This window comes from Kluyvera fluvialis (genome assembly GCF_059725275.1).
Genome location: NZ_AP046142.1, coordinates 114444 through 342816 on the forward strand (window position 1 = coordinate 114444; position 228373 = coordinate 342816).

Below are 228373 nucleotides of genomic sequence, written 5' to 3' on the forward strand. Positions count from 1 at the left end.
TAAAGGCCGCTTCTCGTATCGATGGCCTCAGCCTGGCGCAGATGATTTCGCTGGCGGATGACACCAACCCGCATGAGCGTTTGAAAGTGGCGCAAGATGAAGAGTGTAGCGAGGATTTACTGGAAAAACTGGCCAAAGACAGTTATCTGGCGGTGCGTAAAGCGGTGTATCAGAACCCAAACTGTAGTACGCGTATTCTGTCTGCCTGCATAGCACCAGCAGAAACCGGGGATCAAAAAGATAAAGATATGTTAGCCGTGGCCTGTGTTCACCATAATGCCCCGGAAAACCTGTTAATTTCCCTGATCCAGAAAGGGAAGTTGGCAAATGATGTTTTGTTGGAGTTGGTAGCAAAACCGCACTGCAAAGCGGATCTACTGAGCTGTCTTATGGCGCAGAAAAATACGGCGCTACAGCGCAGCGTGTTACGTCATGCCAATTGCCCGGTAGATATCTGCAACGAGCATCTTCATCACTCACAGGCTGTATTCCGTGCTGCACTGGCGCTCAACCCATCGTTGAATAAGGAACAGCAGCAAGTCTTAGTTGCTGATAAGAATAAAACGGTACGTATCGCGTTGGCGCAAAATATGGCGCTGGAAGAAGAGATTATTACGACGCTGAAGCGGGATAGTGACCTTTCGGTGGTTACGGCGCTGGAAGAGACTCGGCGTACCGCTAACGCCGAAACACACTCGAAGCCGGAGGAAAAAAACCACGAGGTTGACCTCCTGACACAGATAAAACAAGGCAGTGTTCAAAAACTGCTGTCTTTGGCATCCCGACAGTATTTGCCTGAGCAGGCACAAAATTATATTGCGACACATATTACCAATGAGGCCGTACTGGTGACATTAGCCAGTAATCCGACATTGCATGATCAGGTGCAGTATATTCTTGCGAGCGAAGGAAGCCCTGATGTCCGCACCGCATTGGCAGTCAACTCGGCCTTGAGTTCAGAGTTACAAAAGTACTTGTTTGACGTTGGGCAGACTGAAACCAAACGGGCCTTGATGAGTAACACCGCATTGAGCGAAGAAGTACAGTTAATTGCCCTGGAATGCGCAGACTACGATATCGATTATGTACTGTTACGTAATCCCAATATTAGTGCGGATATTCAGCATCGCGTTATGAGATTTAGTTTTACTCGTGGTTTAAGTAAATGCTTCTTAGCGATGAATTCCGCATTAAGCGAAGATATATTAAAGTTGTTGTCAGCCGATGCCTTTATTGATTCTTTGTTCAAGTATAGTGGGGTGTATTCTGAAAGCAAATACACATTAAGAAGCTGCATATTGTCGAATCCTAATATATCTAAGCCGTTAGCGGCAGAACTGATGAAAAACTTTGATATGTTGGATTACCTCGAGCCTGATATTATTGTGGGGATGTTAGCTAACCCAGGGTTTAATGAGGATGATTTTAAACGAGTCTTTACTTCATCTCGTGGCTATTATCACTTTGGTTTAGCTGATAGCTATTATGATATCCTTTCAGCATTGGCAAAATCTCATCTGCTCGCGGAGAAAAAACAGGCGTTTTTAATCGATGAGTTTAATGATTTAATAGATGATGATAATTGTAAGGTGATTTACGCGCTAACCAAAAATGCCGTTATTGCCCCAGCCTGTCAGGCCATTCTATTACATAACGGGGATGCCAATGTTGTAATGAATCTCCTGTGTAATGAAGGATGTACGCCAAGAACGAAGCAAAGTATTATCGAGCGAATTAAAGTTGATTCTGCTTTCCAGTCACTGTTCTCTTTAACAATAGATACGCGTGAAGTTGAGCTGGAAAGAAGAAAGGAACAGTTCAGAGACGCAGGGCGTTTGTTATCGGATGATGGAATGATTGTCGATATTAAAACTATAGTGGATGTTTTCGATAACGACGAAACCGATCGATTGCTAACGAATATTAAGTTGTTAAAAGAAGTCCTCGAACAAGCCAGCTAATCATCATCTAAATAGAGCGATATACAATGTCGCTCTATTTTTCATATTGCGATTAAATTGGCGACTCACAGGAGTCGTATTGGATACTTAACTTATTGATCCAATATTGATGCTTTGTACTGAATAAATGAGTAACCACCCGAAATGATTTTGCTTATGGGATTTTGGGGCATTCTGAGCTACAAAACCTTTGATCAGATATTCCTGGAGCATCTGGGTGGCCCACTGGCGGAACTGAGTGCCTCGTGGCGAGCGGACACGATAGCCAACGGCGAGGATTAAAGGCAGGCTGTAATGTAGTCTGTTGCGACTTACCTGACGACGACCTTCCTGCTGAACCTGTAAGTAAGACTTACAGGTTGCGTTTTGTTCAAGCTCACCTTCTTTATCGATTGCTTTAATATGCTGTGTAACGGCTTGCGGGGTTATCTGATAAAGATTTACGATGGTTGCCTGAGGGAGCCATAGAGTTTCTTGTTCAAAGCGGCATTCAACACGTATTTTGCCATTATCGCTGGCAAACATAATGAATTCGCCTGCTGAGGATGGGATTAAGTGTTCCGCCTCCACATTAATTCGATGTTCAACGCTGTATTGCGCTTAGTACGCCAGAGATCGACACCGATGCTGATTATATGAAAGCGGTTTTGCGAGCACCATTCCAGGCCATCTGGAATCAGTGTGTGATCGCCAGCGCTCCCTCAATCCCTTTCAGCTTCGCTTGTGCCTGTTTTAATTCCTTCAGCAACCGCTGTTCCTGCTCGTTGTACGCTACCAGAACAATGCACCCGTCCATGACTTTGGGTGTCAGTTGTTGCCCGGTTTCAAACCCTGCGACGCGGAGCCACTTCCCCGAAAGGATGATGTGCGGTGTCGTTTTGTCGTGAACCTGCGGGCGATATCCCACAATTATTGTGCGCTCGGTTCCTGTTGCGGCGGTGTCTGGGGTAGAATGCGAATCAGCCATAATCAACTCCTTGATAGTTGGTGAGGTTAGCTCTCGCCGGGTACTGCGAATACCAGGCGAGGGCGTTTATAAGTCAGGTCGCCAGATAAAAAGGTACGTACCTGATTGGTGGTATACTGCTCTTATAGGTACGTACATGTCAACAGCTAAACGCGACCCAAATCAGTCTAAATCCGGAAAAGCACCAACTTTCCAGATTCGTATCACACCCGAGTTAAAGGCGCAGTTCGAGGCTGCGGCAAAGGCAGAGGGGATGAGTTTGGGGAATTGGTTGAAAAACCTTGGCAGAGAGGAAATTAAAAGAATCAATGCTGCTCACTTTCTAAAAGAAACAAAAGAATAGGCACAGAAAAATTGTGCTGTGCCTTGCTTAATCATTATTTTAATATTTTTGGATTAAGCCAGTTCCATTTTATATTTTCAAATTCATCTGACTGAGTAATTTGACAATTAATAAACTTAGAAATATTAGGGATATTGAACCTCAATAAATCAATGTCTGTCTGGTTTAGCTTAAACTTAAAAATGTTGTTTTCTAATGAAAAACTATCAAAAGATTTTGCGCTGATAGTCACTGTGTATTCACCTGGTTTCCACCAAAAAAAATTATTCCTTGATGCCACTAGTTTATGGTATTGCTCTGACTCCATTGTTTCTTTAGAAAAATCTGATGACGATTTACTTTTAAGAAAATTTATATGATATAATAATTCATTTTGTAACGATAAGTCTTTCTCATGAAATTTTGGTTTTTGAAATTTAATAAATTTTTCTGTTAGCAGATCTTGGAAAAGGTTTATTGCAATCGCAGGGTAATCTTTTGTAATATACTGTTTATTTCCATTATTATCACTGATCTCACTTTGCATTTCAGTAATACCAACCCATCTTAAAATATGAATATCACCATCAGTATGTTTTATTTCAACTGAAAGATCTTCAATTAATAATGGTTTTTTCTTAGAAAGAAGACTCATTCTTAAATTAAATATGGGTCCAAAAGAGGTATAACTAAGTTCAACAGTATTGTTATAATAAAATCTCAGCTTTGGCTTGGTAATGAATTTATAAAAAATATGAACTATTTGAGGTAGCCAAGCGGCTGCACCGATATATGCAACTATATCTCCTGAACTCATGTTCTTATCTCCGATCTTGAATTAATAGCCATCAGTGGTAACTTATAGGAAATAATACAAATCTAACACTAAAAGAATACTATGCGATAGGTATATTTTAGGTATTATTATAAAGATTGTTAGAAAGGTGTTTTAAATTTTGGCGGAAGATCACAGGAGTCGAACCTGCCCGGGACCGCTGGCGGCCCCAACTGGATTTGAAGTCCAGCCGCCTCACCGGAGACGACGATCTTCCGCGCCTACACTGCTACATGGAGGCGGGCGCATTATAGCTACTTTCAACCATTTACCACATCCCCCATGGGCAAATATTTCTCTCCTCAATGTCTGCCTTTCAACAGATAAAAATAAACCCCTTTCTTTTCCAATGGTTACATTGTGTCAGGCGCGAAAGCGTGGTGATTGATCGCGTGCCTGGTCTGGCTCTCCGTGTGAAAACGGCGGCAATCACCAGGTATTTGGTTACGTAATAGGCTTTGGGGAGCTGTTTTTTCATCCGCTGTCCACTCTCGCGTACGGCGTGAACATACCTGAACACATGGTTAAGTACGCTAGCTATCGGGGATTTTTTGCAACGGAGATTAACGATAAATCAGGATGACATTCTGGAGGCAGAAAAACGCATTTTGGCGGAGACCGCAGGAGTCGAACCTGCCGGGAGCCATTGACGGCTGCCACTGGAAATGAAGTCCAATCGTCTCACCGGAGACGACGATCTTCCGCGCCTACATTGCTACATGGAGGCGGGGCGCATTATAGCTACTTTCAATCGCTTGCCACATATTTACTTACGTTTTCATTCATATTTTTTATGTATCCCATGCCTTACTGCTAAAAAAATATAAAAAATCATCAAGTTACACGTTAGTACATTCTGCCAGCCAACCCAGATCACAGAAAATAAGAAACATAATTTGATAACGAGAAAACGCAATTCACCTCATGGCCTGGATGGTTTACAAAGCGGGTAACCGTGGACTCGGTGCAACGGGTTTGAAAGAGGGAGAGAGGCGTTTTGCGCTCGCTCGTGGTTCTCATTTGGTCTGCCACGATGTCCAACACCGCCGATGATGGCGATTAGCTATCTGCTCAGCGCCAGGGTGACGCAACCAGCAGAATTAAGAGGACGAATTATGAAAATCAGTGATGGAAACTGGCTGATCCAACCAGGGCTTAATTTAATCAACCCGGTTCAGGTTTTTGATGTTGAGCAGCATGGCAACGAGATGGTGGTCTACGTTGCCCCGCGCGATGTCCGTGAGCGAGCGTGGCAACTGGACACCACGATGTTTACCCTGCGCCTGTTTTCTCCTCAGGAAGGCGTGGTGGGCGTGCGTATTGAACACTTCCAGGGGGCGCTGGACAAAGGCCCGCATTATCCGCTGAATGTGCAAAAAGATGTGCCGGTTGAGATGCAGAACACCGCCGAGTTTGCCGAGCTGAAAAGCGGCAACCTGAGCGTGCGTGTCACCAAAGGTGAATTCTGGTCGCTGGATTTCCTGCGCAACGGCACTCGCATTACCGGTAGCCAACTGAAAAACAATGGCTATGTGCAAGACAGCCACACCAACCGTAACTACATGTTCGAACGCCTCGACTTAGGCGTGGGCGAAACCGTGTACGGCCTTGGCGAGCGCTTTACCGCGCTGGTGCGCAACGGGCAGAATGTTGAAACGTGGAACCGCGATGGCGGCACGAGTACCGAGCAATCTTATAAAAATATCCCGTTCTACCTGACTAACCGTGGCTATGGCGTGTTGGTAAACCACCCGCAAAATGTCTCGTTCGAGATTGGCTCTGAGAAAGTCTCTAAAGTGCAGTTCAGCGTTGAAGGCGAGTATCTGGAATATTTCGTTATCGACGGCCCAACCCCGAAAGAGGTGCTGAACCGCTATACCCAATTCACCGGCCGCCCTGCGCTGCCGCCAGCCTGGTCCTTCGGCCTGTGGCTGACCACGTCGTTCACCACCAACTATGACGAAGCCACGGTGAACAGCTTTATCGACGGCATGGCAGAACGCCAACTGCCGCTGCACGTGTTCCACTTCGACTGCTTCTGGATGAAAGCCTTCCAGTGGTGTGATTTTGAATGGGACCCGCTCACCTTCCCGGACCCGCAAGGTATGATCCAACGCCTGAAAGAAAAAGGGCTGAAAGTGTGCGTGTGGATTAACCCGTACATTGGTCAAAAATCGCCGGTTTTCCAGGAGCTAAAAGAGAAAGGGTATCTGCTTAAACGCCCTGATGGCGCAATTTGGCAGTGGGATAAATGGCAGCCGGGGTTGGCGATTTATGACTTCACTAATCCCGACGCCTGCAAATGGTACGCCGACAAGCTGAAAGGCCTGGTGGCGATGGGGGTGGACTGCTTCAAAACGGACTTTGGCGAGCGTATCCCGACTGATGTACGTTGGTTTAATGACGCTGACCCGCAGAAAATGCATAACCATTACGCCTACATCTACAACGAAATGGTGTGGAACGTGCTGAAAGAGACTGTCGGCGTGGAAGAAGCGGTGCTGTTTGCTCGCTCTGCCTCTGTGGGCGCGCAAAAATTCCCGGTGCACTGGGGCGGCGACTGCTACGCCAACTACGAATCAATGGCGGAAAGCCTGCGCGGCGGCCTGTCTATTGGCCTGTCTGGCTTTGGTTTCTGGAGCCACGATATTGGCGGCTTCGAAAACACCGCGCCAGCGGATGTCTACAAGCGCTGGTGTGCGTTTGGCCTGTTCTCCAGCCACAGCCGTTTGCACGGCAGCAAATCTTACCGTGTGCCGTGGGCGTATGACGAAGAGTCTTGCGACGTAGTGCGTTACTTCACCGAACTGAAATGCCGCATGATGCCGTATCTGTATCGCCAGGCGGCGCTGGCTAACGAGCACGGTACGCCGATGCTGCGCGCCATGATGCTGGAATTCCCGGACGATCCGGCCTGTGATTACCTTGACCGCCAGTACATGCTGGGAGATTCGCTGGCGGTTGCTCCGGTGTTCTCGGCTGCGGGTGACGTACAGTTCTACCTGCCGCAAGGGCGCTGGGCAATAATAACCAGAAGCCGGACTATGCGTGGCATGAAGGTACGGCGTTCCAGTTGTTCCATCTGGATGATGGGCGCGAAGCGCTGTGCGACGTCCCAGCGGCAGACGGTTCCGTTATTTATACGCTGAAAGCGAAACGCCAGGGCAATACCATTACCGTGAAAGGATGCGGCAAAGCCAGCGGCTGGACGCTGTGCCTGCGCAATATCCCGCAAGTTGCTGGTGTGCAGGGCGGCAGCCACGCAGGGAGTGAGCTGGGGGCTGTTGTAACCGCGCAAGGCGATGAGTTGGTGATTACGCTGTAAATAATAGCTTTAATAGCAAACCCCTTCTTGTGTCATCAGAAGGGGTTTTTATTTCGTAGGCGTAATAGAAATATACCGTTTGTAGGCCGGATAAGCGCTATCTGGAAATATCGCTGCCATGCCTGATAATGGTGACAAAACATTAACCTGCGTTTTAAAATTGATTGGGAATATCATTATTATATTTATCTGATTAATAAATTATGTCAACGCTCACTCCTCACGATAAAGTGACTTATTCCACAATTATATTTTTTGAATAATCGTACAATGAGCACTTTTTGCGGGAGGCGACAATGGATCTGGAAAGCATTTTTCGTGAAGCTAAACTGAGCAAAACGGATATGACCGTTTTGCGTTTTATTCAAAACGATCCTGAATTATGTATTCGCAGTGGGATCAGGGCGGTTGCGGCACAATGCTATAGTAATCCATCTTCATTAGTGCGGTTGGCAAAAAAACTAAAATTTGGTGGTTGGTTAGAGTTGGTCTATTTTATCAAATTTAATATAACCATGCCGAAATTAGATGTGACGAATGATATTAACTATATGAACATCCAGCCAATGGAAAACCTCTCTCCTTTCCTTCAGCGTTTGCGAAATGAACGGATACTGATCCATGGTAGTGGTTTCTCTCAGTTGATTGCACAATATATCTATAATAAATTTCTTGTTATTGGTATTAATGTAAATCTGGCATTGTGGCCTGATTATGAAATTCTGGAACAGAAATCATCGTCTAAATTTGATTCTATCTGGTTAATTTCAAAATCGGGGCGTAGCAGTTCGGCGTTAAACTGGGTGAAGGCTTTAGAGGGGAAAGAGACAAACCTTGTCTGTTTCACTGGTGATTATCAAAGCCCGCTTGCGCAGTCGGCCGATATGTCATTCATTATTCATGACCCACAGAAATTTGATGATGATATCTACTGGAGTAACCCGTTTTTTGGCTATTGCATACTGGGCTTTGAAAGGCTGTTGAAAATGTGGTTTGTACAGGAAAATTCGGGAGCGGCGAGCGCCCCCTTTAGCGTTATTGCCAATCCTGGAAACGAGGATCATCCAGATACGCCGTAACCAGTTGCGTTGCCAGCGACCAGGAACCTACCAGCGGGTGCGCCATGAGTGCTCGTATAGCCAGTGATTTATCACGTTGCAGAATTGCCGCGACGGCGAGCCGCTCGTACTCTTTCACGTTGGCGATCATGTTTTTCTGAGCCGTAGGTACATATTTCGGGGTGACCGGTTTAAGGCCGTCTTTACTGAGATCGCAGCTAATTTCTATCACATCATCAGGACGTAGGAAATCAAGAGTATTGTTGTTGGATATTGAGACTACAATGCGCTTGGTTGTTGTGCTATTCACCGCTTCCAGAATATCCAGCGCGACGCCCGCATAGCCGCCGGTATCCGGTTCTTCAATAAACTGGCGTAGCGTTAGTGGTTCCCTGGTATTGAATTTTTCCTGCTGGGATTCATTTTGCATATAGCTATTTTCCCGACGCAGGTAGTGTTTCATCCAGATATCAAAGGCCATTTCTGGGTTGGTTTTAACGTCAATCGTTCGCAACTCTTCACGCATATCATGATTGATACGAGCAATCTGCTCACCTCGTGTTTCCGGCGAGTCTTGAATCGCTTTTAAAGCGACTTCACGATAGTAGTAATAATAGAGATATTCATTAAGCAGTTGCTTATCACACAGTTGAACTAGCTCTGGTGAGAAGTATTGCATGGCGGTCTTATGATAGAGACTTGGGTTGGCAACCAAACTGTCGGTGACATCTTCGCCGCGCACGGTAAAGTGAGTAAACCACGAGAAATGGTTCAGGCCATAGCATTCGACACTCAACTCACTCTCATCACAATTCAAGATTCCTGGTAGCTCTCGAATTAATTCCGAGGGGGCATCACAAATGCCGTAGACGCGGCGCTTGAACCCAGACTTAATAATGGCTTCAGTAACCAGGCCTGATGGATTGGTAAAGTTGAACAGGATGGCATCTTCAGCGGCATATTCTTCAATAAGACGGCAGTAATGTAAAATGGCCGGTATTGAGCGCATTGCCATAGCAAAACCGCCTGCCCCTGTTGTTTCCTGGCCCAGCGTGTTGTGTTCAAGCGCGATTCGTTCATCGTTTACACGGCTGGTATCGCCGCCTACCCGCAATGTGGTTATCACATAATTTGTGCCCTGCAACGCGGATATAGGATCACTGGTAAGATTAAATTTAATATCCGGACGAATGGTATTAAATATGTAGCGAGCTATTTCGCCAAACATGGCTAAGTTGTCAACTGAATCATCAAGGAATACAACTTCTTCTAATCCAATACGATGGGCATTATAGGCTAATGATTTTGCTAAGAATGCGGAGCGAACCCCACCGCCACCTAATACAGTTAATTTCATATCTCTTTCCTCTTAATTATTTTCTAGCCAGCTATCAACTTTAGAGCGGATCTGCCCAACTTTAACGCCATAGATAACTTGAACTTCGTTTTTATTGCGCACCACGCCATTGGCTCCGGTGCTTTTCAATATGGCATCATCCACTTTTCCCATATCGCGAATAGCAACACGTAAGCGAGTGAAACAGTTATCAACGGAGATGATATTTTCTTTTCCACCAAGCCCATTAATAATGTCATCAGTGGAATTTTGCGGCGAATTAACTTTATTGCGATAATCTTCCTTGCTGTAGAGTTTTACTTCGTCATCATCTTCCCGACCAGGGGTTTTCAAATTCAGTTTGGTCACGAGCGTACGGAAAATAGCGTAGTAAACGGCAAATTGACCTATCCCGATTAACACATATCCAGGCCAACGGGTGAGAGAGACAGGCAGCGGAAGGTTATAGACGAGAAATTCAATTAATCCAGATGCACCCCAGGGTCTAACGGAGAATATGTCACAAATAGCTTGCGAAGCTGCCGTTAAAGTGGCGTGAATCACCCAGAGTAATGGCGAAATAAAAAGGAACGTAAACTCAATTGGCTCAGTGATACCGGTCAGCATTGAGGTGATAATCGCGGGTAGCAGGATGGCTTTTGCCATCATTTTCTTTTCAGGTTTGGCCGTGTGATAAAAGGCGAGCGCAGCACCGGCCAGGCCAAAAATAGTCGTCATCCCTTGCTGTGAAAAACGTAATGCATCATTCATTACGGGGGTGAGATCGGGGTGGCGCATGTAAGCCAGGAAAATAGCCTGTGTACCAGAAACCACTTGTCCATCAACGCTGATGGAGCCACCAATCTGAGTCAGTTGGAACGGAGACCATACGAAATGGTGTAGCCCTGTGGGGATGAGGAATTTTTCGAAGAAACCAAAGACAAAAACGCCTGCGACACCGGCATTTTTCATAAAGCCAGTGAGTGCCGTGATGCCGTGAGTGACAACAGGCCAGATCTGAGTAAAGGCGATGGCGTAGATAATTACGACAGGCGTCATTGCAATCAATGTCAGTTTTGCACCGCCGTACATCGAGAGCGCGCCGGGTAATTCAATGGTTGAGACTTTATTGTGTACCCAGGCAATCGTGCAGCCAAGAATAATGCCAAGGAATATCCCCATATCGACGACGACAAAGCCTAATTGCTGAGTTTGTCCGGTTCCGTAATATTCGCCATTAATCTTTTCGGCTATTTGATGTGTATATTCCAACCATGAATGGTTAGCACCTAAAAACATGATAAAACACATTACGGAGACTAATGCGACTTCGGTCTTTTTATCTTTTGCCAGACCATAACTGATGCCTACACAAAAGAGTAGCCCTAGATTGCCGAATAAGGGCCAAAAAGTATCCCCTAATAATTGACCAAACTGATGTAGGAAATTTGTTTCAGAAATAAGCGTGGGATTGGTTAATACAGAGCTAATGGCAAGAATCAATCCAATGACGGGTAGGAATAATACCGCGCCGATCATTGCTCTGGAGAACTTTTGCATATTCTCCAGAATACGTTGGCGTATTAATGACATAGTCATTCCTTTAAGTTATGTAGGATATTTTTAATTTGTTTTATATGCTTCCAGCTATGTGGTTATAACAACCTTAATGCGTTAAGAAAACCTGTTGCAGAAAATAGGTACGAACGACCGCGAAATGCAAACAGGTTTCGTTTTTCTGAAGGGGCAATAAAAAAACAGGCTCTCATTATATGAGAGCCTGGGGGGAGGAGATTACGTGGCTAAACGGCGTTACGGGGTGGGTAAATCCGCGCTTATCACACCTCCAACCATCTTCTGCGTGACTTCTTGTTTTGCGCTATTCACCGCATGAAGTTCCCCATTGACACTCGGTTTGAGAGGGGGATCGGCCTGTACGTTGCCAGTGGCCTTCAACTGAACGTTGCCATCGCCGGTAATGGGGAGTGCTGGCCAGCCCCATTGGGACAGGATGTCTAATGGGATTCCGCGCCCGTTTAGTGAGACGCTGACGGGGCGCTGCGACGCCTGTGAAACCGTCGCGGTGGCTTCCAGAATCCCTTTTTCGGTAAACGCGCTTAGCTCGTTGATATTGAGGGTCGAGGCATCGGCGCTCAGCGCCAGCGATGGGCGGCGCACGTCTACGCGGTTAAAGGTTGCGGCGGCGGCGTTAAGCGTGGCGCTGCCGCTCCAGACGCCCCATTGGCGGTTTTTCACTAGCTGTAAGTTTGCGCCGTAGCCATCCAGCGCGGTTATCTGCCACGGGAAATCAGGGTCGATATCGATAATCAGATTGCGGTTGGCGCTGAGTTTTTTCAGCGTCACGCTTTGCAGCCATTGCGGTAATGGCGTCATCCACAGCGTTTTCCAGTTTTCCGGCAGCGTATATTCCAGCCCGGCGAAAACGGCGTCGTCTAACACCAGCGCGTTATCGGCGCGGAACCAGTTGCCTGCGCTGCGCACCATACCGCCTTCCCAGCGAGAGGAAAACTGGCGTAGCGCAATGCCTTGCGGTGAAAGCTCGGCGTTGATAATGGGGTCAAGCAGATGCAGTGAACCGTAGATAAACTCGCTGGCATTCATCGACAGTTTTCCGTCTTCACTCTGCCAGCCGCCTTCGCTCAGCGTCAGGTTGCGCAAGTTGAGGTCAAGGTCGGTTATCGCCCAGTCAGGGCCTTGCAGGTGAGCATCGGTAATGTCCAGGCGGCCTATCTGGAGTGAGGGGACGGTGGTCAGTGGGGCAAGGAAATCCAGCAGCGATTTATCGCTTTGTAGACGGATATCGTTAAGGCGCAGGTTGTCTACGACCCAACTGCCGTCCTGGTTACGGCGAGCGCTACCGGTCAGCGAGCCGCGCGCCATATCGGCCCCGACGGTGGTTAGCGTGACTTCGCCGTCGTTAATATCGCCTTCAATCAGCGTGTTGGTGGCGGGAACACCGTTCAACGTAAGCGAGCCTGCGCTCATCTGAATATGTGCTTTTTTGCCCAATACGTTGCCAGCTTCCGGCGTCCACGGCATCACGCCGCCAGAGACGCGCTGCGCGCTCAGTTCCCAGCCGGTTTCTGGGCTGTTAAGCGCCATATTGCTTAGCTGTAGGCGGTCTGCGGCAAAAGGCAGCGGCGCGGTGGCGGGGGACAAATTCAGCGTCCCGTCTTGCAACAAAATGGTATCGACGTGCAGAGGTGAGGTGATTTGGCGCGAGCTAAGGCCAATATCAACGGTTTTTGCCACCAGGGTGGCAGGTTTACCGTCACGCCCGAAGGTGACGTTATTCAGCCGAAGATGGGAGGGCGAGGAGAAGCGGTGATCCATCGCCTCAAACTTCACCTGATATGCGGTGTTATCGCTTAACCAGTGGCTTATCTGGCGAGCGCCCCAGCGCGTTTGCAGCAAAATATACAGCGCCAGAATCACCAGCAGCAGTGCGACCAGTAGCCAAATAATTAGCTTTCCGAGAAATTTCATGATCTTCCATCCTGAGAAAGGCACATAAACCTGTTATGCATGATTTATGCGCAATGCTCAAGGCAGGAATCGTATTATTCGGTGTCGGCGGCAGTGGTCTGAACCACTGCCGCGCAAGGGGTTACTCTTTCTCTGGCGGGAAAATAAGATTCAGAACAATTGCCGTGATCCCACCGGCGGCAATGCCGGAGGAGAGCAGGTTTTTCAGCCAGTCAGGGGCAAACTGGAGGATCTGTGGCTGCTGAGAAACGCCAAGACCCACGGCCAGAGACAGGGCGATAATCAGGATCGCGCGGCGGTTTAGCGGCTCGCGAGAGACAATACGCACGCCAGAGGCCGCGATAGTGCCGAACATCACAAGCGTTGCGCCACCGAGCACCGGCTCAGGAATGTGCTGTACAAAACCACTCACCGCCGGGAACAGGCCCAGCACGATAAGCATCAACGCAACCACAAAACCCACATAGCGGCTGGCGACGCCGGTCAACTGAATAACGCCGTTATTCTGCCCGAAGCAGGAGTTCGGGAAGGTGTTGAAGATGGCGGAAACGCAGGAGTTGAGGCCGTTTGCCAGTACGCCGCCTTTCAGGCGTTTCATGTATACCGGCCCGGAAACCGGCTGTTCAGAAACGTCGGACGTCGCGGTAATGTCGCCGATGGTTTCCAGCGAGGTAATCATAAATACCAGCATCAGCGGCAGCAGAAGGTTCCAGTCGATACCCAGCCCATAGTACAGCGGGGTAGGAACCATGATCAGACTGCTGTTGGTCGGGGTGGTGTTTTCCGGCAACATGCCGAGAAGCCATGCCATCAGGTAGCCCGCCGCCATCGCGATAACCAGCGAAGCAATGCGCAGATACGGGTTGCGTTGGCGGTTGAGCAGGATAATCAGCCCTAATACGATCCCCGCAAGTAGCAGGTTTTTCGGTGCGCCGAAGGTGTTGTCGCTTATCGCTGCGTAGCCGCCGCCGATGGACGTCAGACCAACCTGAATCAGCGACAGGCCGATAATCATTACCACCACGCCAGAAACCAGTGGGGTGATGACGCGGCGCGCCAGATGCAGAACACGAGATAACACCATCTCAGTGCAGCTCGCCAGCATCAGTGTGCCGAACAACGCCGCCATCATGGTGGGCACGTCTGCGCCGCCAGTTTTTAATGCCGTGCCGCCCATAATCAGCGGCGCAACAAAGTTGAAGCTCGTGCCCTGAATCGACAGCAGGCCGGAACCGACCGGCCCCCAGGCTTTAATCTGAATAATGGACGCAACACCGGAAGCGAATAACGACATGCTGATAATGTGCTGGGTATCTTCGGCTGGCAAACCCAGCGCCTGGCAGATGAGCAACGCCGGTGTAATGACCGCAACAAACATCGCCAGCAGGTGCTGGAGCGCGGCAAAGAGGGTTTGCGGAAGCGGCGGGCGATCTTCCAGGCGGTAAATTAATTCGCTAGTTTGCTTATGCGCAACCGGTTGCGCATCGGCTTGTTCGAGAGTATTAGCGGACATCTCAGAGGCAATCCCGTGGTGGAAAAGTGGCGATTTTAGCGGACTGGTTGGTAAAAGCAAACGGTTGCTTTGATGATGCGCAAATTATTACGGAAAATAACCGGACAAACGGCGTGGGTTGGCGCTAACGCTATTGTGCAATAGATGAGTAACCATACATTTTCCTATCACTTTTTTAGTTTTCGTGCTTAAACTTTGTGCCGTGCCTCATGATGAGGCCATTACGACATGGGAAATTTGTCGCGTATGAATGGATCATGCGTTTAATAAGGAGCTGTAATTATGTTTCATCTCGATACCTTATCGACGCTCGTTGCTGCAACGCTGGTGTTGCTGCTGGGACGAAAGCTGGTCCAGAGCGTCGCCTTCCTGAAAAAATACACCATTCCTGAACCCGTCGCGGGTGGCCTGCTGGTTGCGCTGGCGCTACTGGTGCTTAAAAAAAGCATGGGCTGGGAAATCGATTTTGATATGAGCCTGAAGGACCCACTCATGTTGGCGTTCTTTGCCACCATCGGCCTTAACGCGAACATCGCCAGCCTGCGCGCGGGCGGTAAAGTGGTGGGGACATTCCTGATTGTGGTGGTAGGGTTGCTGCTGCTGCAAAACGCGCTAGGCATCGGCATGGCGAAACTGCTGGGGCTTGATCCGCTGATGGGCCTGCTGGCGGGGTCGATTACCCTGTCGGGCGGTCACGGCACTGGCGCGGCGTGGAGTAAGCTGTTTATCGAACGCTATGGTTTTACCAACGCCACCGAAGTGGCAATGGCTTGTGCGACGTTCGGCCTGGTATTGGGCGGCTTGATTGGCGGCCCGGTGGCGCGTTATCTGGTGAAGCATTCGTCGTCGCCGAACGGCACGCCGGACGACCAGGAAGTGCCGACCGCGTTCGAAAAGCCGGACGTGGGGCGGACTATCACCTCGCTGGTATTAATTGAATCCATTGCCTTAATTGCGATTTGCCTGACGTTAGGGAAGGTGATTGCGCAACTGTTGGCGGGCACGGCGCTGGAGTTGCCAACGTTTGTCTGCGTGCTGTTTGTCGGGGTTATCCTCAGTAATGGCCTGGCGCTGATGGGCTTTTACCGAGTGTTCGACCGCGCGGTGTCGGTGCTGGGGAACGTGAGTTTGTCGCTGTTCCTGGCCATGGCGCTGATGAGCCTTAAATTGTGGGAACTGGCGGATCTCGCCCTGCCGATGATTGTGATTCTGGCGGTGCAAACCGTGGCGATGGGGCTGTACGCTATTTTCGTCACCTATCGTTTGATGGGCAAAAACTACGATGCGGCGGTGCTGGCGGCGGGGCATTGTGGTTTTGGCTTAGGCGCAACGCCAACGGCGATTGCCAATATGCAGGCAATTACCGAGCGTTTTGGCCCTTCACATACCGCATTTTTAGTTGTGCCGATGGTTGGCGCGTTCTTTATCGACATCGTTAACGCATTGGTGATTAAGCTGTATTTAATGCTGCCGATATTTGGTTAAGACAAAAATGCCGGAGATAAACTCCGGCATTTTTTTACCTGCGGACGTCTTACTCTTCGTGATCTTCCCACGCTAACGCGCGTTTCACTGCTTTCTTCCAGCCGCTGTAGCGGAAGTTGCGCTCGGTGGTTTCGATGCCAGGGCGGAATTCACGTTCAATCACCGCTTTTTCCTGCAACTCATCAAGGTTCTGCCAGAAGCCGACGGCCAGACCCGCCAGATAAGCCGCGCCCAGCGCCGTCACTTCACGCACTTCCGGGCGCTCAACGCGAGTGCCCAGAATGTCGGACTGGAACTGCATCAGGAAGTTATTGGCCACCGCGCCGCCGTCTACGCGTAGGGCGTGCAGACGAATGCCGGAGTCAGCCTGCATGGCTTCCAGCACGTCGCGCGTCTGGTAAGCGATAGATTCCAGCGTTGCGCGGATGATGTGGTTGGAGTTCACGCCACGGGTCAGGCCGAAAATCGCGCCGCGCGCATACGGATCCCAGTATGGTGCGCCGAGGCCGGTAAAGGCTGGGACAACGTACACACCGTTGGTGTCTTTAACTTTGGTGGCGAAATATTCGGAATCTAAGGCATCGCTAATCAGCTTCATTTCGTCGCGCAGCCATTGAATGGATGCGCCCGCCATAAACACCGCGCCTTCCAGCGCATAGTTCACCTCGCCGCGCGGGCCGCAGGCGATGGTGGTCAGCAGGCCGTGGCTGGAGGCCACCGCTTTTTCACCGGTGTTCATCAACATAAAGCAGCCAGTGCCGTAGGTGTTTTTCGCCATCCCTTCTTTTACGCACAGTTGGCCGAACAGCGCCGCTTGCTGGTCACCGGCAATCCCGGCGATAGGAATGCGCGTACCGCCTTTCCCGCCAATATTGGTCTGGCCGTACACTTCAGAAGACTTGCGCACATCCGGCAGCATGGCGCGTGGGATATCCAGCGCATCCAACATTTTGTCGTCCCAGTCCAGGGTGTTGATGTTGAACAGCATGGTGCGCGAGGCGTTGGTGTAGTCGGTGACGTGTACGCGTCCCTGAGTCATTTTCCAGATAAGCCAGGTATCAACAGTACCAAACAGCAGTTCGCCGCGTTTCGCACGCTCGCGGGAGCCTTCGACGTGGTCGAGGATCCATTTCACTTTGGTACCTGAGAAGTACGGGTCAACCACCAGGCCGGTTGTTTTGCGCACGTACTCTTCCATGCCATCGCGCTTCAGTTGTTCGCAGATATCCGCCGTGCGGCGGCACTGCCAAACAATGGCGTTGTAAATGGGTTTGCCGGTTTCGCGCTCCCATACCACGGTGGTTTCACGCTGGTTGGTGATCCCAATTGCGGCGATTTCGTCAGAGTTGATGTCGGCTTTTGCCAGCACTTCCACGAGCGTAGAACTTTGCGAAGCCCAGATTTCCATTGGGTCATGCTCAACCCAACCTGGCTTCGGATAAATTTGTTCAAATTCGCGCTGTGAGACGCTGACGATATTGGCGTCATGATCCATCACGACAGCACGGGAACTGGTAGTGCCCTGGTCGAGCGCAACGATATATTTTTTGTCAGTCATAATGAACGTTCCGTAGTCAGATTACAGCGAAGCATTGTGTTGATTCTGGCTGGAGGCCGCTTTTGGCTCTTCAACCTCGCAGGTGTCGCAGGGCAGATGACGGCCAATCAGCTTGCGATAGCTGAAAGCGCCCAGCGCAGCGCCGACGATAGGCGCAAACAGCGGTACGACAAAATACGGGATATCTTTGCCGCCGGTAAAGGCAACGTCGCCCCAACCTGCAACCCAGGCGAAGGCTTTCGGGCCGATATCACGCGCTGGGTTCATCGCAAACCCAGTCAGCGGGCCCATCGATGCGCCGATAACCGCAATCAGCAGGCCAATCAGTAGTGGCGCCAGCGGCCCACGCGGAATACCGTTGCCATCGTCAGTCAGCGCCAGAATAACGCCCATCAGGATAGCGGTAATGACCATTTCTACCGCGAAGGCCTGCACAAAATTGATATGTGGATTTGGATAAGTGGAAAAAATTCCAGCCAGTTCAAGGCTTTCGACGCTACCACGCACCATATTGTGCGAATGTTCGAAATCAATAAAGAGGTTGTAGTAAAGCCCATAGACCAGTGCGGCAGCGCAGAATGCACCAGCAAATTGAGCAACGATGAACGGGACGACTTTACGCCCGTCGAAACAGGCGAACAGCCACAGTGCGATGGTGACCGCCGGGTTAAGGTGTGCGCCGGAAACCCCTGCGGTGAGGTAGATGGCCATCGCCACGCCCAGGCCCCAGATGATACTGATTTCCCATTGGCCGAAGCTTGCGCCCGCGACTTTTAGTGCCGCAACACATCCCACGCCGAAAAAGATCAGCAACCCGGTACCGAGAAACTCTGCAATGCACTGGCCTTTTAAGGTTGATGTTTGGCTCATAAACGGATCCTGAAGGCAAATTGATGATTATTGTGTTCATACGCATTCATGACGCGCATGTTGCCATGTAGGCATAGTGTTAATTTATCGTTAACGAGCGTAAACGAGAAATATCGAAATTAAAATGTGTGTGCCACGTCAAAAAATGAGCGATTTCGCGCCAAATAATGTCCGTTTATGGAACGAAAAAAACATCAACAATGCGATTCTATTTGCCAGGTTGTTAACAATTTATGGGAAACAACCGCTAATACTCCAGGTCTAGGCTGAAAATTGCGGACAACCGCAATCTACAGGCTCTGGCGCTGGACAGGGAAGGCGGCGCTCCATACAATCGACTGCAAGCCGTGCGCTTATTTACGATAAGGCGTCGCCGGGGTTCCGGGACGATATCAACGCCTTGCAAGATCAGGAGAGGTTATGACAATGTCATTAGAAGTGTTTGAGAAACTGGAAGCGAAAGTTCAGCAGGCGATTGATACCATCACGCTGTTGCAGATGGAAATCGAAGAGCTGAAAGAAAAGAACAACACGCTGACGCAGGATGTTCAGTCTGCACAGCAGAGCCGTGAACAGCTGGAGCGTGAAAACAACCAGCTGAAAGAGCAACAGAGTGGCTGGCAGGATCGTCTGCAAGCGCTGCTGGGCCGCATGGAAGAAGTTTAATTCCATCTCTCCCCAGGCAATGTTACATGGCCTGGGGATGCTTTTCCCTCCGTCGTTCCCCCGTTGAGTGATTTCGAGCAAACGCGCATTGCGCCCGCCTTTATATTTCAAAACTGCATAATCAATCTTTTTTTATTCTTTAATCATCGGTTCTGTTTCTGGCAGGCTAGCCTCACGACAACACAACAGATAAGAGAGCGGGCGATGAATAAGTGGGGCGTAGGGTTAACTCTTTTGCTGGTTTCCAGCAGCGTACTGGCTAAAGATATTCAGTTGCTTAACGTGTCTTATGACCCGACGCGTGAACTGTACGAGCAGTACAACAAAGCATTTAGCGCGCACTGGAAAAAAGAAACCGGTGATAACGTGGTTATCCGTCAGTCTCACGGTGGCTCCGGTAAACAGGCGACTTCCGTTATCAACGGGATTGATGCGGATGTCGTTACCCTGGCGCTGGCTTATGACGTCGACGCTATCGCTGAGCGTGGGCGCATTGATAAAAACTGGATCAAACGCCTGCCGGATAACTCAGCCCCATACACCTCCACCATTGTGTTCCTGGTGCGTAAAGGCAACCCGAAACAGATCCACGACTGGAACGACCTGATTAAACCGGGCGTGTCGGTTATTACCCCGAACCCGAAAAGCTCTGGTGGTGCACGCTGGAACTACCTGGCGGCCTGGGGTTACGCGCTGCACCACAACAATAACGATCAAGCCAAAGCGCAGGATTTCGTGAAAGCGCTGTATAAGAACGTAGAAGTGCTGGACTCTGGCGCACGTGGTTCAACCAATACCTTTGTGGAGCGCGGCATTGGCGATGTGCTGATCGCCTGGGAAAACGAAGCGCTGTTGGCGACCAATGAACTGGGTAAAGACAAATTTGAAATTGTGACGCCAGGTGAGTCTATTCTTGCGGAGCCAACTGTCTCTGTCGTCGATAAAGTGGCAGAGAAAAAAGGCACAACAGCGGTGGCGGAAGCGTACCTGAAATATCTGTACTCGCCGGAAGGCCAGGAGATCGCAGCGAAGAACTATTACCGCCCACGCGATCCGCAGGTGGCGAAAAAATACGAAAGCGAGTTCCCGAAACTGAAACTGTTTACCATCGATGAGGAATTCGGTGGCTGGACGAAAGCACAGAAAGAGCATTTCTCTAACGGCGGTACGTTCGACCAGATCAGTAAGCGTTAATCTCCCCCTCTACGCCCGGCAAATTCGTCGGGCGTTTTCTTGCCTATAGAAACCCCCCAACCAAATGAACTAGACCCCATAAATGATGGCCTGGCAGCGGCAAAAAACGAATACAGGTGTTCTACGGAGAGACGCGTAGGGTAGATGACTGCATAGTACGAAAACTGTACGAATAAAAAACACGTATTATATGCAGTTGTGCCAGGAGATATTCTTGTTTATCAAAGGTAAGCAAATCTTCCTCCTCGGTATGATATGGAGAAGTGAAATGACAAGATTTAAATATCTGCTGGTTATGCTGCTGTTATTGGTGATCGCGGCGGGCCTCGGTGGCTGGTATTGGCTGTCTTCTGACAACCGGGATGCGCTGCGTAAGTTAGTGCTGCAACAGTGTGTGCCCAACCAGCAACAGCATCAGAACCCTGCACCCTGCGCCGATGTTAACCTGAAAGACAGATACGTGTTATTTAAAGACCGTCATGGCCCGCTACAGTATTTGTTGATGCCAACCTATCGCATTAACGGCACGGAAAGCCCGTTGTTGCTTGAATCACTGACGCCGAACTTTTTCTGGCAGGCGTGGCAACGGCGTACCATCATGAGCGATAAACGCGGATCGCAAGTGCCGGATAGCGCCATCTCGCTGACAATTAATTCCCGAACTGGGCGTTCGCAAGACCATATGCACATCCATATTTCCTGCCTGCGCCAGGATGTTCGGGCGCAGTTGGATAATAATTCAGAGTCGGTGGGCAGCCGTTGGCTTCCGCTACCGGGCGGGCTGATGGAGCATGAATATTTGGCGCGTCGGGTCACAGAAAATGAACTGGCGCAGCGCAGTCCGTTCCTGATGCTGGCGGACGAAGTGCCGGAAGCGCGTGAGCATATGGGGCGTTTTGCACTCGCGCTGGCGCAGCAGAGCGATGGCTCGCTGGTATTGCTGGCGACTGAACGTAACCTGACGACGCAGAACCGCGCATCAGCGGAAGAGATTCAGGATCATAGCTGCGCCATTCTGCAATAACCCCACCTTATCTGGCGTTTACCTGTCAAACCTGTCGTCGTATTCTTGCTGAAAAAAACGACAGGAGACAGGTATGTCGCTCTGGTTCACTCACCCTCTGTTCCTCCCTTCTATCATTGTTGGCGTCACTATCCTGCTGTGGGCGACATCGCTGTTGCCGGAATTTGTCACCGCGTTGCTGTTCTTCGCGGCGGCGATGACGGCGAAAATCGCCCCGCCAGATGTTATTTTCGGCGGCTTTGCGTCATCGGCTTTCTGGCTGGTATTTAGCGGTTTTGTGCTCGGGGTCGCTATTCGGAAAACCGGTCTGGCCGATCGCGCGGCGCGGGCGCTTTCATCTCGTTTAACTGACTCCTGGCCGCTGATGGTCGGCAGCGTTGTGCTGCTGAGCTATGCGCTGGCGTTTGTGATGCCGTCAAATATGGGGCGTATTGCGCTGCTGATGCCGATTGTTGCGGCAATGGCTAAACGCGCGGGCATTGATGAGGGCACTCGCGCCTGGTTTGGGCTGGCGCTTGCGGTTGGCTTTGGGACTTTCCAGCTTTCCGCGACCATTCTTCCGGCGAACGTGCCGAACTTAGTTATGAGCGGCGCAGCGGAAGGCGCTTACGGTATTCACCTCAATTATCTGCCGTACTTGTGGTTGCATACACCGGTGCTGGGCTGGCTTAAGGGGATGCTGCTTATCGGGCTGATTTGTTGGCTGTTTCCTGGTAAGCCACATCCGCCGCGTGAGCTGGAGCCTCTGCCGCCAATGAGTCGCGACGAAAAGCGTCTGGCGTGGCTGTTGGCGGTAGTGCTGGTGCTGTGGGTGAGTGAAAGCTGGCACGGCATTGGGCCTGCGTGGACAGGGCTGGTGGCGGCGGTGATTACGCTGCTGCCACGTGTCGGGTTTATCAGCGGTGAGGAGTTTGCCAGCGGGGTGAATATTCGAACCTGTATCTACGTGGCGGGTATTCTCGGCCTGGCTATCACCGTTACGCAAACCGGTATTGGCGCAGTGGTTGGCAACGCGTTGCTGCATATTATGCCGTTGGATAAAGACGCTCCGTTTACCAGTTTTCTCGCGCTGACCGGCATGACTAGCGCGCTGAACTTCATCATGACCGCGAACGGCGTTCCGGCGCTTTACACCACCTTTGCTCAAAGTTTTTCGGATGCCACCGGCTTCCCGCTGTTGAGCGTGATTATGATCCAGGTTTTGGGATATTCCACGCCGTTGTTGCCGTATCAGGCGTCGCCGATAGTGGTGGCGATGGCGTTAGGGAAAGTGCCTGCAAGGGCGGGGATGTTGCTGTGTCTGGCGCTGGCGGTAGTGAGCTATTTAGTGCTGCTACCGTTAGATTACGCGTGGTATCAGGTGTTAGGGAAACTGTGAGGGCGTTATCCAGCCTACGGTCATATGGACTGTAGGCCGGATCAGGCAAAGCCGGCATTCAGGTTCATACGCCTGATGGCGCTGCGCTTATCAGGCCTACAGTTGTATGAATGTTTGCGTCGATCCGGCATTCATCCGCCTGATGGCGCTGCGCTTATCAGGCCTACAGTTGTATGAATGTTTGCATCGATCCGGCATTCATCCGCCTGATGGCGCTGCGCTTATCAGGCCTACAGTTGTATGAATGTTTGCGTCGATCTGGCATTCATGCGCCTGATGGCGCGACGCTTATCAGGCCTACAACTTTGAGTAGGCCGGATAAGGCAAAGCCGCCATCCGGCAGCTAAAACAGCGATTAAGCCTGTTTAGCGGCTTCTGCTGCTTTAACGATAACCGCGAAAGCGTCAGCTTTCAGGGATGCACCGCCAACCAGTGCGCCATCGATGTCTGGCTGGGTGAACAGCTCAGCAGCGTTGGAAGCGTTAACGGAACCGCCGTACTGGATGATAACTTGCTCAGCCACTTTCGCATCAGCTTTAGCGATGTGATCACGGATGAATTTGTGAACAGCCTGAGCCTGTGCTGGGGTTGCAGATTTGCCAGTACCGATAGCCCATACTGGTTCGTAAGCGATAACCGCGCCTTCGAAAGCCGCAGCGCCCTGAGTTTTCAGAACGGCGTCAATCTGACGTGCGCAAACTTCTTCAGTTTTGCCCGCTTCGTTTTCTGCTTCGGTTTCACCGATGCACAGAACTGGGATCAGACCCTGTTCTTTCAGCACTGCGAATTTCTTCGCGATCAGCTCGTCAGATTCTTTGTGGTAAGTACGACGCTCGGAGTGGCCGATGATGATGTAGGTTGCGCCAACATCTTTCAGCATCGCGGCAGAGGTTTCACCGGTGAATGCGCCGGACAGGTTCAGGTCAACGTTCTGTGCGCCCAGGTGGATGTGGCTGCCCTCAGCGGCGTGTTTAGCCTGATCGATGTACATTTCTGGTGGCGCGATAGCAACGCCACAGCCAGCAACGCCTGCCAGCTCTTTGCGCAGGTTAGCAATCAGCTCGTTTACCATGTGGCGGCTGCCGTTCAGTTTCCAGTTACCCATCACTAAAGGATGTCGCATTTCGATTCTCCACGCTTGTCAGCGAATTAAGGAATATGGCCACCCATTAGGGCAGCATGGTCTGTGAATCAGTATAGAGATTGAAAGCCGTGAAGGCTTTGCTTTTTATCATTTATTCTCCCCTTCAAGATTTTCAGATAACGTCAGCTTAATCGGTTCAACTGCGAAGGTCAGCCCTTTTTCGCCATTATCTGCGACAACATAGCGCACCGCGCCTTCGGTGCTGGCGAAGTAATGTTTGCCTTTTCCTTGCGTCAGTAGCTTTTGCAATTTCTGCAAACTTTGTGGCCTGGTGAGTGTGGGGATAACTGCCCGCATTAGGGCGCTCATGTATTCTTGCGCTTTGCTTCTGGCTGCTTTGTGTTCAGGGCCTTGAATCGGCAGCCAGGTTATCTGAATGGATTTTATTTTCAGCGTACCGCGTTCCAGCGCCGTGGAGGCGTACAAATTTTCATTAATCTTGCTGGCCGCGCGGGTAATATTCATCTGGTCACGGCTTGAGGTAATTGAACGGAACTCGCCGAGTGGCAGCGTCGGGTTATCGGTGTTGAATTTTTCCCTAAACTGGCTGATGGAGAGATCGAAGGCTGGCGCGCCCGATAGCAGATACGGGGCAACCGCCGTGGACGTTTCCGCCGACAGCACGACCGAACTGGTGCCCAGAGTCATGAGCCCAATCAGCCACAGCGTTATCCATTTTTTCATGCTTATCGTCTCCTCTTTGCAGATGACGATTAAAACGGGAACTGGCGCGGTTGTCAAAATGTGCCCGCTTCAGGGTAAACTACGCCGCACGACGAGAATAGGGAACGAGCATGACTCTACAGCAATGGTTATTTTCCATTAAAGGGCGGATTGGCCGCCGAGATTTCTGGATTTGGATTGGCATCTGGATAGTGGCGATGGCGGCACTATTCGGCCTGGCGGGGCGCGAGCTGGTCGATCTGCAAACGGCGGCGTTTATGCTGGTTTGTCTGCTGTGGCCTACGGCGGCGGTAACGATTAAACGGCTGCACGACCGGGGGAAATCCGGCCTGTGGGCGCTGTTGATGGTGCTGGCGTGGATGCTGCTGGCCGGGAATTGGTCAATGCTGCCAGGCGTTTGGCAGTGGGGCGTCGGGCGCTTTATCCCCACGCTGATTATCGTCATGATGCTGATTGACCTGGGCGCATTTGTTGGCACCCAGGGCGAAAACAAATATGGCAAAGAGACGCAGGATGTGAAATACGGCGCGAATCACCAATAGTGTTCGGCGGTCATATGGCCTGGGCGACGACGTAAATGCTTGGTCATCTGCCGGGTTTCTTTGAGTAGCTGTTGGGTGTCACGCACCATTTGCGGGTTACCGCATAGCATTACATGGCTGGTTTCGGCGTTTATCGGTAGGCCAACCGCCGCCTCCAACGCGCCACTTTCAATCAGTGCCGGAACGCGCCCTGTTAACATCCCTGGCGCGGTTTCCCGGCTAACTACCGTTTGAATCCGCAGTTTTCCGGCGTAACGCGCCTGCAAGTCCTGCATTTGTGGCAGATAGCTCAAATCGGCGGCGTAGCGGGCGGCATGAACCAGCACCAGATTGTTAAAACGTTCGAGATCTTTGCCTTCTTCGAGAATCGACAAGTATGGGCCGATCGCCGTACCGGTCGCCAGCATCCATAGAGTGTCGCAATCCGGGACTTCATCCAGCACGAAAAAGCCCGCCGCTTCGCTGACCACTTGCACCTCGTCGCCTGGCTTTAGCGCCGCCAGCCGTGGGCTAAGCTTGCCGTCCGGTACAGTGACCAGATAAAACTCGAGATCGGGATTGCTGGGGGCATTAACATACGAATAGGCGCGCTGGACGCGCTCGCCGTCGATATCCAGGCCCAGTTTGGCAAACTGCCCGGCGGTGAAAGGTTGAACCGGTGCGTGGACAGTCAGGCTAAACAGCGCATCAGTCCAGTTTTGCACTTTTACAACTTTGCCCGTAACCCAGTCTGCCATGGCGTATCTCCTCTCAATCGCGTTAACTTATCTTCACCGCGACAAGGGAATATTTCCAGCCCCTAAGGGCTGGAAAGCTCTATTGATCAAATGATTTATAGAATGTGCTGTTGGATTTCTACGTCTTTACGGTCGAGGTAGTGAATCGACTGAATCCGGCGAATGGTGCGTGATTTACCGCGAATCAGTAGAGTCTCGGTGGTGGCGATATTGCCTTTGCGGCTGATACCGTCCAGCAGGTCGCCTTTGGTGATGCCGGTGGCGGAGAAAATAACGTTATCGCTGCGCGCCATATCGTCGAGAGTCAGCACTTTACCGGCCTCAATGCCCATTTCGTGGCAGCGCGCCAGCTCGTCTTCGCCGATGCGACGGTTCTCTTCACTGTCGCCTTTGACGTGATGGCGAGCCAGCAGGCGACCATGCATGTCACCGTCCAACGCACGGATAACCGCAGCGGATACGACGCCTTCCGGTGCGCCGCCAATACCGTACAGCACGTCAACTTCGCTGTCTGGCATACAGGTCAGGATAGACGCGGCTACGTCGCCATCAGGAATAGCAAACACGCGCACGCCTAGTTTTTGCAGCTCTGCGATAACCGCATCATGACGCGGTTTAGCCAGAATAGTCACCGTCAGCTCGCTGAACGGTTTATTCAGCGCGGCAGCCACGTTGCGCAGGTTTTCTTCCAGCGGTTTGTTGAGGTCGATAACGCCTTTCGCGCCCGGCCCGACAATCAGTTTTTCCATGTACATATCTGGCGCATTAAGGAAGCAGCCTTTGTCGCCAACCGCCAGCACCGCCAGCGCGTTAGCCTGGCCCATCGCCGTCATGCGGGTTCCTTCGATAGGGTCTACGGCAATATCTACCGCATCGCCATTTCCTGTGCCGACGGACTCGCCAATATAGAGCATGGGTGCTTCGTCAATTTCGCCTTCACCAATGACGATAGTGCCATCAATGTTGACCTTATTGAGCATAATACGCATGGCGTTTACCGCCGCGCCGTCAGCGGTATTTTTATCGCCTCGGCCCAGCCATTTATAGCCTGCCAGCGCAGCCGCTTCGGTAACGCGGGAAAATTCGATAGCCAGTTCTCGTCTCATTACAAACTCGTCCAGGAAGTAGAATTGCGCGAAGTTTAGCACAACCCTATGCGGGCTGTGGGTATCGCTACGCGTTGGAATAACGCTCGGTTTCCGGCATCCAGCGTTCAATAAGCGCATTTGCTTGCTGTGGATAACGGTCGTGAATATGGCGAGCCAGGCGCTGAACTTCGGGGATCATCGCCTGATCGCGCATTAAGTCGGCGACTTTAAATTCGGCAGTGCCGGTCTGGCGCGTACCGAGTAATTCGCCGGGGCCACGGATTTCCAGATCTTTTTGGGCAATGACGAAGCCGTCGTTGCTGTCGCGCAGTACCTGCAAACGCATTTGCGCGGTTTTGGATAACGGCGATTTGTACAGCAGTACACAGTGCGAGGCCACTGCGCCACGTCCTACACGACCACGCAACTGGTGTAATTGCGCCAGCCCCAGACGCTCTGGGTTTTCGATAATCATCAGGCTGGCGTTCGGTACATCGACGCCCACTTCAATCACCGTGGTGGCAATCAGGAGATGTAGTTCGCCCTGCTTAAAGGCCTGCATCACTGACTGTTTCTCCGCCGGTTTCATCCGCCCGTGCACCAGGCCGATATTCAGCTCCGGTAACGCCAGCTTTAGCTCTTCCCAGGTGGCTTCTGCGGCCTGCGCTTCCAGCAGGTCAGACTCTTCAATCAGCGTACATACCCAATAGGCCTGGCGGCCTTCAGTCGTACAGGCGTTACGGACGCGGTCGATGATATCGTGGCGGCGGGTATCTGGAATCGCCACCGTAGTGACCGGCGTTCTGCCTGGCGGCAACTCGTCAATGACCGAGGTGTCCAGGTCAGCGTAAGCGGTCATTGCCAGCGTACGTGGAATAGGGGTAGCGGTCATAATCAACTGATGCGGGTGAAAGCCCTGCTGCTGGCCCTTTTCCCACAGCGCCAGGCGCTGGTGAACGCCGAAACGGTGCTGTTCATCAATGATAACCAGTGCGAGGCCGTTGAATTGCACCTGCTCCTGGAAAATGGCGTGTGTGCCGACAATCATCTGTACCTGGCCGCTGGCAATCGCCTCTTGCTGCGCCAGACGTGCCTTGCCTTTCTGCTTACCGGCAAGCCAGCCCACTTCAATGCCTAGCGGTGCAAACCAGCTACGGAAATTGTTGGCGTGTTGCTCGGCGAGCAGTTCGGTTGGCGCCATTAGCGCAACCTGCTTGCCGTGGGCGATAGCGCGCAGTGCGGCGAGGGCGGCAACCAGCGTTTTACCGGAGCCAACATCGCCCTGAACCAGGCGCATCATTGGCACATCCAGAGCCATATCGTGTTCGATTTCTGCGGTAACTCGTGCTTGAGCGCCCGTTGGCTTGAACGGCAGCGCAGCCAGAAGCTGATTTTTCAGGGTATCGTCCGCGCTAAGCGGCTGGGCGTGAAAACGCTGCGCGCCTGCGCGCAGCGTCAGCATACTCAGGTTATGCGCCAACAGTTCTTCCAGAATCAAACGCTGCTGTGCCGGGTGTTTACCGGTTTCTAAATCGGCGAGCTGAAGCGTTGGCGGTGGGCGATGCAACGTGCGCAGTGCCTCTGGCAGGCTCATCATCCCCTGCGCCAGCTCCGGTGGCAGCAATTCGGTAATCGCGCAGGTATCGAGAAGATCCAACGCCTGGTCGGTCAGTTTACGTAGCGTTGCCTGTTTGATGCCTTCGGTCGTGGGGTAGACCGGCGTGAGCGTTTCCTGCAAATCTGGCGTGCTCAGGTCACCTTGCACACGGTATTCTGGGTGAATCATCTCTGCGCCGAACTTCCCGCGTTTGGCTTCACCGTAGGCCAGCACGCGCTGCCCAGTGGTGAGGCTATTTTTCATCGCCGCGTTGAAGTTAAAAAAGCGCATGGTGAGGATGCCGGAGCCGTCGCTTATCTGGCAGGTCATCATTCGGCGGCCGCCGAACGTGACATTACAGCTCAGGACTTCTCCCTCCACGGTGGCATAAATGCCGGGGAGTAGCTCGCCAATAGGGTAGAGGTGGGTTCTGTCTTCGTAGCGCAGCGGTAAGTGCAGGAGTAAATCCTGCACGGTATGCAGGCCAATTTTCGCTAACCGACTGCTCTGTGCGGCACCGACGCCGGTCAGTGTATTGAGCGGAACGGCATCCAGCAGACGGCTTTGCATGGCAGTTACTCCGTAGCCTGCATGGTTGACCACCACGTAGCATCGGCTTCAATTTCGCCCTGATCGTTGACGTGGGGATACGGCAAACCTTTGCGTTTAGCGACTTTCGCCAGCACTGGATAGCCGCCTTCAAACAGCAAGCGTTGCTGTTCTTCTTCGGGTAACGTACTGTTTTCACGAAGATACATACCGGCATTTTGCCGCTGACGCTGGGCTTCATAAAGAATCAGCGCGGAGGCAACAGAGACATTCAGCGACTGTACCATGCCGATCATCGGGATGATGATGTCCTGGTCTGCGAGCGCCAGGGCTTCCTGGGTGATACCGGTTTTTTCCTGCCCCATCAGTACACAGGTTGGGCGGGTGTAGTCGATTTCGCGGAAATCAACGGCTTTCGCGGACAGATTGGTTGCCAGAATCTGCATACCCTGGCCTTTTAAATGGCTGACGGCATCACCGATGCTGCGGTGTGTTTTTACCTGAACCCAGCTGTTGCTGCCCGCTGCCGCAGAAGCCATCGTGCGCATACGGCTGCCAGGCCAAACGGCGTGGACTTCATGTACGCCCACCGCATCGGCGGTGCGGATGATCGCCGAGACATTATGAGGTTTGTGGACCTGCTCCATGCAGACCGTCAGATCAGGCTGACGCCTGGCGAGCATCTCACAAATACGCGCATAACGCTGTTCGTTCATAAACACTTCGTCCTTCAAATTGCCTCGGCGTTAGCCGCACTCACTCACCCCAGTCACGTACTTTTGTCCGTTCCTGAGGATTCATTCGCTTGCCGTTTTGAGGCAATGCGAATGATTTTGTGTTCAAACTAGTTTCGGTTACGGGTGACCTTGATAACATCCGGCATCACGCGGATTTTACGCATGATATTCGCCAAATGTACGCGATCTCGCGCGGTCAGGCGGATAAATGCGCTATAAACGCGCCCATCTTTTTCTTCCGTATTCAGGCTTTGAATATTGGATGTCGCGGTGTTGATAGCCGCCGTCAGGTTGGCTAAAGCCCCCTGGTGATTGAACATATCAACCTTAATTTCGGTGATAAATTCTTGCGCCGTCTCTTTGTCCCACTCTACACCCATGAATTTCTCAGGTTCTTTCTGATAGCCGCGTATGTTGCGGCAAGATTCATGGTGAATAACCAACCCTTTACCCGGGCTGACGTGGGCGATAATCGGGTCGCCAGGGATTGGACGACAGCATTTTGCAAAGGTTATCAGTACGCCGTCTGCGCCTTTAATCGGCAGATGGGTAAGACCGGATGCGCCCGGCGCTGATGGAATGGCTTCGCCCTGCTGGAGGTTTTTAGCGACCACCACGCTCATGGCGTTACCCAAGCCGATTTCAGCCAGCAGATCGTCAAGCGTGGTCAGACGCATACGCTCCAGCTCGCGCTGGATATGTTCCGCAGGAATTTCTGCCAGCTTACGGCTACCGCCGAGCGCATGGTTCAGCAGACGACGCCCCAGGCTGACGGAATCGTCACGCTTGAGGTTTTTCAGCATCTGACGGATTTTGGCGCGCGCTTTCGAGCTGACGACAAAATTAAGCCATGCGGCGTTCGGGCGAGCGCCCGGTGCGGTAATAATTTCTATCGTTTGGCCGCTGGAAAGCGGCTGTGACAGTGGATAGGGCTGACGGTCAACGCGTGCACCAACGCAGGCATGGCCGATATCGGTATGCACCGCGTAGGCGAAATCCACCGGCGTAGCGCCAGCAGGAAGTTCGACAATGCGACCTTCTGGGGTGAAAACGTAAATCTCATCCGGGAAAAGATCGGATTTAACGCTCTCGATAAATTCAAACGAACTACCGGCGCTTTGCTGTAGCTCCAGCAGGCTCTGCATCCAGCGCTGGGCGCGGATTTGCGCCGTTGTGCTGCTTTCGCCGCCGTGTTCTTTGTAAGCCCAGTGTGCTGCCACCCCCATTTCTGCCATTTGATCCATGTCTTCCGTACGGATCTGGACTTCAACGGGGACGCCGTGCGGCCCAATCATTGAGGTGTGCAGGGACTGATAGCCGTTCGCCTTAGGAATGGCGATATAGTCTTTAACGCGGCCTGGACGTGGTTTGTACAGGCTGTGCATCTGACCCAGAACGCGGTAGCAGGTATCAAGGTCATGAACGATTACGCGAAAAGCGTAGATATCCATAATCGAGTGAAAACGCTGCTCTTTCAGCACCATTTTGCAATAAATGGAGTACAGATGCTTTTCACGACCGCTGACGCGACACGGAATTCCCGCTTCTTGCAAACGCCCTTCGATTTCAGAAAGAATCTTCTGAATCATCTCTTTACGGTTACCGCGCGCGGCTTTCACCACTTCTTTGATGACGCGATAACGGTTAGGGTACAGCGCTTCAAATCCCAGCTCTTCCAGCTCGGTTTTGATGTGATGGATACCTAAACGGTGCGCCAGCGGGCTGTAAATTTCGAGAGTTTCACGGGCGATGCGGCGACGTTTATCTGGGCGTAATGAACCCAGCGTGCGCATGTTGTGGGTACGGTCGGCAAGCTTGATGAGGATGACGCGGATATCTTGCACCATCGCCATAATCATTTTGCGAAAGTTTTCGGCCTGAGCTTCTTTCTTATCGCGGAACTTGAGTTTATCAAGTTTCGACACCCCCTCTACCAGCTCAGCAACGCTTTTGCCAAAGAGTTGCTCCATATCCTGGTAGGTGGCGGGGGTATCTTCAATCACGTCGTGCAGCAGGGCGGCCATGAGCGTTTCATGGTCGAGTTTCATCTCGGCCAGAATGCAGGCAACCGCAACCGGGTGCGTGATATAGGGTTCACCGCTTGAACGTGTTTGCCCCTCGTGAGCGTCACGTGCAACGAGATAGGCCTGCCGTAGACGCTTAATTTGGTCTTCCGGCAGGTAGTTTTGAATCAGCTGATTCAGGCTCTCAAACAGATACAAGGGTTACCCGCTTTTTATTAACGACGACCTTCAGCAATAGCGGTAACGGCCTGTAATTCAGCGGCTTCCTGCTCTTGCTGTTCCTGGCGTTCGCGCACGTCGAGGATCTGGTTGTTGATCAGACCTTCTTCGATTTCGCGCAGCGCGATTACGGTGGTTTTATCGTTTTCTTCCGGTACCAGCGGATCCTTTCCGCCTACCTGCATCTGACGAGCGCGACGCGCGGCGACCAGTACCAGGTCAAAACGGTTACCAATTTTCTCTACAGCGTCCTGAACAGTTACGCGTGCCATACTTTAAATGCTCCACAGGTGAAGAAATGACTGGGCATGATACTGAAAGTGGGTTCAGTCTGCCAATAATTTGCTGATTAAAGCGTCATGTCGCTGCTTTTGGCGGCTCATACGCAGACGTTCAGCCCGGAGGATCGTTTTCAAATCGCCCAGTGCGGTATCAAAATCATCGTTGACGATAAGGTAATCATATTCCGCGTAATGGCTCATTTCTGCAACTGCCTGAGCCATACGTTTTGCGATAACCTCTTCGCTGTCCTGACCACGACCACGCAGGCGGCGGTCCAGCTCGATTTTAGACGGCGGTAAAATAAAGATACTGCGCGCGCCTGGCATACTTTTACGGATTTGCTGAGCGCCCTGCCAGTCGATATCAAGGAATACATCGACGCCGGTCGCCAGTACCTGCTCAATTGCCTTGCGCGAAGTACCGTAATAGTTACCAAAAACTTCCGCGTGTTCAAGAAACGCATCTTCGCTAATCATCGTTCTGAATTCGTCGTGATTCACAAAGAAATAATGTTCACCGTGTACTTCACCCGGACGCGGCGCGCGCGTGGTATGAGAAACTGATACCTGAGAGTCGTACAACGGTTGGGTTTTCAATAAAGCCTGAATCAGGCTGGATTTACCCGCGCCACTTGGGGCGGAAACAATATAGAGCGTGCCTTGAGCCATGAGTGTCTTTTGTATGTGATTATCGAAAGAGAACTTACATACGAGCCTATTATACACGGCGCTGCTACGCGACGTAGCCTTTGTCACACTTTTTGCATCAGTTTATTTTATTTTGCGCACTGTTTTCCTGAATTATCCACGCGTTGCTGCAACAAACGTTTTTTCTCTGAAGCCTGCTCGTGAAACCTTCCATCGCCTCTCGCACCCTGTATCTCGCTGCGCTACAAACGATTTTTCACAGCGGGAGGGGAAATCATGAGGGCATGGCTAATAAGCATAGGGATATTTCTCGCAGTGCCGGTGCAGGCCACCTGCCCGGTGTGGTCACCCACGCGAGCAGAGCAAGAGATTGCACAACTGCAAGGGCAAGTTAGCCAGTGGAACGAGAGCTATTGGCGTGCAGGGGCCAGTGATATCAGCGATGGCGTTTATGACCAACTTTCTGCCCGTCTGGCGCTGTGGCAGCGCTGCTTTAACGCTGTACCTGCGGAAAGCACAAGTCTGCCGCCGATGGCGGGTGCAGTTAAACATCCGATTGCTCACACGGGGGTGCGTAAACTCGCGGATGCGCGAGCGGTAGAGCAGTGGATGCAGAGAAAAATAGGGCTATGGGTGCAACCGAAAGTGGATGGCGTTGCGGTGACGCTGGTTTATCGGCTGGGGCGGCTGCACCAGGTTATCAGTCGTGGTGATGGGCTGGCCGGTGAAGACTGGACACAAAAGGCGTTGAACATTCCGTCGATACCTAAAACGGTGCATGGGCTACTGGCGAACAGTGTGTTGCAGGGCGAGATTTTTCTCCGTGCTGATGGGCATGTGCAGCAAAAAATGGGCGGCATGAATGCACGTTCCAGAGTAGCGGGAATGCTGATGCGTAAAGGGGGAAACCAGCCATTACCGGCGCTGTCGTTGTTTGTCTGGGCATGGCCAGACGGCCCTGCGGCAATGGAGGAAAAATTGGCGCAACTTGCCAGGTCAGGGTTTGAACTAACCGCGCAGTATTCTCATGCCGTTAGCCATCTTCAGGATGTGAGCGACTGGCGCGATCGCTGGTTCACCTCACCGCTCCCGTTCGCTACCGATGGAGTTGTTATCCGCGCTGCCAAAGAACCGGCGGGGGCCCATTGGCTACCTGCGCAGGGCATTTGGGTCGCCGCGTGGAAATATCAGCCGGTTTCGCAGGTAGCAGAGGTAAATAACATTCGTTTTACCGTGGGGCGCACCGGAAAAATTGCCGTAGTAGCAGAGCTTGAACCTTTTAAGCTGGATGACAAACGGGTGCGGCGAGTCAGCGTTGGATCTGTGTCGCGTTGGCAAAGTTTAGATATTACCGTTGGCGACCAGGTCCTGGTGAGCTTAGCTGGGCAGGGAATACCCCGATTAGACCGTGTCGTTTGGCGAGCTCTGGATAGAACGAAACCTGTGCCACCGGCAGCGGGCGACCATTCGTTGACCTGTTTTTATCGCACCAAGGAATGCCGTGAACAGTTTTTGGCTCGCCTGAATTGGCTAGGCTCCTCGCAGGTTCTTAATATTGACGGAATGGGGGAAGCCGGATGGAACACGCTCGTAATGGCGCAGCCGTTTAGTCATATTTTCTCCTGGCTTGAGCTAACGCTTGCCCAGCTACAGGCGACGCCGGGGATGAGCGCAGAGCGAGCACAACAGGTTTGGCACCGTTTCGAATTAGCTCGGCGTCAACCGTTTAGGCTGTGGGTGAAGGCGCTAGGGTTGCCTTTGCCTGCTGCGGCTTTGCAAGCATTAAGCGACAGTACCTGGCGGCAGTTGCTGGCGCGTGATGAAAAGCATTGGCAAGTGTTGCCGGGAATCGGTGCGGAGAAAGCGCGTAGTCTTGTGGCGTTTACGCATCACCCCACTATCGCCTCGCTGGTCAGTAAACTGGGCACATTGGGGGTGACGGGGTTTGATTAGTGCGTTTCGTGGCGGTAGTAAAACACCGGCAGGCCGAGTTTTAGCCTTAGCGCCAACATGCGAGCAGTGAAGCCGAACAGCAGCGTTGAAATAACCACAACGTCATGGTTGCTGACATAGTGTTGCAGTGCGACGTATAACACGGCGGCGGCGAACGAAATACCCGCATATAGCTCTTTCTGGAATACCAGCGGTATGCGCTTACAGAACATGTCGCGCAACACCCCGCCGAAAACACCGGTGATGACGGCGGCGATAACGGCAATAATCGGCCCTTCGCCCATATCCAGCGCAATTTGCGCACCGATGATGGAAAAGACAATAAGCCCTACGGCATCAAGAATTAGGAACAGGCGACGCAGGTGAGTCATTACTGGAGCGACAATCGTCGTCAGCACCGCCGCGATAGCCACGATGATGATGTATTCCGGGTTCTTTACCCACCCTAATGGATAGTGACCAAGCAGCATATCGCGCACAGAACCCCCGCCCAGCGCCGTTGCGGTGGCGATGATAATCACACCAAAGGTGTCCATGCGGCGACGCCCGGCGGCTAAGGCTCCGGTCATGGCTTCTGCGGTGATGCCAATGAGGTAAAGGATGTGCAATAACATATTCGCTCCCAGAATGAGTGACCAGAGGTTAGCGATTTGTGCGCTTTATCACGATTGAGATTTTCTAAGGCAAAGCGGAGTCGATTAGAAAAACTAATTCATAGTTAAAAGAAGTGTGCATAAAGAATGGGTGATTATGCGTTTTGCATCATTTTTCAGGATTAGAAAAATTGAATCAAAATAGGGTTGGCTCAGCGGCTTGTCAGTTTACGGTACGCAAGTGAAAAAAAGCCACTTCGTGATGAAGTGGCCTGGTAACATGTTACTGATTACCGGTTAGCTCGCCAAACGGCAGCTTATCGTAATCGGTTAACGCATTTTTCTTATCCGGGTTGCCAATCCAACGCGTGGTTTCAGTAAACTGCGGGTTGGTCAGCGCGCGGGTTGGGTCATAGCCGTCGTAGCTTAAACCCGCCAGATCAGACCACGTGTGAATCAACTCTGAACTGCTGTATTTGCGGTTAACGTCCTGAGAGAAATCACGCGGGTGAGCCTCATGCCATTTTTCCGATGTCCACAGCAGGAATGGAATGGTGTACATATGGCGGGTTGGCGTATCTTCGTTACGCCCCTGCGTTTTATGTGGCGGCGTGTCGTACACCTCTTCACCGTGATCAGAGAAATACAGCAGGAAGCCGTTCGGATCGGTGGCCTTATAGTCTTTAATCAGGCTCGCGATGATGTAATCGTTATACAGGTTCGCGTTGTCATAATTATTATAAGTCTCCTGCTCTTGCTTGCTTAAACCGGCAGGCAAATTATCGGTTTTACCCGAGAATTTGTTCCAGTTTTCAGGGTAGCGATACTCATAATTAATGTGCGTACCTAACAGGTGAACGATAATAAATTTCTTCGGTGCCGGGTCAGTCAGAACCTCTTTAAACGGTGCCAGCACGTTCGCGTCATATTCGCGAGCGCTTTGGGTACGCTGTTGGTTCATATAGAACTGCTTGTCGGTCTGTCTTGAGAATACCGTCAGCATGGTGTTGCGCTTGGTCATCGTCTGCTGGTTGGTTATCCAGAAGGTTTTATAACCGGCCTGTTTCATCAGGTTCATCAGCGACGGTTTGGTCAGATACAGATCAGGGTTCTGCTCATTGGCAAACGTCAGCGCCTGCTGAAGAATCTCAATCGTGTACGGACGTGAGGTCACAACATCGTTGAACACAGTGAAGTTCGGGTCGGTTTTGTGCAGCTTGTCCAGTTCCGGCGTGGTTTTGCGAGGATAACCGTAAAGGCTCATACGGCCACGCTGGGTTGACTCACCGATTACTAACACTAACGTACGCGGAGCATCGCCGGTGCTGTCTTTCAGATTTGCGAGCGGTGGCAGGGCATGGTTTTCGTTCAACAGTTTGGTCAGGCTATCTAACTGACGGTGATATTGATAATAACCGGTGACAAATTGCCATGGGGCCGCAGGAGCAAGGCGTGCAGACAAACCATCCAGTACGTCGCCCGCAGGTTTGCCTTTTATCACAGTGCCGCTAGCGAAAGGATGCAGAATCAGCCCGTACAGCAGGGCAAAGGCAACCAGCCAGCGCCATGGCGTTGGGATGTAAACTGGGCGCAGGCGTGTCCATAACAGAATGGCAATAACGGAATAAACCAGCGCAACCAACACAATCTTCAGGCTGAAATACTGGCTTAAGAATTCACCCGCTTCATTGGTGTTTGTTTCAAACATCACGAATAAAACGCTTTGTGAAAATTCTTGCCCATAAATAACGTAATAACATATTGCTGCAAGCGACGCGGCCCAGAGCATTACCCCGATAACAGCACCGATAATCCGGGTTTTTTTCGGGAACAGGAATACTGGAACTAGCCATAACAAACTAAAAAGAATGGAATCTCGCAGCCCGGTAGAGCCGCTGTAGCCTGAAGCATAGATGACAAGCTGTAATGCTGTTGAAAAGAAACAGAAATACAATACGGCCCAGCCAAGGGCTTTCCAGCTGAAGGCTGGCGTCGTCTGAGTAGTCGTGGATTGCATACGTTTAACTTATATTGAAGTGGAGGCAGCCAGTTTAGCCACCAATGCTTAAGATATAATTAGATAGGCAGCAGAATAATGAGGTAATAAACTTATTACCCAAAGGGGTAAAGGTTATCGCTGTATTTATACCTGCAACGATATTCTGCGTTACCGTATCTTTTCCATAATCGCCCTTTCCGGAAGGGGTGAATAATAATGCTATGTCTCTGGATGAAAAGAAACTACCTTAAATGGAAATACCCGCAATATTGCGGGTATTCGGCATTTCTTGTAAGGGCGTCACTTACTCAATATTTTGAATTTGCTCGCGCATTTGCTCGATCAGCACTTTCAGTTCAATCGCGGAGTTGGTTACGTCGGCGTTGATAGACTTCGAAGCCAGCGTGTTCGACTCACGGTTGAATTCTTGCATCATGAAGTCCAGACGGCGGCCAACGGCCTCTTTCTTCTTCAGGATGTTATAGGTTTCTTTAACGTGCGCTTCTAAGCGGTCAAGCTCTTCGGAGACGTCGATGCGCTGGGCCATCAGCACCAGCTCTTGCTCCAGGCGGTTGTTTTCCAACTGCACTTGCGCATCTTCCAGCTTGGCGACCAGGCGGTCACGCTGCCATTGCAGGATTTCCGGCATATGAGCACGGACTTTCGCGACTTCACCGCTAACGCCTTCCAGACGCTGTTCAATCAGCGCTTTCAGTGCCTGACCTTCGGTTTCGCGCGCAATAATGAAATCATCCAGCGTGCTGTCCAGCGCGCCCATAATTTCCGCCGCGATGGCATCCAGGTCTTGTTCTTGTGCTGCCATCACGCCAGGCCAACGCAGGATATCAACAGGATTAATTTCCCCTTCATCGCTCTGCATTTTGACCCAGTTCGCCGCGTTGACCAGCTGTTTTGCCAGATTCTCGTTGAGGATCAACTCCCCTTGCGCGCTGGCGTCAGGCTCAAAGCGCAGGGTACATTCCACTTTTCCGCGGGTCAGACGAGAACGCAGACGCTCGCGAACAACCGGTTCCAGGCTGCGGAACTGCTCTGGCAAACGAAAATAGGTTTCAAGATAACGCTGGTTAACCGAGCGCAGTTCCCAAGAGGCGCTGCCCCAAGTGCCCTTAATTTCACGGCGGGCATAGGCGGTCATGCTGCGAATCATAGACGTTCCTGTTTTTAAAGGAGAGATGGGGGGATTATAGCCCTCAGGGAGTTATCAGGATAGGAATAAGCGCCTTTAATCCGTATAATGCGCAGCCACATTCGTTTCAAGCCGGAGATTTTATCATGCGTCCAGCAGGTCGTAGTGCCAACCAGGTTCGTCCCGTCACCCTGACCCGTAATTATACAAAACACGCAGAAGGCTCCGTGCTGGTCGAATTTGGTGATACCAAAGTGTTATGCACCGCATCCATCGATGAAGGCGTACCGCGCTTTCTGAAAGGCCAGGGGCAAGGCTGGATTACCGCCGAATACGGCATGTTGCCACGTGCGACCCATACCCGTAATGCGCGCGAAGCCGCCAAGGGTAAACAGGGTGGCCGCACGATGGAGATTCAGCGTCTGATTGCTCGCGCACTGCGCGCAGCGGTGGATTTAAAAGCGCTGGGCGAGTTCACCATTACGCTTGACTGTGACGTTATCCAGGCTGATGGCGGCACGCGTACCGCGTCTATTACCGGTGCTTGTGTGGCATTGGCGGATGCGCTGGGTAAATTGGTTGCCGCAGGCAAGCTGAAAACCAACCCGATGAAAGGCATGGTCGCAGCGGTCTCCGTGGGCATTGTTAATGGCGAAGCGCTGTGTGACCTTGAATACGTGGAAGATTCCGCCGCAGAAACCGATATGAACGTGGTGATGACCGAAGATGGGCGCATCATAGAAGTTCAGGGGACGGCAGAAGGCGAGCCATTCAGCCACGAAGAGTTACTCACCCTACTGGCGCTAGCTCGAGGGGGCATCGAATCTATTATTACGACGCAGAAGGCGGCGTTAGAAAATTGATTTTAAGGGCGACGTGGTCGCCCTTTTTTTTGTCTGAAAAAAGTGAGATGAGGAGCGAATCCATGAAACCGTATCAGCGCCAGTTTATTGAGTTTGCGCTTAACCAGCAGGTACTTAAGTTTGGCGAGTTTACGCTGAAATCCGGGCGCAAAAGCCCCTATTTCTTCAACGCCGGGCTGTTTAATACCGGGCGCTGTCTGGCACTGTTAGGCCGTTTCTACGCCGAAGCACTGGTCGATTCCGGCATCGATTTCGACTTGCTGTTTGGCCCTGCGTACAAAGGCATTCCTATTGCGACTACCACGGCAGTCGCGCTGGCGGAGCATCACGATAAAGATTATCCGTACTGCTTTAACCGCAAAGAAGCGAAAGATCACGGCGAAGGCGGCAACCTGGTGGGCAGTGCGCTGACCGGGCGCGTGATGCTGGTCGATGATGTGATCACCGCCGGGACGGCAATCCGCGAGTCCATGGAGATTATCCAGGCGAACGGTGCACACCTGGCTGGCGTGCTGATTTCTTTAGATCGTCAAGAGCGCGGGCGTGGCGAAATTTCTGCTATTCAGGAGGTTGAGCGCGACTACGGCTGCCAGGTTATCTCAATCATTACGCTGAAAGACCTGATTACTTATCTGGAAGAAAAACCGGAAATGGCAGAGCATTTGGCATCAGTACGCGCGTATCGCGAAGCGTTCGGCGTATAAAAAAATAGCCCAGCAGCGGCTGGGCTATTCAGTGATTATTGCAGCTGAGCAAGAATCAGCGGCCAGCGGGCTTCAAAGTCGTCCGTTGGTCGGTATTTAAATTCACTGCGCACAAAGCGCGACAGCATACCTTCACAGAAGGCCAACAGTTGGCTTGCTAACAGTGTCTCGTCGGTTTCGTAACCCTCTCCCTCACGCATTTTTCGCTCGCGTAGCACCTGGCGTAGCTGAGCTTCAATTCGCTCGAAAAGCTGGTTAATACGCCCCTGCAGGCGATCTTGTTCAAACATCAATGCATGGCCGGTAAGGATGCGGGTCAGGCCCGGATTACGCTCGCCAAAACCCAGAATCAGCAGCACAATCAGACGTAAACGCGCGGTCGTATCTTTTTCGTCCTTGAGAATCAGGTTGATACGGGTAATCAGGCTATCTTCGATAAACTCAATGAGGCTATCGAACATACGCGTCTTGCTGGGAAAATGCCGGTACAGCGCGGCTTCTGATACACCGACGGATGCTGCCAGTTTTGCCGTCGTAATACGTTGGCTACCATCGCTGGATTCAAGCATCAACGCCAGGGATTGAAGTATTTCCTCGCGACGATTCCTTTTCGCAGTTTGCTTTTCTGCCATGTTCTAAAATACCCCTGAAAATAAACACTTGTCAGGCGAGCATCCACACGGTGACCGCAACCGTAACGTGCAGTGATCTTTTTGCATTATGACGCCGTGAGATGCGTAAAAAAAACAGGCACATCGCGCGTTACACGATGTGCCTTAGAGCGTGTTACTGACGCCCGGAGTGGCCGAAACCACCTTCGCCACGATCGGTGGCTTCAAACGATTCGACCAGATTGAACTCGGCCTGAACGACAGGAACAAATACCATTTGTGCCACACGTTCGCCCGGCTCGATGGTGAAGGTAGTTTGCCCACGGTTCCAGATGGAAACCATCAGTTGGCCCTGATAATCGGAGTCGATAAGACCCACCAGGTTACCCAGCACGATACCGTGTTTATGGCCCAGGCCGGAGCGTGGCAGCATGACAGCCGCCAGTGAAGGGTCGGCAATATGAATTGCCAGGCCGGTTGGCAGTAGGGTGGTTTCACCTGGCGCCAGTTCTACGGCGTCATCAAGACAAGCGCGCAGATCAAGGCCAGCAGAGCCGGCAGTGGCATAGGTTGGCAGTGGGAACTGCTGACCAATACGCGAGTCCAGAATCTTAACGTCGATTTTTTTCATCATAACGGGTAACGATCTCGTCCAATAATAGTTGGCCCAGGAGTGACTTACTGGCGAGCGGCAAACGCTTTTCGCCATCCTGCCAGAAAAGGTGTAATGCATTGTTATCGCTATTAAAGCCTTGATTTGATTGCGATACATCATTGGCGCAAATCAGATCAAGGTTCTTGCGGCTACGCTTTTGCCGCGCATATTCTTCCACATTATTTGTTTCGGCGGCAAACCCTACGACATAAGGTCGGTGCTCTTTTCGTGCTGCAACCCCTGCTACGATGTCAGGATTTTTCACCATTTTTATTGTTAATTCATCGTCCTGGTTGTCTTGTTTCTTAATTTTTTCTTCAGCAATAACGGCTGCACGATAATCCGCGACAGCAGCACAGCCGATAAAAATATGCTGCTGTTCGACGCCCGCCTGCACTGCGGCATTCATCTCTTCGGCAGTGGTGACGTCAATACGTTGCACAAATGCCGGGGTTTGCAGTGACACGGGGCCGCTGACCAGCGTGACATTTGCACCACGGCGCGCGGCGGCTTCCGCAATGGCAAAGCCCATTTTCCCGGAGCTGTGATTGGTGATATAGCGCACGGGGTCTAGTGGTTCGCGGGTTGGGCCTGCGGTAATCATGATGTTCAGATGTTGCAAATCTTTGACGGGCGAAAAGTGTGCCACGGTCATATCCACAATGGTTAACGGGTCAAGCATACGCCCTGGACCGACGTCGCCACAGGCCTGGCTGCCGCTATCCGGCCCCCAGAGAAGCATATTGCGCGAGGCCAGTACCTCAAGATTATGCTGAGTCGCGGCGGCGCGATACATTTGCTGGTTCATCGCTGGCGCAACGGCAACCGGTGCAGAGGTGGCGAGACAAATGGTCGAGACTAGGTCGTTTGCCATACCGGCAGCCACGCGAGCAATCAGGTCAGCCGTCGCCGGAGCCAGAATGACAAGGTCGGCCCATTTACCTAGCTCAATGTGGCCCATCGCCGCTTCAGCCGCAGTATCAAGCAGGCTATCTGAGACTGGGTAGCCGGAAACGGCCTGTAGGCTCAGAGGGGTGATGAAGGCTTTCGCCGCGTCGGTCATTGCGACGCGTACGTCTGCGCCACGGTCGCGTAGGCGACGTACTAGCTCCGGCGTTTTATACGCAGCAATACCGCCGCTGACGCCAAGAACAATTTTCTTACCAGCCAGGCTCATCATGATTCTTTCCTGTTAGGAGTACACCAGAATTTGCGCATTTTATCACAATCCTGGCGGGGTCGTGCGCTTACGACAACGACACTTTGCGAGGCGCTACGCAACGGTAATTTATTGGCGGTGCGCCGCTGTGAGGGCTGTGCCAGCATGGCGAAGGCTCATGGCGGGAGGTGACTATGGCGAATGGAGAAACGATGATGCCGCGCGAAAAAATGCAGCGCTATGGCATTGAAATGCTGTCAGATAGTGAACTGCTGGCGCTATTTTTACGTACCGGGACGCAGGAAAAAAACGTGCTGCACTTTTCTCAAGACCTGCTGCGGCATTTTGGTTCGCTGTACGGTTTGCTTTCCGCATCAGAGCAAGAGATGACCAAAATTCACGGCATGGGAATTGCCAAGTATGCGCAACTGAAAGGTATCGCTGAACTGGCCCGTCGTTACTTTAGCCTACGCGTGCTGGCGGAAAATTCTTTGCTGAGCCCAGAAAACACGCGCGAGTTTTTACAGAGCCAATTGAGTGACGAAGAACGGGAGATATTTATGGTCATCTTCCTCGATAATCAACATAAAGTGCTCAAACACAGCCGTCTTTTTTCTGGCACATTGAGCCATGTTGAGGTGCATCCGCGCGAAATCGTACGAGAAGCCATCAAAATTAATGCGGCGGCGGTGATCCTGGCACATAATCATCCATCTGGAAGTGCAGAACCCAGCAAATCAGACAGACTTATCACTGAAAGGGTGGTAAAATGTTGCCAATTCATGGATGTACGTGTACTTGACCATCTGGTTATTGGCCGTGGTGAGTATGTCTCTTTTGCTGAACGAGGCTGGATTTAGCGGATTATTACGCGATCCACCGGGATCTTTGTCTGTTCGGGACTTGAGCATATCGCCGTGTCAGCGTATACTACGCCACCTTTGAGAATCTCGGGTTTGGCATTTGGGCCTGGCAATCGAGAGTTCACTTAGAACTGCGATGACCGGGCTGTAAAGCCTGACGAGGCGCCGATACCCCATACGAAGCTCGAGCTAATTTGATTTTTGGAGAATAGACATGTCCCGAGTCTGCCAAGTTACTGGCAAGCGTCCGGTGACCGGTAACAACCGTTCCCACGCACTGAACGCGACTAAACGCCGTTTCCTGCCGAACCTGCACTCTCACCGTTTCTGGGTTGAGAGCGAGAAGCGTTTTGTCACCCTGCGCGTATCTGCTAAAGGTATGCGTGTAATCGATAAAAAAGGCATCGATACAGTTCTTGCTGAACTGCGTGCCCGTGGCGAAAAGTACTAAGTACTTAGAGGAAATAAATCATGGCTAAAGGTATTCGTGAGAAAATCAAGCTGGTTTCTTCTGCTGGTACTGGTCACTTCTATACCACCACGAAGAACAAACGTACTAAGCCGGAAAAACTGGAACTGAAAAAGTTCGATCCAGTTGTCCGTCAGCACGTTCTGTACAAAGAAGCTAAAATCAAATAATTTTAGTGTCGATGTCACGAAAAACCTCGCCTCGGCGGGGTTTTTTGTTTTCTGGCCGTCCCCATAATAAAAACATCTGCACTACTGCCGGAGACGCTATGCCTGAATTACCCGAAGTTGAAACCAGCCGCCGGGGGATTGAGCCCCATCTTGTTGGCGCCACTATCCAATACGCGGTTATCCGCAATGGTCGCCTGCGATGGCCTGTCTCTGATGAAATCTACCGCCTGAGCGATAAACCAGTGCTAAGCGTGCAACGCCGCGCCAAATACCTGCTGCTTGAGTTGCCTGACGGCTGGATAATCATTCACCTTGGTATGTCGGGCAGCCTGCGTATATTGGCAGGCGAATTACCGGCGGAAAAACATGACCACGTCGATCTGGTGATGAGTAACGGTAAAGTGCTGCGTTATACCGACCCTCGTCGCTTTGGCGCCTGGTTGTGGACGGCATCGTTGGAAGGGCACAGTGCGCTCGCTCATCTCGGCCCTGAGCCTCTCAGCGCGGAATTTAACGCAGATTATCTATTAGCGAAGTGCGCGAAGAAGAAAACGGCCATTAAGCCCTGGCTGATGGATAACAAACTGGTCGTGGGCGTGGGGAATATCTACGCCAGTGAGTCGCTATTTGCGGCACAGATTCATCCCGACAGGCTGGCGTCGTCGTTATCGCGAGAAGAAGGTGAGCGGTTGGTGAACTGCATCAAAGCCGTGCTGCAACGCTCGATAGAGCAGGGTGGCACAACGTTGAAAGACTTTTTGCAAAGCGACGGTAAGCCTGGATATTTTGCCCAGGAGCTACAGGTTTACGGGCGGAAAGGGGAGCCGTGCCGAGTATGCGGTACGCCGATTATCGCCACTAAACACGCGCAGCGAGCGACGTTTTATTGCCGGCAATGCCAAAAATGATTCACCGTAGCCCCGCATCACCGGGCTACGGCATGGAAGCCTACTTCAGCTTATCCATTAGCGCCTGGTGCACATTTGCAGGCAGGAAGTGAGTCACATCGCCATCGTGGCGGGCCACCTCTTTCACCAATGACGATGAAATAAACGACCACTCTTTGGAAGGCATCAGAAAGACGCTTTCCAGCTCCGGCATCAGGTGGCGGTTCATATGCGCCAACTGCATCTCGTATTCAAAATCAGCGACGGCACGCAGCCCACGAATCAGCACATTCGCCTGTTGCGTACGGGCAAAATTTGCCATCAGATCGCTAAAGCCCATCACTTCAACGTTGCCGAGGTGCGCTGTTGCCTGCTGCGCTAACGCGACTCGCTCGGGTAAATCAAACAGGGGTTTTTTGCTTGGACTGGCCGCAATGGCGAGGATCACATGGTCAAACATGCAGGCCGCGCGGGTCACGATATCAATGTGACCATTGGTGATGGGATCAAAGGTGCCCGGATAAATCGCCCGTTTTTGCATAATAATCCTCAATGCGTTTTCGGTGGCAGGTACGGCTCCAGGAGTTGTAACAAGCGTTGCAGCGCGCCCTGATTCTGATACAGAACCTCAACGGCATGGCGACCGTAGAAGCTACGATAATCTGCATCGCCTAACAGAGAGGATACCTCTTTTTCGAGGCTGGCGGCGTCGGTGACGGTGATAAGCCCACTCGCCTGTTCCAGACGGGCGCAGATATCTTTAAAGTTAAAGGTATGTGGCCCCATCAACACGGGAATAGCGTGGGCTGCGGCTTCTAATGGGTTATGCCCGCCGCGTTCAACCAAAGAACCACCGACAAAGGCCAGGTCAGCAATACCATACAGCAGCATCAGCTCCCCCATGGTGTCACCAATGACAACTTGGGTGGTTGCCGGTGGGACTTCACCTGAGGAGCGTGTGGTGTAGCTAAGACCCGCCTGGCGCGTTAGGTTTATCGCATCAGGGAAACGTTCTGGATGCCGAGGAACCAGAATCAACAGCAGGTCAGGATAATGCTGTAACAGCGCTTTGTGCGCGGCGATAACAATGCTTTCCTCGCCCTCGTGGGTGCTGGTTGCGATCCACACTGGGCGATGAGGCGCCCATTGGCGGCGTAGCGTCACGGCTTTGGCAGCTAACTGTGGCGTAACAGAGATATCAAACTTAAGGCTGCCGGTGATGGTGACCTGATTGTTTTTGGCGCCGAGCGCGACAAAGCGTCGCCCATCTTCTTCATTCTGTGCGGCAATCAGCGTGATGCGCTGAAGCAACGTGCGAACAAACGACCCTAATTTTGCGTAACCAGCTGCGGAGCGCTCGGAAAGTCGAGCGTTGGCGATAACCAGTGGAATATGACGGCGATGCAGTGCGGCAATCAAGTTTGGCCACAGCTCGGTTTCCATGATTAACACTAATTTTGGGTCAATTTTATCAAGGAAGCGGTTCACCGCATCGGGCAGGTCATAAGGCAGATAGACGTGCTGCACATCCTTGCCAAAAGCCGACTGTACGCGCTCCGACCCGGTAGGGGTCATCGTTGTCACCGTAAGGGGCAAATCAGGATAACGGTGGCGCAGCGCACGGACCAGAGGAATAGCCGCCAGCGTTTCACCAACGGAAACAGAATGCAGCATAATTCCACCCGGTTTCAGCGGCTGGCGATAGAAACCGTAACGTTCACCCCAGCGCTTACGATAAGCTGGTGCCTTACGTCCGCGCACCCAAAGCCGTATCCAGATGAGAGGCTGAATAAGATAGAGTAGTGTGGTGTAAAGCAACTCAAGCATGGGCGTTAGCTGACTAATGAATGTGCTGGGGATTCTATGTATTTATCCACTGTTTTGCTATTACTTTTGCTGTTTTGAGCGATTTAGCCACTTTTGATTGTGGAAATTCGTTGAACTGGGGGAGAAACAGGTTCTGCGGCAGAGACATTATTGTTAAAATATAACGGGATTACCGCCGATATTAGCGTAAGCGAGTGGATATTTTGCTTATCAGATACTTAACATAATAAATAGCTGACTTTACCAGCATGCCATTATTTTTGAGATGGATACTTTTTCTTGATAACTGCTTATAGGTTGTCGGGCAAAGCAATGGGCTATTTTTCCATGGCGAGTTTTCTCGAGCAACGTTGAAGTAGTTAACGTCGCTATAGAACTGCGCCCAATCGTGCCACGGTTTTGTGACGCCGACATAGTGAATGAGGATTGTCTCAGATGTTATCTCAAACTTTCTCTTTTTATTTTTGAGCAAACTATCGATGTTGAAGAATGAATTAAATTTGTGATCGACGAGTTTTACACGATCGTGAAAGATGATGTTGAGAGCATCCTGATCTGGGTGTTTAAAACCACCTTTCGTTACAATGGAAATCACTTTTTCAGTGATGTCGAAATTTCTTAATTTTGTTAAATTGAAATATAAAAATCCAGAGTTGAAATATAATTCAGGTACGACGTCACTAATATTTGATGTATCGACGAAGTTATCATGCACGGCAATAAGTGCAGTGTCATCAAATGACTCTGTTAATAGTGGCTGCAAGCTTTTCTTACAAATGATATCGGAATCCAGATAAATTATCGAATCTAATTTATCTGAAAAATAATCAATGGCGATCAACCGAAAATAAATGGAATGATTCCATGATTTCGACGCAGTAGGCAATGACTTTAAAATGTCATCATCTAAAACATAAAAAGTTATCTTTGTATTGTATTGTTCTGAAAGATTAGAAAATAACGTTTGGTTATGCGTTGAAATATCGTTTGAAAATATATGAAAGTGAAAATTGATACTTGGGTTGTTGAGTAATACAGAAGTAATGGAAACACCAGTCCCGTATAGAAACAGATCATCAGCACCGTACGTTATATTGACACATTGTTCTGCTCCGGTATCGTTGCTAGCGTGAGCATCCACAATGCGTTTAATGATGTTCTGTTTCAATTTTAAACCCTTGTGCAATACACAAATACTATGTTTGCTGCTGGAGTATCAAGAATAAGGCGTTAAACATAAATATTATGATTTAGTCCTTCCTTATAGTATAATTTAAACATATATAAATGTCAATAATTTGGCGTGAAGAAGTTGGTAGAAGGAATACAAATTATATGGGTATAGATTCAAGTGTTAGAAAGCTAAATATTATGCTGCTAACTAATGTGGTGCTGCTGCTGATGGTCTTTGGTTTATTCACTATCGATAACCGCGCAGTGCTTAATCTTGCCTCTGTAGCGATGGTATTACTCTCTTTGTACACTATCCGCTCGGAGAAAATTAATATAATTAAAGCAATAGGAAATTTCTTTAAAAACAGAAAATCATTGGCTATCTTTTCGTTATGGTGCTTGATCTGTATCGTTTTTTTCACATATAAAAATAATACCGCAGGTGCAGTAGGTCAGTTTTTTAAAGACTGGCGCTACCCCATAATAATGCTTGTCTTTTTTATCGCTTTTCATAAGCATATTCTCCAATTGAAAAAAACATATGTGATTAGCGCAATTATCACTTTGGCTTATATTGTGCTGGTTGTTCCTGTATTACGTTATATTAAGAACGATCCACAAGCGCTGTATCTGCAACTACGTTATGGGTTTGCCTTCTATGTTGTGATGCTATACCCATTCGTATTGGCAGGTGGACTAATGTACAAGAATGTCCTTATAAAGATATCTCTCTTGTCCCTGTCATTTTTAGCTTTTATCTTCCTACTTTACACTGGTAGCCGAGGTGGCATTCTGTCGCTGGCGGTTGAAACCGTGGCGGTCATGTTCTTGTGCACCAAAAACATTAAAAAGTTTTTGCTTGTGATTTTTATGTCATTGGCTGTCGCTGGAATAGGCGTGGCTATCGCGTATAATTCATTTTCTCAAGTAAAGAATAAAGTAGATCAATCTACACAGGTTACAAATATCTCAAGTGGACGTGATCAGATCATTACACAGCGATATCCGTTAGTCATGAATAGCATTAAAAATGCTATTTTCGGTATCGGATATGGTAACTCTACTTATGATGAGTATCTATGGGACCATCAAGCTCCTCGAAATAATTTAGTCTTTAACTTTAATACAAATAAATACAATTTAGATGAGCCCCTTTTCTTTACCATTCTATATAATATTGGCTTTGGTGGGCTGGCACTATTTTTAGTATCAGTGTTTGTTAATATTAAAGAGATGATTAAGTCAGTAAGAGCCAAGCGTGACATCTTTAGTATATCGTTATTAACCTCATTTATTGGATATTTTTTAGTTTATTGCCTATTCGAGAAGATGTTCATGGAAATATATTTGCTTTATACCATTATGGCCCTGGTATTTATTAACAAAAAAGGGCAGCAAGACAATATGAAAACTATAGATTAGTTGTTTTTCTATGTTGCTCGAGCGTATCGAATGATTAGTTAATTAGTGATATAATCCACGCAGTATAATTAGCTAAGCTATGTTGATCAGCATTCGGGTAGCTGTTGAATCTGGGGCGGTAGCGTGTTTTTTGTCCATTTATCACTGGATTAGCTCAACGAAGGGTCGCTTGTGGAACAGCCATTTAAAAGAGTCTTGGTTATTAAGATGCGCTTTCATGGGGATATGCTGCTGACTACCCCTGTCATTAGCACGCTGAAGCGCCATTATCCTGATGCAAAAATCGATGTGCTTCTATACCAGGACACGATACCTATTTTATCCGAGAATCGTGAAATCAATGCACTGTACGGGATAAAAAATAAGAAGGCTAAAGCAGGTGATAAGATTGCCAACTTTGTCCATCTTATCAAGGTATTGCGTTCAAACAAGTATGACCTTGTTATCAATATGGCAGATCAATGGATGGTCGCGATATTGGTTCGAATGTTGAATGCACCAGTGAAAATTACGCAGGATTACTCGCATCGTCAACATGCTTTTTGGCGTAACAGTTTTACCCATCTTGCTACCCCAAAGGGCAACAATGTTGTAGAAAGCAACCTCTCGGTGCTTTCTCCTCTGAAGCTTGACTCCTACGTGATGCAGACGACGATGAGTTATAACTCCTCTTGCTGGTCGCGAGTTCGTGAGATGCTCGACAGCGTTGGGGTGGGTAAGCGTTATGTGGTGATACAGCCGACCGCGCGACAGATTTTCAAATGCTGGGACAATGATAAATTTTCTCGTGTGGTTGATGACCTACACGAACGCGGGTTAGCCGTGATTCTGACCTCCGGCCCGAGTCGCGAGGACTTAGCCTGTGTAGACGCCATCGCGAAAGGATGTAAAGTCTCGCCGGTCACTGCGCTGGCAGGTAAGATGACATTCCCAGAATTAGCCGCGTTAATTGACCATGCGGAGCTGTTCGTAGGGGTTGATTCCGCGCCAGGACATATCGCGGCGGCGGTAAAGACGCCAATGGTGTGCTTATTTGGTGCGACCAACCACATATTCTGGCGACCATGGTCAGAGAATATGATTCAATTTTGGGCGGGGGATTATCAACCCATGCCATCACGCGAGCAGTTGGATCGTAATAAAATGTATCTTTCAGTTATTCCTGCAAAAGATGTTATTACGGCCATTGGGAAAATGTTATCTCAGAATCATGACCTGCCAGCTACAGGTGCTGAATCATGATAGTCGCATTCTGTTTGTATAAATACTTTCCATTTGGTGGGTTGCAGCGTGATTTTATGCGAATTGCGCAAGCCGTGGCGTCACGTGGCAACCGGGTGCGAGTTTATACCCAGCATTGGGAAGGGGAATGCCCTGATAGTTTTGAACTCGTCATTGTTCCTGTTAAATCTCGCACTAACCATGGGCGTAATGCAGAATACTATGCATGGGTGCAAAATCACCTGCTTAGCCATCCTGTCGATCGTGTTGTGGGATTCAACAAAATGCCCGGCCTGGATGTCTATTATGCCGCCGATGTCTGTTATGCCGAGAAGGTTGCTAGAGAAAAAGGCTTTTTCTATCGCTTAACGTCTCGGTATCGGCATTACGCCGCGTTTGAGCGCGAAACATTTGCGCAGGGCAAACCAACGCAATTGCTTATGCTCACTGACAGGCAAATTGCGGATTTCAAAAAGCATTACCACACTGAAGATGCGCGGTTCCATATTCTCCCACCTGGCATCTATCCAGATAGAAAATACAGTAATCAGCCGAGTGGTTGCCGAGAAGCCTACCGACAGAAAAATGGTGTAGCTGAACAAGAATATCTGCTGTTGCAGGTCGGTTCTGATTTTACTCGCAAAGGTGTGGATCGTTCTATCAAAGCCTTAGCTTCGCTACCAGAGCATTTGCGGCAAAAAACGAAATTGTTTGTTGTTGGGCAGGATAAATCTCGGCGATTTGAATCGCTGGCTAGCCAATATAATGTACGAGAAAACGTGCATTTTTTCTCTGGACGTAATGATATTGCAGAGTTAATGGCCGCAGCTGATTTATTACTACACCCTGCTTATCAGGAGGCTGCGGGCATCGTCTTACTTGAGGCCGTTACAGCGGGACTCCCTGTACTAACAACCGCAGTTTGTGGCTACGCGCATTATATTGCTGATGCACAGTGCGGCAGTGTGATTGAAGAGCCCTATCGACAAGAAGCGTTAGATGAATGTTTGCTTAATGCCTTGCAACAGGACTCATTACGTCAAAAATGGGCCCAGAATGCACGCTATTATGCAGATACTCAGGACTTGTATAGTTTGCCTGAGAAAGCGACGGACATTATAACAGGTGGTTTGGATGGTTGAATTAAGAGAGCCGCTAGCCACGCTATGGCGTGACAAAGATGCTTTTGAAGAAGTCAAAGCATTACAAGGCGAGGTATTTAGAGAGCTAGAAACTCGCCGTACGCTGCGGTTTGAACTTGCGGGCAAAAGCTATTTCCTGAAATGGCATCGCGGTACTTCGTTAAAAGAGATTGTCAAAAATTTGCTTTCTCTACGTATGCCGGTTTTAGGGGCCGATCGAGAGTGGAATGCCATCCATCGTCTTCGCGACGTCGGTGTTGATACCATGCAAGGAATTGGTTTTGGTGAGAAGGGATTAAACCCATTAACCCGCACCTCCTTTATTATTACCGAAGATCTTACGCCAACGGTTAGTCTTGAAGATTATTGTGCGGACTGGGTGACAATACCACCTGAAGTTAAGGTAAAACGCATGATTATTGAGCGTGTTGCCACGATGGTGCGGAAAATGCACCAGGGTGGGGTTAATCATCGTGATTGCTATATTTGCCATTTTTTACTACACCTACCTTTTAGCGGGCAGAGTGATGATTTAAAAATATCGGTAATTGACCTGCATCGTGCTCAAATTCGTGCCACTGTGCCATTGCGTTGGCGAGATAAAGATTTAATCGGCCTTTATTTCTCCTCGTTAGATATTGGGCTGACACAACGTGATATTTTTAGATTTCTAACTGTTTATTTCGATAAGTCGCTAAAAACTATATTGCATGATGAAAAAAGCCTTTTGAATCATGCGCGTGATAAAGCTGAAAAGATAAAAGAAAGAACAATTCGCAAGTCTTTGTAATTTCTGAAAGGTTATTTATATGGATTATCAATATTTGAAGGCTGATGATTTTATTACAAAGACGATAGTTTTTGATTATTCTGATTCGTTACAATCAGGGCATCCATTGCACATCTGTTTTGGACTTGATCAGAACTTTCTCTTTGGATGTGGTATTTCAATTACATCAATTCTCATTAATAATAAACAGTCAAATTTTGTCTTTCATTTATTTATTGATAATGTCACGGATGAACAAACATTAAAGTTCCAACAGTTGGCGGAGTCTTACCAGACAAGTATTGAAATCCATATTATTAACAGTGAGAGATTACAGTCATTCCCGACGACTAAAAACTGGTCAATCGCAACATATTTCCGCTTTATTATTGGCGATTATTTTATCAATCGTGAAGAACGAATCCTGTATATGGATGCGGATATCATGTGTAAAGGGGATATTAGCGAACTCTTTACGCTTGATCTTACCGACCATGTCGCCGCAGTTGTTCCTGAAAGAGACGCCTCCTGGTGGGAGCGACGAGCCAAGAGCTTAGATTGCGAAGCACTAAATAATGGCTATTTTAACGCCGGGCTTTTATTACTAAATACAGCTTTATGGGCACAAGAGCATGTATCAGCAAAGGCTTTGGGCATATTATCTGATAGCCAGATGGTTAAAAAGCTTTCTTATTTAGATCAAGATATCTTGAACGTAATCTTAGCAGGGAAAGTTCTGTTTATTGACGGTAAATTCAATACTCAGTTCAGCCTTAATTATGAACTTAAAGATGACGTGGTAAATCCGATTAATGACCAGACCGTTTTTATTCATTACATCGGCCCAACCAAACCATGGCATGAATGGGCTAACTATCCAAGTGCAAAAGCGTTTTTACAGGCAAAAGAAAAATCCCCATGGGAAAAATCACCTCTGATGAAGCCTGGTAACTCACATCATGCGCGCTATTGTGCTAAGCATTATTTTAAACAAGGGCGGATGGTTGAGGGCATGAAGGCATATGTCTACTATTTCTACCTGAAAGTACTTGGATAATTAACCTTAACCTACAAACTATGGTGCACGCGATTGAGTAATGTCATTTATAAAATAAAATCTTTATTAGCATCGACTAAACTGACAACTCCAGGTGTAAGTGATGAAAAGACCAATGTAAAATCAATATGCCTTATCCTGATTAATGTCGGATTGGGTGATGCGATTATGGCAACATCATTTCTTCGCGTGTTGAAAGACACAGGCCATACTGTAGATATTCTTATTGCTAAGAAACTTACCTCATTATTTGAAAATAATAACGATATTAACAATATCATCATAGCAGGGGACGAGTCATATAGGGCAAAAGAAGAATATGATCTTGTTATCGATCCCTACAGCCATTGTGGATGGTATTTTACATATAAATATATGAAAGTGTTATCTACTCTAAAATATAAGAAATTGAGCGGTTTTGATGTAAAGATTCCTGGGAAATATAGCGATAATTATATTCCAGATACTAAGGCTATTCACATAACTGACTACTATCGACATATTGTTGATAAATACATTGGTCATACAACGCCGTTCCCTGATAACTATATTCTTCACTTCTCTGATGAATCACGTTTGTTAGCCGATAAATATATTGCCTCTTTGCCATCTGGCTCACTTAACGTTGCTTTTTGTCCTTTTGCATCAACAAATCAGCGTAGCTTCAGTGAACAGCAGATTAATTCATTATTGGATATGTTTGCAATGATGAAGAATGTCAGTGTTATTTTATTGATGGAAAAGGAAAAGTTAGAAAAAGTCACTTTGCAAGATAATACCTTTTACTTTGAAGCACCTAATTTCAGCAGTGCGGCGGCTGTACTTTGTGCTTGTGACTTTGTTATTTCTGTTGATACATCATTTGTTCATGTAGCCAATAGCCATAATAAACCATTATTAGCGTTCTATAGCTCGGTCTATAATGACGGCTATAATACAGACACCCTGTGTGGGCCGAATTATTCGAATGCGTGTCAAATCATAAATGAAAAAGGAATATCTGAAATATCACCTGATTACATTTATGCTGAAGTCGTTAAAGAGTTAGAACGCATCTGAATACTTTTTTATTTCACCTCATTGATATTATTGACGAGGATTTGTGAGTAATCATATCTTCATTGTCTGTTCGCCCCTTCAGTTTCGAATCGCAAAAATGATAAAAGAGCGATATGGGGCTGACCATTTTCATATTATCTACCTGCAAACTAAAGCAGGCGTTAAGCCATCCATAAAATCAGAATTACAGGAATATTTTAACACATACCTTATTGCTGATATGGATTATGGCTTTTTTAATTTTCTGAAAATCGCACGCTACATAAAAAATCTTGCTTGCCAAAATGGTTATATATACTTGGCAAATGCAAATGACTTAACCATTCAGTATATTGTCAGTCAGGTTTGCCCTCCATTAAAAATAAGAACCTTTGATGATGGTATTTTAAACATAAACACTATTCTGGATGTTAATCATAAAATAAAAGAGAAGCGCAAATTCAAATATTTTCTTACGCGTCTATTTTTCACCAATCGCTTTAGTATCAAGAAAATCATTGATAGTAGTGAGCGGCATTATACGATCCTGAATGATGATCGGACACGCAATGTTCGTTCTGAGCTGGTAAAATTGGATATGTTCAACCGTGAGATAGGGATATCTGACCACGGACGATCTTCTTCCGATAAGGTTGTGAATATATTCATTGGTTCCAGATTCAAAGATATATTAAGGCATAAAGACAATGTCAATTTGGAAAAATTAATTGCCAAAATTTATGCTTTGAATTCTGTTTTTACCGACCTGATTTATCTTCGTCATCCGCGTGAAACCTCTCCTGATTCATTAAATATGGCTGAGGAAAGTGTTGATTCAATATCGGAAGATTATATCTATAGCCTTGTGAGCCAGGGGGTACATGTCAATGTGGTTGGTTTTGCCAGCACCTGTCAGTTGAATGTTATGAACTTGCCCAATGTTAACGTGACACTGCTGGAAACCGAGTTAATCAGGGCCGATATCCTGGATTCGTTTTCTCTGTTTAATCAAGGTAACGTTAAAATTTATAACCTGGATGCACAGAAGTGATTTTTTGGCGATGGGATTGGAAGCCGACGATACATCGCTTCCGCCAGAAATCCCATCGCCAGCCAATCCGATGATCTCATTACGTGAGTGTTAGCTGCTCAAAGACGGTTTTGGCGCTCAGCCCAGTGAGTTGTTTATTAGGCGAACAACACGCCACCTGATTTTTCCCATATCCGCCAATCAGCCCTGGGTCAGTCGGCCCATACAGGGTGATATTCGGGCGATCCAGCGCTGCGGTGAGGTGGCTTAGCCCGGTATCCACTGAGACGACAAATTTTGCTCCTGCCAGCACATGTGCGACCTCTTCAAGGCTAAGCCGTGGCAGCACTTCTACATAATCAAACCCTTCCGCTAAACGTTTCGCGCGAGCCTCTTCGTGCGGCGCTCCCCAGGGCAGCTTAATCTGCAATCCACTCTCTTTCAGCAGACCAATCAGTTCGCGCCAGTGACTTTCCGGCCAATGTTTATCATCGCGAGTGGTGGCGTGCAGGAACACGCAGTAAGGCGCATTATCCGGTGTCACAGTGCGGAGAAAATGCTGTGCGATGGCGTAATCGCCCTGCGTTTCTGGCTTCGCATAGCCCAGGCTTTTGGCAAACAGCTCGCGGGTGCGTTCGACGGCGTGCTGCTGTTTAGCAATGTGATGGCGGCGGTTATAGAACAAACTGGCCAGCGGTTCACGCGCGGTGCTCCAGTCCATACCATGCTTCACGCCATGCGCGAGGCGAGTCACCAGCGCGGCGCTTTTTACCAGCCCCTGAGCGTCAATGATTGCATCGTAGTTCACGGCCTGGATGGCATCGCGAAAGGCCTGGCGTTCCGCTTTGATGGGAGCCGAAAACCACGCTTTGCGCCAGCGGCGAATAGCCACCGGAATCACGCGCTCGACGGCTTCATGCCAGGAGGGAATTTGCGCAAAGCCTTCTTCAACCACCCAGTCAAAACGGATCCCTGGAATCGCGCGCGCCGCATCGGTTAATGCTGGCAGCGTATGCAGGACATCGCCCATAGAGGAGGTTTTAACAATCAGAACCCGCATGTATTAGACGTCCTCGCTCGACAGGAGATCGTTAAGCTCTTCCATCACGCGCGCAGGCGTAATATCAATCAGGCTCTGGTGATAACCTTGTGCGGCGTCACCTTTGCGCACTTTGTGGTAGCCAGTAATCAGGCGAATCACCCGCGCTTTGTTCGACAGCGGCGGAGTGAAGTCTGGGCTGCTTGGGCCATAGAGCGCCACCAGAGGGCGATTAAGCGCAGCGGCAACATGCATCAGGCCGGAGTCGTTGGTGACGATAGCCTTACAGGCAGCAATCAGAATGACGGCTTGCTCCAGCTGGGTTTCCCCCGCCAGATTACGACACCACACTTTTTGTTCTTCACTGAGCGAGGCGATTATCTCATTGCCTGCGTCGTTGTCTTTGGCTGAGCCGAAAAGGACAATCTGGTTGCCTTCATCAATCAACTGTTTGGCGAGAGAAGCGTAGTGATAGTGCGGCCAACGTTTTGCCGGGCCGAATTCTGCGCCAGGGCAAAAGCCAATCATCGGACGGTCGCTCGACAGCGAGAACGCATTGTAGGCGAGGGATTTTTCCCCGTCGCTCACCTGTAGCTGAGGCCATAGCAGCGGCTGCGGTAAATCTTTGGCGCAGCGCATAACGCCTTTGTCGTAGGCCAGAGCGACATAGCGCTCCACCATCAGCGGCCAGGCTTCTTTATCCAGCACACGAGCGTCGTTGAGCAGGCCATAACGCATCTCACCACGCCAGCCAGTACGTAGTGGAATACCGGCAAAAAATGGCACTAGCGCGGATTTAAACGAGTTCGGCAGCACGTAGGCACGGTCATAGCGGCGTTCGCGCAGGCTATGGCCGAGTTTGCGGCGCTCGCCAATTTCTAACGCGCCGTGGCCTAATGGCATTGAGATAGCGTCGTTAACTTCCGGCATCCGCGATAACAACGGACGGCACCATGCAGGTGCCATCACGTCAATTATCGCCTGGGGATAGCGCGCCTTGAGCGTGCGATAGAGACTTTGCGACATCATCATGTCGCCCACCCATGACGGGCCGATCACCAGTATTTTCATGCTTACTTCTTACGCGTCGCGGTTCAGCCAGGCCATATATTCCGTTACGCCTTCGGCAACGGTCTTGAATGGCTTATCGTAGCCAGCAGCGCGCAGGTTCGTCAGGTCAGCCTGAGTAAACGCCTGGTAGCGGCCTTTCAGTTTTTCCGGGAATGGAATGTACTCGATGGTGCCTTTTTTGTGGTACGCCAGAGTAGCGTCTGCCACCGCCTGGAAAGATTCCGCGCGGCCCGTGCCGAGGTTGAAGATGCCGGATTTACCGTTTTCCCAGAACCACAGGTTTACCGCTGCCACATCGCCCACGTAGACGAAATCACGCTTGAAGCCGTCGCTGCCTTCGAACAGTTTTGGCGTTTCACCGTTGTTCAACTGGGTGTTGAGGTGGAAAGCCACGCTCGCCATGCTGCCTTTGTGGCCTTCACGCGGGCCGTAAACGTTGAAGTAGCGGAAGCCGACAACCGGTGAGTTGGCTTCTGGCAGAATCTGACGAACATATTCGTCGAACAGGAACTTAGAGTAGCCGTAAACGTTCAGCGGTTTCTCATATTCACGGGATTCGATGAAGTCTGAAGTGCGGCCGCCGTAGGTGGCTGCGGAAGAGGCATACAGGAACGGGATTTCGCGTTCCAGGCAGTAGTGCAGAACTTCTTTGGAGTACTGATAGTTGTTGTCCATCATGTACTTGCCGTCCCACTCGGTGGTGGAGGAACATGCGCCTTCGTGGAATACTGCTTCGATTTCACCGAACTCTTCACCGGCCATAATCTGGATCAGAAAGTCTTCTTTATCCATGTAGTCGGCGATGTCCAAATCGACCAGGTTTACAAATTTAGTGCCGTCTTTCAGGTTATCCACCACCAGAATATCGGTGATGCCTTTGTCATTGAGCGCTTTCACGATGTTGCTGCCAATAAAGCCAGCGCCGCCGGTAACGATTATCATAACTGTAACCTTTGAAATGTATGGGCCCTGGACTATCCCGGGCACGAATGCCTCTTATCATATCATCACATTGCTAAGCCTTCAGCCTTTCGCCATTCGGCGACCGGTAAGCTGCGTGATTTATGCTGCAAATAATTCATTCAGACATGCATCATCTCGTATCAGCGTATAGCTTTGGGTAATATGTGCCGAATTTTACCGAATCTGGAGAGTTGCAATGCGTGGTGATTTCTACAAACAGTTAACCAACGACCTGAACACCGCCCGTGCGGAAGGGTTGTTTAAAGAAGAACGTATTATCACCTCCGCTCAGCAAGCGGACATCACCGTGGGCGATGGTAGCCACGTTATTAACTTCTGCGCCAATAACTACCTAGGCCTGGCCAACCACCCTGAGCTGATTAACGCCGCGAAAGCGGGCATGGACAGCCACGGTTTTGGTATGGCGTCAGTGCGTTTTATCTGCGGCACGCAGGATAGCCACAAAGTGCTGGAGAAGAAGCTGGCGGAATTCCTCGGGATGGAAGATGCGATTCTGTACTCCTCTTGCTTCGATGCTAACGGCGGCCTGTTTGAAACGCTGCTGGGCGCAGAAGATGCAATTATCTCCGACGCACTAAACCACGCCTCGATCATTGACGGTGTGCGCCTGTGTAAAGCGAAGCGTTTCCGCTACGCCAATAACGATATGCAAGAGCTGGAAGCTCGCCTGAAAGAAGCGCGTGAAGCCGGTGCACGCCATGTGCTGATTGCTACTGACGGCGTGTTTTCAATGGATGGCGTTATCGCCAACCTGAAAGGCGTGTGTGACCTGGCCGATAAATACGACGCGCTGGTGATGGTCGATGACTCTCACGCCGTCGGCTTTGTGGGTGAAAATGGTCGTGGCTCGCATGAATACTGTGAAGTTATGGGCCGTGTGGATATCATCACTGGCACATTGGGCAAAGCGCTGGGCGGCGCGTCCGGCGGCTACACCGCAGCGCGCAAAGAGGTGGTGGAGTGGCTGCGTCAGCGCTCACGCCCGTATCTGTTCTCCAACTCGCTGGCTCCGGCGATTGTTTCCGCGTCTATCAAAGTGCTGGAGATGGTGGAGTCTGGCGCAGAACTGCGTGACCGCCTGTGGGCTAACGCCCGTCTGTTCCGTGAAAAAATGACCGCCGCAGGCTTTACGCTGGCAGGCGCTGACCACGCGATTATCCCGGTGATGCTTGGCGATGCGGTCATCGCGCAAAACTTCGCTCGTGAGCTGCAAAAAGAAGGCATCTATGTGACTGGGTTCTTCTTCCCGGTCGTACCAAAAGGCCAGGCGCGTATTCGCACCCAAATGTCGGCAGCGCATACGACGGCACAAATTGAACGTGCGGTGGAAGCCTTTACCCGCATCGGTAAACAACTGGGCGTGATTGCCTAAGGGTGTGAGATGAAAGCGTTATCGAAACTGAAAGCGGAAGAAGGGATCTGGATGACCGATGTCCCGGAACCGGAACTCGGCCATAACGACCTGCTGATTAAAATTCGCAAAACCGCTATCTGCGGCACAGATGTGCATATCTACAACTGGGACGAATGGTCACAGAAAACCATTCCAGTACCGATGGTTGTAGGGCATGAATACGTTGGTGAAGTGGTCGGTATTGGCCAGGAAGTACGTGGCTTTAAGGTTGGCGATCGCGTCTCTGGTGAAGGCCATATTACCTGTGGCCACTGTCGTAACTGCCGTGGCGGCCGCACTCACCTGTGCCGTAATACTATCGGCGTGGGGGTGAACCGTCCCGGTTGCTTCGCCGAGTATCTGGTGATTCCGGCCTTTAACGCTTTCAAAATCCCGGACAATATCTCCGACGATCTGGCGTCTATCTTTGACCCATTCGGTAATGCGGTGCATACCGCGCTCTCTTTTGACCTGGTGGGCGAAGATGTGCTGGTTTCCGGCGCAGGCCCGATTGGCATTATGGCGGCGGCGGTGGCAAAACACGTTGGCGCACGCAATGTAGTCATCACTGATGTGAATGAATACCGCCTTGAGCTGGCGCGCAAAATGGGCGTTACCCGCGCGGTGAACGTCTCGAAAGAGAGCCTCAATGATGTGATGGCTGAGCTTGGCATGACCGAAGGCTTCGACGTTGGCCTGGAGATGTCCGGCGCACCGCCAGCATTCCGCGCAATGCTCGATACCATGAACCACGGCGGGCGTATTGCGATGCTTGGGATCCCACCATCGGATATGTCTATCGACTGGAACAAAGTTATCTTTAAGGGGCTGTTTATTAAAGGTATCTACGGTCGTGAAATGTTCGAAACCTGGTACAAAATGGCGGCGCTGATTCAGTCTGGTCTCGATCTCTCGCCAATTATCACGCACCGTTTCGGCATTGATGATTTCCAGAAAGGCTTCGATGCGATGCGTTCTGGTCAGTCCGGCAAAGTGGTGTTGAGCTGGGATTAATCGCCTTCATGCTAGAGTGAGTGTATGTTGTCCCCAGATTTAAACTCTGGGGATTTTTTTTCATGTTCTGGCGCAGCGTGGCCGCATCGTTTGTACTGACCTTTTGCGCCCGAATATGTTAAATATTGCCGTTAATTATACTGTTTGGCAGGATTTTATATGACCTATACTCCCGGTCTCCTGAGCGTCATCATGCCGCTTTACAACACGGGCGAACCGTTTATCGCGTGTATGGATTCGCTGATTGCGCAAACCTGGAAGAATATTGAGATTATCATTGTTAATGATGGCTCGACGGATAACTCCGCAGAACTCGCCCAGGCTTATGCGGACAAATATCCGCATGTTCATCTGCTGCACCAGCGTAATGCCGGTGTCTCGGCGGCGCGCAATACCGGCATGGAGATTGCGAAGGGTGAGTACATCGCTTACGTCGATGCCGATGATATTGCTTATCCCAAAATGTACGAAACGCTGATGACGATGGCGTTGAATGATAACCTCGACGTGGCGCAGTGCAATGCCGACTGGTGTCAGGCAGAAACGGGAGCCACGCGGGCGTCTATTCCGCTCGATCGTATTCGTTCTACCGAGGTGATGACCGGGCCTGATTGGCTGCGTAAAGGGCTGGCGAGCCGCCGCTGGCGTCACGTGGTATGGATGGGCGTATACCGCCACCAAACCATCATAGACGCAGGGCTGACGTTTATTCCTGGCCTGCACCACCAGGACATCATCTGGTCTACTGAGTTTATGTTTAACGCCAAACGCGCGCGTTATACCGAAGTGCCGCTGTACAAATATTTCCTGCACGGCGCATCGGTCAGCCGCCTGAAGCGCACCGGCGTGAAGAACCTGGCATATCAACGCCACTACATCAAAATTACCCGCCTGCTCGACAAGATGAACCACGACTACGCCGGGCGGATTCCGATCTATCCCGAGTTTAAACAGCAGGTGATTTACGAAGCGCTGCGCGTTTGCCACTGCATTCGTAAAGAGCCGGACCAGAAAATTCGTGAGCGGATGATTGCGGAGGCCGAAGTTTCCGGCATGTTCAAACGGATGGTCAGCAATATTTGCAACGTGAAGCTGGGGTATCAGGTCATGCTGTGGGCCATCCGGTTTAACAAGTGGCGTGATAAATCACTCACTCCGCGCCGTCTGGCCCATTTGACTCTGGGGCTGAAAGACTAATTACGGTTGCTGCCAGCCCTGCCACTGCAACTGCATATACTGCACCAGTGTGCTGTTGCTGATGCTCTCGCCCAGCACGGTGAAGAAGCGGCTGGCGTAGACCGGTTCCAGCGGTTTTTTCGGCTTACAAAGCGTCACACCGTGGAACGGATTTCGCGGTGATGTCGTCTGCGTTTGCGGCCGAGAAGGGTTCGGGGTTGACGTATCGACCTGCGGCTCGTTAAGCAGGCTGCTTGGGCGCACCAGCGTAATGTCGGACGGCAGGTTATAGACCATCTGTTGGAGCACACGCACGGTCGTCGGGTGCGGGTGGCCGATGGCTATTGCCGAACCGTTGCGGCGCGCTAGATCAATCGCACGATTAAACTGCACGCGAATCGCCGCCTCGTTTTGCGAATCATCAAGGAATACCCGGCGCTTAATCACTTTTACCCCAGTGCCATTTGCGGCGCGCATCGCCTGACTGTTGCCAATCGTCATACTGTCGAGGAAATACAGATTATAGCGGCTCAGCGCCAGCATCACTTTCTGCATACCAAACAGGCTAGAGGTCATCGCGCTGCCCATGTGGTTGTTCAGACCAACGGCGTACGGCACTTTATCCACGGCTTCGCGAATAATGCGCTCGATTTCATCGCTGCTCATCTCCGGGCGCAATGTGTCTTTTTCCAACGGCTGTTTACTCAGTGGCGCCATTGGCAGGTGAATCAGCACTTCATGCCCGCTGTTATGCGCCTTCGTGGCCATTTCGCGAGCGTGAGGGGCGTTAGGTAAAACGGCGACAGAAATGGCAGATGGCATCGCCAGCACCTGATTTTCCTGGTGTGGGCGATAACCAAAATCATCGATAACGATAGACAGTTTACCGGCATAGCTTGGTGCGGCTAATGCCAGTGCACTGAGAAGAACGAACTGGCGAAATTGAAGCAAAACTTATCTTCCCAACCACGGTAGTGGATTGACCGCCTGACCCTGGCGGCGAATTTCGAAATAGAGTGAAGGTCTGCCCTGACCGCCACTGTTACCCACCAAAGCGATCGGCTGCCCGGCGCGCACTTGTGTGCCAACGCTGACCAGCGCGCTCTGGTTATAACCGTACAGGCTCATATCGCCTTTACCGTGCTCGACGACGACGACCAGGCCATAGCCCTGGAGCCAGTCAGCAAGGATCACGCGACCATCGGCGATGGCTTTCACTTCGGTTCCTTCCGATGCGCTAATAACCATCCCCTTCCAACGTAGCTCACCTTGCAGTTGTTCGCCATAGCGATGCAGGGTTGTACCGCGAACTGGCCAGTAGGCTTGACCGCGCGGAGCGCCCAAGCCACCGGTGCGCGCCATCAAAGAGCGCTCGCTTTCGGAAGGTTTATAGGTCGTGCCTTTGCGGGAAGCCTCTTTCTGGCGGTCACGTACCGCCTCGGCCTCACGGGCTTCGCGTTCGGCGCGGGCTTTCGCCGCCGCTTCCGCACGCGCAATGCTGTTACGCAGGCGAGATTCGTTCGCCCGCAGCTCGCTCAACTGTTGCTGACCCTGCTGAATAGAGGACTCCAGCTCGGCGAGCGTTTTCTTACGTTCGTTACGCGCCTGCTCCAGCTTGGCCTGCTGGGCGCGCTGCTCGTACAACAGCGTTTGCTGTTGGCTCTGCTTCTCTTCCAGCTCGCTTTTTTGCGCCGCCATGTCTTCGCGCGTTTGCTTTAGCTCGGCGATAGTCTCCTGGCGAGCCTGATTCAGGTAACCAAAATAGGCCTGTAGACGCTGCCCACGCTGGCTTTCCTCACCGCTGAGGATGAGCTGAATCCCGGTGTGTTCGCCCTGGCGAAACGCGGCATCAAGCTGAGCGGCTAAATTACGTTCTTGCGCCTGGCGCTGTTTTTCCAGCTTGGCGATAGACGCGTTCATCTCGGCGATTTGTGCATTGAGCTGCGCCAGCGAGTTCTGCGTTTCACGCAGTTGACGGGCGGCGGCAGAGATAGCCTGTTCCTGGGCTTTCAGTTGAGCGAGAAGGGTGGCGCGTTGCTGTTGCTGTTGGCGTACCGCGCGCTCTTTGGCGGCGATATTGGCCTGAATAGACTGGAGCTGTGAGCGATCATCCGCATGGGCGGGTGCGGCGCACAGCAATACGCCGGCGCTGAGCGCGCTGGCGTACAACGTGGACCGGAGCATTGCTTCGGCCCATTTAATGGAATAAATCGCCTTTCCCCTCATGGGGAGGGATTATTCCACGATGAACAGCGGCTTACCAGTCATCTGTTGAGGGATTTCCATCCCCATCAGCGTCAGCATGGTTGGCGCGATGTCGGAGAGCTTACCGCCTTCCACCGCTTTCACGGATTTGTCACCCACGTAGATAAGCGGAACTGGCAGGCTGGTGTGCGCAGTGTGCGCCTGGCCGGTAGCCGGGTCACGCATCTGCTCAGCGTTGCCGTGGTCAGCCGTCACCAACAGTTGACCGCCCACTTTTTCTACCGCACGAGTCACTTCGTCCAGGCAATGATCCAGCGCTTCAACCGCTTTCACTGCTGCGTCCATCACGCCGGTATGACCGACCATATCGCCGTTCGGGTAGTTACAGATGATGGTGTCGTACTTACCGCTTTCGATAGCGGCAACCAGTTTTTCGGTCAGCTCAGCGGAGCTCATTTCTGGCTGCAGGTCGTAGGTTGCGACTTTCGGGGAGTTGATCAGGATGCGATCTTCACCTTTGAACGAGTCTTCTACGCCGCCGTTGAAGAAGAAGGTGACGTGTGCGTATTTCTCAGTTTCAGAGATGCGCAACTGCGTTTTGTCGTGCTTCGCCATCCACTCACCGAAGGTGTTTTCCAGTGATGCTGGTGGGTAAGCGCACGGTGCTTTGATGTCTGCTGCATACTCGGTCAGCATGATGAAATCGCCCAGTTTCACTTCTTTACGACGTGCAAAACCGTCGAAGTCAGCGTTAACGAAGGCACGGGTGATTTCACGCGCACGGTCAGCACGGAAGTTCATGAAAATCAGCGCATCGCCGTCTTCCATTGCGGCATCCGCCTGGCCCGCAGCGCGGATAACGGTCGCTTTCACGAATTCGTCGTTTTCATCACGTGCGTAAGCGGATTCCAGTGCGGCAACCGCAGTATCTGCCTGGAATTCGCCTTTCGCTTCAACCAGCAGGTTGTAGGCTTGCTCAACGCGATCCCAACGGTTGTCACGATCCATCGCATAGTAACGACCAATGATGGACGCTACGCGGCCTTTGCCCAGTGCGGCAAATTTGTCTTCGAATTTCTCCAGCGAGCCTTTAGCGCTACGTGGCGGAGTATCGCGGCCATCAAGGAAGGCGTGCAGATAGATTTTTTCTGCGCCACGCTCAGCGGCCAGCTCAACCATTGCCATGATGTGGTCTTCGTGGCTGTGAACGCCACCGGCAGACAGCAGGCCCATGATGTGCACCGCTTTACCCGCAGCAACGGCTTTATCAACCGCGCCGGACAGCACCGGATTGCTGAAGAATGCGCGATCTTTAATTTCAACATCAAGACGGGTCAAATCCTGGTAAACGACGCGACCCGCACCCAGGTTAACGTGGCCCACTTCGGAGTTGCCCATTTGACCATCTGGCAGGCCCACTTCCAGACCGGAAGCGTGGATCAGAGTATGCGGACGTTTTGCCCACAGTGCATCCATGACAGGCGTTTTAGCGCTGAAAATCGCGTTATCCTGCTGCTCTTCGCGGTAGCCGTAGCCATCCAGGATAACCAGTACCATAGGTTTTTTAGAAACCGACATTGCGACAACCTCTATGCTCAAAAGACAGAAAATTTGCGTAATTTTACTACAGCTGAATCGATAAAATAACAATGAGAGATCAAAGAAAGCGGGGGGATGTGGGGTGAAAAACGCACATTTTCCTCCTTTTTTCCGTAGCACTCCGCAGAAAATACATTACATCACGCGCGCTGGCTGTATTTGCGCCACGCCGCAGGTATACTCCTTCCCTGGTTTTTAAACATTACGTCGGGAGCTGTTACCCCCCATGCAAGAGATTATGCAATTTGTTAGCCGTCACCCTGTCCTGAGCATCGCGTGGCTCGCGTTGCTGGCGGCTGTACTGTTCACTACTTTTAAAGGCTTGATGTCTAAAGTTAAAGTCATCAACCGTGGCGAAGCGACGCGCCTGATTAACAAAGAAGATGCAGTGGTTGTTGACCTGCGTCAGCGTGACGATTTCCGCAAGGGCCATATCGTCGGCTCTGTGAACCTGCTGCCCGCTGAAATCAAAGCGAACAACGTAGGCGAGCTGGAAAAACATAAAAACAAGCCAGTGATTGTCACCGACGGCACTGGTATGCAAGCGAGCGAATCAGCTAACGCGCTGATGAAAGCGGGCTTTGAACAAGTATTCGTACTGAAAGAAGGTATCGCAGGCTGGAGCGGCGAAAATCTGCCTCTGGTACGCGGTAAGTAATTCGCTGCTCATTCAGGAGAGCTGTCATGGCGACGATTGAAATCTATACCAAAGCGACGTGCCCTTATTGCCACCGTGCAAAAGCGCTGCTGTCCAGCAAAGGCGTGACTTTCCAGGAATTGCCTATCGACGGCAACGCGGAAAAACGCGAAGAGATGATTCAGCGCAGTGGCCGTACTACGGTTCCGCAGATTTTTATTGATGCACAGCACATTGGCGGCTGTGACGACTTGTATGCGCTTGATGCGCGTGGTGGACTGGATCCGCTACTGCGCTAAGGTTTTGCGACGCTTCACGCTAACCTTAGGGTAGCGTGGGATGTAACGCTTATTTTAAGGACAACACGAAAGGGTTTTTACACATGTCAGAACAAAACAACGCCGAAATGGCTTTCCAGATTCAGCGCGTCTACACCAAAGATGTTTCTTTTGAAGCACCCAATGCGCCGCACGTTTTTCAGAAAGATTGGCAGCCAGAGGTTAAACTTGATCTTGATACCGCTTCCAACCAACTGGCTGAAGGCGTGTATGAAGTGGTGCTGCGTGTCACCGTAACGGCGACGCTGGGCGAAGAAACGGCTTTCCTGTGTGAAACTCAGCAAGCGGGTATCTTCTCCGTCGAAGGTATCGAAGGGACTCAGTTGGCCCATTGCCTGGGTGCATACTGCCCGAACATCCTGTTCCCGTATGCGCGTGAATGCATCACCAGCCTGGTTTCCCGTGGGACTTTCCCACAGCTGAACCTTGCGCCGGTTAACTTTGATGCGCTGTTCATGAACTACTTGCAACAGCAGACTGGCGAAGGTGCAGAACAACATCAGGATGCCTGATGAACGCACTTAATGCTTCAATGACTGTGATCGGTGCCGGCTCTTACGGCACCGCTCTTGCCATTACCGTGGCAAGAAATGGCCACCCCGTTGTACTTTGGGGCCACGATCCTCACCATGTCGCGACACTTCAGCATGACCGCTGCAATGTCGCATTCCTCCCCGATGTCCCGTTCCCAGACTCACTGCACCTGGAAAGCGACTTAGCGACCGCTCTGGCTGCCAGCCGCGATATTCTGGTGGTCGTGCCTAGCCATGTGTTCGGCGATGTTTTACGGCAGATGAAACCGCTGTTGCGTCCTGACGCGCGCCTTGTATGGGCGACGAAAGGGCTGGAGGCTGAAACAGGCCGCCTGCTTCAGGATGTGGCGCGTGAAGCGCTGGGCGATGATATCCCGCTGGCGGTGATTTCCGGCCCAACCTTTGCCAAAGAGTTGGCGGCAGGCTTGCCGACGGCTATCTCTCTGGCGGCGACAGACCCGGTATTTGCCGAGGATCTTCAGCAACTGCTGCACTGTGGGAAAAGCTTCCGCGTTTACAGCAACCCGGATTTCATCGGCGTCCAACTGGGCGGTGCGGTGAAAAACGTGATTGCTATCGGCGCAGGCATTTCCGACGGTATTGGTTTTGGGGCGAATGCGCGTACCGCGCTTATCACCCGAGGCCTGACCGAAATGTCGCGTCTGGGCGTGGCGCTGGGTGCCGATCCGGTCACCTTTATGGGGATGGCTGGGTTAGGTGACTTGGTGCTGACCTGTACCGATAACCAGTCGCGTAACCGTCGTTTCGGCATGGCGCTGGGGCAAGGGGCGCAGGTGCAGGAAGCGCAGGACAAAATTGGCCAGGTGGTCGAAGGTTACCGTAATACCAAAGAAGTTCGTGAGTTGGCGCATCGAGTTGGTGTCGAAATGCCAATAACCGAGGAAATTTATCAGGTATTATATTGCGGAAAAAACGCGCGCGAGGCAGCATTGACTTTATTAGGTCGTGCTCGCAAGGATGAGCATAGCGGCAACTAATCGCAGGAAACCTTTGTCATCCCGACGATCCGGCTAGCAGAGACTGGCCGATCGTTCCAATACGTCTGGAGTATGCAATGTCGTGTGAAGAACTGGAAATTGTCTGGAACAATATTAAAGCTGAAGCCAGGGCTCTGGCAGACTGTGAGCCGATGCTCGCCAGTTTTTACCACGCAACGCTACTCAAGCATGAAAATCTCGGCAGTGCGTTAAGCTACATGCTCGCCAACAAACTGGCATCGCCGATTATGCCTGCCATCGCCATTCGTGAAGTGGTTGAAGAGGCCTATGCTGCCGACCCTGAAATGATCGCCTCCGCTGCTTGCGACATTCAAGCCGTACGCACCCGTGATCCGGCGGTTGATAAATATTCCACCCCGCTTTTGTACCTGAAAGGGTTCCATGCGTTGCAGGCTTACCGCATCGGGCACTGGTTGTGGGCGCAGGGGCGTCGGGCGCTGGCGATTTTCCTGCAAAATCAGGTATCAGTGTCGTTCCAGGTGGATATTCACCCGGCGGCGAAAATCGGTCGCGGGATCATGCTCGACCACGCCACAGGTATTGTGGTGGGGGAAACGGCGGTGATTGAAGATGATGTGTCTATTCTGCAATCCGTGACGCTGGGCGGTACGGGTAAAACCAGCGGCGACCGTCACCCGAAAATTCGCGAAGGCGTGATGATTGGCGCGGGGGCTAAAATTCTCGGCAATATCGAAGTGGGGCGCGGCGCGAAAATTGGCGCAGGCTCTGTGGTGTTGCAGCCCGTGCCTCCGCATACCACGGCAGCCGGTGTCCCGGCGCGCATTGTCGGTAAGCCAGAGTCGGATAAACCGGCAATGGATATGGATCAGCACTTCAACGGTATCAACCACGGTTTTGAGTACGGCGACGGCATTTAAGATGTCGTTGTGTATTCGTCGCTCGTCTGCCGGATAAGGCGTTTACGTCGTTATCCGGCCTACCGCAATACGGCGCCTGGGTATCCCAGTTGTCGCCACGCTTCATACACCACCGCCGACACCGCGTTTGACAGGTTCATGCTGCGGCTGTCCGGCATCATCGGAATACGAATTTTTTGCTCCGGCGGCAGAGCGTCGAGAATGCTGGCAGGCAGGCCACGGGTTTCCGGGCCAAACATCAAATAATCACCGTCTTGATAGCTTACAGCGCTGTGCGCGGGCGTACCTTTGGTGGTCAGAGCAAACAGGCGCTGCGGCTGTTCCGCCTCGATAAACGCGGCGTAATCGGCATAGCGTGTGACGGCGGTAAACTCGTGGTAATCCAGCCCCGCGCGGCGCAGGCGCTTATCGTCCCAGGCAAAGCCCATTGGCTCGATGATATGCAGACGAAAGCCGGTGTTGGCACACAGACGGATGATATTGCCGGTGTTTGGTGGGATTTCTGGTTCGAATAAAACGATGTTAAGCATACTGCCCCCTTAAGTGCGGAGGGCAGAATAGCAGAATTTGGGCAAACCCTCACCCCGACTCTCTCCCTGAAAGAGAGAGGAGGAAACCATCGCAGACTAAGCCGCATTCCCCTGCTTAATCGCGTTAAATACCTGCGTCACATCGGCGCTCTGTACCAAAGAGTCGCGGCTGATTTCCTTGATGGTTTTCGCCCCTGTAAGCGTCATCGCCACTTTCATCTCTTTTTCTATCAGGTTTAGCAGATTTGCCACACCCGCCTGGCCGTGGGTTGCCAGCGCATACAGGTAAGCACGGCCCAACAGCACGCTGTCCGCGCCGAGCGCAATCATACGCACGACGTCAAGGCCGTTACGGATACCGCTGTCCGCCAGAATCGCGATATCGCCTTTTACGGCGTCCGCGATGGCCGGTAAGGCGCGGGCGGAAGAGAGCACGCCGTCAAGCTGTCTGCCACCGTGGTTCGAAACCACGATCCCATCGGCGCCAAAGCGCACCGCGTCACGCGCGTCTTCCGGGTCGAGGATCCCTTTGATCACCATCGGGCCATCCCAAAACTCACGGATCCACTCCAGGTCTTTCCATGAAATAGAGGGATCGAAATTATTTGCCAGCCAGCCAATGTAATCCTCCAGCCCGGTTGGTTTACCGAGGTAGGCGGAGATATTGCCCAAATCGTGTGGCCGACCGTTCAAACCAACGTCCCACGCCCACTGCGGGTGCGTGACCGCCTGCCAGTAGCGGCGCATTGCGGCGTTCGGGCCGCTCATGCCGGAGTGCGCATCACGGTAACGTGCGCCTGGCGTGGGCATATCGACGGTAAAAACGAGCGTTGAGCAACCGGCGGCTTTGGCACGCTCCAGGGCGTTGCGCATAAAACCTCTGTCGCGCAGTACGTATAGCTGGAACCACATTGGGCGCTTGAGGGTCGGCGCGACTTCTTCAATCGGGCAGACGGAAACGGTAGAAAGCGTAAACGGGATCCCTTTCGCATCGGCAGCCGCTGCCGCCTGCACTTCACCGCGACGGGCGTACATCCCACACAGGCCAACCGGCGCCAGGGCGACAGGCATCGACAGTTGCTCTTTGAACAGCGTGGTTTCCAGGCTCAAATCGGACATATTTTTCAGCACACGCTGGCGCAGTGCCACGTCGGATAAATCTTCCACGTTGCGGCGTAGGGTATGCTCCGCGTACGCACCGCCGTCAATGTAGTGGAACAAAAACGGCGGTAGGATGCGCTGGGCAGCGGCGCGGTAGTCACTCGCGGCGGAAATAATCATGCTTTTTTCTCCCTGGGAAGTTCAGTGTGGTCGTCGGGCAGACGGGTTCTCCGCGCCTGACGAGCCAGGTCTTCATCAAAACGTTTAATCGTGGTGTGGACAAAACAGAGGTGCGCCATCATGGCCTGACGCGCGCCTTCGGCATCGCCAGTGGTAATGGCGTTGAGAATGGCTAAATGTTGTTCGGTGAGCTTCGCAAAAACCGGTGGGACCAGATACATCCGTTCGCGGCTTTGAATGACGGAAGATTGCAGCAGGTCGAAAAAACCGCGCATGGTTTGCAGCAGCACCACATTGTGAGAGGCTTCGGCAATCGCCAGATGGAAACGCACATCGGCTTGCGAGGCCAGATCCGGGTCATCGCTTTGGGTGGCTTCAAAGCAAAGGCGGATTTTTTCTTTGTCGGCGTCGGTCGCGCGCATTACGGCGTACCAGGCGGTACTGCCTTCAATGGCATGGCGCGCCTCCAGAATATCGAAGCTGTAGTCTGGATCGTCGGCGAGCAGCGTTTTCAGCGGCTGAACAATATTCTGCTCCGACCATGCCTCATGCTGCCAGCGGACAAACGTGCCGCCGCCGCGACGGCTCAGCAGCAGCCCTTCGCTCACCAGTTTGGCCAGCGCTTCACGCAGTGAGTTACGCGACACACCAAGCTGTGCCGCGAGTTGGCGTTCAGCGGGCAATCTCATGCCCGCTTCCAGCTGTTGTTCTTCAATCAGCGCCCGCACACGAGAAGCCACCTCGTCCGACAGGCGTCTGGGCATCACAATCATGGAATCATCCAGGTTAAGACATACGCCTGAAGCGTGGTTATTACGCCCACCATGCAGGTGAAAATCAGGCTGTGTTTGACGGTAAAGCGGAACAGGTCAGACTCTTTCCCCACCAGGCCCACCGCCGCACAAGCGATGGCAATCGACTGTGGCGAAATCATCTTGCCAGTTACGCCACCAGTGGTATTCGCCGCCACTAACAGTAAATCCGACACCCCAATCTGCTGCGCGGCGGTTGCCTGTAATGCAGCGAACAGCGCGTTCGACGAGGTATCCGAACCGGTCAGGAATACCCCCAGCCAGCCGAGGAATGGCGAGAAGAAGGTAAACGCATGGCCGGTATGCGCCAGCGCCAGTGCCAGCGTGGAGGACAGGCCGGAGTAGTTAGAGATAAAGGCAAACGCCAGTACCATGCCGATGGAGTAAATCGGTAACGCCAGCTCTTTAAGCGTAGTACCAAAGGTGTTAATGGCATCTTTCGGCTTCATGTGCAGCCAAACGATAGACAGCAGGGCAGCAAAGAGAATCGCCGTACCGGTAGCGGAGAACCAGTCGAACTTATACACCGCCGCATAGGCCGTTGCCTGGCTGACAACCGGCGGCATCCGCGCAACCAGCTTGTCGAGATACGGAACCGGAATGTTAAACACCCATTCGTACAGCGCGCCGCCAGGGGCGAACAGCGCTTTGAACGGCGGGACACTCCACAGCGTAACGGTGGCGGTCAGGAACAGGAACGGCGACCAGGCGCGAACCACCTGACCGGCGGTATAGCCGGTGCGTGCCAGGTTCATATCGACCTGAGACGCGCCCATATCAGCGAAGCGGAAGATGCGTTTTGGCTGCCAGCGCTTGAGGAACAGCGTCAGACAAACCAGAGACACCAGCGACGAGATAATGTCTGGCAGTTCCGGGCCAATAAAGTTGGAGCTGAGATACTGCGCGATAGCAAACGAACCGCCCGCGACCATAACCGCAGGCCAGGTCTCTTTAATGCCGCGCCAGCCGTCCATAATCGCCATGATCCAGAACAGCACGATGATGGTCAGGAAAGGTAGCTGGCGGCCAACCATCTGGCCAATTTGGAAGCTGTCTAGCCCCGTCACCTGACCAGCAACCAGAATAGGAATCCCCATCGCGCCAAATGCAACTGGCGCGGTGTTCACAATCAGGCACAGACCGGCGGCGTAAAGTGGGTTAAAGCCGAGGCCCACCAACAAGGCTGCGGTAATCGCCACCGGCGCGCCGAACCCCGCTGCCCCTTCGAGGAATGCGCCGAAGGAGAAACCGACAATCAGCATTTGCAGACGTTGGTCAGGGGTGATGGAAAGAATCGACGAACGAATAATGTCGAATTGCCCGGTCTTTACCGAGATTTTGTAGACGAAAACGGCGGCGATAATAATCCAGGCGATAGGCCACAGGCCGTAGAAGAAGCCGTAAACCACCGATGCCAGCGCGCGATCAACCGGCATTTTGTAGAACAGTAGCGCGACGGCGAGGGCAATAAATACCGTCCAGCTTGCCGCGACATAGCCTTTCAGCTTGAGCTTAATCAGCGCGAAGAAGAAGAACAGGATCGGGAGCGATGCGATTAGGCTGGACAGCCAAATATTCCCAGCCGGATCGTAGTTTTGTTGCCAGAGGCTCATGCAGGTCTCCAGGGGGCCACACATACGATCGGCGGTGAGTCTATGCTCATCTCTGCGTCACAGTTTGTGTAAAATTGGCCCTGCCAATAGGATGATGTAGGATTAATGCCAATGGATGGTTAATCAAATGTTATGTAATGGCAATGGCTTTGTGGCGCTTGATAGTGGAATTGTGAACCAATAGCGACTTGGTTGTGAAATTGGTAGGGCCAATTAATGCGAATGCGGGGGGAAAAGATAAAAGAAACCTTCTCCCCATGAAGAGAGAAGGCTAGAGAAACGGGGTGTTAGAATTCGCTCTTGGCGAACCCGGTCATCACCTGCAAGCCCATTTCACGCCCCAGGGCGGTCATTGGGTGAACGACGACTAAACCACGAACGCTCTTTTTCAGCGCCCCCATGTTAGCCTGTTCTTTCTTGGTAATAGCGCGGCTGAATGGCATTTTCGCCAGCTTTTGCGCTTCTTTGCTCAGCTTCTGGGTATGGACTTCACGCAGACGAGCGATTTCGGTTTCAAGCTTGGTTTTTTCGCTTTCCAGCTCGGCGTATTTTTCTGCGCTTTCAACCAGCGACAGCGCTGCCTGCTGGTGGCGGATAGCATCAAGCAGGTCGCTCAGGCGTTTGATTTCGTTCTTTTCAATTTCTTTCATGTTGCTGATATCTGATAACAAAATAGACGTATAGCCACTAGTATGCGCGTTGTTGCCCATTTCTGGTAGTTAATTATACAAAATGGCGGCGTTTCTTTATCGTGGAGTCAGTAAACGGTAAGCGTAACGGTATGAATTCTATTATTAATTTTTGAAATTAGTTAGCCATGTCGCTTTTTTGAAATTTATGGCGAAAATTCGCACGTTTTCCCCAACGGGTTTACGCAAGATTCCCCATTCTTAGAGAAGGATTTTAAACAATGAGGATGTACGTGATGAACAAACTGGGTGAAAACGTACCGCTAATTGTCGATAAAGCGATAGATTTCATGGCCTCCAGCCAGGCATTTATGGAGTATTTGCGCAAACGACAGCATTCCGACCTGGTGCCAACCGATATTCCCGAGGACAAAGCCGACATGTACCTCGAACGTTTGGCTCACTACCGCCAACTGTATCGCCCCGCCGATACGCCTCATCGTTAGCTGAACATAGCAGCGGGCCGGTGCTGCGCTGGCCCGCATACACCGCTCTCCCTGCTGGGCACTTTGTTGCGCAGGTTCCCCCAGAAGTAAAAATATCCCTCAGTATGATGGCGAAAATGGCCATTGCCGATTATTTTCAAAATATCAGCCAGAATTTCGTTCGGCTGCCTGCAATTTAAAATTCTTATTAGCGTGAATCTGAGGCAGATATGTTTCTAAACTATTTTGCATTGGGCGTGCTGATCTTCGTGTTTCTGGTTCTGTTTTACGGAATCATCATGATCCATGATATTCCCTATACGATTGCGAAAAAGCGTAATCACCCTCATGCGGATGCTATTCATACTGCCGGGTGGGTGAGTCTGTTTACGCTGCACGTCATCTGGCCGTTTTTATGGATCTGGGCCACCCTCTACCAGCCTGAACGTGGCTGGGGGATGCAGTCGCATATCAAACCCTCAGACCCCGCGCCCGTAGCGGATGATACGCTTGCTCAGCTCTCTCGCCGGGTCACGGAACTGGAGCAAAAACTGGCGGAAATTCGCCCCTTAGCCGACACGACGCCGCCGGAGCAATAATCATGGATCTGCTGATTGTATTAACCTACGTCGCGCTCGCGTGGGCGGTGTTTAAAATATTCCGTATTCCGGTTAACCAATGGACATTAGCGACCGCTGCGCTGGGCGGTATATTTTTGGTTAGCGGGCTTATTTTATTAATGAACTATAACCACCCGTATACTTTTACCGCGCAAAAGGCGGTTATTTCTATTCCGATTACCCCGCAGGTGACTGGTATCGTCAGCGAAGTCACGGATAAAAATAATCTGCTGATTAAGAAAGGCGAAGTGTTGTTTAAGATAGATCCCGTGCGCTATCAGGCACGTGTCGATCGCCTACAGGCGGATCTGGTTACGGCAACGCATAACGTCAAAACGCTGAAAGCCCAATTGTCGGAGGCGCAGGCCAATACCACCCGAGTTTCTGCCGAGCGCGACCGGCTGTATAAAGATTATCAACGCTATGTGAAAGGCAGCCAGGCGCGGGTGAACCCGTTCTCAGAAAGCGATATCGATAACGCCCGGCAAAACTATCTGGCGCAAGATGCGCTGGTGAAGGGTTCTATTGCCGAGCAGTCGCAGATTCAGAGCCAGTTGGATAGCATGGTCAACGGCGAGCAGTCACAGATTGTTAGCCTGCGCGCGCAACTGGCGGAGGCGAAATACAACCTCGACCAGACGGTTGTCCGCGCGCCGAGCGATGGCTATGTCACTCAGGTGCTGATTCGCCCGGGAACCTACGCCGCCGCGCTGCCGCTACGCCCTGTCATGGTGTTTATCCCGGAGCAAAAACGGCAAATTATCGCCCAGTTCCGCCAGAATTCGCTGCTGCGTCTGGAAGCGGGTGACGACGCAGAAGTGGTGTTTAACGCGTTACCTGGGCAGGTGTTCCACGGCAAGCTCGCGACTATTTTACCGGTTGTGCCCGGCGGTTCGTACCAGGCGCAAGGGGTGCTACAGTCGCTGACCGTCACTCCCGGTACTGATGGCGTGCTGGCATTGATAGACCTGGACCCAAACGCGGATGTGGAGGCGCTACCGGACGGGATTTATGCCCAGGTCGCGATTTACTCCGACCACTTCGCCCACGTGTCGGTGATGCGTAAAGTCCTGCTGCGCATGACTAGCTGGATGCATTATCTCTATCTGGATCACTAGGCTGATAAAAATCTGAGAGCGAATGTCGCTGCCTGAGCCATACTGAACTCTTTGTTGGCGCAACGGAGATGATGATGAAATTGGTCGGCAGCTACACCAGCCCATTTGTACGAAAAATATCGATCCTGTTATTAGAAAAGGGAATTGCCTTCGAGTTTGTGAACGAGCAACCCTACCAGCCAGATAACGGCGTGGCGCAATATAACCCACTGGGGAAAGTGCCCGCACTAGTCACCGACAGCGGCGAATGCTGGTTTGACTCGCCGATTATTGCGCAATACATCGAACTGCTGGGCGTTGCGCCGGAAATGGTACCCCAGGACCCTATAGCCGCGCTGAAAATGCGCCAGATAGAAGCGCTGGCGGATGGCATTATGGATGCGGGGCTGGCCTCGGTACGTGAACTGGCGCGCCCGGCAGCGCAGCAATCTGAAGCGGAAGTCCTGCGCCAGCGCGAGAAAATCAGCCGCAGCCTGGATGCGCTGGAAGGCTATTTGGCTGATGGCTCGCTGAACATCGATACCCTCAATCTGGCGACAATCGCCATTGCCTGTGCGATTGACTATCTCAACTTCCGCCACATCGCGCCAGGCTGGTGTGTTGACCGTCCAATGCTCGTCAAACTGGCGGAAACGCTCTTTGTGCGCGAAAGTTTTGCCCGCACAGAACCGCCAAAGGCTTGACCAGACGCTATAACCCTAAGCCGTAGTCATTGTACAATCCCTTCCTATGACTCCCTCTCCCGTCGGGAGGGGTAACATTTAACCGTCAGGCCTATTCATGACTACCGATACCCGTTCGCTTTACAGCCAGCTTCCCGCTACCGACCGTTTACTTCGCTCTCCCGATTTTGCCCGTTTGCTGGCCGACCACGGTCACTCGCAGGTCGTGGAGCAACTCCGCCAGATGCAGGATGATGCGCGACAGAGCATCCGCGAGCAGCACGCGCTACCTGCGTGGTGCGATAACTGGCCGCAGGAAACGGCTCGGCGGTTGAGCCATGATGCGCAAAGCGCGCTGCGCCCGGTGATAAATCTGACGGGGACGGTGTTGCACACCAATCTGGGGCGCGCGCAGCAGGCACAGGCGGCGATTGATGCCGTCAGCCAGGCGATGCGCGACCCGGTGACGCTGGAATATGACTTAGACGGCGCGGGGCGCGGTCACCGCGACCGCCCGCTGGCTGATCTGCTGTGCCGGTTAACCGGTGCGGAAGATGCCTGTATCGTCAATAACAACGCCGCCGCTGTGCTGCTGATGTTGGCAGCGACGGCGAGCGGTAAAGAAGTGGTGGTTTCTCGCGGCGAGCTGGTGGAAATCGGCGGCGCGTTCCGCATTCCTGATGTGATGCGCCAGGCCGGCTGTGAGCTGCATGAAGTGGGCACGACAAACCGTACCCACGCGAAAGATTACCGCCAGGCGGTAAATGACAACACCGCGCTGTTGATGAAAGTGCACACCAGCAACTACAGCATTGAAGGTTTTACCAAATCAGTAGATGAAGCCGAGCTGGCGGAAATGGGCCGCGAGCTGGGCGTACCGGTCGTGGCGGATTTGGGCAGCGGCTCGCTGGTGGATCTCAGCCGTTACGGTCTGCCGAAAGAACCGATGCCGCAAGAGATGATCGCCGCTGGCGTGAGCCTGGTCAGCTTCTCTGGCGACAAACTGCTGGGTGGCCCGCAGGCCGGGATTATCGTCGGTAAAAAGGCGCTGATTGCACAGCTACAGCAGCACCCGCTAAAACGCGCGTTACGTGCAGACAAAATGACCCTGGCGGCGTTGGAAGCGACGCTGCGTCTGTATTTACACCCTGAACGGCTGGCGGCAGATTTACCGACCTTGCGTTTGCTAAGCCGCAGTGCGGAAGAAATTAACCAGCAGGCACAGCGTCTGCGCGAACCATTGGCTCAGCGCTACGGTGAAGAGTTTGCCGTACACGTCATGCCCTGCGCTTCACAAATTGGTAGCGGTTCACTGCCGTCGGAAAGCCTGCCCAGCGCAGCGATTGCGCTCACGCCGTTGGATGGCCGTGGTAGCCGGTTAGAAACGCTGGCTAACCGCTGGCGCAGCCTGCCGGTTCCGGTTATTGGCCGTATTTATGATGGCCGTTTATGGCTGGATCTACGCTGCCTTGAAGATGAAACTCGTTTCCTGGAGATGTTGCTGAAATGATTATTGCCACCGCCGGGCATGTTGACCACGGCAAAACCACCCTGTTACAGGCGATTACCGGCATCAACGCCGACCGCCTGCCGGAAGAGAAATCTCGCGGCATGACCATCGATTTGGGCTATGCCTACTGGCCGCAGCCGGACGGGCGTGTGCTGGGCTTTATTGATGTTCCCGGGCACGAAAAATTCCTCTCCAACATGCTGGCGGGCGTCGGCGGTATCGACCATGCCCTGCTGGTGGTGGCATGTGATGACGGTGTGATGGCACAAACGCGTGAACACCTGGCGATTCTTCAATTGACGGGCAACCCGACGCTGACCGTAGCGCTAACCAAGACCGACCGCGTAGATAGCGCACGTATCGCCGACGTTCGTCGCGAAGTGACCGATGTATTAGGTGAATATGGTTTTGAACAAGCCACTTTATTTGAAACGGCGGCGACCGCAAACATCGGTATTGAGCCACTGCGCGACCATCTGCGCGGGCTTTCTGCGCGCGAGCACTCAGAGCATCAGCGTTTTCGCCTGGCGATTGACCGCGCCTTCACCGTGAAAGGCGCGGGGCTGGTGGTAACTGGCACGGCGCTGTCGGGTGATGTCCGTGTGGGCGATACGCTGTGGCTGACCGGCATGAACGCCCCGATGCGTGTGCGTGGTTTACATGCGCAGAATCAACCGGTGGAACAGGCGCATGGCGGCCAGCGTATTGCGCTGAATATCGTCGGTGCGGCGCAAAAAGATGACATTAGCCGTGGTGATTGGCTGCTGGCAGAAGCGCCGCCCGCCCCGTCTGAACGCGTGATTGTCGAGCTGCAAAGCCATGTGCCGTTAAGCCAATGGCAGCCGCTGCATATTCACCACGCGGCGAGCCATATTACCGGGCGCGTCTCGCTGCTGGAAAATAACCTCGCGGAGCTGGTGCTGGACACCCCGCTGTGGCTGGCGGATAACGACCGCCTGGTGCTGCGCGATATCTCGGCGAAAGTCACGCTGGCGGGCGCGCGAGTGGTGACGCTCAACCCTCCACGCCGTGGCAAACGTAAAGCGGAATATCTGGCGTGGATTGCCGCGCTGGCACAGACCAAAAGCGATGCACAGGCGCTGGCGGTGCATTTGACGCGCGATGCGGTGAATCTGCGTGAATTTGGCTGGGCGCGGCAGCTTAGCTCGCAGAGTGTGCAGCATCTTATTGATCAGCCACAGTTTATCCTCGCCGGAGAGTGCCTGCTGGATGCGCCGCTGGCGGCACGTTGGCAGCGCAAACTGCTGGATGCGCTGGCGCAATATCACGAGCAGCACCGAGACGAACCAGGCCCAGGTCGCGAGCGTTTACGTCGAATTGCGCTGCCGATGGAAGATGAAGCGCTGGTGCTGACGTTAATTGAGCGGATGCGTGAAAGCGGCGCGATTGCCAGCCATCACGGGTGGCTGCATCTGCCGGATCATAAAGCCGGATTTACCGACGAACAGCAGGCTATCTGGCAAAAAGCCGCGCCGCTGTTTGGCGATGAGCCGTGGTGGGTACGTGACCTGGCGAACGAAACCGGAACCGATGAAAACACCATGCGCAGTGTGCTGCGTCTGGCGGCGCAGCAGGGGATGATCACCGCGATTGTTAAAGATCGTTACTACCGCAACGATCGTATCGTGGCGTTTGCCAGCATGATCCGCGAGCTGGATCTGGAAAAAGGCTCCACGTGCGCTGCCGATTTCCGCGATAAATTAAACGTTGGCCGCAAGCTGGCGATTCAGATCCTGGAATATTTTAACCGTATTGGTTTTACCCGCCGCCGTGGCAATGACCATTTGTTGCGCGACGCATTGTTATTTCCAGAAAACAAAAACCAACAATTAGATTAGAAAAGTTATCATTTTAAATACAAAGACATATTTTTCACCGAAAGACGCGATATAAGCAATAAAATGTCGCGTTTTTACCTGTTCATGTAGAAAAAAATGCCATGTAGATCGTGTTTTCTCACGTAATATTCCTATAGCCTCAATAAACCACATATTTAGTAAAGGAACTATCATGGCTGCATCGACTTTTTTCATTCCGTCTGTAAATGTTATCGGTAATGGCGCGTTAAACGACGCAATGAACACCATGAAGGATCATGGTTTCCGCCATGCGCTGATTGTGACTGATGCTGTGCTGAACAAACTGGGCGTTGCCAGCGATGTGCAAAAGCGTCTTCAGGAGCATGGCATTCAGAGTGTGGTGTTTGATCGAGTGAACCCAAACCCGACCACGGTTAACGTTGAAGAAGGTTTGGAAGTGTTGCGCGCTAATGATTGCGACTGCGTTATCTCTCTGGGCGGTGGCTCTCCGCACGACTGTGCGAAAGGGATTGCGCTGGTGGCATCTAACGGCGGCGACATTCGTGACTATGAAGGCGTAGACCGCTCGACTAAACCGCAGTTGCCGATGATTGCCATCAACACGACGGCAGGTACGGCATCTGAAATGACCCGTTTCTGCATCATTACCGACGTCACCCGCCACATCAAAATGGCTATCGTTGATAAACACGTAACGCCAATTCTGTCCGTCAATGACTCCTCCCTGATGGAAGGTATGCCGAAAGGGCTGACTGCGGCAACCGGTATGGATGCGCTGACTCACGCCATTGAAGCGTATGTTTCTACCGCTGCAACGCCAATCACCGACGCTTGCGCGCTGAAAGCTATCACCATGATTATGGCAAATCTGCCGACTGCGGTAGAAAACGGTAGCAACAGTGAAGCGCGTGAAGCGATGGCCTACGCACAGTTCCTGGCGGGGATGGCGTTTAACAACGCGTCTCTGGGCTACGTTCACGCGATGGCGCACCAGTTGGGCGGTTTCTATGACCTGCCACATGGCGTATGTAACGCTGTGCTGCTGCCGCACGTTCAGGTATTCAACAGCAAAGTGGCTGCCGCGCGTCTGCGTGATTGCGCACAGGCGATGGGTATCGACGTGAGCGCAATGAGCAACGAACAGGGCGCTGAAGCCTGTGTGGATGCGATTCGTAAGCTGGCACGTCAGGTGAACATTCCTGCGGGTCTGCGTGAGCTGAACGTGAAAGAAGAAGACTTCCCGGTACTGGCGACCAACGCGCTGAAAGATGCGTGTGGTTTCACTAACCCAATCCAGGCAACGCACGACGAAATCATGGCTATCTTCCGCGCCGCGATGTAATTCGTGACATCTGTCGTAAAGCGGTAAACGGTTGGCGAATTATTCGCCAACCGTGTCTAACCTTGTAAGACCGTAACTGCAAGGAGACGACAATGACCAATAATCCTCCCTCTTCTGGCATTCAGCCAGGTGTCTATGGTTATCCCCTCAAGCTAAAAGCGCGTTATGACAACTTCATTGGTGGCAATTGGGTTGCGCCTACGGAAGGTGAATACTACAAAAACCTCACGCCGGTCACCGGACAACTGCTGTGTGAAGTGGCATCGTCAAGCAAGCGTGATATTGACCTGGCGCTAGATGCCGCGCACCACGCCAAAGACAAGTGGGCGCATACCTCGGTGCAGGAAAGAGCCGCCGTTCTGCTCAAAATTGCCGACCGCATGGAGCAGAATCTGGAGCTGCTGGCGACGGCAGAAACGTGGGATAACGGCAAACCAATTCGTGAAACCAGCGCGGCGGATGTGCCGCTGGCGATTGACCACTTCCGCTATTTTGCGTCCTGTATTCGCGCTCAGGAAGGCGGTATTAGTGAGGTTGATAGCGACACGGTGGCTTATCACTTCCATGAGCCGCTGGGTGTGGTCGCGCAAATTATTCCGTGGAACTTCCCGCTGCTGATGGCGAGCTGGAAAATGGCTCCCGCGCTGGCGGCGGGCAACTGTATCGTGCTTAAACCGGCGCGTTTAACGCCGCTGTCGGTGCTGCTGCTGATGGAAATCATCGGTGATTTACTGCCGCCTGGGGTGATTAACGTGGTGAACGGTGCGGGAGGTGAAATTGGTGAATATCTCGCGACCTCTAAACGTATCGCCAAAGTAGCCTTTACCGGCTCGACGGAAGTCGGCCAGCAAATTATGCAGTACGCCACGCAGAATATTATCCCGGTGACGCTGGAGTTGGGCGGTAAATCACCGAACATCTTCTTTGCCGATGTGATGGATGAAGAAGATGCCTACTTCGATAAAGCGCTGGAAGGGTTTGCCCTGTTCGCCTTTAACCAGGGGGAAGTGTGTACCTGCCCAAGTCGCGCGCTGGTGCATGAATCTATCTACGATCGCTTTATGGAACGTGCCATTCGGCGGGTGGAGCGTATTCGCAGCGGCAACCCGCTGGACGCGGTGACGCAGATGGGCGCGCAAGTCTCGCAAGGGCAGATGGAAACTATCCTCAACTATATCGATATCGGTAAAAAAGAGGGCGCGGATATCTTAACCGGCGGGCGGCGCAAGCAGTTGGACGGTGAGCTGAAAGAGGGCTATTACCTTGAGCCGACTATCCTATTTGGTAAAAATAATATGCGGGTATTCCAGGAGGAAATTTTTGGCCCGGTATTGGCGGTGACCACGTTTAAAACGGTGGAAGAAGCGCTGGCGCTGGCTAACGATACGCAGTATGGCCTGGGGGCGGGCGTGTGGAGCCGCAACGGCAATCTGGCGTATAAAATGGGACGCGGTATTCAGGCCGGGCGCGTGTGGACTAACTGCTATCATGCTTATCCGGCTCACGCCGCATTTGGCGGATATAAACAGTCGGGTATTGGCCGTGAAACTCACAAAATGATGCTGGAGCATTATCAGCAGACCAAATGCCTGCTGGTGAGCTACTCCGATAAACCGCTAGGGCTGTTCTAAGCTCATGAAAATGCCCGGTAGCGCAACGCTGACCGGGCATGATGCTGTCATCGTTTAATCAAACGTTTTGACCTGAAGCGGGCGGAAACGACTGTAAATCCACAGCCCCAGACAGGCGATAGAACCGATAAAAACAGTAAAGAGAACGGTGACCATCAGGCCGCTAAATAACGCCATAGGTAGCGCGAGAATGCCGTGTATGGTTTCGTTATTCCACTTCACCATGTCGTAACCCAACATGCCCATTACGCCGCAAATAAAACTAAAGATAAGCATAGGGATAGCCAGGCCGATTAACAGCAGGCGATAGATTACCGACGCTTTGATGCGCTTAAGGGTGGCAACAGAAGGGACATCCTGACTCATTCTGACTTCCTTGGATCGATAGCGGATTATGAGGATTGCATGATGCGATAATCACGCAATCCCGACAAGCGAATGTCACCAGGTTAGCCAGGCAGATCACTGCCCGTAATAGGCATTAGCCCCATGCTTACGCAAATAATGTTTATCCAGCAGCGCGTTTTGCATGTCCGGCAACTGCGGCGCAAGCTGGCGGGAGAACAGCCCCATATAAGCGCACTCTTCAAGAACGACGGCATTATGCACGGCATCGGCGGCGTCTTTCCCCCAGGCAAACGGGCCGTGGGAGTGCACTAATACTGCCGGAACCTGCATCGGAGCCAGGTGGCGCTCCTCAAAGGTTTGAATAATCACTTCGCCGGTCTGGTATTCGTACTCGCCGTTGATCTCCTCCGTGGTCATTAAACGAGTGCAGGGAATCGAGCCATAAAAATAATCCGCGTGCGTCGTGCCCCAGGCCGGTAAATCTAATCCGGCCTGTGACCAGATGGTGGCGTGGCGAGAATGAGTATGCACAATGCCGCCAATGTCAGGATAACGACGATAGAGCGCCAGATGGGTCGGCGTATCGGAAGAGGGCTTTTTACTGCCTTCAACCACCGTGCCAGAGGCAATGTCTACTACCACCATGTCGTCGGCGGTCATCACCTCATATTCCACACCGGAAGGTTTAATCACCATCAGCTTACGGCTTTCATCTACCGCGCTGACGTTGCCCCAGGTGAAGGTGACTAAACCATGCGCCGGAAGCGCCAGGTTTGCCGCCAGCACTTGCGCTTTTAACGGTTCTAACATGTGAATCCTCCTTCCTGCATCCGTGCTTCTATCCAGCGTCGCGCCTGAATAATTTCCAGTACCGGCTCGCTGGCTTTTTCGGTCCACATTTCAATCAAAAATGCGCCGCGATAGTTCAGTTTATGTAGCGTTTTGAAGATGCCGACAAAGTCCACGCACCCTTCGCCAAAGGGCACATCACGAAACTGACCGGCATCTGTTTCGGTCACTGGATGGGTGTCTTTCAGGTGGATGGCGGCGATACGGTCGATGCCGAGCGCTAACTCAGCCGGTACGTCGTTGCCCCAGGCGCTGAGATTGCCAACATCCGGGTAAACGCTGAACCACGGTGAGGCCAGCCTGTCGTCCCACTTTTTCCATTTGCTGATGGAGTTCATAAACGCGGTGTCCATGATCTCTACCGCCAGCATCACCTGTGCTGCCGCAGCCTGCTCCACCGCCCATGCCAGACCCTCGGCAAAGCGTTGCTGTGTGCCTTCATCGTGTTCTTCGTAGTACACGTCATAACCGGCCAGTTGAATGGTGCGAATGCCCAAGTCACGCGCCAGCTTAATGGCTTTGGTCATGATTTCACGGGCGCGTTGCCGCACGGCTTCATCCCGGCTGCCGAACGGAAAGCGGCGGTGTGCGGATAAACACATGGAGGGAATGGCGACGCCCGTCTCCAGCATCGCTTCGACCAGCGACGTGCGCTGCTCGGTGCTCCAGTCGAGACGGGATAAACGCTCATTGGTTTCATCGACCGACATTTCGACAAAATCGAAGCCACAGCTTTTTGCCAGCACTAGCCTCTCAGGCCAACTGAGATCTTTCGCCAGCGCTTTTTCATAAATACCTAACGGATGGCTACGCATTATTTTGCCCCCCAGATAGCCTGGATTTGGGCATGGAACTCTGCCGCCACCTGCACCGGATTTGCCGCGCCCGCCAGCGCCCGCCCGGCAATAAACGCTTTGGCGTTAACCTCTTTGAACAGCGGCAGGTCGGCAGGGGTGACGCCGCCGGTAATCGACAGTTCCAGCCCGATATCGGAGAGCGCTTTCATCCGCGAGAGATCGGCGTCGCTCCACTGCTGCCCGCTGGCCTGGGCATCGCGCCCCCGGTGGTAAATCGCCTGTCGTATTCCTGCGGCGTACCAGGCGCGCGCGTCGTCGAGAGTCCAGTTGCCGAACAACTCAATCTGGATTTCCGCGTTGTAGGTCTGCGCCACTTCGTGGCCTTTGATGACCGTCGCCAGCGGGGCGGCGCAAATAATCGTCATCCAGTTTGCCCCTGCGCCAAAGGCTTGTTGTGCCAGCGTTTCTCCGGCATCGGCCACTTTCCAGTCAGCGACGATGATTTTATCCGGGCACTGCCGACGCAATGCGCGAACGGCATTCAGGCCTTCGGTCAGGCACAGGATGGTTCCGGCTTCGACAATATCGACGTGGTCGTGCAGCAGCGCGACGTCATGCTGGGCGGCCTGAAGATTGGTATGGTCGAGCGCGAGCTGTAGCAAAGGTTGGCTCATGCGTTGTGCTCCTTGATGCGTGCATGGAAACCCTGTAGGGCTTCTATTAAAAATTGATAGCGTTGGTATTTGCGTTGATAGGCGGCGTGCGCGTGCGCGTCTGGCGTGATGGTGCGAACCTCCAGCTTGAGGCTGCGCTGTGCGCTAGCGAAATCGGCATAAATGCCCGTGCCGACCCGTGCGGCGAGAGCGGCGCCAAAACAGCCGGTTTCCTCGACTTGCGGCAGTTCTACGGTTAGCCCGCTGACATCGCTCAGCATTTGCATCCAGACCTCGGAATGCGCCGGGCCGCCGGTGACGCGCAGCGTGTGAACATCGGTAAATCGTTCACGCATTCGGTTCAGGTGGGTCATGTGGCAAAACACCACGCCTTCATAAACGGCCTGTAGCAGATGTGCGCGGGTGTGCATCGCCTGCATACCGTAAAAGCCGCAGGTCATGTCCAGACCGGCATTGCTGCCGTAAAGAAAAGGCAGGAAAAACAGGTCGCTACCGGCCTCAGGTAAACGGGCTATGGCCTGGTTAATCTCATCAAATGAGATTTCGCCCCACTGAGCGGTGAACCACTCCAGATTGCCGGAAGAGGTCGGGCTGGCTTCATGGACGATAAACTGCCCGTCGTTGACGTAGCGGCCATACACATACGGGTGCGCTTCGTTATCGCGAATGCCGTTGGCAATGCCGCTGGTGACGGCCCAGGTTCCCATCACCGCATTGAGCGTGTGCTCATCGTGTAAACCGGCGCAGAGTGCGGTGGAAACCACATCAAACAGGCCGCCGACAACGGGAGTACCCACTGCCAGACCGGTTATGGCGGCTGCTTCAGGGGTGATTTCCCCGCATATTTCTGCTGAACCGACAATGGGCGGTAATGCGCCATTGATTTCACTGATGCCAAGCCATTCGGTTAACCGGGGGTCATACTGCCCGCTGGACATGTTGTAGAGGTTGGACTCCGAAATATTGCTCTCTTCGCAGCCCTTCACGCCGGTTAAACACCAGCGCAGATAGTCGTGAGTCATCATCACGCAGCCGATTTCGGCGTATCGCAGCGGCTCGTTTTCTTTGACCCAACGTAAAAGCGCGGCGGGATGCCCAGTCCATAAGGTCTGTCGGGTTAACGGATAGAGCTTTTCGGGAATATTATCCTGCTGCCAGCCGCGCACGATGTCGCTGGCCCTTCGGTCTGACGAGAGAATGGCTGCACCGAGAGGGTTATCGTGTTTATCCAGTAAAAATAACCCCTTACCCTGCGCTGAAATACCGATGCCGAGGATTTGTGAGCCGTTAACGCCGGTATGCTCAAGAAGCGCGCGGATAACCGTGTGGCAGGATTGCCACAGTTCTGTCATATCGCGCTCAGCCCAGCCTGGTTTTGGGCTTAACGCACGCAACGGCAGGCGCTGAACGCCTGCCTCCCGGCCAGCAGCGTCGTATAATCCGGCTTTTAGCCAGCTACCGCCACAATCTAACCCCAGCCAGTAATTGCTCATGGTTTATTGCACCTCATCCACGGCTTTCAGGAGTGCAGCACCTTGTGGAACCTCTTTCACAAACATGTCGCGCACCTGGCTGCCTAACTGGTCGCTAAACGCTTTGCGGTCGATATCGGTTAAGACTTCCACACCGGCTTCTTTCATGCCGTCGATGATTTTTTGCTGATCTTGCGCCACCAGTTGACGCTGATAGTCGCCAGCCTCTTTTGCCGAGGTCAGCAGCGCTTGCTGGAGTTGCGGGCTAAGGGCGTCAAATTTCTTTTTGTTGATAACGACCAGTAGCGGGGAATAGGCGTGATGAGTCAGCGAAAGGTATTTCTGCACTTCGTAGAATTTTGCCGACCATACGACGTTAATAGGGTGTTCCTGCGCGTCGATGGTGCGCGTTTCAAGGCCGGTATAGACCTCAGCGAACGGCATGGGAATTGGGTTTGCGCCGAAGATCTTAAAGGCGGCAATATTCATCGGGCTGTTGTTGGTACGGATTTTAAGGCCTTGCAGATCTGCCGGGGTTTTAATTGGTGTGCGAGAGTTGGTGACATCGCGCCAGCCGTTTTCCCACCAGGCGAGCACTTTCAGGCCTTTCGGTTCAACGGCGGCGCGTAAGTCATCACCGACTTTGCCATCGAGGGTTTTATGCGCGTGGGTGGTATCGCGGAACAGGAAAGGAACATCCAGCAGATTAATGACCGGAGCAAGCCCAGTGAAGTTATTTGAGCCGGACATTTCCATATCAATTGTCCCGCCACGCACCCCGCTTATCATCGCTTGCGCATTGCCTAATGTGCTGTCAGGAAATAATTTTAGCGTCAGTTCGCCAGCGGTTTTTTCCTTCAATAATTCATTGAATTTTTTGGCGGCAATATGTTGGGAATCCGTTTGTGACGTTTCATAACCAAAGCGTAAAGATTGTGCCGCCAGCGATGATGCGCTGAAGGCAACTAAACTGGTCATTAATAATGCATGGGCGACAGAGCGTAATTTCATACGATTTTCCTTTTAATTAATCCATTTAAGTGGAACGGTGATTAGCTCAGGAACAAAAATAAATAAAACCAACAGCATGAACAGAACGGTGACGTAGGGAATAACGCCTCTCACGGCATCATCGAATTTAAGTTTCGCAACCCCGCAAATAACATTCAGAACGTTACCAATCGGCGGTGTAATAAGCCCGATGGAGCAGTTGATGATAAACATCACGCCGAAATAGATAGGATCAATGCCCGCTTCTTTAACCAGCGGCATCAGAACGGGGGTCAGAATTAAAACGGTAGGGGTTAAATCCATGACCATGCCGACCACCATGATGGCGAGCATAATGACGATGAATAATAAACGTGGTGAATCGACTAACGGTTGTAGCAGATCTGAAACCATCATCGGCAGCTCAGCAATGGTGATAAGCCAGGCGGAAACCGAGGCGGAGGCGACCAAAAACATTACCACCGATGTGGTTTTAGCGGCATTCACCAGAACGTGATACAAGGCGGCGAAAGTGATTTCGCGATAGATAACCACCGCAACAAACAGAGCATAAAACGCGGCTACTGCACCGGCCTCTGTCGGTGTGAACAGGCCAGAGCGGAAACCACCAATAATGATCACCGGAAGAAATAACGCCCAGATCCCAGAAACCAGTGATTGCCAGACTTCACGAGCCGTTGCTTTAGGCTGGCGCGGCAGATTCAGGCGGCTGGCTTGCCACCACCAGGTGGCCATCAATGCGGTACCCATCATGATGCCGGGCGCAATCCCGGCCATAAAGAGCTTGCTGATAGACAACCCGCTGGAGACGCCGAAAATAATAAAGGGAATGGAAGGGGGGATAATGGGCGCGATAATCCCACCCGCTCCGATAAGCCCGGCTGCGCGGCTTACCGGATAGTTGGCGCTACGCATCATCGGAACCAGCAGAGCGGCGACGGCGGCAGTATCCGCCACGGCGGAGCCAGAAAGGCTTGCCATAATCATTGCCGCTAAGACGCCGACATAGCCAAGACCGCCGGATTTATGCCCCACCAGTTTCATCGGCAGATCGACAATCCGTTTGGACAAGCCCCCGGCATTCATGATTTCGCCCGCCAGCACAAAGAATGGGATCGCCAGCAGAGAAAAACTGTCCGCTCCATTAACCAGGGTTTGCGCCATGATTTGTACGTCGAACATATCCAGCCAGGTCATCAGCGCCGCGCCGCAGAGCAGCAACGCCCAGGCGATGGGTAAGCCAATGGCTATTCCACCGAGCAGGCAGCAAAGAAATATTAAAACGGCCATTGTTACTCTCCTTGCTGTGGCAATGGGTGGATATCGGTATGGGTTATCAGTCGATATAAACGGCGCAGTTCGAGCGCGGCGATAACCAGGCTGGTGGGTAAGCAGGCGGCATACATCAACCCGACGGGTAAGCCGAGGATGGGCGATAAGTCGCTCCAGTCCTGAAGCGTTTTCTGAACAGAACCCCATGCCAACGCCAGGCATAGAAGCAAAATTAAGGTGTGAGTTAGCAGCGCCAGACGGCGTTGATTGGCAGCAGAGAGTTTTTCAACCAGGAAAGTGACCTGCACATGGGCGTTATCCATAAAGGCTACAATCGCGCCAATAAAGGTCAGCCAAACAAACAGGAAACGAGATAATTCATCTACTGATAATATGCTTGTGTGAAATCCATAACGAAGAATTATATTAATAAATACAATGCAGGATAATACGGTGATAATAATCGCCAGCATTCCCTCCAGTATTCTCTTCATAGCGAGTCCTTTAGGCTTTATATTTTTATGCTTCAAGTGTTGGATAAGCGTAGTGCCATCCGGCAATGTCACTGAATACGTTTGTGCACAATGCCTGATGGCGGCTTACACTTTATCAGGTCTACAAAATATCAATCTGCATTTTGAAGTTTATTGGTTATATACTCGTTATTCTTTCAGCGGCTTCTGCGTCCACTCATCTTTCCGCTATTCTGCTGCCGTGGTTAATGTGCTAATGCCATTACGTAATATTTCAATACGATGTTGAACATCAGCATTAGCATTTATTTCCAGTAATTTAATACCGGCGAAATGTAATGTTGTGTTCTCAAGCGCATTAAATAATGACTTAACGTGATGCGTCATCATCAGACTTTCCGGGCAGAAAGGGGCAAACGGCGCGTGGAGATCCTGCCATTCGCCATAATCACCGGTTTCCGTCGTGCCGGAGAACATCAGCCCGCGCAGTTTCCCCGCCTGTTTTGCCATTAATACATGTTGTAATGGCAGCGCGGTATTGCGCCCCTCAATGGCAGAGCGTGCCCAGTTGATGCAGACGCCAATCTCATAACCGGCCACGGTTTCCAGCACGTTTTCTAAGGGGAGAAATCCCTTCCGTGGCGCGGGGCGGGTCATGGCATCGCAATGTTCCAGCACCAGTTCGCATGACCAGTCCCAGGCGGCAATCTCTTTTATTGAACGGGCAAATGCTTCTGTTGCTTGCTCGACACTGGCATTCCCCGCTTGGGGGGCGGCCTGGAGTTCCAGAGCGATAATTTTGCCGCTGTGGACGCTGTTTATCGTGTTGATTTTGTTCAATAGATGGTGATAGTAAGCCACGCATTCCTGGCGCTGCGTTTCATCTGCGGAGGCCAGGCCAAAGCCGCTGTTACCGCCACGGCGGCGCATGGTTTCCATAATGGCGGTGACGACAATCTGCCATTCGCCCGGTGTATGGCGCAGTAGCCACTCATCGCCATATGGGTGAAGGTCTGTCAGGCAAGGTTGTTCCAGCCCACGAATATGCGGCGTATCCGCAAGTTGTCGCCAGAATTCCGTTTCCAGCGTTTCACTGTGTTGGTGAAACGAGGGCGCACAGGGGTACGCACCGATAATAAAATCGGTATTATTCGTTTTCATTTTTCGCTCCTGAAAAATAGGCTGGATTAAGCCAATGCCGTAATGGCGACCTTGACCACAATTTTCCTTATTGCTGTCGCTGTGTTTTTATTACAGCCTGGTCGATGGACATCTTGTGGAAAAAATAGGGCATAGCTACCCGGTATCATTTCGAAAAATGATTCGTTCTCACAGGCGTGATAAAAAATAATGTCGCGTTGTTCTAAAAGGGATTCGCTAATTTCATTTTTACCGGTGTCGATAGCCACGCCGATTTTTTCTTCGCCCCATGCCAGAAATTGAATATCCAGATAGCGACGATGTACTTCAGGTCTATTTTCGCGGTATTCCCTGGTGGTTAAATCGATGATTTGGGCGAAAATCTCTTTTCCCTCGATTTCAACGACACCAGGCGCAAGCTGGCGAAAATCCGTGGTGCGTAAGAAATCGAGCGCTTTTTCAATCGCCGCCGGTAGCTGGCAGGGATTAGGCTGTGAGATATGACCAAGAATCATGATCCGTTTCCTTACAGGGATTGAATTTTCGCCCAGACGCTATCGTCTACGGTGATGCCGTTGCGACGATTTTCTGCCAGTAACTGGGTGAACTCATGGCCTGGCAGTCGAATCGCGACCTTTTCATCGGCGCGCTCGGCGGTGGTAATGAAATCCATAATCCGTTGCAGCTTGGCGTCGCGAGTCTCTCCATCAATCAGTTTATCAACCTCAATGGCGATGAAGATTTGTGAAATACCGTACTCGTCGCTGTTGTCTTCGGTGACTTCCGCCACGGAAGCGCCGTCGGAAAGCAGGGTGGCAATCATATCCAGTACGATGGACAGGCCCGATCCTTTCCAGTAGCCCATCGGGAGGATGCGGCGATTTTTCTCGATAACGCCAGGTTCTTTGGTCAGGTTGCCTTCGTCGTCAAAACCGCCATCAACCGGCAGCTCGCGACCGGCAAGGCGGTTCACTTCCAACATGCCGTAAGAGAACATCGACATCGACATGTCGATCATTGTGATGGGCGTTGAAGGGATCGCTACAATCAGCGGGTTGGTGCCGATGCGGCACTCTTTGGCGCCCCACGGCGGCATCACGGCGATGGAGTTGGTCCAGCAAATTCCGATGTAACCTTTTTCAGCAGCCTGCCAGCCATAGCTGCCGCCGCGCATCCAGTGGTTAGCGTTACGCACTGCAACCAGGCCAATCCCGTGACTGGCGGCCAGCTCGATGGCTCTGTCCATCATCTTTTTCGCGGTGAGATTACCGATAGAGCGTTGGGCGTCCCATTGTTCAATTGCGCCCAGCGTGGTGATACGTTTTGGTTGCGCGTCTGGAATGATATCGCCGTTTTCCAGTTGCTGGATGAAGCGTGGAAAACGGTTTACGCCGTGCGAATAAACACCGGATTCGGTGGTACGGGCAAACATCTCAGCACAGGCATCGGCAGTTTCCACTGCCATTCCACGAGCCAGAAGCACTCGATTGAACGCCTCCTTCAACTGCTCAAAAGTCACTTTCATTCCTGTTTCTCTCCCAAATGCGTCACTCTGGATTGAGTGCTTTTTTATCGCTATATTTCACATTGCGAAATCTGATTTCAAATATAGCGATCGTTTTTTAACAAAGCAATCTGTTCCATAATTTTCAAAACACACTAAAATCAATGAATTACAAATTATCTGTCGAGATCGTGAACTGAGGCACACTTTGCGCTACCATCAGGACGCGATAACCGGGAGCAGAAGAATGAGCGGCAAAGAGAGTGAAATGGCACAAGAAAAAGAGCGACCAGCAGGAAGCCAAAGCCTGTTTCGTGGTTTGATGTTGATTGAAATTCTCAGTAACTATCCGAACGGTTGCCCGCTGGCGCATTTGTCAGAACTGGCGGGGCTGAATAAAAGTACTGTGCATCGTTTGCTGCAAGGGTTGCAGTCCTGCGGTTATGTCACGCCCGCCCCAGCGGCAGGGAGTTACCGGCTGACCACTAAATTTATTGCCGTTGGGCAAAAGGCGCTTTCTTCACTGAATATTCTTCATGTGGCTGCGCCGCATCTGGAAGCGCTGAATATCGCGACGGGCGAGACGATTAACTTCTCCAGCCGCGAGGATGACCACGCGATCCTGATTTATAAACTGGAACCTACCACCGGTATGCTGCGCACCCGTGCCTATATTGGGCAACATATGCCGTTGTACTGCTCGGCAATGGGCAAAATTTATATGGCGTTTGGTCATGCGGATTATGTCGATGCTTACTGGGAAAGCCACCAGGCGCAAATTCAGCCGCTCACCCGCAATACCATTACCGACCTGCCCGCGATGTATAAGGAATTGGCGCAAATTCGTGAGACCAGCATGGCGATGGACAGAGAAGAAAATGAGCTGGGTGTCTCCTGTATTGCCGTGCCAGTGTTTGATATTCATGGCCGAGTACCTTATGCCATTTCAATTTCACTATCGACATCACGTCTGAAACAGGTGGGGGAAGAGAATTTGCTCAAACCGTTGCGTGAAACCGCGCAGGCGATTTCCAATGAGTTAGGCTTCTCAGTGCGTGGTTGATACCGGTAGGCCTGATAAGCGAAGTGCCATCAGGCAGAGTGGTGCGACATCGCCGGATGGCGGCGTAAACGCCTTATCCGGCCTACAAACTAATGTCGTTTGGGAAGAGATCCTCAATGGAGTTGTGCATGAACCCGTTTATTATCGCTGATTCGCTAAAATGCATTGGTTGTCGTACCTGTGAAGTGGCTTGTGTGGTTGCTCATCAGACGTGCGCTACCGTGTCGCGTGAGTCTTTTCTGCCCCGTATTCGGGTGGTGAAGGGCGATACGTTTTCGACGGCGGTAACATGCCATCAATGTGAGGATGCGCCGTGCCAAAATGTGTGCCCAACCGGCGCGATAACTCGCGAAAAAGAGTGTATTCGCGTGGAGCAAAGCCGGTGTATTGGCTGCAAAAGCTGTATGCTGGCGTGCCCGTTTGGCGCGATGGAAGTTGCTACTCAGCAGGCTCGCCCGCAGGCGATTAAGTGCGATTTATGCCACCATCGTGAAGACGGGCCTGCGTGTGTAGCGGCCTGCCCAACGAAGGCTTTATCCTGTGTTGACGTTGGGCAGACAGCGCCAGCGATATTAATGTAGGTTATTGAAGTTCCAGCTTAAGGTTAAGCTGTAGCGCCAGTCACGGTTGCGGCTATCGGTGGGAACATCACCCACCGGACGCGCCGCTTCAACCGTCAGGCTGTAGTGTTTATTGTCACCAATCATCACCCCGGTTGCCACGGATGCCAGGCGCTGGTGCGGATATCCTTGTGTGTTAAACCACGTTTGCGCAGTGTCGGCCAGCACGTAAGGCTGCACCGTTGCAACCCACGTACTCTCTTTGCGTTGGTGCAAATAACGTAGCTCGACTTGCCCGCCATAACCGTAATCACCGCTGGCCTCACCGTCCTGATACCCGCGCCCAAAGCGTTGAGCACCGAAGCTGACGCGTTCAGGCTCCGGCAAGTCGTTATCTGACCAGTCGCCTTCCCATGACGTTGACAGGCGCACGTTATCCGTCATCATCCACGCAGCATCAACGTTGCTTTTCCACAGCGTAAACGACAGGTCATTACCCTGCGGTGGCGCGGCGTCCGCCAGACCTCCGGTGTTTATCCCCTGGCGCACCGTCAGTTTGCCATTGATACTGGCGCGGTCGAAGGCCTGAAAACCGCTCATACCGAACTCAAGAGCCGGATAGCGAACATGCGTTTTCGCAGTGCCGCTGCCGACAACGGTTTGATCGTTCAATACCGCAATAATCTGGGTATCGTTACGCCGGTCGGTGTAATCAAAGCCGCCATTGATGCTGAACTGCCGCTTGCCCGTTAACACCAGCGGGTAACTGAACATCGCGCCGCCGTTGTACTGCGTGGTTTTTTGCCGCGAGTCATAGTGCCCATTGGGCAGCGTCAGCAAACGGGAATAATCGCGCGGGTCGTCGCGATAAAAACTGCCCTTAAGCTGCATCATCAGCCCTTCGTCCGTCAGGAACTGCTGATAGTTAGCACCAAAATAGGTTTTACGCGTCGAGCTGTCTAACGGTACTAAGGTGGCGATACCGAGCTGATCGCCATAGCTGGTGAGGTTGCTCAGCGAGCCGTTGATAAACGCCATATTCTGGTTACGGCGGGTATCGAGAGTGGACGAAATATCCCATATGCGCGGTTGCATACTGACCGCCTGCATCGCCGCCGCACCATAAATATTCTGCGGCAACTGGGCGTTGGCATCGACCGTGACGCCGGGTGTGCGCGTCATAAGCTGGGTATAGCGGTCGAAAGTGGCCTGCGTGAGCGGTTTTTCCGCCATGATTTTGGCGGCTAATCGCTTCAGACGCTCGGCAATATGCGGGTTATTACTTTTGATGTCGCTGTGCGCAACATAACCCTCAACCAGAACGATTTTTATCATTCCATCTTGAAAGTTGTTATCGGGAAGCCAGGCGTAAGAGAGCGGATAACCGTCTGCCCGGTAGCGCAGCGTAATATCATTCACTAACCCTGTGAGCGTTTTTAGCGGCACTTGTTTATGCGCATAGGGGAAAAACGGGCGCAATAACTCTTTTAATGGATAGACTGTGCCACCAATAAATTGAATATGATCGACTTTAATCAGCGTGTCCGGCGTCAGTTTATTTTTGGGGACATTAACCTTTAAACTTGGTGCGGGCGCAGCCGAGGTTTGCGGCGTGTTGTTTGGTTCCGCTTTTGCCGGGTTATTTCTGTCGATCAATGCGGGTAATGTGTCTGCTCTTGCCATATTAAGCAGAACGACCCCCGATAGCGCATAAACCAGGGTAGTTTTCATGACGCATTCCTTGTTTATTTTATTGTGCAAGGATGATTATTTTTATTTTGCTGAAAAACGTGCCCCTATTACAGGGGCACGGAAGGCATGAATAAATATAGCTGTCATACTTCAAATTGCCTGGGGGTTGGCTGTTTATACTCGCCCCAGTCACTGAATTTAGCCCGTTTATCGAGGCTCCTTTTCTTGCCGCTTTCCTGTAACGCGAAATCCATAATGTATATATAGCTTATTTTTTACCGGTTAACCCGCCGAGCACATTGGTTAATCCGCCCAATGGATTATTGTTGGTTGTTGAACTGGTGCTTGAGCCTGTGCTTGCACTTGCGCTGGCATTCGCGTTGGTTGAGGTGCTCACGTTCAGGCTACCGCCGGTCAGTGAAGTCACGGTGGTGTTAAGCGTCGTGCCCAGAGAAGCGTTCGCTAACAGGCCGCCCCCGGTACTGCCGCTGCCGCTTTGAGTACCGGTTGGTTTCACCAGGCCACCGGTATCGGTGACAATATTACCGACGCTCGAAACCACCTGGCCGACACCGCCTAACGCTGGCGCAGACGTACCGACATGGTTGCCCGCGCCACTGACGGTTGTGCCCACTTGAGTCAGCAGGTTGTTCACTGGCGCGCCTAATCCGGTGGTTGTTCCAACGCCTTGCGTCACGCCCTGTACGCCTGAAAGCGTGTTATTCACGACCGAGGTCACGCCAGTGGTTGCCGCAGTGACACCGGGGCTTTGCAGGGTGCTGGTTAACCCTGTACCTGTGCCGCTAACGATTTGGCCTGTGCTATTAACCACGTTACCGACCACGCCAGTGACACCGCCGACTGGGGTTCCCGATGTGCTGGAGGAGAGCGTATTACCCACCCCAGAAACCGTATTTCCGAGTACGGTGACTGTGCTGGTTGTGCCTTGTAATGTCGTCCCTACGCCGTTGGCGTTAGACGAATTACCCACCCCATTGGTGATGCCCGTCCCCAGCGTATCCACGGCGTTACCGACGCCGCTGACGGTCGTTGAAATCGTTGATGTGACCGGGTTATTGCCCGTGGTTGTGGTTAATTGGCTACCGAGGCCGCTCAGCGTATCGCCTACGCCAGAGACTGTTTTACCGGCATCGCCCAGAATATTATTCCCGGCGCTTTGGCCAGTGCCGCCGCCTGTGTTGCCGCCGCCGTTATTCCCACCACCGTTGTTCCCACCACCGTTGTTCCCGCCGCCGTTATTTCCACCACCATTATTCCCACCGCCGTTGTTACCGCCGCCATTATTTCCACCGCCGCTGCCGTCACCACCACTACCGCTACCATCTCCGTTGCCAGAACCGCTACCCACCGTGGAGCCGTTTTTGGCCGTAGTATGAGAACCCCCGCCGCTTCCACTACAGGCAGAGAGAGAGAATGCAATCAGCACCGCCACTGCAATTATGCTTAAGTGGCTAACGTTATTAGAGGCCATAACAATACTCCACTAGTTAAAACGCCGAGTGGCGTATTGATCAGTGTAAGGAGTAATTTAAGACTTGCATGGGCTGTTTTTTTTCATACGAAAGGACGAAAAAATTGATTTAACTTAAGCAGTAAGAGCGCTTGATAGAAAAAATAATATGCGCTTATGAAACATATCGTTACTTAAAATTTAACATAGTAAGCCGCAGTGAATAATAGGTGTGAATATGTAGTGGGAATGAAATAGCGTGAAGAATTGAGAGTATTCTTAGGTATGTGTTAAATGCAGTTTTCTTTTTAATTTTGATTAAATAACAACAATGATCACGGAAAAATAGCGACCCCGAAATTCGAGGCCGGTATATCGTATATTAATGGGTTTCTTGCCAGGCGAGTTCAATTTCTTCCGCGAGGATTTTGACTCCGGCTTCAATTTTATCCAGATCAGGCACATAGTTCATTCGCATACACTGATGCGTATGCGGCCACGGTTTGTCCAGACCCGGGAAGAAGTAGTCGCCAGGCACCATCAGTACGCCGCGTTTTTTCAGGCGCTGGTAGAGCACTTCGGTGGTAATAGGCAAGTCTTTAAACCACAGCCACAGGAAAATGGCCCCTTCCGGTTTATGGATCAAGCAGCGATCTTCCGGCAAGTAGCGGCGGATGGTGGCGATGGTGTCCTGTACGCGTTGGTAATAGAACGGTTTAATCACCGTATCAGACAGGCGCAGCAGATCGCGACGTTTGATCATTTCGCACATGATAGCTGGCCCAATGCCGCCTGGCGCGAGGCTGATAATCCCATTCATGTTGCTGATAGCCGTGATGATTTTCTCGTTGGCGATGATAATCCCGCAGCGACTTCCCGGCAGGCCAAGTTTAGACAGACTCATGCACAGCACAATGTTCTGGTTCCACAGCGGGCGCACTTCGCTAAAGATAATGCCAGGGAAGGGGACACCGTAGGCGTTGTCGATAACCAGCGGGATGCCGTGCTGGTGCGCCAGCGCATCAAGTTGCATCAGTTCTTCATCGGTGACCACGTTGCCGGTTGGGTTGGTTGGGCGCGAGACACAAATCATCCCCGTGTCTTTCCCGATCGGCAGGTTGTCGAAATCTACGTGATATTTAAACTGGCCTTCCGGCAGCAGTTCAATATGCGGGCGCGTTGAGACAAACAGGTCGTCTTCAAGCCCGGCATCGGCGTAGCCAATGTACTCCGGCGTGAGCGGAAACAGCACCTTGCGGGTTGAGCCATCCGCGCGTCGCCCGGCGAACAGATTGAACAAGTAGAAAAACGCGCTCTGGCTGCCGTTTGTCAGTGCAATATTCTGCGGTTCAATCTCCCAACCTAATTCATCGCGTAGCATTGCCGCGAGAGCGGTAAGAAGCTCGTTCTTGCCCTGCGGGCCGTCGTAATTGCATAGCGCTTCAGCGACTTTGCCGCTTTCCAGCATCTCCGCCAGTAGATTATTAAAGTACGCCTTCATCTCTGGGATCTGCGCCGGATTACCACCGCCGAGCATAATGGCGCCTGGGGTGCGTAAGCCGTCGTTGAGGTCTTCCATCAGGCGTGTAATGCCGGAATGGCGGGTGAATTTGTCGCCGAAAAGTGAAAATGTCATAACCGAGTTTCTATTGCCCATTCTGTGAGGTAGATAACGATAACGCCACTCACGGGATGGTGCAAATGCCCTGCCGGAAGGGGGTTTAGCGAATAAAATGGCTTATTTATGGGTTAGTGGTTTTTTCTTCTGAAGAGGCCGCCGCGATGGTTGTGCTCATCCTGGTGAAAGGATAGGTGAAAGGGCTGAGTGGCGAAGCTCAAAAAATGAGCTGAAATGAGAGGTGAGCGATATTTTGCCGTCGTCATTTGGCATATGCTGAATCGCGTCCGTTTGCCCATTTAGGAGTCGGACTATTTTCTGAACGTGCGTTTTAGGGCTATTTTTGTTATAATTTGAGATTCAGCTCTCAATTTTTTGAAATAATAAGGTGTTGGAATGCATATATCCGACCAGGAGACCTAATGATATCGACTCCCATTCGACGATATGGGGCAGCGATACTAATGTTACTCATCTGCACATTTTCAGGTGGGGTGTTCGCAAAAACACACACGGTAACAAAGCATCATAAAGCCTCGGTAACAAAGACAAGTTTTCATAAGGCCAGCAGTAAACAAGAGTATTCTCGCAATAGTGTAAAGAGTAGTTCACTTCCTGATTTGCGAAAATACCCTTCCGGGACACCAAGGAAAAAAGCGTTTCTCCGGACGGTAATGCCTTATATCACAAGTCAAAATGCTGCCATTACGGCGGATCGTAACTGGTTGGTCTCCAAACAGTACGAAGGCCGTTGGTCGCCGTCTGAACGTGCGCGTCTGAAAGAGATCGCTGCACGCTATAAAGTGAGCTGGAACGGCAATACCCGTAAAGTGCCGTGGAACTCACTGCTTGAGCGCGTTGATATTATTCCAGGTAGCATGGTTGCCACGATGGCCGCAGCCGAAAGCGGCTGGGGTACGTCTAAACTGGCTCGCACCAATAACAATCTGTTCGGCATGAAGTGTGGCCGTGGGTGCAAAAACGGTACGGGGTCGGTGAAGGGTTACACCAAATTTAACTCAGTGAAAGAGTCCGTACAGGCGTACGCGGCGAACCTGAATACCCATCCGGCCTATGCCTCGTTCCGTAAGTCGCGCGCGCAGTTGCGTAAAGCGGATCAGGAAATCACCGCTACGGCGATGATTCATAAGCTGAAAGGTTATTCGACCAGAGGGTCGAGCTATAACGACTATCTGTTTGCCATGTATCAGGACAACCAGCGTCTGATTGCGGCACATATGTAAGTAAGCTGAGCTGAACATGAAGAAGGCCTTCCCGTGGGAAGGCCTTTTTTTATAGCGGTATTAACGCCTCGCTATGCTTCTCGCGATACTCTTTTGGCGTGGTGTCGTACTCTTTTTTGAATACGGAGTAAAAGTATTGCAGCGACGGGTAGCCACACATCTGTGAGATTTCGTTAATCGACAGCGATGTCGATACCAGCAGGCTACGCGCTTTCTCCAGCTTTTCACTGTGGATCACCGCATGAATGGTTTCGCCCACTTCCTCTTTGAAGCGCTTTTCAAGGTTAGAACGCGAGATGCCAACCGAATCCAACACCTGTTCAACCTTGATACCCTTGCAGGCGTTATTGCGGATGTAATGCATGGCCTGGATAACGGCAGGGTCGTTCAGTGAGCGGTAGTCCGTTGAGCGGCGCGCCATCACGCGCATCGGCGGTACTAACACCCGCTGTAGCGGCAGCACTTCGTTATCCAGTAAGCGTTGCAGCAGCTTTGCCGCCTGGTAGCCCATCTGCCGTGCGCCCTGAGCCACGGACGAAAGCGCGACGCGCGACAGGTAGCGGGTCAACTCCTCGTTATCAATGCCAATCACGCACAGTTTTTCGGGCACGGGAATATGCAAGTGTTCGCACACCTGGAGAATATGCCGCGCTCGCGCGTCGGTTACCGCGATAATGCCGGTTTGCGGCGGCAGCGTTTGCAGCCAGTCTGCCAGCCGATTTTGCGCATGTTGCCAGTTTTCTGGCGCAGTTTCCTGCCCCTGATAAATGACGCCACGGTATTTCTCTTTGGCGACAATTTGGCTAAAGGCATATTCACGCTCCTCGGCCCAGCGTTTGCCACTGGCGGCGGGCAGGCCATAAAACGCGAAACGATGCACCCCTTTCTCTTTGAGATGCAAAAATGCGCTTTGCACCAGCGCATAGTTGTCGGTGGCGATATAGTGAACGGGCGGGTAATGCTGCGGGTTATGATAAGAGCCGCCGACGCCGACGATAGGCACATCGACGTCGGTTAGCAGGGCTTCAATGGTTGGATCGTCATAGTCGGCAATGACGCCATCACCCAGCCACTCTTTGATATTTTCGATCCGCGCGCGAAAATCTTCTTCAATGAAAATATCCCACTCGGATTGCGACGCCTGTAGGTATTCTCCGACGCCTTCAACCACTTGCCGGTCAAAAGCCTTGTTGGCATTAAATAACAGGGTTACGCGGTGACGTTTTCCAAACATGGTTCAGGCTTCCTGGTGAATCATGAGGGCTTGCCGCAACACCACGGCCAGCGATTAAGCGCGCCGTTTGGTGGCAGAATCCATCCAGACGGCAAGTAACAAAATGGCACCTTTGACGATATATTGCCAGAACGTGGGGACGTCCATCATACTCATTCCGTTGTCGAGTGAAGCCATAATAAATGCCCCCATCACCGCTCCGGCAACGCTGCCGACGCCACCTGCGAGGCTGGTTCCGCCGATAACACAGGCGGCGATGGCGTCCAGTTCTGCAATGTTCCCCGCCGATGGCGAGCCTGCGCCCAAACGCGAGCTAAGAATCAGCCCGGCAATGGCGACCATCAGGCCATTAATGGCGAATACCGCCAGTTTGTTGCGTTCAACGTTAATCCCGGACAGCCGCGCCGCTTCAATATTGCCGCCAATCGCGTAAATTCGCCGCCCAAAGGCGGTGCGCGTCGCCATAAACATTCCCGCCAGCAGCAGCAACGTCAGCAATAATACTGGGGTTGGCACACCGTGATAGTCGTTGAGCAACCAGATGGCGCCCAGCACAATGATCGCTGTTAGCGCCTGGCGCCCAACCATGCCGGTTGAGGCCGGTGTTGCCAGCCCTAACGACTGGCGGCGCATTCGCCCGCGCCACTGCCAGGCCACAAACGCCATCAGCCCCAATGCCCCGAAGGTAAAGCCGATGCCGTCCGGCAGATAGCTTTGGCCGATTTGCGACATGGCGGCGCTGGTAGGCGACACCGTCGTGCCGTTGGTTATGCCAATTAGAATGCCGCGAAAGGCGAGCATCCCCGCCAGGGTGACGATAAACGACGGTACTTTGCGGTAGGCAACCCACCACCCGTTCCACGCGCCAAGCACCAGGCCCATCGCCAGCGTCACAATGATGGTGAGCGGCAGCGGCCAGCCAAGCCAGACGTCAAAAATAGCCGCCGCGCCGCCCAACAACCCCATCATCGAGCCGACGGAGAGGTCAATCTCGGCGGAGATGATGACGAACACCATGCCTACCGCGAGGATCCCGGTAATCGCCGTTTGGCGCAGCAGGTTAGACACGTTGCGCGCGCTCAGATATGCGCCCTCCGTCGTCCAAGTGAAAAACAGCATAATCACGATAATGGCCGCAATCATCACAAACACCTGCAAATTCAGCGACGCAAGCCGTAGCGCTGGGGCAGACTGTTTAACTTCAGATAGATTGTTGTTCGACATGGCGTTCACTCCTCAAGGCGGCTTCCATTACGTTTTCTTGGGTCAGGTTCTGGTTTACCAGGTTGGCTTTCAGTTTGCCTTCGTGCATGACTAGCACCCGGTCGCTAAGACCCAGCACTTCCGGTAATTCAGACGAGATGACAATGACAGCAATGCCTTGCTGAACCAGTTGATTGATAAGTTTGTAGATTTCGTATTTCGCGCCGATATCAATACCGCGCGTCGGCTCATCAAGGATCAGAATGCGGGGGTTGAGCAGCAGGCAGCGCGCCAAAATCGCTTTCTGTTGGTTACCGCCGCTTAGCCGCCCGATAGCCAGATCTGGCGATGACGTTTTCACTTTAAGGCGCTGAATAGACTGTAAAATACATTGCTGCTCTTTGGCGTCGTCCAGGCTGCCGAAAGTGTTGCTAAAATCATTCAGCGCAGCGAGGGTCATGTTTTTGCCTACCGCCATGACCGGCACAATGCCGTCTCTTTTACGGTCTTCCGGTACCATCGCGATCCCGTGGGCGATCGCCTGCTGGCAGTTGTGGATGCTGGCTTCTCGGCCATCAATAAAGATTTTCCCCTCCCAGCGACCGCGCCAGACGCCAAATAAACACTGGACGGCCTCGGTGCGCCCGGCACCGACCAGCCCCGCAATGCCGAGAATTTCGCCGCGCTTCAGGCTAAAAGAGATATCGTTGACCCGCTTAATATGGCGATTAACCGGATGCCAGGCGGTGAGATGCTCAACGCGTAAGATTTCGTCACCGGCAGTGTGCGGCTCGCTGGGGTAAAGCGCCGTTAGCTCGCGCCCCACCATCATGGTGATGATGTCGTCTTCGGTCATGTCGCTGGCGTCGCGCGTACCGATATGCTGACCATCGCGAATCACGCAGATGGTATTGGAAATGGCCTTCACCTCGTTCAGCTTGTGCGAGATATAAATGCAGGCAATACCGTGATTTTGCAGATCGCGGATGATATCGAGCAGCACGGCGGTTTCCTGCTCGGTCAGCGAGGCGGTAGGTTCATCAAGAATCAACAGCCGCACCTGCTTGTTCAACGCTTTGGCAATTTCGACTAACTGCTGCTGGCCTAACCCCAGATCACCTACGCGGGTATCGGGTGAAATCGCGAGGTTGACCTGCGCCAGCAGCTTTTCACTGCGCAGCGTCATAGTGTCGTAATCAAGTACGCCATGACGGCTAATTTCCGCGCCAAGAAAGATGTTTTCCAGCACCGTCAGGTGTTTTACCAGCGCCAACTCCTGGTGAATGATGGCAATGCCTTTACGTTCGGTATCGCGAATATGCGTGGGCTGTAGCGTCTCGCCAGCGAAAATAATCTCGCCGTCGTAGCTGCCATGCGGATAAATACCGCATAACACCTTCATTAAGGTCGATTTTCCTGAGCCATTTTCGCCGCACAGGGAAACAACCTCGCCTGGGTTTAATCTTAGGCTGACATTATCGACAGCCTTAACGACCCCGAAGGTTTTGGTGATGTGCTTCATTTCGAGTAAATACGGCATAAGTGCTTGTGCTCCGCGTAAGCTCGGCTACCGGTTCTTTTCGGTAGCCAGGCCGCCCCAGCGCAGGGCTGGGGTATGTGCTTTAGAGTTCGCTCTTTTTGTGGAAACCATCTTTCACAACGGTATCGTCGATATTGGTTTTATTCACTTCAATAGGGGTGAGCAGGCGGGAGGGAACATCTTTCAGCCCATTATTTAAGGTGGCGTCGGCCTTCGGTTGCTGGCCATTACCCAGCTCGACGGCAATTTCTGCGGCGCTGCTCGCCAGCAGGGTAATGGGTTTATAGACGGTCATGGTTTGCGTGCCGTTGATAATGCGCTTCACGCCCGCAAGGTCTGCGTCCTGACCAGAGATAGCCACTTTACCCGCCAAGCCCTGTGCGCTCAGTGCCTGAATAGCGCCGCCGGCGGTGGCGTCGTTAGAGGCGACAACCGCATCAATTTTGTTGTTGTTGGCGGTAAGGGCGTTTTCCATGATTTTCAGCGCGTTTTCCGGCAACCAGCCATCAACCCATTGATCGCCGACAACTTTAATTTTGCCATCGTCAATATAGGGTTTTAATACTTTCATTTGGCCTGCGCGGAACAGCTTGGCGTTATTATCTACCGGCGAGCCGCCCATCAGGAAATAATTCCCTTGAGGCACTTGCTTCACCAGACTTTGTGCCTGCATTTCGCCGACTTTTTCGTTATCAAAGGAGATATAAAAATCGATATCCGCATTATTAATCATGCGGTCATAGGCCAGCACTTTAATGCCTTCTTGTTTCGCCTCTTTAATGACGTTGCTCAGCACCTGGCCGTTATAAGGAATAATGACAAGGACATCGACGCCACGGTTGATCATATTTTCAATCTGTGACATTTGCGTTTCTTCATTGCCGTTAGCGGATTGCACAAAAACCTGCGCACCCAACTGTTCGGCTTTCTTCACGAAGATATCGCGGTCTTTCTGCCAGCGCTCAAGGCGCAGATCATCAATGGCCATGCCTATCTTAACTTCTTTCGCACCGCTCGCCATGCTGGTCAGAAGCAGGGATGCGCAAAGCGTGAGGCAAAGGTTCTTTATCTTCATAATCGTAGTGCCTTCTGTAGGAGTAAGGTGATGAGATTGGCGATAAAAGAAACAAGAATGACTTAATACGCAGCAAATTTTTAACATGTAATGCACGGCTGGCAATTACAGATTTTTATCTTGCCATTACGATATTTGGTTTAATTGTCAATTTATGACCGCGATCGGATTTTAAAATCCTCTCAGAGAAAATAACGGGCAAAAAAAGAGAATAACGCGGATTTATTTTGCGAGCTGGCGCACATTTGTGGATTCTCTTAATAGCAGTGTGAAATAACGTAATTGAGCTACTGCAAATCAGAATCCAGTATGACATGACGAAATATCCCCCGCCGCCTGTCAGATTATGGAGCTCATTATGCAAGCTTATTTCGACCAACTGGATCGTGTTCGTTTCGAAGGCCCAAAAACCGAAAACCCGCTGGCTTTTCGCCACTACAACCCAGATGAATTAGTGCTGGGTAAACGTATGGAAGATCACCTGCGCTTTGCTGCCTGCTACTGGCATACTTTCTGCTGGAATGGCGCAGATATGTTTGGCGTCGGGTCATTTGACCGCCCGTGGCAGCAGCCGGGCGAAGCTATTGAGCGCGCGAAACGCAAAGCTGACGTTGCATTTGAATTTTTTCACAAGCTGAACGTCCCTTACTACTGTTTCCACGATGTGGATGTGTCGCCAGAAGGTGCAAACCTGAAAGAGTACCTGAATAATTTCGCCCAGATGGTGGATGTGCTGGCTGAAAAACAGCAGCAGACGGGAGTAAAACTGCTGTGGGGCACGGCTAACTGCTTTACTAACCCTCGCTACGGCGCGGGCGCGGCCACTAACCCTGACCCAGAAGTGTTTAGCTGGGCTGCGGCGCAGGTGTTCACCGCCATGAATGCAACCCATAAATTGGGCGGCGAAAACTATGTGCTGTGGGGCGGCCGTGAAGGTTACGAAACGCTGCTGAACACCGATCTGCGTCAGGAGCGCGAGCAGATTGGGCGCTTTATGCAGATGGTGGTGGAACATAAACACAAAATCGGTTTCCAGGGCACGTTGCTTATCGAACCAAAACCGCAGGAGCCGACCAAACATCAATACGATTACGATGCGGCGACGGTGTACGGGTTCCTGAAGCAGTTCGGCCTGGAAAAAGAGATCAAACTGAATATCGAAGCGAATCACGCCACGCTGGCGGGTCACTCTTTCCACCACGAAATTGCCACCGCGATTGCGCTGGGCCTGTTTGGCTCCGTCGATGCCAACCGTGGCGATGCGCAGCTTGGCTGGGATACCGACCAGTTCCCGAACAGCGTGGAAGAAAACGCGCTGGTGATGTATGAAATCTTAAAAGCGGGCGGCTTCACCACTGGCGGCCTGAACTTTGATGCCAAAGTTCGCCGTCAGAGCACCGACAAATATGACCTGTTCTACGGCCATATTGGGGCAATGGACACTATGGCGTTGTCGTTGAAAGTGGCGGCGCGGATGATTGAAGGTGGTGAGCTGGATAAACGGGTGGCGAAACGCTATGCCGGTTGGAACGCTGAACTGGGCCAACAGATCCTCAAAGGCCAAATGTCGCTCCAGGATCTGGCGAAATACGCCGAGCAGAATCAGCTCGCGCCGCAGCACCAGAGCGGCCATCAGGAACTGCTGGAAGGGCTGGTAAACCACTACCTGTTCGACAAGTAAAGCAACATCGCCGGGCAACATGCGGTTTGCCCGGTTTACGCATCTGTAGGCCCGGTCTGCGTTAACGCCACCGGGCATTTTCAGTTAAGGAGCCGTGACGATGTATATCGGGATTGATTTAGGAACCTCCGGGGTCAAAGTTATCCTGCTTAGTGAAGAGGGCCAGGTTCTCGCTTCGCAGACGGAAAAACTGACCGTTTCGCGCCCCCATCCGTTATGGTCTGAGCAAGACCCAGAGCAGTGGTGGCAGGCAACGGATAGCGCCATGAAAGCGCTCTCGTTGCAGCACAATTTACAGGGCGTGAAAGCCCTCGGGATTGCCGGGCAAATGCACGGTGCAACGCTACTTGATAAACAACAGCGTGTACTGCGTCCAGCCATTTTGTGGAACGATGGTCGCTGCGGCGAAGAGTGCCAGTTACTGGAAGCCGCAGTGAAAAACTCGCGGCAAATCACCGGTAATTTGATGATGCCGGGTTTTACCGCCCCCAAATTATTATGGGTGCTGCGACACGAGCCGGATATTTTCGCGCAGGTCGATAAAGTGCTGCTGCCTAAAGATTACCTGCGCCTGCGGATGACCGGCGACTTCGCCAGCGACATGTCGGATGCGGCCGGGACGATGTGGATGGATGTGGCGAAACGTGACTGGAGCGATGAGATGCTCGCCGCCTGCGGGCTGACTCGCGACAATATGCCTGCGTTGTTCGAAGGTTGCGACATGACCGGCACGCTGTCGGCGTCGGTCGCCAGCGCGTGGAATATGCCTGCTGTACCGGTGGTGGCGGGCGGTGGCGATAACGCGGCGGGCGCGGTGGGCGTGGGAATGGCAGATGCCGGACAGGCGATGCTATCGCTAGGAACGTCTGGCGTCTATTTTGCTGTGAGTGACGGCTTTTTGAGTAAGCCGGAAAGCGCGGTGCACAGTTTTTGTCACGCCTTACCGAAGCGCTGGCATTTAATGTCGGTGATGCTGAGTGCCGCATCATGCCTCGACTGGGCGGCGAGACTGACTGGTCTGGAGAGCGTTCCGGCACTGATTGCTGCCGCTGAAACCGCAGATGTGAATGCTGGCCCGGTGTGGTTTTTGCCGTATCTCTCCGGTGAACGCACGCCGCACAATAATCCAGAAGCGAAAGGGGTGTTCTTTGGGCTGACGCATCAACACGGGCAGGCTGAGCTGGCGCGCGCGGTGCTTGAGGGCGTTGGTTTTGCGCTGGCGGATGGCATGGACGTAGTACACGCCTGTGGCGTGGAGCCGGAAAGCATCACGCTGATTGGCGGTGGCGCGCGTAGCGCTTACTGGCGTCAAATGCTGGCGGATATCTGCGGAAAACCGTTGGATTACCGCACCGGCGGCGAGGTTGGCCCTGCATTGGGGGCGGCGCGTTTGGCGCAGTTGGCGGTGCATCGCGACCAGCCGTACAGCGCATTCCTGCCACAATTGGCGCTGGAGCAAGAGCATCAGCCTGATCCAGAGCGTGTGGCGTATTATGCACCACTGCGTGACACCTTCCGCCAGATTTACCAACAACTCCTGCCGCTTATGTCCTGAGCCATTGCGTTACCCGCTCCGCTGTGGGGCGGGGCGCAATGTACGCTAACTCACCAGCCGATGCCGATCGATACGCTGTAGCGCCATCGACAACAGCAGGCTGCTTGCCAGCGTGGCGATGAAAACCCACATAATATCCAGCGCAGGCCAGTTTTTTAGGTCGAGATCCCAGCTACGGAGCACGTAAATCACAAATGCATGAAAACCGTAAATACCCAATGAGTGGCGTGATATCAGCGATAATCCCGGAAGAACGCGTTGATTTAGCGTGTTCTTCACCACAATAAATAGCGCGCTGGCGCTCATAAAAACCATCGGGCCGCAGTAAACATACCAGGTGTCGGCAAAATTGCCGCGCCACTGCAATTCATACAGCGTACCGCGTGAAATAATCCACACCGCCGCGACAAACAACAGGCCACAACCCCAGGTGAGTGATTTCCGGCAGGTGTCTATCATGCCCAGCGCCCGGCCAAGCAGGCCGTAAAGCACGTAATAGAACGTATCTCCGTTGATATAAAGATTCACCGGCAGCCATTTTACGCCGCCTGTGCTGGTATCCACCGTATTCGGGTTTGCCACAATGCCAATCACCACCATTAATGCCAGCAACATTTTGCCGCTAATGGCTTTCACTTCAATGAGTGGTGAAACCAGATAAATCACGATGATGGCGAAGAAAAACCACAGATGGTAGAAAACGGGCTTCTGGAGCAGGTTTTTCAGCGATGCTTCAATGTTGATGTGCGTAAACGTGGCAATAAACAGCAGGGCGATAGCGCTGTAGAACAACAGACACAGCGCAATACGCAGGAAATGCCGAGGCTGTGCGCTGCGTGGGCCAAAAAACAGGTAGCCTGAAATCATAAAAAAGAGCGGTACGCTGACGCGTGAAGCGGAGTTCAGAACGTTGGCGAGATCCCAACTGAGCGGGCTGATGTCGTGCGGATGGGTAACAAACCAGGTGGTGGTATGAATCATCACCACCATCAGGCAGGCGATGCCACGTAAGTTATCAATCCAGTTTATCTTTGCTTGCATCAGGAGCCTTTTTTTCCGCTATAAATATATTCAGACTCAGCGCCAGTGAGGCTATTTCACTGGATAATTCTGAGTTTTTTGCCTCGTACTTGTGGAGTTGTCGTGAGATTCGCACAATGCGGAGGTATGAAGGGGTACAGCCTAAAATAACCGCCCGGTAATATAAATAATGATCATCAAGACTTTTACTTCCTTATTGGCATTTATGCTGCTGGCCGGTTGCTCGACGTCTGAACCGCCCGCCACGCACAAAAAACAGAGTGCCAGAGTGACGCCTTCGCTTTCACTCAGCATGGAGCAGTTGTGCAAGGATAACGCCGCACAGCGTTATAACACGGCGGCGAAGAAAATCGATGTCACCGGTTTTGAGCGCTTCCAGGGCAGCTATGAACTTCGCGGCTATACCGTGCGAAATGAGCGTTTTGTCTGTTCTTTTGACCCAGATGGCGGCTTTTTGCATCTCTCCATGCGCTAACACAGGCCCGAATTCGTTAAAATCCGGCCTGTTTTCCCCAATTTTCCCTAAACAATTCCGTTTCGTACTGTATATCTCGCAGCCAGCGGGTATACTGACTCCTTCCTTTAAATCCACACGTATCCAGCACGAAATCATATGCAAAAGTTTGATACCAGGACCTTCCAGGGCCTGATCCTGACCTTACAGGATTACTGGGCTCGTCAGGGCTGCACCATTGTTCAACCACTGGACATGGAAGTTGGCGCGGGCACTTCTCACCCAATGACTAGCCTGCGTGCGTTGGGGCCGGAGCCAATGGCAACTGCCTACGTGCAGCCGTCCCGCCGTCCAACCGATGGCCGCTATGGCGAAAACCCGAACCGTTTACAGCACTACTACCAGTTCCAGGTAGTGATTAAACCGTCTCCGGATAACATCCAGGAGCTGTACCTCGGGTCTTTGAGAGAGCTGGGTATGGATCCGACCATTCACGACATTCGTTTCGTGGAAGACAACTGGGAGAACCCAACGCTGGGCGCCTGGGGTCTGGGTTGGGAAGTGTGGCTGAACGGTATGGAAGTCACCCAGTTCACCTACTTCCAGCAGGTTGGCGGTCTGGAATGTAAACCTGTTACTGGTGAAATCACCTACGGTCTGGAACGTCTGGCCATGTACATTCAGGGCGTAGACAGCGTTTATGACCTGGTCTGGAGCGACGGCCCGCTGGGCAAAACGACCTACGGCGACGTGTTCCATCAGAACGAAGTGGAGCAATCCACCTATAACTTCGAATACGCAGACGTTGACTTCCTGTTCTCCTGCTTTGATCAGTATGAGAAAGAAGCGCAGCAGTTGCTGGCGCTGGAAAACCCGCTGCCGCTGCCTGCATACGAGCGTATTCTTAAGGCTGCCCATAGCTTTAACCTGCTGGATGCGCGTAAAGCCATCTCCGTCACCGAGCGTCAGCGCTATATCCTGCGCATTCGCACCCTGACCAAAGCAGTGGCAGAAGCTTATTACGCTTCCCGTGAAGCCCTCGGCTTCCCGATGTGCAACAAGAATAAATAAGAGGCGGCCATGTCTGAGAATACTTTTCTGGTGGAAATCGGCACTGAAGAGCTGCCACCAAAAGCGCTGCGTAACCTGGCGGAATCTTTTGCTGCGAACGTAACGGCAGAGCTGGATAACGCGGGCCTCGCGCACGGTAAAGTTGAATGGTTTGCTGCCCCACGCCGTCTGGCGCTGAAAGTGGCAAATCTGGCGGCTGCGCAAGCAGATCGCGAAGTTGAAAAACGCGGCCCGGCGGTTTCTGCGGCGTTTGACGCCGAAGGCAAACCGAGCAAAGCGGCTGAAGGTTGGGCGCGTGGCTGCGGTATCACCGTCGATCAGGCTGAACGTCTGACTACCGACAAAGGCGAATGGCTGCTGTATCGCGCACACGTGAAGGGCGAAAGCACTGAAGCGTTGCTGCCAAACATGATTGCCAACTCGCTGGCGAAACTGCCAATCCCGAAACTGATGCGCTGGGGTGCTTCTGAAGTGCACTTCGTGCGTCCGGTTCACACCGTGACTCTGCTGCTGGGCGATAAAGTTATCCCGGCTACGATTCTGGGCATTAAGTCCGATCGCGTAATTCGCGGCCATCGCTTTATGGGCGAGCCGGAATTCACCATCGACAACGCCGATCAGTATCCTGAAATCCTGCGCCAGCGTGGCAAAGTGATTGCAGACTACGAAGAGCGTAAAGCCAAAATCAAAGCAGATGCAGAAGAAGCGGCGCGTAAGATTGGCGGCAACGCTGACCTGAGCGAAAGCCTGCTGGAAGAAGTCACCTCGCTGGTGGAATGGCCAGTCGTTCTGACGGCGAAATTCGAAGAGAAATTCCTCGCGGTTCCAGCAGAAGCGCTGGTGTACACCATGAAGGGCGACCAGAAGTATTTCCCGGTTTACGATAACGCGGGCAAGCTGCTGCCGAACTTTATCTTCGTGGCAAACATCGAATCTAAAGATCCGATCCAGATTATCTCCGGTAACGAGAAAGTGGTGCGTCCACGTCTGGCGGATGCGGAGTTCTTCTTCAATACTGACCGCAAAAAACGTCTGGAAGATAACCTGCCGCGTCTGCAAACCGTGCTGTTCCAACAGCAACTGGGTACGCTGCGCGACAAGACCGACCGTATTCAGGCGCTGGCTGGCTGGATTGCAGAGCAAATTGGCGCTGACGTTAACCACGCAACCCGTGCAGGCCTGCTGTCCAAGTGTGACCTGATGACCAACATGGTCTTCGAGTTCACCGACACCCAGGGCGTAATGGGGATGCACTACGCGCGCCACGATGGCGAAGCGGAAGATGTCGCCGTTGCACTGAACGAACAGTATCAGCCGCGCTTTGCCGGTGATGATCTGCCGTCCAACCCAGTGGCTTGCGCGCTGGCAATTGCTGACAAGATGGACACCCTGGCGGGTATCTTCGGTATTGGTCAGCATCCGAAAGGCGACAAAGACCCGTTTGCGCTGCGTCGTGCTGCGCTGGGCGTGCTGCGTATTATCGTTGAGAAGAACCTGCCGCTCGATCTGCAAACGCTGACCGAAGAAGCGGCGCGTCTGTACGGCGACAAACTGACTAACGCGAAAGTGGTTGATGACGTTATCGACTTCATGCTGGGGCGTTTCCGCGCCTGGTATCAGGATGAAGGCTATACCGTTGACACCATTCAGGCGGTGTTGGCGCGTCGTCCAACGCGTCCGGCAGACTTCGATGCGCGCATGAAAGCGGTGTCTCACTTCCGTTCACTGGAAGAAGCCTCCGCTCTGGCTGCGGCTAACAAGCGCGTATCCAACATTCTGGCGAAATCAGACGAGATGCTGAACGACATCGTTCACGCTTCGGTACTGAAAGAAGCGGCGGAAATCAAACTGGCGGGCAACCTGGTTGTTCTGCGCGACAAACTGCAACCGTACTTCGCGGAAGGTCGCTACCAGGATGCGCTGATTGAACTGGCGTCCCTGCGTGAGCCGGTGGATGAGTTCTTCGAGAACGTGATGGTGAACGCGGAAGACAAAGATGTGCGCATCAACCGTCTGACGCTGCTGTCTAAGCTGCGCGAGCTGTTCCTGCAAGTGGCGGATATTTCCCTGCTGCAATAAGCGGTTTCGTTATTAAATGAAAACCTGCCCTCGGGCAGGTTTTTTTTATATCTTATCGGAGGCGAGAGCTATCCATTTTCAGTCGGCAGGGCTGGTATTTCACTGATCTATAGATAAAAAAAATCCCCGCCCGAGGGCAGGGATTTACAATTCTTAGCGGCTTGAACTTACAGAGAAGTTACGTTGCCAGCTGCTGGGCCTTTAGCGCCGTTTTCGATGGTGAAGGAAACTTTCTGACCTTCATCCAGAGATTTGTAGCCATCGTTCTGGATAGCAGAGAAGTGTACGAACACGTCTTTAGAACCATCGTCAGGAGTGATGAAGCCGAAACCTTTATCAGCGTTGAACCATTTTACGATACCAGTCATTTTACCGGACATAGAAATTACCTTTAAAAATTAATTGAGCCTTTCGGCGATATGGCATGCTTTACAGAATTTAAAGCGTAAAGGAAATGTCGCTACGAGGGGTACCAATGGATAACCTTGAAGGGAACTGCTTTACTCAACTGCTTTGTGGTCTGTATGTCAAACCGTGGATGTATTAACGCATACTTCTTACCTCGAAAGCAAACGTTATCTGTGCATTTCTTATAACGATGCTAGCGTAATGAGAGTGATTACACTAGTTAACTGATTGATGATAAAAGAATATTGCGTCGGTTAGCGTAATGTAAAAAAATGTTATATTGCCCCGACAGCATGGCCGTCGGGGCAGATTTTAGACTTTTTGCGCAGACTCCGGCAGCGGCGAACGAACATTGTCTGCTGCTTTCGGCTGGCGTTTGCTCGCTGCGTACTTCACCATCAGTGCGATTGCGGACAACATCGCTGGAATAGCCAGCAGCGCGAAAATGGTCTTAAACGACAGCTCGGCCTGCATCAAAAATGCCCCGCTGAACGCCCCAAGAATACCGCCAAAACGGCCTAAACCGAGCATCCAGGCAACGCCAGTCGCGCGCCCCTGGGTCGGATAAAAACCGGCAGCCAGTGCAGGCATCGACGATTGCGCGCCGTTCATAATCGTCCCGGCAATGAAGACCATCACGCCCATCAATACCAGACTATGGGTGGAAAAACCGACCAGGCAGACGAAAACGCCGGTCAGCAGGTAGCCGACGGCAACTACTTTGTTTGGATTCATTTTGTCCATCAGCGCACCCAGCACCAGCACGCCAATCCCGCCACCTAGTGGGAATAAGGCGGTAATGACCGAGGCCTGGCTCAGCGTTGCGCCGGTTTCGCGAATCAACAGCGGCAGCCAACTGGTCAGCAGGTAGAAAATCAGCAGCCCCATAAAGTAAGTCAGGCACAGCATGATTGTCCCTACCAGATAACGCGGCGAGAAAATCACGCCCAGCGCGGATTGCTCTTTAACCTGGCCTGCTTCCTGCAACACGAACTGGGTGTTTTCCGGCAATGGCGCAATGCGGCGCAAAATACGGGCAATCTGCTGCGGTGATTTGTTCTTCACTGCCAGATAACGCGCGGATTCCGGCAGCAGGAATATCAGCATGACCGCCAGCGCCAGCGGCATCACGCCGCCGAGGATCAGCACACTTTGCCAGCCATAATGGGGAATTAACCAGGCCGAGATAAACCCACCGAGCGATGAGCCAATCGGGAAGCCGACAAACATCAGGTTAACCAGCAGCGCGCGGCGGCGTTCTGGGGCGTACTCGCTCATCAACGTTGCGGCGTTTGGCATGGCAGCGCCGAGGCCCAGGCCGGTTAAAAAGCGCAGCACGGTTAATTGCGTAAGCGAGGTGGCGAAGGCGGTAATCAGGCTAAAGCCGCCGAACACCAAAATTGACAGAACCAGCACTTTCTTGCGGCCAATGCGGTCAGCCATTGGGCCTGCGGTCAGCGCACCGACCGCAAGGCCAACCAGCGCAGCGCTCATCACGGGGCCAAGGTCAGATTTTTGTACTCCCCACTCTTGAACCAGGTCTGAGGCGATAAAACCGATAATTGCGGTGTCGAATCCGTCCATTGCGACAGTCACAAAACACAGCACCAGAATCATCCACTGGTACTTTGAGAAGGGATGGCGGTTGATAAAAGCCTGAATATCCGTTGTTGTCTGTGTTGTCATGCGGTAATTCCTGCTAGCGGTGCGAAAAAGCCGGATTGATATCTCTTGTCTTCTTCGCGGGTATCGAGGTGTTTGGGCGATTATCGAACGTATTGTCGTTAATCGTTCGTTAAATCAAATCATTTACCCGCCGTTCCTACAATGTGCTGTGGTGCAGAAGTGTGCGATTATCGTTCCCATCGCGGCGATGGTGCTCGGTGTTTGTCATAAAATAGAGTGCTATCAGTCGGTTATTGGCTTTTTTTGCGCAGGTGTTCATTGCGATAAATGTGATGCATTCAACAAATCATTAACATTGCGGCGTAAGCAACGGGGAACGTATGAAAAAGGTATCTTGCGGCGCGGCTCTGGACTATCCTTGTCAGCGTTAGGCACGCGTGTGCCGGTTTGCGCATTTTTTGGCTGAAGGAGTAATAAAATGGCGACAGGAAAGTCCTGCTCTCGCTGGTTTGCGCCGATTGCGGCGTTATTGATGGTTGTTAGCCTGAGTGGGTGTTTTGATAAGGAAGGCGATCAGCGTAAAGCATTCGTCGATTTCCTACAGAATACGGTGATGCGTGGCGGTGAACGCCTGCCGACGCTGACCGCTGACCAGAAAAAACAGTTCGGGCCGTTTGTTTCCGATTATGCCGTCATTTATGGCTATTCGCAGCAGGTGAGCCAGGCGATGGACGCGGGTTTACGCCCGGTTGTCGATAGCGTTAACGCGATTCGCGTACCGCAGGATTATATGACTCAGCGCGAACCGCTGCGTCAGGCAAATGGTTCACTGGGTGTTCTGAGCCAGCAGTTGCAGAATGCGAAAATGCAGGCCGATGCCGCACATGCCGCACTGAAACAGGCTGATGATCTGAAACCGGTGTTTGACCAGGTGTACAGCAAAGTGGTCACCGCGCCAGCCGAAGCGCTGCAACCGCTGATCCCAGCCGCCCAGATTTTCACCCAGCAGCTTGTACAGGTGGGGGATTTCGTGGCGCAGCAGGGTACGCAGGTAAGCTTTGTCGCCAACGGTATTCAGTTCCCAACGTCACAGCAGGCAAGTCAGTACAACACGCTGATTGGCCCACTGGCAGCGCAGCATCAGGCGTTTAGTCAGGCCTGGACTGCGGCGGTTAACGCCACCAACTAAGTGTTATTGCTGCCCGGTATTTCGCCGGGCAGCGCGCGCTCACCCCGCAACTTGCGGGTTCACACAGTTCTTCTCGACCTTCCCTTGTAGTGCATCAATCAGGTTATCGACCGCACAGGCCGCCATGTTGTAGCGCGTCTCGTGGGTGGCTGAGCCAATATGCGGCAGCGCCACCACGTTTGGCAGCGTCAGCAGCGGTGAATCCACTGGTAGCGGCTCTTGCTCAAAGACATCCAGACCCGCAGCATGAATCTCGCCGTTTTGCAGCGCGGCAACCAGCGCATTCTCATCGACAACCGGGCCACGCCCCGCATTGATAAAGATGGCTGACGACTTCATTTTGGCAAATTGCTCTGCGCCAAACAGATGATGGGTTTCTGCGGTTAACGGCAGGATCAGGCAGACAAAATCAGCCTCGGCTAATAGCATAGTTAAGTCGCAGTAACGGGCGTTAAAGCGCTCCTCCGCCTGTGGATGAACGCGGCGAGCGTTATACAAAATCGGCATGTTGAAGCCAAAATGCGCGCGCTGGGCAAGCGCCATACCGATACGCCCCATCCCCACGATACCCAGCGTTTTGTGGTGCACGTCTGTGCCAAACCAGTCCGGGCCGATGCCCTGAGTCCATTCACCGGCTTTCACGCGATTGGCCACTTCTACCACGCGGCGGGCGGTGCTCAGCACCAGCGCCATTAAGGTATCGGCGACGGTTTCTGTCAGCACCGTTGGCGTGTGCATCAGCAGCACCCGACGTGCGTTAAGCGCAGCAACGTCGAAATTATCGTAGCCCACAGAAATTGTCGACGTGGCGCGTAGTTTCGGCATTTTCTCCAGCAGGGCGTTGCCAACAGCTTCGCTGGAGCCTAATAACCCTTCTGCCTGAGCGAACGCGTCGGCGTGCTGACGAACGGTGTCCGGATGCAGGTCAGCAACCTGGGTCACGGCAAAATGTTCGTTGAGGCGTTGCACTAAATCATCAGGCAGGGGTTTGTAGAGAATAACGGACGGCTTCATGGATATCTCCAGAATGGCAGGATGAAGGGTGGATCGTTAGCAGGCTTAACAATCCCACAGTGAGGGATAAAGTGCCAGCCCACAAAATAGGGGAGGTGGGGAACCGGGCAGCATGAACGCCGCCCGGTAGCGGGATTACAGCGGGCTTAAGGTAATTTCAACGCGACGGTTTTGCGCTTTACCAGCTTCAGTGCTGTTGCTGGCGATAGGATTCGCCGGGCCCATACCGGTGGTACGGATACGTGAGGCCGCAACGCCCTGGGTAATCAGCGAGCTGGCAACGGAATCGGCGCGCTGCTGCGACAGTTTCATGTTCAACTGTTGGCTACCGGTGCTATCGGTATAGCCCACCACGTTCACTGCGGTTTTCTCGTACTCTTTCAGCACCATCGCCACGCCGACCAGCGTATTGGCCCCCGCTGGTTTCAGGTTGGCAGATGAGCTATCGAAAGTGACATTATTGGGCATGTTCAACACGATGTTATCGCCATTACGCGTCACGCTCACGCCAGTGCCTTGCAGTTTCTGCCGTAGCTTGGCTTCCTGGGCATCCATGTAATAACCGACGCCGCCACCGACGGCAGCACCGGCTGCGGCGCCAATCAACGCGCCTTTGCCACGGTCGTGTTTTGATGATGCTAGCGCACCGATACCCGCACCGACGAGCGTGCCGAGGCCTGCGCCAATGCCGGTTTTGCTTGCTTCGCTTTCACCGGTATACGGGTTGGTCGTACAGCCGGAAACTGCCAGCGCGCCGCTTACCAGGGCAGCAATCATAATCATGCGTTTTTTCATCTTATGTCCTTAATCCTTTTTATTCTTTACCACGGCAGGTGTGGCGGTTGATTATGACGCTCAAATATGGCGAAAATTCCCCGAAGATTCTGTCATTTTGTAAAAAACATTGAGCGATGGAGAAAACATCGCCACATCACCTGCATCAGCTTATCCAGGAGCACGCTTTGGCAAATTCAGCGACCACGAAAACTGTCCTCACCGCCGCCCATTGGGGGCCGATGTGGGTTGAAACCGACGGTGAACGCGTACTTTCTTCGCGTGGCGCGTTACAAACGTCGTTTACTAATTCGCTGCAAAGCGTGGTGCGTGATCAAGTGCACAGCAAAACGCGCATTCGTTATCCGATGGTGCGTAAGGGCTTTTTGGCCTCGCCAGATAGCCCGCAAGGTATTCGTGGGCAGGATGAGTTTGTGCGGGTGAGCTGGGACGATGCGCTTGCGTTAATCGACCAGCAGCATCGACGCATTCGTGAAAGCTATGGGCTAGCGTCTATTTTTGCTGGCTCATACGGCTGGCGATCCAACGGCGTGCTGCATAAAGCGGCGACACTGCTTCAGCGCTATATGAGCCTGGCGGGCGGCTACACCGGGCATCTGGGGGATTATTCTACCGGCGCGGCGCAGGCGATTATGCCGCACGTGGTGGGCGGCAATGAAGTTTATCAGCAGCAAACGAGCTGGCCGATGGTACTGGAGCATACGGATGTTGTGGTGCTATGGAGCGCGAATCCGCTGAACACGCTGAAAATTTCCTGGAACGCATCCGATGAACAAGGGCTGCCCTATTTTGAACAACTGCGCCAAAGCGGTAAGCGGTTGGTCTGTATCGATCCTATGCGCTCTGAAACCGTCGATTTCTTCGGTGATGCGATCGAGTGGATTGCGCCGCATATGGGCACGGATGTGGCGATGATGCTGGGTATTGCGCATACCTTGCTGGTCAATAACTGGCACGATGCCGACTTTTTGGCGCGTTATACCACCGGTTTCCCGATATTCGCCGATTATCTGCAAGGCAAAACCGACGGCGAAGCCAAAACCGCCGAATGGGCGTCGGCTATCTGTGGCGTGAATGCGGCAAAAATCCGCGAACTGGCAGCCGTTTTCCAGCAAAACACCACTATGCTAATGTCCGGTTGGGGAATGCAGCGCCAGCAGTTTGGTGAGCAAAAGCACTGGATGTTGGTGACGTTGGCGGCAATGCTGGGGCAAATCGGCACGCCGGGCGGCGGCTTTGGGCTTTCTTACCATTTTGCCAACGGCGGCAACCCCACTCGCCGTTCGGCGGTGCTGGCTTCCATGCAAGGCACGGTAACGGGGGGGGTGGATGCCGTCGATAAAATTCCCGTGGCGCGCATTGTCGAAGCGCTGGAAAACCCCGGCGCGCCTTACCAACATAACGGTATGGATCGCCACTTCCCGGACATTCGCCTGGTGTGGTGGGCGGGGGGCGCTAACTTTACCCATCATCAGGATACCAACCGGCTGATTCGCGCATGGCAAAAGCCGGAGCTGGTGATTATTTCCGAGTGCAACTGGACGGCAGCGGCGCGCCATGCGGATATCGTCCTGCCTGCCACCACCTCGTTTGAACGCAACGACCTGACCATGACCGGCGACTACAGTAACCAGCATCTAGTGCCGATGAAACGCGTGGTGATGCCGCAAGGCGAAGCCCGTGATGATTTTACGGTGTTTGCCGAGCTGTCCGAGCGCTGGGAAGCCGGTGGCAGGGCGCGTTTTACCGAAGGTAAAAGCGAGCTGCAATGGCTGGAAACGTTCTACAACATCGCGGCACAGCGCGGAGTCAGCCAGCAGGTCACGCTGCCACCGTTTGAACACTTCTGGCAGGCCAATACGTTGATTGAAATGCCGGAAAGCGAGCAGCACGCCGCTTTCGTGCGCTTTAGTGCATTTCGCGCAGACCCGCAGGCCAATCCGCTGCAAACGCCAAGTGGCAAAATCGAAATCTATTCTGAGCGGATTGCCCGCTTCCAGTACGCCGACTGCCCGCCGCACCCGATGTGGCTGGAGCCAGATGAATGGCACGGCAACGCGCAAGAAGGGCAGCTTCAACTGTTGTCGGCGCATCCGGCGCACCGTTTACACAGCCAACTGAATCACACCGCGTTGCGCGAGCGTTATGCGGTGGCGGGGCGCGAGCCGTTAACGCTACATCCGCAAGATGCACAGGCGCGGCAGATTAACGATGGCGATATCGTGCGCGTGTGGAATCACCGTGGGCAAGTGCTGGCAGGGGCGGTGATAAGCGAAGGGATTAAACCTGGCGTGATTTGCCTGCACGAAGGCGCATGGCCGGATTTAGACCTCAAGGCTGGGGGGATTTGCAAAAATGGCGCGGTGAATGTGCTCACCAAAGATATCCCCAGCTCACGGCTGGGGAACGGCTGCGCCGGAAACACGGCGCTGGCATGGGTTGAGAAATATAACGGCCCGTCGCTTACGCTTACAGCGTTTGATCCGCCTGCCAATGCATGATCCAGGTTGGATGCCGAGTCTCTTCCTGCCACGCGCTGTCTTCGATACGAAAACCCTGCGCGTGGTAGAAATTCACCGCTCGGCAGTTTTTCTGGTACACCTCCAGGCTTAGCGCGGAAAAGTGCTGCTTCACGACGCTAAGCAGCGCGCTGCCAATGCCGTGATGAATAGCCTGCGGCGCAACAAAGAGCGCGCCAACGAAGCGCGCCTCAATCACGCTAACAAACCCTTTAAGGCGCTGACCTTCCTCCCAAACCCATGTTTCGGCTGCGGGCAGGTAAGTGTCGCGCACAATTGCCAGGCTCTCATGCCAATACTGCTCGGCAATAAACGGGTGGGCGTAGGTGGTACTTTCCAGCCATAAATCGAGTAATGGCGCGTACTGATTAGTGTCCCATTTTCTTATCATGCTGAACTCCAGGATGGCAGAAGCAGTCTGTCACATGGTCATTGACCAACCCACAGGCTTGCATGAAGGAATAACAAATTGTGCTGCCAACGAACTTAAAGCCGCGTTTTTTCAGTGCCTTAGACAGCGCATCTGAAGCGGGTGTTGAGGTAGGGATTTCGCTAAGTGTTGCCGCCTGAGTCACGACCGGCGTCCCCTCAACGAACGACCAAACAAATTCATTAAACGACTCACCGTTGGCTTCCATCGTCAGGAATGCTCGCGCGTTGCCGATAATGGCCTGAATTTTCCCACGGTGGCGGATAATACCGGCATCCAGCACCAGCCGCTCCACGTCTTCTTCTGTCATTGCCGCCACGTTTACCGGGTCGAACTGATGGAAGGCGCGGCGATAGTTTTCGCGCTTTTTCAGCACCGTTATCCAGGAAAGCCCGGCCTGCTGCCCTTCCAGGCAAATCATCTCAAACAGCTTCTGATTGTCTTTTTCGGCGACGCCCCACTCGGTATCGTGATAGGCGATATAAAGTGGGTCTTGGCTTACCCAACCGCAACGCTGCATGTCATTCTCCCTGTTTTTGTCGATGGCTGATGCATCAGAATAAAACCCTGCACTTCGCTTGACGCCGGTCATAAAGAGGCAATAGTTATTACAGGGATCTTACCCTTAAAACATAACAATAACTGCCGAAACGGGCTCTTTCTGGGGTCACTTAATGAATAATAAGAAATGCAATGGCTTCTGGCGATGTGCTGCGCCGGCATCGGGTTTCGTGTGGATGTTATTTTCACCACACGTGAGTGCCTGGCAACAAGAATATATCGTGACCGACTCACAAAGTAATACTGCGGAACGCTATACATGGGATAGCGATCACCAACCACGCTACGATGACATCCTGGCGGAACGTATTGAAGCGGTGCAGGCAGGCGCAGGGCTGAATACCGCGATACCAGACGCCACGCCTTTAGATACGACCAAAACCATGAGCGTCGGCTGGAATTTTCCGCTGCTCAACGGCGTGACCACGGGGCCGGTCGCCGCATGGCGTTATGACGGCTCTCCGGGCTTTATGTGGAGTGAATTTGGCGACACGTTGCCCGCTTCATCGCAGACCGACCCCCTCTGGCACGCCAGCGTAAGCACGCTGGGCTGGCGGGTGGATTCACATCCCTGGCAGGGCATTCGCCCCTGGGCACAGGTGAGCTATAACCAACAGTTTGGTGAGAACCAATGGAAGGCACAATCGGGTTTAACCCGGATGCCAACCACCACGCAGGACGGGAACTGGGTGGATGTTACCGTCGGCGCAGACATGTTACTCAATTCACATTTGGCTGCCTACGCGGCACTGTCGCAGGCGGATAATATGTCGGTTGGCATGAACTATTTCTACACGATGGGCGTCAGCGCCCGCTTCTGATAGTTACATTTGTATGATGAATTAATGCAGTGCTGCATTTCTCATCATGTCATTCATGCCGTTTATGATGCATTTCATTCCGCACTGAATGCATTTCATGCCTTTTTCGGCCAGCGAAAATGCGAACTTCGTTATCGTTGGCCACAGTTAATTCAAGAAGGCACTTTCATCATGAACGCTGCAACCCAAAATCATACCCGCTGGCTGACCCTGATCGGCACCATTATTACCCAATTCGCTTTAGGTTCTGTCTATACATGGAGCCTGTTTAACAGTGCGCTGTCCAGCAAGCTGGATACCTCGGTCAGCCAGGTGGCGTTCTCCTTCGGCTTGTTAAGCCTGGGCCTGGCCATTTCTTCTTCCGTCGCCGGTAAATTACAGGAACGTTTTGGCGTTAAACACGTCACTATCGCTTCCGGTATTTTGCTGGGTGTTGGCTTCTTCCTCACCGCCCACGCAAATAGCCTGATGATGCTGTGGCTGAGCGCCGGTGTGATTGTCGGCCTGGCCGATGGCGCTGGATATCTGCTGACGCTCTCTAACTGCGTGAAATGGTTCCCGGAGCGTAAAGGGCTGATTTCTGCCTTTGCGATTGGTTCTTATGGCCTGGGCAGCCTGGGTTTCAAGTTTATCGATAGCCACCTGCTGGAGACTGTCGGCCTCGAAAAAACCTTTATGATCTGGGGCGCTATCGTGCTGGTGATGATTGTCTTCGGTGCGATGTTGATGAAAGACGCGCCGAATCAGGAAGTTGTCAGCCGTAACGGTGTCGTTGAAAACGACTTTACGCTGGCTGAATCAATGCGCAAACCACAGTACTGGATGCTGGCGGTGATGTTCCTGACGGCTTGCATGAGCGGCCTGTATGTTATCGGCGTGGCAAAAGATATCGCCCAGGGCATGGTGCATTTGGATTTGTCTACAGCGGCGAATGCGGTAACCGTTATCTCCATTGCGAACCTGAGTGGTCGCCTGGTGCTGGGTATCTTGTCTGATAAAATCTCCCGTATCCGCGTCATTACGATTGGCCAGATTATTTCGCTGGTGGGTATGGCGGCGCTACTGTTTGCGCCATTGAACGAAGTCACTTTCTTTGCGGCAATCGCCTGTGTTGCCTTTAACTTCGGCGGTACTATCACCGTCTTCCCATCGCTGGTCAGTGAGTTCTTTGGCCTTAACAACCTGGCGAAAAACTACGGTGTGATTTATCTGGGCTTCGGTATCGGTAGTATCTGTGGCTCGCTGATTGCTTCACTGTTTGGCGGCTTCTACGTTACCTTCTGCGTCATATTCGCGTTGTTGATTATTTCCCTGGCGCTGTCTACCACCATTCGCCAGCCAAAAAGTGAAGTACTGCACCACGCGCACGCGTAAAATATTCCTCTACTTTTTAATCTAACCTGGCCAAATATTTACAAAAATATTTGGCCAATTCACATCCTAAACGAATACTTTTCCCCTTTCTTGTTGTCTACTGACCGCGCTTGCAAATGAGGCCGTTGTGGCTCTACGCATATATTAACTGGCTATGAATTGCGAAATTTATAGCCCGTTTTTTTGTTTTCCCTCTTTCCAGGGTTTTACGCATGAAATGTATAAAAGCGATGTCCCAGCAGACGTTGAGTATGCTGCTGGCGGTTTACATCGGCTGGTTTCTCAACTATTCCGTGTTAGTTCGTCGGTTTGAAGGGTATCTGCAAGATTTTAGTGTCGAGAAAGGGATTTTCATCATTATTGAGCTTGTCGGTACTGTACTGACGGCTTTCTTCCTGTTTCGCCTTTTATCAATCACGGGGCGCTGGCTGTGGAAAGTGCTGGCGACGCTGGTGGTGCTGATTTCCGCCGGCGCCAGCTATTACATGACCAATCTGAGCGTGGTGATTGGCTACGGCATTGTGGCCTCGGTGATGACCACCGACGTCGATTTATCGAAAGAGGTCGTTGGCTGGCATTTCATTTCGTGGCTGGTGTTAACCAGCATTGTGCCGCTGATTTTCATCTGGTTTAACCGCGCGCGCGACACGCTGTTGCAGCAGATCCTCACGCCAGGGCAGCGTTTGCGCGGTGTGGCGATGGTGCTCTTGCCAGCGCTGTTGGTATGGGGGCCGATTCGCCTGATGGAACTCCATCTGAAAGATTCTGAACGCCTCTCTCAGGTGGACCTGCCGAGCTACGGCGGCGTGCTGGCGAACTCCTACCTGCCAAGCAATTGGGCGTCGGCGCTGGGGTTGTATGGCTGGACGCAAATCGATGAGTCCTCCGATACGCGGGAGCTTATCGACCCGACGAAAAAATTCACCTATGTCGCACCGAAAGATCTCGATGACACTTATGTGGTCTTTATCATCGGCGAAACGACGCGTTGGGATCATATGAGCCTGTTTGGCTACGAGCGCAATACCACGCCGAAGCTGGCAAAAGAGAAGAACCTGGTGGCGTTTCGCGGGTATTCCTGCGACACCGCGACCAAGCTTTCGCTGCGCTGCATGTTTGTCCGTGAAGGCGGCGCGAGTGATAACCCGCAGCGCACGGTAAAAGAGCAGAATGTGTTTGCGGTACTGCATCAGCTTGGTTTTACCGGCGACCTGCTGGCGATGCAAAGCGAGCTGTGGTTTTACAGCAACACGATGGCGAACAACATTGCTTACCGCGAACAGATTGGCGCAGAGCCGCGTAACCGTGGCAAAAGCGTGGACGATATGCTGCTGGCTGATGAGATGACCAATGTGCTGGCACGTAACAGCGCTGGCGGTAAGCACCTGATCATTTTCCACACCAAAGGTTCGCACTTTAACTATACCCAGCGCTACCCGCGTAATTTCGCGCAGTGGAAGCCGGAATGCGTGAACGTTGACGACAAATGCAGCAAGACGGAGCTGATTAACTCCTACGATAACTCGATAACCTATGTCGATCATTTCCTGGTGAACATTTTCGATAAACTGCGTGATAAAAAGGCGATTGTTTTCTTCGCTGCCGATCACGGAGAGTCGATTAACGAACGTGAACGTTTACATGGAACGCCGCGCAAGATGGCGCCACCGGAGCAGTTCCGCGTGCCAATGCTGGTGTGGATGTCGGATAAGTATCTGCAAAACCCAGACCACGCGAAGTCATTCGCCTGGCTGCAACAGCAGGCGGCTATGAAGCAACCGAAGCGTCATGTCGAGCTTTACGACACCATTATGGGCTGCCTCGGATACACCTCGCCGGACGGTGGAATTAACCAGCGCAACAACTGGTGTCACGTTCCCGAAGCCAGCAACACGGCGCGATAATGGGCTTCTCACCGGGCAAAAGGCTTTCATAAAGTAAGGGATTGACGACCGGAAATCGCAGCAGTAAGATCCGTCGCATCCGGTGATTGGCGCAGCCTGGTAGCGCACTTCGTTCGGGACGAAGGGGTCGGAGGTTCGAATCCTCTATCACCGACCAGATTCAAAAAGCCTGCTTCAAGCAGGCTTTTTTGCGTTTGTAGGCCTGGTAAGCGTAGCGCCATCAGGCAGAATGGTGCGAATTGCCGGATGGCTGCGTAAACGCCTTATCCGGCCTACAAAGCAGCGCCATCAGGCGATTGCCGTCACTGGCGAGTTGATGCACGCACGACCAACTCCGGCATTACCCCTTCGCTATGGCTCACAGTGTTGCCTGCCAGCACGTCAAATAACAGCGTGATAGCCTGCCGTGCAACCTCATCAAGATGCATATTCACTGCGGTTAACGGCGGCAACGACTCCCGCGCCCGGATACCATCGTAACGCGTGGCGAGCCGCATTTGCTGCGGGATGGCCACCGCCATCTCCTGAAAAGCCCGCACCGCACCGCTGGCAAAGGTATCTATCAACACCAGCGCACCATCGACATCGGGATGCTCCTGCCGTAACTGACGTGCTGCCTGATAGCCAGCGCTTTCACCCTCATGCTCATTGAGATAGTAAATCACCGGCTCTTGCTTACCCTGACACCACTCGCGGTAGGCCGCTTCCGTTTCCAACGTAGATGTGCGTCGCGTATTACCCACAAACAGCGCGCATTGTCGCGTGCCAGAGTCAGCTAAATGTGCCAACAGGCGCTGGGCCGTCGCCGCCGAATGCAACTCAACCCACGGGGCAGGCGTATCGCTGTCCGGCGTGCGACCAATGGTCACGCACGGGATCCCGGCCTGCGCCAGCGCCTTAAGCTGCGGGTCGTCTGCCGCCGGTTCAATCAAAATAGCGGCATCAAAACTGACTGCATCCAACGGGTTTGCGCCCGGAGGAACCAGAATCAACGCATGTTGTTTATCCAGCGCCATCGTGGCGGAGGTCAGCGCGACCTCCATCATAAAGCCCAGCCGGGAGGCACCAGACGCAATGGTCTGGGGTAAAGAAGAAAGCAGCGCAATGGTATTGGTCTTGCCGGTACGTAATTGGCGAGCGCGAATATTAGGCGTGTAGTTCAGTGCCTTAATCGCTTCTTCAATCCGCCGCCGTGTTTCCGGCTCGACAAAACGGGTGTTGTGCAACGCATTGGATACCGTCCCCGGCGACACGCCAGCATGGCGGGCTACATCAATTAATTTCGCGCGTTTTTTATCTTGAGCAGGCATCTGCGTCTCGGCCTCGGGGTCTTTATTCACAGGGTAACATATTTGTTTTGCGATGACTTTTTACCACATTTCACCTTCACGCCGCGTGAGCTACTGCGCGCAAGGCTCGTCGATTATAAGAAATTTTTCTTCATTAAAACGTTTTAATGGGGTATTTTTAGGCAAATTTCTTCCTCAGGAGGCTACGTGGCACACTTTACTCAGGATTCGACTTTTACACTTGGACGCCGCCCAACCGGGCTGACATTTATTGATAAAGAAAAAAGTTTTGGCGGCTATACGCTCTTTGCTCCGCAAACGGCGGAAGGGCGAGTTTATCTGGTTGATGAACAGGGCGAAGTGGCGCATCAGTGGCAATTACCGGTTCGCGCAGGGCGCGATGCGGTACTGCTGCCAAATGGCAATCTGGGATATAACGGCAGCCATCCAACGTCTGCCAACCTCTATCCAGCGTGGGATCTCTGGCACGGCGGTGATTTCTACGAAGTCACGCCCGATAACGAAATCGTTTGGCACTACGAAGACATTTTCCACCACCATGACGCGCAGTGGCTGGCGAACGGCAACTTACTGTACACCGCTGCCGCGCCGCTCCCTGCTGATATTGCTGCCCGCGTAACCGGCGGTGACCCGCGTCGCGATGCGCCAGACGGCATTATCCAGAGTGACGTGGTGAAAGAAGTGAACCGCGACGGTGAAGTGGTGTGGGAATGGCGTGCCTGGGAACACCTGAAGCCAGAAGATTTCCCGCTGCATGATATCTTCGACCGTCGCCATTGGCCGATGATCAACGGCCTGTCAGTGACCCGCGATGGCCTGGTACTGATGAGCCTGCGCACGACCTCCGGCGTGATTGCTGTCGCCAAAGACAGCGGCAAAGTAGTGTGGCACGCGGGGCCAGATATCGTGGCGCAGCAGCACACTCCGGTTGAAATGGAAAACGGCTCGATTCTGGTATTTGATAACGGCAACCTGCGCCCTGGCGTGACCTCTCCGCACTCTACCGTGCTGGAGTTTGACCCGCAGAGCAAAGCCATTACCTGGCAATATCGCGATATTTTCCCACCGGCTTTCTTCTCGCCGTATATGGGTAGCGCACAGCGTCTGGCAAACGGCAACACCTTCATCTGTGAATCGGCCTTTGGCCGCCTGTTTGAAGTCACGCCGCAGGGTGAGACGGTGTGGGAGTACATCATTCCGTTCTTCAATGAATACCCTGAACATCTCAGCAAGGGCATTATCCCTGGCAAGCAGAACAGCGCCTTCCGCGCGCATCGCTATGCCGCCGATGAGATTGCCTGGCTGAAATAATCCATGCCGCCAGCCTGAGTGCTGGCGGTTATTTTTTGATGTTTTATGGGAGGCAATCATGCCGCAACCTGGCTCTGTCGTGCCGGATAACGACGCATTACCGTGGCAAACCACATTCTTATTGGCGTTCCAGCATGTTCTGGTCGTCGCCGCGACCCCCATCACTTCCGTCTTCCTTGTGGCTAAAGCCCTCCATTTTACCGACACCGTTACCGCTTCAGTATTAAGCGCCACCTTTTTGATGTGTGGGCTGGGGGCGATTCTGCAAAGCCTTGGCGTCAAGGGAGTCGGTGCTCGTCTGCCGTTTATTATGGTTCCGGGCGGCGCGCCGATTGCGATTTTTGTCGCCATCGCCTTACAGACCAATATCCAGACGGCGATTGGCGCGGTTATCTTAACGTCGCTGTTTTACTTTGTTGCGCTGCCAATTTTCCGCCGCTGCCTGCACCATTTCCCGCCATTTATCATCGGCATTATGCTGTTGATGGTGTCGATTAACCTGATTCGCCTGTACGGCGGGTTGATTATCGGCCAGCCAGGCAGCACGGATTTTGCCCATCCCACCAGCATTATTTTGTCGTTGGGAACCATCCTGATAACGCTTATCTTCGCGCTGGCGTTTAGCGGCATTCTGCGCCAGTTGGCGGTGATGTTCGGCCTGTTAGCCGGGACACTCCTGGGCGTGGCGCTGGGCAGTACGGACTTTAGCGGTATCAGCCACGGGCCGTTATTCAGCGTGCCGCAGTTGTTCCCGTTTGGTTTGCCCATCTTCGACCTTTCCGCCTCGTTGCCGTTACTTATTTACGCGGTGATTTCTATGGCTGAAGCAACTGGGCAAACGATTGCTACAGCGGAAATCGTCGATTCGAAGGAGAATGTTCAGGAGGCGATTCCGCGTACTATTCGTGGTGACGCCATTATGTCGCTGCTCGGCGGGATTTTTGGTACTTCGCTGATTATTACCTCCGGCGAGAATATCGGCGTGGTGCGCACCACTAATGTGAAGTCTCGCTACGTCACGGCGGCCGCTGGCTTGCTGTTAATTCTGATAGCGCTGTTCGCTCCGCTGGTGCGCCTGGCAACCTGTCTGCCGGGGTCAGTGGTGTGCGGTACGGCGGTGATTGTTTTTAGCATTATCGGGGTTATCGGTATCGATATGATTTCCCGCGAGTCGCTGCACACGCCGGGGAAAACCTATGCGCTGGCGATGGGGTTAGCGATGGGGATGCTGCCTATTTTAGTGCCGGGTCTGTATCAAAACTTCCCGTCGGGAGTACAGATGATTTTCGGTAACGGGATGGCGGCAGGAACCCTGACGGCTATCATGGTGAACTCGTTGTTTAACTGGAGCGAGAAGCGCGCTCAGGCGCGAGTGAAAAGCTGATTTAACTGCGCAGGTCGCGCCGCATGACGGCCTGCGCATTTACAATTTTGTGACATATTCCATTGTATTTTTATATGCATAACCGAGTCTTTTTCCACGTTGCTTATAGATAAGCTCAGCATTTTCGCCTGTGCGTTTTAACGTTCGCGGCATTAATCGCTCACATAATCAGCGAATCGAAATAAATTTTTCATATTATGACCAAATGTTAATCACTGACTGGCGCAAAATATGAAGTGCAAAACTCTGCCTCTGTGGCCATAGCATAAATTTCTCTGCTGAAAATAGGGCTCTGGAGTTTTTTTAATCTTTGCCCATCTATTCTCACCTTCAATACAAATCCCGGATAACTGTATTGACGTTTTCACATTCTATTGACAGATTGTACGGCATGAGGGGCATTTCATGGACAATCCGCGCTGCAACTCAATCGTATCAGTGAATGGAATTCCCGCCTCTACATACACATCGACCAAGCCGGGTAAAAAATAAATAAAGGCATGGCGATGTCACCCACTGCAAAGGGTAAAAACAACACATCTCACAATGGAGCAGAATAATGAGTATTTCCTTGAAGAAGTCAGGGATGCTGAAGCTGGGTCTGAGCCTGGTCGCCATGACCGTCGCTGCCAGCGTACAGGCTAAAACCCTGGTTTACTGTTCAGAAGGCTCGCCGGAAGGCTTTAACCCACAGCTCTTTACGTCTGGTACGACATACGATGCCAGCTCCGTACCTATTTATAACCGTCTGGTTGAATTCAAAACCGGCACGACGGAAGTGATTCCGGGTCTGGCGGAAAAGTGGGATGTCAGCCCAGACGGTAAAACCTACACTTTCCATCTGCGTAAAGGCGTGAAGTGGCAGGATAACAAAGACTTTAAACCGACGCGTGATATGAACGCCGACGATATCGTCTTCTCCTTCGACCGCCAGAAAAATGCGCAAAACCCGTACCACAAAGTCTCTGGCGGCAGCTATGAATACTTTGAAGGCATGGGCCTGCAAGACCTTATCAGCGAAGTGAAAAAAGTGGACGATAATACCGTCCAGTTCGTGCTGACTCGCCCGGAAGCTCCATTCCTCGCCGACCTGGCGATGGACTTCGCCTCTATTCTGTCAAAAGAATATGCTGACAACATGCTGAAAGCCGGTACGCCGGAAAAAGTGGATCTGACCCCAATCGGTACTGGGCCGTTCCAGTTGCAGCAATACCAGAAAGACTCCCGCATTCTGTACAAAGCGTTCCCTGGCTATTGGGGCACTAAACCGCAGATTGATCGTCTGGTCTTCTCCATTACGCCTGACGCTTCCGTGCGTTACGCTAAATTGCAGAAAAATGAATGCCAGGTGATGCCGTACCCGAATCCGGCAGACATCGCGCGCATGAAAGAAGACAAGAGCATCAACCTGATGGAACAGGCCGGTCTGAACGTGGGCTACCTGTCCTTCAACACCGAGAAAAAACCGTTTGATGATGTCAAAGTGCGTCAGGCGCTGACCTACGCGGTTAACAAAGAAGCGATCATCAAAGCGGTTTATCAGGGGGCAGGCGTTGCTGCGAAAAACCTGATTCCACCAACTATGTGGGGCTATAACGACGACATCAAAGACTACAGCTACGACCCGGAAAAAGCCAAAGCGCTGCTGAAAGAAGCGGGCCAGGATAAAGGCTTTACCGTGGAGCTGTGGGCGATGCCGGTACAGCGTCCGTACAACCCGAATGCTCGCCGTATGGCTGAGATGATTCAGGCTGACTGGGCGAAAGTCGGCGTCCAGGCCAAAATCGTGACCTATGAGTGGGGTGAATACCTGAAGCGCGCGAAAGCGGGCGAACACCAGGCGGTGATGATGGGCTGGACTGGTGACAATGGGGATCCAGATAACTTCTTCGCCACGCTGTTTAGCTGTGCGGCGGCAAAAGATGGCTCTAACTACTCTCGCTGGTGCTACAAGCCGTTTGAAGATTTGATTCAACCGGCGCGTGCGACCGACGATCACAACAAACGTATCGAACTGTACAAACAGGCTCAGGTAGTGATGCATGACCAGGCTCCGGCGCTGATCATCGCTCACTCCACGGTTTACGAGCCGGTGCGTAAAGAAGTCAAAGGCTATGTGGTTGACCCATTAGGCAAACACCACTTCGATAACGTCTCCGTCGAATAATTAAAACCCAATGGGGTGCTTGCGCGCCCCATGCCAGGCGGCGCGGTGCCTGCTCTGGCCCACGATGGTGGGCCGGATAAGCACCGCGCTACCCGGCGTAATACTTTACCTGCGACGGTGTTCGAGCGGGTTGTGAGCAATACAGACGTCCTGTGACCAGGCGGGCCGTCATTAGAGAGAATCAGGGTTATGTTGCAGTTCATCCTCAAACGGTTGGGTCTGGTGATCCCAACGTTTATCGGTATCACCCTCCTCACGTTTGCCTTTGTGCATATGATTCCCGGCGATCCGGTGATGATTATGGCCGGCGAGCGTGGTATTTCCCCTGAGCGTCACGCCCAGCTGTTAGCTGAACTCGGCCTTGATAAGCCGATGTGGCAACAGTACCTCCACTATATTTGGGGCGTATTACACGGCGACTTAGGGATTTCATTAAAGAGCCGTCTCCCGGTGTGGGATGAGTTTGTGCCGCGCTTCAAAGCGACGCTAGAGCTGGGGATCTGCGCGATGATTTTTGCCATCGCCGTTGGGATCCCGGTAGGCGTGCTGGCAGCGGTTAAACGCGGTTCTATTTTCGACCATACTGCGGTAGGCCTGGCGCTGACGGGCTACTCGATGCCGATTTTCTGGTGGGGCATGATGCTTATCATGCTGGTGTCGGTGCAATGGAACCTGACGCCTGTCTCCGGGCGCGTCAGTGACATGGTATTCCTCGATGACTCCAACCCGCTAACCGGTTTCATGCTGATTGACACCGCCATTTGGGGCGAGGAGGGCAACTTTATCGATGCGCTGGCGCATATGATTCTGCCCGCCATCGTGCTCGGAACCATCCCGCTGGCGGTGATTGTGCGTATGACCCGCTCCTCCATGCTGGAAGTGCTGGGCGAGGATTACATCCGTACCGCGCGCGCCAAAGGGCTGACCCGTATGCGCGTCATTATCGTACATGCGTTACGTAACGCCATGCTGCCGGTCGTGACCGTGATTGGCCTACAGGTCGGCACACTGCTGGCGGGGGCGATTCTGACGGAAACCATTTTCTCCTGGCCTGGTTTGGGGCGCTGGCTGATTGATGCCTTGCAGCGCCGTGATTACCCGGTGGTTCAGGGTGGCGTACTGCTGGTGGCGACGATGATTATTCTCGTCAACCTGCTGGTTGACCTGCTGTATGGCGTGGTTAACCCGCGCATTCGTCATAAGAAGTAAGGGGCCGTCATGTCACAAGTTACTGAAAATAAAACGGTGTCCGCACCGGTGCCGATGACCCCATTACAGGAATTCTGGCACTACTTTAAGCGTAATAAAGGGGCAGTGGTTGGCCTGGCGTATGTGGTCATCGTGCTGTTTATTGCTATTTTCGCCAACTGGATTGCGCCCTATAACCCGGCGGATCAGTTCCGTGACTCGCTGCTTGCCCCGCCGGTTTGGCAGGATGGCGGCAGTTGGGCGCATCTGTTGGGCACTGACGACGTTGGCCGTGACGTGATGTCGCGCCTGATGTACGGCGCGCGCCTGTCGCTGCTGGTGGGCTGCCTGGTCGTGGTGTTGTCGCTTGTCCTCGGGATTATTCTTGGGCTGGTCGCCGGTTACTTTGGTGGCCTGGTGGATAACATCATCATGCGTGTGGTGGATATCATGCTGGCGCTGCCGAGCCTGCTGTTGGCGTTGGTGCTAGTGGCGATATTTGGCCCGTCGATTGGCAACGCCGCGCTGGCGCTGACTTTCGTGGCGCTGCCGCACTACGTGCGCTTAACGCGCGCCGCCGTGCTGGTGGAAGTGAACCGCGACTACGTTACCGCTTCCCGTGTGGCGGGGGCCGGGGCGATGCGCCAGATGTTCGTCAATATCTTCCCGAACTGCCTTGCGCCGCTGATTGTTCAGGCGTCGCTCGGCTTCTCTAACGCCATTCTCGATATGGCTGCTCTGGGTTTTCTGGGGATGGGCGCGCAACCGCCTACGCCGGAATGGGGCACCATGCTCTCTGACGTTCTGCAATTCGCGCAAAGTGCCTGGTGGGTCGTGACCTTCCCTGGGCTTGCGATCCTGCTGACGGTGCTGGCATTTAACCTGATGGGTGACGGTTTGCGTGATGCGCTCGATCCCAAACTGAAGCAGTAAGAGGTTCGAGATGGCGTTATTAAATGTAGATAAATTATCGGTGCATTTCGGCGACGAAGGCACACCGTTTAAAGCCGTAGACCGCGTAAGCTACAGCGTCAATCAGGGTGAAGTGGTCGGTATTGTCGGTGAGTCCGGCTCCGGTAAATCGGTCAGCTCGCTGGCGATTATGGGGCTGATTGACTATCCAGGCCGCGTGATGGCAGAAAGCCTGCAATTTAACGGTCAGGATCTCCAGCGGATCTCGGAAAAGGAGCGGCGTAATTTGGTCGGCGCTGAGGTGGCGATGATCTTCCAGGATCCGATGACCAGCCTCAACCCGTGTTACACCGTGGGTTTCCAGATTATGGAAGCGATTAAAGTGCATCAGGGCGGCAACAAGAGCACGCGCCGTCAACGGGCGATTGACCTGCTGAACCTGGTCGGTATTCCCGATCCGGCTTCGCGTCTGGACGTTTATCCGCATCAACTCTCCGGTGGCATGAGCCAGCGCGTGATGATTGCGATGGCGATCGCCTGTCGGCCAAAACTGTTGATTGCCGATGAACCCACCACGGCGCTGGATGTGACGATTCAGGCGCAGATCATCGAACTGCTGCTGGATCTCCAGCAGAAAGAGAATATGGCGTTGATCCTTATCACGCACGATCTGGCGCTGGTGGCGGAAGCGGCGCACAAAATTATCGTGATGTATGCCGGGCAAGTGGTAGAGACAGGGGCGGCGAACGATATTTTCCGCGCGCCGCGCCATCCATATACCCAAGCGTTGCTGCGCGCGTTGCCGGAATTTGCGCAGGATAAAGCGCGTCTGGCCTCGTTACCGGGCGTAGTGCCGGGGAAATACGACCGTCCGAACGGCTGCCTGCTGAACCCACGCTGCCCGTATGCCACGGATACATGCCGCAGCGTAGAGCCTGAACTGAACGCCGTTGACGGTATTCGCCAGGCGAAATGTCACTACCCACTCGATGATGCCGGGAGGCCTACACGATGAGTACGCACGAGGCCACCTCGCAACAGCTGCTGTTGCAGGCAATTGACCTGAAAAAACACTATCCGGTGAAGAAGGGCATTTTTGCCCCGGAACGCCTGGTAAAAGCGCTGGACGGCGTATCGTTTACCCTGGAACGCGGCAAAACGCTGGCGGTGGTGGGGGAGTCTGGCTGTGGTAAATCAACGCTGGGCCGCCTGCTGACTATGATTGAAGTACCAACCGGCGGCGAGCTGTATTACCAGGGGCAAGACCTGCTCAAGCATGACCCGCAGGCGCAGAAACTGCGTCGGCAGAAAATCCAGATTGTGTTCCAGAATCCGTATGGCTCGCTGAACCCGCGTAAGAAAGTGGGGCAGATTCTGGAAGAACCGTTGCTGATTAACACCTCGCTCAGCAAGGAGCAGCGCCGTGAAAAGGCGCTGGCGATGATGGCGAAAGTGGGCTTGAAAACGGAGCATTACGACCGCTACCCGCATATGTTCTCCGGCGGTCAGCGCCAGCGTATCGCTATTGCTCGTGGTCTGATGCTGGACCCAGACGTGGTGATTGCCGATGAGCCGGTTTCCGCGCTCGATGTGTCGGTGCGTGCGCAGGTGCTGAACCTGATGATGGATTTACAGCAAGAGCTGGGGCTTTCTTACGTCTTTATCTCGCATGACCTGTCGGTGGTGGAACACATCGCGGATGAAGTGATGGTGATGTATCTTGGACGCTGCGTGGAGAAAGGGACGAAAGAGCAAATATTTAGCAACCCGCGCCATCCGTATACCCAGGCGCTACTGTCTGCGACACCTCGTCTGAATCCGGACGATCGCCGTGAGCGCATTAAACTCACCGGTGAGTTGCCAAGCCCACTGAACCCGCCGCCAGGCTGTGCGTTCAACGCCCGCTGCCGTCGCCGGTTTGGGCCATGCACGCAGCTACAGCCGCAGTTGAAAGACTACGGCGGGCAGTTAGTGGCGTGTTTTGCGGTAGACCAGGACGAAAACCCGGAGAAAATCGCGTAAGCCGGATAAGGCCTTTACGCTGCGCTCCGGCAAGGTGTGGGAACGCGCATCAAAAAGAGAGCAAAATCAAAGGCCGCAGGGGTTAACTTCTGCGGCCTTTTTGTATTCGGGCTGAATTCTGAAAAGTGCGCTCAGTTATGCGTGATACGGCGAGTTAATAAGCGGTTTACAGTAGTATCAACGGCAAGCTGGGTTACCCAGTGAGGCGCAATGATGCGGGGGCTTGATCCCCGGTGGCATAGGTTGCTGGAAAGAGAAAAACCCCCGCACGTTGTTTGGTATAAACCGGCAACAAAACGGGGGCCATTCCTTGCCTCAACAACAAGAGAATAGCCGCGAACAGTTGCCATTGCAACAAAGGCGGCTATGTATACGCTCGCAGATCTAGCCTATTCCATTAGGCTATTTTATTTGCCATTTTGGCCCTGGGCAGTGCTCAAAATCCTCACGTACTATGTGTACGCTCCGGTTTTTCCGCGCTGTCCGTGTCCAAACTGGCTGCAACAATGTACGCCTACTGGAATAGACTCTTAGTGTGATTTTTTGGCACGATTTAGCAGCACCTATCGTGGTTGGTATTGTGACTAGCGCAATCTTGGGCTGGTGGCATAACCGGAAATAACACGTTGTGGGGCGTCTGTCCGCCGTAGTGGTAACATGCGCCCGAACCAGGCCGCAGGGGTTAACCTCTGCGGCCTTTTTCGTTTTATTGTGGGTAAGGAACCCAGTCACCGCCGTTCAGACGAACGTAAGGTTTGCCCTGGTATTGGATAACCACGGCGTTGGCGTTCTCGGAGACGGCAGCCGTTTGCGGCAGGTTGCTGGTCAAGGCCGACCAGTCAACGCTATCTTCGGTGAAGATTTTGCCATCGACAGCGCGGGCGACCAGTTCAGAAACCGCCAGGTAGCTGCTTGGTTGGCTGATATCAATTGCCGTGCCCTGATGCGGCGCTTTCATGCCGAAGAACTTAACGGCTGCCGGAACGTGGGTAATCGATGGGCTAGGGATATCACGCAGACCAGATACCTGCATTTTATCGCCCTGCAACGCAGCGCCGTGTTCTGGCACAACCACGACCATCACGCGACGGCCGGATTTTTCCAGCTCGGTAAAGAAGCTATCCAGCTCATCAAACAGTTTCTTCGCACGAATTTTATAGTCAGCCGGTTTGCTTTGACCCGGCTCGTGGTTGCCATCATGCAGTGGCAAAATGTTATAGAAGGTGGCCGAACGCCCGCCTGCTTGTTTCTCTTCCGACGTCAACCAACGGTTCAGAACGGCTAAATCGTCATAGACCGGTGAGTTATCAAAGGAACGCAGGTTAACGGCCAGGTTGCTTTGATCCATCAGCGGGCTTTGCATTCCGCCGTATTCACGCACTTCTTTCAGGAAGTCACCGAATACGCCGTCGTGGTCGAGCGCCAGATGCTGGGTGAAGCCCAGTTTTGCCAGATTGTCGAACAGATAGCACTGGTTACCTGCCGGTTGATACAGGTTGGTGTGCGATGGCTGACCGCAGCTTGCGCGCAGTAGACGAATGGCTGCCGGGCCGCTGTAAGACGTCGCAGAGTTAAAGTTGCTAAAGCGAATATCAAAATGCGACCACAGTGGATGCTGCATCAGCCCAGCGGCTTCAACATCCGATGTTGCCAGCGAACAGATGTTAATAACCAGCAGGTCAAACGCCTGGGCGTCAGCCGGAAGCTGTGCCGGGAAGGTGGTGGTGCGCTTACTTTCGGCGGCGTAGAAGGAGCTTAACCAGGCGTTCAGATTATCAGACGTAGGTGCTGCGGTTTGCGGCGGAATATCGCTGCTGGTCGAAGCCGTCGCCGTACCGGTGGTCGTCGGTGCAGCGGTTTGTGCCGTTGTCGTGGCGGAATTCTGCCCGGTTGGCCATAACGTAAAGGAAGGGCCGACCAGCGCGCTGACATTCACCCAGATCATGGCGATGACCATAAAGACAGTCATGCGAATCCATTGATTTAAAAATAACCATGCCACTAGCAGTACAAAAAATGCACCGACCATCTGCCAGTTGATAAAGCGAGTCACCAGATCCCACAGATAGCTGGCGCTAAAACCGGCAACCTGCGAGCCTTGGCTTATGATGCTTTCCGGGCCGGGCAGCCAGGTATCATGCCAGAACAGAGCAAAACCAATCGGGATGGCAATCCATTTACGCCAGCGATGCAGGCGGCTGTTCGGCAGCGGGAAAAGCAGGAACGCCATAAAAACCAGGTTCAGCATGGCGTGGAAGTTTAGGTATCCGGCCCACAACAAGCCAAACTTGACCAGGAAGTAGAAATTCCAGCCGGAAAGCCCTCGCCAATAATGCCAAAGCGGGGAAGGAAGATTGGCGGCGTTTTGCGTCGATTTAGTCATTTTTTGATTTTGCCCTGACGGCCAGATCCCGGCGTAAGACGCCTACTGGTTTAACATAACGGGGTTTAAGGAAGATCAAACGTAGTGTGTTCACAATGCGTCGCTGATGCATGTGCGCCATATATCCCAGCGGGAAAAAGATCACCGCGCACAGCACAACGAGTTGAATAATATCGCTTATCGACATCATGACGGCGTTCCTTCGGTATCCGTAGACAGGCGGTGAGGCTCGGGATAGCGACGCCAGGCGTTGCCCTCATAGGTCGCGTTAATCACGTTTTTCGGTTTCGGGGCGATATCTAGCGGCTTCGTCCACAGCTCCGGTTTCACGTCGCGCATGTTCACCAACTCAGAAGCGATTTGTTTATCTTCAAACCAAATCATACGGTTAGAGAATATATCGCCGGTCGGCAGAGGGAAAATATGGTTCAGCGCTTTGTCCAGGTCGTTCACGCGGCAAAAAGGCAGGAACAACACTAGACGACGGTCAGCGATAGTCACGATATCGCCCATCCGGTGCGGGCGGCAGAGCGTTAGCGCCTGTTCTACACGCAGGCCTGGCGCAGGCCGCAAGGCGACCATCACACCCTTGCCATCGGCTGGCAGCAACGTGTTGTTCACCACCTTTTGTACCGACTCGCAGAAGGTATCCCAGGTTTGATAACCCTTCAGCTTCAGCGGCTCGGTATTGGCCAACAGCGTGGTTAAGTCTTCCGGTACGTGGCGTGTGTACTGCTGCGTTTGCACGCTCTCAATTAATGTCAGGCAGCGTGATAACGGCGCCGTAGCGGAGATAACCAGGTTCGCGCCGCAGCTTAATAGCAGGCGTTCATCAGTAGCACGCAGGCAGGTAGTGACTTCGCGAACAATCAGTTTAATCGCGCTACCGCGCTGGCGGCGGAGGGTATGGATATAGCGGGCAAGCTGCTCTATCTGGCTATTTTGAGTCAACGAGAATATGACCGTCGCGGCCTGTGCGGAACGCGAGGCTTTAAAGACGGCGTCGTTAGTATCGAATAATGTCCAGTGCTCAGAAAGTGCCGGTGCGCCTTCAAGAATATTGATATTACTTAATACCGCTTTTTCATCACTGCGTGGTTGAACGTTCGCCACTTCGTCTTGCGCTAAATGCCAGCCATCGTCTTTTTGAATAATTAGCAGTTGTTGACGTGCGCTTACGCCTTTTTCATTGGACCAAAAAGCGATATCCAGAAGTTGACTATCACCCTGGTAACGTAAACTTGCCAGGCCAGAAAGAGATCGATACTCACCTAATAATAACGAGGTCTGAGCATCTGCATTGATTCCAGGATTAAGAATTAGCAAAGTACATTGATGATATTTTGCCCATTGCTGAGATTTACTCAGCCAATTCTGAATTTTAGCGGAAGGAATATTTCCCCATGCATTGTGGGAGCATAAAAGGATAACGAAATAATTTGTTGGCTCTAATGAACAGAGCAAATCGCGGCGCATGCAGTATAGACCATCAGGATTATTTTGCATGGTGAACAGCGAAATTTTTTTCGGGCCGTGATTACCCTTTATTTCTATGATGCCATTGGGATTTTCTCCCATGCTTATCACTGCCACTTTCGCATCATTTTCTTGTGCGGCAAGGGTCTGGTTCAGCAGACTAACGGCATCTTCATGGCGATCGGTATTAACCCACCACACGCCGCCAGTGGGCATATGGCTGACTTCATCCCACAATGACTGGATGCCAAGAGTAAATATGGGGTTCATTGTGTCCCTCTTATCGACGATAACCCTGTGTATAAGTTTACTAGTGTAAACGTCATAATAAACCTAATATTGAAATTAAATAGCATCAGATCTAGCATGTATACTCTGAATAATGCGAATTATCGCCAGGTTGATAAGTATGTAACTTTTTTGAAACCTGCCTAACTATTTTGCATAACTATGTGGTTGAGATGAGTGAAAGCAAACCGACACATCTGCCATCTGAAGTACGGTGAGTATAAACGAATTTCATGGAAAGGGTTGCCCTTCGATTGATGCGGCGTATTCGTATTTTGATTTCTGAGGGCGCTAAAACATGCCAGATAAAGAACCCGTAACATCAGTCGATTCGCAACTCGGTTATACCTTTCAAAATGATTTTCTCGCATTGAGTCGGGCTTTCTCCCTACCCAATATAGATTACACTGATATTTCCCAGCGTGAAAAATTAGCAGCCGCGTTTAAGCGTTGGCCGCTGCTGGCAGAGTTTGCTGAACAAAAAGCCGAACAAAAATAAGGAAGCCATAATGGCTATTCTGGGATTACAGGGCATTCGTGGCGGTGTCGGTACAACGTCCGTCGCGGCGGCGTTAGCGTGGTCATTACAGCAGCTCGGGGAGTCGGTGTTGGTTATCGATGCGTGCCCTGACAACATGCTGCGTCTGTCGTTTAATGATGAGATTTCTCGTGAAAGCGGTTGGGCGCGCGCGCTGCTCGACGGTAAAGATTGGCGTGACGCCGGTTTGCGTTACACCGCACAAGTCGATGTCCTGCCGTTTGGTCGATTACAGCCTGCTGAGCAGCAAAACATTGGTGCGCTGAATGATGTGCTGGCGGCGGTGGTTGACATTGCGCAAACCATCAAACGCGAAGGGCATTATCAGTGGATCTTGCTTGACCTGCCGCACGGTTTCTACCCCTGGACACCTTCGCTGGTGGATCTCTGCGACAACATGCTGACGATTGTCGAGCTTGATGGCAACTGCCATATCCGCCTGCATCAACAACTGCTGCCCGCTCGTTCGCACATTCTGATCAATGGCCTGCGCATGAACAGCCCATTGCAAGACGACCTTTATCTGGTGTGGTTACAGACCCAGCGCCGGATGCTGCCCGTGGTTATTCACCGTGATGAAGCCGTGGCAGAAAGCCTTGCCAATAAGCAACCTCTTGGCGAATACCGCCATGACTCGCTGGCTGCCGAGGAGATGATTACCCTCGCGAACTGGTGTTTGATGCACTATGCCGACCGTCAGGCGGTGGAGGAAAGCGAAACATGATTCGCCTGGCCCACTGGATCTTTGTCCCGCCGGTTTATGCGCGTTTGCAAACGCGCTATCAAGGCTATCGCCACGCCGGGGCTTCCTGGCTCGGTGCAACACTGGCGTGCTTTTGGGTCGCATTAGCCTGGGTTTTTATGCCGCTGGAGAATCCACGCTGGCAGGCGCTGCTTGGGCGTCATGAAGAGCTGTTCCCCCACATTAATTGCCAGCGTCCTCGCCCGTTAGACCCACTGCGCTACGCATTGCAGGCGGTCTGGCTGATGGTCAGCAAATCACCTGAAGAACGTAAACCTACCGAATGGCGTCCGATGGCTGTCATCGATCGGGTGCGCGATCGTTACATTGAGTGGCTGAGCAAATTGCCGGAACGGGTGAGCACGAAAACGCGCCATCTCGATGAGAAAAAAGAGCTGGCGCATCTTAGCCCTAAACTGCGGCAGTTGGTTCTGGGCGTGGCGGTAACGCTGGCGCTGATTCTGGCGCTGGTTTGTATCACGCAGCCGTTTACGCCGCTGGCGCAGTTTATCTTCCTGATGCTGCTGTGGGGTGTGGCCCTGCTGGTGCGGCGTATTCCTGGCCGTTTCTCGGCGCTGATGCTGATTGTTCTGTCGCTGACCGTTTCCTGCCGCTACATCTGGTGGCGCTACACCTCAACGCTTAACTGGAATGACCCTGCGAGCCTTATCTGCGGCTTGATTCTGCTGTTTGCGGAAACCTACGCCTGGATTGTGCTGGTGCTGGGCTACTTCCAGGTGGTGTGGCCGCTGAACCGCCAGCCCGTGCCGCTGCCGAAAGATCTCAACGAATGGCCGACGGTGGATATTTTCGTGCCGACCTACAACGAAGACCTGAACGTGGTGAAAAACACCGTTTACGCTTCGCTTGGGATCGACTGGCCGAAAGACAAAGTGGCTATCTGGATACTGGATGACGGGGCGCGCGAAGAGTTCCGCCAGTTTGCCAAAGACGTGGGCGTGCATTATGTCGCGCGTACAACGCATGAACATGCGAAAGCGGGCAACATCAACAACGCGCTTAAGCTTGCGAAAGGTGAGTTCGTGGCGATTTTCGACTGCGACCACGTGCCGACGCGCTCGTTCCTGCAAATGACGATGGGCTGGTTCCTGAAGGATAAAAAGCTGGCGATGATGCAGACGCCGCACCACTTCTTCTCGCCGGATCCGTTTGAACGCAACCTGGGGCGCTTTCGTAAAACACCAAACGAAGGGACGCTGTTCTACGGGCTGTTGCAGGACGGTAACGACATGTGGGATGCCACCTTCTTCTGTGGCTCCTGTGCGGTTATCCGCCGTGAGCCGCTGGACTCCATTGGTGGTATCGCCGTTGAGACCGTCACCGAAGATGCGCACACCTCGTTGCGTTTGCACCGCCTGGGCTACACTTCTGCGTATATGCGCTTGCCGCAGGCGGCGGGGCTGGCGACGGAAAGTTTGTCTGCGCACATTGGTCAGCGTATTCGCTGGGCGCGCGGCATGGTGCAAATATTCCGTCTCGACAACCCCTTGTTTGGTAAGGGGTTAAAGCTGGCGCAGCGCTTGTGTTACGTCAATGCGATGTTCCACTTCCTGTCTGGCGTGCCGCGATTAATCTTCCTGACGGCTCCGCTGGCCTTCCTGTTGCTGCACGCCTACATCATCTACGCCCCGGCGTTGATGATTGCGCTTTTCGTCTTGCCGCACATGATTCACGCCAGCCTCACCAACTCGAAGATTCAGGGCAAGTTCCGCCACTCCTTCTGGAGTGAAATCTACGAAACCGTGCTGGCCTGGTACATTGCGCCGCCAACGATGGTGGCGCTGTTTAACCCGCACAAAGGCAAGTTCAACGTAACGGCGAAGGGCGGCCTGGTGGAAGAAGAGTACGTCGATTGGGTTATCTCGCGACCGTACATTTACCTCGTGCTGTTGAATCTGGTGGGCGTGGCGTTTGGTATCTGGCGCTACATGTACGGCCCGGCAGATGAGCACTTCACCATTTGGGTGAGCCTGGTCTGGGTGTTCTATAACCTGATTATTCTCGGTGGCGCGGTGGCGGTGTCGGTGGAAAGTAAACAGGTGCGCCGCTCGCACCGCGTTGAAATCACCATGCCTGGCGCCATCGCCCGCGAAGATGGGCATCTGTTCTCTTGTACAGTGCGTGACTTCTCCGACGGCGGTGTCGGTATTCAGATCAACGGTGACGCGCAGGTGCTGGAAGGGCAGCAGGTTAACTTACTGCTCAAGCGTGGCCAGCAAGAATATGTCTTCCCGACCCAGGTTGTGCGTGTGCAGGGGAGTGAAGTGGGGCTAAAACTGCTGCCAATGACGACCCGTCAACATATTGATTTTGTGCAGTGTACGTTTGCGCGTGCGGATACGTGGGCGCTTTGGCAGGACAGCTTCCCGGAAGATAAACCGCTGGAAAGTCTGATGGATATCCTGAAGCTGGGGTTCCGTGGTTACCGCCATCTGGCCGAGTTTTCGCCGCCAGTGGCAAAAGAAATTTTCCGGTCGCTCACCTCGCTGGTGGCGTGGGTGGCCTCGTTTGTACCGCGTCGTCCTGAACGACAGGCTGCTCTCGAGCATCCGCTATCGGCTATGGCTCAACAATAATGATGATTACACGATGAAAAGAAACCTTTCCTGGATTTGTGCAGTGGCAGTGGGCGTAGGTAGTTTACTGCCGCTCACGACGCATTCGGAACCTACGACAGAGGTGTCGGTAACGCCGACTGTGCAGGATAATTCCGTGGCTTCAACGGCAGCGCTGGTGAACACTCCGGTCGTGGTGGAAGATGCGCCGTCACGCGACGTAAAACTTTCTTTTGCCCAGATTGCGCCACCGCCGGGTAGCATGGTGCTGCGCGGCTCTAACCCGTCTGGCGGGGTAGAGTTTGGGATGCGTAGCGACGAAGTGGTGTCGAAAGCGATGCTGAACCTGACCTACACGCCATCGCCGTCATTGCAGCCTGTTACCTCGCAGCTCAAGGTCTATCTCAACGAAGAGTTGATGGATGTGCTGCCGGTTACCAAAGAGCAGCTCGGTAAAAAGGTAACGGCACAAGTGCCGGTTGACCCGCTGTACATCACCGACTTTAACCGTGTTCGTCTTGAGTTTGTGGGCCATTACCGCGACGTGTGCGAAAATCCATCCAGTACCACCATCTGGCTGGACGTAGGCCGCAACAGCTCGCTGGATTTAACCTACCAGGCGCTGAAAGTGCGTAATGACCTGTCGCATTTCCCTGTGCCGTTCTTCGATGCGCGTGATAACCGCGCGCTGAAACTGCCGATGGTATTCGCCGCATCGCCGGATCTGCCACAGCAGCAGGCAGCGGGGATTATCGCCTCTTGGTTTGGTGCGAAATCCGGCTGGCGCGGCCAAACCTTCCCGGTCTTGTTCAACACCCTGCCAGAAAGCAACGCGATTGTTTTTGCCACCAACGACAGTCGCCCGGACTTCCTGCGTGACCATCCGGCGGTAAAAGCGCCGACCATTGAAATGGTCAACCATCCGAACAACCCCTACATGAAACTGCTGGTTGTGTTTGGTCGCGATGATAAAGACCTGCTGAAAGCGGCGCAGGGGATTGCCTCTGGCAACATTCTGTTCCGTGGCGACAGCGTTACGGTTAATGAAGTGAAACCGTTGATGGCGCGCGCGCCATACGATGCGCCGAACTGGGTACGTACTGACCGCCCAGTGACTTTCGGTGAGCTGAAAACCTATGAACAGCAGCTCCAGTCTACGGGCCTGCAACCGACGTCGATTAACCTGGCGCTGAATCTGCCGCCGGATCTGTACCTGCTGCGTAGCACCGGTATCGACATGGATTTGAAATATCGCTACACCATGCCTGCAGTCAAAGACAGCTCGCGCATGGACATCAGCCTTAATAACCAGTTCTTACAGTCGTTTAGCCTGAACAGCACCCAGGACGTCAACAAACTGTTGATGCGTTTGCCGGTGTTGCAAGGCCTGCTCGATGGTAAAAACGATGTCAGCATTCCGGCGCTGCGTCTGGGCGCGATAAACCAACTGCGCTTTGACTTCCAGTACATGAACCCAATGCCAGGCGGCACGGTGGATAACTGCGTGACCTTCCAGCCAGTGCAAAACCACGTCGTGCTGGGTGACGACTCGACTATCGACTTCTCGAAGTATTATCACTTCCTGCCGATGCCGGATCTACGCACCTTTGCCAACGCGGGCTTCCCGTTCACACGGATGGCGGATTTGTCTGACACCACTATCGTGATGCCGAAAAAACCGACCGAAGAACAGATCACCACCATGCTGAACACCGTGGGCGTGTTGGGTGGACAAACCGGTCTGGCTGGCTCGAACATGACGATTATCGACGACGGTAGTCAGATTAAAGATAAAGACGCCGACCTGCTGCTGATTGGCTCTATCCCGCAATCGCTGAAAGATGATAAGCACATCGACATGCTGGTGGATGCCACGCAGAGCTGGGTGAATACGCCGGTTCGTCACAACGACAGCCCAAGTATTTACCTGGATGCAGAAGATCAGAAAGCCAGCGTACAGACGGAAATCACCTCGTCTGGGCCGATGGCGGCTATCGTGAGTTTTGAATCGCCGTATCACAAACAACGTAGCGTCGTGGCGCTGCTGGCCGATAGCGACAAAGGCTACAACCTGCTGAACGGTGCGCTGGAAGACAGCGGTAAACGAGCCGCGATGTTTGGCTCGGTATCGGTTATCCGCGAATCTGGCGTCAACAGCCTGCGCGTGGGCGATGTTTACTACGTCGGTCACCTGCCGTGGTTTGAACGCGTATGGTTTGCGCTCTCTAACCACCCAATCCTGCTGGCTATCTTTGCCGCAATCAGCATCGTACTGCTGGCGTGGGTACTGTGGCGTCTGCTGCGTATTATCAGCCGCCGTCGTTTGAACCCGGAAGATGAGTAAGCCGTGATGAAAATGCTACGCTGGATAGTTGTGCTATGCGCCCTTAGCGGCCAGGTTCAGGCCGCCTGCAACTGGCCTGCCTGGGAGCAGTTCAAAAAAGAGTATGTCAGCGCGGAAGGGCGCGTGATTGACACCAGCGATGCCCGCAAGATAACCACCTCGGAGGGGCAAAGCTACGGGCTGTTCTTTGCCCTCGCGGCGAACGACCAGAAAATGTTTACGTCCTTGCTGAACTGGACGCAGAACAACCTGGCCGAAGGCTCCTTGAGTGAACACCTCCCCGCCTGGCTGTGGGGGAAAAAGAGCGATACAGAATGGACGGTGTTGGACACCAACTCGGCGTCTGACTCCGATGTCTGGATTGCCTGGACACTGCTGGAAGCGGGCCGACTGTGGAAAAACGACGACTATACCGCCACCGGCAAAGCGCTGCTGGCGAAAATCGCCGAAGCCGAAGTGGTAAAAGTGCCCGGTTTAGGGCTGATGCTGCTGCCTGGTCGCGTGGGCTTTGCCGAAGAGACTCGCTGGCGCTTCAACCCAAGCTACCTGCCGCCGCAGGTAGCGCAATACTTTAGCCGTTTCGGCGCGCCGTGGACGACGCTTCGGGACACCAACCTGAAACTGCTGATGGACACCGCGCCAAAAGGCTACTCCCCGGACTGGGTGAGCTATGACAAAAAGCGCGGCTGGCTGCTTCAGGAAGGCGACATTATTGGCAGCTACGACGCCATTCGCGTCTATTTGTGGGTGGGGATGATGAACGACGCTGACCCGCAAAAAGCGCGCCTGTTGAAACGCTTTAACGCGATGGCGGCACAGACCGTCAAGCAGGGGCTTCCTCCAGAAAAAGTGGCGATTGCCAGCGGCAAAGTCACCGGCAACGGCCCGGTGGGCTTCTCTGCATCGTTACTGCCATTTTTACAAGATCGTGACGCGCAGGCGATCCAACGCCAGCGTGTGACCGACAATTTTCCCAGCGCGGATGCTTATTATAATTATGTTCTGGCGCTCTTCGGCCAGGGCTGGGATCAACACCGTTTTCGCTTCAGCGCCCGCGGCGAATTACTACCTGACTGGGGCCAGGAATGCGCAAGTTCACACTAAGTTTAATCACTCTTTCTCTGGGTCTATCGATAGTACCGCCTGGCTATGCGGATATGTCGGCAGAGGAGCATTTGCTCAGCCAGGTACGTTTAGGCGAGGCCAGCAAACGTGATGATTTGGTCGAGCAATCGCTGTACCGTCTGGAGCTGATTGATCCCAATAACCCACAGGTGCTGGCGGCTCGCTTGCGCTATCTGCTGCGTCAGAACAACACGGCGGGCGCACAAAAGCAGTTGGACAAACTGGCGAAGGTCGCGCCTGACTCAACCGAGTATAAATCAGCACGCGTTGAGATGGGCTTAAACGGCAGCGCGGGGCGCCAGGCGCTCCAGCAGGCGCGCCTACAGGCAACAACGGGGCACGTCCCGGAAGCGGTCGCGAACTTCGAAAAAGCGTTTGACGGCGCACCGCCGGACGGCGACCTGGCGGCGGAATACTGGTCAACGGTGGCCCGAATTCCGGCGCGTGAGGCCGAAGCGTTTCGCCATCTGCAAGAGTTGAACAAACAAAATCCAGGCAACGTCACCCTCCAGGCGACGTTGGCGAACCTCTATCTGTCTAACGACCAGCGCGACGCCGCATATGCCATTCTGGAACAGATGGCGCGTGCGTCGGGTGGCCGTGGAACGGCGGCCGACATTTGGCTGGGCGCCATTAAAAAACAGCCGACCAGCCCAGGCAGCGTGAAGGCATTGCAGCGCTTCCTCGAAAGCATTGACACGGGTGAACAGGCTAACGATGCCCGTACCATGCTGGCGGAACAGCAAAAACAGCTGGCTGACCCTGCTTTCCGTGCGAAAGCGATAGCCGCTGAAGCCCAAGACAATAAATCGCAGACCTGGCAACTTTACTGGCCGCTGCTGCGCAAAGGCGATGCGGCGCTGAAAGCCAATAACCTCGCCCAGGCGGAAAACTTCTATCAGCAAGCGCATAAACTCGACGGCACTGACAGCTATGCGGTACAGGGGTTAGGTGATGTTGCGATGGCGCGTAAAGATAACGCCAGCGCAGAGCGTTTCTATCAACAGGCCTTGCGTCTTGACCGCACCAATAGCGGCTCGGTGCGTGGCCTGGCGAATATCTATCGCGCGGAGTCACCGGAAAAAGCGACCGCTTTTATCAACAGCCTCTCTGCCAGCCAACGCCGCAGTATTGATGATATCGAACGCAGCCTGACCAACGACCGTTTGTCGCAGCAGGCTGAAGCGTTTGAAAAACAAGGCAAGTGGGCGCAGGCCGCAGAAGTACAGCGCCGCCGCTTAGCGTTATCGCCGGACGATGTCTGGACAACGTATCGGTTAGCGAGCGACCTGGTGAGCGCCGGAAAACAGAGCGAAGGCGACAGCCTGATGCTGAACCTGGCGCGTAAGAAACCGAACGATGCCGATCAAGTCTACGCTTACAGCCTGTATTACTCCGGCAACGGCCAGGATCAAGCGGCGCTGGCGCATTTAGCCGCGCTGCCGAAGGCGCAGTGGAACGATAATATTCGTGAGCTGGACGCGCGTTTGCGCAGCGATCAACTGATTGCGCAGGCCAACCGTCTGCGTGACGGCGGGCAAGAAGAGCAGGCTATCGCGTTGCTGAAACAACAGCCGGAGTCCACGCGTCTGCACTCGACGCTTGCCGACTGGGCGCAGCAACGGGGCGACACCGCCGCCGCGCTGAGTGAGTACAATGCGGTGCTGGCCAAAGATCCGCAGGATGAAGATGCCATTCTGGGGCTGGCGGAAGTGTACGCCGCCGACGGTAATAAACTGGCGGCGCGCCAGCAGTTGAGCAAACTGCCGACGACCGGCGAGCGCTCAATCAACACCCAACGCCGCATTGCGCTGGTGAATGCCCAACTGGGCGATACCGCCACCGCGCAGAAAATGCTGACGGCGATTGTACCGCAGGCAAAATCGCAGCCGCCATCAATGGAAAGCGCAATGGTGATGCGTGATGCCGCGCGCTATCAGGCGCTGGACGGCAACCCGAAACAGGCGCTGGATACCTATAAAGACGCGATGGTTGCGGCAGAGATTACGCCAACGCGCCCACAGGATAACGACACCTTCACCCGTCTGACGCGTAATGATGAGAAGGACGATTGGCTCAAGCGCGGTGTGCGTAGCGACGCCGCCGACCTGTATCGTCAGCAAGATTTAAACGTCACGCTGCAACACGATTTCTGGGGTTCCAGCGGGACGGGCGGTTATTCAGATTTGAAAGCGCACACCACTATGTTGCAGGTGGATGCACCGCTGTCGGATGGACGCATGTTCTTCCGTTCCGATTTCGTCAACATGGACGCCGGGACGTTTGAAACTAAAAAAGACGGCAGCTATTCCGATCAGTGGGGCACGTGTGATTTAGCCAAATGCTACGGTTCGCGAAACCAGGGCGACCGTGGCGCGAGCGTTGCTGTCGGCTGGAAAAACGACACCTGGGATATGGACATCGGGACGACACCGATGGGCTTCAACGTGGTGGACGTTGTCGGTGGCTTAAGCTACAGCAGCGATATTGGCCCACTGGGTTACACGGTGAATGCACACCGTCGTCCTGTCTCTAGCTCATTGCTGGCCTTCGGCGGGCAGAAAGATAACGCTAACGATGGGCATTCGGGAACCACCTGGGGCGGCGTTCGTGCCAACGGCGGCGCGCTGAGCCTGAGCTACGATAAAGGCGAAGCCAACGGCGTATGGGCTTCTCTGGGCGGCGACCAGTTAACCGGTAAAAATGTGGCGGATAACTGGCGCGTGCGCTGGATGACCGGCTACTACTACAAAGTGATCAACGAGAATAACCGCCGCGTCACGGTGGGGCTGAACAATATGATTTGGCACTACCAGAAAGATCTCAGCGGTTATACCCTCGGCCAGGGCGGCTACTATAGCCCGCAGGAATATGTGTCGTTCGCCGTGCCGGTAAACTGGCGTCAGCGCACGGAAAACTGGTCATGGGAGCTGGGGGGATCTGTCTCGTGGTCGCATTCACGTAACCGCACCGAAAATCGTTATCCGTTGCTGGGTCTGGTGCCGGAGCAATGGCGAACAGATGCCAGCGATGATGTGAACAAGGGCAGCAGCAGCCAGGGCTTTGGTTACACGGCGCGTGCACTGGTGGAACGTCGCGTGACTTCTAACTGGTTTGTCGGCGCGGCGGTTGATATTCAACAGGCTAAGGATTACACGCCAAGCCATGCGTTGCTGTACGTTCGATACTCCGCTGCGGGTTGGCAGGGTGATTTGGATCTGCCTCCGCAGCCGTTAGTGCCGTACGCTGACTGGTAAGTCTTTCCATCCTGTCCGACGTAGCATTATAAAAAGCAGTGTTGAGTTAATCCTGAATCACCTTATTGGTGATTCAGGTTAACCAGTCTCAGATATGATGAGTATATCGGTATTCATCTTATATAACCCATTAGCCTGGCGGGTTATAATCCCCGCCCGAGTCGTTTTTTGACTTTATCGCCATCCTCGTTATTCTCAATGCCTGAGCAATACGTTCGTACAAGTGGAGAGCTCTTTTGCGCGTTAGCCGTTCACTCACAATAAAACAAATGGCGATGGTTTCTGTCGTTACCATGCTGTTTTTATTCATTTTTTGTTTTATTTTGCTATTCCACTTTGTTCAGCAGGATCGCTACAACACGGCTACGCAATTAGAAAGCATCGCGCGTTCTGTGCGCCAACCTCTGTCTGCCGCCATTCTGAAGGCCGATATTCCTGAGGCTGAGACAATTCTTGAACGTATTCAGCCTGCGGGGATCGTCAGCCGGGCAGATGTAGTGTTACCGAACCAATTTCAGGCGTTGCGGATGAGCTTTATCCCTGAGCGCCCCATTCCGGTCAGCATAACGCGTATTTTTGAATTACCGGTGCAGATTTCGCTGCCGCTCTATTCGCTAGAGCGCCCGGCAAACCCGCAGCCGCTGGCGTATCTGGTGCTCCAGGCCGACTCATACAGGATGTATAGGTTCGTCATGAGTGCTCTGGCGACGATAGTAACCGCTTACTTCCTTTTGGTGCTGATCCTGACGGTTGCCCTGACATGGTGTATCAACCGTTTGATTGTCAGGCCGCTGCGCACCATTGCTTATGAAATTCACGACCTGCCGGGGGCGGATCGCATCGGTCATCAGTTGACTATACCGCGTTTGCACCATGACGATGAACTGGGCACGTTGGTGCGCAGCTATAACCGCAACCAGCAGGCATTATTGCGTCAGTACGACGAACTTAGCGGCCAATCGACGCGTTTCCCGGTATCTCAACTGCCGAATAAAGCCTTCCTGCTGGGGCTTCTGGAGCAGAGCGTAGCGCGTAAAACACCGGTTGCCCTGCTGGCCATTGCCTGTGAAACCTTGCAGGACACCGCCGGTGTGCTGAAAGAAGCGCAGCGTGAAATCCTGCTGCTGACGCTGGCGGAGAAAATCAAACAGGTGATTACGCCGCGCATGGTGCTGGCGCAGATTAGCGGCTATGACTTTGCGATTCTGGCCTACGGCATTAAAGAGCCGTGGCATGCGATTACGCTTGGTCAGCAAGTGCTCACTATCGTAAGTGAGTTACTGCCGTTGCAGGGGATTCAACTGCGCCCAAGCGCCAGCATCGGTATCGCGATGTACAGCGATGACCTGACGGCAGAACAACTGTACCGCCGCTCGCTCTCTGCCGCGTTTACCGCACGTCGCAAGGGTAAAAACCAGATTGAGTTCTTCGACCCGGATCAAATGGTCAAGGCGCAAAAACGCCTGACCGAAGAGAGCGATATCCTGATGGCGCTGGATAATCAACAGTTTGCCATCTGGTTACAGCCGCAGGTCGAAACCGCGACGGGCAAAGTCTGTAGCGCCGAAGCGCTGCTGCGCCAACGCCAGCCGGACGGCAACTGGGCGCTGCCGAATGATCTTATCGACAGTATCGAGTCCTGTGGCCTGATGGTCACCGTGGGCCATTGGGTGCTGGAAGAGTCGTGCCGCCAGCTAGCAGCGTGGCAGGCGCGCGGGATTATGATGCCGCTTTCGGTGAATATTTCCGCCCTCCAGTTGCTGCACCACGATATGGTTTCGGACATGCTGGCGCTGCTTAACCGTTATCGTATTGCGCCGGGTACGCTGATTCTTGAAGTGACCGAGAGCCGCCGTATTGATGATCCGAAAGCGGCGGTGGCCATTTTACGCCCGCTACGTAACGCTGGGGTGCGCATTGCGCTGGATGATTTCGGTATGGGCTACGCTGGGTTACGCCAGCTGCAACATATGAAATCCGTGCCGGTCGATATCCTGAAAATTGACAAAATGTTCATTGATTCGCTACCGGAAGACGCCAGCATGGTGGCGGCTATCATCCAACTTGGCCGTAGCCTTGAATTGAAAATGGTCGCGGAAGGTGTTGAAAATAAAGAACAATATGAGTGGCTGAAAGAGTCGAAAGTTGACATATTGCAGGGTTTTTTGTTCGCGCGCGCGGTCCCTGCGGAGGTATTCGAACAGGACTATCTCAGTGAGGAGAATTCACTGCTACCGGAGGGTAATCGCGAGTGATTGTGCGTGTCAGCTCAAAGTTTTAACAATTAAGTATCAAATTAACGTACAAATATTTCGCTTATGTTTCTCGGATGTTATTTTGTGCCAACAGGTGAAAATAATCCCTACTTATCCTGTGGCTATAGCTTAAGGACATCCTATGAAAACCTCTTTCTTCAAAAGCCTCTATTTCCAGGTGTTGAGCGCGATAGTGATCGGCATATTGCTCGGTCACTATTACCCGGAATTAGGGGCGCAAATGAAACCGCTCGGCGATGCCTTCGTCAAACTGATTAAAATGATTATCGCGCCGGTTATCTTTTGTACGGTCGTTACCGGAATCGCGGGCATGGAAAGTATGAAAGCGGTAGGCCGCACTGGCGCGGTTGCATTGCTGTACTTTGAAGTGGTCAGCACCATCGCGCTGATTATCGGGCTGATTATCGTTAACGTGATTCAACCCGGCGCGGGGATGAACGTCGATCCCGCAACGCTGGATGCAAAAGCGGTCGCTATCTACGCCGAACAGGCAAAAGATCAGGGGATTATCGCCTTCTTGATGGATGTTATCCCGTCGAGTGTGATTGGCGCGTTCGCTAGCGGCAACATTCTCCAGGTGCTGCTGTTTGCGGTGATGTTTGGCTTTGCGCTGCACCGCCTGGGAAATAAAGGCCAGTTGATTTTCAACGTTATTGAAAGTTTCTCGCAGGTTATTTTCGGCATCATCAACATGATTATGCGCCTCGCACCGATTGGCGCATTCGGGGCGATGGCGTTCACCATCGGTAAATACGGTGTGGGTACGCTGGTGCAGTTGGGGCAGTTGATTCTGTGCTTCTACATCACCTGTATTCTGTTTGTGGTGGTGGTGCTTGGCTCGATTGCCCGCGCGACCGGGTTCAGCATTTTCAAATTTATCCGCTATATCAAAGAAGAACTGCTGATTGTTCTGGGTACGTCTTCCTCTGAGTCGGCGCTGCCGCGTATGCTCGATAAGATGGAAAAGCTCGGCTGCCGTAAGTCGGTCGTGGGGCTGGTTATCCCAACCGGTTACTCATTTAACCTCGATGGCACGTCGATTTATCTGACGATGGCCGCCGTGTTTATCGCGCAGGCGACCAACAGCCACATGGATATTTTCCATCAGATTACGCTTTTAGTGGTGCTGCTACTCTCTTCTAAAGGGGCGGCGGGCGTTACCGGCAGTGGGTTCATCGTGCTGGCGGCGACGCTTTCTGCGGTAGGGCATTTACCGGTGGCGGGCCTGGCGCTGATTCTCGGTATCGACCGCTTTATGTCTGAAGCGCGCGCGCTGACTAACCTGATTGGTAACGGCGTGGCGACGATTGTTGTGGCAAAGCGCGTGAAACAATTGGATGCCAAACAGTTGGATGATATGCTCAATAACCGTCCATCTGTGGAAAAACCGCACGAATTATCCTCTTAATATCCCCACTTATGCCCGTACTCCCTTGCTGGAGTGCGGGCTCCTGCGCATAATTAGGCGGCGTCATTAATCGGCGGTGATAGCCTAACGCTGTCATAAATATTATTTTCTTAGCCATGTGACGTTTTTGCGATCGTGTGGTCTAAATGGCGTATTTACTTCATTATTTTAGGCAAACGCCGTCTGGCGGTTGTCTTTTATACTTTCAGCGCTGCAAGCATGTCGCTTGAGTGGTGAAGGGATAACCAGGAACGTTCATCAGGGGTTCACATGCAGGGCACAAAAATTCGACTTTTAGCTGGTGGTTTGCTGATGATGGCAGCGGCCAGTTATGTGCAGGCAGAAGCGCTCCAGCCGGACCCGGCCTGGCAACAAGGTACGCTGCCGAATGGTTTTCAGTGGCAGGTACTCGCAACGCCGCAACGCCCGAGTGACCGTATAGAGATTCGGCTCTCGGTTGATATTGGTTCGCTGAATGAAAGCGCGCAACAAACTGGCTATAGCCACCTCATTCCTCGCATTGCGCTCACGCAAAGCGGCAGCCTGCCAACCATGCAGGCGCGCTCTATGTGGCAGCAGGGCATTGACCCAAAACACCCGCTGCCGCCCGCGATTGTCTCGTACGACTACACCCGCTTTAACCTGAGCTTGCCAAACAACCGCAGCGACCTGCAAAAAGAGGCGCTGAACTGGCTGGCAAGTTCGATGGGTAAATTGGATATCTCGCCGAAAAGCGTTAACTATGCGCTAAGCGTGCAGGATATGGTGGCGACATGGCCACAAGATACAAAAGAAGGTTGGTGGCGTTATCGCCTGAAAGGCTCCACCATGCTGGGGCACGATCCGGCGGAGCCGCTGAAGCTGCCGGTCGATGAAAAGCAACTGACGGATTTCTACCAGAAATGGTATACGCCGGACGCGATGACGCTGATTATTGTCGGTAACGTCGATAGTCGGGCGACGATTGAACAGATAAGCAAAGCGTTTGGTGAGCTGAAAGGCAAGCGTGAAACGCCAGCGGTGATGCCTACACTGTCGCCTCTGCGCCCGGAAGCGGTCAGCATTATGACCGATGCAGTGCGCCAGGATCGCCTGTCGATTATGTGGGATGCGCCGTGGCAGCCTATCCGCGAATCTGCCGCGTTGTTGCGCTACTGGCGTGCCGACCTGGCGCGTGAAGCGCTGTTCTGGCATATCCAGCAGAAACTCAGCCGCACCAACTTGAAAGATATCGGCCTGGGCTTTGATTGCCGCGTGTTGTACCTGCGCGCGCAGTGCGGTATCAACCTTGACTCCCCGGGCGAGAAGCTGGAAAGCAACCTTAGCCTGGTCGCGCGTGAACTGGCGACGGTGCGCGATAACGGTCTGCCGGAAGATGAGTTTAAGGCGCTGATTTCGCAGAAAAAACTGGAGCTGCAAAAACTGTTTGCCATCTATGCGCGAATGAACACCGATGTGCTGATTAGCCAGCGCGTGCGTTCTTTGCAAAACCAGGTGGTCGATATTGCGCCAGAGCAGTATCAGAAGCTGCGTCAGAGTTTCCTCGATTCACTATCGGCGGATATGTTGAACCAGGATTTGCGCCAGCAGCTATCGCAGGATATGGCGTTGATTTTGCAGCAGCCAACCGGTGAGCCTGAATTCAATATGAAGGACTTGCAGGATACCTGGAGCAAAATCATGCTGGCGTCGAAGCCGGAAGCGGAATCTGCGGCGGTGAGTGATGATGGACATCAGGATGTGACGGATATTCCTCAGGCGCAGTAATGTTGCCCTCATCAGACGAAAAAAAACCTCTCCCACCAGGAAGAGGTTTTTTTATGCCTGCAATCTTACGCTGGCATCGCATCGCGCGGGATAATCGCCCCACGGTGCTGAATCACGGTGCTCGCCGTTAGATGACCGCGTTTGGCGGCGGCTTCGGCATCGCCACCGGTTAAGCGGACGGAGAGATAACCGGCGCTGAAGGAGTCACCTGCGGCGGTGGTATCCACCACTTTTTCTTTCGGCAGTTTCACTGCCGCGACATCAATCAGCGGCTCGCCAGTAATGGCGACCAGGCAAGAGTCTGCGCCACGTTTCACCACCACTTCGCTCACGCCTGCCGCCTGGGTACGAGCAATAACCTCTTCAACCGGTTTCTCGCCCCACAGCGCGTCTTCATCGTCCAGCGTCAGGAAGGCGATATCCGTGCATTGCAGCATCTGCTGATAAACCTGCTGAGTCTCTTCTTTGCTGGCCCACAGACGCGGACGGTAGTTGTTATCAAAGATAACTTTGCCGCCGTTTGCACGGCACTGGCTCAGCAGCGCCAGCAGTTTTTCACGGCTTGCAGGGCTGAGGATAGCGAGGCTGATTCCGCTCAGATACAGGTAGTCAAAGTGCGCCAGTTGCTCGCAGATAGCGGCAGACTGCTCGCTCTCCAGCCAGAATTTTGCAGCGGCTTCGTTGCGCCAGTAGTAGAACGTACGCTCGCCGGTATCATCGGTTTCGATGTAGTACAGGCCAGGCATACGGTCGCTCATGCGCTGAATCAGATCGGTTTTGACGTTCTCTGCCTGCCAGGCGTCCATCATCTGCTGGCTGAATGTGTCAGTACCGAGTGCGGTAACGTAGTTGACACTGAGTTCAGCAGGAGAAACCTGACGAGCGATATAGACGGAGGTGTTTAAGGTATCGCCGCCAAAGCCGCGGTTAACGTTCGCGCCCTTTTCGGACAGCTCAATCATACATTCGCCAATCACGGCAATTTTTTTAGACATAATCATCAACCTGAAACGGTAAACTTAGCGTAGTGTGCGCTGTGACTAATCAATGGTCAACTATATTAAAACAACGTTCCATTATTTTTTTTGAGCTAGCGCGTGTTACGGTGCATTGGTCGTCATCCAGAGAAAATAAAATGGCTGCACCTGGGCGTAAAGTTCTCACTGACGCCGCCGATAACTTTATGACCAGACACTCCGACCCTCTATTCACAGGAAGCTTAAATGACGTTAAAGCAGGTGAGCCAGCGGGCGAGAGTTCCTGATGCGGAGCTAGAAAGCCTACAGCAGCTGCGTTATTGGCAAGAGTGTGAGCGCGTCTATACCTACCAGCCTATCTACACGACGCAGGGCCGCCTGATGGCGATAGAGGTGTTAACGATAGTGGCCCATCCTTCTCAACCGCAACAACGTATTGCCCCGGATCGTTACTTCGCCGCTGTGTCCGTTGGTCAGCGAATTCATGTCATCAAGGAACAGGTGGCAATGCTGGCAAAAAAGAAACGCTTCTTTGAGCAGAATAAAGTGCTGGCTTCGGTTAACGTCGATGCCCCCACGTTGCTGGAGATGCGACAGGATAGGATCCTGAGAACGATGATTGAAACGCTGCCGTGGCTGCGTTTTGAATTGGTGGAACACATGCCGCTACCGCAGGATTCTACGGTCGCCTCGCTGAGTGAGTTTGGCCCGCTGTGGCTGGATGATTTTGGCACGGGGATGGCAAACTTCTCGGCGCTGAATGAAGTCCGTTACGACTACATTAAAGTGGCGCGCGAACTGTTTATCATGCTGCGTAAAACCCCAGAAGGCCGCAAGCTGTTTATCTTGCTGTTACAGCTGATGAATCGCTATTGCGAAGGGGTGATTGTCGAAGGCGTAGAAACGCTGGAGGAGTGGCGTGAAGTGCAGCAGTCACCGGCTCATGCGGCGCAGGGATATTTTTTATCGCGTCCGGTTCCGATGACCACGCTGGATAACTTGATGATTGATTTGGTGTAATGCTGGCCCACTGCGCGTAGGCCAGCCAGGAATAACTTACAGCGACTCGTGGCGCGTTTCGTGCGTCAACAGCAGTGCGATTAACGTCAGAGCCGCCATTGCCGCCAAATAAACCCCGACGTAAAACAACCCATAACTGCTCTGCAACCAGGCGGCGATATACGGCGCGACAGAAGCGCCTAAAATCGACGCCACGTTGTAGGAGAACGAGGCACCGGTATAGCGCACTTCCGTTGGGAACAGCTCTGGCAGCAGCGCGCCCATTGGGCCAAAAGTCAGCCCCATCAGGCTTAAACCCACCAACAGATACAGCATAATCAGCGCCGGATCCCCAGAGCCAAGCAGAGGCTGGAAGAAGAACAGCGCGAAGACGATGATCAGGCAGGTGATGATTATCATGCTTGGGCGACGACCAAAACGGTCTGCCAACAGGCCCGCCACCGGAACCATCACCCCAAAACCAATCACCGCCAGCATTAACATCCACAGCACTTCGTTACGCGGCAGCCCCAGCCCGTTTGGCGCGGCGGCTGTGCTGTAGGTCATTGAGTAGACCGTCATAATATAGAACAGCGTATAAGTCGCCAGCATAATGAACGTGCCCAGCACCGTCACACGGACGTGTTTGCTCAGCAGCGTCCCCATCGGTACTTTGACCTGTTTTTTCGCGGCGGCGACTTTGGCAAACACCGGCGTTTCGTGTAGCGAAACGCGCACGTACAGGCCGATAATCACCAGCACGGCAGAGAAGATAAACGGCACACGCCAGCCCCAGGTCATGAACTGTTGGTCAGTCAGCAGCCACGACAGCAGCAGGAAAGTACCGTTAGCGAAGAAGAAGCCAATCGGTGCGCCTAACTGCGGGAAAGAGCCATACAACGCGCGCTTGCGTGGCGGCGCGTTCTCGGTTGCCAGCAGCGCAGCGCCACCCCATTCACCTCCCAGACCTAAACCCTGGCCAAAACGCGCCAGCGCCAGCAGCATTGGAGCGAGGATCCCAATGGATTCGTAGCCTGGCAGCAGGCCAATCACCACGGTTGAAATCCCCATCGTTAGCAGCGACGCCACCAGCGTGACCTTACGCCCAACGCGGTCACCAAAGTGACCGAAAAGCGCCGAGCCTATCGGGCGTGCGACGAAGGCGATAGCGAACGTCGCCAGCGATTGCAGCGTGGCGGCCGTCGGGTCGCCCTGCGGGAAGAAGATGTGTGGAAAGACGATAACCGCAGCGGTCGCGTAAATATAGAAGTCGAAAAACTCTATGGCAGTGCCAATAAGCGATGCCACGACGACTTTATTTCGCGAGTTAACCGGGGCGGTAGCCTGTTCGTTGTCGAGTGTTGTGCTGGTCATAGTTTTTTCTAATTAGGTAACGAAAGGCCATATTAGACATAGCAAAAGCGACATTTCAATCTGTAACAAGATTGTAAAATGGGGAGAAAATGGTGAAAAAGTGGATAATTTTTATACCGGGAATTTATCATCCATGAAATGCTTCACACTTTTTATAAGTTAGATGATAAAACTGGTTTTCGGTTAAATAAAAGTTACAAGCTGGATTTATATGCTGAAACGATGAGCTGGGCTGAAGTTTTTCATTATCTCTCAGCCCAACACCGTGTTTAAGTGTGACTTTTGCCCGGCATTCTTGGGTCGTCTTTGTATTCGGCGGTGGCAATCCACGCCGCACAGAACAAGGTCAGGCGCGCGAAGAAGTAGAAGAACGCCATCAGGCCGAGCACCGAACCAAACGCTGCACCAGAAGGGGATTTCACCAGCGTTGGCAGCGTCCAGGTCATGATGATTTTTATCACCTCAAAGCCAATAGCGGCGATAAACGTGCCGCGAATGAGCGCTTTTCTACGCGGGCGATGGTGCGGTAACCGCCAGAAAATCCAGAAGAACAACAGATAGTTGGCGAAAATAGAAATCGCCAGGCCAATCAATCGCCACGCCGGTTTCAGCCACTCGATATGGTCAAGATACAGCGCCGAGATAATCATCTGCTGCGCCGAGCCGGAGATAGAGGTAATGGACAGGGTGACGATGAGCGCAATCAATAGGCCAATCAGCGAGACAAAATCACGCAGGTACTTTAGCCAAATGGCTTCCTGGTCTTGCGGGGTGCGTTCCCAGACGTCGCGCGACTGGGCGCGAATCGCCTCGCGCAGGTTCCCCATCCAGTTGATCCCTGAATAGAGCGCAATCCCCAGCCCGACTAAACCCACGGTGGTACGCTGCTGCACGGCGGTGTTGATGGTGCTTTTTAAGGTTGCCGCCAGCGTAGGATCGCTGACGTTAGCGAGGATCTTACTGAAGATATCCTGCAACAGTGTGGGGTGCGAGGCGAGGATAAAACCACCGGCGGCAAACGACACCATCAGGATAGGGATCATCGATAAAAATGAAAAATAGGTGATTGCTGCGCCAAACTGATTACCCATCCGATCATTGAAGCGCTCGGCAGCGCGAAGCAGGTGAGCGATAACGGGGATGCGCTGAATCTTCTGTGCTGTACTGGTCACGGTGTCCAGCGCTGCGTTGGCCTTTTGCTGTGCGGAAGAAAGCGTACTTTTTTCCGCATCCTGTTCTGGTTGTTTCTCGTCATTTACCGACGTCATTAGGGGTGTTTTCCTTTTTTCGTGTCTCACTTAAGTGTAGACGTTTCTCAATCAACATAATCCTTCAACACCTCGGTCAACCATTCCATAAACAGATGCACCCGGCGCGAAAGATTACGGCGATGGGGATAAATCAGTGATACCGGCATCGGTTCTGCCCGGTATTGCGGCAACAGCTCAACCAGCTTGCCGCTGCGCAGTGCGTCACGCATGCCAACGCGGGGAACCTGGATAATCCCCAGCCCCGCCAGACAGGCGGCGTGATAGGTTTCGGTGCTGTTCACCGTCAACACGCCACCGGTTTTTACCCATTGGCTACCATTATCCCTGGCAACTTCAAAACCTTGCGGTCGAATACCCAGGTTGGTGGCGTAGTGTATCAGCGCATGGGTACTGAGATCTTCCAGTGATTCCGGGTAACCGAAACGGGCCAAATAGCCTGGGCTGGCGCAGTTGATGATAGTCAGCTTGCCTAGCGGCCTGGCGATAAGCCCGGAGTCTTTTAGCGTGCCGACACGCACCACGCAGTCAAAACCTTCGCGAATGACATCTACCAAGCGGTCGCTGCTGCTGAGCTCTAGCTCAATGCCGGGATATTGCTGCAAGAACGCCGGTAATCGAGGGATCACCACGTTTTTAGCAATAGCCACCGGCATATCGACGCGCAACCGCCCGCTGATGCTACTGGGGTCATTTTGGAACATGGCGTCCAGTTCATCCAGGTTACTTAACAAATCTTTGGCGCGTTCGTAGTAAACCATGCCGTCCTGGGTGAGCAGAACGCGGCGGGTAGTGCGGTGCAACAGTCGGCAGCCCAGATGGTTTTCCAGCGCCTGAATTTGCCGCGATACGCTACCTTTAGGCAGGCCCAGCGTTTCTGCCGCCCTGGAAAAACTCTCCAGTTCAGCCACGCGGATGAATAGTTGCATTGCGTGAATTTTATCCATCAGCATGACCTATTGTTGTTTTAAATGAGACAGTGAAGCGTAATTTACTACATTTATTGTTTATACATCACCTAATAAGCTTGTCCGTAACGCAAACACCATCTGACATGAGGTTTCTATGACCCAACGTATCGCATTAGTGACTGGCGGCAGCCGTGGATTAGGTAAAAATGCCGTGCTGAAGCTGGCCGCACAGGGAACGGATATTATTTTCACCTATAACAGCCAGCGTGAAGCGGCGTTACAGGTGGTGGCTGACATTGAGCAACGAGGGGCGAAAGCCGTGGCTTTGCAGTTGAACGTCAGCGATGTGGCGAGCTTCGCGCAGTTCACTCAGCAGGTGAAAACTCAGCTCCATCAAGTGTGGGGGCGTGAGACATTTGATTATTTAGTGAACAACGCCGGTGTCGGCCTTTATGCCCCGTTTGCGCAGACATCGGAAACCCTGTTTGATGAGCTGATGAACATCCACTTTAAGGGGCCGTTCTTCCTGACTCAGAGCCTGTTGCCGCTGCTGGAAGACGGCGGGCGCATTCTGAACGTTTCTACGGGGTTGGCGCGGTTCGCACTGCCGGGCTACGCGGCGTATGCCTCTATGAAGGGGGCAATGGAAGTGCTGACCCGTTATCAGGCGAAAGAGCTGGGTGCGCGGGGTATTTCGGTCAACAGTATTGCGCCAGGAGCGATCGAAACGGATTTTGGCGGTGGACACCTGCGCGATGACCAGGCGTTGAACCACTATGTGGCCTCGCAAACGGCGCTCGGTCGCACAGGATTACCCGACGACATTGGTGATGCAATTGCCGCCATACTCAGTGATAATCTGCGCTGGATGAATGCTCAGCGTATTGAAGTCTCCGGCGGCATGTTCCTGTAACGCTGCTGCTGGAAACAGCATTATCGACATAAAGTGCCAAAATAAGTCCACATGTGGACTTATTTTGTTTTGTGCTTCCAATGGTAACGGCTTTGTCCTACATTTCTTTTAATTAATATTATTCCCCGCCGTTACTATTTAATCCATTTCTTATTTCAGATGTGATTAACGATGTGAATGCGTAATTACTACGATAAGGTTGTAATTATCTATAATTATGATGTTTAGATCACAGAATATCTACGTAAAATGCCCCAGGCCAAACGGCAAGTTCTTATTTCCTGCCGCGAGGGCTACTCTGCACGCCATGAGAGTAGATTTTATTATTTTATGGGGAAATCGTTATGCAGGTAATAATGTTTGACAGGCAGTCAATATTTATTCATGGAATGAAACTTAGCTTACAGGAACATATTCCAGGAATTGATATTTCCGCTGTTAGTCAGGCCGATGACCTGTGGCGGCAACTACTGCGGCATCCAGATTCGCTGCTCATTCTGGACGGTGAGATGGACCACGGCTTTTGTCAGTGGCTATTAAAGGAGAAACATCAACAGTTTCCCGACTCTCGGGGAATAATTGTGGTGAATGATTACAAACAGGCATGGTTAAGTGACATGATGGCGTTGAACGTCCATGCGATTGTCTCACGCGATGCCAGCGTTGAGGTTTTTGTACAGACAATTAAAAGCGTAATGCGAGGGTTAATTTGTTTGCCGGGTGACTGGAAAATGGACCATGAAACGGAAAAACAAGGATTAAAGCATCTCAGTCAACGTCAGCGGGAAATATTGTCGCTACTGGCGAGTGGTGAATCGAACAAACAGATTAGCCGAACATTAAATATCAGTGCGGGAACGGTAAAAGCACATCTGGAGTCATTATACCGTCGCCTTGATGTTAAAAATCGCACTCAGGCCGCGATGCTACTTAATCAGCAGGATATATCACCAAACAGCTGTATCGAATAAAGCAGACTCAGCCTGGCGCTGTACGGCCAGGCTGCTCCGTAATTCTGCTTCTCCCTTCCACGTATGCAGCGCCGCGCTGAACTCACCACGATTAATACAGCTCACGATAGGCGATTGCTGTACGCCCTCCGGCCCCAGGCTAAACGCCAGCGACAGTAGGGCATCGTACTGATGTTGAGTTAACGGCATCCGCACACAGGCACAGAGCACTCGGTGGTAATAATCCACATCTTGCTGAAACAAATCTTCAACCTGCGCCAGCGTTAACGGCGCGTCGAACATATCGTGATCGCGAATCAGGTGGCCATAGCCAATGAGCCATAGCCCGTCGTCATCCTGGTATTTCTCTAGCGAAAGCCCTTGATAACGCTTAATAAACGCCAGCCCATCAGGGCTGGGCGTGAGAGTGGTAAGCGACATCTTTTATCCTCGTTAGGTTGTGCAACGAGTGTAAAAGAATGGATGGTGCTCGACTATTGGCCAGATGTCGGTGATTTATCATACTCATGGCTAAGTAAGCCGAAAAGCCAGTCATTGTGCCAGCGCCCGGCGAGCAAATAGCTCTCGCGCAGTTCGCCCTCAAGGCGGAAACCGACTTTTTCTAGCGTGCGCCGGGAAGCGATATTACCCACCGTGACTGTTGCTGTCAGGCGTCGGATGCCGCCATCACCAAAGGCATAGTCGCATACGGCGCGCAGCGATTCAGTGCCGTAGCCCAAGCCTTGAGCCTGTGGTGCAAATAAAAAACCGACCTCTGCGCAGTCCGTGTCCCGGTGAATATAACCGGTGATGCCGAGCGGCTGTTGCCGGGCATCGCGCACCACCATACATAGCCAATGGGGCGCGCCGGGGGACCAGGGCGACAGGCGAGAATCAAAGGCATCCCGAATTTCGCGTTCGCTTCGGTTATCGGCGACATAGCGCATCACCTGCGGGTTTTGCTGTAGCGCCAAAAAGAAAGGCCAATCGTCGGGGGTTATCACGGTGCAACTTAAACGTTCGGTAGTGAGCGCGGTCATAATTTCACATTCTAAACAGGGAGGTGTGACTGTTAATTTGCCTGAATTGATCTATGGTGTAACGACAAAAATAACAGAAACATAACATATTAATCCTAAGGTTAAATGACCTTGCTGTTGATTAAGGAACAGGAAGATGGCGACGTCATCGCATCAGGTTGGCCAGCAATTTGAGCATTGCCTGAACGTGATTCGTCAGGCCGCAGTAGAAATACTCTCACTGTTAAAATTACGCGTTAGCGAAGGCAAAGATCCCCGCTGGTTCCTGGAGCAGCTCGACTTCGCCCGTCTGAACCTGGGAGGGTGGGGCGCAGTGGCGCAACGGCTGAATATCAACGACAGCCAACTGAGCGAATTTATGCTCCAGCTACGTTATCTTCAGCAGGGCCTTCCCTCTTATGAGCAAGGCCTGGTGGCGACGGAAAACCAACTGATTGCCGCCGAACGTTTTGTGGTGACGCTGGAACAGATGAAACAACATCAGCCGTTGCTGATGTTTAACACCAGCTATGCCAGCGATGCCGAGCCGCTGCAAGAGCAGGCAGAACGGCAAATTCGCACGATCCAACTCACGCTACGTGGGCTGGTGGCGCAAGCCTGGCCAGAGCCGATACCTTTTCATCACGCCTTACGCACCCATTTTGGCATACCTGCGGTGGCGCGCTGGCAGTCACGTAGCCGGTCAGACAATATTCTCGATGGCATGACATTCAGTGAGTTAGTGCTGTTGGTCATCGATAAAAAAGCGTTTTCACGCTACTACGCCCCGCTATTTAACTACGGGACGTCACTCACCTTTTTGGTGGAGCAGCGCCTGACGTTGCACGCCTTTCTCGACGATATCCGCCGGATGCGTAATACCCTGCTGGCGCAGCGCCCATTGAGCGAAATGGAGTGCCTGTTGTTGGAGCACTACACGCAGCAAATTACCGCGCCGGTGCAGCGCGCCTATGAACAAGGGCGTACGGCGGTGAACCCCGCAAGCCTGATGGCAGCGGATGGTGGTGAAGTTCAGCATTTTTGGATGCTGGCGGCACAAGATGCGCAGGCCTATGGCCCTGATGCGCAGCCGATTGCCGACAGTATTGAGCGGCGGCAACGTAAAACGCACCTGCACTCCAACGCGCGTGAAAGGGTTATCTCCGCCGTGCTGTGGGGCGCGGTCGGCGTGACGGTGCTGGGTATCTCGCTCGGCGGTATTGGGATGCTGACGTCGTCGCAGGAGCCTTTGGCATCGGTAGATTCATTTTACGGCACTGGCGATGATTATCCGGACGCCAATCCGGTGGCCTCACCGCGCGATATTCTCGCCAGCCGTGGGATCTTATGGGACAGCAATGCGCTGCGTGCCGCTATTGATAAGGATGATACCGAGGTGGCGGAGCTTTTTTTACGCGGGGGCATGAACTGGCAACTGGCATGGACCGATTTGGCGATGTCCTCCCGGCATGAAGCGGTGCTGAACCTGCTGCTGCGTTATCGTCAGCAAATGAGTGAAGCCAAGCCTTGCCGCCGGTTTATCAACACCCTGACGCATGAACTCTCGCAAGGGGCGAAGTTAAATGCGCTGCGCAAATCGTATCTTCAGGCTTTCTGCACGGGGCCTTCGGTCGTGGCTCGCCAGCGGGTCGCGGTTGATAGCGCCCAGCAACGCAACAACACGCTGGGCGATGCGCAAAGTAAAAAATGGCTTTCAATACAGAAGTCTATTTATGACGTCATCCGCTGAAAACGAAGGTGGCTAAAGCAGGCGGTAGTGCGAGTCCGGCTGCATTTTGCGCGGCACGAGGTGGTCATTCACCATCTCTCGCAGGTCTATTTCAATGGCATTGCAGATAGCGTTTAACGGCAAGTCGTTATCTTCCGTACCGAACGGATCTTCCAGCTCGGTGGCGATGGCATCCAGCGCCAGCAGTGCGTAGGTCGTAAAAATGGAAAATAGCAGCGTTAGAAAACCGAAATCATGAATCAACAGCAGTGGATACACCGCGCAAAAGAGGCCCACTGTACGGTGCAATAACAGCGAGTAAGCATAGGGTATCGGTGTATTACTGATGCGCTCGCAGCCGCCCTGAATCGTGCTGATTTGATTGAGATAATGGTTGAAGTTGCGGTAAATAAATTCATTCGGTCGATGCTGGTACAGCCATTGCCCGATGTTCTGCAACAGCGCGTTGCAGGGGGTTGTCAGGTGCTGATAATCCAGCGCTCGGGACACCGGAACCGGCCCGTGGCGGAGCTTTGATTTTAGCGTGGTGCAGTAGGTCACCATTAACTCCAGCACCACTTTTCTCTCTTCCTTGCTGGTATGAGTGGTGTTGATGATTTCTCGCATCAGCGAGCGGTTCACAATCAGTAAATCGCCCCACAGTTTGCGCGCCTCCCAGTAGCGCAGCCACGCGGTATTATTGCGAAAGCCCAGAAAGACCGAGATGGAAATAGAAATCCCAATAAAATAGAACGAGCTTTCTTTGGCGATGATCCCGTGCAGATGCAAAAGCGGCAGCGCAAACAGGTACGCCACGTTAAGCGCGATAAAGAAGCATAGCTGGGGCGATATTTTTCGCATGATTGACCCGCGCCATGAAAACAGTTTCCTGAACCAGGTTTGATCCGGCCTGACTATCATGGTTATGCCTTCTCTTGTGACAGTGCCAGAATGGCATCGTAGACAATCTGTAAACGTTCGAGGTAGTGGTTAAAGACCTGTGTTTTATCCTGAACCGCAATGGTGCGGTCGAGTTTCCCCTGGCTGTCGATATAAGAGGGCGGGATCTCCACGCGGCCAAGCTCTTGAGATTCAACCTCAAAATTAATCTGTATTTCACCAAACACCTGTGAGCGAATGATGTTGATATTCGCGCCGCCGAAAATATTGACCGTTAAACGGCCTTTCTCACTGGGTGTTATCTGATGATGATACTGCCGTTCGGTCGCCGTAATTTGGGTTATCAACTCCATGGAATAGGTATTCCAGTATTTATCCATTTTGTTTTTATGATTAAAGATAAGGAGTGCTTTTTCTTCTAAAGAAATAGTGTGATGAGTCATTTTAATTTCGATATAACTGGCTTGAAAATAGGTGATGCCAATGGCATCGATGATTATATGGCGTTGCGTAAAATATCGTATTGGGTAACGAAGTCGATATAATTGCGAAGCACCATTGGATTCCGTGTCTTACTTTGATAGATCATCCAGAGATCTATTTTTTGTACTGCCCAATCTGCTAATAAGGTGATTAATTGTCCGCTTTGCTGATAAGGCTTCACAATATACTCGGGCAAAATAGCAACCCCAGTTCCCTGCAATGTCTGCTGGAGAATGTAGGTCAGATTGTCGCTGGTATGCCGTAACGGCATGAGCAGCTCATAGCTTTCCTCACCGCGAAACAGGGCGATACTTTTCCACGTGCGATGGGTAATCAGGTCACAGTGGTTCAACTGCTGTGGGCGGCTGATCTCATGCTGAGCCTGATACTCCGGCGTGCAGACCACAAAGCGGCTAAACGTCCCCAGAAAGCGGCCAATACAGCTGTCGTCGGAGGGCTTACCAATCCGGTAGGCAATATCAAATTCGCTGCCCACGGAGCCATAAAACGAGTCGGCGGTAATCAGTTGCAGCTCAATGTCTGAGTGAGCTTGTAAAAACTGATGATGCACCGCTGGCAGAATGCTGGTCATAAAGCCCGGGGGCGCAACAATCTTGAGCTTACCGCCGGTCTTGCTGTGCAACGCTTTTACGGTGTTGTCGCCGCGAATGCTGGCATCCACCACTTCATGGCAATAGGCCAGGTAGCGCTCGCCGTCAGCCGTCAGGGAAAATTTCCGCGTGGTGCGGTTCAGCAACCGAAGGTTAAGGTACTCTTCAAGCGCGCTAATGCGCTGGCTGATGCGTGATTTTGTCATGCCCAGTTCAGTAGCGGTTCTTGTAAACGAACCATTTTTTACCAGCAGCGCGAAAAGCGCCATATCCTGAACATGCTTGAGCATAATCTAACCTTACTATATGACAGTGCAAATTATACGTAGCGCTATTGAGTCTGTATATACCGGATTGTTTAATTAAAAACGGTTAATTGTTTAATTATCTGTATTTTAAAATAGCACAGGGGAGCCAGGGTGCGGTGGTAAATAATAAAATACCTGGTGTGTGCCCCTTACGGGTTATATATGTAATCAATGATGGTTATAAATAGGAATGGGCGAAAAGATAAAGTGAATAATCATTGTTTGAGACGCAATAAATAATCACAGGCAGGTAAGTCTATGTCAACATTAAAACAGAAAGCCGCCCTTTCAGAAGAAAGGGCGGCTTTTATTGATGGCAGATAAACTCGCGCTTAGCGCATGGTCACAAACTCTTCTGCCGCCGTTGGGTGAATCGCCACGGTGTTGTCGAAGTCTTTCTTGGTTGCGCCCATTTTCAGCGCCACGGCGAAGCCTTGCAGCATTTCATCCATACCGAAGCCGATGCCGTGAATACCGACAATCTTCTCTTCCGGGCCTACGCAAACCAGCTTCATGCGGCACGGCTGGCGGTGTGAGGTTACGGCGGTGTACATCGCGGTGAAGGAGGATTTATACACCTTCACCGCGTCGTCGCCATACTGCTCACGCGCCTGGGGTTCTGTTAAACCGACAGTGCCGATTGGCGGGTGGCTAAAGACCACGGTCGGGATATTGCTGTAGTCCAGATGCTCGTCCGGCTTGTTATTAAACAGGCGCTCAGACAGGCGACGGCCTGCGGCAACGGCCACTGGCGTCAGCTCAACCGCCCCAGTGTTATCACCGACAGCGTAGATGCCAGGTACGTTAGTGTTCTGGAACTTATCAACGATGATGTAGCCTTTATCGTTGGTTTTCACGCCCGTTGCCGCCAGGTTGAAATCATCGGTAGCCGGTTCACGACCAATTGCCCAAATCAGGCAATCGACAGTTTGGCTGCGACCATCTTCCAGCGTCAGCGTCAGGCTGCCGTCAGCGTTTTTCACTACAGACTGCGGAATTGCCTGGGTGTGCAACTGCGGGCCTTCGGCGTTCATCACTTCAACCAGCGTTTCAACAATCAGCGGATCAAAGCTACGCAGCGGCGCATGTTTACGCACAAACAGATGCGTTTCTGCACCCAGGCCGTTAATCACGCCCGCCAGTTCAACGGCGATGTAACCCGCACCAACAACGGCAACGCGTTTTGGCAGCGCAGGCAGTTCGAAGAAACCGTTAGAATCGATACCGTATTCAGCGCCTGGAATATTCGGATGGCTTGGGCGGCCACCGGTGGCGATCAGAATATGATCGGCGGTGATCGTCTCACCGTTCACTTCGATTGTTTTGGCATCGACAAAACGGGCAAAGCCTTTGATAACGTCCACTTTATTTTTGCCCAGCACGTTATCGTACGAGGTGTGAATACGGTCAATGTAGGCGGTGCGGCTGGCGATGAGTTTATCCCAGTCGAAGTGATTGATGGTGGCGTCGAAGCCGTAATCTGGGCCATACATATGGATGGCTTCGCGAATCTGCGCGGCATGCCACATCACTTTTTTCGGCACGCAACCTACGTTGACGCACGTACCGCCCAGGTCTTTGGCTTCAATTAACGCGCATTTCTGGCCATACATAGCCGCACGGTTAATGGAGGCGATACCGCCGCTGCCGCCGCCGATGGCGATGTAATCGTAATGTTTGGTCATGGCCGCTCCTCAAACGTTCAATGTTGAGCGGGTGAGCGTCGTGCTCCCCGCCAAAATACTCGCGATTGTATACCTGAAATTGATAGGTTCCACCGATGTCTGTAATTACTCAGGTACAACCCAGTTAACCAGTGTATGGCCCGTTCCGGCTGGAACCAGCTTGCTGTGCAGCCACGGCAGCACATTGTTCATCTGCGCCTCCAGCTTCCACGGCGGGTTAATCACAATCATCCCGGAGGCGGTCATCCCGCGCTGGTCGCTGTCTGGGCGTACCGCCAACTCAATCTGCAGGATTCTACGGATACCGGTTGATTCTAGATCGTGCATCATACGTTTGATCTGTTGACGCAGAACTACCGGATACCACAGCGCGTAAGTGCCGGTCGCAAAACGTTTGTAGCCTTCGCTGATACCGCTCACTACCGCCTGATAGTCGCTTTTAATTTCATACGGTGGGTCAATGAGGATCAGCCCACGGCGGGAAACCGGCGGCAGTTTGGATTTCAACTGCTGGTAGCCATCGGCACGATCGACGCGCGCGCGGTTGTCTTTTTGGAATTCGGAACGCAGCAGCGGGAAATCGCTAGGATGCAGCTCGGTCATTTGCAGGCTGTCTTGCTCACGCAGCAGTTGGCGGGCAATCAATGGCGAGCCAGGGTAGTAGCGGAGTTGGCCGCTGCGGTTGAAGTGCTCAACCACCGAGATATACGCTTCCAGCTCGGCGGGCAGGTCGTCCTGCTGCCAGATACGGGCGATGCCTTCCAGGTATTCGCCGGTACGCTCGGCGTGCTCACCGCTTAGCTGATAGCGGCCTGCACCGGCGTGAGTGTCCAGATAGAGAAACGGTTTTTCTTTCTCTTTCAGCGACTCAATAATCAGGCTCTGAACGGTGTGTTTGAGGACGTCGGCGTGGTTGCCTGCGTGAAAGCTGTGGCGATAACTGAGCATGGATGCGGATATTCCGAGAATTAAACAGGATGACCGATAGTTTACCGCAGATCCGCGCGGATTACCGCTGTACCACGGCGAGGTTTCTATTATGGCAATAATGTTGCAAAACATGAATGTGTCATAAAACGGTCAAGCCGTATGTTTAGCGTCAGCAACAGGCAAGCTAATTATTTGAATAAAAGGGAAAATAATGAAACTGCAAATCACACTGTTGGCATCAGCATTGGTGCTGGCGCTACCGGTTCTGGCGAAGGACATTTCGGTGAATCAAGCGGCGGCGATCGCCGACACCGTGACTCCTGCGGCGACTAACCCAGCGTTCGACGCGCTGGAAGCGCAATCGCTGACGGCACTACGCAGCGAGCTGAAAGGTTCAGCGCAGACGTTAACGCGCGATCGGCTCAAACAAGCCAAACAGAATAAAACGCAGGCTGACAACGCCTGGCTGCAAGCCAGCGGTTATGACTTCCAGAGCAAAGCCAGGCAGCAGGCTGAAATCGAGTTGCTTTCGGCATTCAGTACGCTGCCGGACAACGTTGTGAAGCAAAACCTGGCCACCGTGACCGACATTAACCGTGATGCAACCCAAACCCTCCGCCATCAGGCACTGGCGGATGCCGTAGGCATCAATTACCTCTATTTCCTGAGCGATGCGATGGGGCCACGGCTTGGCAAAGCGTTTATCAGCGCTTACGACAAAGGTGAATTGAGCAAAGCTGCCGCGTTGATTAAGGCCTCGGAAGTTGGCACTGGCGCGCCGAAAAATCACTTTAACAACCCGCGTCCTTTCCTGATTCCAGGCAATACCATCCATTTGGTACCGGACGATTTCATCGTAAAAGATAACCAGCCGTACACTGCTCACGGAGGCTCGTTCCCTAGCGGCCATACCAACACCGGTTATACTGACGCATTATTGATGGCGCAGATGATCCCGGAGCGTTTTGATGCGCTGGTGACGCGTGGCGCGCGCTATGGCTATTCGCGCATTGTGCTGGGCGTGCACTACCCGCTGGACGTCATGGGTTCTCGCATGGTGGTACAGCGCAACGTCGCCGACTATATGAACGATGCTAAATATCGCGCGTTATTTAACGAAGCCCGCGACCAACTGCGTACGGCGCTGGAGAAAGAGTGCGGCACTTCGCTGGCGGAGTGCGCCAAAACCTCAGCCAAAGATGACCCGTATCGTGACCCGGCGATGCGCGATTTTTACCGTTTCACCATGACTTACAACCTGCCAGCGCAGAAGGGCGAAAAACAGAGCCTGAAAGTGCCTGAAGGGGCGGAAGTGCTGCTGGAAACCGCGTTTCCGAACCTGTCTGCCGCTCAGCGCCGCGCGCTGATGGTGAAAAGTGCGCTGCCAGCGGGGTATCCGCTTTCAGGTGTGACCAACGAGCAGCAATTCTGGCAGCGTTTAAACCTGCCTGCCGCATGGGAAATGGGGCAGAAAAAACACTAATCGAGGCATCGCGTGAGGGGCATTACGTTAGGGTGATACCGGCTGCGGTATCGCTCTACGCTACGGGTGAAATGAGACCCGCTATCATTGAAATTCCCCTCACTATCCCCCATTCTAGATCTTATCGTTAAAGCGCCGCTGAGCGCTTCATTTATTTCTTAGACCAGGACTGCGCATTATGACGAATCCATTACTGACTCCCTTCGAACTGCCGCCGTTTTCCCAAATTAAGCCTGAGCATGTTGTTCCTGCTGTGACCAAAGCCTTGAACGACTGCCGCGAAAATGTGGAACGTGTGGTGGCGCAGGGCGCGCCGTACTCCTGGGAAAATCTCTGCCAGCCTCTGGCGGAAGTGGACGATGTGCTGGGGCGTATTCTCTCGCCGATTGGCCATCTGAATTCGGTAAAAAATAGCCCTGAACTGCGTGAAGTTTATGAGCAAACTCTGCCGTTGCTGTCGGAATTCCGCACTTGGGTGGGTCAGCATGAAGGGCTGTACAAAGCCTATCGTGACCTGCGCGACGGTGATAACTACGCCGCGCTGTCTGCCGCGCAGAAAAAAGCGGTCGATAACGCACTGCGCGATTTCGAGCTGTCAGGTATCGGCCTGCCGAAAGAGAAACAGCAGCGTTATGGCGAAATCGCTACCCGTCTGTCTGAGTTAGGCAACCTGTACAGCAACAACGTGCTCGATGCCACCATGGGCTGGACTAAGCAAGTCAGCGATGAAGCAGAGCTGGCGGGGATGCCAGAAAGCGCGATCGCCGCCGCCAAAGCTCAGGCGGAAGCCAAAGAGCTGGACGGTTATCTGCTGACGCTGGATATCCCAAGCTATCTGCCGGTCATGACCTATTGCGACAATCAGGCGTTGCGTGAAGAGATGTATCGCGCCTACGGCACCCGTGCGTCTGACCAGGGCCCGAATGCCGGAAAATGGGACAACAGCCCGGTAATGGCCGAAATTCTGGCGCTGCGCCACGAGCTGGCTCAACTGCTGGGCTTCGAAAGCTACGCCTTCAAATCTCTCGCCACCAAAATGGCGGAAAACCCGCAGCAGGTGCTCGACTTCCTGACGGATCTGGCTAAACGCGCCCGCCCGCAGGGGGAAAAAGAGCTGGCCCAACTGCGTGCGTTCGCGAAAGCGGAATTTGGCGTTGATGAGCTGCAACCGTGGGATATCGCCTACTACAGCGAGAAACAGAAGCAGCACCTGTACAGCATCAGCGATGAACAACTGCGCCCATACTTCCCAGAGAACAAAGCGGTTAACGGCCTGTTTGAAGTGGTTAAACGCATTTACGGTATTACCGCAAAAGAGCGCACTGATGTTGATGTCTGGAACCCGGAAGTGCGTTTCTTTGAGCTATATGATGAGAACAACGAACTGCGCGGGAGTTTCTATCTCGACTTGTATGCGCGTGAACACAAGCGCGGTGGGGCGTGGATGGATGTTTGTGTCGGCCAGATGCGTAAAGCAGACGGCTCGCTGCAAAAACCGGTCGCTTACTTGACCTGTAACTTCAACCGTCCGGTCAGTGGTAAACCAGCGCTGTTCACCCATGATGAAGTGATCACCCTGTTCCATGAGTTTGGTCATGGTCTGCACCATATGCTGACCCGTATCGAAACCGCCGATGTATCGGGCATTAACGGTGTGCCGTGGGATGCCGTCGAACTGCCGAGCCAGTTTATGGAAAACTGGTGCTGGGAGCCGGAAGCGCTGGCGTTTATTTCCGGTCATTTTGAGACCGGCGAACCGCTGCCGAAAGAGCTACTGGATAAAATGCTGGCGGCGAAAAACTACCAGGCGGCGCTGTTTATCCTGCGTCAGTTAGAGTTCGGCCTGTTCGATTTCCGCCTGCACGCGGAATTTGATCCGCAGCAAGGGGCGAAAATCCTCGAAACGCTGGCTGAAATCAAGAAACAGGTCGCAGTGATTCCTGGGCCGTCGTGGGGACGTTTCCCACACGCCTTCAGTCACATCTTCGCGGGTGGCTACGCGGCAGGTTACTACAGCTATCTGTGGGCCGACGTACTGGCTGCCGATGCTTTCTCTCGCTTTAAAGAAGAAGGTATTTTCAACCGTGAAACGGGTCAGTCGTTCCTTGATAACATTCTCACCCGTGGTGGTTCTGAAGAGCCGATGGAACTGTTCAAGCGCTTCCGTGGCCGTGAACCTCAGCTTGACGCGATGCTGGCGCATTACGGAATCAAAGGCTGATTACTGGCGTGAAAATCTGTTTAATTGATGAAACGGGCACCGGAAACGGTGCCTTATCTGTTCTTGCCGCCCGCTGGAATCTTACGCACGATGACGATAATCTGATGGCGCTGGTGTTAACACCGGAACATCTGGAATTGCGTAAGCGTGATGAACCAAAGCTTGGCGGCATCTTCGTGGATTTTGTCGGCGGCGCGATGGCGCATCGGCGTAAATTCGGCGGCGGTCGCGGCGAAGCGGTGGCGAAAGCGGTTGGCGTAAAAGGCGATTATCTGCCGGATGTCGTGGATGCGACGGCGGGGTTAGGGCGCGATGCGTTTGTGCTGGCATCGGTCGGCTGTCATGTGCGGATGCTAGAGCGTAACCCTGTGGTTGCGGCGCTTCTCGACGATGGCCTGGCGCGCGGTTATGCCGACCCAGAAATCGGCGGCTGGTTGCAGCCACGTTTGCAGTTGATTCACGCTTCTAGCCTGACGGCGCTGACGGACATCATGCCACGCCCGCAGGTGGTGTATCTTGACCCGATGTTCCCGCATAAGCAGAAAAGCGCGCTGGTGAAAAAAGAGATGCGGGTATTTCAGTCGCTGGTGGGGCCGGATTTAGACGCCGACGGGCTGTTGGCTCCGGCACGGCTGCTGGCAACCAAGCGCGTCGTGGTGAAGCGCCCGGATTACGCACCGCCGTTGGCGGAGGTCGCGACCCCAAACGCGGTGGTGACTAAAGGGCACCGGTTTGATATTTACGCAGGGACTCCTGAATAGCCTTTCCACTTAACTCGGTCGTGAGTGGTGGTCATCATGATTCTCCCAAATCATCGGATGTTGGCGCTTATTGAAAAATAAGCGCCAATGATAATCACTTATTCACCTAAACCATTTTCGATGGCGGCGCTAAGTTTCTGTAATGCAACCTGGGCATCTTCACCCTGGAATACGATATTGACTTCATGACCTTTTTTTACACCCAGGGACATGAGCGCCATCAGACTCTTTGCATTTACATATTTATCACTTCTTGCAAGATTTGCGATCTTAACTTCACATTTAAAAGGTTTTAATGTCGCAACCAGGTTCGCTCCTGGACGAGCATGAAGACCATGCTCATTTTTTATGATGAAACGAGCATTGCAATTAGCATCAGGCATCATAATTAACACTGTATCGTTGGAATTAAATTTTCAGCATCCAGCGCTAAATATTGTTGTGCAACATTAAGCGTCACGGGGTGATTTTTAGGTAAACCAATGATGTCGGCAGCGGTAGTCAGCAATCCCATCCGTTGCATTTTCTGTTGCAGTTTTACAGAGGCTTGATCGTCTTCGGCATAGTAAGCAAGGCCGCAAGCAATCGCTTTAGTGAGAGGGGTGTAATCGAGGTCGTGTTTAAGACAAAGTTGTACGACACCCATTAAGCGATCCTGATAAGCCAATTTCCGAATAGGATCATAGGCGACACGATGAATCGAATCCGGGAGTTCGTTTTTAGCTTTAGGCAAGTACTCAAGATCTTTTAATGCTTCACGCGTGATTTGTGGATATTCGGTCATTACCGCAGTAATGGTGACATCGTGTACTGCATTGGCCAAATTTGAAACCTGAGAGTCGGCTGAGGCATCAGGTATGGTTTTGTAACCTTTCAGATGACCATACCAGGCGGTAGTAGCGTGAGGGCCGTTAATGGTAAAGACTTTGATGTCTTTAAGCATTTCCAGATGTTCGCGTGGCTCCAGCCATTCCACATCGCTGATGTCGTTATAAAGAGGTGTTTGAATGATCAAAGAGGCGACTGCGGTGCTGTCTATCTGGGTTGCGTAGTGCGTTTTGGCATCAGTGGAGCGTCTGACAATTGAGTCGCGAATCGCTACGTTGGTGTCAAACCATTGGCGCGCCTCAGCAGATGGGATCGCGTCACGATACCAGGCTTCAATATCTTTAATAATATGATTTTTATTCGTCAGGCAAATTAATGTCATTTTTTTAGTTGGATCAATATGATATTGATGCTCAAAACATTTGCCAAGATACTGAGCGGATTCTTCAAAATCCTCTGGATAAAGTGGACACATAATGACAGACGACTCAAGAAAATCATCCATGACAGAATAGTTGTCATCGGTCAAAAATGCATTAAAGTTGGTGACCTCATGCAAGATAATATCATCAGTGCGGAAAACCTGGACGGTATATTTGTTTTCGCGATTCAGTTCATCAATAACTCGTTGGTCTTTATCCAGGAAGGTTATATCCCAGCCAGCATTATCAAACGTTTCGCCAACGAAGCCTTTACCAAGGCGGCCAGCGCCTATAATTAATACGCGTTTCATTATAACTCCTCATATTATTAGACATCCTTGCTCGTGAATATATGATTTATATCCTTGAGTGAGGACACCACGAAATTAGACCTGGTCTCAAGTTTTTCTTCGGTTACAAGAATGGCAACTTCATTAGAGACTTCAGCCATTTTTTGTTTGGTATAACACTCATCCAAATCGGGAATGGTTACACCGACTTCACTGTCAACATGCGCAACACCCATAAAGTAAATATCCGGGCGAATAGCATTTAATTCACGAATGGTTTCAGCGCCAATTAAAACCAAAGAGTTCTTATAAAGTCTGCCCCCTAATCCTATAACCTCTACATTCTTATAATCACTTAACAAATGCAGAATAGGAATATTATTAGAAACGACAGTACATTTTAGATCTTTGGGTATTAGCTTTATGAGTTCGTAATTAGTTGTTCCTCCGTCAATTAAAATGACGCTATTTTCTTTAATTAAATGTACGGCTTTCTTCGCCAGCTTTACTTTCTCATTGGTGTTCAGATCCTGCCGGATGTTAAACTCAGTGATGGCAGGTCCGACGCGTATTGCGCCACTATGAACCCGACGAATTAACCCCTGATTCGCAAGTTCATTTAAGTCGCGTCTTATGGTGTCTTCAGAAACCTTAAGACGCTCACTTAATTTACTGGCAACAATCTTTTTCTCTTTCTCAAGTATTTGAAGAATAATATCTTGTCTGGCCGCTTTCATCGTAATGACTCATTTTATTCAGAGAATAATGAGTATATCTTAGATGTTTAGCACTTGTAAAATATGTTCTATAGAATTAGCGGTCCGTAATGCCTGGACATTCTCTTCTTCAATACAAATTAAGGCGATTTTATTTAACAAGTCCATATGTTCACCTTCTTTACCCGCGATACCTATGGTTATATAGGCAGTATTCCCATCGCCAAAGTCTATACCGTCAGGAAACTGCACTAACGAAATACCTGACTTAATGATTTCGCAATCTGAACCATCCGTACCATGTGGTATTGCTAAACCATTACCTAAATAAGTTGAAACAATCTCTTCTCTGAGTTTCATTCTCTGAACGTATTTGTCTGTTACATACCCATTCATTTTTAGAATATTGCCAGTAAGGGTTATTGCTTCAAATTTATCATTGGCATGTGCATTAAGAATAATGTTTTCGGGGATAAAGATGTCACTCATGCAGGCACCTCTTCATGGTTTTCATGATTATGCGATTTTATAAAAGCAACGGTTTCGTCATAATCACTTAACTTAATAAAGTTCTTAACCGTCATAAACACAGTGTCGGTGTTTTCACAGCTTAATTTTGCGCGTTCAAGAAGCCCAGATAAAGTAATTACCATATCGTAGTCTCTACCCACTCGGTTTGCAGAATCGTTAATAACCTTAATATAGCCTAGCCCTTCTTCTTGTAGCCGTTTACGTAGAACAGAAGCCCCCATTGCGCTGGAACCCATCCCAGAATCACATGCGACCAATATACGTTGCACCGCTTTTCCGCTTGTCCTGGATAATCCTGGAACAAAATCAGCCACAGATTTAACCTGACGTCCGCCTACAGTTACTGGGCTTTCATCATCATCTTCTGAACCGGGGCTGATTTTAAGTATTAACCACCCTAGTGAGCATGACACGATAAACCCTGCGCTGATGGATACCAGATTGGCAACGATGGCGCTTTTCGGTGTCATCATGGCTATAGCGATTAAACTGCCTGGTGATGCAACGCCTATCAGCCCGCCCTCCATAATAACTTGTAAGAATAAGGAGACGGCAAGTCCTCCCATTGTGGCGAATACCAGTAATGGGTTTGCCAGCACAAACGGAAAATAGACTTCACCAATCCCCGCTATACCTGCAATAAACATTGCCATTGGCGCTGTTTTCTTCGCACGTCCACGTCCAAACAAGGCTATCGCCATTAATGTTCCGAGCAGTGGGCCATTATTGGTGTCCACCAGAAACATGATTGATTTACCCAGTTCGGGAACCTGGGCGAAACCAATTGGTGCGAGAATGCCGTGGTTAACCACATTATTCAGGAACAGAACCTGAGCAGGCGCCATAAACACTGACAGTAACGGGAGTAGGTTATGGCTGGTACACCAGTTTACCCCTGACGTGATAATGACAATCAGCAGGCGGATAACCGGCCCAACGGTCATATAGGCGAAAATAGCGCATAGCAGGCCAATAATACCGAGACTGAAATTATTGACGAACATTTCAAAGCCCGGCTTAATTTTGTCCTGCACTTTCTGGTCAAATTTCTTCAACAGCCAGGAGGAGAGTGGCCCCATGACCATTGCCCCACTGATCATCGTGATGTTTGACCCGACGATAACGCCCATTGTTGCGAATGCAGCAATAACTCCCCCACGTTGACCGTGGATGTTATACCCTGCGGTGTAGCCAATCAGTAATGGAAAAAGGTAATTCAGGATTGGGCCGACCATTTCACCTAATTTTTCGTTAGGGAACCAGCCATTAGGGATAAAGATGGCGGCCATTAACCCCCATCCCACAAACGCTCCCAGATTCGGCATAACCATGCCGCTCATAACTCCACCAAACTTTCTAATTTTTGCTAACGCAGGGCTATTGGCAATTCGACTGTTCCCCATGGTCGGCTCCATTCTTATATTGATGAGTGATTAATGATGCGATTTACCGCCGGTAATATTGATTACGGACCCGGTGATATAAGAAGAATGATCGGAGACCAGGAAAGAGATCAGGTCGGCGATCTCTTCAAGTTTCCCCGGACGACCAAGAGGAATAATGCCTTTATAGTCTTTATGAACATGATTTGGATCGGTTCCTCGCGTGTAAGCCAGCGCACGGAAATTGGCTTCGCTGTTCATTGGCGTTGGTACATTGATGGCTGGCTCAACGCTCACAACGCGCACATTGTGGGGGCCCAGCTCTTTCGCCCATGAAAATGTGAAGGCGTTAACGGCGGCTTTCGTTGCGGAATAGCAGCTCTGCCCGCGTGAACCCTGAACACCTGCTTCGGAAGTCATATTGATAATGACGCCGGATTCTTGTTCCACCATCTGGCGCCCAATGGACTGCGATACCAGAAAAACAGCCTTCTGGTTAACATTGACCATAAAGTCGAAGTCATCTTCGCTCAGTTCATATTCTGGTTTTTCTTTAAATACATCGACTAACAGGCGTGGACGGCTGACACCGGCATTGTTGACTAAACCGTCTATATGACCAAACTTCTCCACCACTGAGGCGGTGAGTTGCTCCACTTCTGTTTTTTTGGTCACATCACATTTGATAAAGACGATGTCGTCGAACTGGCTGAAGTTTTTATTGGGCGATAAATCGGCATAAACCACGGTTGCGCCATTGGAGTAGAGATTCTCAACCATTTTTTCACCCAGGCCCATACTGCCACCTGTGACGACCACAACCTTACCGGAAAGATCCAACCACTTTGTTGCTTGATCCATTTTCGTTCTCCCACTGTTCTCGATTGACTGACATCTGCTGCCCTGGCATTTGACATGCAATGCCTGCAGCACATTGTTTACATATTGATGCGGTTTTTTGCGTGTTTATAATCTATGCGCAGAAAAACGCATTGCCTATGAAGATCGTTAATTTTTGCGATGCTAATCACAGGATACATTTTAATAATGTTTTAATTCAGTAAGTTACTTTATTTACTGACGTTTTGCGTGAAGGATCGCATTTCTGATGTGTACGATTGTTAATCGATCTCTTAATGCGTTTATTTGCGTGTTTTGTTTTTTTGTTGCGTCTTTATGCGTTATTAAAATTGAGAGGAATGATTAATAAAGACGCATAGATATAAATGATGATGGGTATTGCTGGGGAAGGTACATTGCACAGGAGGCTTCCTGACAGAGTGATTATCTGTCAGGAAGATGATGTTTACTGGAGGTTAGACAAACGGTGCGTATGGGTCAGCCATCTCAAATGCGATGGATCTTTCCGCTTTTGGTGGGTAAATCAGCTCACTGACAATCGACACTTTCAGTTTCTTCGCTTCTTCGCGGGTCAGTTTGACCTGCTGATCCCATCCTTCGGTATACACCGCGCCCCATTCACCGAGATCCAGACAGGTGACGTACATCTCCTGACGGTACGGCGAAGGCTCTACGCCAAGCAGGCTTGCAGCGGCGTTATTACCGGCAAATTTCCCCAGCAGAATCGCGTGCTGGCAGGTCATTAGCGCGTGGTTGCCCTTGTCATCGGTTGCGGCGTAAGCCACATCACCCGTGGCGTAGATATCTTCATGGCCTTCAACCTGAAGATTGGCATTGACGTGCAGACGGCCCTGAGCGTCACGCGGGGCATCAATTTGCGCGGTCAGGCCGTTGGCCTGGACACCCACCGTCCAGATAACGGTCTGCGAGGTGATAATTTGCCCGTCTTTCAGGGTCACGCCAGAGGCGTTGACGCTTTCTACTTCCGCATTGACGACCCACTCAACGCCCAATTCCGCAGACGCTTCAATAATCACATTGCGTAATTCTTCGCTGTAGCGCCCGCCTGGCTGTGCACCACGCTCAACTACGACTACTCTGGTCTTAGCATTGGAGCCAAGGATTTCACGCAGGCGGCCTGGAAGCTCCAGTGCCATTTCGATACCGGTAAAACCACCGCCGCAGACTACGACGGTATTGCGCGCTTCGCTTTCTGGCTGATGCGCCAGATCTTTCAGATGTTGCTCCAGGACGGCAGCGCTTTCTAATTGGTCGAGATCGAAGGCGTGAGCGGCGACACCGGCCACCATATCGCGGTTAACGTGGCTGCCACTGGCGAGGATCAGACGATCGTAGTGGTGCAGATGGTTTTCACCGTTGGCGTCTTTCCAGCTCACTTCGCGGGAGGCCGTCAGGATTTGTTCTACGCTGCCACGCAGGAAGCGCACACCGGTGACGTCAAACAGCGGTTGCAGCGGTGCAACCAACGTCTGAACGGCGCTTTCATAAAAACGTGGGCGTACGCGCAGTTCTGGCTGCGGTGCAATAACGGTAATATCAATGGCTTGCTGCTGGTTTTTATCTGCCAGTCGCGCCGCGCTCAGGGCCGCCCACATACCGGCAAAGCCAGCACCTACGATTAAGATCTGTTTACGCATCTTGGTTTCACTCACTGGTAACGATGATTTCTTGACTCGGATTTTATTGGTCGTAGTTAAAGAATGCAATGTGATTTATCGTTGGTGGGGCTTTTTTGTGTCTGTGATTTATCTATTTATTTGATTTATATAATATTAAAAATTTAAATATTGCGATGTGATATTAACGTTCTGGTATGATTCAGGCGGAAAAGCTACAATAACTCAGATTCATTTTTGCTGAGATAAGAGAATGGCATTCTACAGTTCTGGGGTTGAGTACGGCATCCATAGCTTGATGTGTATGGTGGACAGCAAGGGCGACGCTCGCGATATGAGCGTGCGTGAAATCGCCGAGCTGCAAAGTGTGCCTTACGACTATTTGGCCAAAATCTTTACTCGCTTGTCGAAAGCTGGCCTGGTGCGCAGTATCGAAGGCAAGGGCGGCGGTTTCCAGTTGGCGAAACCGGCAGAACACATCACGGTGCTGGATGTCGTCAACGCCATTGATGGCGATAAACGCATTTTCGAATGCCGCGAGATTCGCCAGCGATTGGCCGTTTTTGACGAGCAGCCGCCGCAGTGGGCGTGTGAAGGCATTTGCGGTGTGCGCTCAGTGATGGACATGGCGCAGCAGCGTATGGAAGAAGCGCTAGGCCAGCATACGATTTTGGATTTGGCGCGCAAGATGTACCGCAAAGCGCCGGATACCTTCGTGATAGAAGTGCAGGAATGGATTGCCGAACGTAAAGGCTAAAAAAAACGCCTGCATAAGCAGGCGTTTCACGATGTCCGATGTGGCGTGGATTTACTCTTCTTCGTCGTCGCGCAGTGGGACAATCAGCATGTCAACGTGAACGGTGTTGATCAACTGACGTGCAGACGACATCAGCTTGCTCCAGAAGTCCTGGTGATGACCACAAACCACCAGATCCATATCGTATTTCTTAATTGCATCTACCAGAACCTGGCCGAGATCGCCGCTGCCGCTCAGGGTTTCAGTGATGGGATAGCCTGCGCCAGTCGATAGCTCGCTCAGCGCGTGGTGAGTCTCCTCGGAGATACGTTTTTGCATATCACCCAGATTTACGTCGATAAGGCCGGTGTAGAGGTCTGAATAATTCACATCAACGTGAATTAGTGAGACTTTCGCATTGTAGGGGCGAGCCATTGATACTGCTTTTTCAACCAGAACTTTGCTTTCTGGTGAAAGGTCGACGGCAATAAGAATGTGTTTGTAAGCCATAGTGTTACTCCTTCCATAAAGTTGTCGATGACCATTGGACCAGACAGCTCTTGTGCTGTCCCTTGCCCGCGTCCTGCGTGCTGAATGCGCGGGGTTTGCCCTTAAGGACCTAATTGTAGAAGATATTTCTACATTATAGTGGCCTTGGCGCGCCGTCAATGCATCCGTTTCCTCAATAAGTTAAACAAATTTTCCTGTCTTACGTATTGATAACGATTAACCTTGTGGTAAAAAATTTAACTGATCTCCTACACTATTAAATGAGCCGATCGAATAAATAAACGTGATCGGTATCGCACTCTTTTACTGAGCCGTGGGTTGGATATTGGGGAGCGGTATGTCCTGGAGGGCTTTCTTCGAGGACTGGTCGCCGGGGAGGAGTTATGATCAGCACAATTGCGCTGTTTTTGGCCCTGTGTGTCGTTTGTGTAGTGAATATGGCGCGTTACTTTTCATCATTACGTGCGTTATTGGTGGTACTGCGTGGTTGCGATCCCTTGCTTTATCAGTATGTTGATGGCGGTGGTTTTTTCACCTCTCACGGTCAACCAAGCAAGCAGATGCGTTTAGTCTGGTATATCTACGGTCAGCGCTACCGTGACCATCACGATGACGAGTTTATTCGCCGCTGTGAACGTGTGCGCCGTCAGTTTATTTTGACTAGCTCACTGTGTGGATTGGTGTTGATAAGCTTAATTGCCCTGATGATTTGGCACTGAGTAAAAAAAAACGGGCCAGTGACCTGACCCGTTTTATGTTCTTAACGCGCGAGCTTAGATAAGCTTCAGCGCCAGCCAGTACAGCACACCTGACAGCAGAATAGATGCTGGCAGAGTGAAGACCCAGGCCATCAGAATGTTGGTGACGGTTTTTCTTTGCAGACCACCGCCATCCACAACCATTGTCCCCGCTACGGAAGACGACAGGACGTGAGTGGTGGATACCGGCATCCCGGTATAGCTTGCCAGGCCGATGGACACCGCAGAGGTCATCTGCGCAGCCATACCCTGTGCGTAGGTCATGCCTTTCTTACCGATTTTCTCACCGATAGTTGTTGCCACACGACGCCAGCCGATCATCGTACCAATGCCTAACGCCAGCGCAACGGCCATGATAATCCAGATTGGCGCGTACTCGATGGTGCTCAGCATGTCGGTTTTCAGCTTCTTCAGAAGGCGCTGATCGTCGGCATTCACTTCCTGCATCTTCGCCACTTTATCGGTGGTATCAGAGATGCAGAGCATGATACGGCGCAACTGACCACGTTCTTCAACGGACAGCTTGTCGTAGCTTTCAATGCCGGTCAGCATCATTTTTGCACGGTCAAGCGCATTGATGGTGTTAGACGGGTGACAGTGGAACTCAACCGCTTCCATCGCTTCAGGCGTTAATTGCTCAGCGCTGTTCGCCACTTTTTGCAGCAGCTCAGGACGTTGCTGGAAGAAGGTTTCAACGTTGTTGACCGCGTCACGAGTACGAGTGATTTCGTAACCGGAAGCGTTCATGTTGACCACGAAACCTGCCGGAGCAACACCAATCAGTACCAGCATGACCAGACCAATGCCTTTCTGACCATCGTTCGCACCGTGGGAGAATGCCACGCCAATTGCGGAGAGGATCAGGGCGATACGCGTCCAGAATGGCGGCTTTTTCTTACCGTCTTTCTTTTCACGTTCGGCAGGCGTCAGGTGGATACGAGCACGTTTTTTCGTACCGCTCCAGTAACGACGCAGCAGGAAAATCAGGCCACCTGCAACAACCAGACCCACGATTGGCGACACGATTAACGACGCGAAAATGTTAATCACTTTCGGAATGTTAAGGGCGTCAACCACTGACGTGCCGGTCATCAGCGCATTGGTTAAACCAATACCGATAATCGCGCCAATCAGCGTGTGGGAACTGGACGCTGGCAGACCGAAATACCAGGTGCCGAGGTTCCAGATAATAGCAGCCAACAACATGGAAAAGACCATGGCGAGGCCGTGCGCGGAGCCCATATTGAGCAGAAGATCCGTCGGCAACATATGCACAATCGCATAGGCTACACTCAGACCGCCCAACAGAACGCCGAGGAAGTTAAAGATTGCCGCCATTGCTACAGCAAGCTGCGAACGCATGGCGCGAGTATAAATAACGGTAGCAACTGCGTTGGCCGTATCGTGGAAACCGTTAATGGCTTCGTAAAATAGAACAAACACAAGTGCCAGAACTAACAACAGCCCGGTATGTAAATCCAGACCAGCAAACAAATGTAACATAGGACGTTACGCCATTTTGAGGACATGAACGCGCGGCATTATCAGGGACATTGGCAGCGCGGGCAAAGTGAAATCTCTATTTTTTTTGATATTTATCCGTATTCGGTTAAAGGTTGAAAATAATTAATCACGGTGAATCAATCGGATAAGTCGGCTTTGCGGATTTTTCACTGGTATGACTTCCATGAAAAATTTACAATTCCCGACAATACCTATGTTGAGGATAGTGCGTGGAAAGGTTTGATGCCATTGTAGTAGGCGCCGGGGCGGCAGGAATGTTTTGTGCAGCGATGGCCGGGCAGGCAGGCCGCCGAGTTTTGTTGCTGGATAACGGTAAAAAACCGGGGCGTAAAATCCTCATGTCCGGCGGTGGTCGCTGTAATTTCACTAATCTTTATGTCGAACCTGCGGCTTATTTGAGCCAGAACCCGCATTTTTGCAAATCTGCATTGGCGCGTTACACCCAATGGGACTTTATCGACATGGTCGGCAAGCACGGTATTGCCTGGCATGAGAAGACCCTGGGGCAGCTTTTCTGCGATGACTCCGCCGAGCAGATTGTCGCGATGCTGGTGGCGGAGTGCGAAAAGGGCAATGTCACCACGCGTCTGCGAAGTGAAATCCTGAGCGTCAGCCGCGATGAAAGCGGCTATACCCTTGAGCTGAACGGCGACACGGTAGCGGCGGATAAACTGGTGATCGCCAGTGGTGGCCTGTCGATGCCCGGCCTGGGCGCGTCGCCTTTTGGCTATAAAATTGCAGAGCAGTTTGGCCTCAACGTGCTGCCGACACGCGCCGGATTAGTCCCGTTTACGTTGCACAAACCGATGCTCGAACAGCTACAAGTGCTGTCTGGCGTTTCCGTGCCGTCGGTGATGACCGCGCAAGACGGCACGGTATTTCGCGAAAGTCTGCTTTTCACCCACCGTGGCCTGTCTGGCCCAGCAGTGCTACAAATTTCCAGCTATTGGCAAGCGGGGGAGTTCGTTAGCATTAATCTGCTGCCTGATGTTGACCTCGCCGAGTTCCTCGATGCACAGCGCGCAGAGCACCCGAATCAGAGCCTGAAAAATACGTTGGCGATGCATCTGCCGAAACGGCTGGTCGAATGCCTGCAACAGTTAGGGCAGATTCCTGATGTGACGCTGAAACAGCTCAACGTTCGCGAGCAGCAAACGTTAGTTGATACGTTAACTAATTGGCGCGTGCAGCCGAACGGCACGGAAGGTTATCGCACGGCGGAAGTGACCCTCGGCGGCGTAGACACCAACGAACTGTCATCCCGTACTATGGAAGCGAAAAAAGCACCCGGCCTGTATTTCATTGGTGAAGTGATGGACGTGACCGGTTGGCTGGGCGGCTACAACTTCCAGTGGGCATGGTCGAGTGCCTGGGCCTGTGCGCAGGCGCTGGCGGAGTAAACGGTTACTTTTCCTCGCTAAACAGCCGCAGCAACGTTTCTACCTGTTCGTCGAGCGGCGCTAAGTCCTGCTTGACGATCAGATGCAGCGGTGTGGCGCGCCGTACGCCGTGGCTCAGCGGCAGGGGTTTTAACACGCCTTGCGCCAGCGCGCTTTGAATACGCTCCTCTGGCAGCCAGCCATAACCTACCTGATACATCACCGCTTCTATTGCCGCATCGATGGTTGAGAACGTCCACGCATCGCGTCCGGCCTGACGGCCACTGTCACTATCGGCGATGCGGATGAGTGGCCACGGTCGGAGTTGCTCATCGCTGAGCGGCCCTTCAAGGCGAAAGATAGGATGGTCACGATGCGCAACGGCGACGAAATCAATGTTCATTAACCACTCTCCGCGTCCGGTAATGTCCTGACGGCGTGTCAGCACCATCACGTCAGCCTCGGCGTGAATGGCATCATCATGAGGCGCGTTTTCCAGCACTTCGGTCAGCCTGACTTGGGTTTGTGGATAGCGCTGCTGAAACTGACGCAAAATCGCAAACAGCCGTTCACGCGGGAAAATAGTATCAACCACTAAGTCCAATTGGGTGCGCATCCCTTCGCGTAGCGTTGTGGCGCGGCTTTCTACCCACGCAAAGGCCTTGAGCAGGGGTTTTACCTGGCTCAGTAGAAGTTCGCCCGCAGGGGTTAATACCGCCCGACGGCCTTCGGGGACGAGTAACGCCACGCCCAGCCGTTCTTGCAGCAAAGACAGGTTGTAACTTACCGATGACTGGCTGCGGTGGGTGTTTTCGGCGGCTTTTGCAAAGCTGCCCAGCTCCACCACTTTCTCCAGTAATGCCCATTGTTCCAGCGTTGTCTTATGCATTATTAATTCAAAAAGTAGATGAATTTCATTAAAACATAGCGTTATTCATTTATTTTTTAAAGCAATAAGATCTCCGCATCGACACAAGGAGATTTAATGATGAGTAACTTTGATAAACATGATTTGAGCGGTTTTGTGGGCAAACATCTGGTTTATACCTACGATAATGGCTGGAATTACGAAATTTATGTCAAAAATGAGCGGACGCTGGATTACCGTATTCACAGCGGGATTGTGGCAAATCGTTGGGTTAAAGATCAGCAGGCTTATATTGTTCGGGTGGGTGAAAGCATCTACAAAATTTCGTGGACAGAACCCACCGGTACGGATGTGAGCCTTATCGTCAATCTGGGCGATAAACTGTTCCACGGGACTATTTTCTTCCCGCGCTGGGTTATCAACAACCCAGAAAAAACGGTCTGCTTCCAGAATGAGCATATCCCACTGATGAACGCTTATCGCGATGCTGGCCCAGCGTATCCAACCGAAGTTATTGATGAATTTGCGACAATTACTTTTGTTCGCGACTGTGGATCGAATAATAACAGTGTTATTGACTGTGCTGCGAGTGAATTACCGAAAGATTTTCCGGCTAATTTACGCTGAGTTTTACGCCGCACAGTACCTATTATTTATTACACTAAAATTCAACGAACGTTAAAATCGCCTTAAAATAAAGTCTTTGTTTAGGCAGCGTTGAATAATGTGAACCAACGCCCAGTTAGGATGTAAACTGGGCTTTTTTACGTGGCAATTAATTGATATTTATTGGTTTTATAAAGTATTGATTTTGTTTATTAACCATTTATTGTGCCCATCCTCTTTTCTTTCTTAATCTTATCCTAAGATTACATTGATAGTTTTACTGCAATTGAATGTTGCAGGTTCAAACATCGCGTATATCCATTCCTGATTTTCACAAAACAACTATCGAATAGTTAATTCACGAGTCAGGCGTGCTCATTTGAGTAACAGGGTAAGGAACCATCATGAGTGATTTTCTGCCGTTTTCCCGCCCTTCTATGGGGGAGGCGGAATTCGCAGCGCTGAAAGAGGTGCTGCAATCCGGTTGGATTACCACCGGGCCGAAAAACCAGGCGCTGGAAGAGGCATTCTGCGCCCTGACGGATAACCGTTTCGCCATCGCCGTTAGCTCAGCCACCGGTGGGATGCACGTGACGCTGATGGCGCTGGGCATTGGCCCTGGCGATGAAGTGATCACCCCTTCCCAAACGTGGGTTTCTACCCTCAACATGATAGTGCTTCTGGGCGCAACGCCGGTGATGATTGATGTAGACCGCGATAACCTGATGATCACCCCAGAAGCGGTTGAAGCGGCGATTACACCACGCACCAAAGCCATTATCCCAGTGCATTATGCGGGCGCTCCGGCGGATATCGACGGTATTCGCGCGGTCGCAGAGCGCCACGGTATCCCGATGATTGAAGATGCAGCACATGCGGCGGGCACTTACTACAAAGGGCAGCACGTTGGGGCGAAAGGCACGGCGATTTTCTCGTTTCATGCCATCAAGAACATGACCAGTGCGGAAGGCGGGCTGATTGTCACCGATGACGAGCAACTGGCGAACCGCATTCGCAGCCTTAAATTCCACGGCCTGGGCGTTGATGCCTATGACCGCCAGACCCACGGCCGCGCCCCACAGGCAGAGGTGATTAGCCCTGGGTTTAAATACAACCTTGCTGACATTAACGCCGCGCTGGCACTGGTGCAGCTTGGCAAACTTGGCCAGGCTAACCAACGCCGCAGCGACATTGCCGCGCGCTATACCCGTGAGCTGGCGGATACCCCGTTCGAGCCACTGGCGATTCCAGCGTGGTCACATCTGCACGCCTGGCATCTGTTTATCATCCGCGTTGATGAAACGCGCTGCGGCATTAGCCGCGATGCGCTGATGGAACAGCTTAAAGCCAAAGGCATCGGCACTGGGCTGCACTTCCGTGCGGCCCATACGCAGAAATATTACCGCGAGCGCTTCCCTGAACTTTCATTACCGAATACCGAATGGAACAGCGCGCGTATTTGCTCATTACCTCTTTTCCCGGATATGACCGATGACGACACCTCCCGTGTCATTACGGCGCTCCATCAGTTAGTAGGGCGTTGATATGTTTGAGTACCCGTTAGTAAAAAAAGTCTCCGTCGTTATTCCCGTTTATAACGAACAAGATAGCCTGCCAGAGCTGATTCGCCGTACCGATGCCGCCTGTGCGCTCCTGAATCGCGACTATGAAATTCTGCTGGTGGATGACGGCAGCAGCGATGACTCCGCGCAGATGTTGGTGTCAGCGGCAGAAGCCCCTGACAGCCATGTTGTGGCGGTACTGTTGAACCGTAACTACGGCCAGCACTCGGCGATTATGGCAGGGTTTAGCCATGTGACGGGCGACCTCATCATCACCCTGGATGCTGACTTGCAAAACCCGCCGGAAGAGATCCCGCGTTTGGTCGAAAAGGCCGACGAAGGTTACGACGTGGTCGGCACGGTGCGCCAGAATCGCCAGGACAGTATCTTCCGTAAAACGGCGTCGAAGATGATTAACCGCTTGATCCAACGTACCACCGGTAAAGCGATGGGCGATTACGGCTGTATGCTGCGCGCCTACCGTCGCCACATCGTCGATGCGATGCTCAATTGCCACGAACGCAGCACGTTTATCCCGATTTTAGCCAACACCTTTGCCCGCCGCACGGTGGAAATCCCCGTGCTGCACGCCGAACGTGAATTTGGTGACTCAAAATACAGCTTCATGCGCCTGATTAACCTGATGTACGACCTGGTGACTTGCTTAACCACCACGCCGCTGCGTTTGCTCAGCGTCGTCGGTAGCGTTATCGCCGTATTGGGTTTTGCCTTCTCCATTTTGTTAGTGCTGCTGCGACTGGCGCTTGGCGCGGAATGGGCGGGCGATGGGGTGTTCATGCTGTTCGCCATTCTGTTCATGTTTATCGGGGCCCAGTTTATTGGCATGGGCCTGCTTGGGGAGTACATCGGCCGCATCTACAACGATGTGCGCGCCCGTCCCCGTTACTTTATTCAACGTGTTGTTCGCCAACATAATCTGGTTTCTGAAGAGGAAAATCGTTAATGAAAGCTGTTGTATTTGCCTATCACGACATGGGGTGCACTGGTATTCAGGCGCTGTTAGACGCCGGATACGACATCGAGGCGATCTTCACTCACCCGGATAACGCCGGGGAAAATAACTTCTTTGGTTCAGTGGCCCGCCTGGCTGCGGAGCAGGGCATCACCGTGTATGCGCCGGAAGATGTGAACCATCCGCTGTGGGTTGACCGCATCCGTGCCATGGCTCCAGACGTGATTTTCTCGTTCTACTATCGCAACCTGCTGAGCGACGACATTCTGAGTATTGCGCCGAAAGGAGCGTTCAACCTGCATGGTTCGCTGCTGCCGAAATATCGTGGCCGCGCACCGCTGAACTGGGTGCTGGTCAACGGTGAAAAAGAGACGGGTGTAACCCTGCACCGCATGACTCATCGCGCTGATGCCGGTGACATTGTGGCTCAACAAGCCGTCGCCATTGCTGACACTGACGTGGCGCTGACGCTGCACCGCAAGCTGTGTACCGCAGCACAAACGCTGCTGAATGATGCGCTGGTGAAAATTCGCAGTGGGCAAACCGACGAACGCGTACAGGATCATTCTCAAGCGACCTATGTGGGGCGTCGCACGCCAGAAGACGGGCGTTTAGAGTGGGAAAAACCTGCAACAGCGCTGCATAACCTGGTCCGTGCGGTGAGCGATCCGTGGCCTGGCGCATATGGCTTTGTGGGGACGAGCAAATTTATCGTCTGGAAATCTCGCGTACGCACCGACATGCCAGCCGCAAAACCCGGCACTGTGCTGTCTGTTGCTCCATTGGTGGTGGCTTGTGGTGAAGGCGCGCTGGAAATCGTCACCGGCCAAAGCGGCAACGGCGTATATATGCAGGGTGCTCAACTGGCTCCGGCAATGGGGCTGGTTCCTGGCGCGTTGCTCTCCAGCCGCCCATTTGCTGCCGTTAAACGCCGCACTCGCGTATTGATTCTGGGGGTGAACGGCTTTATCGGTAACCACCTGACCGAACGCCTGCTAAAAGATGATAACTACGAAATTTACGGTCTGGATATTGGCTCTGATGCGATTAGCCGCTTCCTCGACTGCCCGCGTTTCCACTTTGTGGAAGGTGATATCAGCATTCACTCCGAATGGATTGAGTACCACATTAAGAAATGCGACGTGGTGCTGCCGCTGGTCGCCATTGCGACGCCTATCGAATACACCCGTAACCCGCTGCGCGTATTTGAGCTGGATTTCGAAGAAAACCTGAAGATTATTCGCGACTGTGTGAAGTACAACAAACGCATTATCTTCCCGTCCACCTCCGAAGTGTACGGTATGTGTACCGACGCCAACTTTGATGAAGACACCTCGAATCTGGTGGTGGGGCCAATCAATAAACAGCGCTGGATTTACTCTGTTTCCAAACAACTGTTGGATCGCGTTATCTGGGCTTACGGCGACAAAACTGGGCTGAAGTTCACTCTGTTCCGTCCGTTTAACTGGATGGGGCCGCGTCTGGACAACCTGAACGCCGCGCGTATCGGTAGCTCTCGCGCCATTACGCAGCTGATCCTCAACCTGGTGGAAGGGTCGCCAATCAAACTTATCGAAGGCGGCAAACAGAAACGCTGCTTTACGGATATTAGCGACGGGATCGAAGCGCTGTTCCGCATCATCGAAAATAAAGATGGCCGCTGCGATGGGCAGATTATCAACATCGGTAACCCGGAAAACGAAGCGAGCATCAAAGAGCTGGCAGAGATGCTGCTCGACTGCTTCGAACGCCACCCGCTGCGCGACCGCTTCCCGCCGTTTGCCGGTTTCCGCGACGTTGAAAGTAGCGATTACTACGGTAAAGGCTACCAGGACGTTGAACACCGCAAGCCAAGCATTCGTAACGCCAAACGTTGCCTTGACTGGCAGCCAACGGTGGAAATGCAGCAAACGGTTGAAGAGACGCTGGACTTCTTCCTGCGCACGGTTGAACTGACGGACGACAAGGCATCATGAGAAAAGTCGGTTTGCGCGTTGATGTGGACACCTTTCGCGGCACGCGCGAAGGGGTTCCGCGCCTAATGTCGGTGCTGAAAAAGCACCGCGTGCAGGCCAGCTTCTTTTTCAGTGTCGGGCCGGACAATATGGGACGTCACCTGTGGCGTCTGGTAAAACCGAAGTTCTTGTGGAAGATGCTGCGTTCGCGCGCAGCCTCGCTGTACGGCTGGGATATTCTGCTGGCCGGTACGGCCTGGCCTGGTCGGCGTATCGGCGCGGCGAATGCGGAGATCATCCGCAGCGTCGCGCAGGTGCATGAAGTGGGGCTGCACTCCTGGGATCACCATCGCTGGCAGCAGTGGAGCGGGGTGTGGAATGAGCAACAGCTGATTGACGAAATAGGCCGTGGCCTGAGCGAGCTGGAGGCCATTTTGGGGCGTCCGGTTTCTTGCTCTGCGGTGGCGGGCTGGCGCGCTGACCAACGGGTGGTGAAGGCCAAAGAGTCGTTCGATTTTCTCTACAACAGCGATTGTCGTGGCTCGCAGCCGTTTCGCCCGCAGCTCAACAACGGCGAACTGGCAACCGTGCAAATCCCCGTGACATTGCCAACCTGGGATGAAGCGGTGGGTCAGGTCGTCAGTGCGGAAGGTTTCAACCGCTGGCTGCTGGAGCAGATTCGCCAGGATACTGGTACGCCGGTGTATACCATTCATGCTGAAGTCGAAGGCGGTATTTACGCCGAGCAGTTTGATTATCTGCTGACGCAGGCTGCGCAGCAGGAAATCCAGTTTTGCCCACTAAGCCAGCTTCTCCCGGATGACTTCCGTCAGTTGCCGGTTGGGAAGGTGGTGCGTGGAGAGATGGCTGGCCGTGAAGGCTGGCTTGGTTGCCAACAACTTTTGAGCCCCGATGTATGAAATCCCTCCGCTATGGAATTTCGTTAGTTGCATTGTTCGTTCTCTACTATTTGGTTCCCCTTAATTTCCGGCTGCTATGGCAGCCGGACGAAACGCGTTATGCGGAAATCAGCCGTGAGATGCTGGCGTCCGGGGATTGGGTCGTGCCGCATTTTCTTGGGCTGCGCTATTTTGAAAAGCCGATTGCCGGGTATTGGATTAACAGCATCGGCCAGTGGCTTTTCGGTCACAACAACTTTGCTGTGCGCTTTGGCGTGGTGTTCTCCATCACTGTCTCTGCGCTGCTGGTGGTGTGGCTGGCGTGGAAAATCTGGCGCGACCGCAAAGTGGCGCTGCTCTCTGGGGTGATTTTCCTCACCGCGTTCCTGGTTTACGGTATTGGCTCGTACGCGGTGCTCGATCCAATGATTACCCTGTGGATGACGCTGGCGATGTTCAGCTTCTGGGTGGCGGCGCAAGCCACCGAGAAGCGGGGTAAATTCGTCGGCTATCTGTTGCTGGGTGTTGCCTGCGGCATGGGTGTTATGACCAAAGGCTTTCTCGCGCTGGCAGTGCCCGTCATTGGCGTACTGCCGTGGGTGATAAGCCAAAAACGCTGGCGAGAAGTGCTGATCTGGGGCTGGCTGTCCGTGCTGGTGTGTGTGCTGACCGTGTTGCCGTGGGGGTTGGCGATTGCCGCGCGTGAAGGTGATTTCTGGCGTTATTTCTTCTGGGTTGAGCATATTCAGCGTTTTGCCCAGAGCGATGCCCAACACAAAGCGCCGTTCTGGTATTACATCCCGTTCCTGATTGCCGGTAGCCTGCCGTGGCTGGCGCTGCTGCCCGGTGCGCTGAAGTTCGGCTGGCGCGATCGCGGTGATAAGCGCAGCGCGCTGTATCTGTTGGGCTGGGTTGTCATGCCGTTCCTGTTTTTCAGTATCGCGAAAGGCAAACTGCCCACTTACATTCTGCCGTGCTTTGCTCCGCTGGCCATGCTGATGGCGCGCTACGCCGTTGACGCCGCGAAAACCAGTGTGCGCGTGCTGCGTGCGAACGGGGTCATCAACATTGTATTTGGTGTTGTCGGCCTGATTGCCGTGCTGGTGGTGTCGCCGTGGGGGCCGATGAAGCATCCGGTATGGATGCAAATCGAGCTGTATAAATGCATGTTGGCGGCGGTGGCGTTTTTTGTCTGGGCGCTAATGGGCTGGCTGTCTATCAAGCAAGATGCTCAACGCTGGGTGCTGGCGGCGTGCTGCCCGCTTGGGTTGGCGCTGCTGGTCGGGTTTGCGATCCCCGACCGAGTGACCGACAGCAAACAGCCGCAGTTCCTGGTGGATATTGTGAGCGAGTCGCTGACGCCCAGCCGCTATGTGCTGAGCAACAGTGTGGGGGTTGCCGCTGGGCTGGCGTGGGAACTGAAACGCGATGACATCATGTTGTACTCCCAGAAAGGGGAGCTAAAATATGGCCTCTCTTATCCCGATGCGCAAAACCGCTTTGTGTCGAATGCCGACTTCCCGCAATGGCTGGAGGCGCATCGTCAGCAGGGGCCGATTTCCCTGATCCTGCTACTGCCGCGTGACATTCGGGTGGCCGATCTCCCGCTTCCTAAACCTGATGAGGTGTATGTGATGGGCCGCACCGCGTTTATTCAGTACCGTCCGCAATGATCACCTGGGCCTGTCTGCTGCTCGCCAGCTTGCTGAGCTGCGGCGGGCAACTGTGTCAAAAACAGGCCACGCGCCCGGCTGCGCAAGGGCGGCGTGGTCGCCATTTGTTGATCTGGCTTGGTCTGGCGTTGGCGCTACTGGGGCTGGGAATGCTGCTATGGCTATTGGTGTTGCAGCAGATTCCGGTCGGCATTGCTTATCCAATGCTTAGCCTGAACTTTGTGTGGGTGACGCTGGCGGCGCGCACTTTCTGGCATGAGCCGGTGGGCCGCCGCCATTGGGCTGGCGTGGCGTTGATTATCGTCGGCATTATGTTACTGGGGAGCAGCGTCTGATGGGGCTTGTCTGGGCATTAATGAGCGTGGTGCTGGTGAGCGCCGCCCAGCTAACGCTGCGCGCGGCGATGACGACATTGCCGTCGGCGGAACAGCCATTGGCCTTGTTGCTGCATCTGCTGCATTTCGGTGACGGCACACTGGCGCTGCTGCTGGGGTTATTGGGCTATGTGGCCTCTATGGCCTGTTGGTTCTTCGCTTTGCAGCGCCTGCCGCTGGCAAAAGCCTACGCCTTACTGAGCCTGAGTTACATGATAGTCTGGCTGGCGGCTATTTGGCTGCCGGGCTGGCATGAACCGTTCTCGTGGCGCGGTCTGTTGGGGGTTGCCGTCATTATCGCCGGGGTGATAACCATCTTCTGGCCGACAAAAAAAACCGCTCCTTCGTTGCCAAAGTAAACGCTCTTATATTGCGGCTAAAAAAACGGCCTCTGGCGTTATCACGCGAGAGGCCGTTTCATCATCACGCTAAATCAGTTGATGACCAGGGTGTTGATGATTGTTTCTGCTTCGGTCTGCGCTTTCTGCTGGTTATCCGCTGGCAGCGTGACTTGCAGAGTTAACAGCTTGTCTTCGATTTTGCCGAGCACGACAGAAGAATAAGCAGTCTGCCCTTTGGCAGAGATAATGCTGTCGAGCTGTTGCAGCGTGTGGCCTTTGATCTCAATAGCTTTATTGGTCACCACTTGCAGTTGTGGGTCACGGTTGCGCTGTTGGTCTTCCAGGCGTTTTGTCATTACGGCTAAATCTTCATTGGTGCTGTCGCCAACGATAACGATGACCGCTTTCTGGCCGGTGGCATCAGAGTAGACGTGCATGTTGTTGCTTTGAGTACCCAGCTTGCCGCTTTGGTCGGTCATACCGGCAGGCAGCGTGAAGCTTAGCTTGCCGTCTAACAGGCTGATTGCCTGTCCGGTTGCATCGCTAGCGGCGGCTAAACCCTGTGCTGGAGTGCTGTTGTCGCTGTTGTCGCAGGCTGCAAGCCCCATCACCAGCAGGCCAATACCAGCATATTTCACCAATTTGCGCATTGACATCTTCCTTTCGATAAATAGCCATGAGCGGCTCATCTGCCTATCTTAACACAACCGTTTAAAGGCGCGTTTAACCTGGCTGGATTGCTGACAAATCAGATTTATCTGCCAGTTTTTTCAATAGCATATTCAACAACACACCGTACATCGGCAGGAAGAAAATAATGCTAATCAGCACTTTGAAGCTGTAGTCCACCAGGGCGATTTCCACCCAGTGTGCGGCCATGAATGGGTCTGGACTGCGCCAGAAGGCGATGAAAAAGAACGCCAGTGTATCGCTGATATTACCGAACAGTGTCGATGCCGTCGGCGCAAGCCACCAGTGGCGGCTCTGACGTAGACGGTTGAACACATGGACGTCGAGGATTTGCCCCAGCGCGTAGGCCATAAAGCTGGCGGCGGCGATACGGGCAACGAACAGGTTAAAGTGCGTCAGCGCGCCAAAACCTTGCCATTCGCCCATGTAAAACAGCGCCGAGATGACGTACGAGATAGCGAGTGCTGGGATCATCACCGCGAAAACGATGCGTCTGGCCAGCGGCGCGCCAAAAATACGCACGGTCAGGTCGGTTGCGAGGAAGATAAACGGAAAGCTAAATGCGCCCCAAGTGGTGTGGAAGCCAAAAATGGAAACTGGCAACTGCACCAAATAGTTGCTGGAAGTGATCACCAGCAGATGAAATAGCGATAGCCAAACCAGCGCGTGACGGCGCTGTGCGGATGTAAAGGGAGTCATATTGTACCTTTTTAATGGTTGGGGTGAGGGAACCCAATAATCTGCAAACCTATTGCAGGGGCGGAATGATACTGCTTTCGCGTTTCATTGCAATGGTTGATTTTCGCGCAATCGTTAACCTTGTTGCGTTGCGATAATGTCAGCGTAAACTAATGCCGTTTTTTCTGACGATGAGATGATAATGACCGATTTGTTCTCCAACCCCGACCATACGTTAGACGCGCAAGGGCTGCGCTGCCCAGAACCTGTCATGATGGTACGCAAAACGGTGCGCACGATGCCAGTGGGTGAAACGTTGCTGATCATTGCCGACGATCCCGCGACGACGCGCGATATTCCCGGTTTTTGCCGTTTTATGGAGCATGAGTTAATTGCCCAGCAAACCGAGTCTTTGCCGTATCAGTATCTGCTGCGTAAGAGTCATTAATCTCGTCAAACGCAGTGCCTGATCGCGCTACGCTTATCAGGCCTACGCAGGTTTGTAGGTCAACATTTGCGTGGGTTTGTAGGCCGGATAAGGCGTTACGCCGCCATCCGGCAATCTGCTCCGCTCTGCCTGATGGCGCTGCGCTTATCAGGCCTAAGCAGGTTTGTAGGCCAACATTTGCGTGGGTTTGTAGGCCGGATAAGGCGTTACGCCGCCATCCGGCAATCTGCACCGTTCCGCCTGATGGCGCTGCGCTTATCAGGCCTACGCAGGTTTGTAGGCCAACATTTGCGTGGGTTTGTAGGCCGGATAAGGCGTTACGCCGCCATCCGGCAATCTGCACCGTTCCGCCTGATGGCGCTACGCTTATCAGGCCTACGCAGGTTTGTACGCCAACATTTGCGTGGGTTTGTAGGCCGGATAAGGCGTTACGCCGCCATCCGGCAATCTGCACCGTTCCGCCTGATGGCGCTGCGCTTATCAGGCCTACGCAGGTTTGTAGGTCAACATTTACGTGGGTTTGTAGGCCGGATAAGGCGTTTACGCCGCCATCCGGCAATCAGGCGCTAAACTTCCCACGCAACAACCGCAGCGCGTTCAGCGTTACCAGCACCGTTGCTCCGGTATCAGCCAGCACCGCAAGCCACAATCCGGTCATGCCCAGCAGGGTGGTGACGAGGAAAATCCCTTTTAACCCCAGCGCGATGGCAATATTCTGCCGTACGTTGGCGTGGGTGGCGCGCGCCAGGCGAATCATCTCCACCAGCCCGGTTAAACGGTTGTGCGTCAGCGCGGCATCGGCGGTTTCCAGTGCGACGTCTGTGCCACTGCCCATCGCAATACCCATCGCCGCCGCTTTCATCGCTGGAGCATCGTTGATGCCGTCGCCGACCATCGCCAGCGGCCCTTGTGCGTTAAGCGCGGTCACCTCTTTTACTTTATCGGCAGGCAGCAGATTGGCGCGGTACGCCATGCCTAACTCATTGGCAATCGCTGCGGCGGCACGTGGGTTATCGCCGGTCAGAATGACCCCCTGGATCCCCAGTTCGCGTAGGCCATCAACCGCCTGACGCGCCTCCTGGCGCACGGTATCGCGTAGTGCCAAAATACCCAGCAGGGTGTCGTTGCGGGTGACCAGCACCACCGTGTTCCCCTCGCTTTCTAGCTGTTGAATCTGAGCTTGCTGCGCCTCGGCAGGGAATTTCCCCGCTGCACAGATAACAATGCGCTCGCCATCCACTTCAGCCTCAATACCGGAACCGACAAGAGCGCGCTGGGCGCTAGCCTGCATCAGCGGCAGATTGCGTTTCTGTGCTTCGCGAACCACCGCCTGTGCCAGCGGGTGGGTTGCCCCTTGTTCTACTGCGGCAGCCAGCGCTAACAGGGACTCTTCGCTGATGTCAGCGGTAGGGATAATCGCGGTCACCTGCGGCTTGCCCAGTGTCAGCGTGCCGGTTTTATCAAACGCCATTTGGCGAATACGGCCCAACTGTTCCAGCGCCGCACCGCCTTTAATCAGCGCACCGTGACGTGCGGCGGTCGCAAGCCCCGAGGTAATTGCTGCAGGCGTAGAGATAACCAGCGCACATGGGCAGCCAATCAGCAGCAGCGTCAGCCCTTTATAAACCCACTCCTGCCACGAGGCGGCAAAAAGCAGCGGCGGCAGCAGAGTCACCAGCAGCGCCACGGCCATAATCGCTGGGGTATAAATGCGGCTGAAACGGTCGATAAAGCGCTCGATTGGCGCGCGGCGTTCTTCTGCTTCTTCAATCAGTCGCAGGATCCGGTCAATGGCGCTGTCGCCCGGTTTAGATATCACGCTAAGCTGCACGAGGCGATCCGCGCTGGTGGCGCCCGCCGGGACGCTTTCGCCCGCGTTGCGTTCAACCGGAATGGATTCGCCGGTTAACGCACTTTCATCAAAGCTGGCAAACGGGGTGATCAGTTTGCCGTCGGCAGGTAAACGCCCGCCGGCTGCGACTTCAATTACATCGCCAGGCTGGAGATCTTTTTGTGCGACGGTTTCACGCTGGCCATCGCGCACACGCACTGCGGTATCTGGCTTCAGCGCCATCAGCGCACTTACGCCCTGACGCGCGCGGTTAGCCGCCCAGCCTTCAAGCCGTTCGCCGATTAAAAACAGCAGCAGCACCATCGCGGCTTCCGCCGTTGCGCCAATAAACAGCGCGCCAATGGCGGCTACGCTCATCAGCGTTTCAATCGCAAACCAACTGCCGCTTTTTATCAGGCGCAACGCCTGACGGGCGATTGGGAACAGGCCGACGAGGGTCGTGGCGATAAACGCCAGATTGCCGAGCGGGTGATTGAAATGCTCCAGCCCCCAACTGATCGCCATCATTACGATGAGGATGATAAGCGGCAGGTTTTCTCGCAGCCGTGATTCACTGGCCTGGCTTTGCGCCTCGTTGTCATCACGCAGCGTGTAGCCTGCGGCGATGACCGCTTTTTCAACCTGTGAACGCACATCTTCGTCGGCATCGACCAGCAGTTTTTCGGTGGCGAACAGCACTTTGGCTTGTTTTACCCCGACGACCTGGCTTGCTGCGGTTTCCACTTTGCGGGCGCAGGCGGCGCAGTCCATGCCGTTGACGACCCAGCTATAGCGCGCCTCCAGCCCGCTTTCTATCGCTGGCGCTGCCGTTGTGCAGTTGTTGTCGCAGCAGCAATCCTCCTGCACTTGTGGGGCAGGGGCGAGCTTGAAAGAAGAGAACTGGGGGGCTTTTTTGTCATGCGTCTCTGGAGCCGGCATTGTATTCTCCGATTAATGATCGTTGTTTCATTAAGCGCAGCATACACTCTGGAGCCGACTCCAGAGTCAAGCGGGAAATTACAGATATAACGCGCGAACGATAAAGAAGTGTCCGGCAAAGTAACAGGCCGCGTAAATGGCGGTGTCGGCGCGGAAACGGCGGCGATAATGGCTAACCAGCCAGATAATATTGCCGAACAGCAGTAACGCCGCGCCAACGAAGCCAGACAGCGCGGTGTCGGTTGGGCGCAAGAACCACAGCTCGCCCGCCACCCATACCATCACCAGTGTCATGGCGATAAACGCCAGCACCGGCAGGCGCATTTCTTCCAGCTGAGTCCAGATAACCGCCAGCAGTAGCATGCCAATCACCAGCAGCGCGACCGGCAGCGGCCAGAAGAAGGTGAACGTCAGTTGGCCTGCAAACCAGATGGTATAAAGCAGGTGTGATAAGAAAAACGCCCCTACGGCGTACAGCATCCGCTGGCGGGGAAGAAGCGTTAAGGCATCACCCACCAAAGAGGCGCACAGGCCTGCTAACACCAGGTAGCTGATGGCGTTAAACATTGGTGCTTGCCAGGCAAGAAACAGCAGCAAAATGAGGGTGATAGGTTTAAATACCCAGCGTTGCCAGGCCGGGCCTCGATAAGACGCATCGACATACAGCCATGCGGAAAGACAAACAGCGATAAACGACCAAAGCATAATAAGTCCCTGTATCTATTACTATCAATGGGTACTGAGTAGCCAGTCTTAGCTTTCAGTGTAGTGGCGATGTTGGCTTGATTACAATGCGTGGCTACATCGTTTACTATGTTTTGCGTAAATTCTTATGGGAGCTAAAAATGAGTAAGCCTCCTCTTTTTTTCATCGCGATTGTGGCGGTAATCGTCATTGCGGCATCGTTTCGCTTTGTTCAGCAACGGCGAGAGAAAATGGATAACGATGCGGCGCCCTTGCTGCAAAAACGGGTGGTGGTGAGCAACAAACGCGAGAAAGTGCTTAACGATCGCCGTTCTCGTCAGCAGACCGTTGCGCCTGCGGGTAGCAGTGTGCGCTATGACGTCAGCTTTAAACCGGAGCAGGGTGGGCTAGAGGTCAGCTTTCGCGTCGAGGCCGCGCAATATCATCAACTTACGGTAGGTGATAAAGGGACGCTGAGCTACCAGGGGTCACGCTTCGTCGATTTTAAGGCCGATCCATAAAACAATGGCCTGGTATCGAACCAGGCCATCTGTGTTTCACTTCTTCTTGAGCGTAGCGGCAATTTTCTTTTGCCACACCAGTAGCTCAAACACGCCGAACAGGAAGATACGAATCTTCTCGCCGCGCGTCATTTTCGGGCCATCTTTCGGCTGCGTGGCCTGTAGCAGCGCCATTTGCATACCGTGCATCAGCGCCATAAATACCAGTGCAACGTTGACGAAAATATTCAACGGGCGTGGGAATGGGTGAAACAAATTCATAACCAGAAACGCCCATACGCACAGCATTAGCGCGCGTCCAAGATTAATCAACATCCTTTTCTCCCTGCACTTCACGGTGATAGAGACGGTAGGCAACCTGACCGGCAATTTTTTCCCGGTATAGGCTCCAGTGAGCAGGAACCGGCGGGAGGCCGTTTTCGACTTCGCTTTCGACGTAGATAAGTGCCTCGTCAGCCAACCAGCCTTGGGTTTCCAGCAAGTTTAACGTCTCTTCCAGCAATCCTTTACGAAACGGCGGGTCAACAAACACAATATCATGCGGCGTGCCGTTTTGATTCAGGAAGGTGAGCGTATTGGTGTTAACCACTTTGCCGTTCGCCGCCTTGAGGGTTGCGAGGTTTTTTTGTAGCTGTTGAGCGACGTGGCGTTCCATTTCCAGCAGCGTAGCGCTGGCGGCGTAGCGAGACAGTGCTTCCAGCCCCAGCGCGCCGCTCCCGGCAAAGCAGTCCAGGCAACGGGCATCGACCATTGACGGAGCCAGCCAGTTAAATAAGGTTTCACGCACACGGTCGGTGGTGGGTCTAAGACCTGGGCTGTCGGGGACAGGTAGTTTACGGCCACGCCATTGCCCGCCAATAATGCGGATTTGGCCACTGCCGCCGGAGGTTGGTTTTTTCATTTGCTCGCTCTGGTCACTCTTTCAGCCTGCTATTCTAGCGATCTGCTGTGCAGGGTTAAAGCGGTGAAGCCAGAGAAGTTAAGTGGTAGACTAACCGACTAATTTCATCATTATTTCAGCCTTCGCGTCGATTATGGCGAAGTGCCGCCATCAATAAACAGCGGGGAGTGTGGTCGTAAATGGCAAAAGAAAAAAAACGTGGCTTTTTTTCCTGGCTGGGCTTCGGGCAAAAAGAACAAGATCAGGTTGTTGAAAAAGAAGAACAAATTGCAGAACAATCGGCGGTAGAGCAGCCGGTTGTTGCGCCGGAAACGGCGGCTGAAACCCCTGCTGTAGAAGACACAGCGGTTGCTGATACGCCGGAAGCGGCTGTTGCACCGCATACGGTTGAAGAAAGTGAAGTTTTCGCCGCTGACGTCGTTGAAGTGACCGAGCAGGTTGCTGAACGCGAAAATGCACAGCCAGAAGCCGTTGCCGAGCCGGTTGTTGAAGAACAGCCGGAAGAAGTCGTTGCTGAGCCGATTGTTGAAGAACAGCCGGAAGAAGCCGTTGCTGAGCCAGTTGTTGAAGAACAGCCGGAAGAAGTCGTTGCTGAGCCGATTGTTGAAGAACAGCCGGAAGAAGCCGTTGCTGAGCCGATTGTTGAAGAACAGCCGGAAGAAGTGGTTGCTGAAGAACCAGAGGCAGAGCTAACCGACGCAGAGCTGGAAGCGCTGGCACTGGCGGCAGAACCAGAAGAAGCGGCGGTTGAAGAAAACGTTGCTGAAGAAGAACCCGCCGCCGATGCGCAACAGGAACAGGAAAAACCGACCAAAGAAGGTTTCTTCGCGCGCCTGAAACGCAGCCTGCTTAAAACTAAAGAAAATCTCGGATCCGGATTTATCAGTCTGTTCCGTGGTAAGAAAATCGACGACGATCTGTTTGAAGAGTTGGAAGAACAACTGCTGATTGCTGATGTCGGCGTGGAAACTACCCGTAAAATTATCAACAGCCTGACCGAAACCGCCAGCCGTAAACAGCTGCGCGATGCCGAAGCACTGTACGGGCTGTTGAAAGATGAAATGGGTGAAATCCTCGCAAAAGTGGATGAACCGCTTAATATTGAAGGCAAAACGCCTTTCGTTATTTTGATGGTTGGTGTTAACGGCGTGGGTAAAACCACCACTATCGGTAAACTGGCGCGCCAGTTCGAGCAGCAGGGCAAAACGGTGATGCTGGCGGCGGGGGACACCTTCCGTGCGGCAGCGGTTGAGCAGTTGCAGGTGTGGGGCCAACGCAACAATATTCCGGTGATTGCACAGCATACGGGCGCGGATTCCGCGTCGGTGATTTTCGATGCGATTCAGGCGGCGAAAGCGCGTAACGTTGACGTGCTGATTGCCGATACCGCAGGGCGCTTGCAGAATAAATCGCACCTGATGGAAGAGCTGAAGAAAATCGTTCGCGTGATGAAAAAGCTCGATGTTGAAGCGCCGCATGAAGTGATGCTGACCATTGATGCGAGCACCGGACAGAACGCCATCAGCCAGGCCAAACTGTTCCATGAAGCGGTGGGCCTGACCGGCATCACGCTGACCAAACTCGACGGTACTGCCAAAGGTGGGGTTATCTTCTCCGTGGCAGATCAGTTCGGCATCCCGATTCGTTATATCGGCGTCGGCGAACGTATAGAGGACTTACGTCCGTTTAAAGCGGGCGATTTTATTGAGGCACTTTTTGCCCGAGAGGATTAATCATGATTCGCTTTGAACACGTCAGCAAAGCCTATCTCGGCGGGAGACAAGCGTTGCAGGGGGTGACTTTCCACATGCAACCAGGCGAGATGGCATTTCTGACCGGCCACTCTGGTGCGGGTAAAAGTACCCTGCTGAAACTTATCTGTGGGATTGAGCGGCCAAGTGCCGGGAAAATCTTATTCGGCGGCCACGATATTAGCCGTTTGAAGAACCGTGAAGTGCCGTTCTTACGCCGCCAGATCGGGATGATTTTCCAGGATCACCATCTGCTGATGGACAGAACCGTGTTCGATAACGTGGCAATCCCGCTTATCATCGCGGGGGCGAGTTTTGATGACATTCGCCGTCGTGTCTCGGCGGCGTTGGATAAAGTGGGCCTGCTCGACAAAGCGAAAAACTTCCCGATTCAGCTTTCCGGTGGTGAGCAACAGCGCGTAGGGATTGCCCGTGCGGTGGTGAACAAACCTGCGGTACTGCTGGCAGATGAACCGACCGGTAACCTCGATGATGCGTTGTCGGAAGGCATTCTGCGCCTGTTCGAAGAGTTTAACCGCGTTGGGGTGACGGTACTGATGGCCACGCACGACATTAATCTGATCTCTCGTCGTTCGTACCGGATGCTGACGCTGAGTGACGGTCACTTGCATGGAGGCCTGACAAGTGAATAAGCGCGACGCAATCAACCAAATTCGCCAGTTCGGTGGCCGTCTTGACCGTTTCCGTAAATCGGTGGCGTCGTCCGGCGATAATGGCCGCAACGCACCGAAGCGTAGCAAGCCCTCGCCAAAACCGAACTCACGTAAAACCAACGTGTTCAATGAACAGGTGCGCTATGCTTGGCAGGGCGCGTTACAGGACTTGAAAAGCAAACCGTTAGCCACTTTCCTGACGGTGATGGTTATCGCGATTTCCCTGACACTGCCAAGCGTGTGCTACATGGTGTACAAGAACGTGAACACCGCCGCTTCGCAATACTACCCTTCGCCGCAGATTACCGTTTATCTGGAAAAAACGCTGGATGATGATGCGGCGGCGAAAGTCGTGGGTCAGCTCCAGGCTGAACAGGGCGTGGACAAAGTCAATTACCTTTCCCGTGACGAAGCGCTGGGCGAGTTCCGTAACTGGTCTGGCTTTGGCGGCGCACTGGATATGCTGGAAGAAAACCCTCTGCCTGCGGTTGCCGTGGTTATCCCAAAAATCGACTTCCAAAGCACCGATGCGCTGAACACCCTGCGTGACCGTGTGGCGCAAATTCAGGGCGTTAATGAAGTGCGGATGGACGATAGCTGGTTCTCCCGTCTGGCCTCTATTACCGGGCTGGTGGGGCGCGTGTCGGCGATGATTGGTGTGCTGATGGTTGCCGCCGTATTCCTCGTCATTGGTAACAGCGTGCGGCTGAGTATTTTCGCCCGCCGCGACACCATTAACGTGCAAAAACTGATTGGCGCTACCGACGGCTTTATCCTGCGCCCATTCCTTTACGGCGGCGCGCTGTTGGGCTTCTCCGGGGCATTCCTGTCGCTGATTTTGTCGGAAATACTGGTAATGCGCTTGTCTTCTGCGGTAACGGAAGTGGCGCGCGTGTTCGGGACTCAGTTTGAGCTGAGCGGCCTGTCGTTCGACGAATGCCTGCTGCTGTTGCTGCTGTGCTCGATGATTGGTTGGGTGGCAGCCTGGCTTGCCACGGTACAACATTTACGCCACTTTACTCCCGATTAAAAAAGTTCTGTTATACTCTTCCCCTGCGACGACTTCCGTTCGCAGGGGATGCGTTTTGAACCCCATCTTTCTGCCCTCGCAACTATCGCGCGTCACATTTTGTGCGTAATTTATTCACTCTGTTGCATTGAACTTGTGGATAAACTCACTGTCTGATAAAAGAGCGGATGATATTCTCGTTGCTCATAGAGCCTGGCATGTTTGTTGCCTTCGGGAACAGGCCACCGCCAGTATCAAGTGAATTGAGAGGATTTGAATGACCAAAGAAATGCAAAATTTAGCGTTAGCCCCTGTTGGTAACCTGGAATCCTATATCCGGGCTGCGAACGCATGGCCGATGTTGACGGCTGATGAAGAAAAGGCGCTTGCTGAACGGCTGCATTACCAGGGTGATCTGGAAGCAGCTAAAACGCTGATCCTGTCTCACCTGCGCTTTGTTGTTCATATTGCTCGTAATTACTCGGGCTATGGCCTGCCGCAGGCGGACTTGATTCAGGAAGGCAATATCGGCCTGATGAAAGCCGTGCGTCGTTTTAACCCAGAAGTGGGTGTTCGTCTGGTCTCCTTCGCGGTGCACTGGATTAAAGCGGAAATTCACGAATACGTGCTGCGTAACTGGCGTATCGTCAAAGTCGCGACCACCAAAGCACAGCGTAAGCTGTTCTTTAACCTGCGTAAAACCAAGCAGCGTCTGGGCTGGTTTAACCAGGATGAAGTTGAAATGGTCGCTCGCGAGCTGGGCGTTTCCAGCAAAGACGTGCGCGAAATGGAATCCCGTATGGCGGCGCAGGACATGGCGTTTGATATGTCCTCGGACGATGAGTCTGAAAGCCACTCTGTTGCACCGGTGCTCTACTTGCAGGATAAATCGTCTAACTTTGCTGATGGCATCGAAGACGACAACTGGGAAGAGCAGGCGGCGAACAAACTGACCGACGCAATGCAAGGCCTGGATGAGCGTAGCCAGGACATCATTCGCGCCCGTTGGTTGGACGAAGACAACAAGTCCACGCTGCAAGAACTGGCCGACCGTTACGGCGTTTCTGCTGAACGTGTACGTCAGCTTGAGAAAAATGCGATGAAGAAACTGCGCGCGGCTATCGAAGCCTAATCACGCCGGTTGACGCATTGCCCCGATAACCCCTGGATGCCCATCCGGGGGTTTTTTTATGCCTCATTAAAACGTCAAACAGCTATCACGCTTTCCTCTGCCTATTTTGCTTTTGCCGCTGGCGTTAATTCGAGCGATGGCAAAAACTAAATGTGCGCTACCTATTTTCCGTTCTTTATCGGCAGGGGGTTATTGTGAGTAACGAATCACTGAATCATCGGCGTTTACAGGCAACGCCGCGCGGCGTTGGCGTGATGTGTGGTTTCTATGCGCAGCGCGCAGAAAACGCCACCTTGTGGGACATTGAAGGCAATGAGTATATCGACTTTGCCGCCGGGATCGCGGTGTTAAACACCGGACACCGCCACCCGCAGGTGATTGCCGCAGTAGAAAGCCAGCTTAACGCCTTTACCCATACCGCGTACCAGATTGTCCCTTATGAAAGCTATGTATCATTAGCAGAACGTATTAATGCAGCCGCACCCATTGCTGGAAATGCCAAAACGGCATTCTTCAGCACGGGCGCGGAGGCTGTTGAAAATGCGGTGAAAATTGCCCGCGCCTACACGCGACGCCCGGGGCTGATAACCTTCGGCGGCGCTTTTCATGGCCGCTCTTTTATGACTATGGCGCTGACCGGTAAAGTCGCGCCGTATAAAATCGGCTTTGGCCCGTTCCCTGGCTCGGTTTATCACGGCCTTTACCCGAACGCAGCGCATGGCGTGACGACTGAAATGGCGCTTAACAGCCTGGCGCACATCTTCAAAGCGGATATCGCCCCTGATCAAGTCGCGGCGATAATTCTGGAACCGGTGCAGGGCGAGGGCGGGTTTAACATCGCGCCAGCCGACTTCATTCAGGGGCTGCGTGCGCTGTGCGACACGCACGGAATTCTACTGATTGCCGATGAGGTACAGACCGGTTTTGCCCGTACCGGAAAACTGTTTGCGATGGAGCACCACAGTGTAAAAGCGGACCTGATCACGATGGCGAAAAGTCTCGCCGGTGGCTTCCCTCTCTCTGGCGTCGTGGGGCGCGCCGACGTGATGGATGCCCCTGCGCCTGGTGGGCTGGGCGGCACTTATGCGGGCAACCCGCTGGCTATCGCCGCCGCTCACGCTGTGCTGGATGTCATTGAGGAGGAGGCGCTCTGTACGCGAGCGAACCATCTGGGCCAGCATCTTATCGATGTTCTTAATCAAGAGCGGGAGCAGTGTCCGGCGATTGTTGATGTGCGCGGTGTGGGGTCTATGGTGGCGGTAGAGTTTATCGACCCACGAAACGGTAAACCGTCGCCAGAGTTCGCAAAACGCGTCCAGGAGCGCGCGCTGGCAGAAGGCCTGTTGCTGTTGAGCTGCGGTGTGTACGGCAACGTTATCCGCTTCCTTTATCCGCTCACTATTCCCGAAAAACAGTTCCAGCAGGCGTTAGATATTATTCGACGTGCGCTGGCCGAGTAGCCCTCTTTTGCCGGATGGCGGCTGCGCCTTATCTGGCCCACGGTGCGTGGTAGGCCGGATAAGCGTAGCGCCATCCGGCAATCACAAGCAGCATAAACGATGCTTTCTTCTGTCATAAATCTGTTAAATGCCAGCAAAAATTCACGTTTCAAATCCATAAAAATGGGGTATGTTTTAGCAGAGTATGCTGAAAAGTCCCGGTCAGTATGCCTAAGTAATAATATCTTATACTTTGTTTGATTCAAATATCAGAATAACGTGCCACATAACAACATCACAACAAATGCAATAACCATAACAATGGGGAACCTCAGGATGAAAATGAAGGGTAAAGCGTTACTGGCAGGATGTATTGCACTCGCATTCAGCAATATGGCATTAGCAGAAGATATTAAAATTGCTGTTGTGGGGGCGATGTCTGGCCCGGTTGCGCAGTATGGCGATCAAGAATTTACCGGTGCTGAGCAGGCAGTGGCGGATATCAACGCGAAAGGCGGCATCAAAGGCAATAAACTTTCCATCGTGAAATACGATGATGCGTGCGACCCGAAACAGGCCGTGGCGGTGGCGAACAAAGTGGTGAATGACGGTATCAAGTACGTTATCGGCCACCTGTGCTCATCTTCCACGCAGCCAGCATCTGACATCTATGAAGATGAAGGCATTTTGATGATTACCCCGGCAGCAACGGCTCCAGAGCTGACGGCACGTGGCTATAAGCTAATTCTGCGCACCACCGGCCTGGACTCTGATCAGGGCCCGACGGCGGCAAAATACATTCTCGACACAGTGAAGCCAAAGCGCATTGCTATCGTGCATGACAAACAGCAATACGGCGAAGGTCTGGCGCGCGCGGTGCAGGACGGCCTGAAAAAAGGCGGTGCTGATGTGGTGTTCTTCGACGGTATTACCGCAGGGGAAAAAGACTTCTCCACGCTGGTTGCGCGCCTGAAGAAAGAGAATATCGACTTTGTTTACTTCGGCGGCTATCACCCTGAAATGGGGCAGATCCTGCGTCAGTCTCGTGCGGCGGGTCTGAAAACGCAGTTTATGGGGCCTGAAGGGGTTGCGAACGTGTCGCTATCTAACATCGCGGGTGATTCGGTGGAAGGTCTGCTGGTCACCAAACCGAAGAACTACGATCAGGTTCCGGCAAACAAACCGATTGTGGATGCGATCAAAGCCAAGAAACAAGATCCGAGCGGTGCATTCGTGTGGACCACCTACGCTGCGCTGCAATCTCTGCAAGCAGGGTTGGATCAGTCAAGCGATCCGGCTGAGATAGCTAAATACCTGAAAGCACACAGCGTAGACACCGTAATGGGGCCGCTGTCGTGGGATGAAAAAGGCGACCTGAAAGGCTTCGAGTTCGGCATCTTTAACTGGCATGCCAACGGCACGGCGACCGACGCGAAGTAAGTTTCTGTTATGCCAACCCTCTCCCTGTGGGGAGAGGGAATCGTGCAGCTAGCCCTTTACCCAGCCATCAACCTGTTCATGAAAGCCTAACGCGCGGGCAAAAGCCGCCATCTCTGCCGTTTCTTCCACCCCATTTTGACTCAAATGCCAACGGATAACCTGCGGGTTATCGCGCATCACTTCTTCAACCAAATACTGCCCAACGCCCCGACGGCGGGTGACTTCACGCACGCACAGAGAAGCTAACACGCCTTGATCGCCATTCAGCGTTACGCGCACCGCAGCCAGTAAACGTTCGTTAAAACGGGCGGCGTACAGACGGTGGTTTTCGTTGAGATCCTGCTCGGCAGGAGCGTGAGCAGGCCAGATCTTGGTCAAACAGATCCGCTCTTGATCGCTAAAAGTGGTTAAACGAATGATGGTCAGTTTCATTGACGAGACACTCAAATCACAAAAAGTGCGCTCAGTGTACTCAATTTATTCTGCTGGGGGCTTTCTCTTTTTAGGGGATTTAACAGGTGATTAGTTTTTTGATATTCGCGTAGGCAGTTTGAAACATTATGGATCGAAAAATAGTCAGAACATTAACCTGAAAACCAGCATTTTATTCGGCTCTTTATGCCGTTATTTTATGCTATTTTCTGGACTTTTTTTGTTTATCTATAGCAAAAATCAGAATATTATCTTTTCTTAATAGACTGAAAAATAGAGATTTTAGTCTGCATTTGGCCTAAAAGCCATGCTAAGCCATTAAAGAGACTGGTAAAAATAGCGTTGTGTATTAAAAGTACAGAATGTTTTTTAACCATAAAATTACAAAATAGATACACAACATCTAGATGGGGATCCCGAAGTATGAAAAGGAACACAAAAACAGTAATCGCAGGGGTGATGGCGCTGGCAATGTCGCAAGCGGCTATGGCTGCTGATATTAAGGTTGCCGTTGTAGGGGCGATGTCCGGCCCTGTCGCGCAGTGGGGCGATATGGAGTTCAACGGCGCGCGTCAGGCGATTAAAGACATCAACGCCAAAGGTGGCATCAAAGGCGACAAACTGGTGGGCGTCGAGTATGACGATGCTTGCGATCCAAAACAGGCGGTCGCGGTTGCCAACAAAATCGTTAACGACGGCATTAAATACGTGATTGGCCACCTGTGTTCTTCTTCTACACAGCCCGCTTCCGACATTTATGAAGATGAAGGCATTCTGATGATCTCCCCTGGGGCCACGAACCCAGAACTGACTCAGCGCGGCTATCACTACATTATGCGTACCGCAGGCCTGGACTCGTCACAGGGGCCGACGGCGGCGAACTATATTCTGAATACGGTGAAACCGAAGCGTATCGCGATTATTCACGACAAACAGCAGTATGGCGAAGGGCTGGCGCGTTCCGTACAAGCCAGTCTGAAAGCGGGTAACGCCAATATCGTGTTCTTTGACGGCATCACCGCCGGTGAAAAAGATTTCTCCGCGCTGCTGGCGCGTTTACAGAAAGAGAATATCGACTTTGTTTATTACGGCGGTTACTACCCAGAAATGGGCCAGATGCTGCGTCAGGCACGTTCTGTCGGCCTGAAAACCCAGTTTATGGGGCCAGAAGGCGTAGGTAATGCGTCACTGTCGAACATCGCGGGCGATGCGGCGGAAGGTATGCTGGTGACCATGCCAAAACGCTATGACCAGGATCCGGCAAACAGCGCTATCGTTAATGCACTGAAAGCAGAGAAAAAAGATCCGAGTGGCCCATATGTGTGGATCACCTATGCCGCCGTACAGTCTCTGGCGACCGCAATGGAGCGCACCGGCAGTGACGATCCTCAGGCGCTGATTAAAGACTTAAAAGCAAACGGTGCAAAAACCGTGATTGGGCCGCTGAACTGGGATGCGAAAGGCGATCTGAAAGGATTTGAGTTTGGTGTCTTCCAGTGGCATGCCGACGGCTCCTCCACCGCAGTGAAGTAACCTTCATTTCCCCCCGGCAGGCGTAGATCTGCGGGGGGTAGCAAAAGGCTAATATATGTCAGAGCAGGTTCTCTATTTTGTGCAGCAGATGTTTAACGGCGTCACGCTGGGAAGCACCTATGCACTCATCGCCATTGGTTACACCATGGTTTACGGGATTATTGGCATGATCAACTTCGCCCACGGCGAGGTTTACATGATCGGTAGTTATGTCTCCTTTATGATCATCGCCGCATTGCTGATGATGGGTATCGACACCAGCTGGCTACTGGTCGCCGCAGGTTTTATTGGCGCGATTGTCATCGCCAGTGCCTATGGCTGGAGTATCGAGCGGGTAGCTTATCGCCCCGTGCGTAACTCCAAGCGCCTGATTGCGCTTATCTCCGCTATCGGGATGTCTATCTTCTTGCAGAACTACGTCAGCCTGACCGAAGGGTCGCGCGATGTGGCGTTGCCGAGCCTGTTTAACGGCCAGTGGATTATTGGCAGCAGCGAAAACTTCTCTGCCTCTATTACCACGATGCAGTTGGTTATCTGGGTTGTGACCTTTATTGCCATGCTGGCGCTGACGATTTTCATCCGCCACTCGCGCATGGGACGTGCCTGCCGTGCCTGCGCCGAAGACTTGAAAATGGCGAGCCTGTTGGGGATTAACACCGACCGTGTGATTGCCCTGACCTTCGTGATTGGCGCGGCGATGGCCGCCGTTGCGGGCGTGTTGCTCGGCCAGTTCTACGGCGTTATCAACCCGTATATCGGCTTTATGGCGGGGATGAAAGCCTTCACCGCAGCGGTGCTGGGCGGTATCGGCAGTATTCCGGGAGCGATGATTGGCGGGCTGATTCTTGGTATTGCAGAAGCACTCTCCTCGGCGTATTTGAGCACAGAATATAAAGACGTGGTGTCCTTCGCGCTGTTGATTCTGGTGCTGCTGGTGATGCCGACCGGCATCCTGGGACGCCCGGAGGTAGAGAAAGTATGAAACCGATGCATTTTGCGATGGCGCTGCTGTCTGCCGCAATGTTCTTTGTGTTGGCGGGCGTCTTTATGGGCGTTCAACTACAACTGGATGGCACCAAACTGGTGGTTGGCTCGGCGGCGGATATCCGCTGGCAGTGGATCTTTATTGGCACTGCGGTGGTCTTTTTCTTCCAGTTGCTGCGCCCGTTGTTCCAAAAAGGGCTGAAAAGCGTTTCCGGGCCGAAGTTTATTCTGCCCGCGATTGACGGCTCAACCGTTAAACAGAAGCTGTTCCTGGTGGCGCTATTGGTGATTGCCGTGGCGTGGCCGTTTATGGTGTCGCGTGGGACGGTGGATATCGCCACGTTGACCATGATTTACATCATTCTTGGCCTCGGCTTGAACGTGGTTGTCGGGCTTTCCGGCCTGTTGGTGCTGGGCTATGGCGGCTTTTACGCCATCGGCGCTTACACCTTCGCACTGCTGAACCACTATTACGGCCTCGGCTTCTGGACCTGCCTGCCATTGGCGGGGCTGGTATCGGCGGCGGCGGGCTTCCTGCTCGGCTTCCCGGTACTACGCCTGCGCGGTGACTATCTGGCGATTGTGACTTTAGGTTTTGGTGAAATCGTCCGTATCCTGCTGCTGAACAACACTGAAGTGACCGGTGGCCCGAACGGCATCAGCCAAATTCCAAAACCGACGTTCTTCGGCCTGGAGTTTAGCCGTAGCGCCCGTGAAGGCGGCTGGGACACCTTCAGCAACTTCTTTGGCGTCAAGTATGACCCGTCTGACCGCGTGATTTTCCTTTATCTGGTGGCGTTGCTGCTGGTGGTGCTGAGTCTGTTTGTTATCAACCGTCTGCTGCGGATGCCGTTAGGCCGCGCATGGGAAGCGCTGCGTGAAGATGAAATCGCCTGTCGCTCGCTGGGTTTAAGCCCAACGCGCATCAAACTGACCGCCTTTACGATTAGCGCCGCATTTGCCGGTTTTGCCGGGACGCTGTTTGCCGCGCGTCAGGGTTTTGTCAGCCCAGAATCGTTCACCTTTGCCGAGTCGGCCTTTGTGCTGGCAATCGTAGTGTTGGGCGGCATGGGCTCGCAGTTTGCGGTTATTCTGGCGGCGGTGCTGCTGGTGGTTTCGCGCGAGCTGATGCGCGACTTTAACGAATACAGCATGTTAATGCTGGGTGGCTTGATGGTGCTGATGATGATCTGGCGTCCGCAGGGCTTGTTGCCGATGACCCGTGTACAGATGAAGCTGAAAGGCGGGAAAGCGAAAGGAGAGCAGGCATGAGTCAGCCATTATTATCGGTCAGCGGCCTGATGATGCGTTTTGGCGGCCTGCTGGCGGTCAACAACGTTAATCTGGAGCTGCATCCGCAGGAAATCGTCTCGCTGATTGGCCCGAATGGCGCAGGGAAAACGACGGTCTTTAACTGCCTGACCGGTTTTTATAAACCGACCGGCGGCACGATTATGCTGCGTGACCAGCATCTGGAAGGCCTGCCGGGCCAGCAGATTGCGCGCATGGGCGTGGTGCGTACTTTCCAGCACGTGCGACTGTTCCGTGAAATGACGGTGATTGAAAACCTGCTGGTTGCTCAACATCAGCAACTGAAAACCGGTGTTTTTTCTGGCTTGCTGAAAACGCCATCGTTCCGCCGTGCGCAGAGCGAAGCGCTGGACAGAGCGGCAGTTTGGCTTGAGCGTATTGGCCTGCTGGAGCACGCCAACCGCCAGGCCAGCAACCTGGCCTATGGTGACCAGCGCCGCCTGGAAATTGCCCGTTGTATGGTGACTCAGCCGGAAATCCTGATGCTCGACGAACCCGCCGCTGGCCTCAACCCGAAAGAGACCAAAGAGCTGGATGAGCTGATTGCCGAGCTGCGTAATCATCACAACACCACCATTTTGCTGATTGAACACGATATGAAGCTGGTGATGGGCATTTCCGATCGCATTTACGTGGTGAACCAGGGCACGCCGCTGGCGAATGGTACGCCGGAAGAAATCCGTAACAACCCGGATGTTATCCGTGCCTATTTAGGTGAAGCATAAGATGGATAAAGTGATGTTATCGTTTGATAAAGTCAGCGCCCATTACGGCAAAATTCAGGCGCTGCACGAGGTAAGCCTGCATATCAACCAGGGGGAAATTGTGACCCTGATAGGCGCTAACGGCGCGGGCAAAACCACACTGCTTGGCACGCTGTGCGGCGACCCACGTGCCACCAGCGGGCGCATTGTGTTTGATGATAAAGACATTACCGACTGGCAAACCGCGAAAATTATGCGTGAAGACGTGGCGATAGTCCCGGAAGGGCGTCGTGTTTTTTCGCGCATGACGGTGGAAGAGAACCTGGCGATGGGCGGCTTCTTTGCTGAACGCGACCAGTTCCAGGCGCGGATTAAGTGGGTCTACGACCTGTTTCCACGCCTGCACGAGCGCCGTATTCAGCGTGCCGGAACGATGTCCGGCGGTGAACAGCAAATGCTGGCGATTGGTCGCGCGTTGATGAGCGAGCCGCGCTTGCTGCTGCTGGATGAACCGTCTTTGGGGCTGGCGCCGATTATCATCCAACAAATCTTCGACACCATCGAACAACTGCGCGAGCAGGGCATGACCATTTTCCTGGTCGAGCAGAACGCTAACCAGGCGTTGAAGCTCGCAGATCGTGGCTATGTGCTGGAGAACGGTCACGTGGTGCTATCCGATACCGGTGACGCGCTGCTGGCGAACGAAGCGGTGCGCAGCGCCTATCTGGGCGGCTAGCACAGCAAAAGACCCGGTGCGCACCGGGTCTGCTGAATCAGAAAAGGGGGCAAGCTTTAATCCTTGTCAGTTAAGCGCCACATTCCGTTCACCGGTGCATCGGTATCAGCAACTCTGGTTCTGGCTATTCATTCAAAGACCGCACTGACGTGGGTGGCGTCTAAATCGCCGAAGCGTTCTCTGGAGGCCGGGGCAGCCCACAGGGATGTGGGCTGAGGGCGCGGCTTTACAGGGATGTTGCCTCGCGCCCGACCCGAAAGCCGGAAGAGATAAGCTGAGGGAATCGCGAAGCGACGATTTTGCCGCCGGAGACCGGGGGGGCAGGGGGCGGCGGCGACTGGCCGCCCCCTGCGCGCTCTTTGCGCCCGAGCATGTTTAGGGCATGGCGTAAAAAAGAGCGCAACTGGCGACGATACTAAAAGCAGAAATCCCCTTAACTCACAAGCATTACGCGAATAGCGCCCTTTTTTTATGGCTGCGGTGTTTCGCGCGTCCCCTCCGTCAGCAGCAACGGCGGCACTTTACCCGTCGCGCTATCAAAGACAAACTCACGTCCCTGCCGCTCGCCGCCAATATAGAATGACACTTCTTTATTGCCTGCGGCGGCCTGCTGGCGCACGTAACTGTCCACGTCAAAATAGAGGTCTTCGTCTTTATTGCCATGGCGTAACGTTGCCACCGAGGTGTAGGTCATCGGCGGACGATGATTCCAGTTGACGCTGCTGGCCTGCCAACTGTTGTCGGCCGCATAAATGTGGAGAATACGGGCTGCCGAATCGGTGGTGTTTTTACCGTGCAGGCGCACCGTGTATTTAAACAGGGCAGCGTCTTCCGGCGGCAGGTTAGAAGGCAGCGCCGGGATAGTAAATTTCAGCAGCGCCAGTTTTTGCGGATACATGTCGCGGCCTGCGCCATTCCAGTTATCGACAATATGCATCTGCGCGTCCTGAGCGTGGATCGCGGTCGGAGCACGGCTGTCAACGTAGCTGCTCTCGCTGGCAGCGCTCATGCTGTACGGCACGTTCAGCCCGCACTGGGTTCCTCGGTTCAGGCAGTGCTCGGTCATAAAGCGCGCGCCATCCACAGTCCAGCCATTCATGAAATCGCCGTGTGCGGTGTAGAGATTGCCCCATTTTTCCATGTGATGGCCGTGGTGCATTTCAGGATCCATCGACAGCCCAACTTTGCTGGTATCCAGCGCCTTTATGCCGGGCAGAACCCAGACGGCGTTAAGGTTAACCGTCGGCAGTTTCACCGGGAAGTCCGTCGGACAAATGTTATTCACCGCGTAGGTGGCGTTTGGCTTGCCAACCGCTGGGCGCAAGTTTTTACCATCCCAGCAGTTCGGGAAGCGCATACCGATGTTGAACTGTACCGGGCCGCCCGGCGAGCGTGGAGTACATACCCGTCCGATTTTGTTGAAATAACCCGGCTGGCCCGCACAGAGGAAGTTGATATTTTTTGGCGGCTTGCTGCCGTGGTGATCCCCGGCCAGCAGCTCCAGTCCCGGCGGGAAAGGCTGAACCGGATGAGCGGCAACGTCGTCGGCCTGGTAGTACGTTTTCTGGTAGGACGGCTTCAGAAGCTCGCCGTCCTCCATACGCAGCGACGGAACCCAGTAGGCGGAAGCGTCAGATTTGTTGTCACAGGTGGTCTGCGGGTGCGCCAGCAGTGCGTTGTAATTAGAAAACGCATCCACGCTGGTGTTGCCAAAGAAGTCGTGCAACATCGCCATGCCCGGCATCCCGTGCATCATGATGGCGTCATCTCCGGCGGTGTGGTGGTAGCTACAAACCACATTGCTTTGCCCTTCAGCAGCGTGCGCGCTGGCAATACCGGCGCCTGATAACATGCTGATAGCGATAAGATTGCGTAAAATTGTCATGATAATCTCCTGGTTAGTTGCGCCATCAATAGCACGGGCAAACCGGAGGGCTGACATCACAACGTATCATCAACGGTCATTTTTCCCCGTTGAGATGAGTTAGCTCAACGAGAGCCGTCATCTGACCATCACCCTTTCGCCATCTTGCTGACGCCTGGCTGTCACCTCTTTGTAATCAAAAAGTTATTTTTCTGTCATTCGAGCATGTCATGTTACCCCCGCGAACATAAAACGCGTGATATCGCGCATCCCGGCACAAAAAGAGAGATAACCGATGATATCGTTACGACATACAGCTTTAGGATTGGCAATGAGTCTGGCATTCGCAGGCCAGGCTATGGCCGTCACCACCATTCCGTTCTGGCACTCTATGGAAGGGGAATTGGGTAAAGAGGTTGACTCTCTGGCGCAACGCTTTAACGAAGCCAACCCTGATTACAAAATTCAGCCGGTATACAAAGGTAACTACGAGCAGAGCCTGAGCGCCGGTATCGCTGCGTTCCGCACCGGTAATGCTCCCGCGCTGCTTCAGGTGTATGAAGTGGGCACGGCAACCATGATGGCGTCAAAAGCGATTAAACCGGTGTATGAAGTCTTTAAAGATACCGGGATCAACTTTGATGAAAGCCAATTCGTGCCGACGGTTTCCGGTTATTACACCGACTCAAAAACCGGGCATTTACTCTCCCAGCCGTTTAACAGCTCCACTCCAGTGCTGTACTACAACAAAGACGCCTTCAAGAAGGCCGGTTTAGATCCCGAACAGCCGCCGAAAACCTGGCAGGATCTGGCGGATTACACCGCGAAGCTGAAAGCTGCCGGTATGAAGTGCGGCTACGCCAGCGGCTGGCAGGGTTGGATTCAGATTGAAAACTTCAGCGCCTGGAACGGCCTACCGGTCGCCACTAAAAACAACGGTTTTGACGGTACGGATGCGGTGCTGGAGTTCAACAAACCGGAGCAGGTGAAACACATCGCCCTGCTGGAAGCGTTAAACAAGAAGGGCGATTTCAGCTACTTCGGGCGTAAAGACGAGTCCACCGAGAAGTTCTACAACGGTGATTGCGCCATTACGACGGCGTCTTCTGGTTCGCTGGCGGATATCCGCCACTACGCCAAATTCAACTACGGCGTAGGCATGATGCCTTACGATGGCGACGTGAAAGGTGCACCGCAGAACGCCATTATCGGCGGCGCGAGCCTGTGGGTGATGCAGGGCAAAGACAAAGACACCTACACCGGCGTGGCGAAGTTCCTCGACTTCCTGGCGAAACCGGAAATTGCTGCCGAATGGCATCAGAAAACCGGCTATCTGCCTATCACTACCGCCGCGTATAACCTGACTCGCGAGCAAGGCTTCTATGACAAAAATCCCGGCGCGGATATTGCGACCCGTCAGATGCTGAACAAGCCGCCGTTGCCGTTCACCAAAGGTCTGCGTCTGGGCAACATGCCGCAGATTCGTACCATCGTGGATGAGGAACTGGAAAGCGTATGGACTGGGAAGAAAACGCCACAACAGGCGCTGGATTCTGCGGTAGATCGCGGTAACCAACTGCTGCGCCGCTTTGAGCAATCGACGAAATCTTAATGTTTTCATGCCGGATGGCGCTGCGCTTATCCGGCCTACGAAATGCACCATGTCGTTTTTGTAGGCCGGGTAAGGCGTAGCCGCCACCGGGCGTTTTCTGGAAAAGAGTCCCGCTATGTCATCATCCCGTCCGGTATTCCGTTCGCGCTGGCTGCCCTATTTGCTGGTCGCCCCGCAGCTGATTATCACCGTTATCTTTTTCATCTGGCCTGCGGGCGAGGCGCTGTGGTATTCACTGCAAAGCGTCGATCCTTTCGGGCTTTCCAGCCAATTTGTTGGCCTGGACAACTTTGTCGCGCTGTTCCGCGACAGCTACTACCTCGACTCTTTCTGGACGACGATGAAATTCAGTGCGTTGGTCACGGGAAGCGGCCTGCTGGTATCGCTGTTTTTTGCCGCTCTGGTGGATTACGTGGTGCGCGGCAGCCGGTTATATCAAACGCTGATGCTGCTGCCCTACGCCGTTGCGCCTGCTGTCGCGGCGGTATTGTGGATTTTCCTGTTCAACCCTGGCCGTGGGTTAATTACCCATTTCCTCGGCGAGTTTGGCTATGACTGGAACCACGCACAAAACAGCGGCCAGGCGATGTTTTTGGTGGTGTTTGCCTCGGTCTGGAAGCAGATAAGCTACAACTTCCTGTTCTTCTTTGCTGCGTTGCAGTCGATTCCTCGCTCGCTGGTTGAGGCGGCGGCGATTGATGGTGCAGGCCCAGTTCGCCGTTTCTTTAAACTGGCGCTACCGCTGATTGCGCCGGTCAGTTTCTTCCTGCTGGTGGTGAACCTGGTGTACGCCTTCTTCGACACCTTCCCGGTGATTGATGCCGCTACCGCCGGTGGGCCGGTGCAGGCGACGACCACGCTAATTTATAAAATCTACCGCGAAGGCTTTGCTGGGTTGGATCTCTCCGCTTCCGCCGCGCAGTCAGTGGTGCTGATGTTCCTCGTCATCATTCTGACGGTGGTGCAGTTCCGCTATGTGGAAAGTAAGGTGCGTTACCAATGATTGAGAACCGTCGTGGGCTGACGATATTCAGCCACACCATGCTGATCCTCGGCATTATGGTGATCCTTTTTCCGCTGTACGTCGCGTTTACGGCGGCAACGCTGGATAACAAAGCGGTGTTTGAAACACCGATGACGCTCATTCCTGGCACTCATCTGCTGGAGAACATGAAGGCGATTTGGGTTAACGGCGTGGGCGCGAACAGTGCGCCGTTCTGGCTGATGATGCTCAACAGCTTCATCATGGCGCTGGGCATTACGGTGGGCAAAATTGCGGTGTCGATGCTGTCGGCGTTCGCGATTGTCTGGTTCCGTTTCCCGCTGCGTAATCTGTTCTTCTGGATGATATTTATCACTCTCATGCTGCCGGTTGAAGTGCGTATCTTCCCGACGGTGGAAGTGATAGCCAACCTGAAAATGCTCGACAGCTATGCCGGTTTAACCCTGCCGCTGATGGCTTCGGCAACGGCGACCTTTCTGTTTCGCCAGTTCTTTATGACCTTACCGGATGAACTGGTCGAAGCCGCGCGTATTGACGGCGCATCGCCGATGCGCTTTTTCCGCGACATCGTGCTGCCGCTGTCCAAAACCAATCTGGCGGCGCTGTTCGTTATCACCTTTATCTACGGCTGGAACCAGTATCTGTGGCCGCTGTTGATTATTACCGACGTTAACCTGGGCACGGCTGTGGCAGGTATTAAAGGCATGATTGCCACCGGAGAAGGCACGACGCAGTGGAACCAGGTGATGGCGGCGATGCTGCTGACCCTGATCCCGCCGGTAGTTATCGTTTTAGCCATGCAGCGCGCGTTCGTGCGTGGTTTAGTGGATAGTGAGAAATAAAATGGCAGGTTTGAAATTACAGGCAGTCACGAAAAGCTGGGATGGCAAAAACCAGGTGATTCAACCGCTGACGCTCGATGTCGCGGACGGCGAATTTATTGTGATGGTGGGGCCATCGGGCTGCGGTAAATCTACGCTGCTGCGCATGGTGGCTGGGCTTGAGCGAGTCACCAGCGGCGATATCTGGATTGACCGCCAGCGCGTGACGGAAATGGAGCCGAAAGATCGCGGCATCGCAATGGTATTCCAGAACTACGCGCTCTACCCGCACATGAGCGTGGAAGAAAACATGGCGTGGGGGCTGAAAATTCGCGGGATGGGCAAAGAACATATTGCCGAGCGAGTGCGTGAAGCCGCGCGGATTCTGGAGCTGGACGGCCTGTTAAAACGTCGCCCGCGTGAGCTTTCCGGCGGCCAGCGCCAGCGCGTGGCGATGGGGCGCGCGATTGTCCGCGACCCTGCGGTATTCCTGTTCGATGAACCGCTCTCTAACCTTGACGCGAAACTGCGGGTGCAAATGCGTCTGGAGTTGCAGCATCTGCACCAGCGTTTAAAAACCACTTCGCTGTACGTCACCCACGATCAGGTTGAAGCGATGACGCTCGCCCAGCGGGTGATGGTGATGAACAAAGGCGTTGCCGAGCAGATTGGTACTCCGGTGGAAGTGTATGAGAAGCCAGCTAGCCGGTTCGTCGCCAGTTTTATCGGCAGCCCGGCGATGAACCTGCTGGATGGGCGCATCAGTGTTTCCGGTACTCACTTTGAGCTGGCAAACGGTATGTCGCTGCCTACCAATTGGCTGCATCGCACCTACGCGGGGCGTAAAATGACGCTGGGTATCCGCCCAGAACATATTGCGCTAAGCTCGCAGCGTGAAGGCGGCGTGCCGCTGGTGGTGGATACGCTGGAAATATTAGGTGCGGATAACCTGGCTCATGGGCGTTGGGGCGACCAGAAACTGGTTGTGCGCCTGGCGCATCAGCATCGCCCAAGCGCAGGCAGCACGCTGTGGCTGCACCTACCGGAAAATCATCTGCACCTTTTTGAAGGTGAAACAGGACTACGAGTATGAGTAACTGGCCTTATCCGCACATCGTCGCCCACCGTGGCGGCGGTAAACTCGCGCCGGAAAACACGCTGGCGGCTATCGACGTCGGCGCGCACTACGGCCATACCATGATTGAGTTTGACGCTAAGCTGTCGAAAGACGGTCATATCTTCCTGCTGCACGACGATAACCTTGAGCGTACCAGCAACGGCTGGGGGATTGCCGGAGATCTCAACTGGCAAGATTTACTGCGCGTTGATGCAGGCAGTTGGTTTAGCCGTGGTTTTAAAGGTGAGCCGTTGCCGCTGCTGTCACAGGTGGCGGAGCGCTGCCGCCAGCACGGCATGATGGCGAATATTGAAATTAAACCGACTACAGGTACTGGGCCGCTAACGGGCAAAGTGGTGGCACTGGCGGCGCGCGAACTGTGGGCTGAGATGACGCCGCCGCTGCTTTCATCGTTTGAAATTGACGCTCTGGAAGCCGCCCAACTTGCTGCGCCAGAGCTACCGCGCGGGCTGCTGTTGGACGAGTGGCGTGATGACTGGCGCGAGCTGACCACGCGCCTGGGTTGCGTGTCGATTCATCTTAACCATCGCTTGCTGGATGAAGCGCGGGTCGAGGCGTTGCGCGACGCGGGGCTGAAGATTCTGGTGTATACCGTCAATAGTCCCCAGCGCGCGGCGCAACTGCTGCGCTGGGGCGTGAACTGCATCTGTACCGATGCCATTGATGTGATTGGCCCAGACTTCCAGCCTTAATACTATTTCAGCATTCCGCCGTTGGTGTTAGGGAGCGGCTGCTGATTGGGCGTGTTCAGCATCTTCGGCTGTGCCTGCTGAACGCGCTGCTGGTCGTTTTTGAGCTGATTTTGCAGATGCAGTTGTTGCTGCTGTGTCTGCACCTGCCGTTGTTGGTTTAACATCCCTTTTTGTTGCTGCTGCTGATTTTGCATTTGCGTCTGCATCCGCTGCTGGCTTGGGATCTCGTAGCCCGGCAGGTTCGGATTATTGTCGGTATTAAGAGGTTGCGCCAGTGCGGCAAACGGCAACAGCGCCGTCAGGATCAGTAATCGTTTCATCGTCTTTCCTCCACTTAGGGGATTTCTTAAGTTTACTCCTTTTTGTGGGGGGTATTGAGAAATAATCACTGAAACTAAGATTAGTCTATTAAGGTTTTTTATTTAAACGTGGTTTTAATTTCTATGAGGGATCACTGGCTAATAGGGTTCAATTTCTTATTCATAAATAGATAGATTCCACTGAGTGGAATGGCAAAGAAAAAACATGCTAGCCAATACAAAGCATATAACCCACTTTTCCCGATATCATCACTAAAGAAACCGGTATGCCAGAAGCGTTGTGTGGTAAAGCGTAGTGCAATGAGTTCAATGATTCTCTTTGCAAATGGGAACAGAGGGCAGCTTATTGATGCGATTATTCTCAATATAAGAATAATATCTTCATCGGCAGGGTGAATAAACCAATCTGCAACAACAAAGGATAATATACACAGGGCGATTAATTCGTTCCGCCAATAATAACTTATGGTCATTTTTTTCCTGATTTCATTAAGTAAATGTATACCCGATATGTTTGCCATAGAAGTGAACGCTATAATGATTGAAGTTATTCCTATCTTCTATATTCCGCAGATGCTTGTCGTCTATCTATTTTACAACATCTGAAACAGGATTATCACGGCGGTGTGATGGGCGATAGCCGAAGTTTTATGGCGGAAGCGGGAAGGACTACCGCCATCTGGCGTACATCGACGGTTACTTTATCCGCGCCATATAATAAGCATCCACATACTCACCATGACGTAAGGCGTACTTTTTACCCGTTCCTTCGATTTCAAAACCGTGCTTCTGATAAACCGCAATCGCCGGTTGGTTATCGACGAACACCGTTAGCTCAATACGATCGACGCGCAGCCAGTTATCGCACATGTCGGTCATGGTGCGAATCAGCGCATTCGCCACGCCGCGATTATGCCAACGGGCATCGACGCAAATGCCAAAATCAGCCACGTGACTGCGACGTGGACGCTGGGCGACATCAATGGTGAGATGCCCGACGACGACATCATCAATACAGGCAACCAGTTGCTTGATGCCAGGCCGGTCGGCTAGCCGCTCTTGCCACATTTGTTCGGAAGGATGAGGAACCTGTAGCGTGTTGTGATACACCTCCGGCTGGGCGTGAATCTGACGAATTGCGTCGTAATCTTTCGGCTCGGCGTGGCGGATCGCTATGTCACTCATTCTCTTTATCCTTCGTGGGTGAAAAGTCCCTTTTAACATCAGTGATTTTCAAATGTGCGTCAATGCGCTTTTTTTGCAAAAAACGTTGGACAAGTGCGAATGAGAATGATTATTATTGTCCTGCATTCAGGGCGTCCTTGCGGAGGACCTGAAAGCACGACATTGCTCACATTGCTTCCAGTATTACTTTAGCCAGCTTTATGCTGGCTTTTTTTTGTCTGGCGTTGCGCTTATGGTGTAGTCAGTTATTTCAAAAGGACTGAACCATGACCCTACATTGCGCATTTATCGGCTTTGGCAAAAGCACAACCCGTTACCATCTCCCCTACGTTTTACACCGCAAAGCCGACTGGCACGTGGCGCATATTTATCGCCGCAGCCCGAAACCGGCCGAACAGGACGCACAGTACGCCCATATCCATTTCACCAGCCAACTGGATGATATTCTGAATGACCCGCAGGTGAAGCTGGTGGTGGTGTGTACTCATGTGGATAGCCACTTCGACTACGCGAAAAAAGCGCTGGAAGCGGGCAAGCATGTGCTGGTCGAAAAGCCATTTACCCCGACGCTTGCCGAAGCAAAAACACTGTTTGCACTGGCGAAAAGCAAAGGGCTAACGGTTTCTCCGTATCAGAACCGTCGCTTTGACTCCTGCTTCCTGACCACCAAAAAAGTGATTGAAAGCGGCAAGCTCGGTGAGATTGTCGAAATTGAAAACCACTTCGATAGCTATCGTCCTGTGGATGGCGGTAAACCCGGCCTGCCGCAGGATGGCGTATTCTATGGACTCGGCGTACATACGCTGGATCAAATCATCGCGCTGTTTGGCCGCCCGCAGCAGGTGTCTTACGATATTCGTCATCTGCGCAATAAAGCCAACCCTGACGATACGTTTGAAGCACAGCTATTCTACGGCGACCTGAAAGCGATAGTGAAAAGCAGCCACCTGGTGAAGCTGGAATACCCGAAATTTATCGTTCATGGCCACAAAGGTTCGTTTATCAAATACGGCATTGACCAACAGGAAACCAGCCTGAAAGCCAATATCATGCCGGGCGAAGCGGGTTTTGGCGAAGACAAGAGCGTAGGGCTGTTGGAATATGTGGATGACGCCGGAAACACCGTGCGTGAAGAGGTTGCGCTAGAGACGGGCGACTATGGCCGCGTGTACGACGCACTGTATGCCACCATTGCCAACGGCGCTGAGAACTACGTCAGTGAATCTGATGTACTGACCAACCTGGAGATCCTTGAACGCGGCTTCCAGCAGCCATCTCCTGCCACCATTACCCTCGATTAATAAGCTCTGCTGGCTTCTCTGTTCTCATTCATATTTTTTGAACAGAGGAGTCAATTTTCACCCTCTATCATCCTGGGCGGTTTGCGTCCAAACTTGTTTCATCGAAAACATGAGGGGGTAACAAATGATTTTCTTACGCAAAGCAAACGAACGTGGTCATGCGAATCATGGTTGGCTGGATTCCTGGCATACCTTCTCTTTTGCTGATTATTACGATCCGAATTTCATGGGCTTTTCCGCGCTGCGTGTCATTAACGATGACGTGATTGACGCAGGCCAGGGCTTCGGTACGCATCCGCATAAAGACATGGAAATCCTGACCTACGTTCTGGAAGGCGCCGTGGAGCACCAGGACAGCATGGGCAACAAAGAACAGGTTCCGGCGGGCGAGTTTCAGATTATGAGCGCGGGTACGGGGATTCGTCACTCCGAGTACAACCCAAGCAACACCGATAAGCTGCATCTGTACCAAATCTGGATTATTCCAGAAAAAACCGGCATCACGCCACGCTACGAGCAGCGCCGCTTCGACGCCGCACAGGGCAAACAACTGGTGCTGTCACCGGATGCGCGTGACGGCTCGCTGAAAGTGTATCAGGACATGGAACTGTACCGTTGGGCGCTGGCGAAAGGCGAACAGTCAGTGCATCAAATTGCCGCAGACCGCCGCGTGTGGATTCAGGTCGTTAAAGGCGAAGTGAGTATTAACGGCACGAAAGCGACCACCAGTGACGGCCTGGCGGTATGGGATGAACAGGCAATTTCGGTACATGCCGACAGTGAAAGTGAAATTTTACTCTTTGATCTGCCGCCAGTTTGATCCGGCTTAAATAAATAGCGCAACTTCCTGAATCTTGCGGGGAGTTTGCGCTATCGCATGGTAAACTCCGGGAATATTCCACTTTTTTCCCTCTGGACAATGAAAAAGAAAAGACCCGTACTGCAAGACGTTGCCGATCGTGTTGGCGTGACCAAAATGACGGTGAGCCGTTTTTTACGCAACCCAGAGCAAGTTTCTGTCGCGTTGCGCGGTAAAATTGCGGCGGCTCTTGATGA

At 52.7% G+C, this 228373-nt stretch carries 208 protein-coding genes, 3 tRNA genes and 2 pseudogenes (2 of these 213 only partly in view); 111 read left to right on the forward strand and 102 right to left on the reverse strand.

What is annotated here, in order from left to right; genetic code table 11:
• On the forward strand, nucleotides 1-1961 hold the 3' portion of the coding sequence (locus tag AC6I4B_RS00560) for an AAA family ATPase (RefSeq protein WP_497768707.1). It extends 1489 nt beyond the left edge of the window; 1961 of the gene's 3450 nt are visible here — the last part of the coding sequence; the start codon falls outside the window, past its left edge; its stop codon occupies nucleotides 1959-1961.
• A gap of 180 nt (nucleotides 1962-2141) precedes the next feature.
• Here the strand turns inward: AC6I4B_RS00560 and AC6I4B_RS00565 are convergent.
• Nucleotides 2142-2486 (reverse strand): annotated as a pseudogene (locus AC6I4B_RS00565) (virulence RhuM family protein); the annotation flags it as partial.
• A 151-nt stretch (nucleotides 2487-2637) separates the two neighbouring features.
• Nucleotides 2638-2928, reverse strand: a complete 291-nt coding sequence (locus tag AC6I4B_RS00570; protein ID WP_497768709.1) for a SymE family type I addiction module toxin — start codon at nucleotides 2926-2928, stop codon at nucleotides 2638-2640.
• Between the two features lie 136 nt (nucleotides 2929-3064).
• Here AC6I4B_RS00570 and AC6I4B_RS00575 point away from each other — a divergent pair, with 136 nt between their 5' ends.
• A complete protein-coding gene (locus AC6I4B_RS00575) occupies nucleotides 3065-3271 on the forward strand; it encodes a toxin-antitoxin system HicB family antitoxin (RefSeq protein WP_131405440.1) in 207 nt (68 codons plus the stop codon).
• Nucleotides 3272-3305: 34 nt separating this feature from the next.
• On the opposite strand, the gene AC6I4B_RS00580 is transcribed toward AC6I4B_RS00575, so the two are convergent.
• The 3 genes from AC6I4B_RS00580 to AC6I4B_RS00590 form a co-directional block, all read right to left on the reverse strand.
• Nucleotides 3306-4067, reverse strand: coding sequence for a hypothetical protein (locus tag AC6I4B_RS00580; RefSeq protein WP_497768710.1), 762 nt, complete (start codon nucleotides 4065-4067; stop codon nucleotides 3306-3308).
• Between the two features lie 140 nt (nucleotides 4068-4207).
• Nucleotides 4208-4302, reverse strand: a tRNA-Sec gene (locus AC6I4B_RS00585).
• Nucleotides 4303-4694: 392 nt separating this feature from the next.
• Nucleotides 4695-4788 (reverse strand) — tRNA-Sec (locus AC6I4B_RS00590).
• A 412-nt stretch (nucleotides 4789-5200) separates the two neighbouring features.
• Between AC6I4B_RS00590 and yicI the strand changes: the two genes are divergently transcribed.
• From yicI to AC6I4B_RS00605, 3 genes are all read left to right on the forward strand, one after another.
• Nucleotides 5201-7234 (forward strand): alpha-xylosidase, encoded by a 2034-nt coding sequence (yicI, locus tag AC6I4B_RS00595; protein ID WP_497768712.1) that lies wholly within the window; start codon nucleotides 5201-5203, stop codon nucleotides 7232-7234.
• Nucleotides 7159-7410, forward strand: a complete 252-nt coding sequence (locus tag AC6I4B_RS00600; RefSeq protein WP_497768714.1) for a hypothetical protein — start codon at nucleotides 7159-7161, stop codon at nucleotides 7408-7410. The genes yicI and AC6I4B_RS00600 overlap by 76 nt, the downstream gene beginning before the upstream one ends.
• Before the next feature lie 296 nt (nucleotides 7411-7706).
• Nucleotides 7707-8489, forward strand: coding sequence for a MurR/RpiR family transcriptional regulator (locus AC6I4B_RS00605; RefSeq protein WP_497768716.1), 783 nt, complete (start codon nucleotides 7707-7709; stop codon nucleotides 8487-8489).
• Here the strand turns inward: AC6I4B_RS00605 and AC6I4B_RS00610 are convergent.
• The 4 genes from AC6I4B_RS00610 to AC6I4B_RS00625 form a co-directional block, all read right to left on the reverse strand.
• Nucleotides 8446-9825, reverse strand: coding sequence for a family 4 glycosyl hydrolase (locus tag AC6I4B_RS00610; protein WP_497768717.1), 1380 nt, complete (start codon nucleotides 9823-9825; stop codon nucleotides 8446-8448). The two genes, AC6I4B_RS00605 and AC6I4B_RS00610, sit on opposite strands and share 44 nt — an antisense overlap.
• A gap of 12 nt (nucleotides 9826-9837) precedes the next feature.
• Nucleotides 9838-11397, reverse strand: a complete 1560-nt coding sequence (locus tag AC6I4B_RS00615; RefSeq protein ID WP_497768719.1) for a PTS transporter subunit EIIC — start codon at nucleotides 11395-11397, stop codon at nucleotides 9838-9840.
• Nucleotides 11398-11616: 219 nt separating this feature from the next.
• Nucleotides 11617-13311 (reverse strand): AsmA family protein, encoded by a 1695-nt coding sequence (locus AC6I4B_RS00620; RefSeq protein WP_497768720.1) that lies wholly within the window; start codon nucleotides 13309-13311, stop codon nucleotides 11617-11619.
• A gap of 121 nt (nucleotides 13312-13432) precedes the next feature.
• Complete coding sequence (locus AC6I4B_RS00625) at nucleotides 13433-14824, reverse strand: nucleobase:cation symporter-2 family protein (protein ID WP_497768722.1); 1392 nt, start codon at nucleotides 14822-14824, stop codon at nucleotides 13433-13435.
• A gap of 282 nt (nucleotides 14825-15106) precedes the next feature.
• On the opposite strand from AC6I4B_RS00625, the gene gltS reads away from it, so the two are divergent.
• Nucleotides 15107-16309: a sodium/glutamate symporter gene (gene gltS, locus AC6I4B_RS00630; RefSeq protein ID WP_497768724.1), complete on the forward strand. Its 1203-nt coding sequence runs from the start codon at nucleotides 15107-15109 to the stop codon at nucleotides 16307-16309.
• Between the two features lie 49 nt (nucleotides 16310-16358).
• Here gltS and glpK read toward each other — a convergent pair whose 3' ends face one another.
• Both glpK and AC6I4B_RS00640 read right to left on the reverse strand, forming a co-directional pair.
• Nucleotides 16359-17867: a glycerol kinase GlpK gene (glpK, locus tag AC6I4B_RS00635; RefSeq protein ID WP_497768726.1), complete on the reverse strand. Its 1509-nt coding sequence runs from the start codon at nucleotides 17865-17867 to the stop codon at nucleotides 16359-16361.
• A 21-nt stretch (nucleotides 17868-17888) separates the two neighbouring features.
• Nucleotides 17889-18737 carry an MIP/aquaporin family protein gene (locus AC6I4B_RS00640; RefSeq protein WP_497768727.1) on the reverse strand — a complete coding sequence of 283 codons (849 nt, stop codon included), beginning with the start codon at nucleotides 18735-18737 and terminating at the stop codon, nucleotides 17889-17891.
• A 420-nt stretch (nucleotides 18738-19157) separates the two neighbouring features.
• Between AC6I4B_RS00640 and zapB the strand changes: the two genes are divergently transcribed.
• The 4 genes from zapB to AC6I4B_RS00660 all read left to right on the forward strand — a co-directional run bounded on the left by zapB (nucleotide 19158) and on the right by AC6I4B_RS00660 (nucleotide 22999).
• A complete protein-coding gene (zapB, locus tag AC6I4B_RS00645; RefSeq protein ID WP_497768729.1) occupies nucleotides 19158-19403 on the forward strand; it encodes a septal ring assembly protein ZapB in 246 nt (81 codons plus the stop codon).
• Nucleotides 19404-19607: 204 nt separating this feature from the next.
• Nucleotides 19608-20597: a sulfate ABC transporter substrate-binding protein gene (locus AC6I4B_RS00650; protein ID WP_497768730.1), complete on the forward strand. Its 990-nt coding sequence runs from the start codon at nucleotides 19608-19610 to the stop codon at nucleotides 20595-20597.
• A 268-nt stretch (nucleotides 20598-20865) separates the two neighbouring features.
• Complete coding sequence (locus tag AC6I4B_RS00655) at nucleotides 20866-21621, forward strand: CDP-diacylglycerol diphosphatase (protein ID WP_497768732.1); 756 nt, start codon at nucleotides 20866-20868, stop codon at nucleotides 21619-21621.
• Nucleotides 21622-21694: 73 nt separating this feature from the next.
• The gene (locus AC6I4B_RS00660) at nucleotides 21695-22999 is read left to right on the forward strand and encodes an SLC13 family permease (protein ID WP_497768733.1); all 1305 of its coding nucleotides are present in this window, start codon (nucleotides 21695-21697) and stop codon (nucleotides 22997-22999) included.
• Between the two features lie 355 nt (nucleotides 23000-23354).
• On the opposite strand, the gene tpiA is transcribed toward AC6I4B_RS00660, so the two are convergent.
• Together tpiA and AC6I4B_RS00670 are read right to left on the reverse strand one after the other, a co-directional pair.
• Complete coding sequence (tpiA, locus tag AC6I4B_RS00665) at nucleotides 23355-24122, reverse strand: triose-phosphate isomerase (RefSeq protein ID WP_497768735.1); 768 nt, start codon at nucleotides 24120-24122, stop codon at nucleotides 23355-23357.
• Between the two features lie 108 nt (nucleotides 24123-24230).
• Complete coding sequence (locus tag AC6I4B_RS00670) at nucleotides 24231-24827, reverse strand: DUF1454 family protein (protein WP_497768736.1); 597 nt, start codon at nucleotides 24825-24827, stop codon at nucleotides 24231-24233.
• Nucleotides 24828-24937: 110 nt separating this feature from the next.
• On the opposite strand from AC6I4B_RS00670, the gene AC6I4B_RS00675 reads away from it, so the two are divergent.
• Entirely contained in the window at nucleotides 24938-25369 is a 432-nt protein-coding gene (locus AC6I4B_RS00675; protein WP_497768738.1) for a DUF805 domain-containing protein, read from the forward strand.
• On the opposite strand, the gene fpr is transcribed toward AC6I4B_RS00675, so the two are convergent.
• The 7 genes from fpr to gmk form a co-directional block, all read right to left on the reverse strand.
• Nucleotides 25360-26106, reverse strand: a complete 747-nt coding sequence (gene fpr, locus AC6I4B_RS00680) for a ferredoxin--NADP(+) reductase (RefSeq protein WP_497768739.1) — start codon at nucleotides 26104-26106, stop codon at nucleotides 25360-25362. The genes AC6I4B_RS00675 and fpr overlap by 10 nt on opposite strands.
• Before the next feature lie 95 nt (nucleotides 26107-26201).
• On the reverse strand, nucleotides 26202-27212 hold the full coding sequence (glpX, locus tag AC6I4B_RS00685) for a class II fructose-bisphosphatase (RefSeq protein ID WP_497768741.1): 1011 nt from the start codon (nucleotides 27210-27212) through the stop codon (nucleotides 26202-26204).
• Between the two features lie 67 nt (nucleotides 27213-27279).
• Nucleotides 27280-29361, reverse strand: a complete 2082-nt coding sequence (gene recG, locus AC6I4B_RS00690) for an ATP-dependent DNA helicase RecG (protein WP_497768742.1) — start codon at nucleotides 29359-29361, stop codon at nucleotides 27280-27282.
• Nucleotides 29362-29366: 5 nt separating this feature from the next.
• Complete coding sequence (gene trmH, locus AC6I4B_RS00695) at nucleotides 29367-30056, reverse strand: tRNA (guanosine(18)-2'-O)-methyltransferase TrmH (RefSeq protein WP_497768744.1); 690 nt, start codon at nucleotides 30054-30056, stop codon at nucleotides 29367-29369.
• A gap of 128 nt (nucleotides 30057-30184) precedes the next feature.
• Nucleotides 30185-32299, reverse strand: a complete 2115-nt coding sequence (gene spoT / locus AC6I4B_RS00700) for a bifunctional GTP diphosphokinase/guanosine-3',5'-bis pyrophosphate 3'-pyrophosphohydrolase (RefSeq protein WP_497768745.1) — start codon at nucleotides 32297-32299, stop codon at nucleotides 30185-30187.
• A gap of 17 nt (nucleotides 32300-32316) precedes the next feature.
• Nucleotides 32317-32592 (reverse strand): DNA-directed RNA polymerase subunit omega, encoded by a 276-nt coding sequence (gene rpoZ / locus AC6I4B_RS00705; RefSeq protein ID WP_000135058.1) that lies wholly within the window; start codon nucleotides 32590-32592, stop codon nucleotides 32317-32319.
• Between the two features lie 54 nt (nucleotides 32593-32646).
• On the reverse strand, nucleotides 32647-33270 hold the full coding sequence (gmk, locus tag AC6I4B_RS00710) for a guanylate kinase (RefSeq protein WP_497768747.1): 624 nt from the start codon (nucleotides 33268-33270) through the stop codon (nucleotides 32647-32649).
• Nucleotides 33271-33525: 255 nt separating this feature from the next.
• On the opposite strand from gmk, the gene ligB reads away from it, so the two are divergent.
• Nucleotides 33526-35202 (forward strand): NAD-dependent DNA ligase LigB, encoded by a 1677-nt coding sequence (ligB, locus tag AC6I4B_RS00715; protein WP_497768748.1) that lies wholly within the window; start codon nucleotides 33526-33528, stop codon nucleotides 35200-35202.
• Here the strand turns inward: ligB and AC6I4B_RS00720 are convergent.
• From AC6I4B_RS00720 to AC6I4B_RS00730, 3 genes are all read right to left on the reverse strand, one after another.
• Nucleotides 35199-35816, reverse strand: a complete 618-nt coding sequence (locus AC6I4B_RS00720; RefSeq protein WP_497768750.1) for a trimeric intracellular cation channel family protein — start codon at nucleotides 35814-35816, stop codon at nucleotides 35199-35201. The two genes, ligB and AC6I4B_RS00720, sit on opposite strands and share 4 nt — an antisense overlap.
• A 262-nt stretch (nucleotides 35817-36078) precedes the next feature.
• Nucleotides 36079-37812: a phosphoethanolamine transferase CptA gene (locus tag AC6I4B_RS00725; protein ID WP_497768751.1), complete on the reverse strand. Its 1734-nt coding sequence runs from the start codon at nucleotides 37810-37812 to the stop codon at nucleotides 36079-36081.
• A gap of 286 nt (nucleotides 37813-38098) precedes the next feature.
• Entirely contained in the window at nucleotides 38099-38962 is an 864-nt protein-coding gene (locus tag AC6I4B_RS00730) for a YicC/YloC family endoribonuclease (protein ID WP_497768752.1), read from the reverse strand.
• 125 nt (nucleotides 38963-39087) lie between these two features.
• On the opposite strand from AC6I4B_RS00730, the gene rph reads away from it, so the two are divergent.
• Nucleotides 39088-39804 (forward strand): ribonuclease PH, encoded by a 717-nt coding sequence (gene rph / locus AC6I4B_RS00735; RefSeq protein ID WP_123651034.1) that lies wholly within the window; start codon nucleotides 39088-39090, stop codon nucleotides 39802-39804.
• Nucleotides 39805-39866: 62 nt separating this feature from the next.
• Entirely contained in the window at nucleotides 39867-40508 is a 642-nt protein-coding gene (gene pyrE / locus AC6I4B_RS00740) for an orotate phosphoribosyltransferase (protein WP_497768754.1), read from the forward strand.
• Nucleotides 40509-40543: 35 nt separating this feature from the next.
• Here the strand turns inward: pyrE and slmA are convergent, their stop codons facing one another.
• The 3 genes from slmA to coaBC all read right to left on the reverse strand — a co-directional run bounded on the left by slmA (nucleotide 40544) and on the right by coaBC (nucleotide 42951).
• Nucleotides 40544-41140, reverse strand: coding sequence for a nucleoid occlusion factor SlmA (gene slmA / locus AC6I4B_RS00745; protein ID WP_497768755.1), 597 nt, complete (start codon nucleotides 41138-41140; stop codon nucleotides 40544-40546).
• Nucleotides 41141-41294: 154 nt separating this feature from the next.
• Nucleotides 41295-41753 carry a dUTP diphosphatase gene (gene dut, locus AC6I4B_RS00750; RefSeq protein ID WP_035895829.1) on the reverse strand — a complete coding sequence of 153 codons (459 nt, stop codon included), beginning with the start codon at nucleotides 41751-41753 and terminating at the stop codon, nucleotides 41295-41297.
• Entirely contained in the window at nucleotides 41731-42951 is a 1221-nt protein-coding gene (coaBC, locus tag AC6I4B_RS00755; RefSeq protein WP_497772304.1) for a bifunctional phosphopantothenoylcysteine decarboxylase/phosphopantothenate--cysteine ligase CoaBC, read from the reverse strand. The genes dut and coaBC overlap by 23 nt, the downstream gene beginning before the upstream one ends.
• A 176-nt stretch (nucleotides 42952-43127) precedes the next feature.
• Here coaBC and radC point away from each other — a divergent pair, with 176 nt between their 5' ends.
• The 4 genes from radC (at nucleotide 43128) to mutM (ending at nucleotide 45343) form a co-directional block, all read left to right on the forward strand.
• Nucleotides 43128-43793, forward strand: coding sequence for a RadC family protein (gene radC, locus AC6I4B_RS00760; protein WP_497768757.1), 666 nt, complete (start codon nucleotides 43128-43130; stop codon nucleotides 43791-43793).
• 217 nt (nucleotides 43794-44010) lie between these two features.
• Nucleotides 44011-44247: a 50S ribosomal protein L28 gene (gene rpmB, locus AC6I4B_RS00765; protein WP_000091955.1), complete on the forward strand. Its 237-nt coding sequence runs from the start codon at nucleotides 44011-44013 to the stop codon at nucleotides 44245-44247.
• A 20-nt stretch (nucleotides 44248-44267) separates the two neighbouring features.
• Nucleotides 44268-44435, forward strand: coding sequence for a 50S ribosomal protein L33 (gene rpmG, locus AC6I4B_RS00770; RefSeq protein ID WP_003024094.1), 168 nt, complete (start codon nucleotides 44268-44270; stop codon nucleotides 44433-44435).
• A gap of 98 nt (nucleotides 44436-44533) precedes the next feature.
• Nucleotides 44534-45343 carry a bifunctional DNA-formamidopyrimidine glycosylase/DNA-(apurinic or apyrimidinic site) lyase gene (gene mutM / locus AC6I4B_RS00775; protein WP_497768759.1) on the forward strand — a complete coding sequence of 270 codons (810 nt, stop codon included), beginning with the start codon at nucleotides 44534-44536 and terminating at the stop codon, nucleotides 45341-45343.
• Between the two features lie 40 nt (nucleotides 45344-45383).
• Here mutM and coaD read toward each other — a convergent pair whose 3' ends face one another.
• The 3 genes from coaD to AC6I4B_RS00790 all read right to left on the reverse strand — a co-directional run bounded on the left by coaD (nucleotide 45384) and on the right by AC6I4B_RS00790 (nucleotide 48317).
• Nucleotides 45384-45863, reverse strand: a complete 480-nt coding sequence (gene coaD / locus AC6I4B_RS00780; RefSeq protein WP_497768761.1) for a pantetheine-phosphate adenylyltransferase — start codon at nucleotides 45861-45863, stop codon at nucleotides 45384-45386.
• Nucleotides 45864-45871: 8 nt separating this feature from the next.
• Entirely contained in the window at nucleotides 45872-47149 is a 1278-nt protein-coding gene (waaA, locus tag AC6I4B_RS00785; RefSeq protein ID WP_497768763.1) for a lipid IV(A) 3-deoxy-D-manno-octulosonic acid transferase, read from the reverse strand.
• A gap of 181 nt (nucleotides 47150-47330) precedes the next feature.
• A complete protein-coding gene (locus AC6I4B_RS00790) occupies nucleotides 47331-48317 on the reverse strand; it encodes a glycosyltransferase (protein ID WP_497768765.1) in 987 nt (328 codons plus the stop codon).
• Between the two features lie 119 nt (nucleotides 48318-48436).
• Here AC6I4B_RS00790 and AC6I4B_RS00795 point away from each other — a divergent pair, with 119 nt between their 5' ends.
• From AC6I4B_RS00795 to AC6I4B_RS00825, 7 genes are all read left to right on the forward strand, one after another.
• Complete coding sequence (locus tag AC6I4B_RS00795; protein WP_497768767.1) at nucleotides 48437-49744, forward strand: O-antigen ligase family protein; 1308 nt, start codon at nucleotides 48437-48439, stop codon at nucleotides 49742-49744.
• A 171-nt stretch (nucleotides 49745-49915) separates the two neighbouring features.
• Entirely contained in the window at nucleotides 49916-50986 is a 1071-nt protein-coding gene (rfaQ, locus tag AC6I4B_RS00800) for a lipopolysaccharide core heptosyltransferase RfaQ (protein ID WP_497768769.1), read from the forward strand.
• Nucleotides 50983-52107 carry a glycosyltransferase family 4 protein gene (locus AC6I4B_RS00805; protein WP_497768771.1) on the forward strand — a complete coding sequence of 375 codons (1125 nt, stop codon included), beginning with the start codon at nucleotides 50983-50985 and terminating at the stop codon, nucleotides 52105-52107. The genes rfaQ and AC6I4B_RS00805 overlap by 4 nt, the downstream gene beginning before the upstream one ends.
• A complete protein-coding gene (gene rfaP, locus AC6I4B_RS00810) occupies nucleotides 52100-52897 on the forward strand; it encodes a lipopolysaccharide core heptose(I) kinase RfaP (protein ID WP_497768773.1) in 798 nt (265 codons plus the stop codon). Before AC6I4B_RS00805 ends, rfaP begins: the two co-directional genes overlap by 8 nt.
• Nucleotides 52898-52916: 19 nt before the next feature.
• Nucleotides 52917-53933: a lipopolysaccharide 3-alpha-galactosyltransferase gene (gene waaO / locus AC6I4B_RS00815; RefSeq protein ID WP_497768775.1), complete on the forward strand. Its 1017-nt coding sequence runs from the start codon at nucleotides 52917-52919 to the stop codon at nucleotides 53931-53933.
• Nucleotides 53934-53966: 33 nt separating this feature from the next.
• The gene (locus AC6I4B_RS00820) at nucleotides 53967-54992 is read left to right on the forward strand and encodes a glycosyltransferase family 9 protein (protein ID WP_497768776.1); all 1026 of its coding nucleotides are present in this window, start codon (nucleotides 53967-53969) and stop codon (nucleotides 54990-54992) included.
• A gap of 43 nt (nucleotides 54993-55035) precedes the next feature.
• Nucleotides 55036-56022: a glycosyltransferase family 52 gene (locus AC6I4B_RS00825; RefSeq protein ID WP_497768778.1), complete on the forward strand. Its 987-nt coding sequence runs from the start codon at nucleotides 55036-55038 to the stop codon at nucleotides 56020-56022.
• Between the two features lie 79 nt (nucleotides 56023-56101).
• Here AC6I4B_RS00825 and rfaC read toward each other — a convergent pair whose 3' ends face one another.
• Genes rfaC through rfaD form a run of 3 tightly spaced genes read right to left on the reverse strand, consistent with a single transcriptional unit; the run spans nucleotide 56102 to nucleotide 59053 of the window.
• Entirely contained in the window at nucleotides 56102-57061 is a 960-nt protein-coding gene (gene rfaC / locus AC6I4B_RS00830) for a lipopolysaccharide heptosyltransferase RfaC (protein ID WP_497768779.1), read from the reverse strand.
• A gap of 3 nt (nucleotides 57062-57064) precedes the next feature.
• Nucleotides 57065-58111: an ADP-heptose--LPS heptosyltransferase RfaF gene (rfaF, locus tag AC6I4B_RS00835; RefSeq protein ID WP_497768781.1), complete on the reverse strand. Its 1047-nt coding sequence runs from the start codon at nucleotides 58109-58111 to the stop codon at nucleotides 57065-57067.
• Between the two features lie 9 nt (nucleotides 58112-58120).
• Complete coding sequence (gene rfaD / locus AC6I4B_RS00840; RefSeq protein WP_497768783.1) at nucleotides 58121-59053, reverse strand: ADP-glyceromanno-heptose 6-epimerase; 933 nt, start codon at nucleotides 59051-59053, stop codon at nucleotides 58121-58123.
• A 217-nt stretch (nucleotides 59054-59270) separates the two neighbouring features.
• On the opposite strand from rfaD, the gene kbl reads away from it, so the two are divergent.
• The 3 genes from kbl (at nucleotide 59271) to AC6I4B_RS00855 (ending at nucleotide 62699) form a co-directional block, all read left to right on the forward strand.
• Nucleotides 59271-60467 (forward strand): glycine C-acetyltransferase, encoded by a 1197-nt coding sequence (gene kbl, locus AC6I4B_RS00845; RefSeq protein ID WP_497768784.1) that lies wholly within the window; start codon nucleotides 59271-59273, stop codon nucleotides 60465-60467.
• Nucleotides 60468-60476: 9 nt separating this feature from the next.
• Nucleotides 60477-61502: an L-threonine 3-dehydrogenase gene (gene tdh / locus AC6I4B_RS00850; RefSeq protein ID WP_497768786.1), complete on the forward strand. Its 1026-nt coding sequence runs from the start codon at nucleotides 60477-60479 to the stop codon at nucleotides 61500-61502.
• A gap of 159 nt (nucleotides 61503-61661) precedes the next feature.
• On the forward strand, nucleotides 61662-62699 hold the full coding sequence (locus AC6I4B_RS00855) for a glycosyltransferase (RefSeq protein WP_497768787.1): 1038 nt from the start codon (nucleotides 61662-61664) through the stop codon (nucleotides 62697-62699).
• Here AC6I4B_RS00855 and AC6I4B_RS00860 read toward each other — a convergent pair whose 3' ends face one another.
• Genes AC6I4B_RS00860 through gpmM form a run of 3 tightly spaced genes read right to left on the reverse strand, consistent with a single transcriptional unit; the run spans nucleotide 62700 to nucleotide 66461 of the window.
• Entirely contained in the window at nucleotides 62700-63629 is a 930-nt protein-coding gene (locus tag AC6I4B_RS00860) for a divergent polysaccharide deacetylase family protein (protein WP_497768789.1), read from the reverse strand. It lies immediately after the preceding gene.
• 3 nt (nucleotides 63630-63632) lie between these two features.
• Complete coding sequence (envC, locus tag AC6I4B_RS00865) at nucleotides 63633-64904, reverse strand: murein hydrolase activator EnvC (RefSeq protein WP_497768791.1); 1272 nt, start codon at nucleotides 64902-64904, stop codon at nucleotides 63633-63635.
• A gap of 9 nt (nucleotides 64905-64913) precedes the next feature.
• Nucleotides 64914-66461 carry a 2,3-bisphosphoglycerate-independent phosphoglycerate mutase gene (gpmM, locus tag AC6I4B_RS00870; RefSeq protein ID WP_497768792.1) on the reverse strand — a complete coding sequence of 516 codons (1548 nt, stop codon included), beginning with the start codon at nucleotides 66459-66461 and terminating at the stop codon, nucleotides 64914-64916.
• A 247-nt stretch (nucleotides 66462-66708) separates the two neighbouring features.
• On the opposite strand from gpmM, the gene AC6I4B_RS00875 reads away from it, so the two are divergent.
• From AC6I4B_RS00875 to cysE, 5 genes are all read left to right on the forward strand, one after another.
• A complete protein-coding gene (locus tag AC6I4B_RS00875; protein ID WP_497768794.1) occupies nucleotides 66709-67140 on the forward strand; it encodes a rhodanese-like domain-containing protein in 432 nt (143 codons plus the stop codon).
• 26 nt (nucleotides 67141-67166) lie between these two features.
• A complete protein-coding gene (grxC, locus tag AC6I4B_RS00880; protein WP_497768796.1) occupies nucleotides 67167-67418 on the forward strand; it encodes a glutaredoxin 3 in 252 nt (83 codons plus the stop codon).
• 83 nt (nucleotides 67419-67501) lie between these two features.
• Nucleotides 67502-67969 (forward strand): protein-export chaperone SecB, encoded by a 468-nt coding sequence (secB, locus tag AC6I4B_RS00885; protein WP_497768797.1) that lies wholly within the window; start codon nucleotides 67502-67504, stop codon nucleotides 67967-67969.
• The gene (gpsA, locus tag AC6I4B_RS00890) at nucleotides 67969-68988 is read left to right on the forward strand and encodes an NAD(P)H-dependent glycerol-3-phosphate dehydrogenase (protein ID WP_497768799.1); all 1020 of its coding nucleotides are present in this window, start codon (nucleotides 67969-67971) and stop codon (nucleotides 68986-68988) included. The genes secB and gpsA overlap by 1 nt, the downstream gene beginning before the upstream one ends.
• A 77-nt stretch (nucleotides 68989-69065) precedes the next feature.
• The gene (gene cysE / locus AC6I4B_RS00895) at nucleotides 69066-69887 is read left to right on the forward strand and encodes a serine O-acetyltransferase (protein WP_497768800.1); all 822 of its coding nucleotides are present in this window, start codon (nucleotides 69066-69068) and stop codon (nucleotides 69885-69887) included.
• 59 nt (nucleotides 69888-69946) lie between these two features.
• Here the strand turns inward: cysE and trmL are convergent, their stop codons facing one another.
• The 5 genes from trmL to AC6I4B_RS00920 all read right to left on the reverse strand — a co-directional run bounded on the left by trmL (nucleotide 69947) and on the right by AC6I4B_RS00920 (nucleotide 74773).
• A complete protein-coding gene (gene trmL / locus AC6I4B_RS00900; RefSeq protein ID WP_497768802.1) occupies nucleotides 69947-70417 on the reverse strand; it encodes a tRNA (uridine(34)/cytosine(34)/5-carboxymethylaminomethyluridine(34)-2'-O)-methyltransferase TrmL in 471 nt (156 codons plus the stop codon).
• Nucleotides 70418-70513: 96 nt separating this feature from the next.
• Complete coding sequence (gene lldD / locus AC6I4B_RS00905; RefSeq protein ID WP_497768804.1) at nucleotides 70514-71698, reverse strand: FMN-dependent L-lactate dehydrogenase LldD; 1185 nt, start codon at nucleotides 71696-71698, stop codon at nucleotides 70514-70516.
• On the reverse strand, nucleotides 71695-72471 hold the full coding sequence (gene lldR, locus AC6I4B_RS00910; protein ID WP_497768805.1) for a transcriptional regulator LldR: 777 nt from the start codon (nucleotides 72469-72471) through the stop codon (nucleotides 71695-71697). The genes lldD and lldR overlap by 4 nt, the downstream gene beginning before the upstream one ends.
• Complete coding sequence (lldP, locus tag AC6I4B_RS00915; protein WP_497768807.1) at nucleotides 72468-74123, reverse strand: L-lactate permease; 1656 nt, start codon at nucleotides 74121-74123, stop codon at nucleotides 72468-72470. The genes lldR and lldP overlap by 4 nt, the downstream gene beginning before the upstream one ends.
• 287 nt (nucleotides 74124-74410) lie before the next feature.
• Nucleotides 74411-74773, reverse strand: a complete 363-nt coding sequence (locus AC6I4B_RS00920; RefSeq protein ID WP_497768809.1) for a YibL family ribosome-associated protein — start codon at nucleotides 74771-74773, stop codon at nucleotides 74411-74413.
• A gap of 275 nt (nucleotides 74774-75048) precedes the next feature.
• Between AC6I4B_RS00920 and AC6I4B_RS00925 the strand changes: the two genes are divergently transcribed.
• The 8 genes from AC6I4B_RS00925 (at nucleotide 75049) to exaC (ending at nucleotide 83961) form a co-directional block, all read left to right on the forward strand.
• The gene (locus tag AC6I4B_RS00925) at nucleotides 75049-75258 is read left to right on the forward strand and encodes a hypothetical protein (protein ID WP_497768810.1); all 210 of its coding nucleotides are present in this window, start codon (nucleotides 75049-75051) and stop codon (nucleotides 75256-75258) included.
• A gap of 209 nt (nucleotides 75259-75467) precedes the next feature.
• Nucleotides 75468-75836, forward strand: coding sequence for a DUF3302 domain-containing protein (locus AC6I4B_RS00930; RefSeq protein WP_497768812.1), 369 nt, complete (start codon nucleotides 75468-75470; stop codon nucleotides 75834-75836).
• A gap of 2 nt (nucleotides 75837-75838) precedes the next feature.
• A complete protein-coding gene (locus AC6I4B_RS00935; RefSeq protein WP_497768813.1) occupies nucleotides 75839-76975 on the forward strand; it encodes an HlyD family secretion protein in 1137 nt (378 codons plus the stop codon).
• Between the two features lie 74 nt (nucleotides 76976-77049).
• Nucleotides 77050-77658: a glutathione S-transferase gene (locus tag AC6I4B_RS00940; RefSeq protein ID WP_497772305.1), complete on the forward strand. Its 609-nt coding sequence runs from the start codon at nucleotides 77050-77052 to the stop codon at nucleotides 77656-77658.
• A 97-nt stretch (nucleotides 77659-77755) separates the two neighbouring features.
• Nucleotides 77756-79147 (forward strand): L-seryl-tRNA(Sec) selenium transferase, encoded by a 1392-nt coding sequence (gene selA / locus AC6I4B_RS00945; protein ID WP_497768815.1) that lies wholly within the window; start codon nucleotides 77756-77758, stop codon nucleotides 79145-79147.
• A complete protein-coding gene (gene selB / locus AC6I4B_RS00950) occupies nucleotides 79144-81006 on the forward strand; it encodes a selenocysteine-specific translation elongation factor (RefSeq protein ID WP_497768817.1) in 1863 nt (620 codons plus the stop codon). The genes selA and selB overlap by 4 nt, the downstream gene beginning before the upstream one ends.
• 172 nt (nucleotides 81007-81178) lie before the next feature.
• Nucleotides 81179-82330, forward strand: a complete 1152-nt coding sequence (gene yiaY / locus AC6I4B_RS00955; RefSeq protein ID WP_497768818.1) for an L-threonine dehydrogenase — start codon at nucleotides 81179-81181, stop codon at nucleotides 82328-82330.
• Between the two features lie 92 nt (nucleotides 82331-82422).
• Nucleotides 82423-83961, forward strand: coding sequence for an acetaldehyde dehydrogenase ExaC (gene exaC, locus AC6I4B_RS00960; protein WP_497768820.1), 1539 nt, complete (start codon nucleotides 82423-82425; stop codon nucleotides 83959-83961).
• 54 nt (nucleotides 83962-84015) lie between these two features.
• Here exaC and AC6I4B_RS00965 read toward each other — a convergent pair whose 3' ends face one another.
• The 11 genes from AC6I4B_RS00965 to yiaK form a co-directional block, all read right to left on the reverse strand.
• Nucleotides 84016-84327, reverse strand: coding sequence for a hypothetical protein (locus AC6I4B_RS00965; protein WP_497768821.1), 312 nt, complete (start codon nucleotides 84325-84327; stop codon nucleotides 84016-84018).
• A gap of 96 nt (nucleotides 84328-84423) precedes the next feature.
• A complete protein-coding gene (araD, locus tag AC6I4B_RS00970) occupies nucleotides 84424-85119 on the reverse strand; it encodes an L-ribulose-5-phosphate 4-epimerase (RefSeq protein WP_497768823.1) in 696 nt (231 codons plus the stop codon).
• A complete protein-coding gene (locus AC6I4B_RS00975; RefSeq protein WP_497768824.1) occupies nucleotides 85113-85973 on the reverse strand; it encodes an L-ribulose-5-phosphate 3-epimerase in 861 nt (286 codons plus the stop codon). Before AC6I4B_RS00975 ends, araD begins: the two co-directional genes overlap by 7 nt.
• Entirely contained in the window at nucleotides 85973-86629 is a 657-nt protein-coding gene (gene ulaD / locus AC6I4B_RS00980; protein WP_497768826.1) for a 3-keto-L-gulonate-6-phosphate decarboxylase UlaD, read from the reverse strand. Before ulaD ends, AC6I4B_RS00975 begins: the two co-directional genes overlap by 1 nt.
• Nucleotides 86626-88122 carry an FGGY-family carbohydrate kinase gene (locus tag AC6I4B_RS00985; RefSeq protein ID WP_497768828.1) on the reverse strand — a complete coding sequence of 499 codons (1497 nt, stop codon included), beginning with the start codon at nucleotides 88120-88122 and terminating at the stop codon, nucleotides 86626-86628. The genes ulaD and AC6I4B_RS00985 overlap by 4 nt, the downstream gene beginning before the upstream one ends.
• A gap of 3 nt (nucleotides 88123-88125) precedes the next feature.
• Nucleotides 88126-89112 (reverse strand): 2,3-diketo-L-gulonate TRAP transporter substrate-binding protein YiaO, encoded by a 987-nt coding sequence (gene yiaO / locus AC6I4B_RS00990; protein WP_497768830.1) that lies wholly within the window; start codon nucleotides 89110-89112, stop codon nucleotides 88126-88128.
• A 12-nt stretch (nucleotides 89113-89124) separates the two neighbouring features.
• Nucleotides 89125-90402, reverse strand: coding sequence for a 2,3-diketo-L-gulonate TRAP transporter large permease YiaN (gene yiaN, locus AC6I4B_RS00995; RefSeq protein ID WP_497768831.1), 1278 nt, complete (start codon nucleotides 90400-90402; stop codon nucleotides 89125-89127).
• 2 nt (nucleotides 90403-90404) lie between these two features.
• The gene (gene yiaM, locus AC6I4B_RS01000; RefSeq protein ID WP_497768833.1) at nucleotides 90405-90878 is read right to left on the reverse strand and encodes a 2,3-diketo-L-gulonate TRAP transporter small permease YiaM; all 474 of its coding nucleotides are present in this window, start codon (nucleotides 90876-90878) and stop codon (nucleotides 90405-90407) included.
• A gap of 207 nt (nucleotides 90879-91085) precedes the next feature.
• Nucleotides 91086-92018: a DUF4862 family protein gene (locus tag AC6I4B_RS01005; protein ID WP_497768834.1), complete on the reverse strand. Its 933-nt coding sequence runs from the start codon at nucleotides 92016-92018 to the stop codon at nucleotides 91086-91088.
• A gap of 26 nt (nucleotides 92019-92044) precedes the next feature.
• On the reverse strand, nucleotides 92045-92512 hold the full coding sequence (locus tag AC6I4B_RS01010; RefSeq protein WP_497768836.1) for a YhcH/YjgK/YiaL family protein: 468 nt from the start codon (nucleotides 92510-92512) through the stop codon (nucleotides 92045-92047).
• 11 nt (nucleotides 92513-92523) lie between these two features.
• Nucleotides 92524-93522, reverse strand: a complete 999-nt coding sequence (yiaK, locus tag AC6I4B_RS01015; RefSeq protein WP_497768837.1) for a 3-dehydro-L-gulonate 2-dehydrogenase — start codon at nucleotides 93520-93522, stop codon at nucleotides 92524-92526.
• A 226-nt stretch (nucleotides 93523-93748) separates the two neighbouring features.
• Between yiaK and yiaJ the strand changes: the two genes are divergently transcribed.
• On the forward strand, nucleotides 93749-94564 hold the full coding sequence (yiaJ, locus tag AC6I4B_RS01020; RefSeq protein WP_497768839.1) for an IclR family transcriptional regulator YiaJ: 816 nt from the start codon (nucleotides 93749-93751) through the stop codon (nucleotides 94562-94564).
• 128 nt (nucleotides 94565-94692) lie between these two features.
• Entirely contained in the window at nucleotides 94693-95145 is a 453-nt protein-coding gene (locus AC6I4B_RS01025) for a 4Fe-4S binding protein (RefSeq protein WP_497768840.1), read from the forward strand.
• Here the strand turns inward: AC6I4B_RS01025 and AC6I4B_RS01030 are convergent.
• From AC6I4B_RS01030 to avtA, 3 genes are all read right to left on the reverse strand, one after another.
• Nucleotides 95137-96855: a ShlB/FhaC/HecB family hemolysin secretion/activation protein gene (locus AC6I4B_RS01030; RefSeq protein WP_497768842.1), complete on the reverse strand. Its 1719-nt coding sequence runs from the start codon at nucleotides 96853-96855 to the stop codon at nucleotides 95137-95139. The genes AC6I4B_RS01025 and AC6I4B_RS01030 overlap by 9 nt on opposite strands.
• 229 nt (nucleotides 96856-97084) lie before the next feature.
• Entirely contained in the window at nucleotides 97085-98308 is a 1224-nt protein-coding gene (locus AC6I4B_RS01035; RefSeq protein ID WP_497768843.1) for a collagen-like triple helix repeat-containing protein, read from the reverse strand.
• Between the two features lie 361 nt (nucleotides 98309-98669).
• Entirely contained in the window at nucleotides 98670-99923 is a 1254-nt protein-coding gene (gene avtA, locus AC6I4B_RS01040) for a valine--pyruvate transaminase (RefSeq protein WP_497768845.1), read from the reverse strand.
• Between the two features lie 404 nt (nucleotides 99924-100327).
• Here avtA and AC6I4B_RS01045 point away from each other — a divergent pair, with 404 nt between their 5' ends.
• Entirely contained in the window at nucleotides 100328-101149 is an 822-nt protein-coding gene (locus AC6I4B_RS01045; protein WP_497768847.1) for a protein bax, read from the forward strand.
• 49 nt (nucleotides 101150-101198) lie between these two features.
• On the opposite strand, the gene xylR is transcribed toward AC6I4B_RS01045, so the two are convergent.
• The 4 genes from xylR to xylF all read right to left on the reverse strand — a co-directional run bounded on the left by xylR (nucleotide 101199) and on the right by xylF (nucleotide 106201).
• Nucleotides 101199-102383 carry a D-xylose utilization transcriptional activator XylR gene (gene xylR, locus AC6I4B_RS01050; RefSeq protein WP_497768848.1) on the reverse strand — a complete coding sequence of 395 codons (1185 nt, stop codon included), beginning with the start codon at nucleotides 102381-102383 and terminating at the stop codon, nucleotides 101199-101201.
• Nucleotides 102384-102437: 54 nt separating this feature from the next.
• Complete coding sequence (gene xylH, locus AC6I4B_RS01055; protein ID WP_497768850.1) at nucleotides 102438-103607, reverse strand: xylose ABC transporter permease XylH; 1170 nt, start codon at nucleotides 103605-103607, stop codon at nucleotides 102438-102440.
• Nucleotides 103585-105126, reverse strand: a complete 1542-nt coding sequence (locus AC6I4B_RS01060) for a xylose ABC transporter ATP-binding protein (RefSeq protein ID WP_497768851.1) — start codon at nucleotides 105124-105126, stop codon at nucleotides 103585-103587. Before AC6I4B_RS01060 ends, xylH begins: the two co-directional genes overlap by 23 nt.
• A gap of 82 nt (nucleotides 105127-105208) precedes the next feature.
• Entirely contained in the window at nucleotides 105209-106201 is a 993-nt protein-coding gene (gene xylF, locus AC6I4B_RS01065; RefSeq protein ID WP_497768853.1) for a D-xylose ABC transporter substrate-binding protein, read from the reverse strand.
• A gap of 358 nt (nucleotides 106202-106559) precedes the next feature.
• Between xylF and xylA the strand changes: the two genes are divergently transcribed.
• Both xylA and xylB read left to right on the forward strand, forming a co-directional pair.
• Entirely contained in the window at nucleotides 106560-107882 is a 1323-nt protein-coding gene (gene xylA / locus AC6I4B_RS01070; protein WP_497768854.1) for a xylose isomerase, read from the forward strand.
• A 100-nt stretch (nucleotides 107883-107982) separates the two neighbouring features.
• Nucleotides 107983-109437, forward strand: a complete 1455-nt coding sequence (xylB, locus tag AC6I4B_RS01075) for a xylulokinase (protein WP_497768856.1) — start codon at nucleotides 107983-107985, stop codon at nucleotides 109435-109437.
• A 45-nt stretch (nucleotides 109438-109482) separates the two neighbouring features.
• On the opposite strand, the gene AC6I4B_RS01080 is transcribed toward xylB, so the two are convergent.
• A complete protein-coding gene (locus tag AC6I4B_RS01080) occupies nucleotides 109483-110478 on the reverse strand; it encodes an acyltransferase (RefSeq protein ID WP_497768857.1) in 996 nt (331 codons plus the stop codon).
• Nucleotides 110479-110647: 169 nt separating this feature from the next.
• On the opposite strand from AC6I4B_RS01080, the gene AC6I4B_RS01085 reads away from it, so the two are divergent.
• From AC6I4B_RS01085 to glyS, 3 genes are all read left to right on the forward strand, one after another.
• On the forward strand, nucleotides 110648-110953 hold the full coding sequence (locus AC6I4B_RS01085; RefSeq protein ID WP_497768859.1) for a YsaB family lipoprotein: 306 nt from the start codon (nucleotides 110648-110650) through the stop codon (nucleotides 110951-110953).
• A 138-nt stretch (nucleotides 110954-111091) separates the two neighbouring features.
• On the forward strand, nucleotides 111092-112003 hold the full coding sequence (glyQ, locus tag AC6I4B_RS01090) for a glycine--tRNA ligase subunit alpha (RefSeq protein ID WP_497768860.1): 912 nt from the start codon (nucleotides 111092-111094) through the stop codon (nucleotides 112001-112003).
• 9 nt (nucleotides 112004-112012) lie between these two features.
• Nucleotides 112013-114082 carry a glycine--tRNA ligase subunit beta gene (glyS, locus tag AC6I4B_RS01095; RefSeq protein WP_497768862.1) on the forward strand — a complete coding sequence of 690 codons (2070 nt, stop codon included), beginning with the start codon at nucleotides 112013-112015 and terminating at the stop codon, nucleotides 114080-114082.
• Nucleotides 114083-114249: 167 nt separating this feature from the next.
• Here the strand turns inward: glyS and cspE are convergent, their stop codons facing one another.
• Both cspE and AC6I4B_RS01105 read right to left on the reverse strand, forming a co-directional pair.
• Nucleotides 114250-114462 carry a transcription antiterminator/RNA stability regulator CspE gene (gene cspE / locus AC6I4B_RS01100; protein ID WP_035893107.1) on the reverse strand — a complete coding sequence of 71 codons (213 nt, stop codon included), beginning with the start codon at nucleotides 114460-114462 and terminating at the stop codon, nucleotides 114250-114252.
• Between the two features lie 340 nt (nucleotides 114463-114802).
• Nucleotides 114803-116176 carry an MFS transporter gene (locus AC6I4B_RS01105; protein ID WP_497768864.1) on the reverse strand — a complete coding sequence of 458 codons (1374 nt, stop codon included), beginning with the start codon at nucleotides 116174-116176 and terminating at the stop codon, nucleotides 114803-114805.
• Nucleotides 116177-116594: 418 nt separating this feature from the next.
• Here AC6I4B_RS01105 and AC6I4B_RS01110 point away from each other — a divergent pair, with 418 nt between their 5' ends.
• Entirely contained in the window at nucleotides 116595-117305 is a 711-nt protein-coding gene (locus AC6I4B_RS01110) for a DUF3053 domain-containing protein (RefSeq protein WP_497768865.1), read from the forward strand.
• A 39-nt stretch (nucleotides 117306-117344) separates the two neighbouring features.
• Here AC6I4B_RS01110 and ghrB read toward each other — a convergent pair whose 3' ends face one another.
• The gene (ghrB, locus tag AC6I4B_RS01115) at nucleotides 117345-118319 is read right to left on the reverse strand and encodes a glyoxylate/hydroxypyruvate reductase GhrB (protein ID WP_497768867.1); all 975 of its coding nucleotides are present in this window, start codon (nucleotides 118317-118319) and stop codon (nucleotides 117345-117347) included.
• Between the two features lie 135 nt (nucleotides 118320-118454).
• Nucleotides 118455-119114, reverse strand: a complete 660-nt coding sequence (locus AC6I4B_RS01120) for an OmpA family lipoprotein (protein WP_497768868.1) — start codon at nucleotides 119112-119114, stop codon at nucleotides 118455-118457.
• A gap of 116 nt (nucleotides 119115-119230) precedes the next feature.
• On the opposite strand from AC6I4B_RS01120, the gene AC6I4B_RS01125 reads away from it, so the two are divergent.
• The gene (locus AC6I4B_RS01125; protein ID WP_497768870.1) at nucleotides 119231-121615 is read left to right on the forward strand and encodes a molybdopterin guanine dinucleotide-containing S/N-oxide reductase; all 2385 of its coding nucleotides are present in this window, start codon (nucleotides 119231-119233) and stop codon (nucleotides 121613-121615) included.
• Here AC6I4B_RS01125 and AC6I4B_RS01130 read toward each other — a convergent pair.
• Together AC6I4B_RS01130 and tag are read right to left on the reverse strand one after the other, a co-directional pair.
• Nucleotides 121584-122024, reverse strand: a complete 441-nt coding sequence (locus AC6I4B_RS01130; protein WP_497768871.1) for an N-acetyltransferase — start codon at nucleotides 122022-122024, stop codon at nucleotides 121584-121586. The genes AC6I4B_RS01125 and AC6I4B_RS01130 overlap by 32 nt on opposite strands.
• Nucleotides 122002-122583 (reverse strand): DNA-3-methyladenine glycosylase I, encoded by a 582-nt coding sequence (gene tag, locus AC6I4B_RS01135; RefSeq protein WP_497768873.1) that lies wholly within the window; start codon nucleotides 122581-122583, stop codon nucleotides 122002-122004. Before tag ends, AC6I4B_RS01130 begins: the two co-directional genes overlap by 23 nt.
• A 154-nt stretch (nucleotides 122584-122737) precedes the next feature.
• Here tag and AC6I4B_RS01140 point away from each other — a divergent pair, with 154 nt between their 5' ends.
• From AC6I4B_RS01140 to AC6I4B_RS01155, 4 genes are all read left to right on the forward strand, one after another.
• On the forward strand, nucleotides 122738-123445 hold the full coding sequence (locus AC6I4B_RS01140) for an autotransporter domain-containing protein (RefSeq protein WP_497768874.1): 708 nt from the start codon (nucleotides 122738-122740) through the stop codon (nucleotides 123443-123445).
• Nucleotides 123446-123616: 171 nt separating this feature from the next.
• Nucleotides 123617-124819: an L-lactate MFS transporter gene (locus AC6I4B_RS01145; protein ID WP_497768876.1), complete on the forward strand. Its 1203-nt coding sequence runs from the start codon at nucleotides 123617-123619 to the stop codon at nucleotides 124817-124819.
• Between the two features lie 212 nt (nucleotides 124820-125031).
• Nucleotides 125032-126723 carry a kdo(2)-lipid A phosphoethanolamine 7''-transferase gene (gene eptB / locus AC6I4B_RS01150; RefSeq protein ID WP_497768878.1) on the forward strand — a complete coding sequence of 564 codons (1692 nt, stop codon included), beginning with the start codon at nucleotides 125032-125034 and terminating at the stop codon, nucleotides 126721-126723.
• A gap of 80 nt (nucleotides 126724-126803) precedes the next feature.
• A tRNA-Pro gene (locus tag AC6I4B_RS01155) sits at nucleotides 126804-126880 on the forward strand.
• A 145-nt stretch (nucleotides 126881-127025) separates the two neighbouring features.
• On the opposite strand, the gene AC6I4B_RS01160 is transcribed toward AC6I4B_RS01155, so the two are convergent.
• Nucleotides 127026-128033: a LacI family DNA-binding transcriptional regulator gene (locus tag AC6I4B_RS01160; RefSeq protein ID WP_497772307.1), complete on the reverse strand. Its 1008-nt coding sequence runs from the start codon at nucleotides 128031-128033 to the stop codon at nucleotides 127026-127028.
• Nucleotides 128034-128219: 186 nt separating this feature from the next.
• On the opposite strand from AC6I4B_RS01160, the gene AC6I4B_RS01165 reads away from it, so the two are divergent.
• The 8 genes from AC6I4B_RS01165 (at nucleotide 128220) to AC6I4B_RS01200 (ending at nucleotide 137639) form a co-directional block, all read left to right on the forward strand.
• The gene (locus tag AC6I4B_RS01165; RefSeq protein WP_497768879.1) at nucleotides 128220-129344 is read left to right on the forward strand and encodes an aryl-sulfate sulfotransferase; all 1125 of its coding nucleotides are present in this window, start codon (nucleotides 128220-128222) and stop codon (nucleotides 129342-129344) included.
• Between the two features lie 58 nt (nucleotides 129345-129402).
• On the forward strand, nucleotides 129403-130728 hold the full coding sequence (locus AC6I4B_RS01170; RefSeq protein ID WP_497768881.1) for a uracil-xanthine permease family protein: 1326 nt from the start codon (nucleotides 129403-129405) through the stop codon (nucleotides 130726-130728).
• Nucleotides 130729-131287: 559 nt separating this feature from the next.
• The gene (gene dppA / locus AC6I4B_RS01175; RefSeq protein ID WP_497768882.1) at nucleotides 131288-132895 is read left to right on the forward strand and encodes a dipeptide ABC transporter periplasmic-binding protein DppA; all 1608 of its coding nucleotides are present in this window, start codon (nucleotides 131288-131290) and stop codon (nucleotides 132893-132895) included.
• Between the two features lie 189 nt (nucleotides 132896-133084).
• Nucleotides 133085-134104: a dipeptide ABC transporter permease DppB gene (dppB, locus tag AC6I4B_RS01180; protein WP_497768884.1), complete on the forward strand. Its 1020-nt coding sequence runs from the start codon at nucleotides 133085-133087 to the stop codon at nucleotides 134102-134104.
• Nucleotides 134105-134113: 9 nt separating this feature from the next.
• Nucleotides 134114-135016 carry a dipeptide ABC transporter permease DppC gene (dppC, locus tag AC6I4B_RS01185; RefSeq protein ID WP_497768886.1) on the forward strand — a complete coding sequence of 301 codons (903 nt, stop codon included), beginning with the start codon at nucleotides 134114-134116 and terminating at the stop codon, nucleotides 135014-135016.
• A 10-nt stretch (nucleotides 135017-135026) separates the two neighbouring features.
• Nucleotides 135027-136010, forward strand: coding sequence for a dipeptide ABC transporter ATP-binding protein (gene dppD / locus AC6I4B_RS01190; protein WP_497768887.1), 984 nt, complete (start codon nucleotides 135027-135029; stop codon nucleotides 136008-136010).
• Nucleotides 136007-137017, forward strand: coding sequence for a dipeptide ABC transporter ATP-binding subunit DppF (gene dppF, locus AC6I4B_RS01195; RefSeq protein WP_497768889.1), 1011 nt, complete (start codon nucleotides 136007-136009; stop codon nucleotides 137015-137017). The genes dppD and dppF overlap by 4 nt, the downstream gene beginning before the upstream one ends.
• Nucleotides 137018-137552: 535 nt before the next feature.
• On the forward strand, nucleotides 137553-137639 hold the full coding sequence (locus tag AC6I4B_RS01200) for a type I toxin-antitoxin system toxin Ldr family protein (RefSeq protein WP_497772308.1): 87 nt from the start codon (nucleotides 137553-137555) through the stop codon (nucleotides 137637-137639).
• A gap of 84 nt (nucleotides 137640-137723) precedes the next feature.
• On the opposite strand, the gene bcsG is transcribed toward AC6I4B_RS01200, so the two are convergent.
• The 3 genes from bcsG to bcsE are packed head-to-tail and all read right to left on the reverse strand — an operon-like array spanning nucleotide 137724 to nucleotide 141146.
• Nucleotides 137724-139400, reverse strand: a complete 1677-nt coding sequence (gene bcsG / locus AC6I4B_RS01205; RefSeq protein WP_497768891.1) for a cellulose biosynthesis protein BcsG — start codon at nucleotides 139398-139400, stop codon at nucleotides 137724-137726.
• Nucleotides 139393-139590 (reverse strand): cellulose biosynthesis protein BcsF, encoded by a 198-nt coding sequence (bcsF, locus tag AC6I4B_RS01210; RefSeq protein WP_497768893.1) that lies wholly within the window; start codon nucleotides 139588-139590, stop codon nucleotides 139393-139395. The genes bcsG and bcsF overlap by 8 nt, the downstream gene beginning before the upstream one ends.
• Nucleotides 139587-141146, reverse strand: coding sequence for a cellulose biosynthesis protein BcsE (bcsE, locus tag AC6I4B_RS01215; protein WP_497768894.1), 1560 nt, complete (start codon nucleotides 141144-141146; stop codon nucleotides 139587-139589). Before bcsE ends, bcsF begins: the two co-directional genes overlap by 4 nt.
• Before the next feature lie 316 nt (nucleotides 141147-141462).
• On the opposite strand from bcsE, the gene bcsR reads away from it, so the two are divergent.
• The 9 genes from bcsR to AC6I4B_RS01260 all read left to right on the forward strand — a co-directional run bounded on the left by bcsR (nucleotide 141463) and on the right by AC6I4B_RS01260 (nucleotide 157197).
• Complete coding sequence (bcsR, locus tag AC6I4B_RS01220; protein ID WP_497768896.1) at nucleotides 141463-141663, forward strand: cellulose biosynthesis protein BcsR; 201 nt, start codon at nucleotides 141463-141465, stop codon at nucleotides 141661-141663.
• Nucleotides 141664-141673: 10 nt separating this feature from the next.
• Nucleotides 141674-142426, forward strand: coding sequence for a cellulose biosynthesis protein BcsQ (gene bcsQ, locus AC6I4B_RS01225; protein ID WP_497768897.1), 753 nt, complete (start codon nucleotides 141674-141676; stop codon nucleotides 142424-142426).
• Nucleotides 142423-145041 carry a UDP-forming cellulose synthase catalytic subunit gene (bcsA, locus tag AC6I4B_RS01230; RefSeq protein WP_497768899.1) on the forward strand — a complete coding sequence of 873 codons (2619 nt, stop codon included), beginning with the start codon at nucleotides 142423-142425 and terminating at the stop codon, nucleotides 145039-145041. Before bcsQ ends, bcsA begins: the two co-directional genes overlap by 4 nt.
• Before the next feature lie 13 nt (nucleotides 145042-145054).
• Nucleotides 145055-147364, forward strand: coding sequence for a cellulose biosynthesis cyclic di-GMP-binding regulatory protein BcsB (gene bcsB / locus AC6I4B_RS01235; protein WP_497768900.1), 2310 nt, complete (start codon nucleotides 145055-145057; stop codon nucleotides 147362-147364).
• A gap of 6 nt (nucleotides 147365-147370) precedes the next feature.
• Nucleotides 147371-148468: a cellulose synthase complex periplasmic endoglucanase BcsZ gene (bcsZ, locus tag AC6I4B_RS01240; RefSeq protein WP_497772310.1), complete on the forward strand. Its 1098-nt coding sequence runs from the start codon at nucleotides 147371-147373 to the stop codon at nucleotides 148466-148468.
• Nucleotides 148450-151746 (forward strand): cellulose synthase complex outer membrane protein BcsC, encoded by a 3297-nt coding sequence (gene bcsC, locus AC6I4B_RS01245; protein WP_497768902.1) that lies wholly within the window; start codon nucleotides 148450-148452, stop codon nucleotides 151744-151746. Before bcsZ ends, bcsC begins: the two co-directional genes overlap by 19 nt.
• Nucleotides 151747-151982: 236 nt before the next feature.
• A complete protein-coding gene (hmsP, locus tag AC6I4B_RS01250) occupies nucleotides 151983-154001 on the forward strand; it encodes a biofilm formation regulator HmsP (RefSeq protein ID WP_497768903.1) in 2019 nt (672 codons plus the stop codon).
• Between the two features lie 142 nt (nucleotides 154002-154143).
• A complete protein-coding gene (locus AC6I4B_RS01255; RefSeq protein WP_497768905.1) occupies nucleotides 154144-155430 on the forward strand; it encodes a dicarboxylate/amino acid:cation symporter in 1287 nt (428 codons plus the stop codon).
• A 270-nt stretch (nucleotides 155431-155700) separates the two neighbouring features.
• Nucleotides 155701-157197, forward strand: coding sequence for a M16 family metallopeptidase (locus tag AC6I4B_RS01260; RefSeq protein WP_497768907.1), 1497 nt, complete (start codon nucleotides 155701-155703; stop codon nucleotides 157195-157197).
• 65 nt (nucleotides 157198-157262) lie between these two features.
• On the opposite strand, the gene kdgK is transcribed toward AC6I4B_RS01260, so the two are convergent.
• On the reverse strand, nucleotides 157263-158192 hold the full coding sequence (gene kdgK / locus AC6I4B_RS01265) for a 2-dehydro-3-deoxygluconokinase (protein WP_497768909.1): 930 nt from the start codon (nucleotides 158190-158192) through the stop codon (nucleotides 157263-157265).
• Between the two features lie 228 nt (nucleotides 158193-158420).
• Between kdgK and pdeH the strand changes: the two genes are divergently transcribed.
• Nucleotides 158421-159194, forward strand: coding sequence for a cyclic-guanylate-specific phosphodiesterase (pdeH, locus tag AC6I4B_RS01270; RefSeq protein WP_497768911.1), 774 nt, complete (start codon nucleotides 158421-158423; stop codon nucleotides 159192-159194).
• A 36-nt stretch (nucleotides 159195-159230) separates the two neighbouring features.
• Here the strand turns inward: pdeH and AC6I4B_RS01275 are convergent, their stop codons facing one another.
• The 3 genes from AC6I4B_RS01275 to AC6I4B_RS01285 all read right to left on the reverse strand — a co-directional run bounded on the left by AC6I4B_RS01275 (nucleotide 159231) and on the right by AC6I4B_RS01285 (nucleotide 162762).
• Nucleotides 159231-160547, reverse strand: coding sequence for an MFS transporter (locus tag AC6I4B_RS01275; RefSeq protein WP_497768913.1), 1317 nt, complete (start codon nucleotides 160545-160547; stop codon nucleotides 159231-159233).
• 269 nt (nucleotides 160548-160816) lie between these two features.
• Complete coding sequence (gene yhjD / locus AC6I4B_RS01280) at nucleotides 160817-161815, reverse strand: inner membrane protein YhjD (protein WP_497768914.1); 999 nt, start codon at nucleotides 161813-161815, stop codon at nucleotides 160817-160819.
• 47 nt (nucleotides 161816-161862) lie between these two features.
• Nucleotides 161863-162762 (reverse strand): LysR family transcriptional regulator, encoded by a 900-nt coding sequence (locus tag AC6I4B_RS01285; RefSeq protein ID WP_497772311.1) that lies wholly within the window; start codon nucleotides 162760-162762, stop codon nucleotides 161863-161865.
• Between the two features lie 118 nt (nucleotides 162763-162880).
• Here AC6I4B_RS01285 and AC6I4B_RS01290 point away from each other — a divergent pair, with 118 nt between their 5' ends.
• Entirely contained in the window at nucleotides 162881-163639 is a 759-nt protein-coding gene (locus AC6I4B_RS01290) for an SDR family NAD(P)-dependent oxidoreductase (protein WP_497768916.1), read from the forward strand.
• A 344-nt stretch (nucleotides 163640-163983) separates the two neighbouring features.
• The gene (locus AC6I4B_RS01295; RefSeq protein WP_497768918.1) at nucleotides 163984-164610 is read left to right on the forward strand and encodes a helix-turn-helix transcriptional regulator; all 627 of its coding nucleotides are present in this window, start codon (nucleotides 163984-163986) and stop codon (nucleotides 164608-164610) included.
• On the opposite strand, the gene AC6I4B_RS01300 is transcribed toward AC6I4B_RS01295, so the two are convergent.
• Together AC6I4B_RS01300 and AC6I4B_RS01305 are read right to left on the reverse strand one after the other, a co-directional pair.
• On the reverse strand, nucleotides 164587-165030 hold the full coding sequence (locus tag AC6I4B_RS01300) for a lysozyme (RefSeq protein WP_497768919.1): 444 nt from the start codon (nucleotides 165028-165030) through the stop codon (nucleotides 164587-164589). The genes AC6I4B_RS01295 and AC6I4B_RS01300 overlap by 24 nt on opposite strands.
• Nucleotides 165031-165083: 53 nt before the next feature.
• Nucleotides 165084-165629 (reverse strand): GNAT family N-acetyltransferase, encoded by a 546-nt coding sequence (locus AC6I4B_RS01305; protein ID WP_497768921.1) that lies wholly within the window; start codon nucleotides 165627-165629, stop codon nucleotides 165084-165086.
• Nucleotides 165630-165765: 136 nt separating this feature from the next.
• On the opposite strand from AC6I4B_RS01305, the gene AC6I4B_RS01310 reads away from it, so the two are divergent.
• Nucleotides 165766-167358: an STY4199 family HEPN domain-containing protein gene (locus tag AC6I4B_RS01310; RefSeq protein ID WP_497768922.1), complete on the forward strand. Its 1593-nt coding sequence runs from the start codon at nucleotides 165766-165768 to the stop codon at nucleotides 167356-167358.
• A 12-nt stretch (nucleotides 167359-167370) separates the two neighbouring features.
• On the opposite strand, the gene AC6I4B_RS01315 is transcribed toward AC6I4B_RS01310, so the two are convergent.
• The 5 genes from AC6I4B_RS01315 to AC6I4B_RS01335 form a co-directional block, all read right to left on the reverse strand.
• Entirely contained in the window at nucleotides 167371-168258 is an 888-nt protein-coding gene (locus tag AC6I4B_RS01315; RefSeq protein ID WP_497768924.1) for a bestrophin family protein, read from the reverse strand.
• Between the two features lie 2 nt (nucleotides 168259-168260).
• Complete coding sequence (locus AC6I4B_RS01320; RefSeq protein ID WP_497768925.1) at nucleotides 168261-168680, reverse strand: hypothetical protein; 420 nt, start codon at nucleotides 168678-168680, stop codon at nucleotides 168261-168263.
• Between the two features lie 53 nt (nucleotides 168681-168733).
• Nucleotides 168734-169621 (reverse strand): LysR family transcriptional regulator, encoded by an 888-nt coding sequence (locus AC6I4B_RS01325; RefSeq protein WP_497768927.1) that lies wholly within the window; start codon nucleotides 169619-169621, stop codon nucleotides 168734-168736.
• A gap of 350 nt (nucleotides 169622-169971) precedes the next feature.
• Nucleotides 169972-171324, reverse strand: coding sequence for a glutathione-disulfide reductase (gene gorA, locus AC6I4B_RS01330; protein ID WP_497768928.1), 1353 nt, complete (start codon nucleotides 171322-171324; stop codon nucleotides 169972-169974).
• A gap of 105 nt (nucleotides 171325-171429) precedes the next feature.
• Nucleotides 171430-172272 (reverse strand): 23S rRNA (adenine(2030)-N(6))-methyltransferase RlmJ, encoded by an 843-nt coding sequence (locus AC6I4B_RS01335; RefSeq protein ID WP_497768930.1) that lies wholly within the window; start codon nucleotides 172270-172272, stop codon nucleotides 171430-171432.
• 193 nt (nucleotides 172273-172465) lie between these two features.
• Between AC6I4B_RS01335 and AC6I4B_RS01340 the strand changes: the two genes are divergently transcribed.
• The 3 genes from AC6I4B_RS01340 (at nucleotide 172466) to rsmJ (ending at nucleotide 176719) form a co-directional block, all read left to right on the forward strand.
• Nucleotides 172466-173737 carry an acid phosphatase gene (locus AC6I4B_RS01340; protein WP_497768932.1) on the forward strand — a complete coding sequence of 424 codons (1272 nt, stop codon included), beginning with the start codon at nucleotides 172466-172468 and terminating at the stop codon, nucleotides 173735-173737.
• 178 nt (nucleotides 173738-173915) lie between these two features.
• The gene (gene prlC, locus AC6I4B_RS01345) at nucleotides 173916-175958 is read left to right on the forward strand and encodes an oligopeptidase A (protein ID WP_497768933.1); all 2043 of its coding nucleotides are present in this window, start codon (nucleotides 173916-173918) and stop codon (nucleotides 175956-175958) included.
• Nucleotides 175959-175966: 8 nt separating this feature from the next.
• Nucleotides 175967-176719, forward strand: coding sequence for a 16S rRNA (guanine(1516)-N(2))-methyltransferase RsmJ (gene rsmJ / locus AC6I4B_RS01350; RefSeq protein WP_497768935.1), 753 nt, complete (start codon nucleotides 175967-175969; stop codon nucleotides 176717-176719).
• Between the two features lie 98 nt (nucleotides 176720-176817).
• Here rsmJ and AC6I4B_RS01355 read toward each other — a convergent pair whose 3' ends face one another.
• The 7 genes from AC6I4B_RS01355 to AC6I4B_RS01385 form a co-directional block, all read right to left on the reverse strand.
• Entirely contained in the window at nucleotides 176818-177105 is a 288-nt protein-coding gene (locus AC6I4B_RS01355; RefSeq protein ID WP_497768936.1) for an HPr family phosphocarrier protein, read from the reverse strand.
• A gap of 2 nt (nucleotides 177106-177107) precedes the next feature.
• Nucleotides 177108-178280, reverse strand: a complete 1173-nt coding sequence (locus tag AC6I4B_RS01360; RefSeq protein WP_497768938.1) for a mannitol dehydrogenase family protein — start codon at nucleotides 178278-178280, stop codon at nucleotides 177108-177110.
• 17 nt (nucleotides 178281-178297) lie between these two features.
• Nucleotides 178298-178996 (reverse strand): DeoR/GlpR family DNA-binding transcription regulator, encoded by a 699-nt coding sequence (locus AC6I4B_RS01365; protein ID WP_497768939.1) that lies wholly within the window; start codon nucleotides 178994-178996, stop codon nucleotides 178298-178300.
• Nucleotides 178997-179035: 39 nt separating this feature from the next.
• Nucleotides 179036-179464, reverse strand: a complete 429-nt coding sequence (locus AC6I4B_RS01370) for a PTS mannitol transporter subunit IIA (RefSeq protein ID WP_497768941.1) — start codon at nucleotides 179462-179464, stop codon at nucleotides 179036-179038.
• On the reverse strand, nucleotides 179461-180909 hold the full coding sequence (locus AC6I4B_RS01375) for a PTS transporter subunit EIIC (protein ID WP_497768943.1): 1449 nt from the start codon (nucleotides 180907-180909) through the stop codon (nucleotides 179461-179463). Before AC6I4B_RS01375 ends, AC6I4B_RS01370 begins: the two co-directional genes overlap by 4 nt.
• A gap of 30 nt (nucleotides 180910-180939) precedes the next feature.
• On the reverse strand, nucleotides 180940-181749 hold the full coding sequence (locus tag AC6I4B_RS01380; RefSeq protein WP_497768944.1) for a sorbitol-6-phosphate dehydrogenase subunit: 810 nt from the start codon (nucleotides 181747-181749) through the stop codon (nucleotides 180940-180942).
• Nucleotides 181750-182204: 455 nt separating this feature from the next.
• Nucleotides 182205-183407 (reverse strand): NAD(P)/FAD-dependent oxidoreductase, encoded by a 1203-nt coding sequence (locus AC6I4B_RS01385; protein ID WP_497768946.1) that lies wholly within the window; start codon nucleotides 183405-183407, stop codon nucleotides 182205-182207.
• Between the two features lie 232 nt (nucleotides 183408-183639).
• On the opposite strand from AC6I4B_RS01385, the gene AC6I4B_RS01390 reads away from it, so the two are divergent.
• On the forward strand, nucleotides 183640-184143 hold the full coding sequence (locus tag AC6I4B_RS01390; RefSeq protein ID WP_497768947.1) for an RrF2 family transcriptional regulator: 504 nt from the start codon (nucleotides 183640-183642) through the stop codon (nucleotides 184141-184143).
• A gap of 51 nt (nucleotides 184144-184194) precedes the next feature.
• Here the strand turns inward: AC6I4B_RS01390 and uspA are convergent, their stop codons facing one another.
• Nucleotides 184195-184632 carry a universal stress protein UspA gene (uspA, locus tag AC6I4B_RS01395; RefSeq protein WP_035894835.1) on the reverse strand — a complete coding sequence of 146 codons (438 nt, stop codon included), beginning with the start codon at nucleotides 184630-184632 and terminating at the stop codon, nucleotides 184195-184197.
• A gap of 383 nt (nucleotides 184633-185015) precedes the next feature.
• On the opposite strand from uspA, the gene uspB reads away from it, so the two are divergent.
• Nucleotides 185016-185351, forward strand: coding sequence for a universal stress protein UspB (gene uspB, locus AC6I4B_RS01400; RefSeq protein ID WP_497768949.1), 336 nt, complete (start codon nucleotides 185016-185018; stop codon nucleotides 185349-185351).
• A 54-nt stretch (nucleotides 185352-185405) separates the two neighbouring features.
• On the opposite strand, the gene pitA is transcribed toward uspB, so the two are convergent.
• Entirely contained in the window at nucleotides 185406-186893 is a 1488-nt protein-coding gene (pitA, locus tag AC6I4B_RS01405; RefSeq protein ID WP_497768950.1) for an inorganic phosphate transporter PitA, read from the reverse strand.
• A gap of 230 nt (nucleotides 186894-187123) precedes the next feature.
• On the opposite strand from pitA, the gene AC6I4B_RS01410 reads away from it, so the two are divergent.
• Nucleotides 187124-188314, forward strand: coding sequence for a BaiN/RdsA family NAD(P)/FAD-dependent oxidoreductase (locus AC6I4B_RS01410; protein ID WP_497768952.1), 1191 nt, complete (start codon nucleotides 187124-187126; stop codon nucleotides 188312-188314).
• A gap of 4 nt (nucleotides 188315-188318) precedes the next feature.
• Here AC6I4B_RS01410 and AC6I4B_RS01415 read toward each other — a convergent pair whose 3' ends face one another.
• The gene (locus tag AC6I4B_RS01415; RefSeq protein WP_497768953.1) at nucleotides 188319-189182 is read right to left on the reverse strand and encodes a LysR family transcriptional regulator; all 864 of its coding nucleotides are present in this window, start codon (nucleotides 189180-189182) and stop codon (nucleotides 188319-188321) included.
• A gap of 96 nt (nucleotides 189183-189278) precedes the next feature.
• On the opposite strand from AC6I4B_RS01415, the gene AC6I4B_RS01420 reads away from it, so the two are divergent.
• From AC6I4B_RS01420 to arnF, 8 genes are all read left to right on the forward strand, one after another.
• The gene (locus AC6I4B_RS01420; protein WP_497768955.1) at nucleotides 189279-189788 is read left to right on the forward strand and encodes a phenolic acid decarboxylase; all 510 of its coding nucleotides are present in this window, start codon (nucleotides 189279-189281) and stop codon (nucleotides 189786-189788) included.
• Nucleotides 189789-190171: 383 nt separating this feature from the next.
• Nucleotides 190172-191311 carry a UDP-4-amino-4-deoxy-L-arabinose aminotransferase gene (gene arnB / locus AC6I4B_RS01425; RefSeq protein ID WP_497768956.1) on the forward strand — a complete coding sequence of 380 codons (1140 nt, stop codon included), beginning with the start codon at nucleotides 190172-190174 and terminating at the stop codon, nucleotides 191309-191311.
• Nucleotide 191312: 1 nt separating this feature from the next.
• A complete protein-coding gene (gene arnC, locus AC6I4B_RS01430; RefSeq protein ID WP_497768958.1) occupies nucleotides 191313-192293 on the forward strand; it encodes an undecaprenyl-phosphate 4-deoxy-4-formamido-L-arabinose transferase in 981 nt (326 codons plus the stop codon).
• Complete coding sequence (arnA, locus tag AC6I4B_RS01435) at nucleotides 192293-194278, forward strand: bifunctional UDP-4-amino-4-deoxy-L-arabinose formyltransferase/UDP-glucuronic acid oxidase ArnA (protein ID WP_497768959.1); 1986 nt, start codon at nucleotides 192293-192295, stop codon at nucleotides 194276-194278. Before arnC ends, arnA begins: the two co-directional genes overlap by 1 nt.
• Nucleotides 194275-195177 (forward strand): 4-deoxy-4-formamido-L-arabinose-phosphoundecaprenol deformylase, encoded by a 903-nt coding sequence (gene arnD, locus AC6I4B_RS01440; protein WP_497768961.1) that lies wholly within the window; start codon nucleotides 194275-194277, stop codon nucleotides 195175-195177. Before arnA ends, arnD begins: the two co-directional genes overlap by 4 nt.
• Complete coding sequence (arnT, locus tag AC6I4B_RS01445) at nucleotides 195174-196829, forward strand: lipid IV(A) 4-amino-4-deoxy-L-arabinosyltransferase (RefSeq protein ID WP_497768962.1); 1656 nt, start codon at nucleotides 195174-195176, stop codon at nucleotides 196827-196829. Before arnD ends, arnT begins: the two co-directional genes overlap by 4 nt.
• Nucleotides 196826-197164, forward strand: a complete 339-nt coding sequence (arnE, locus tag AC6I4B_RS01450; RefSeq protein WP_497768964.1) for a 4-amino-4-deoxy-L-arabinose-phosphoundecaprenol flippase subunit ArnE — start codon at nucleotides 196826-196828, stop codon at nucleotides 197162-197164. Before arnT ends, arnE begins: the two co-directional genes overlap by 4 nt.
• Nucleotides 197164-197562, forward strand: coding sequence for a 4-amino-4-deoxy-L-arabinose-phosphoundecaprenol flippase subunit ArnF (arnF, locus tag AC6I4B_RS01455; RefSeq protein ID WP_497768965.1), 399 nt, complete (start codon nucleotides 197164-197166; stop codon nucleotides 197560-197562). Before arnE ends, arnF begins: the two co-directional genes overlap by 1 nt.
• A gap of 74 nt (nucleotides 197563-197636) precedes the next feature.
• On the opposite strand, the gene AC6I4B_RS01460 is transcribed toward arnF, so the two are convergent.
• Both AC6I4B_RS01460 and AC6I4B_RS01465 read right to left on the reverse strand, forming a co-directional pair.
• Entirely contained in the window at nucleotides 197637-198194 is a 558-nt protein-coding gene (locus AC6I4B_RS01460; RefSeq protein ID WP_497768967.1) for a DcrB family lipoprotein, read from the reverse strand.
• Nucleotides 198195-198267: 73 nt separating this feature from the next.
• On the reverse strand, nucleotides 198268-198933 hold the full coding sequence (locus tag AC6I4B_RS01465) for a 7-cyano-7-deazaguanine/7-aminomethyl-7-deazaguanine transporter (protein ID WP_497768968.1): 666 nt from the start codon (nucleotides 198931-198933) through the stop codon (nucleotides 198268-198270).
• 181 nt (nucleotides 198934-199114) lie between these two features.
• Between AC6I4B_RS01465 and tusA the strand changes: the two genes are divergently transcribed.
• Entirely contained in the window at nucleotides 199115-199360 is a 246-nt protein-coding gene (tusA, locus tag AC6I4B_RS01470; RefSeq protein ID WP_497768970.1) for a sulfurtransferase TusA, read from the forward strand.
• On the opposite strand, the gene AC6I4B_RS01475 is transcribed toward tusA, so the two are convergent.
• From AC6I4B_RS01475 to AC6I4B_RS01485, 3 genes are all read right to left on the reverse strand, one after another.
• The gene (locus AC6I4B_RS01475; RefSeq protein ID WP_497768971.1) at nucleotides 199287-199919 is read right to left on the reverse strand and encodes a hypothetical protein; all 633 of its coding nucleotides are present in this window, start codon (nucleotides 199917-199919) and stop codon (nucleotides 199287-199289) included. The genes tusA and AC6I4B_RS01475 overlap by 74 nt on opposite strands.
• Nucleotides 199920-202130: a Zn(II)/Cd(II)/Pb(II) translocating P-type ATPase ZntA gene (zntA, locus tag AC6I4B_RS01480; protein ID WP_497768972.1), complete on the reverse strand. Its 2211-nt coding sequence runs from the start codon at nucleotides 202128-202130 to the stop codon at nucleotides 199920-199922. It abuts the gene before it with no gap.
• Between the two features lie 78 nt (nucleotides 202131-202208).
• The gene (locus AC6I4B_RS01485) at nucleotides 202209-202835 is read right to left on the reverse strand and encodes a lysoplasmalogenase (RefSeq protein WP_497768974.1); all 627 of its coding nucleotides are present in this window, start codon (nucleotides 202833-202835) and stop codon (nucleotides 202209-202211) included.
• A gap of 140 nt (nucleotides 202836-202975) precedes the next feature.
• On the opposite strand from AC6I4B_RS01485, the gene AC6I4B_RS01490 reads away from it, so the two are divergent.
• Entirely contained in the window at nucleotides 202976-203335 is a 360-nt protein-coding gene (locus tag AC6I4B_RS01490; RefSeq protein ID WP_497768976.1) for a DUF2500 domain-containing protein, read from the forward strand.
• Between the two features lie 36 nt (nucleotides 203336-203371).
• On the opposite strand, the gene AC6I4B_RS01495 is transcribed toward AC6I4B_RS01490, so the two are convergent.
• Nucleotides 203372-203650 (reverse strand): DUF1145 family protein, encoded by a 279-nt coding sequence (locus AC6I4B_RS01495; RefSeq protein ID WP_497768977.1) that lies wholly within the window; start codon nucleotides 203648-203650, stop codon nucleotides 203372-203374.
• Entirely contained in the window at nucleotides 203640-204236 is a 597-nt protein-coding gene (gene rsmD / locus AC6I4B_RS01500; RefSeq protein WP_497768979.1) for a 16S rRNA (guanine(966)-N(2))-methyltransferase, read from the reverse strand. The genes AC6I4B_RS01495 and rsmD overlap by 11 nt, the downstream gene beginning before the upstream one ends.
• A gap of 179 nt (nucleotides 204237-204415) precedes the next feature.
• On the opposite strand from rsmD, the gene ftsY reads away from it, so the two are divergent.
• The 6 genes from ftsY to livJ all read left to right on the forward strand — a co-directional run bounded on the left by ftsY (nucleotide 204416) and on the right by livJ (nucleotide 211681).
• Nucleotides 204416-205969, forward strand: a complete 1554-nt coding sequence (ftsY, locus tag AC6I4B_RS01505; protein WP_497768980.1) for a signal recognition particle-docking protein FtsY — start codon at nucleotides 204416-204418, stop codon at nucleotides 205967-205969.
• Between the two features lie 2 nt (nucleotides 205970-205971).
• Complete coding sequence (gene ftsE / locus AC6I4B_RS01510; RefSeq protein WP_497768982.1) at nucleotides 205972-206640, forward strand: cell division ATP-binding protein FtsE; 669 nt, start codon at nucleotides 205972-205974, stop codon at nucleotides 206638-206640.
• Entirely contained in the window at nucleotides 206633-207691 is a 1059-nt protein-coding gene (gene ftsX / locus AC6I4B_RS01515; RefSeq protein WP_497768983.1) for a permease-like cell division protein FtsX, read from the forward strand. The genes ftsE and ftsX overlap by 8 nt, the downstream gene beginning before the upstream one ends.
• A gap of 256 nt (nucleotides 207692-207947) precedes the next feature.
• A complete protein-coding gene (gene rpoH, locus AC6I4B_RS01520) occupies nucleotides 207948-208802 on the forward strand; it encodes an RNA polymerase sigma factor RpoH (RefSeq protein ID WP_064541362.1) in 855 nt (284 codons plus the stop codon).
• A gap of 194 nt (nucleotides 208803-208996) precedes the next feature.
• Nucleotides 208997-210262: a 4-aminobutyrate--2-oxoglutarate transaminase gene (locus AC6I4B_RS01525; RefSeq protein ID WP_497768985.1), complete on the forward strand. Its 1266-nt coding sequence runs from the start codon at nucleotides 208997-208999 to the stop codon at nucleotides 210260-210262.
• Between the two features lie 315 nt (nucleotides 210263-210577).
• Nucleotides 210578-211681, forward strand: a complete 1104-nt coding sequence (gene livJ, locus AC6I4B_RS01530) for a branched chain amino acid ABC transporter substrate-binding protein LivJ (protein ID WP_497768986.1) — start codon at nucleotides 210578-210580, stop codon at nucleotides 211679-211681.
• Between the two features lie 48 nt (nucleotides 211682-211729).
• On the opposite strand, the gene panM is transcribed toward livJ, so the two are convergent.
• Entirely contained in the window at nucleotides 211730-212113 is a 384-nt protein-coding gene (gene panM / locus AC6I4B_RS01535; RefSeq protein WP_497768987.1) for an aspartate 1-decarboxylase autocleavage activator PanM, read from the reverse strand.
• Between the two features lie 423 nt (nucleotides 212114-212536).
• Here panM and livK point away from each other — a divergent pair, with 423 nt between their 5' ends.
• The 5 genes from livK to livF are packed head-to-tail and all read left to right on the forward strand — an operon-like array spanning nucleotide 212537 to nucleotide 217381.
• On the forward strand, nucleotides 212537-213646 hold the full coding sequence (gene livK, locus AC6I4B_RS01540; RefSeq protein ID WP_497768989.1) for a high-affinity branched-chain amino acid ABC transporter substrate-binding protein LivK: 1110 nt from the start codon (nucleotides 212537-212539) through the stop codon (nucleotides 213644-213646).
• Nucleotides 213647-213701: 55 nt separating this feature from the next.
• Nucleotides 213702-214628, forward strand: coding sequence for a high-affinity branched-chain amino acid ABC transporter permease LivH (gene livH, locus AC6I4B_RS01545; protein WP_497768990.1), 927 nt, complete (start codon nucleotides 213702-213704; stop codon nucleotides 214626-214628).
• A complete protein-coding gene (livM, locus tag AC6I4B_RS01550; protein WP_497768991.1) occupies nucleotides 214625-215902 on the forward strand; it encodes a branched chain amino acid ABC transporter permease LivM in 1278 nt (425 codons plus the stop codon). The genes livH and livM overlap by 4 nt, the downstream gene beginning before the upstream one ends.
• Complete coding sequence (gene livG, locus AC6I4B_RS01555) at nucleotides 215899-216666, forward strand: high-affinity branched-chain amino acid ABC transporter ATP-binding protein LivG (RefSeq protein ID WP_497768993.1); 768 nt, start codon at nucleotides 215899-215901, stop codon at nucleotides 216664-216666. The genes livM and livG overlap by 4 nt, the downstream gene beginning before the upstream one ends.
• A gap of 1 nt (nucleotide 216667) precedes the next feature.
• Nucleotides 216668-217381 (forward strand): high-affinity branched-chain amino acid ABC transporter ATP-binding protein LivF, encoded by a 714-nt coding sequence (gene livF, locus AC6I4B_RS01560; protein WP_497768994.1) that lies wholly within the window; start codon nucleotides 216668-216670, stop codon nucleotides 217379-217381.
• A 469-nt stretch (nucleotides 217382-217850) separates the two neighbouring features.
• Here livF and AC6I4B_RS01565 read toward each other — a convergent pair whose 3' ends face one another.
• Nucleotides 217851-219266 carry a DUF1996 domain-containing protein gene (locus AC6I4B_RS01565; RefSeq protein ID WP_497768996.1) on the reverse strand — a complete coding sequence of 472 codons (1416 nt, stop codon included), beginning with the start codon at nucleotides 219264-219266 and terminating at the stop codon, nucleotides 217851-217853.
• Nucleotides 219267-219540: 274 nt separating this feature from the next.
• Between AC6I4B_RS01565 and ugpB the strand changes: the two genes are divergently transcribed.
• The 5 genes from ugpB to ugpQ all read left to right on the forward strand — a co-directional run bounded on the left by ugpB (nucleotide 219541) and on the right by ugpQ (nucleotide 224511).
• Complete coding sequence (gene ugpB / locus AC6I4B_RS01570; protein ID WP_497768997.1) at nucleotides 219541-220857, forward strand: sn-glycerol-3-phosphate ABC transporter substrate-binding protein UgpB; 1317 nt, start codon at nucleotides 219541-219543, stop codon at nucleotides 220855-220857.
• Nucleotides 220858-220972: 115 nt separating this feature from the next.
• A complete protein-coding gene (ugpA, locus tag AC6I4B_RS01575; RefSeq protein ID WP_497768998.1) occupies nucleotides 220973-221860 on the forward strand; it encodes a sn-glycerol-3-phosphate ABC transporter permease UgpA in 888 nt (295 codons plus the stop codon).
• Nucleotides 221857-222702 (forward strand): sn-glycerol-3-phosphate ABC transporter permease UgpE, encoded by an 846-nt coding sequence (ugpE, locus tag AC6I4B_RS01580; RefSeq protein ID WP_497769000.1) that lies wholly within the window; start codon nucleotides 221857-221859, stop codon nucleotides 222700-222702. The genes ugpA and ugpE overlap by 4 nt, the downstream gene beginning before the upstream one ends.
• 1 nt (nucleotide 222703) lies before the next feature.
• Nucleotides 222704-223774 (forward strand): sn-glycerol-3-phosphate import ATP-binding protein UgpC, encoded by a 1071-nt coding sequence (locus AC6I4B_RS01585; protein ID WP_497769001.1) that lies wholly within the window; start codon nucleotides 222704-222706, stop codon nucleotides 223772-223774.
• Entirely contained in the window at nucleotides 223771-224511 is a 741-nt protein-coding gene (gene ugpQ / locus AC6I4B_RS01590) for a glycerophosphodiester phosphodiesterase (RefSeq protein WP_497769003.1), read from the forward strand. The genes AC6I4B_RS01585 and ugpQ overlap by 4 nt, the downstream gene beginning before the upstream one ends.
• Nucleotides 224512-224519: 8 nt before the next feature.
• Here ugpQ and AC6I4B_RS01595 read toward each other — a convergent pair.
• The 3 genes and pseudogenes from AC6I4B_RS01595 to yhhY all read right to left on the reverse strand — a co-directional run.
• Nucleotides 224520-224831, reverse strand: a pseudogene (locus AC6I4B_RS01595) (DUF2756 family protein); the annotation flags it as partial.
• Between the two features lie 131 nt (nucleotides 224832-224962).
• The gene (locus AC6I4B_RS01600; protein WP_497769004.1) at nucleotides 224963-225352 is read right to left on the reverse strand and encodes a colicin E1 family microcin immunity protein; all 390 of its coding nucleotides are present in this window, start codon (nucleotides 225350-225352) and stop codon (nucleotides 224963-224965) included.
• Between the two features lie 175 nt (nucleotides 225353-225527).
• Nucleotides 225528-226016, reverse strand: a complete 489-nt coding sequence (gene yhhY, locus AC6I4B_RS01605; protein ID WP_497769006.1) for an N-acetyltransferase — start codon at nucleotides 226014-226016, stop codon at nucleotides 225528-225530.
• Nucleotides 226017-226282: 266 nt separating this feature from the next.
• Between yhhY and AC6I4B_RS01610 the strand changes: the two genes are divergently transcribed.
• The 3 genes from AC6I4B_RS01610 to gntR form a co-directional block, all read left to right on the forward strand.
• Nucleotides 226283-227317: an oxidoreductase gene (locus AC6I4B_RS01610; RefSeq protein WP_497769008.1), complete on the forward strand. Its 1035-nt coding sequence runs from the start codon at nucleotides 226283-226285 to the stop codon at nucleotides 227315-227317.
• A gap of 124 nt (nucleotides 227318-227441) precedes the next feature.
• Nucleotides 227442-228137 (forward strand): pirin family protein, encoded by a 696-nt coding sequence (locus AC6I4B_RS01615; RefSeq protein ID WP_497769010.1) that lies wholly within the window; start codon nucleotides 227442-227444, stop codon nucleotides 228135-228137.
• A 99-nt stretch (nucleotides 228138-228236) separates the two neighbouring features.
• Nucleotides 228237-228373 carry the beginning of a gluconate operon transcriptional repressor GntR gene (gene gntR / locus AC6I4B_RS01620; RefSeq protein WP_497769012.1) on the forward strand. The gene runs 859 nt beyond the window's last position, so the window shows 137 of its 996 coding nt (coding positions 1-137); the start codon lies at nucleotides 228237-228239; its stop codon lies beyond the right edge, outside the window.

What these genes read in the sequence shown, in the direction of transcription:
- AC6I4B_RS00570 (WP_497768709.1), bottom strand. Translation starts at nt 2,928, where the DNA reads ATGGCTGATTCGCATTCTACCCCAGACACCGCCGCAACAGGAACCGAG.
- AC6I4B_RS00575 (WP_131405440.1), top strand. Translation starts at nt 3,065, where the DNA reads ATGTCAACAGCTAAACGCGACCCAAATCAGTCTAAATCCGGAAAAGCA.
- AC6I4B_RS00580 (WP_497768710.1), bottom strand. Translation starts at nt 4,067, where the DNA reads ATGAGTTCAGGAGATATAGTTGCATATATCGGTGCAGCCGCTTGGCTA.
- yicI (WP_497768712.1), top strand. Translation starts at nt 5,201, where the DNA reads ATGAAAATCAGTGATGGAAACTGGCTGATCCAACCAGGGCTTAATTTA.
- AC6I4B_RS00605 (WP_497768716.1), top strand. Translation starts at nt 7,707, where the DNA reads ATGGATCTGGAAAGCATTTTTCGTGAAGCTAAACTGAGCAAAACGGAT.
- AC6I4B_RS00610 (WP_497768717.1), bottom strand. Translation starts at nt 9,825, where the DNA reads ATGAAATTAACTGTATTAGGTGGCGGTGGGGTTCGCTCCGCATTCTTA.
- AC6I4B_RS00615 (WP_497768719.1), bottom strand. Translation starts at nt 11,397, where the DNA reads ATGTCATTAATACGCCAACGTATTCTGGAGAATATGCAAAAGTTCTCC.
- AC6I4B_RS00620 (WP_497768720.1), bottom strand. Translation starts at nt 13,311, where the DNA reads ATGAAATTTCTCGGAAAGCTAATTATTTGGCTACTGGTCGCACTGCTG.
- AC6I4B_RS00625 (WP_497768722.1), bottom strand. Translation starts at nt 14,824, where the DNA reads ATGTCCGCTAATACTCTCGAACAAGCCGATGCGCAACCGGTTGCGCAT.
- gltS (WP_497768724.1), top strand. Translation starts at nt 15,107, where the DNA reads ATGTTTCATCTCGATACCTTATCGACGCTCGTTGCTGCAACGCTGGTG.
- glpK (WP_497768726.1), bottom strand. Translation starts at nt 17,867, where the DNA reads ATGACTGACAAAAAATATATCGTTGCGCTCGACCAGGGCACTACCAGT.
- AC6I4B_RS00640 (WP_497768727.1), bottom strand. Translation starts at nt 18,737, where the DNA reads ATGAGCCAAACATCAACCTTAAAAGGCCAGTGCATTGCAGAGTTTCTC.
- zapB (WP_497768729.1), top strand. Translation starts at nt 19,158, where the DNA reads ATGACAATGTCATTAGAAGTGTTTGAGAAACTGGAAGCGAAAGTTCAG.
- AC6I4B_RS00650 (WP_497768730.1), top strand. Translation starts at nt 19,608, where the DNA reads ATGAATAAGTGGGGCGTAGGGTTAACTCTTTTGCTGGTTTCCAGCAGC.
- AC6I4B_RS00655 (WP_497768732.1), top strand. Translation starts at nt 20,866, where the DNA reads ATGACAAGATTTAAATATCTGCTGGTTATGCTGCTGTTATTGGTGATC.
- AC6I4B_RS00660 (WP_497768733.1), top strand. Translation starts at nt 21,695, where the DNA reads ATGTCGCTCTGGTTCACTCACCCTCTGTTCCTCCCTTCTATCATTGTT.
- tpiA (WP_497768735.1), bottom strand. Translation starts at nt 24,122, where the DNA reads ATGCGACATCCTTTAGTGATGGGTAACTGGAAACTGAACGGCAGCCGC.
- AC6I4B_RS00670 (WP_497768736.1), bottom strand. Translation starts at nt 24,827, where the DNA reads ATGAAAAAATGGATAACGCTGTGGCTGATTGGGCTCATGACTCTGGGC.
- AC6I4B_RS00675 (WP_497768738.1), top strand. Translation starts at nt 24,938, where the DNA reads ATGACTCTACAGCAATGGTTATTTTCCATTAAAGGGCGGATTGGCCGC.
- fpr (WP_497768739.1), bottom strand. Translation starts at nt 26,106, where the DNA reads ATGGCAGACTGGGTTACGGGCAAAGTTGTAAAAGTGCAAAACTGGACT.
- glpX (WP_497768741.1), bottom strand. Translation starts at nt 27,212, where the DNA reads ATGAGACGAGAACTGGCTATCGAATTTTCCCGCGTTACCGAAGCGGCT.
- recG (WP_497768742.1), bottom strand. Translation starts at nt 29,361, where the DNA reads ATGCAAAGCCGTCTGCTGGATGCCGTTCCGCTCAATACACTGACCGGC.
- trmH (WP_497768744.1), bottom strand. Translation starts at nt 30,056, where the DNA reads ATGAACGAACAGCGTTATGCGCGTATTTGTGAGATGCTCGCCAGGCGT.
- rpoZ (WP_000135058.1), bottom strand. Translation starts at nt 32,592, where the DNA reads ATGGCACGCGTAACTGTTCAGGACGCTGTAGAGAAAATTGGTAACCGT.
- gmk (WP_497768747.1), bottom strand. Translation starts at nt 33,270, where the DNA reads ATGGCTCAAGGCACGCTCTATATTGTTTCCGCCCCAAGTGGCGCGGGT.
- ligB (WP_497768748.1), top strand. Translation starts at nt 33,526, where the DNA reads ATGAGGGCATGGCTAATAAGCATAGGGATATTTCTCGCAGTGCCGGTG.
- AC6I4B_RS00720 (WP_497768750.1), bottom strand. Translation starts at nt 35,816, where the DNA reads ATGTTATTGCACATCCTTTACCTCATTGGCATCACCGCAGAAGCCATG.
- AC6I4B_RS00725 (WP_497768751.1), bottom strand. Translation starts at nt 37,812, where the DNA reads ATGCAATCCACGACTACTCAGACGACGCCAGCCTTCAGCTGGAAAGCC.
- AC6I4B_RS00730 (WP_497768752.1), bottom strand. Translation starts at nt 38,962, where the DNA reads ATGATTCGCAGCATGACCGCCTATGCCCGCCGTGAAATTAAGGGCACT.
- rph (WP_123651034.1), top strand. Translation starts at nt 39,088, where the DNA reads ATGCGTCCAGCAGGTCGTAGTGCCAACCAGGTTCGTCCCGTCACCCTG.
- pyrE (WP_497768754.1), top strand. Translation starts at nt 39,867, where the DNA reads ATGAAACCGTATCAGCGCCAGTTTATTGAGTTTGCGCTTAACCAGCAG.
- slmA (WP_497768755.1), bottom strand. Translation starts at nt 41,140, where the DNA reads ATGGCAGAAAAGCAAACTGCGAAAAGGAATCGTCGCGAGGAAATACTT.
- dut (WP_035895829.1), bottom strand. Translation starts at nt 41,753, where the DNA reads ATGATGAAAAAAATCGACGTTAAGATTCTGGACTCGCGTATTGGTCAG.
- coaBC (WP_497772304.1), bottom strand. Translation starts at nt 42,951, where the DNA reads ATGAGCCTGGCTGGTAAGAAAATTGTTCTTGGCGTCAGCGGCGGTATT.
- radC (WP_497768757.1), top strand. Translation starts at nt 43,128, where the DNA reads ATGGCGAATGGAGAAACGATGATGCCGCGCGAAAAAATGCAGCGCTAT.
- rpmB (WP_000091955.1), top strand. Translation starts at nt 44,011, where the DNA reads ATGTCCCGAGTCTGCCAAGTTACTGGCAAGCGTCCGGTGACCGGTAAC.
- rpmG (WP_003024094.1), top strand. Translation starts at nt 44,268, where the DNA reads ATGGCTAAAGGTATTCGTGAGAAAATCAAGCTGGTTTCTTCTGCTGGT.
- mutM (WP_497768759.1), top strand. Translation starts at nt 44,534, where the DNA reads ATGCCTGAATTACCCGAAGTTGAAACCAGCCGCCGGGGGATTGAGCCC.
- coaD (WP_497768761.1), bottom strand. Translation starts at nt 45,863, where the DNA reads ATGCAAAAACGGGCGATTTATCCGGGCACCTTTGATCCCATCACCAAT.
- waaA (WP_497768763.1), bottom strand. Translation starts at nt 47,149, where the DNA reads ATGCTTGAGTTGCTTTACACCACACTACTCTATCTTATTCAGCCTCTC.
- AC6I4B_RS00795 (WP_497768767.1), top strand. Translation starts at nt 48,437, where the DNA reads ATGTCAATAATTTGGCGTGAAGAAGTTGGTAGAAGGAATACAAATTAT.
- AC6I4B_RS00805 (WP_497768771.1), top strand. Translation starts at nt 50,983, where the DNA reads ATGATAGTCGCATTCTGTTTGTATAAATACTTTCCATTTGGTGGGTTG.
- rfaP (WP_497768773.1), top strand. Translation starts at nt 52,100, where the DNA reads ATGGTTGAATTAAGAGAGCCGCTAGCCACGCTATGGCGTGACAAAGAT.
- waaO (WP_497768775.1), top strand. Translation starts at nt 52,917, where the DNA reads ATGGATTATCAATATTTGAAGGCTGATGATTTTATTACAAAGACGATA.
- rfaC (WP_497768779.1), bottom strand. Translation starts at nt 57,061, where the DNA reads ATGCGGGTTCTGATTGTTAAAACCTCCTCTATGGGCGATGTCCTGCAT.
- rfaF (WP_497768781.1), bottom strand. Translation starts at nt 58,111, where the DNA reads ATGAAAATACTGGTGATCGGCCCGTCATGGGTGGGCGACATGATGATG.
- rfaD (WP_497768783.1), bottom strand. Translation starts at nt 59,053, where the DNA reads ATGATAATCGTTACCGGCGGCGCTGGCTTTATTGGCAGCAACATCGTG.
- kbl (WP_497768784.1), top strand. Translation starts at nt 59,271, where the DNA reads ATGCGTGGTGATTTCTACAAACAGTTAACCAACGACCTGAACACCGCC.
- tdh (WP_497768786.1), top strand. Translation starts at nt 60,477, where the DNA reads ATGAAAGCGTTATCGAAACTGAAAGCGGAAGAAGGGATCTGGATGACC.
- AC6I4B_RS00855 (WP_497768787.1), top strand. Translation starts at nt 61,662, where the DNA reads ATGACCTATACTCCCGGTCTCCTGAGCGTCATCATGCCGCTTTACAAC.
- envC (WP_497768791.1), bottom strand. Translation starts at nt 64,904, where the DNA reads ATGAGGGGAAAGGCGATTTATTCCATTAAATGGGCCGAAGCAATGCTC.
- gpmM (WP_497768792.1), bottom strand. Translation starts at nt 66,461, where the DNA reads ATGTCGGTTTCTAAAAAACCTATGGTACTGGTTATCCTGGATGGCTAC.
- AC6I4B_RS00875 (WP_497768794.1), top strand. Translation starts at nt 66,709, where the DNA reads ATGCAAGAGATTATGCAATTTGTTAGCCGTCACCCTGTCCTGAGCATC.
- grxC (WP_497768796.1), top strand. Translation starts at nt 67,167, where the DNA reads ATGGCGACGATTGAAATCTATACCAAAGCGACGTGCCCTTATTGCCAC.
- secB (WP_497768797.1), top strand. Translation starts at nt 67,502, where the DNA reads ATGTCAGAACAAAACAACGCCGAAATGGCTTTCCAGATTCAGCGCGTC.
- gpsA (WP_497768799.1), top strand. Translation starts at nt 67,969, where the DNA reads ATGAACGCACTTAATGCTTCAATGACTGTGATCGGTGCCGGCTCTTAC.
- cysE (WP_497768800.1), top strand. Translation starts at nt 69,066, where the DNA reads ATGTCGTGTGAAGAACTGGAAATTGTCTGGAACAATATTAAAGCTGAA.
- trmL (WP_497768802.1), bottom strand. Translation starts at nt 70,417, where the DNA reads ATGCTTAACATCGTTTTATTCGAACCAGAAATCCCACCAAACACCGGC.
- lldD (WP_497768804.1), bottom strand. Translation starts at nt 71,698, where the DNA reads ATGATTATTTCCGCCGCGAGTGACTACCGCGCCGCTGCCCAGCGCATC.
- lldR (WP_497768805.1), bottom strand. Translation starts at nt 72,471, where the DNA reads ATGATTGTGATGCCCAGACGCCTGTCGGACGAGGTGGCTTCTCGTGTG.
- lldP (WP_497768807.1), bottom strand. Translation starts at nt 74,123, where the DNA reads ATGAGCCTCTGGCAACAAAACTACGATCCGGCTGGGAATATTTGGCTG.
- AC6I4B_RS00920 (WP_497768809.1), bottom strand. Translation starts at nt 74,773, where the DNA reads ATGAAAGAAATTGAAAAGAACGAAATCAAACGCCTGAGCGACCTGCTT.
- AC6I4B_RS00925 (WP_497768810.1), top strand. Translation starts at nt 75,049, where the DNA reads ATGAACAAACTGGGTGAAAACGTACCGCTAATTGTCGATAAAGCGATA.
- AC6I4B_RS00930 (WP_497768812.1), top strand. Translation starts at nt 75,468, where the DNA reads ATGTTTCTAAACTATTTTGCATTGGGCGTGCTGATCTTCGTGTTTCTG.
- AC6I4B_RS00935 (WP_497768813.1), top strand. Translation starts at nt 75,839, where the DNA reads ATGGATCTGCTGATTGTATTAACCTACGTCGCGCTCGCGTGGGCGGTG.
- AC6I4B_RS00940 (WP_497772305.1), top strand. Translation starts at nt 77,050, where the DNA reads ATGAAATTGGTCGGCAGCTACACCAGCCCATTTGTACGAAAAATATCG.
- selA (WP_497768815.1), top strand. Translation starts at nt 77,756, where the DNA reads ATGACTACCGATACCCGTTCGCTTTACAGCCAGCTTCCCGCTACCGAC.
- selB (WP_497768817.1), top strand. Translation starts at nt 79,144, where the DNA reads ATGATTATTGCCACCGCCGGGCATGTTGACCACGGCAAAACCACCCTG.
- yiaY (WP_497768818.1), top strand. Translation starts at nt 81,179, where the DNA reads ATGGCTGCATCGACTTTTTTCATTCCGTCTGTAAATGTTATCGGTAAT.
- exaC (WP_497768820.1), top strand. Translation starts at nt 82,423, where the DNA reads ATGACCAATAATCCTCCCTCTTCTGGCATTCAGCCAGGTGTCTATGGT.
- AC6I4B_RS00965 (WP_497768821.1), bottom strand. Translation starts at nt 84,327, where the DNA reads ATGAGTCAGGATGTCCCTTCTGTTGCCACCCTTAAGCGCATCAAAGCG.
- araD (WP_497768823.1), bottom strand. Translation starts at nt 85,119, where the DNA reads ATGTTAGAACCGTTAAAAGCGCAAGTGCTGGCGGCAAACCTGGCGCTT.
- AC6I4B_RS00975 (WP_497768824.1), bottom strand. Translation starts at nt 85,973, where the DNA reads ATGCGTAGCCATCCGTTAGGTATTTATGAAAAAGCGCTGGCGAAAGAT.
- ulaD (WP_497768826.1), bottom strand. Translation starts at nt 86,629, where the DNA reads ATGAGCCAACCTTTGCTACAGCTCGCGCTCGACCATACCAATCTTCAG.
- AC6I4B_RS00985 (WP_497768828.1), bottom strand. Translation starts at nt 88,122, where the DNA reads ATGAGCAATTACTGGCTGGGGTTAGATTGTGGCGGTAGCTGGCTAAAA.
- yiaO (WP_497768830.1), bottom strand. Translation starts at nt 89,112, where the DNA reads ATGAAATTACGCTCTGTCGCCCATGCATTATTAATGACCAGTTTAGTT.
- yiaN (WP_497768831.1), bottom strand. Translation starts at nt 90,402, where the DNA reads ATGGCCGTTTTAATATTTCTTTGCTGCCTGCTCGGTGGAATAGCCATT.
- yiaM (WP_497768833.1), bottom strand. Translation starts at nt 90,878, where the DNA reads ATGAAGAGAATACTGGAGGGAATGCTGGCGATTATTATCACCGTATTA.
- AC6I4B_RS01005 (WP_497768834.1), bottom strand. Translation starts at nt 92,018, where the DNA reads ATGAAAACGAATAATACCGATTTTATTATCGGTGCGTACCCCTGTGCG.
- AC6I4B_RS01010 (WP_497768836.1), bottom strand. Translation starts at nt 92,512, where the DNA reads ATGATTCTTGGTCATATCTCACAGCCTAATCCCTGCCAGCTACCGGCG.
- yiaK (WP_497768837.1), bottom strand. Translation starts at nt 93,522, where the DNA reads ATGAAAGTGACTTTTGAGCAGTTGAAGGAGGCGTTCAATCGAGTGCTT.
- yiaJ (WP_497768839.1), top strand. Translation starts at nt 93,749, where the DNA reads ATGAGCGGCAAAGAGAGTGAAATGGCACAAGAAAAAGAGCGACCAGCA.
- AC6I4B_RS01025 (WP_497768840.1), top strand. Translation starts at nt 94,693, where the DNA reads ATGAACCCGTTTATTATCGCTGATTCGCTAAAATGCATTGGTTGTCGT.
- AC6I4B_RS01030 (WP_497768842.1), bottom strand. Translation starts at nt 96,855, where the DNA reads ATGAAAACTACCCTGGTTTATGCGCTATCGGGGGTCGTTCTGCTTAAT.
- AC6I4B_RS01035 (WP_497768843.1), bottom strand. Translation starts at nt 98,308, where the DNA reads ATGGCCTCTAATAACGTTAGCCACTTAAGCATAATTGCAGTGGCGGTG.
- avtA (WP_497768845.1), bottom strand. Translation starts at nt 99,923, where the DNA reads ATGACATTTTCACTTTTCGGCGACAAATTCACCCGCCATTCCGGCATT.
- AC6I4B_RS01045 (WP_497768847.1), top strand. Translation starts at nt 100,328, where the DNA reads ATGATATCGACTCCCATTCGACGATATGGGGCAGCGATACTAATGTTA.
- xylR (WP_497768848.1), bottom strand. Translation starts at nt 102,383, where the DNA reads ATGTTTGGAAAACGTCACCGCGTAACCCTGTTATTTAATGCCAACAAG.
- xylH (WP_497768850.1), bottom strand. Translation starts at nt 103,607, where the DNA reads ATGTCGAACAACAATCTATCTGAAGTTAAACAGTCTGCCCCAGCGCTA.
- AC6I4B_RS01060 (WP_497768851.1), bottom strand. Translation starts at nt 105,126, where the DNA reads ATGCCGTATTTACTCGAAATGAAGCACATCACCAAAACCTTCGGGGTC.
- xylF (WP_497768853.1), bottom strand. Translation starts at nt 106,201, where the DNA reads ATGAAGATAAAGAACCTTTGCCTCACGCTTTGCGCATCCCTGCTTCTG.
- xylA (WP_497768854.1), top strand. Translation starts at nt 106,560, where the DNA reads ATGCAAGCTTATTTCGACCAACTGGATCGTGTTCGTTTCGAAGGCCCA.
- xylB (WP_497768856.1), top strand. Translation starts at nt 107,983, where the DNA reads ATGTATATCGGGATTGATTTAGGAACCTCCGGGGTCAAAGTTATCCTG.
- AC6I4B_RS01080 (WP_497768857.1), bottom strand. Translation starts at nt 110,478, where the DNA reads ATGCAAGCAAAGATAAACTGGATTGATAACTTACGTGGCATCGCCTGC.
- AC6I4B_RS01085 (WP_497768859.1), top strand. Translation starts at nt 110,648, where the DNA reads ATGATCATCAAGACTTTTACTTCCTTATTGGCATTTATGCTGCTGGCC.
- glyQ (WP_497768860.1), top strand. Translation starts at nt 111,092, where the DNA reads ATGCAAAAGTTTGATACCAGGACCTTCCAGGGCCTGATCCTGACCTTA.
- glyS (WP_497768862.1), top strand. Translation starts at nt 112,013, where the DNA reads ATGTCTGAGAATACTTTTCTGGTGGAAATCGGCACTGAAGAGCTGCCA.
- cspE (WP_035893107.1), bottom strand. Translation starts at nt 114,462, where the DNA reads ATGTCCGGTAAAATGACTGGTATCGTAAAATGGTTCAACGCTGATAAA.
- AC6I4B_RS01105 (WP_497768864.1), bottom strand. Translation starts at nt 116,176, where the DNA reads ATGACAACACAGACAACAACGGATATTCAGGCTTTTATCAACCGCCAT.
- AC6I4B_RS01110 (WP_497768865.1), top strand. Translation starts at nt 116,595, where the DNA reads ATGGCGACAGGAAAGTCCTGCTCTCGCTGGTTTGCGCCGATTGCGGCG.
- ghrB (WP_497768867.1), bottom strand. Translation starts at nt 118,319, where the DNA reads ATGAAGCCGTCCGTTATTCTCTACAAACCCCTGCCTGATGATTTAGTG.
- AC6I4B_RS01120 (WP_497768868.1), bottom strand. Translation starts at nt 119,114, where the DNA reads ATGAAAAAACGCATGATTATGATTGCTGCCCTGGTAAGCGGCGCGCTG.
- AC6I4B_RS01125 (WP_497768870.1), top strand. Translation starts at nt 119,231, where the DNA reads ATGGAGAAAACATCGCCACATCACCTGCATCAGCTTATCCAGGAGCAC.
- AC6I4B_RS01130 (WP_497768871.1), bottom strand. Translation starts at nt 122,024, where the DNA reads ATGATAAGAAAATGGGACACTAATCAGTACGCGCCATTACTCGATTTA.
- tag (WP_497768873.1), bottom strand. Translation starts at nt 122,583, where the DNA reads ATGCAGCGTTGCGGTTGGGTAAGCCAAGACCCACTTTATATCGCCTAT.
- AC6I4B_RS01140 (WP_497768874.1), top strand. Translation starts at nt 122,738, where the DNA reads ATGAATAATAAGAAATGCAATGGCTTCTGGCGATGTGCTGCGCCGGCA.
- AC6I4B_RS01145 (WP_497768876.1), top strand. Translation starts at nt 123,617, where the DNA reads ATGAACGCTGCAACCCAAAATCATACCCGCTGGCTGACCCTGATCGGC.
- eptB (WP_497768878.1), top strand. Translation starts at nt 125,032, where the DNA reads ATGAAATGTATAAAAGCGATGTCCCAGCAGACGTTGAGTATGCTGCTG.
- AC6I4B_RS01160 (WP_497772307.1), bottom strand. Translation starts at nt 128,033, where the DNA reads ATGCCTGCTCAAGATAAAAAACGCGCGAAATTAATTGATGTAGCCCGC.
- AC6I4B_RS01170 (WP_497768881.1), top strand. Translation starts at nt 129,403, where the DNA reads ATGCCGCAACCTGGCTCTGTCGTGCCGGATAACGACGCATTACCGTGG.
- dppA (WP_497768882.1), top strand. Translation starts at nt 131,288, where the DNA reads ATGAGTATTTCCTTGAAGAAGTCAGGGATGCTGAAGCTGGGTCTGAGC.
- dppB (WP_497768884.1), top strand. Translation starts at nt 133,085, where the DNA reads ATGTTGCAGTTCATCCTCAAACGGTTGGGTCTGGTGATCCCAACGTTT.
- dppC (WP_497768886.1), top strand. Translation starts at nt 134,114, where the DNA reads ATGTCACAAGTTACTGAAAATAAAACGGTGTCCGCACCGGTGCCGATG.
- dppD (WP_497768887.1), top strand. Translation starts at nt 135,027, where the DNA reads ATGGCGTTATTAAATGTAGATAAATTATCGGTGCATTTCGGCGACGAA.
- dppF (WP_497768889.1), top strand. Translation starts at nt 136,007, where the DNA reads ATGAGTACGCACGAGGCCACCTCGCAACAGCTGCTGTTGCAGGCAATT.
- bcsG (WP_497768891.1), bottom strand. Translation starts at nt 139,400, where the DNA reads ATGACTAAATCGACGCAAAACGCCGCCAATCTTCCTTCCCCGCTTTGG.
- bcsF (WP_497768893.1), bottom strand. Translation starts at nt 139,590, where the DNA reads ATGATGTCGATAAGCGATATTATTCAACTCGTTGTGCTGTGCGCGGTG.
- bcsE (WP_497768894.1), bottom strand. Translation starts at nt 141,146, where the DNA reads ATGAACCCCATATTTACTCTTGGCATCCAGTCATTGTGGGATGAAGTC.
- bcsR (WP_497768896.1), top strand. Translation starts at nt 141,463, where the DNA reads ATGCCAGATAAAGAACCCGTAACATCAGTCGATTCGCAACTCGGTTAT.
- bcsQ (WP_497768897.1), top strand. Translation starts at nt 141,674, where the DNA reads ATGGCTATTCTGGGATTACAGGGCATTCGTGGCGGTGTCGGTACAACG.
- bcsA (WP_497768899.1), top strand. Translation starts at nt 142,423, where the DNA reads ATGATTCGCCTGGCCCACTGGATCTTTGTCCCGCCGGTTTATGCGCGT.
- bcsB (WP_497768900.1), top strand. Translation starts at nt 145,055, where the DNA reads ATGAAAAGAAACCTTTCCTGGATTTGTGCAGTGGCAGTGGGCGTAGGT.
- bcsZ (WP_497772310.1), top strand. Translation starts at nt 147,371, where the DNA reads ATGAAAATGCTACGCTGGATAGTTGTGCTATGCGCCCTTAGCGGCCAG.
- bcsC (WP_497768902.1), top strand. Translation starts at nt 148,450, where the DNA reads ATGCGCAAGTTCACACTAAGTTTAATCACTCTTTCTCTGGGTCTATCG.
- AC6I4B_RS01255 (WP_497768905.1), top strand. Translation starts at nt 154,144, where the DNA reads ATGAAAACCTCTTTCTTCAAAAGCCTCTATTTCCAGGTGTTGAGCGCG.
- AC6I4B_RS01260 (WP_497768907.1), top strand. Translation starts at nt 155,701, where the DNA reads ATGCAGGGCACAAAAATTCGACTTTTAGCTGGTGGTTTGCTGATGATG.
- kdgK (WP_497768909.1), bottom strand. Translation starts at nt 158,192, where the DNA reads ATGTCTAAAAAAATTGCCGTGATTGGCGAATGTATGATTGAGCTGTCC.
- pdeH (WP_497768911.1), top strand. Translation starts at nt 158,421, where the DNA reads ATGACGTTAAAGCAGGTGAGCCAGCGGGCGAGAGTTCCTGATGCGGAG.
- AC6I4B_RS01275 (WP_497768913.1), bottom strand. Translation starts at nt 160,547, where the DNA reads ATGACCAGCACAACACTCGACAACGAACAGGCTACCGCCCCGGTTAAC.
- yhjD (WP_497768914.1), bottom strand. Translation starts at nt 161,815, where the DNA reads ATGACGTCGGTAAATGACGAGAAACAACCAGAACAGGATGCGGAAAAA.
- AC6I4B_RS01285 (WP_497772311.1), bottom strand. Translation starts at nt 162,762, where the DNA reads ATGGATAAAATTCACGCAATGCAACTATTCATCCGCGTGGCTGAACTG.
- AC6I4B_RS01290 (WP_497768916.1), top strand. Translation starts at nt 162,881, where the DNA reads ATGACCCAACGTATCGCATTAGTGACTGGCGGCAGCCGTGGATTAGGT.
- AC6I4B_RS01295 (WP_497768918.1), top strand. Translation starts at nt 163,984, where the DNA reads ATGCAGGTAATAATGTTTGACAGGCAGTCAATATTTATTCATGGAATG.
- AC6I4B_RS01300 (WP_497768919.1), bottom strand. Translation starts at nt 165,030, where the DNA reads ATGTCGCTTACCACTCTCACGCCCAGCCCTGATGGGCTGGCGTTTATT.
- AC6I4B_RS01305 (WP_497768921.1), bottom strand. Translation starts at nt 165,629, where the DNA reads ATGACCGCGCTCACTACCGAACGTTTAAGTTGCACCGTGATAACCCCC.
- AC6I4B_RS01310 (WP_497768922.1), top strand. Translation starts at nt 165,766, where the DNA reads ATGGCGACGTCATCGCATCAGGTTGGCCAGCAATTTGAGCATTGCCTG.
- AC6I4B_RS01315 (WP_497768924.1), bottom strand. Translation starts at nt 168,258, where the DNA reads ATGATAGTCAGGCCGGATCAAACCTGGTTCAGGAAACTGTTTTCATGG.
- AC6I4B_RS01320 (WP_497768925.1), bottom strand. Translation starts at nt 168,680, where the DNA reads ATGACTCATCACACTATTTCTTTAGAAGAAAAAGCACTCCTTATCTTT.
- AC6I4B_RS01325 (WP_497768927.1), bottom strand. Translation starts at nt 169,621, where the DNA reads ATGCTCAAGCATGTTCAGGATATGGCGCTTTTCGCGCTGCTGGTAAAA.
- gorA (WP_497768928.1), bottom strand. Translation starts at nt 171,324, where the DNA reads ATGACCAAACATTACGATTACATCGCCATCGGCGGCGGCAGCGGCGGT.
- AC6I4B_RS01335 (WP_497768930.1), bottom strand. Translation starts at nt 172,272, where the DNA reads ATGCTCAGTTATCGCCACAGCTTTCACGCAGGCAACCACGCCGACGTC.
- AC6I4B_RS01340 (WP_497768932.1), top strand. Translation starts at nt 172,466, where the DNA reads ATGAAACTGCAAATCACACTGTTGGCATCAGCATTGGTGCTGGCGCTA.
- prlC (WP_497768933.1), top strand. Translation starts at nt 173,916, where the DNA reads ATGACGAATCCATTACTGACTCCCTTCGAACTGCCGCCGTTTTCCCAA.
- AC6I4B_RS01355 (WP_497768936.1), bottom strand. Translation starts at nt 177,105, where the DNA reads ATGATGCCTGATGCTAATTGCAATGCTCGTTTCATCATAAAAAATGAG.
- AC6I4B_RS01360 (WP_497768938.1), bottom strand. Translation starts at nt 178,280, where the DNA reads ATGAAACGCGTATTAATTATAGGCGCTGGCCGCCTTGGTAAAGGCTTC.
- AC6I4B_RS01365 (WP_497768939.1), bottom strand. Translation starts at nt 178,996, where the DNA reads ATGAAAGCGGCCAGACAAGATATTATTCTTCAAATACTTGAGAAAGAG.
- AC6I4B_RS01370 (WP_497768941.1), bottom strand. Translation starts at nt 179,464, where the DNA reads ATGAGTGACATCTTTATCCCCGAAAACATTATTCTTAATGCACATGCC.
- AC6I4B_RS01375 (WP_497768943.1), bottom strand. Translation starts at nt 180,909, where the DNA reads ATGGGGAACAGTCGAATTGCCAATAGCCCTGCGTTAGCAAAAATTAGA.
- AC6I4B_RS01380 (WP_497768944.1), bottom strand. Translation starts at nt 181,749, where the DNA reads ATGGATCAAGCAACAAAGTGGTTGGATCTTTCCGGTAAGGTTGTGGTC.
- AC6I4B_RS01385 (WP_497768946.1), bottom strand. Translation starts at nt 183,407, where the DNA reads ATGCGTAAACAGATCTTAATCGTAGGTGCTGGCTTTGCCGGTATGTGG.
- AC6I4B_RS01390 (WP_497768947.1), top strand. Translation starts at nt 183,640, where the DNA reads ATGGCATTCTACAGTTCTGGGGTTGAGTACGGCATCCATAGCTTGATG.
- uspA (WP_035894835.1), bottom strand. Translation starts at nt 184,632, where the DNA reads ATGGCTTACAAACACATTCTTATTGCCGTCGACCTTTCACCAGAAAGC.
- uspB (WP_497768949.1), top strand. Translation starts at nt 185,016, where the DNA reads ATGATCAGCACAATTGCGCTGTTTTTGGCCCTGTGTGTCGTTTGTGTA.
- pitA (WP_497768950.1), bottom strand. Translation starts at nt 186,893, where the DNA reads ATGTTACATTTGTTTGCTGGTCTGGATTTACATACCGGGCTGTTGTTA.
- AC6I4B_RS01415 (WP_497768953.1), bottom strand. Translation starts at nt 189,182, where the DNA reads ATGCATAAGACAACGCTGGAACAATGGGCATTACTGGAGAAAGTGGTG.
- AC6I4B_RS01420 (WP_497768955.1), top strand. Translation starts at nt 189,279, where the DNA reads ATGATGAGTAACTTTGATAAACATGATTTGAGCGGTTTTGTGGGCAAA.
- arnB (WP_497768956.1), top strand. Translation starts at nt 190,172, where the DNA reads ATGAGTGATTTTCTGCCGTTTTCCCGCCCTTCTATGGGGGAGGCGGAA.
- arnC (WP_497768958.1), top strand. Translation starts at nt 191,313, where the DNA reads ATGTTTGAGTACCCGTTAGTAAAAAAAGTCTCCGTCGTTATTCCCGTT.
- arnA (WP_497768959.1), top strand. Translation starts at nt 192,293, where the DNA reads ATGAAAGCTGTTGTATTTGCCTATCACGACATGGGGTGCACTGGTATT.
- arnD (WP_497768961.1), top strand. Translation starts at nt 194,275, where the DNA reads ATGAGAAAAGTCGGTTTGCGCGTTGATGTGGACACCTTTCGCGGCACG.
- arnT (WP_497768962.1), top strand. Translation starts at nt 195,174, where the DNA reads ATGAAATCCCTCCGCTATGGAATTTCGTTAGTTGCATTGTTCGTTCTC.
- arnE (WP_497768964.1), top strand. Translation starts at nt 196,826, where the DNA reads ATGATCACCTGGGCCTGTCTGCTGCTCGCCAGCTTGCTGAGCTGCGGC.
- arnF (WP_497768965.1), top strand. Translation starts at nt 197,164, where the DNA reads ATGGGGCTTGTCTGGGCATTAATGAGCGTGGTGCTGGTGAGCGCCGCC.
- AC6I4B_RS01460 (WP_497768967.1), bottom strand. Translation starts at nt 198,194, where the DNA reads ATGCGCAAATTGGTGAAATATGCTGGTATTGGCCTGCTGGTGATGGGG.
- AC6I4B_RS01465 (WP_497768968.1), bottom strand. Translation starts at nt 198,933, where the DNA reads ATGACTCCCTTTACATCCGCACAGCGCCGTCACGCGCTGGTTTGGCTA.
- tusA (WP_497768970.1), top strand. Translation starts at nt 199,115, where the DNA reads ATGACCGATTTGTTCTCCAACCCCGACCATACGTTAGACGCGCAAGGG.
- zntA (WP_497768972.1), bottom strand. Translation starts at nt 202,130, where the DNA reads ATGCCGGCTCCAGAGACGCATGACAAAAAAGCCCCCCAGTTCTCTTCT.
- AC6I4B_RS01485 (WP_497768974.1), bottom strand. Translation starts at nt 202,835, where the DNA reads ATGCTTTGGTCGTTTATCGCTGTTTGTCTTTCCGCATGGCTGTATGTC.
- AC6I4B_RS01490 (WP_497768976.1), top strand. Translation starts at nt 202,976, where the DNA reads ATGAGTAAGCCTCCTCTTTTTTTCATCGCGATTGTGGCGGTAATCGTC.
- AC6I4B_RS01495 (WP_497768977.1), bottom strand. Translation starts at nt 203,650, where the DNA reads ATGTTGATTAATCTTGGACGCGCGCTAATGCTGTGCGTATGGGCGTTT.
- rsmD (WP_497768979.1), bottom strand. Translation starts at nt 204,236, where the DNA reads ATGAAAAAACCAACCTCCGGCGGCAGTGGCCAAATCCGCATTATTGGC.
- ftsY (WP_497768980.1), top strand. Translation starts at nt 204,416, where the DNA reads ATGGCAAAAGAAAAAAAACGTGGCTTTTTTTCCTGGCTGGGCTTCGGG.
- ftsE (WP_497768982.1), top strand. Translation starts at nt 205,972, where the DNA reads ATGATTCGCTTTGAACACGTCAGCAAAGCCTATCTCGGCGGGAGACAA.
- rpoH (WP_064541362.1), top strand. Translation starts at nt 207,948, where the DNA reads ATGACCAAAGAAATGCAAAATTTAGCGTTAGCCCCTGTTGGTAACCTG.
- livJ (WP_497768986.1), top strand. Translation starts at nt 210,578, where the DNA reads ATGAAAATGAAGGGTAAAGCGTTACTGGCAGGATGTATTGCACTCGCA.
- panM (WP_497768987.1), bottom strand. Translation starts at nt 212,113, where the DNA reads ATGAAACTGACCATCATTCGTTTAACCACTTTTAGCGATCAAGAGCGG.
- livK (WP_497768989.1), top strand. Translation starts at nt 212,537, where the DNA reads ATGAAAAGGAACACAAAAACAGTAATCGCAGGGGTGATGGCGCTGGCA.
- livH (WP_497768990.1), top strand. Translation starts at nt 213,702, where the DNA reads ATGTCAGAGCAGGTTCTCTATTTTGTGCAGCAGATGTTTAACGGCGTC.
- livM (WP_497768991.1), top strand. Translation starts at nt 214,625, where the DNA reads ATGAAACCGATGCATTTTGCGATGGCGCTGCTGTCTGCCGCAATGTTC.
- livG (WP_497768993.1), top strand. Translation starts at nt 215,899, where the DNA reads ATGAGTCAGCCATTATTATCGGTCAGCGGCCTGATGATGCGTTTTGGC.
- livF (WP_497768994.1), top strand. Translation starts at nt 216,668, where the DNA reads ATGGATAAAGTGATGTTATCGTTTGATAAAGTCAGCGCCCATTACGGC.
- AC6I4B_RS01565 (WP_497768996.1), bottom strand. Translation starts at nt 219,266, where the DNA reads ATGACAATTTTACGCAATCTTATCGCTATCAGCATGTTATCAGGCGCC.
- ugpB (WP_497768997.1), top strand. Translation starts at nt 219,541, where the DNA reads ATGATATCGTTACGACATACAGCTTTAGGATTGGCAATGAGTCTGGCA.
- ugpA (WP_497768998.1), top strand. Translation starts at nt 220,973, where the DNA reads ATGTCATCATCCCGTCCGGTATTCCGTTCGCGCTGGCTGCCCTATTTG.
- ugpE (WP_497769000.1), top strand. Translation starts at nt 221,857, where the DNA reads ATGATTGAGAACCGTCGTGGGCTGACGATATTCAGCCACACCATGCTG.
- AC6I4B_RS01585 (WP_497769001.1), top strand. Translation starts at nt 222,704, where the DNA reads ATGGCAGGTTTGAAATTACAGGCAGTCACGAAAAGCTGGGATGGCAAA.
- ugpQ (WP_497769003.1), top strand. Translation starts at nt 223,771, where the DNA reads ATGAGTAACTGGCCTTATCCGCACATCGTCGCCCACCGTGGCGGCGGT.
- AC6I4B_RS01600 (WP_497769004.1), bottom strand. Translation starts at nt 225,352, where the DNA reads ATGGCAAACATATCGGGTATACATTTACTTAATGAAATCAGGAAAAAA.
- yhhY (WP_497769006.1), bottom strand. Translation starts at nt 226,016, where the DNA reads ATGAGTGACATAGCGATCCGCCACGCCGAGCCGAAAGATTACGACGCA.
- AC6I4B_RS01610 (WP_497769008.1), top strand. Translation starts at nt 226,283, where the DNA reads ATGACCCTACATTGCGCATTTATCGGCTTTGGCAAAAGCACAACCCGT.
- AC6I4B_RS01615 (WP_497769010.1), top strand. Translation starts at nt 227,442, where the DNA reads ATGATTTTCTTACGCAAAGCAAACGAACGTGGTCATGCGAATCATGGT.